Source organism: Citrobacter sp. R4 (genome assembly GCF_026719175.1).
GTDB classification, from domain to species: Bacteria; Pseudomonadota; Gammaproteobacteria; order Enterobacterales; family Enterobacteriaceae; genus Citrobacter_A; species Citrobacter_A sedlakii.
In genome coordinates this window covers 168,386-373,731 of record NZ_JAPPSU010000004.1, presented here as the reverse complement: position 1 = coordinate 373,731, position 205,346 = coordinate 168,386, and the positions used below count along the sequence as shown (strand labels likewise).

The following is a 205,346-nucleotide window of genomic DNA, read 5'->3' as shown; positions in this document are numbered from 1 at the left end:
CATGGTACGGCTGGGACGGCGACAGGCTGACCACCACCGAAACAGACACACAGCGCGTACAGACGATTTACACATCGGGCAGCTTCACGCCGCTGGTCAGAATCGAAACCCAAACCGCAGAGCTGGCGAAAGCAGTCCGCCGCACGCTGGCGGAGAAATTTCAGCAGGAAGCGAACGTAATCTTCCCGCCGGAACTGGTGGCGCTGGTGGATAGTCTGGAAGCGGAGCTACAGCGCGGGGAACTCAGTGAAACCAACCGGGCGTGGCTGGCGCAGTGCGGGTTAACGCCGGAGCAGATACAAAACCAGATGGAGCCGGTATACACGCCGCAGAGAAAAATCCACCTGTACCACTGCGACCACCGTGGCCTGCCGCTGGCGCTGATAAACAGCGAGGGAAAAACAGACTGGTCAGCGGAATATGATGCGTGGGGGAATGTGCTCAGTGAAAATAATCCTCATAATCTGAAACAACTCATCCGCCTGCCGGGTCAGCAGTATGATGAAGAGACGGGGCTGTACTATAACCGTCACCGGTTTTACGATCCGTTACAGGGACGGTATATCACACAGGACCCGATTGGGTTGGCGGGGGGATGGAATTTATATATATACGTCCAATCCAATAATAGAAATTGATCCTCTTGGATTAGCGGGGTGGAATTCATTAGGTTCCTATATTAACCAACCTGGGTATAAATCAAAAGTTACAAATGTAGCCCCGCAGGGGGTCGATACTACAAAACCAGTTTCGTTAAGGTCTGATGGTTATCCTTGGGGATATGGTTGCGGAGATGAAAGTACAGATAAATTTGTTCCAGATGGTCTGTATGGTGTTAGTTTTATGCAAGCTTGTAGAAATCATGATATCTGCTATGGAACATCGGGAAGCAGTAAGCAGTCATGTGATACTCATCTTGGAGACGACATAGTGTTGGCATGTAACAAGATCTGGAAGGATACACTGAGCTCAGATGATATGCTTTATAAATGCTATACTGCTGCAGGTATTTATCAGTTAGCAGTGGAAAAAAAAGGTGGCCCCGCTTTCGAAGCGGCTCAACGAGAGGCAGCAAAAAAAACAACAGGGATCGGTCAAAAATAATGTATATAAAAAAAATATCGTTAGCCTTCCTGAAAATAGTAACCCTAATTTTTACATTGTTCATTGTTTCTTGCGATGCATATGAGGCTGAAAAAAATCTATCTCTGACATCTGTGGCAAGTTTACCTATGTCTGTTAGTGAGCTAAAGGAGATGTGGTTTTTTTGTGAAAAATGCTTGAAAAATAATATGTGTAAACAAAAAGAGTTTAACCAATGTTCATCAGCGACAACCAAAGAAAAAAATGAAGCGCTAAGTTTAGCTGTAGAAAGCGAAAATATTGAAGCAGTACACTTTTTAGTTGAAGTAGCTCAAGCAGATGTAAATTCTATTACTGGTAGGTATAATGAGACACCTTTAATAATTGCTGCATATTATGGAACAGCGAAACATAGAGAGATAGCTAATTATTTACTATCTCATGGTGCTGATATTGATGCAATAGCAAAATCACCAATAGATACTGCTTTAATTACTGCCATTTGGAAAAACAATATTAATTTTGCAAAGTTATTGCTTGAAAAGGGAGCTAATCCTTCGCTTTCTGATGTTGGATTGAAAGAGGGATATGCCTGTAAATATGCTATCCAAAAAAAACAGGCAGAGATCTTGCCATATATACCAAATTGTTGTTCTTTAATCGAGCAGAATTCGCACTGGATTACGGATATAGGTTATTTTTGCCCTTAGATAGGTATGCTGAGCAGCCAGCGGTGCGGATCGATGTCGGTAGCTGATTGTATACAACTTGCAGGACGGTATAGGATGTTTTTACAAATTACATAACATGGAATCGCACTGAAGGATCGAATCCGGAATTCAGCGTGACCTTCCCGCCGGAACTGGTGGCGCTGGTGGATAATCTGGAAGCGGAGCTACAGCGCGGGGAACTCAGCGAAGGCAACCGGGCGTGGCTGGCGCAGTGCGGGCTGACGCCGGAGCAGATACAAAACCAGATGGAGCCGGAAAATATACCGCAGAGAAAAATCCACCTGTACCACTGCGACCACCGTGGCCTGCCGCTGGCGCTGATAAACAGCCGGGGAAAAACAGACTGGTCAGCGGAATATGATGCGTGGGGGAATGTGCTCAGTGAAAATTATCCACTCAATGGCACAGTAAAAAGCTTCAGTGATAGTGGGGAAGAAGAATGCCTGCCACGTTTTACTCCCCACTTGCTGCAACCTACATTTACCCCGCTTTACACACCCGCTCCGTCTGATGCTCTACAGTGTTATTTTGCTGCCGCCTTTCGCGCAGCCTTTGACCTTTATTTCCTGGAGAGCTTGCATGATGTCCCGACGATTATCCTGTCTGGCGCTGTTGATGGCGCTGGCAACCCCCGCAATGGCTGCGGATGCCCCCACATACGGCGAGAAGCTGGAAGGTTTCGACTACGGCTGGCCGGTTCAGCACTTTACCTTTACCTCGCAGCAACAATCTCTGGATATGGCTTATCTGGACGTGAAGCCGGAAAAACCCAATGGCCGCACCGTGGTGCTGATGCACGGCAAAAACTTCTGTGCCGGAACGTGGGATGGCACGATCCGCGCGCTCTCAGCCAGCGGGTATCGCGTGGTGGCACCTGACCAGGTTGGCTTCTGTAAATCCACTAAGCCGGAGAGCTATCAGTACACCTTCCAGCAGCTGGCGGATAACACCCATGCGCTACTGGAGAAGCTGGGCGTTGAACGGGCGACGGTGATCGGGCATTCCACCGGCGGCATGCTGGCGACCCGCTACGCGCTGATGTGGCCGCAGCAGGTGGAGCAGCTGGTGATGGTCAACCCGATTGGCCTGGAGGACTGGAAAGCGCGCGGCGTGCCGCATATTACGGTCGACCAGTGGTACCAGCGCGAGCTGAAGGTCAGCGCCGACGGCATTCGTCAGTACGAGAAAAATACCTACTACGCCGGAGAGTGGAAGCCGGAGTACGAGCGTTGGGTCACCATGCTCGCCGGGCTGAACAACGGGCCGGGAAAAGAACGTGTGGCCTGGAACTCGGCGCTGCTCTACGACATGATCTACACCCAGCCGGTGATCTACGAATTTAGCGAACTCAATATGCCGGTATTATTGATGATCGGCACCAGGGACAACACCGCCATCGGGAAAGATCTCGCCCCGCCGGAGATCCGCAAAACGCTCGGCAACTATGCGGTGCTCGGGAAGGAGACGGCGAAGCGCATCCCGCATGCGACGCTGGTGGAATTTAACGACATGGGCCATGCGCCGCAGATGCAGGATCCCGCGCGCTTCCACGAGGCGCTGCTTAAGGGGCTTCAGGCTCGCTGACTGGTTTGCAGTAACAGCCCGCGCAGCCACGCCTGCGCGGGATTGCGGTGCGTTCTGCCGTGCCAGGCCATGCTTTTGGTAAAGCCAGGCACGGGAACTGGCGTCTCGCAGACAAACATCCCCGCCTGATTTTCCGCGATGCGTGACGGCACGACGGCAATCATATCGCTGAGCGCCAGCACGTCCGGCAGGACTAAAAAGTGGCTCACTGAGAGTCCCACGTGCCGCGTCCGGCCAATTTTCTCCAGCGCGCTATCGGTTACCCCGCGAAAACCGTCTCCCTCGTAAGAAACCAGCACATGCTCAAGGGCGCAAAATCGGTCTAACGTCATTGGCTCTCCGGCGTTTGGATGATCGGCGCGCATCATGCATACGTACCGTTCATCATAAAGCGCACGGCTGTGAAGCTCATCGGGCGTGGTATGGGGGGTGATAAGCGCTACGTCAATAGCGCCCTGCTCAAGCTGGCTGACAAGGCTGCCGGGGGTAACGGGCACCACACGCACGCGGATGCCAGGCGCCTGTGCCTTAAGGGCGGCGATAAACGGCACGACAACCGCCCGAAGTGCATAATCCGTAGCGGCAAGAGTGAAGGTGAGACGAGCGGTATTAGGGTCAAAGGCAACGGGCTGAAGCAGCACGTCGATATCCGCGAGAATGCGCTTCACCGGAGCGGCCAGCGCTTCCGCTCGCGTGGTTGGCACCATGCCGTGCGGGGCGCGGATAAAGAGCGGATCGTCGAAGTAGTCCCGCAGGCGGTTGAGCATGCCGCTGACCGCAGGTTGGGTCAGAGCAAGACGCGCCGCCGCGCGGGTGACGCTGCGCTCGTCCAGCAGAGCGTCGAGCGTTTTCAGCAGGTTAAGATCCAGCGTGCGCAGATCCGCTTTCATGACGATTTTCCACCTCTTTTCCGTTCACTATTATGGCGCTGCCCGCTGTCGACGCTTTGCGTTTCCCGCTATGATGAGCGGCTAGTCTAAGGAGAACGCATGGTCTGGATAATGCTGGCAACGCTTGCCGTGGTGTTTGTGGTTGGGTTTCGCGTCCTGACTTCCGATTCCCGCCGCGCCATCAAACGTTTAAGCGAGCGTCTGGGAGTCACCCCGATGCCGGTCGAGTCGATGATTGACCAGTTCGGCAAAACGCCGGGCAATGAGTTTATCCGCTACCTTGAGCGCCCCGACGAGGCGCACCTGCAAAATGCCGCCCAGGTGCTGCTGATCTGGCAGGTCTGCGTTGTCGACGGTAGCGAAGAGAATCTGCATTCCTGGCACCGCATGCTGCGTAAAGCCCGTCTGGCCGCGCCGATCACCGATGCGCAAATCCGCCTCGCGCTCGGCTTCATGCGCGAGATAGAACCCGATCCGCAGGAGCTTAACGCCTTCCAGCTGCGCTATAACCAGCTTTTCCTCCCGGAAGAGGGCGTGTTTTATCTTCACTGATATCACGAAACGTGATGAAGAGTATAAAGCATCGTCATTAGATTTATATCTGCCGCAGGCGCACCATCACCTCATCCACTCGCTGATGAGGTGAACCATGAAACAATCCGCCATTATCTGGCCGAACGACTACCTGCCAGGCACCACCGATAACTTTGCATCCAACGAAATCATCGTCGCCGGGCTGAGCGCAAAAGAGATTTGGGCGCAGCTTAACGACACAAACCTGTGGCCGAACTACTACAGCAACGCCGAAGATATTCGTTTTCACGACGGCAGCGGCCCGGAACTGAGCGCCAACGCCCGCTTTCGCTTCACGACCTTTGGCTTCCCGGTTGAGGCGCAGGTCACGGAGTATGTTCCACCCGTGGACGGTGAAGCCGCACGGATCGCATGGCACGGCTGGGTGGAAGGGGATGAGAAGGCGCGTCTGGATGTGATCCACGCCTGGCTGTTTGAAGACTTGCCGGGAAACCGCGTCCGTATTCTGACTCAGGAGTCGCAAAAAGGCGTTCCTGCCCAGGAACTTGCTCGCACCGTGCCGAATCCGATGATTAACGGGCACCAGGAATGGATCGTCGGGCTGGCAAAGGCGGCGATGCAAGAAAAGTTGTCTAAACGTTAAATCCGTCACACTTTTGATGATAAACTGCGCGACTTTTCCGCACGTTTTTATCTCAGGTGATGCCATGACAGAACATATCCAGCCCACAATTCCACCGCAGGCCAAAGCGGTTTCGCGCCCAAACTGGTCGGCGGTCTTTGCCGTGGCGTTTTGTGTAGCCTGCCTGATTACCGTTGAGTTTCTGCCGGTTAGCCTGCTGACGCCGATGGCGCAGGATCTGGGCATCACCGAAGGCGTAGCCGGGCAGTCGGTGACGGTGACGGCGTTTGTCGCGATGTTCGCCAGCCTGTTTATCACCCAGATCATTCAGGCCACCGATCGCCGTTACGTGGTGATCCTCTTTTCCGTGCTGTTGACGCTCTCCTGCCTGCTGGTCTCTTTTGCGCATTCCTTTACGCTGCTGCTGGTGGGGCGTGCCTGCCTTGGGCTGGCGCTCGGTGGATTCTGGGCGATGTCGGCGTCGTTGACGATGCGACTGGTGCCGCCGAGAACGGTGCCGAAGGCGCTGTCGGTAATTTTTGGCGCGGTCTCCATCGCGCTGGTGATCGCCGCTCCGTTGGGCAGCTTTTTGGGTGGGATTATCGGTTGGCGCAACGTCTTTAACGCTGCGGCAGTGATGGGCCTCCTGTGCATCGTCTGGATTGTAAAATCGCTGCCGTCGCTGCCCGGCGAGCCGTCACATCAGAAGCAGAACATGTTCAGCTTGCTCAATCGCCCAGGGGTGATGGCCGGGATGATCGCCATTTTTATGTCCTTTGCCGGACAGTTCGCGTTCTTCACCTATATTCGCCCGGTGTATATGAATCTGGCGGGATTTGATGTCGATGGCCTGACGCTGGTCTTGCTGAGCTTCGGGATTGCCAGCTTTGTCGGTACTTCGCTCTCGTCCGTTATTCTCAAACGCTCGGTGAAACTGGCGCTGGCCGGTGCGCCGCTGGTACTGGCGGTGAGCGCGCTGGTGCTGACCCTGTGGGGGGACGATAAGACGGTGGCGGCAGTCATTGCGGTTATCTGGGGACTGGCGTTTGCGCTGGTGCCGGTGGGCTGGTCGACATGGATCACCCGTTCGCTTGCCGATCAGGCAGAAAAGGCTGGATCCGTTCAGGTCGCCGTGATCCAGCTTGCCAATACCTGCGGGGCTGCGGTGGGAGGCTATGCACTCGATAACCTCGGCCTGCTGTCGCCCCTGATGCTTTCCGGCAGCCTGATGCTGCTGACGGCGCTTCTGGTGGCAGCGAAAGTGCGCATAAAGGATATGCAATGATCGCCTGAGCCGAGATCTGGCCTACCTGCAGGTAGGCCAGCTACATCCACATACTGCCGTCAGAACCACGCTTCCCACATCGCGCCAATGTTGAAATCATCCAGGGTTTCGTCATCCGTACCGTTCACTCGCGCGGTGCGGTCATTTTCCACCTTGCCGCCCGTAACATAGAAGCGCAGCATCGGACGGAACTCCGGCCCCATCGCGATCGACATGTTCTGTGACAGAGTCAGCTTCCAGCCTGAGTTATCGCCGCCGGTGTCATAATCGACACGCTGATAACCCGCCTCCAGCCAGGTAGAGTGGACGTCGTTCCAGAAGTACATTGGACGCACGATCGCGCCATAGTTCTTACGGTTTTCACTCTGATCGGAACTGTTGTCGTAGTCATGGAACGCCAGCAGATACTCCACCTGCGCCTGCTGCGTGAATTTGTGGCTACCTTCAAAGCTGGCGTAAACGGTGGTCAGATCGTCGGTTTTGTTGTAAACGCTGTTATCTGAGTTGTCGGAATAGCGGGCGATCACTTTGTTCACGCCGCTGTCGTTAGTATGGCTGACCACAAACGCGCCTTGCCAGGCTTTCAGGCGCTCTTCGCTATCGACGGCTTTCGAGTCAAAGCCGTAGTTGGCGTAGATTTCCAGATCCAGCGGGCCGAGCTTCATGCCGTGAATTTTCGAGGTCACTGCATAATTGCCCTTATCGCCAGTGCCGGAGCCGCCGGTACAGGTAATGCGCGACGGGTTCGCTTCGTCTTCCATGACTTCCGGGCTGCACGACTCCACCGCGGCCACGGTCGCCACGTCAAACTGGACGCCGCCAATGTCGACGTTTTTCACCCCGGCGCCCTGACCGTCGTGGTTCATCCAGAAATAGTCGTTGATACCCTGTTGTGGACGCTGGTGGAAGTCGCGGCCCGCCCAAATGTAAGCGTTCGGGTTAGAGGCCAGCACGTTCGTCACGCCCGCGTAGGCTTTTTTGAGGTTTACCTCATCGCCCCAGTGGTCGATCATTACGTTAATATCCCAGATGGCGCCGTTATCGCTTTTGAAGGCTTTTGACAGTTGGAATTCCCCGCCGTTGCTTTCATTACCCAGACGACCAATCGCCGACGCGCCGTTATAGGAACCGTCGACGCCGACATATTTCTGATCGCCGCTCTGGAAGTGCGCCCCGTAGCGCGCGTAGCCGCTAAATTTCACGCCAAAGGGGATGGCCATATCCGGAGACTGGGCGGCGCTTTGCGGTTCGTTAATGACATCGGCTTTCTGCGCTATCGCGGCGTCCATTTTCGCCTGCCGCTCCGCCAGCGCTTTATCCACGGCTTTAGCGACGATAGCGTCGATCTGTTCCTGAGTAAATTCCTGTGCGAGCGCAGACATGGGACACAGCGCGGCCATGACCGCCAGCGTTACTGGAAGTTTTTTTATCATGTTCATGGTTATCTCATCGGCACTTTATCCTTCAGGTTGCTTTCGCATTCTGAACAGATGTGACCATTAATTTATTTTAAGATAATAACCATCCCGTCTCGGTTTAATTGCTATCACCAAAACAAGTTGATCTGTTTTTTATATAAAGGGTACAGAAAACGTTTATTTAATCGTGGTGTCGTCTCCGTGTATTATTTAAATGAATTTAGCGTTGATAGAGATGAATAATTTCCTCTGATAGCTCGCGGGCTAGCAGCGACGTCATTAAATGATCCTGCGCATGCACCATAATTAATGTCATCGGTTGCCGGGCTTCCCCGGCATCCTGTTCGATCAATTTGGTTTGCATGTGGTGAGCCTGACGCGCATAGCCATCAGCCTCACGAAGCAGGCTTTTCGCTTCGTCAATGTTGCCAGCGCGCGCGGCGTGCAGCGCCTCAAAGCAGAGGCTGCGTGACTGTCCGGCATTGACGATGATTTCCATTACCGCTTCTTCTAATGCAATCATGATATTCTCGTATTAATCGAATCCATTACTGGCGGCAGTTTTCGCAAACCACTCGCCGCTCTTTTTCACCGTACGCTGTTGCGTGTCTAAATCTAATTGCACAAAGCCGTAGCGGTTTTTATAACCATTGAGCCATGACCAGTTATCAATAAAGGTCCACATATGGTAGCCAAGGCAATTGCAGCCTTCGCTTATTCCTTTATGCAGCCATTTAAGATGTTCTGTGACAAACTCAATACGGTAGCTGTCGTTAATTTTCCCGTCCTGAATAAAGCGCTGTTCGTTTTCCACACCCATGCCGTTTTCGGAAATAAAACAGCGCGGATTGCCGTAATTATCCCGCAGGTTGGTAATAATATCGTAAATACCCGGCTCATAAATTTCCCAGCCGCGATACGGATTCATTTTACGCCCCGGCATTTCGTAATAATCAAATAACCACTCCGGCATAAACGGCGCGTCCGGATTGACGGCGCTGTCCCGGCACTTCACCCGGCGCGGCTGATAGTAGTTGATCCCCAGCAGATCGATTTTGCCGTCGGCGATCAGCTGCGCGTCGCCGGGCTGGCAGGCCGGAAGTTGGTCGTACTCTTTCAGCAGCGTCACCAGGTCCGCCGGATATTCCCCTTTCAGCACCGGGTCGAGGAAGCTACGGTTAAACAGCAGGTCCGCATGGTGCGCGGCCTTCACATCCGCCGGGTTTTGCGAGCGCGGATAAGAGGGCGTCAGGTTGAGGACGACGCCGATCTCACCGTCATAATTTCCGGCGCGATACGCTCGCACCGCCGTAGAATGTGCCAGCACGGTGTGATACGCCACGGTAGCTGCGCGTCTGAAATCCACCACGTTCGGGTAATGGAAGTCATACAGATAGCCGCCTTCAACCGGCACAATCGGCTCGTTGAAGGTGAACCAGTGCTTCACCCGGTTGCCGAACAGGTCGAAACACGTTTGCGCGTAGCGGCCAAACGCGTCCACCACATCGCGGTTTTCCCAGCCGCCTTTTTCCTGCATCACCATCGGCATATCGAAGTGGAACAGGGTGATAAACGGCGTGATGCCCTGCGCCAGCAGCGCGTCGATAACATTGTTATAGAAGGCCACCGCCTCGGGATTTACCTCGCCGGTGCCGTCCGGGATAAGACGTGTCCAACTGATCGAAGTGCGAAAGCTGTTATGGTTTAACTGCTTAAGCAGTGCGATATCCTCTTTCCAGCGCTGATAAAAGGTCGAGGTGTTCGTCGGGCCAACCCCCTGATGGAAACGGCCAGGCTGGCGATCGAACCACGCATCCCATGTGGTCTGGCTTTTGCCGCCGTTCAGGCTATCCCCTTCGGTTTGCAGCGCTGAGCAGGCGCTGCCCCACCAGAAGTTTTCAGGAAAACGGTATCTCATTGTTCTGACTCCTTGATTCATTATGAGTTGCTACGGGCTGCATTCGCCACGGAGACGGCATCCTGCGCTTTTTGTTCTTCTGTTTTCATCAGCGAACGTTCATAGGCGCGCAGGAACGGCAGGTATATCAGCGCCGACATCACCATACAGATGAGACACATCACCACCGGGCTAAAGGCCCAGTTCGCCGCCCAGGAGGCGCCGATCGGCGCGGGCGTGGTCCACGGCGTTAAAGAAACCACCTGTTCCAGCCAGCCCAGACGGGTCGCGGTGTAAGCCAGTACGGCGTTGATCATCGGTACAAAAACAAACGGAATAAACAGCATCGGGTTCATGATGATCGGCGCGCCGAACAGAATAGGCTCATTGATGTTGAAGAAACTAGGCACAATTCCCATTTTGCCGATAGTTCGCAGGTGCGTGACGCGGCTGCGCAGTAGCAGGAAGGCCAGCGGTAAGGTAGACCCTACGCCGCCAATCAGCAGGTAATGGTCCCAGAACCCTTGCAAATAAACGTGCGGCAGCGCGGCGCCAGCCGCCAATGCGGCCTGATTGGCAGAGAGGTTAGCCATCCAGAACGGGTTCATGATGCCAGTGACAATCAGCGCGCCGTGGATCCCGGCGAACCAGAAAATCTGACACAGCAGGACAGAAAGTAAAATCGCGGGCAGCGAATCCGATGCCGACACCAGCGGCTCCAGCAAATGCATAATCGCCTGCGGAATAATCATCCCGGTCTGCGCTTCAATAAACAGATTCAGCGGATGCAGGGTGGCGATCACTACCAGAACCGGAATCAGGATTTCAAACGAACGGGCGACACCGGTCGGCACTTCTTTTGGCAGGCGGATCGTCACGTTGTGCTGCTTTAGCCAGGCGTAGACGCGGGTAGAATAAATGGCGGTGATTAACGCGGTGAAGATCCCCTGACCGGAAAGGTACTGAGTGGAAATGTTACCGTCGGCATACGGGGCGGCGACCAGCAAAAACGCCATAAACGCCAGCAGGCCGGACATGATCGGATCGAGGTTAAACTGACGGCCCAGGCTTGCGCCGATGCCGACGGAGATAAAGAACGTCATAACGCCCATGCTGAGGTTAAACGGCAGCATCAACTGTTCACGATACGTGGCGGAGAAATCAAGCCAGCCACGGGCAAAGCTGTTGGTGGTTTCGGCAGAAAACGGCGGGAAGATAAACACCAGCATAAACGAGCCGATGATCATAAACGGCAGCGCCGCGGTAAAACCGTCACGAATCGCAATCACATACTTTTGCTGGCCCAGTTTCCCGGCAAGAGGAGTGATGGATTGTTCTATGACAGCAACCATTGACTGATATAACGAACTCATAATGACACCTTCTAGTGTGTCGCTTCAATCAGCGACAGAGCATAGTCCAGCACCTTGTCACCGCGTTGCATTCCGTAATCCAGCATATCGATTGCTTGTACGGGTATACCCTGGGTGGCAGCCTTCTCAGAGAGCGTGTTAAGCATGTACTTTACCTGGGGGCCGAGCAGCACCACCTGGTAATTTGGAAACTGAATGTCAAATTCGGAAACGCCGTAGGCGTCAATTTGTACCGGTAGTTTCCGTTCCTCCGCTGCTTCGACCATTTTACGAACCAGCAGACTGGTAGACATCCCTGCGGAACAACACAACATAATCCTGAACATTGTTAACCATCCTCAAAATGTAAAAACTTATTGCGATTCTGATTTGATATCATACGGAAACCGGTTTCCATTTGAAGCAAACAGAACTGTGACACTCATCAAGAACTTATTCTTATAAGGCTAATTATTTGGATTCAGCTCACGATTTTGGCTGCAAAAATGTCTTTTTGAGTGAAAATGGAAAATCGGTTTCCATGAAAAACGGAAACAGCTATACTGCCTTTGGCGATAAAATGAGCCAATGTTAACTTCAGGATTTGAGGAGCCAGGCGGGCTCTGTCAGGGGAGAATGATGTCTACTATCAACGATGTATCGCGTTTGGCTGGCGTGTCGAAAGCCACGGTGTCGCGCGTGTTGAGCGGATCGCGTGGGGTAAAGGAAGCCAGCCGTCTTGCCGTACTGAAAGCGGTGGACGAACTAAATTACCGCCCGAATGTGATTGCCCAGTCGCTGCTAAGCCAGACCACGGGCTGTATCGGCGTGATATGCGCCCAGGACAACATCAACCAGACGACGGGCTATCTTTATGCGCTGGAAAAGCATCTGAGCCAGCACCAGAAACATCTGCTGCTTCGCTTCGCCAATACCAAAGCGGAAGTGCTGAGCGCACTCGACGAGCTGAGCTGCGGTTTGTGTGACGATGTGCTGATCATTGGCGCGCGTTTTCCACTGAACATTAACCAGGAGAACGTCATTCTGGTGGACTGTCTGGAAGTGGGGGACGACGTTAACAGCATCCAGTTCGATCACGCTTTCGCGACCGAAACCGCCTGTAACTATCTCATCAGCCAGAATCGCCGACAGATTGCGCTGATTCATCCTCACGGGATGGGTTTTTCCGATCAGGTTATACTGGGCTATAAACTTGCACTGGAGAAAAACTTCCTGCCGTTTAACCGTAACCTGGTCTTTATGGACGCGACGTCGTCTTCCGTGGCCCTGCAGGAACTGCTGAATAACGCCTCGACGCTCAACTTTAACGCGCTGTTGGTGGCGGACGAACAGCAGGCGCAGCGGGTTATTCCGCAACTGCAGGCGTTCAATAAGTCCGTTCCGGAAGACATTATGGTTTTCAGCCTGGCGGGATCGCTGCATCTGCCGGGTATTCCCACCATTCCGGCAATTGAATATTCTATGGACGCCATGGCGGCGCGTATTGTCGGTTGGCTCAATGAAAAAACGCAGAATATGCTGGGATCGTATACCCTGCGCGGCGACCTCATTATTCCGGACGTGCGTCAGCGATAATTATGATGACCGGGCGTGGGGCTGCGGCTTCACGCTTACATATCCGGGCATTCAACCTTACCTAACGCTTCCCAATAGTTGTTCTGGTTATTTCTCTCCATCGCCACAATCGCTTCGCGAATATGCAACTGATTCCCTTCTGTAGACATAATGGTTTTTTCCCATGCGTCGTCAGAAGGCGATCCCTTCGGCGAGCAGAGCTTACGTAGATCCTTCAGAATGGTATTTTTCTCGTGTACTGTCTGGAGCGCGCCATAAGGCGAGTCGGCCCGGGCGAATCCCGATAGGGTAAAAAGTACGGCAACCATCGTCATAACGGCGAGTTTCATGGTAATAATCCTTTTGTCGATGCGCATCTCGTTAAGAATAAGTGTAGACGGTAGGCGGCTCACTCGGCATTCCGTGTGAATGCTGAAAATAAAGTAAGCCAGAAGCGGTATGTTTCAGGAGGATAATATGCAGATACAGGTTACAGAGACGGTTACCGAAGACGATCAGAACGCACTGCTCACCGGGTTACGCGCTTATAATCTTCAGTTCCTGAAAACGACCTATTTTGGCAATCTGGCGGTGTACTGGCGCAATGATCGCGAGATTATCAAAGGGGGGCTGATTGGCGAAATCAAAGGCGAGTGGCTGTGTATAAAATACCTGTGGATGGATGAATCGTTGCGCAGGGGCGGCTACGGCAGACAGCTGATGCAGACAGCGGAACAGGCGGCGCAGGAGCGAGGCTGCCGTCACGCGCTGGTGGATACCATGAGTTTTCAGGCGCTGCCGTTTTATCAGAAGAACGGATATCAGCTAAAAATGACTCTCGATAATTTCCCGGAAGAAGGCGCGTCGAGACATTATTTAACGAAGACATTTTGATGACCGGTGAGTGAGCCTCTGGAACGTCTTTCACTTTCTTACGCAGCAGAATCGTGTATGTTCTGAACAATCAGTTAATGCTTAAGCGGTAGAGAGATGAGAAGGATTGAGATCGTTCTGGGTGAGCTTGAAAGGTTGACGCGTGGGCTGGAAACGGCGGATTTGGCGCAGGAAACGGCGTTTACCGCAGAAGCGATCGGCTTTAACCTCGGGCTGGCGCGCAATTCGGTCAGTAAAGATCTCAATCAATTGTGGAACGATGGCCTGGTCATCAAAAGTCGGGGAAGACCGGTATTTTTCCTGCATTGCCAGGCGCTGGAAACGCTTTTAGGTCGTAAGCTGACGGATGCCGAGCGTGAAGTACGCTCGGTTGCCGAACTGCTGCCGCAGCAGGAAATGGCATCCGTCGACGATCCGTTTACCGGCCTGATTGGCTACGATCGCAGCCTGCGCGATGCGGTGGAAAAGGGTCGCGCCGCAGTGCTTTATCCCCATGGTCTGCACGTACTGCTGACCGGTCCTTCTGGCGTCGGTAAGACGTTCTTTGCCGAGCTGATGCATCGCTTTGCCTGTGAACATACCGCAGGTTCCCCGCCGCCCCTGGTCTATTTTAACTGTGCGGAGTATGCCCATAACCCGGAGCTGCTTTCGTCGCATCTTTTTGGTCATCGGCAGGGAGCGTTTACCGGTGCGAACGAAAACAAGCCCGGCCTGGTCGAACAGGCTGACGGCGGCTATTTGCTGCTCGACGAGGTCCATCGTCTGCCTTACGAAGGGCAGGAAAAATTATTTTCCCTTCTCGATAAAGGCGAATATCGCCCGTTAGGTTCCAGCGCCGCGGCAAGGCCGATTTCGGTACGGCTGATTTGCGCCACCACGGAAGCGGTTAACTCTTCACTGCTGCGGACTTTCCAGCGACGTATCCAGGTGACAATCGACCTGCCCGGTATTCGCCAACGTTCTGTTGAGGAACAGGTGGAGCTGATAGTCGGGTTCTTGCAGCGCGAAAGCCGTAAAATCGAGCGTACGGTGAGCATCGATAAATCGCTGCTGCTGTGGCTGCTGAACAAGCCGCTGGAAGGAAATATCGGCCAGCTTAAAAGCGATATTCAGTTTCTCTGCGCGCAGGCGTGGGCGGCAGGCATGACGGAGCACAACGAGACGCTACAGCTCGACAAACGGCTGGTGGAGATGCCGTTTCAGGCTTCGGTGGAGCAACGTTTGCTGGTCGATGCGTTGTTCAACGGTCAGGAGCGCCTGAGCATTGATGCCCGCACGCTGCCAGCGCTGAAAACTTCGCTTGCTACGGGGGCGGAGATTGAAGAGAGCGATCTGTTTTACAGCTTTTTGACTCGCGAATACGTCAATTTGCGCAACAGTAACGTGCCGCCAGCGGAAACGCTGGCGATACTGAAAAATAAACTCAGTTCTATTTTTGAGTACGGCCTTTACAGCCGCGACAGTATTGCGCACCCCCCGCGCTATGGTAGCCAGATTGAAGAACGCGTCACGCTGCTGATTGCTTGCGTGGAGCAGGTACTGGGCTTTTCCCTGCCGCAAAATCTGATAAATCCTCTGCGAAAACACTTTCTGGCGCTGATTGGCTATGTGCAACGGGGCCTGATTCCGCAGCTTTACTCCTCCAGCCTGATCCTCGATCGCTGTAAAGATGAATATGACAACGCCACGCTGTTATGCCGAAAAATCAACGAATTGTTGCATATTCAGTGCCCGGCGACGGAAGTGGTCTGGCTGTGCCTGTTTCTGAAAGAGTGTCGTCACTACCGCCAGCGCATAGACGCCAGTCCGGAGTGCGGGGTGATTCTGGTCGCCCACGGCGCGACGACGGCAACCAGCCAGGCGCAGTATGTGAATCGCGTGCTGGAGCGGGAATTGTTCTGCGCTATCGATATGCCGTTTGAACAGTCGGTACATGACACGCTGGAAACCCTTATCCAGATGATTCAGGCGCATCGCTGGCAACGGCTGATCCTGATGGTGGATATTGGTTCACTGGTCCATTTTGGCAGCACCATCAGTAAGTTATTTCAGATCGACGTGTTGTTGGTACCCAATATTACCCTCACCAGTCTGCTGGAAGTGGGGCTGGATTTAAGTTACGAAACCAGCGACTTGCCGCAGCTGGCGGCGTTAATACAGAGCAAAAGCATACCCTGCCAGCTCTGTACGCCTCAGCAGGAAAACAGCGGGAAAGTCTTGGTTATCTCCTGCATTACCGGCATGGGCACGGCAGAAAAAATTAAAAAGGTGCTGGAGGAGAGTTTTGGCGAACTGATGTCGCAGGATACGCGAATGGTCATCCTGGATTACAACGAAGTGCGCAGCCTTGAGCGCGTCCAGCAGGCGCTAAACGCCAGCGAACGCCTGGCGGGGATTGTCGGTACCTTCCAGCCGGGGCTGCCGGATATTCCGTTTATCTCGCTGGAAGAACTGTTTTCTGAACAGGGTCCGGAACTGGTACTGAGCCTGCTGACGCCAGATCTATCCAGTGCGGAACGCCGCCTGGAAATGGAGCGCAGTGCGATGCGTTTTATCAGCGCCCTGACGATGGAAAGCATTATTAATCATATTTCAGTGCTTAACCCGCAGCGCATTTTGAAAGAGATGGAAGGCGTGCTCAACCATCTAACCAGCGCGCTTTCGCTGAAGCCAAGCCGCCAGGTGACACTACGCTTTCTGATCCACTGCTGCTGCATGGTTGAGCGTATCGTGATTAACCGCAAACCGTTACAGATGGCGCTGGAAAACAAGCCGGAACTCGATGTCCGCGCGTTTAGTGTCATCAAATCCGCTTTTTTGCCCATCGAAGAAGCCTATGCGATTCGGTTGTCGGACGCGGAATATTTTTATATTTACGAACTTCTCTATAGCTGATCCCTTAACTGGCGCGGCCCGCCGCTTCGCCAGTTCACCTGTCTTCCCTGCGTGACACAAACTCTGGCACAGCTCTTGCTCTTATTACTGACGTAAACGTAATGAAGCCAGGAGGCCATTTTGACTACCACTCAACCGTTGCCCCACATCTTGCTGCTGACCCATGGCGGCTGGGGACAACAGCTTTGCAACAGCCTGCGCATGGTGATGGGCGAAATTAACGGCGTAACGGAAATTGCGCTGATGCCTGTCGATACGCTGGGTGAGTTTTATCAGCGCGTCGAAGCCGTTGTCCAAACCCTGCCGGAAGGCTCGCTCATCCTGACCGACTTTATTGGCGGCACGACGTCCAACGTGGCGGCGCGGTTGAGCGCTGACTATCCGGTGGCGGTGATTTCCGGCTTAAACGCATCGCTGCTGCTGGAGGCGCTGGACCGACGTGAACATGGCGCGCTCACCGCCTGCGTGACCGATCTGGTTGAAGCCGGGCGCAGCAGTTGCCTGGACGTTGTCGCTCACGTTCGTCAATTACAACACGCAAAAGAGGGATAAAACGATGGCAAAGGTCGTGTTATGTCGTATCGACAGTCGTCTGATTCACGGGCAGGTCGTCACCAAGTGGGTCGGACAATCGCAGGCTAACCGTATCGTCGTCGTCAGCGACGAACTGGACGCCGATCCGTTTATGAAAAATATCTACCTGATGGCCGCGCCGCCGAACATCAAAGTGGACTGCTACGGCAACCAGAGCTTTGCCGCCGCGTGGAAGGAGAATCAGCTTGGCGACGGCAGCGTACTGGTGCTGTTTCCGTCCCTTGCCGCCGTGCAGGACGCCGTTCAACTGGGCTTTGACGTCAGCACCCTTCAGGTGGGCGGTTTAGGCGGTGGGCCCAACCGTAAGGCGGTTTTTCAGAACATCACGCTGGATGAAAAAGACGTTGGCATTCTTAACGACCTGAAAAATCGCGGTATTCAGGTGTACTTCCAGACTATCCCGGAAGATAAGCCACAGTCTCTGGACGATATCCTGAAAAAATTCTAACCCTCTGATAATGGGATAACACTATGGATACCTTACTTTTTGCAAGCCTGATGGGGTTGTATTACTGGTTTGCCCGTTTACGCCTTGGCTACACTTTCTCGGCCATGCTGTTACAGCCTGTGGTCATCGCGGTCTTTGTCGGTCTGCTGCTCGGCAATATGCAGACGGCGATGATCATTGGCGCCGGTATGCAGTTGGTTTATCTCGGCGTGACCTCTACCCCTGGCGGCAATGTGCCGTCCGATCCGGCGCTGGCGGCCTGTATTTCCATTCCGATTGCGGTTAAGGCCGGGATGGACCCGAACCTGGCCATCGCGCTGGCGATACCGTTTGGCGTTATCGGCGTGTTCCTCGACCAGTTGCGCCGTACGCTGAATGCCGCCTGGGTACATATGGCTGACAAACACGCGGAAACGGCGAACATGGCCGGCATAATGCGCTGCGCCTTCCTCTACCCGGCGTTACTCGGGCTGGTACTGCGTTTCCCGGTGGTATTCGCCGCCAACTACTTTGGCCAGAACGTGGTGGAAAGTTTCCTCAAGCTGATGCCGCACTGGTTGACCCACTCCTTTGAAATCATGGGCGGGATCCTGCCGGCGCTGGGCTTCGCCATCACCATTATGGTGATCGGTAAAAAGAGCCTGCTGCCGTGGTTTATCGGAGGATTCTTCGCGGTGCTGTATCTCAAGGTCGACATCATGGCGATGGCCATCTTCGGCACCTGTGTGGCCTTCCTGATTAAAGGCCTGGCGAAAAATGAAGGAGCAGCATGATGAGCAGCGACGTAATGCAACATGAACTGGTTGAACGTGCGCGGGAAAGCGGGGCGCTGACCAAAGCGGACATCACCAAAGCGTGGTTTATCTACTGGCTGGGCGCGGAAGTGTCTAACTCGTATGAACGTTTACAAAGCCTGATTTTCTGCGCCTCAATGACGCCAATCATCAAAAAACTCTACCCGCAAAAAGAAGAGCAGGTGGAAGCGCTCAAGCGTCACCTGAACTTTTTTAACTCGGAGCAGACGTTTGGCGCGGTTATCCAGGGGATCTCTATCGCCATGGAGGAACAGAAAACGCGTGGCGAACCGATCAGCGACGCATCAATTACCGGCATCAAAACCGGTCTGATGGGGCCGCTGGCCGGGATGGGGGACTCTATCGTCTGGGCGGCGGTGATGCCGCTGTTGATTGCGATTTTTATCCCATTCGCGGCAAATGGCAGCGCATTCGGCGGTATTGCGCCGCTGATCCTCTATCCGGCGATCACCCTGGCGATAAGCTATGGACTGATCCACAAGGGTTACACGCTCGGTCGCGACTCCATCGTAGGGCTGTTACAAGGGGGGCGAATCAAGGAACTGATCTACGGCGCCAACGTGCTGGGGCTGATCATGATGGGGGCGCTGTCGGCGAGCTACGTCAAAATTACCACGCCGTTGAAGATCAGTGCGCTGAAAGGGTCTGAAGTGGTGGTTCAGCAGATCCTTGACTCCATTGCGCCGGGCCTGCTGCCGCTGGCGGCGGTATTTGCCATCTATATCTTCCTGGTGAAAAAAGGGCCGCGTTACACCACCATTTTGCTGTCCATTGTCGCGCTTAGCGTGGTGTGTTCGCTTTTGGGAGTGTTGTAAGCCATGACGCAAAATATCTATCAACAGCTCGGGCTTAAGCAGGTGATTAACGCCTGCGGCAAGATGACCATTCTTGGCGTCTCCAGCGTCGCGCCGGAGGTGATGCAGGCCACGGCACGGGCGGCCTCATCTTTTGTAGAGATTGACCGGCTGGTGGAGAGAACCGGCGAGCGGGTTTCGCGCTATACCGGCGCGGAAGACAGTTACATCACTTCCTGCGCGTCGGCAGGGATTGCGATTGCCGTCGCTGCCGCCATTACGCGCGGCGACCCGCATCGCGTGGCGTTGATGCCAGACAGTACGGGAATGGCGAATGAAGTGGTGATGTTGCGCGGGCACAACGTTGATTATGGCGCGCCAATCGGTACTGCGATCCGTCTGGGTGGCGGACGCGTGGTGGAAGTGGGAGCGAGTAATCTCGCCGCCCGCTGGCAGCTGGAGCGCGCGATTACCGACGCCACAGCGGCGCTGCTGTACGTGAAGTCTCACCATTGCGTACAGAAGGGCATGCTGGAGATTGAAGATTTCGTGCAGGTGGCAAGCATTCATAACCTGCCGCTGATTGTGGATGCCGCGGCTGAAGAAGATCTCCGCTCCTGGGTGGCGAGTGGCGCAGATATGGTGATCTACAGCGGCGCGAAAGCGTTCAATGCGCCAACGTCTGGGTTTATTACCGGCAAACAGCGGTGGATTAGCGCCTGTAAGGCGCAGCATCACGGGATCGCGCGGGCGATGAAGATTGGCAAGGAGAACATGGTCGGCCTGGTAACCGCTCTGGCGCATTATCACCAGGGGCAAGCCGTGGTTAGCGCAGAACAGCTGCAACCGGTGGCAGAGGCGATTTCAGCGATCCGCGGATTTCATGCCGATATCGAACAGGACGAGGCTGGACGTGCGATCTGGCGCATTCGCGTCAGGGTCAATGCCGGGGAACTGGGGTTGAGCGCCCGTGAAGTTGAGGCGCAACTGCGCGGCGGCGAGATAGCTATTTATGCCCGCCGCTACAACCTCCATCAGGGCGTTTTTAGCCTCGACCCACGTACGGTCGCCGAGGGGGAGATGGCGCTGATTGTCGCGCGGCTTAAGGAGATTGCAGAACATGCAGCAGATTAATTTTTATCGTCAGCGTGTGGCGATTAACGTGCTGGCGAAAGACATCGCCAATGCCCGGGAAATCTATGACGCCGCAGAGGGACATGCGGTGATTGGCATTCTCTCCGCGCAGTTTTCGTCGGTAGACGAAGGCGTACAGGAGGTGAAACGCTGGATGGAAGAAGTACCGTCCATCTCGGTTGGGTTGGGGGCGGGCGATCCGGCGCAGTATTACAAGGCGGCGATGATTGCAGCCCAGGTGCGCCCGGCGCACGTCAATCAGACCTTTACCGGCAGCGGTTTTGCGGCGGGGGCGCTGGCGGCGACGGGGGGGGAGCTGACGCATATCAATGCACTGGTCAGCCCGACGGGGACGCCTGGCGAAGTGCTGATCTCCACTGGCGTCAGCAGCAGCCAGGGAACACCGGCGCGTGTTTCCTGCGATGCCGCCGTGCGAATGATGCAGGATATGGGCGCGCACGCGGCGAAGTTTTTCCCAATGGGCGGCGAGACGTCGCTGCCGGAGCTATATGTACTGGCGACCACCGCGGCGCGTAACGGCATGACGCTGATCGAACCGACTGGCGGTATCGATCTGTCTAATTTCGGCGTGATTCTGCAAACCTGCATGGAAGCGGGCATGCCTCGCGTGATGCCGCATGTGTACAGTTCAATTATCGACCCGCAAACCGGTAATACACGTCCTGAAGATATCGTCAGGTTAATGGAAATTGTCAAAGCATTGGTCTGAACCGGAGGGTGTTGCGTGCGAGTCGCGCAGCGCCATTTGCTTTAACATTGAATTCCGCTTTATGCCTTTTTCTTCTTATTAATACCGATAATCCGCGTCATTTGCAGATTATGGAACTGGAAGGCGCGCGGTTACCGCGCGTGCTCGACGACCCGAAAGTCGATGTGGCGATCATCAGCACCACATATATCCAGCAAACCGGGCTTTCACCGGTGTATGACAGCGTTTTTATCGAAGATAAAAATTCGCCTTACGTGAATATCCTGGTGGCGCGGGAAGATAACAAAGACGCGGAAAGCGTGAAGGCATTTTTGCAGTCTTATCAGTCGCCGGAAGTGGCAAAGGCGGCAGAAAAAATCTTTAACGGGGGCGCGGTGCCGGGCTGGTAACAAAGACCAACGCCGCGCCGGAGGTATTACGCCGCCCTGGCGCGGCGGCGGGAGTCCATTGAAATCAAAACGACTGACGAGAGGATCAGTAGCGTGCCAAGCCAGTCCGGCAAGGTAAACGTAATGCCTAACAGCAGTAGCGACAGTAGCGCGCTGCTCAGTGGCTCCGCGCAGCTTAAAATGCTCGCTTTCGGCCCGCCTATCATCTGAGCGCCTTTCAGGTACAGGCTAAAGGTTAATGACGTACCCACGACCACCAGATAGAAAAACGCCAGAATCAGGCTGCCATTCACCACAAAATTGGTCCCTTCCCCGGCATAAAACGGCAGCAGACACAGACCACCAATTAACATACTCCAGCCAACGATCGGTAATGTGCCGTAACGGGCAATCAGCGTGGAAGGGTAGGTAGTGTAAAATGCCGCAGCAAACGCTGAGGCAATTCCCCAGAACAGCGCGGCGGGAGAAATCGACAGCGACGTAGGATTACCGTGGGTCACCAACAAAAAGGTGCCCACCAGAGACGTCAGGATCGCGGTCAATACCAGTACGCCGGGACGCGCCTTACGCACCAGCGCAAACCACGCGACGATGATGGTGGGGGACAGAAACTGCAATACCGTGGCGGTCGCGGCGTTTGATTTTTCAATGGTCAGCAGGAAGGTAAGCTGTACGGTAAGCGCGCCTAAAATGGAAAACAGCAGCAGACTCAGGGCATCCTGACGATTTTTGAAGGCCGAAAAGATTTTGTCGCCATGAACGAATGACAGCATCAGCAAAATCATCCCGGCGAAGATCAAACGCGTCATGGTCAGAAACGGCGAAGACATCTGGCTCTGCTCCATAATGTACTGCGCGCAGACGCCGGAACTTCCCCACAATACGGCGGCAACCAGGACGTTGAACATCCCTTTTCTGGTGGAACCCATATTTTCCTCAGTATTGATTTTTGGCGTGGTTTTACCGTCATGATAGCAGATTAGGCAGGCGGTTTATCATCCACAGAACAGGGGGATTTCCTCTCGACGTAACAATAAAAAACCAGGAATGAGGGAGATTGCACCTTTTTTCGCCGCGTTCTATTGTGATGATGTATCAACACCTGGAAGGAACACATCATGGGTAAGCGTCGTGGTTTAACGGCTGTGCTGGCCACTCTGGTTTCTCTCTCCCTGTTTGCTGCCCCTGTTATGGCAAACCCGGGAAATGGGAACGGTAATGGCGGCGGCCATGGTAATAGCAGTGGTAATCATGGAAATAAAGGCAACCAGGGAAATCAGGGGAATAAAGACCACAAAGGAAATTCCGGCGATAAAAAGAACGTCTCATCCGACAAACGTAAAAATTACGGTAAGCCCGATCATGTTGACTCCGACATCAGTTTTGCAACAGCGCGTCATCTGGCCGTGAACTACGGTCTGACGGGTTACGACGCCTTACCGCCGGGGATCGCGAAGAACCTGGCGCGCGGTAAACCGCTTCCTCCAGGCATCGCCAAAAAAGCCGTACCGGCCTCAATGCTCGGCGAACTGCCTTACTATCCGGGATATGAATGGCGAATCGTTGGCGACGACCTGGTGCTGATTGCGCTTAGCACCGCGGTAGTTACGGCGATTATTAATGGGGTATTTGATTAAGCCTCTATACAACGTAACAAAAAGCCGGGAGATTCCCGGCTTTTTTATATCCGGAATTCGCCGTTTTCATTCTAATGAATAAACTCTTTTCCGTTGCACAGACAATGGGGACGGGGCCGCATAATGATTTAATGCACGAGAATTAATAAGCAATAACGACGGATATTTTGGCGGAGATCGCGAACGTCATTCAGTGCCTGTTCCATGTGTGGAAGCAGCATGGCAGAGTCCGTATTGTTCCCGGCGTTATCGAAGATGATGTTTGTACCACAGTCAGTATTATCCCGTAACCCGTCGATCAGGATTTGCAGGGCGTCTTCGGTGGTTAATGTCATGATGTTGTTTGTCCTGTTGACCGTTGCGCCGATTCAGGACATTGGACACGGTACTGACGGAAACCCCGGCATGCTGCGCGATATCGCGGATGTTCACCCTCTCTCCTTATTGGTGAATGATGATTGGCAACGAGACGACATTCAACACGTCCTGTTTATGAAAAATGAGTCACTAAAACGGATTAGTGTGATGTTACAGGTCAGGCTGTCAATAGCGTATCGGCGGGTAAAAAGGGGTGGTCGCAACCGGCAGCATCCGCAAAAAATATTGCCAGCGGCGTTGATAAGGTCTGTGACTTATTTAAATAATGAAAAATTACTGCATGAAAATATATTTTCTTTAACTATTCCGTTTTTTCAGCTACGCAGAAAGAGGTAGGTGAGGCGCAATCAGTACGGAATAAGAGTATTCTTAGTGTGAACAATCTGAATTTATTTTTGGTAATTATCCTGGATTTTTTCTGCGGAAATAGAAGAATGACGTTAATAATGTGAATATTATGTGATTTGTGGCGATTCAGATGAAAATCATATTAGTCCCTTTTTTTAGGATTTTTCTCTGTCTGTAGCGGGTTGATTTTTAGTGGTAAGTGCCATGATTTTTTGTTTTTGTGGTTTTTTATGTCGAATGCAACGTGGTGTTATTATTTTGTGAAGACATGACGTTTTTATCAATAATCTCATCCCTGAGAGGCAATTTTCGATTGTTGTGTCAATGTTTATTTCTGCTTATGATGACTGTTATCTCAGTAGCATGAGAATGTTTTCTTTGCGGTATTATTTTGTATTTATAAAAACAGCGCCAGATTCGCGCGTCGTGTTGTTAGTATTAGCTATTAACAAGGATTGTCATATATGAATATCTCTTTTAAACCGAATAAGGTAGCCCTGTTTGTTAGCGCTATTCTTTCCTCTGCCGTTTATTCCGCTGCCGCAGCTCCCGTCAGTACCGTTATTGATGCATCTACGGCCAGCGATAAGCGTACCGTAATCCTTCCAGACGGCAATGACGTCTCATTTGTCGATGTGCGCGTTGCGGATGGTAGGGTAATCCTGGCAGATAATAGCGTTATCACCAGTGCCGGTAATTACCCGGACGATTCGCTGACTTTTAATCCTGGTTATATTGTAAAAGCAACGGCCGGTACGGTGGATTTAGGTAATAATGCCACGCTTAATTATACATTTGATTATCAGACCAACGGTAATAAGCGAGGAACAGCCATTTATATCTATGGTACCGGAGTCCTGAAAGCCGAGAACCTGACCATTAATGCAGAAAATACCCGGGTGAATGATTACGATCTGGTCAACGCAATATTGCTTAATGGCAGTTCACAGGCTGATTTAAAAGGTACCACCAACATCGTCCTGGGTAATATCGAGACGGCTCAGGACAGCATTTTAACTGCGGAGAATGTCAATATTAATTATCACGATGCCAATCCACTTTCAACGCGCGGCCACCATGCGGCGCTGGATCTGGCGGGTAAAACATCGACCTTTACTGGCGATGTGCATATCGCCATGTCTGAGGCAAGTACGGGGTCGCTTGAAGGTATTAATATTGGCGGTAATAGCGCTCGGTTCGACGGAAAAACGGTGATGGACCTGGCGAGCGCCAAAGGGAGCGTTAGCGGGCTGAAACTGACAGATTCTTACTATCGTATTAACGTCATCACGGGGGCCAAAACGCCGGTGGTTCTGAGCAATGCCGTTACGTTTGAGGATTTGACTATCGCAGGCGTCAGCCACGGCAGCGCGTCGGACAACGGCAGGGTCGTGGGTCTTCACAGCGCCAGCGTGGAGGGTGACACCCAGTTGTCCATTAAAAAGCTTACTGTCGACGTCGCCGGGAATAAGGCGGTTTACGGTGTCCGACTGAGTGATAATGGGACATTGGGGTCGACAAAATACCGTATTGATGATGCCAGCATCCACCTGCAAGGGGGAGATGAGGCGGCCTTAACCGGTTATCTCAGCGAACGCGATTCCGGCGCGCTGAATTATGACACGGTGATTCATCATCTTAATGTTCAGTCTGAAGGCGGTAAGGATGTGTATTTACTGCACCAGTCAGGGACAAACGATCGCTTTACGGGCGATATTACGCTCGGTAGTCAGCGTGCTTATGAATCCGCCGCAGGAACGCTGTATGCGATTTATGGCTACGGGAGTCATGCTGACAGTTCCACCAATATTGCGGATAACAATACGCTGAAGGCGTGGGGGAAAATACGCGCCGCCGGCAGCCATAGCATTAATATCGTTACGGGCGATAGCTCCTATATGTATGGCGACACGGAGATCCAGGATACGGCAAGCATTAACCTTGCCTTAAACGGCAGTAACAGTCGCTGGGATATGGTTGCCGACTCTACCCTGACCACGCTGACCCTGAATAGCGCCACGCTGAACTTTATGCCCGCCAGCGCCACAACCCGTACGCAGGCCCGTAATGCGGCGACATTTAAAACCCTGACGGTCAGCGGCGATTATATTGGCAATAATGGCAACATCATCATGAACACCCAACTGGGTGACGATACATCGCTGACCGACCGGCTGATCGTTAATGGCAACACCAGCGGTAACACGTATGTGACCGTACTGAACGCAGGTGGCGCAGGCGGCCTGACCACCAACGGTATCGAACTGATCAGCGTGGCGGGAAATTCCGACGGCGTGTTCACTCAGAAAGGACGTATCGTCGCAGGGGCGTATGATTACACGCTGCAACGCGGCGCGGGCCAGAACGACAAGAACTGGTATCTGACCAGCGCATTATCCCCTGATCCACAACCAGAACCGCTTGATCCTGTTGTGCCGATTGATCCGACCGACCCGCAGACGCCATCCCCGACCCCGCGCGAAAATGCGGTGCGTCCGGAAGCCGGTCTGTACGGCATGAACCTGCAGGCGGCGAACACGATGTTTAACACCCGTCTGCACGACCGCCTGGGCGAAACCCACTACGTCGACGCCCTGACCGGCGAGAAAGCGGTGACCAGCCTGTGGCTGCGCAACGTCGGTGGTCACACCCGCCAGAAAGACAGCAGCGGCCAGCTGGAGATGCAGGCCAACCGCTATGTGATGCAGCTAGGCGGCGACATCGCTCAGTGGTCTTCCGACAACACCGACCGTTTCCACCTTGGTCTGATGGCGGGCTATGCCAACCAGAAGGCACGGGCGGAAAACCAGCGTAACGGCAACCGCGCCGACAGCCGCATCAGCGGTTACAGCGTCGGTCTGTACGGCACCTGGTTACAGGACAACGAAACCCACGAAGGCGCGTATGTTGACACCTGGGCGCAGTACAGCTGGTTTGACAACACCGTTTCCGGTCGCGGCGTCGAATCCGAAGAGTACGACTCAAAAGGCTTCACCGCGTCGGTGGAATCCGGCTACACCTGGAAACTGGCGGACATCAGCGAGCGTAACGCGCTGTACATCCAGCCGAAAGCGCAGGTCACCTGGATGGGCGTGAAGGCGGACGAACACCGCGAAGCCAACGGCACCCGCGTGGAAGGTCACGGCGACGGCAACGTGCAGACCCGGGTCGGCGTGCGTCTGTTCGGCAAGGGCCACAATAAACTGGACGACGGCAAAGACCGTACCTTCCAGCCGTTTGTGGAAGCGAACTGGATCCACAACAGCAAAGACTTTGGCGTGTCGATGAACGGTGACAACGTGGATCTGGACGGCGCCCGCAATATCGGCGAGCTGAAGGCCGGTGTGGAAGGCCAGCTGACGAAGAACGTCTCCCTGTGGGGCAACGTCGGCCAGCAGGTCGGCGATAAAGGCTACAGCGACACCTCGGCGATGATTGGCATTAAAGCGTCGTTTTAACGGAACGGCCCGGTGGCGTTGCGCGACCGGGCTTACGGAGATAGTTGTAGGCCGGATAAGCGTAGCGCCATCCGGCAAGGGTCGAAAAGCTTTCGTGTTGGAAGGGATATTGAGTAAGCCCGTGGCTACACGGGCTTTTATGAAGCGTTTTATCAGAAGCTGTAACGGATACCGAGTTGACCACTGTAAGGCGTCTCGATATGTTCACCTTTTTCGTAGTTCACTTCTCCCCAGGCAGACCATCGATCGTTTAGCTTCGCTGTCATCCCAAGACCGTATTTGCCGCTGGTGCCGGACATATCGTTACTAAACCGCTCTGTATGGTTGATAATGACGTCGTTGTTCTTCATAAACTCATGTCGAACGGCTAGTCGCGCATAGGGCTGAAGCAATGTCCCATCCGCCAGCGTCATGTTTTTACCAAAGGTTAAGCCAGTCTCCCCTTTTAACGAACGGGTCGCATCTGCTTTAACCGACATCCCGCTGTCGAGTTTATAATGCGTCTTATCGCCCATAAACCACGAAACCTGCGCATAGGGCTCAACAAACCAGTCCTCAAGCGTGATATGTTTCCCGGCTTCAACAGAAAGACCACCGCCCACGGTATTATCTTTGGCATGAGTACGCCCGCCATTGAAGTAAGGATTATTCTCGGTACGGAAATAGTTGGCTTTTAATACGCCATCCACGTAATAGCCGCTGTTATGTAACCAGGTAGCATACAGACCGACGCCATAGCTATCCGCTTTACCCTGCGTACTGGATGAGTCCAAATCGGAACGCGTATAAGAGACCATACTGCCCATAATCAGGGCGCTGCTTTCCAGACTGAAACGCTTATCGCCGCCTAACATCACGCCATTCATATCCTGACGATAACCTACATGCTCTGTTGAAACACGATAACGGCTGCTGATGTATTTACCCCAGGCGCCGTCATCGTGATCGCCCATCTGGCGTATTTCACCGAGACGGGTACGTAGCGTTGACAGCTCAGCGTCCCAGAGGGTTGGCGTCACGTTAGCCATCGCAATAACGGCTTTGGCGCTTTCCGACAAATCCGGTTTTGTGCCTGGCGTTGGGCCTGGTTCGGGCGCAGGGTGAGGGTCCGGTTCGGGGGCAGGATCCGGATCCGGATTGGGCGCCGGTTCCGGATCGGGGCCAGGCTCAGGCGTTGGAACCGGGTCCGGATCTGGACCCGGTTCCGGCGTTACCGCCACAGGCGATAAATACCAGTTGTCCTTATCGCTATCCGCACCATGCACAAGATAGTATTTATAAGCCCCCAGATCGACGCTACCGTTTGTCATCGAGAAGGTATCTGTCGCGCTGCCGTTGGCATAAATCAGATGATAAGGCGAAACGCTGCGGCTACGTAGCTCGCTGCCTGAATCCCGCACGGTGACATGAAATTGCCCGGTAACAGCGTCAGAAACGTTCAGGAAATCGCCCACTCCGCCGGAAAGGTTGGTATTCATGATGAAGGTGCCGCTACCGTCCAGCGTGGTAAGTTCAAGGCGATTAAACTGGCCGGCAGTGTGCCCGTCAGGGCCGCTAAAATTGACCACGCCGTTATTGGTTAACGCTTTAATCGTCGCGACGGATTCAACGTCATCAGCATTATGTTTGAGATATAAAAGCGAAGAGGGGCTCTGTAAGTCCACTGCTGCCGCCCATGCGCCTTTGCCCAGGTTGCCCGTCCAGTCATGGACGCTTCCCCCTTCCATCGTCAGAGAGCCATCTTCTACCGTCAGGGCGTCTGATGAATAGCCGCCATAGGCGATCAGGCTGCTCCCGCCGTTGCGAACGGTGGTATTCGAGATATGCCCCAACGCGAGCACTTCCTGGCGTCCGCCATCAATAAGCGTATCGCTGGCTTCACCGTACCAGGCGAGTTGCTGGAGTCCTCCGGCATGCACCGTCGAATTGGTCGCGTTGGCGCGAATACCGCCAGTCCAGCCCTCCTGCTCAACCCATTGTCCGCCAGACCAACCGCCTTTCTGACCGTTAACGAGCTGGGTGCCATATACCTGCGTCCCGTCTGCATTGCCGGTCTGAATACGTTGCAGGCCGCCGGCATAAATCGTTGCATCCTTCGCCTGTTGACCGTTTATGCGCACTTTGGAATCGCTGTCGGAAGCCCAGTCGCCGTCAAGCCATTCGCCGCCGACGCCAGTAATAACCTGGGTGCCATAAACCCGGGCGTTTTCAGACACTCCTGAGGTCACCGTTTGGCGCGCCCCGGCGTAGACGGTGGTATCGCGATCCGCGACGTTATCTCCCCCTTGTCCGGCATAGACCTGCTGAAATGCGCCGTTATACAGGAACGTGTTCAGAGCCAGGCCGCTGGTGAGTTGATAGCTGCCTGCGCCGATGTGCGAGTTTTTCGCCGTGCCGGCATAAATGATCTGCTGGCCGCCATTTTGCACAATGGTGTCTTCCACCACCGCAGTGCTGGTGACGGACAGCACCTGAAGCCCGCCATCAATAAGGTTTGCCTGAGCATAGGCGCTGCCGCCAACGGTTTGCCTTCCGCCTGTTTTCACAACGGTGTCGTAGGCTTCAGACCTGCCGTTTAGCGTCAGGGCGCCGTAGTTTTCCACGATCGTATGATAAGCTTTACCGCCGTTATTCAGTTGTAAAACCCCGGTTTCGATGTTGCCCCTGCCATTGAGGTATTCCCCTTTTACCGTGGTGTTTACCGCTTCAGAACCTGCCGCCTCATACAGTCCGTCACCGATACTAAGCTGAACAGAGTTGAGCGTATTATTATAACTGTAAGACTCGTTTAATAAGACGACGTTCTGCTTATAAAAATCGGGATTAATCAGAACAATTTCCTGATTTGCAATATATTTTTTATCTTTAATCGTAAGTGCAGGATATTTTTCTCCCCATTTTTGTTCCACCCAGGCCCAGTGGTTAGCGTAAGCCGGATTGTTCAGCAGGTCGCCGGGCATGGCGGTGGATTGGGTGGGCAGAAAAGGAGAAGGGAGCATTTCCGCAGCCGTCAGCGGATATGCTGTTAAGCATAATGCTGGAAATACAGAATGGTAAAAAATGCGTTTCATGTCTAAATCCATGGTTAATAAATTCCATATTTAACAAATGTTACTATCAGCCCCGTAAGATATTGCTGGGGGAAGATTTTGGGGGAAGCGATTGTGGCGAAGCGAGTTTATTCAGTGCAGAACAAGTAGGTGCTCAATTTTTTTTACTTTAAATTTACGGGCGACGGAAGCTTTCCAACCCTGTAGGGTGGAATAGGCGCGACTATGCTTTTCCTGTAAATAGTCCATGCTTCCGCCTTCCAGATAATGTCTCAGAAGTAAAACATCTCTTGAAGAGAGTAAACGCGCAGGTCCCGGATGCGGCCACGCAATCTGACGTCCACTCGCCACGGTATCCATACCTCGAATGAAGTCATTTAGTGAGCATCGCGATTCAAAGATCGCGCTGACGGTTTTGTATTTTAAAAACCAGAAAAAGGCCAATGGCAGAAGGCGATGGCTCGAAATTATTATCAGTTGATAGCCACTTTTACTTAATTGCGAAAATGAGCGAAAAAAAGAAGCCAGTGTATAATTATCGAGGTTGATGAACAGATAGTCCACGCCGGGTTCAAGCTTGATAAAAACACGGGTCAGCACCGAAATGCCTTTGGAAAAATAAATGTCATCCTCAGGCCAGCTGGCAATAGCCTGCTTCTTCACAAATTCCTTTGTCATACAGCCTGTACTCCCTGTCTCATAGCAACCCCGTCAATTCTTTTTCCGGGGAGATCGTATTAGCCGGTGAGTTGATTCTTTCAAATATTGCCCGGCAGGCTCATTTAGCTGTTGTTAATATATATGAGTTAAATCTGAATATTACATAAGCAAAATTGATTGTCAAACCTGATGGGTGGGCCTTAATTGATAGTTTAAGACTATTATTAATGGGGAAATGAATGCTTCTGTCGATCTTTTTTTCGGATTTCTTCTGATGAGGTGCAGAGAAAACAAACACATACAAAAAATTTATGTTTTTGGTAAAAATCCTATTTTTCAGATATCTACGATAATGCGCAAAAAAATAAAGAAACATTTTGTTACAGAAAAATGCGAATACTCTGTATCGTGTGAGAATACTTCTCAATACATGATTTAATGACGATAAATTCGCGCTGAGATGAGCATCGGACATCACGAGGTTATCTGCCCCGTTATCAGTATATGTGTATTTACTGCAACATGTTGTGCCCTTTTTTATTTATTTTAAAATTCAATTTTAACTCACTTGTTGTCATTTTCAATAAACGATAAAAACAACCATAATCTGCCATCAGGAAATAATTAAAATTAGTAAAGGAATTATTATTTCAAAAATTTAGTAAAAGAATTTAACGGCATTGAGCCGGAAACGTGGCTACGTCACGTCATCAGCGTCACCGGCGAAGCGGTACTTCATTTGCCAGTATTTGGAACCATTTGCGTTAATCAGCAGATACATACCGCTGCCATCAGCCAGTTTATAGGGCTTTTCTTTTGGCTTCGCGGTTTTTACTTTAACATCGGTTAGCGCCATGACATTCTCCGGCTTTTGATGAATTCCTCCTCCAGTGGGAATTTCCGCCTGTAACTAATCTGACACCTCAATGAATCTCTTGTATAACAAAGCTATCGTTGAAAGCCATTGTTATAACTCACATTTTTACCATTATGGAGTGCTTGTCTTTTAAAGGTGGAGTAGTACCCCCCGAATGCACCCCCAAAAACCGCTTGATTCAGGTTGACGTCGATTGACCTCGGGATACAAGGAAAGCTTGATATATAAGTGTTTGGAAGGGGTTTTGTTGACGTCGGCAGAGTTCATTAGAGGCGAATTGGCGGAAGATCACAGGAGTCGAACCTGCCCGGGACCGCTGGCGGCCCCAACTGGATTTGAAGTCCAGCCGCCTCACCGGAGACGACGATCTTCCGCGCCTGCATTGCTACATGGAGGCGGGCGCATTATAGCCACTTTCGCAAGGTTTCCACATCCCCCCGCGTCATTTTTTAATTTACCTTTCGCCTTACCATGATCGGTTTCATATAAAACCTCTTAAATTCCGTTAGTTACAATTTTTCACATCTTCTGGCGCAACCGCGATCACAGAAAAGAAGAATCGTAATTTGATAACAAAATATCGGAATACCCGCCCCCAGGAGGATGGTTTACAAAAACTGTAACCGGTATCAGCGCGTCAGGGGATGCAAAATGAAGAATCCTGTGTTGTCCGTTAAAGAGAAGATTGGCTATGGGATGGGTGATGCCGCCAGCCATATTATTTTCGATAACGTTATGTTGTACATGATGTTTTTCTATACCGATATTTTTGGTATCCCCGCAGGGTTCGTCGGTACGATGTTTTTACTGGCGCGGGCGCTAGATGCTATTTCAGACCCGTGTATGGGGCTATTAGCTGACCGCACGCGTTCTCGCTGGGGGAAATTTCGCCCATGGGTGCTGTTTGGCGCGCTGCCGTTTGGTTTGGTGTGCGTACTGGCATACAGTACGCCGGAGCTCAGCCTCAATGGCAAAATGATTTATGCCGCGGTGACTTATACCCTGCTGACCCTGCTTTATACCGTGGTAAATATCCCCTACTGCGCGCTGGGCGGTGTGATAACTAACGACCCGGCGCAGCGTATTTCTTTGCAATCCTGGCGTTTTGTATTGGCGACGGCAGGCGGCATGCTCTCCACCGTATTAATGATGCCGCTGGTGGACTTTATCGGTGGTGGCGATAAAGCGCTCGGTTTTCAGGGCGGGATCGCAGTGCTGTCCGTCGTGGCGTTCCTGATGCTGGCGTTCTGCTTTTTCACCACCAAAGAGCGCGTGGAAGCGCCGCCTAACAGCACTTCAATGCGTGAGGATCTGCGCGATATCTGGCAAAACGACCAGTGGCGGATTGTCGGCCTGCTTACCATTCTTAACATTCTCGCCGTCTGCGTCCGCGGCGGCGCCATGATGTATTACGTCACCTGGATTATGGGGACGCCGGGCGTGTTTGTCGCCTTCCTCACCACCTACTGCGTCGGCAACCTCATTGGTTCTGCGCTGGCGAAACCGCTCACCGACTGGAAATGCAAAGTCAGCGTATTCTGGTGGACCAATGCCGCGCTGGCGGTGCTTAGTCTGGCGATGTTCTTCGTGCCGATGCACGCCAGCATCACTATGTTTGGTTTTATCTTCGTGATTGGCGTACTGCACCAGCTGGTGACGCCAATCCAGTGGGTGATGATGTCGGATACCGTCGATTATGGCGAATGGTGCAACGGTAAACGCCTTACCGGTATTAGCTTCGCGGGCACGCTGTTCGTGCTGAAACTCGGCCTCGCACTGGGCGGAGCACTCATTGGCTGGATGCTGGCGGGTGGGGGCTACGATGCCGCAGCGAAGGCCCAAAACGGCGCGACAATCAGCATCATCATTGCCCTGTTCACTCTCGTCCCGGCTATCTGCTACCTGCTGAGCGCCGTGATTGCCAAACGCTATTACACCCTGAAAACGCCGTATCTGAGAACAATCCTCGACCAGTTGGCACAGGGCGCGCGCCGCAATCAGCACAAATTTACGCATAAAGAATTTCAGAACTTAAGGAACTGAGCATGAAAATTAGCGACGGTAACTGGCTGATCCAGCCTGGTCTTAACCTGATTCATCCCATCCAGGTCTTTGACGTCGAACAGCATGGCAATGAACTGGTGGTCTATGTCGCGCCGCGTGACGTTCGCGAACGTACATGGCAACTGGATACCCCCCTGTTTACCCTGCGCTTTTTCTCGCCGCAGCAAGGCATTGTGGGGGTGCGCATGGTGCATTTTCAGGGCGCGCTGGACAACGGCCCGCATTACCCCCTGAACGTGCTGGATGACGTGAAGGTTGAGATTGAAAATAACGATGAATACGCCGAGCTGAAAAGCGGCGATCTGAGCGTTCGCGTAACCAAAGGCGAATTCTGGTCGCTGGATTTCTTGCGCAACGGCGTGCGCATTACGGGCAGCCAACTGAAAAATAACGGCTACGTGCAGGATACCCATACCCAGCGTAACTACATGTTCGAGCGTCTCGATCTCGGCGTGGGCGAGACGGTATACGGGCTGGGTGAACGCTTTACTGCATTGGTGCGCAACGGCCAGACGGTTGATACCTGGAACCGTGACGGCGGCACCAGTACCGAGCAGTCCTATAAAAACATTCCTTTTTACCTGACGAATCGCGGTTATGGCGTGCTGGTAAACCATCCGCAGAACGTGTCGTTTGAAATCGGCTCAGAGAAAGTGTCGAAAGTGCAGTTCAGCGTGGAAAGCGAGTATCTGGAATACTTCGTCATCGACGGGCCGACCCCGAAAGCGGTGCTGGACCGCTATACCCGGTTTACCGGGCGTCCGGCGCTGCCGCCAGCGTGGTCCTTCGGGCTGTGGCTGACCACCTCGTTCACCACCAACTACGATGAAGCCACGGTAAACAGCTTTATTGACGGCATGGCGGCGCGCAACCTGCCGCTGCACGTCTTCCATTTTGACTGCTTCTGGATGAAAGCCTTTCAGTGGTGCGATTTCGAATGGGATCCGGTAACGTTCCCGGACCCGGAAGGAATGATTCGTCGCCTGAAAGAGAAAGGGCTAAAAGTCTGCGTCTGGATCAACCCGTACATCGGGCAAAAATCGCCAATCTTTAACGAGTTGAAAGAGAAAGGCTATTTGTTGAAGCGCCCGGATGGTTCCTTGTGGCAGTGGGATAAATGGCAGCCCGGGCTGGCGATTTATGACTTCACCAACCCGGAAACATGCCGGTGGTATGCCGACAAATTGAAGGGGCTGGTGGATATCGGCGTTGATTGTTTCAAAACTGACTTCGGCGAGCGCATTCCGACAGATGTTCAGTGGTTTGACGGCGCCGATCCGCAGAAAATGCACAACCATTACGCCTATCTCTACAACAAACTGGTGTGGAACGTGCTGAAAGAGACCGTGGGCGAAGAAGAGGCGGTGCTGTTTGCCCGTTCAGCCTCCGTCGGTGCGCAACAGTTTCCGGTGCACTGGGGCGGAGACTGCTACGCCAACTACGAATCGATGGCGGAGAGCCTGCGTGGCGGCTTGTCCATCGGCCTGTCCGGCTTTGGTTTCTGGAGCCACGACATTGGCGGCTTCGAAAACACCGCCCCGGCGCACGTTTACAAACGCTGGTGCGCGTTCGGGCTGCTTTCGAGCCACAGTCGCCTGCATGGCAGTAAATCTTACCGGGTGCCGTGGGCCTATGACGATGAGTCCTGCGATGTAGTCCGTTTCTTTACCGAACAGAAATGCCGCCTGATGCCGTATCTGTATCGTGAGGCAGCGCGGGCGAACGAACGCGGGACGCCGATGATGCGCGCAATGATGCTGGAATTCCCGGACGATCCGGCCTGTGATTATCTCGATCGCCAGTACATGCTCGGCGATTCGGTGCTGGTGGCGCCCGTGTTCAGCGAGGCGGGGGATGTTCAGTTTTATCTGCCGGAAGGACGCTGGACGCATCTGTGGCGTAACGACGAAATTCAGGGGAACCGCTGGCATAAACAGCAGCACGATTTTCTCAGCCTGCCGGTTTATGTGCGCGACAACACACTGTTAGCGCTGGGCAACAACAGTCAGAAGCCGGACTACCCATGGCATGAGGGCACAGCGTTCCAGTTATTCCACCTTGAGGATGGGCGTGAAGCGGCTTGCGAAGTGCCTGCGGCGGACGGTGCTGTGATGTTTACGCTTAAGGCGTCACGTCAGGGCAATGTTCTGACCATGACGGGCACAGGCAAAGCGCGGAACTGGTCCGTCTGCTTGCGCAACGTGCAGACGCTGAGCGGCGTGAAAGGCGGCTCACATGAGGGTAGCGAGTGGGGCGTAGTGGTGAAAGCAGAAGGGGATGAGATTGTCATCTACCTTTGAGCCGTAAGAGAAAGAACCCGATGGCGCCAACGCCGCCATCGGGCTTGTTTACTGGGCAGTCGTCGACACGACTCCGCCAGTCATGGTCTGCGTCACCTGTTGTTGCTCGGCGTTTACCGCATGCAACTGTCCGTTGAACGTGGGTTTCAGCGGCACGTCCGCCTGTATACTGCCGCTGGCGGTTAGCTGAATATTTCCATCGCCAGCGAGGGGCAGCGCAGGCCATCCCCACTGCTGCAGCACGTTAACCGGTACGCCGCGTCCGGTCAGGCTGATTTGTGTCTGGCGCTGCGGAAGCTGCGATACGCTGGCAGTTGCCTCCAGCAGCCCTTTTTCTGTGAATGCGCTCAGTTCGCTGATATTCACCGTACTGGCGTTGGCTGTCAGCGACAGTGACGGTCGGCGCACGTCTACCCGGTTGAAGGTTGCGGCCGCCGCATTCAGCGTTGCGTTTCCGCTCCAGACACCCCATTTGCGATCCTGTACCAGACCGAGGTTCGCGCCGTAGCCATCCAGCGCGGTCAACTGCCAGGGAAAGGCCGGGTCGATATCGATCAGCAAATTGCGGCTGGCGCTCAATTTTTTCAGCGTCAGGCTGTTCAGCCAGGCGGGTAGCGGTTTCATCCACTGCTTTTTCCAGTTTTCCGGCAGGGTGTACTCCACCCCAGCCAGCGCGGCGTCATCCAGCACCAGCGCTTTGCCGTCGCGCAGCCAGTTGCCCGACGTTCTGATCATCCCACCTTCCCAGCGGGAGGTAAACTGGCGCAGCGCAATGCCCTGCGGTGAAAACTCCGCGTTCAGGATAGGATCAAACAGGTGTAGCGAACCGAAGATAAATTCGCTGGCGTTCATCGACAACTTACCTTCCTGACTTTGCCAGTCATCCTTGCTGAAGGTCAGATTGCGCAGACTGAGATCAAGGTCGGTTACCGCCCAGTCCGGTCCTTGCAGGCGGGCGTCGGTCACTTCGAGACGGCCAATCTGCAAGGAAGGAACGGTTGTCAGCGGGGCAAAAAAGTCGCTGAGCGACTTATCGCTTTGTAGCCGGATATCGTTCAGGCGCAGATTTTCCACCATCCAACTGCCGTCGGCATTGCGCCTCGCCACTCCGGTTAATGCGCCGCGGGCCACGTCTGCGCCAATGTTGCTTAAGTTCACCTGCTCGTTATCGATGCTGCCTTCAATCAGGACGTTGGTGGCTGGAACGTCGTTCAGGGTCAGTGAACCCGCGCTCAGTTGAATTTGCGCTTTTCTGCCAAGGACGTGACCGGCTTCCGGCAACCACGGGATCACGCCGCCATTTACCCGCTGGGCGCTCAGATCCCATTCGCTGCCCGGGCTGTTAAACGCCATCCCCTGTAACTGCAGGCGATCGGCCTGGAAGGGGAAGGGCGCCGTCTGGAGCGAAATGTTCAGCGTGCCGTCTTTTAGCAAGATGGTGTCGACATGAAAGGGATCGGTGAGCTGGCGGCTGCTCAGGCCAATATCGACAGTTTTCGCCACCAGCGTGGCCGGTTGGCCGTCGCGACCAAAGGTAACGTTTTCCAGAAGAACATGCGTAGGCGAGGAAAAGCGATGATCCATCGCATCAAAGGCCAGACGATACTGACTGTTCTCTGATACCCAGGCGCTAACGTGCTCTGCTCCCCAGCGGGTTTGCAGCAGAAAATAGAGGCCGAGAATCACCACCAGAAGGGCGATGAGCAGATAGAGAATCAGCTTTCCAATAAATTTCATGGTCTTCCATCCCGCGAATACACATAGCTGAGTTATGCACGATTTACGCGCGATCCTCAAGGCAGGAATCGTGAAAGAGTATTATAGCGACGGTGAATTGAACTCACCGTCGCATAAAGCTTACTGCTTTTCAGGCGGGAAAATCAGATTCAGAACGATAGCGGTAATCCCTCCGGCGGCGATACCGGAAGAGAGCAGGTTTTTCACCCAGTCTGGCGCAAATTGCAGGATCAGCGGCTGCTGAGACACGCCAAGACCGACCGCCAGTGAGAGTGCGATGATCAGGATAGCGCGGCGGTTCAGCGGCTCGCGGGACACAATGCGCACGCCAGAAGCGGCGATGGTGCCGAACATCACCAGCGTTGCGCCACCCAGCACCGGCTCCGGAATATGCTGTACAAAACCGCTTACCGCCGGGAACAGACCGAGCAGGATCAGCATCAGCGCCACTACGAAACCAACGTAGCGGCTGGCCACGCCGGTCAGTTGAATCACGCCGTTATTCTGGCCGAAGCAGGAATTCGGGAACGTGTTAAAGACGGCAGAGACGAAGGAGTTCAGGCCGTTTGCCAGTACGCCGCCCTTCAGGCGCTTCATATACAGCGGGCCAGAGACCGGTTGTTCAGAAACGTCAGATGTGGCGGTGATGTCGCCGATAGTTTCCAGTGACGTGATCATAAAGACCAGCATCAGCGGCAGCAGCAGGCTCCAGTCGATACCCAAGCCATAGTACAGCGGCGTTGGCACCATGATCAGTTCCTGGGAGGCTGGCGCGGTGTTTTCCGGCAGCATCCCCATAAACCACGCCAGCGCGTAACCCGCCGCCATCGCGATAACCAGTGAGGCGACGCGCAGGTACGGGTTGCGTTGACGGTTAAGCAGAATAATCAGCAGCAGCACCACGCCTGCCAGCAGCAGGTTTTTCGGCGCGCCGAACGTATTGTCGCTCATGGCGGCATAACCACCGCCAATAGACGTCAGACCGACCTGAATCAGCGACAGGCCGATAATCATCACCACGACGCCTGAAACCAGCGGCGTAATGATGCGGCGCGCGAGGTGCAACACACGGGAAATTACCATTTCGGTGCAGCTTGCCAGCATTAGCGTACCAAACAGCGCGGCCATCATGGTTGGGACATCTGCGCCGCCGGTTTTCAGCGCGGTGCCGCCCATGATCAGCGGCGCCACGAAGTTAAAACTGGTTCCCTGAATCGATAACAATCCCGAACCGACCGGCCCCCACGCTTTAATCTGAATAATCGAGGCCACGCCGGAGGCGAACAGCGACATGCTGATGATGTGTTGCGTATCCTGTGCCGGTAACCCGAGCGCCTGACAGATAAGCAGCGCCGGGGTAATGACCGCAACAAACATCGCCAACAGGTGCTGGCAGGCGGCGAAAAGGGTTTGCGGTAGCGGCGGGCGATCTTCCAGACGATAAATCAGTTCACTGTTTTGATTATGCGCAACCGGTTGCGCACTTTCTGATTCAAGGGTGTTAACAGACATCAGAGGCAATCCCGTGGTGGAAAAGCGGGCATTTTAGCTGACCAGAAGGTAAAAGCAAACGATTGCCACTCGCTAATCCTAATATTTAAAACAACTAACCTCACCTTTTTATATAACTTTTACTGCTTTTCTGCTTAAAATCCATGCCGATTACTCATGAAGAGCAGAAATTTCAGGAAACCGTGCATGTACGAACCATGCACACAACAGGAGCTAGTCTATGTTTCATCTCGATACGTTATCGACACTTGTTGCCGCAACGCTAACGCTTCTACTGGGGCGCAAGCTGGTCCAGTCAGTCTCCTTTCTGAAGAAATACACCATTCCGGAACCCGTTGCCGGTGGCTTACTGGTCGCGCTGGCTTTGCTGGTGCTGAAAAAGAGCATGGGCTGGGAAGTTGACTTTGACATGACCTTGCGTGACCCGTTAATGCTGGCCTTTTTTGCCACCATTGGTCTAAACGCGAACATCGCCAGCCTGCGCAAAGGGGGCCGCGTCGTTGGTATCTTTTTGATCGTGGTGGTTGGTCTGCTGCTGATGCAAAACGCTATCGGCATCGGAATGGCAAGCCTGCTGGGACTGGATCCGTTAATGGGGCTGATTGCCGGGTCAATTACGCTGTCCGGCGGTCACGGCACCGGCGCGGCGTGGAGTAAGTTGTTTATTGAGCGTTACGGTTTCGCGAACGCCACGGAAGTGGCAATGGCCTGCGCGACCTTTGGTCTGGTGCTCGGCGGGCTGATCGGGGGGCCGGTTGCCCGTTATCTGGTGAAGCATTCCACCACGCCGGATGGTATCCCTGACGATCAGGAAGTGCCGACAGCGTTTGAGAAACCGGACGTTGGACGCATGATCACCTCGCTGGTGCTGATCGAAACCATCGCCCTCATCGCCATTTGTCTGACCGTGGGGAAAATTGTTGCCCAGTTGCTGGCGGGTACGGTGTTTGAACTGCCTACCTTTGTCTGCGTACTGTTTGTCGGCGTGATCGTCAGCAATGGTCTGGCGCTGCTGGGCTTTTACCGCGTCTTTGAACGTGCCGTGTCCGTTATGGGCAACGTCAGTCTGTCGCTGTTCCTGGCGATGGCGCTGATGAGTCTGAAGTTGTGGGAGCTGGCTTCGCTGGCGCTGCCGATGCTGGCTATTCTGGTGGTGCAAACGATCGCCATGGCGCTGTACGCTGTGTTCGTGACCTGGCGCATGATGGGTAAAAACTACGACGCGGCGGTGCTGGCGGCAGGACACTGTGGATTTGGCCTGGGCGCTACGCCGACGGCAATTGCCAATATGCAGGCAATTACCGACCGGTTTGGTCCGTCGCATATGGCATTTCTGGTGGTTCCAATGGTTGGCGCGTTCTTCATTGATATCGTCAACGCGCTGGTGATCAAACTGTATCTGCTGCTGCCGATTTTCGCGCAGTAAACCCGGGGGCGGCGTAACGCCGCCACGACATCGGGAACGGTCAGGCGTTGGAATAGCGCTCCGTTTCCGGCATCCAGCGCTCGATAAGCGCTTTTGCCTGCTGCGGATACCTTTCATGAATATGACGCGCAATGCGCTGAACTTCGGGAATAATGGCCTGATCGCGCAGTAAATCCGCTACTTTAAACTCGGCATTGCCCGTCTGGCGTGTGCCGAGCAGTTCGCCGGGACCGCGAATTTCTAAGTCTTTTTGCGCAATCACGAAGCCATCGTTACTGTCGCGCAGCACCTGCAGTCGTTTCTGAGCCGTCTTCGATAGAGGAGACTTGTAAAGCAGTACGCAGTGAGAAGCAACCGCGCCGCGACCAACGCGCCCACGAAGCTGATGCAACTGCGCCAGCCCCAGACGCTCCGGGTTTTCGATGATCATCAGGCTGGCATTAGGGACATCCACACCCACTTCAATGACTGTCGTCGCAACCAGCAGATGCAGTTCACCTTGCTTAAACGCCGCCATCACAGCCTGCTTCTCCGCTGGTTTCATCCGGCCATGCACCAGGCCGACGTTCAGCTCCGGTAGGGCCAGCTTCAGCTCTTCCCACGTCGCTTCTGCGGCCTGCGCTTCCAGCAGGTCCGACTCTTCAATCAGCGTGCACACCCAGTAAGCCTGACGCCCTTCCTGGGTACAGGCGTTGCGCACCCGGTCAATAATGTCACTGCGCCGGGTGTCCGGAATGGCGACGGTGGTGACGGGCGTACGTCCTGGCGGCAGTTCATCGATAACGGACGTGTCGAGATCCGCATAAGCGGTCATCGCGAGGGTGCGTGGGATCGGCGTGGCGGTCATGATTAGCTGGTGTGGATGGAAACCCTGCTGCTCGCCTTTTTCCCACAGCGCCAGACGCTGATGCACGCCAAAACGGTGCTGTTCGTCGATAATCACCAGGGCAAGGCCGTTAAACTGCACCTGCTCCTGGAAAATAGCGTGTGTCCCCACCACCATTTGCACCTGTCCGCTGGCGATCGCCTCCTGCTGGGCCAGACGCGCCTTCCCTTTCTGCTTGCCGGCCAGCCAGCCCACTTCCACGCCAAGCGGCGCAAACCAGTTACGGAAGTTATTGGCATGTTGTTCTGCCAGCAGTTCGGTGGGCGCCATCAGCGCGACCTGCTTGCCGTGCGCAATCGCCCGCAGTGCGGCAAGCGCCGCCACCAGCGTTTTACCGGAGCCAACATCGCCCTGCACCAGACGCATCATCGGAACGTCCAGCGCCATATCTCGTTCGATTTCCGCGACAACGCGCGCCTGTGCGCCCGTGGGTTTAAACGGCAGCGACGCTAAAAGTTGGTTTTTGAGCGTGTCGTTGGCGCTCAGCGGTTGCGCATGGAAACGCTGCGCTCCGGCGCGAAGCGCCAGCATACTCAGATTATGCGCCAGTAATTCTTCAAGGATCAGTCGTCGCTGCGCCGGATGCTGACCGGTTTCCAGATCGCTCAGTAGTAGCGTCGGCGGCGGACGGTGGAGGGTACGCAATGCTTCCGGCAGGCTCATCATGCCCTGCGCAAGTTCCGGCGGCAGCAGTTCGGCAATGGCGCAGGTATCCAGCAGGTCTAACGCCTGGTCGGTCAGCTTGCGCAGCGTCGCCTGCTTGACGCCTTCAGTGGTCGGATAGACAGGGGTCAGGGTTTCCTGTAACTCAGGGGTGCTGAGATCGCCCTGGATACGGTATTCCGGATGAATCATCTCGGCACCGTATTTCCCGCGCTTCGCTTCGCCATAAGCCAGCACCCGACGTCCGCTGGCAAGGCTGTTTTTCATTGCTGCGCTGAAGTTGAAAAAGCGCAGGGTGAGAATGCCGGAGCCGTCGCTTATCTGGCATGTCATCATCCGGCGACCGCCAAAAGTGATGTTGCAGTTCAGCACTTCGCCTTCGACCGTGGCATAAATGCCCGGCAACAGTTCGCCGATGGGATAAAGATGGGTGCGATCTTCATAGCGCAGAGGGAGATGCAAAAGAAGATCCTGCACGGTGTGCAGGCCGATTTTTGCCAGTTTGCTGCTTTGCGCCGCGCCAACGCCCGTTAAGGAACTGAGCGGGACAGCGTCTAACAAGCGGCCCGACACGGGAATTACCCTGCGGCCTGCATGGTGGACCACCAGGAGGCATCCGCCTCGATCTCACCCTGCTGGTTCACCCGCGGGTAGGGCAAGCCTTTACGCCTGGCGACTTTCGCCAGCACCGGATAGCCGCCCTCAAACAGCAGACGCTGCTGTTCGTCCTCAGGCAGCATACTGTTTTCGCGCAGGTACATACCCGCGTTCTGTCTTTGACGCTGGGCTTCGTAAAGAATCAGCGCGGAAGCGACGGAGACGTTCAGTGATTGCACCATGCCAATCATCGGAATAATAATATCCTGGTCCGCAAGGTCTAATGCTTCCTGGGTAATACCGGTTTTTTCCTGCCCCATCAGGATGCAGGTGGGACGGGTATAATCAATGTCGCGAAAATCGACCGCTTTGTCAGACAGATGGGTCGCCAGAACCTGCATGCCCTGACCTTTCAGATGGTTGACCGCCTCGCCAATGGTGCGGTGCGTTTTTACCTGCACCCAACTGTTGCTACCCGCTGCCGCGGAGGCCATGGTGCGCATGCGGCTGCCCGGCCAGACGGCGTGGACTTCATGGACGCCGACAGCGTCTGCGGTACGAATGATCGCAGAAACGTTATGAGGTTTATGAACCTGCTCCATGCAGACGGTCAGATCAGGCTGCCGCCTGGCGAGCATTTCACGGATACGCGCATAACGTTGTTCATTCATAAAACTAGTTTCGGTTACGGGTGACTTTAATCACGTCCGGCATGACGCGGATTTTGCGCATGATATTCGCCAGATGCACGCGATCGCGCGCGGTAAGACGAATAAAGGCGCTGTAGACGCGACCATCTTTTTCTTCTGTATTCAGGCTTTGAATATTGGAGGTCGTGGTGTTAATTGCCGCCGTCAGGTTAGCCAGCGCGCCCTGATGGTTAAACATATCCACTTTGATCTCGGTGATAAATTCCTGCGCCGTCTCTTTGTCCCACTCAACGGCCATAAACTTCTCTGGCTCTTTCTGGTAGCCGCGGATGTTACGGCAGGACTCGTGGTGAATCACCAGGCCTTTACCGGGGCTGACGTGGGCGATGATCGGGTCGCCTGGGATCGGACGGCAGCATTTGGCGAAGGTAATCAGTACGCCGTCTGCGCCTTTGATCGGCAGATGTCCGTGGCCCGTTGCGGCAGGCTGCGCCGTCGTGGTAGACGCCTCACCCTGCTGCAGGTTTTTCGCCACCACCACGCTCATGGCGTTACCGAGGCCGATTTCCGCCAGCAGGTCGTCAAGCGTGGCCAGTTTCATGCGTTCAAGCTCGCGCTGGATATTCTCCTGCGGAATTTCAGCCAGTTTACGGCTACCGCCCAGCGCATGGTTGAGCAGGCGGCGTCCGAGGCTAACGGAATCGTCACGTTTAAGGTTTTTCAACAGTTGACGAATCTTGGCGCGGGCTTTTGAACTGACAACGAAGTTAAGCCACGCGGCATTGGGACGAGCGCCCGGCGCGGTAATGATCTCCACCGTCTGACCGCTGGTAAGCGGCTGTGACAGCGGGTAAGGCTGTCTGTCGACGCGAGCGCCCACGCAGGCGTGACCGATGTCGGTGTGCACGGCGTAAGCGAAGTCGACCGGGGTGGCACCGGCTGGCAGTTCGACAATGCGGCCTTCCGGGGTGAAAACGTAAATCTCATCCGGGAAAAGATCGGATTTAACGCTTTCAATAAACTCAAAGGAGCTGCCTGCGCTTTGCTGTAGCTCAAGCAGACTCTGCATCCAGCGCTGAGCGCGGATTTGCGCGGTGGTGCTGGTCTCGCCATGCTCTTTATAAGCCCAGTGCGCCGCAACCCCCATCTCCGCCATCTGATCCATATCTTCAGTGCGAATTTGCACCTCAACAGGAACGCCGTGTGGGCCGATCATTGAGGTATGCAGCGACTGATAGCCGTTCGCTTTCGGAATGGCGATATAGTCCTTCACGCGGCCAGGACGCGGCTTGTAAAGGCTGTGCATCTGGCCGAGCACGCGGTAGCAAGTGTCGGCGTCATGAACGATGACGCGGAAGGCGTAAATGTCCATGATCGAATGAAAACGCTGCTCTTTAAGCACCATTTTGCAGTAGATGGAATAGAGATGCTTCTCGCGTCCACTGACGCGACAGGGAATCCCTGCTTCCTGTAGCCGTCCTTCAATTTCAGAGAGGATTTTCTGGATCATCTCTTTACGGTTGCCGCGAGCGGCTTTGACGACTTCTTTAATTACCCGATAGCGGTTGGGATACAGCGCCTCAAAACCCAGCTCTTCCAGCTCGGTTTTAATGTGATGGATACCTAAACGGTGTGCCAGCGGGCTGTAAATTTCAAGCGTTTCGCGGGCGATGCGGCGACGTTTATCCGGGCGCAAAGAACCCAGTGTGCGCATGTTATGGGTACGGTCAGCAAGTTTGATGAGAATGACGCGGATATCCTGCACCATCGCCATAATCATCTTGCGAAAGTTTTCGGCCTGCGCCTCTTTCTTGTCGCGGAACTTAAGCTTATCTAGCTTCGATACCCCTTCGACCAGTTCAGCAACGCTTTTACCAAATAGCTGCTCCATGTCCTGGTAGGTGGCGGGGGTATCTTCAATCACGTCATGCAACAGCGCGGCCATCAGCGTTTCATAGTCGAGCTTCATCTCGGCCAGAATGCAGGCTACGGCAACAGGGTGCGTGATGTAAGGTTCACCGCTTGAACGTGTCTGGCCCTCGTGAGCGTCACGTGCAACGAGATACGCCTGCCGAAGACGTTTGATTTGGTCTTCAGGCAGGTAGGTTTGAATCAGCTGATTCAGGCTTTCAAACAGATACAAGGGCGACCCGCTTTGTGATTAACGACGACCTTCAGCAATCGCGGTAACGGCTTGTAATTCAGCGGCTTCCTGCTCTTGCTGTTCCTGGCGCTCACGTACGTCGAGGATCTGGTTGTTGATCAGACCTTCTTCGATTTCGCGCAGTGCGATTACGGTAGTTTTATCGTTTTCTTCCGGTACGAGCGGATCCTTTCCGCCTACCTGCATCTGACGAGCGCGACGCGCGGCGACCAGTACCAGGTCAAAACGGTTACCAATTTTCTCTACAGCGTCCTGAACAGTTACGCGTGCCATACTTAAAATGCTCCACAGGTGAAGAAATGACTGGGCATAATACTGAAAGTGGGTTCAGTCTGCCAACAGTTTGCTGATTAAAGCGTCATGGCGCTGCTTTTGGCGGCTCATGCGCAGACGTTCGGCGCGAATGATGGTTTTCAGATCGCCCAGCGCGGTGTCGAAATCATCATTCACAATAAGATAATCATATTCGGCGTAATGGCTCATTTCTGCAACAGCCTGCGCCATCCGTTTTGCGATAACGTCTTCGCTATCCTGACCACGACCACGTAGACGACGGTCCAGTTCGATTTTGGAGGGCGGCAAAATGAAGATACTCCGCGCATGCGGCATTTTCTGCCGAATTTGCTGAGCGCCCTGCCAGTCGATATCCAGAAAAACATCCACGCCCGTTGCGAGAACTTGCTCAATCGCCTCGCGCGAAGTGCCGTAATAATTACCGAACACTTCGGCGTGCTCAAGGAAGGCATCCTGACCGATCATGGTTCTGAACTCATCGTGGTTGACGAAGAAATAGTGTTCGCCGTGAACCTCACCCGGGCGCGGCGCGCGCGTGGTGTGAGAAACAGAAACCTGGGTGTCGTACAACGGTTGGGTTTTCAATAAAGCCTGTATCAGACTGGATTTACCCGCGCCACTGGGGGCAGAAACAATATAAAGCGTGCCTTGAGCCATGAGTATCTTACGTATGTGATTATCAAATTGAACCTACATACGGGCTTATTATACACGTCACCGCAACGCGACGTAGCTTTTGTCACACTTTTTGCGCCAGATTGTTGCGTTTTGCGAGCCTGTTTCCTGATTTAACCGACATTCTCTGCAACAACCGCGAATGTCTGGAAGCCCGTGCGCAAAAGAATATATTGCCGCTCGGCTTTACCTGTGTGACGCGCTATACCTGCTCGCCAACAGACACGGGAGGCGGTAATGAAAAGAGGGATAGCGATCATAGTAGGGCTGCTGTGGTGTTCGCAGGTCTGGGGGTTATGCCCGACGTGGTCGGCGGCCAGAGCTCAGGACGAGTTATCCCGTTTACAACAACAGATTTCACGTTGGGACGACGCCTACTGGAAGGAGGGGAAAAGCAACGTAGAGGACGGCGTTTACGATCAGATGCGTGCCCGACTGGCTCAGTGGCAGCGCTGCGTTGGCGAAGACGTATTGCCCGGCGACTTGCCGCCCGCTATTGGCGGCGCTGCTTCCCATCCGGTTGCCCATACCGGCGTTAAAAAGCTGACGGATAAGCGCGCGGTGCGACAATGGATGCGTGAGCGCGGCGATCTGTGGGTGCAACCAAAAGTGGATGGCGTAGCGATTACCCTGGTGTATCGGGAGGGCGCGTTAACCCAGGCGATCAGCCGTGGCGATGGCCTGAAAGGCGAAGACTGGACCGCAAAAGCGCAGCGAATATCAGCCGTTCCCCAGACGGTGACGGGGGCGCTGGCAAACAGCGTTCTGCAGGGTGAGATCTTTTTGCCCCGTGAGGGGCATATACAGCAAAAAATGGGGGGCATGAACGCACGTTCAAAAGTGGCTGGCCTGTTGATGCGTAAGGATAACGCCAGCGCATTACGTTCGCTGGGCGTTTTCATCTGGGCCTGGCCCGACGGACCTGATCGCATGGCTGTAAAACTCAGGCAGCTGAGCGCTGCGGGCTTTACGTTGACGGAAAAATATACTCTGTTAGTGAAAAGCGCTGAAGACGTTGAGCGTGCCCGCACGCGGTGGTGGACGTCAGGCTTGCCTTTTGTGACCGATGGTGTCGTTGTCCGGACTGGCGACGAGCCAGCATCGCGCGACTGGTTGCCGGGGCAGGGAAACTGGCTGGCGGCCTGGAAATATCCGCCAGTGGCCCAGGTGGCGGAAGTCACGGCGATCCATTTCACGGTCGGTAAGAGCGGAAAAATTGCAGTAGTGGCGATGCTCGCTCCCGTCATGCTGGATGATAAACGGGTGCAGCGGGTGAATCTCGGTTCGATCAGGCGCTGGCAAGAGTGGGATATCGCGCCGGGCGATCATATTCTCGTCAGCCTTGCCGGACAAGGGATCCCGCGCATTGATAAGGTGGTCTGGCGCGTTAGCGATCGGACAAAACCCGCGCCGCCGGAAAATCACTATAACTCGTTGACCTGTTTCTATGCCACCGCTGAATGCCAGGAGCAGTTTCTCTCCCGGTTGGTCTGGATTGGCTCGCGTGGCGCGTTAGGGATAGAGGGGATAGGTGAGTCGGGTTGGCGAGCGCTTCATCAACATCATCATTTTGCGCATATCTTTTCGTGGCTTGCTCTGACGCCTGAGCAAATCAAGAACACGCCTGGGTTAGCGCAGGCCAAAGGCGAGCAGCTTTGGCATCAGTTCAACCTCGTCCGCAAACAACCGTTTACCCGCTGGCTAATGGCGATGGGAATACCACTGACGCAGACCGCGTTAAATGCCAGTGGGGCGCGTTCATGGCAGCAGATGGTCTCGAACAGCGCACACTACTGGCAGCAACTTCCCGCAACAGGCGCACGCCGTGCTGCATGGGTTATCCAGTGGCTCGCTCACGCAGAAATAAAAGCGCTCAGCCAGTGGCTGGGGAGTCAGCGTATTGATGGCTTTAGCGCTCAGTGACCCTCATGGCGATAATAAAATACCGGCAAACCCAGCTTAAGACGGAGCGCCAGCAAACGTGCGACAAAACCGAACATTAGCGTTGAGATCACAACAACGTCATGGCTGGAGACATAGTGCTGCAAGATAATGTAAAGCACGGCGGAGGCGAAGGAGACGCCAGCGTACAGTTCTTTCTGAAAGACAAGCGGAATGCGTTTGCAGAACATATCGCGTAATACGCCGCCGAAAACGCCCGTTGTCACGGCAGCAACGACGGCAATTATGGGGCCGTGCCCCATATCCAGCGCGACCTGGGCGCCAATTATTGAAAAGACGACCAGCCCTAAAGCGTCTAACACCAGAAAGAGTTTGCGCAGGTAAGGCATCACCGGTGCCACAATGGTGGTCAGAACAGCGGCGGTGGCGACGATGATGACGTATTCGGGATGTTTCACCCAACCGAGAGGATAGTGACCAAGCAGAATATCGCGAACGGAACCGCCACCGATGGCTGTCGCGGTAGCAATAATAATGACGCCAAAAGTATCCATACGGCGACGACCCGCGGCCAGCGCGCCCGTCATAGCCTCAGCGGTGATTCCTATCAGGTACAGAATATGTAACAGCATGGCTCTCCCTCATCTTTAGCGCGGTAGAGAGTAGCGATTTGTGCGGTATATCACGATTGAGATTTTCTAACGCAATGGCTTTTTAATAAATTTCGCTCATGCGACTATGCCACTCAACCCATCTTACATAGGGTATTCGATAAAAAGAGGTTGTTATAATGATGAGAAAATATAATGCCTGGGAGACAAATAAGTTGATATTCAGGGAAACGTAACGCCGCCCGAACGCAGCGGGCGACGTTTGTTGGCATTTACTCGATATTCTGGATCTGCTCGCGCATTTGCTCGATCAACACTTTCAGTTCGATGGCGGAGTTAGTGACGTCGGCATTGATAGATTTTGACGCCAGCGTATTCGATTCACGGTTGAATTCCTGCATCATGAAGTCCAGACGGCGGCCCACCGCCTCTTTTTTCTTCAGGATGTTGTAGGTTTCTTTGACGTGAGCTTCCAGGCGATCCAGTTCTTCCGCCACATCAATACGCTGGGCCATCATCACCAGCTCCTGTTCCAGACGGTTATTTTCCAGCTGCACCTGAGCGTCTTCCAGTTTGGCGACCAGACGTTCACGTTGCCATTGCAGGATTTCCGGCATATGGGCGCGAACTTTTACCACTTCGGCGCTGACGCCCTCCAGACGCTGTTCGATGAGCGCTTTCAGTGCTTGCCCTTCTGTTTCGCGGGCAATAATGAAGTCGTCCAGCGCGCCGTCCAGCGCGGTCAGGATTTCAGCGGCAATGGCATCGAGATCCTGCTCCTGAGCTGCCATAACGCCGGGCCAGCGCAGGATATCAACCGGATTGATTTCCCCTTCATCGCTCTGCATTTTGACCCAGTTGGCCGCGTTCACCAGCTGTTTGGCGAGTTTCTCATTGAGAATGAGTTCGCCCTGCGCGCTGGCGTCGGGCTCAAAACGTAGCGTGCATTCGATTTTCCCACGCGTCAGGCGCGTACGGATACGTTCGCGAACAACAGGCTCAAGGCTACGGAACTGCTCCGGCAGACGAAAGTAAGTTTCCAGATAACGCTGGTTTACCGAGCGCATTTCCCAGGTCGCGCTACCCCATTCACCCTTGATTTCACGCCGGGCGTAGGCGGTCATACTGCGGATCATAGACGTTCCTGTTTTTAAAGGAGAGATGGGACGATTATAGCCATCCCGGCCTTGTCAGGATAGGAATAAGAGCGGGAAGTCCGTATAATGCGCAGCCACATTCGTTTCAAGCCGGAGATTTCAATATGCGTCCAGCAGGCCGTAGCGCTAATCAGGTGCGTCCCGTAACCCTGACCCGTAACTATACAAAACATGCTGAAGGCTCGGTGCTGGTCGAATTTGGCGATACTAAAGTGCTGTGCACCGCCTCGATTGAAGAAGGTGTGCCGCGCTTTCTGAAAGGGCAGGGCCAGGGCTGGATCACGGCGGAATATGGCATGCTGCCGCGCGCGACCCATACCCGTAACGCACGTGAAGCGGCGAAAGGTAAGCAGGGGGGGCGCACGATGGAAATCCAGCGTCTTATCGCCCGCGCGCTGCGCGCTGCGGTGGATCTCAAAACGCTGGGCGAATTTACCATCACGCTGGACTGCGACGTGATCCAGGCCGACGGCGGTACGCGTACGGCATCCATTACTGGTGCCTGCGTTGCGCTGGCCGATGCGCTGAATAAGCTGGTGGCAAGCGGTAAGCTAAAAACCAATCCAATGAAAGGCATGGTGGCGGCTGTGTCCGTCGGGATCGTCAACGGTGAAGCGCTTTGCGATCTGGAGTACGTCGAAGACTCCGCTGCAGAAACGGACATGAATGTTGTGATGACCGAAGACGGGCGCATCATTGAAGTACAGGGCACGGCAGAAGGCGAGCCGTTTAGCCATGAAGAACTGCTCACCCTGTTGGCGTTGGCCCGGGGGGGAATCGAATCCATTGTCGCGACGCAGAAGGCGGCGTTGGCAAATTGATTTTAAGGCGACCAGTGAGTCGCCTTTTTTTTGTCTGCGGTTTTCGAAACAGATTTCGTAAATGATGAAAGTGAAAGAGGAGCGAATCCATGAAACCATATCAGCGCCAGTTTATTGAATTTGCGCTTAACAAACAGGTACTCAAGTTTGGCGAATTTACGCTGAAATCCGGGCGCAAAAGCCCCTATTTCTTCAACGCCGGGCTGTTTAATACCGGGCGCGATCTGGCACTGTTAGGCCGTTTTTACGCCGAAGCGTTAGTGGATTCCGGAATTGAATTCGATCTGCTCTTTGGTCCTGCTTACAAAGGCATCCCGATTGCGACAACCACCGCGGTCGCGCTGGCTGAGCACCATGACAAAGATCTGCCGTACTGTTTTAACCGCAAAGAAGCGAAAGATCACGGCGAGGGCGGTAGCCTGGTCGGTAGCCCGCTGCAGGGGCGCGTTATGCTGGTCGATGATGTGATCACTGCCGGTACCGCGATACGCGAGTCGATGGAGATTATCCAGGCCAACGGCGCGACGCTGGCAGGCGTGCTGATCTCTCTGGATCGTCAGGAACGGGGTCGCGGTGAAATCTCCGCCATTCAGGAGGTTGAGCGCGACTACGGCTGTCAGGTGATTTCTATCATCACCCTGCAAGACCTGATTGCCTATCTTGAAGAGAAGCCGGAAATGGCAGGCCATCTGGCGGCGGTGCGGGCGTATCGCGAAGCGTATGGTGTGTAATTTACGAACCCGGTAGCGCTGCGCTTACCGGAGCTGTGTTATTTCTTTGTAAGCCGGATAAGGCGAAACCGCCATCCGGCTTTTTGTTATTGCAACTGCGCAGCGAGCAACGGCCAGCGGGCGTCGAAATCGTCCGTAGGACGGTATTTGAATTCGCTACGCACAAAACGTGAAAGCATGCCTTCACAGAAGGCTAGTATCTGGCTTGCCAGCAGCGTTTCGTCCGTAACGTATCCTTCGCCTTCACGCATACGCTTTTCGCGCAGCACTTGACGCAGCTGCGCCTCTATACGCTCAAACAGTTGATTAATGCGACCCTGCAAACGGTCCTGTTCAAACATCAGCGCATGGCCGGTCAGGATACGCGTCAGCCCAGGGTTACGTTCACCGAATCCCAGAATCAGCAACACAATCAGGCGCAAACGGGTGCTGGTGTCTTTTTCATCTTTCAGTATCAGGTTGATACGCGTGATCAGGCTGTCTTCGATAAACTCTATCAGGCTATCGAACATGCGAGTCTTGCTGGGAAAGTGGCGATACAACGCCGCTTCGGACACGCCGACAGAAGCCGCCAGTTTTGCCGTGGTGATGCGTTGGCTTCCATCGCTGGATTCCAGCATCAGCGCCAGAGACTGAAGTATTTCTTCGCGACGGTTCCTTTTCGCAGTTTGTTTTTCTGCCATGTTACAAAATACCCCTGAAAATAAGCACTTGCCAGGCGAGCATCCACACTATGACCGCAAACCCGGCGTTTGCGGTGATGTTATGACGTTATTGGGATGCGTAATGCCTTACTTACGACCGGAATGGCCGAAACCGCCCTCACCACGATCGGTGGCGTCAAAATCTTCTACCAGATTAAATTCAGCCTGCACAACCGGCACGAAAACCATCTGTGCAATACGTTCGCCTGGCTCAATGGTGAAGCTGTCCTGCCCACGGTTCCAGACAGAAACCATCAACTGCCCCTGATAGTCGGAATCGATCAGGCCCACCAGGTTGCCCAATACGATACCATGCTTATGGCCCAGGCCAGAACGCGGCAGGATAACGGCAGCCAGAGACGGATCGGCGATATGAATAGCCAGACCGGTTGGCAGCAGAGTGGTTGCGCCCGGCGCCAGTTCTACGGCGTCACCGAGACAGGCTCGCAGGTCAAGTCCGGCAGAACCGGAGGTGGCATAGGTCGGCAGCGGGAATTGCTTGCCAACACGCGGGTCCAGAATCTTAACGTCGATTTTTTTCATCATAACGGGTCACGATCTCGTCGAGTAATAATTGGCCCAGGAGTGCTTTGCGCTCAAGCGGTAAGACTTTATCTCCATCCTGCCAGAAAAGGTGTAACGCATTGCTGTCGCTATTAAATCCTTGATTAGAAAGCGAAACGTCGTTAGCGCAGATCAGATCAAGGTTTTTACGGATACGCTTTTGCCGGGCGTATTCTTCCACATTATTTGTTTCCGCGGCAAACCCAACGACAAAGGGGCGAGAATCTTTCAGCGCGGCGACCCCGGCGATAATGTCAGGGTTTTTGACCATTTTTACTGTTAATTCATCACCCTGCGTGGCCTGTTTTTTTATTTTTTCACTGGCGACGGCGGCGGCCCGATAATCTGCCACCGCCGCACAGCCGATAAAAATATGCTGTTGCTTAACGGCGGACTGGACCGCAGCTTCCATCTCCAGTGCGGTCATGACGTCTACACGCTGTACAAAAGGCGGCGTGGGTAATGATACCGGACCGGAAACCAGCGTGACGTTTGCGCCACGGCGAGCGGCAGCGGCGGCGATAGCAAAGCCCATCTTACCGGAGCTGTGATTGGAAATATAACGCACCGGATCGAGCGGCTCGCGCGTCGGGCCCGCGGTAATCATGATGTTAAGATGTTGCAGGTCGTTGACAGGCGAAAAATGCGCCGCGGCCATATCAACGATAGTCAGGGGATCCAACATCCGCCCCGGACCGACATCGCCGCACGCCTGGCTACCGCTATCTGGTCCCCAGATTATCAGGCCGCGAGAGGCGAGCACCGCCAGATTATGCTGTGTGGCGGCAGCGCGGTACATTTGCTGGTTCATCGCCGGTAACACGGCAACGGGCGCCGGTGTCGCCAGACAAATCGTGGAAACCAGATCGTTGGCCATACCCGCGGCAACCCGTGCGATGAGATCCGCCGTGGCGGGGGCAAGAATCACTAAATCAGCCCATTTTCCCAGCTCAATATGACCCATTGCGGCTTCCGCTGCGGGATCAAGCAGGCTGTCCGAAACAGGATACCCGGAAACCGCCTGTAGGCTCAGTGGGGTGATAAAGGCTTTTGCCGCTTCGGTCATTGCCACACGGACATCAGCGCCGCGTTCGCGCAGGCGACGCACCAGTTCAGGGGTTTTGTAGGCGGCTATGCCGCCGCTGACGCCGAGAACGATCTTTTTACCGGCCAGGCTCATCATGATATTTCCTGTTGGGTGACACCAGAAGGCGGACATTTTATCACAATCCTTAAACTGCCGTGTGCTCGCTCATGAATCACTTTGCGAGGCGCTACGCAGGCGTGAAAACTCACCGTCGAATCCCCAAAAGCGCTATGCCAACATGCCCGCTGGCAGAGGGGAGAAAAAAATGGAAACCGTTGAGTGCAGATGGCCGAGGGAAAAATTGTTGGCGCAGGGGGTTGAGACGCTCACGGATGCCGAGCTGCTGGCGCTCTTTTTACGTACGGGAACGCAGGGGAAAGATGTTTTTACGTTGGCGAAAGAGATCCTCAACCATTTTGGGTCTTTGTACGGCTTGCTGACTGCCGACTACGCCCAGTTCGTTAAGGTCACAGGGATTGGCGTGGCAAAGTATGCGCAGTTGAAGGGAATTGCGGAGCTGGCGCGGCGCTTTTATGACGTTCGGCTTAAAGAAGAAAATCCGTTACTGAGTCCGGAAATGACGCGAGCGTTTCTGCGCAGCCAGTTCGCCGGCGAAGAACGTGAGGTTTTTATGGCGATTTTCCTTGACGCTCAGCACAAGGTTATTAAACATAGCCGCCTTTTCTCGGGGACGCTGAGCCATGTTGAGGTGCATCCACGTGAAATTGTTCGGCAGGCGATCAAAATTAACGCTTCAGCGGTGATCCTTGCCCATAATCACCCGTCGGGGTGTGCAGAGCCGAGCAAAGCGGATAAACTCATCACCGAGCGTGTGGTAAAATGCTGCCAGTTCATGGACATCCGTGTGCTTGATCATCTTGTTATGGGGCGCGGCGAGTACGTTTCTTTTGCGGAACGCGGTTGGATTTGACCGACTTTGCGCGATCCATCGGGATCTTTGTCTGTTCGGGACTTGAGCACATCGCTGACTCAGCGTATACTACGCCACCTTTGAGAATCTCGGGTTTGGCATTTGGGCCTGGCAATCGAGAGTTCAATAGAACTATGCGATGACCGGGCTGTAAAGCCTGACGAGGCGCCGATACCCCATACGAAGCTCGAGCTAATTTGATTTTTGGAGAATAGACATGTCCCGAGTCTGCCAAGTTACTGGCAAGCGTCCGGTGACCGGTAACAACCGTTCCCACGCACTGAACGCGACTAAACGCCGCTTCCTGCCTAACCTGCACTCTCACCGTTTTTGGGTTGAGAGCGAAAAGCGTTTTGTCACCCTGCGTGTATCTGCTAAAGGTATGCGTGTAATTGATAAGAAAGGCATCGAAACAGTTCTGTCCGAACTGCGTGCCCGTGGCGAAAAGTACTAAGTACTTAAAGAGGAAATAAATCATGGCTAAAGGTATTCGTGAGAAGATCAAGCTGGTTTCTTCTGCTGGTACTGGTCACTTCTATACCACTACGAAGAACAAACGTACTAAGCCGGAAAAACTGGAACTGAAAAAATTCGATCCAGTTGTTCGTCAGCACGTGATCTACAAAGAAGCGAAAATTAAATAATTCTCGCTTTGCTGTAACGAAAAACCTCGCTCAGGCGGGGTTTTTTGTTTTCTGGCTGTCCCCATATAAGTGAGAGCGGAAACACAACCGGAGACGCTATGCCTGAATTACCTGAAGTCGAAACCAGCCGCCGCGGTATTGAGCCGCATCTGGTCGGGGCCAAAATTCTGCATGCTCATGTGCGTAATGGCCGTCTGCGTTGGCCAGTCTCTGAAGAGATCTACCGTCTGAGCGACCAGCCGGTGCTCAGCGTTCAGCGCCGTGCCAAATATCTTCTGCTGGAGCTTCCTGACGGATGGATCATTATCCATCTGGGAATGTCGGGCAGCTTGCGTATCCTTCCTGAAGAGCTTCCTGCTGAAAAGCATGATCACGTCGACTTAGTGATGAGCAATGGTAAAGTTCTGCGCTACACCGATCCTCGTCGTTTTGGCGCCTGGCTGTGGACGAAGGTGCTGGAAGGGCATAACGTGCTGGCGCATCTGGGGCCTGAACCGCTCAGCGACGATTTCAACGGCGAGTATTTGCATCAGAAGTGCGTGAAAAAGAAAACGGCGATTAAACCCAGGTTGATGGACAACAAGCTGGTGGTGGGCGTCGGGAATATTTACGCCAGTGAGTCTCTGTTTGCCGCAGGCATTCATCCTGACCGCCTGGCATCGTCGTTGTCTGAAGCGGACTGTGAACTGTTGGTGCGGGTGATTAAGGCTGTTTTACTGCGATCCATCGAGCAGGGTGGGACGACGCTAAAAGATTTTCTGCAAAGTGATGGCAAGCCGGGCTATTTTGCTCAGGAACTGCAGGTGTATGGCCGTAAGGGCGAGCCGTGCAGAGTGTGCGGTACGCCGATTATCGCGACGAAACACGCCCAGCGCGCGACGTTTTACTGTCGCCGCTGTCAGAAGTAAAACGTAAAGAGATGGCCGGATGACATCCGGCATTAGCCGTTTAGTTAAGCTTATCCATTAACGCTTGATGGATATTGTCTGGCAGGAAGTGGGTGACATCGCCCGCATGGCGCGCGACCTCTTTAACCAGCGACGAAGAAATAAAAGACCACTCCTTCGACGGCATTAAAAACACGCTTTCCAGCTCTGGCATCAGATGACGGTTCATGTGCGCCAGCTGCATCTCATATTCAAAATCCGCCACGGCGCGGAGTCCGCGAATCAGGATAGTCGCCTGCTGTTCGCGGGCAAAATTCGCCATCAAATCACTGAACCCCCGCACCTCGACGTTGGGCAAGTGCGCAGTAGCCTGGCGCGCGAGGGCGACGCGCTCGTCCAGCGAAAACAGGGGTTTTTTACTGGGGCTGGCGGCAATCGCCAGAATGACGTGGTCAAACATCTGCGTGGCGCGCGTGATGATATCGATATGGCCGTTGGTCAGCGGATCAAACGTGCCCGGATAGATTGCCCGTTTTTGCATAACAGCCCTCAATGCGTTTTCGGTGGCAGATAAGGTTCCAGCAGTTGCAGTAAGCGCTGGAGCGCGCCCTGGTTTTGGTACAGCACTTCAACTGCGTGACGACCATAAAAATTACGATAATCGGCGTCGGTCAGTAAAGAGGAAACTTCTTTGGCGAGGCTGGTGGCGTCGGTGACGGTAATCAGACCGCTGGCTTGCTCCAGACGAGCGCAGATATCTTTAAAGTTAAAGGTGTGAGGACCCATCAGCACCGGGATCGCGTGCGCGGCAGCTTCCAGCGGGTTATGCCCACCTCGCTCAACCAGCGATCCTCCGACAAAGGCGAGATCCGCAATGCCGTAAAGCAGCATGAGTTCACCCATTGTATCGCCAACCACCACCTGGGTACTGGCCGAGGGCACCTCGCCAGAAGAGCGTGTGGTGTAACTGAGACCTGCCTCACGAACGAGATTAATCGCATCCGGGAAGCGCTCCGGATGACGGGGCACCAGGATCAGCAGCAGGTTGGGGAACTGGTGGAGCAATGCCTGATGCGCGGCGATGACAATACTCTCTTCGCCATCATGAGTGCTGGTGGCGATCCATACCGGGCGGTGGGGAGCCCACTGACGGCGCAGCGTAACCGCTTTTGCCGCAAGCTGCGGCGTAACGGAGATATCAAACTTCAGGCTGCCGGTTACGGTGACCTGATTATTCTTCGCGCCCAGCGTCACAAAGCGCTGACCATCTTCTTCATTTTGCGCCGCAATTAGCGTAATACGGCGAAGGATTCGGCGGATAAATTTCCCCAGCTTCGCGTAACCGTTGGCAGAACGGGCGGAAAGACGCGCATTGGCGATGACCAGCGGGATGTTGCGCTTATGCAGCGCGGCGATCAGGTTCGGCCACAGTTCGGTTTCCATAATCAGTACCAGTTTGGGGTCGACCTTATTGAGGAAGCGGCCAAGCGCATCGGGTAAATCATAGGGAAGATAGACGTGCTGGACATCGCTGCCGAAAGCGGACTGAACCCGCTCAGAGCCGGTTGGCGTCATGGTGGTGACGGTAATCGGCAGATCAGGATAGCGATGCCGTAACGCGCGAACTAAAGGAATAGCCGCGAGCGTTTCGCCGACGGAGACAGAATGAAGCATGATCCCGCCCGGCTTAAGAGGGCGGCGGTAAAAGCCGTAGCGTTCACCCCAGCGTTTACGGTAGGCCGGGGCCTTACGTCCGCGCACCCACAGCCGTATCCAGATCAGCGGCTGAATCAGGTAAAGAAGGGCGGTGTAAAGCAATTCGAGCATAGTAAATAGCTGACTTATGGATGTGCTGGGGATTCTATGTATTTAGCCAGGGCTTTACCATTACTTTTCCTGTTTTTGACTTAAATAGCCTTAAGTCTGGCTAATAAAGCCTGTCAGACACAGAATTTTTGCATTTTTATGCGATTTATTGATTTTTGCGTCCTGAAGCGGGCATCGTGCGTTTGATAAGCCGTTAAGAAAGCCCAGATAAATTAATTATCAATATGATTTAAAAAACAAAAAAGCGCTAATTGCTTAAAGTTTATTCGTGTCGGATCGCAGCGAAAGAAGTGATACACTAGCGGATAAAAGTCAGTGCGGTATCAGTAATCAGGTAGCTGTTGAGCCTGGGGCGGTAGCGTGCTTTTTTCTGCTTAAATTACCGGATAGTCACAACAAAAGAGTCGCGTGTGGAAAAGCCTTTTCGAAAAATTCTGGTTATCAAGATGCGTTTCCACGGGGATATGCTTTTAACCACTCCCGTTATTAGTACGCTGAAAAAAAATTATCCTGACGCCAAAGTCGATGTGCTTCTTTACCAGGACACGATACCTATTTTGTCTGAAAACCCTGAGATAAATGCGCTTTATGGCATCAGTAATAAGGGGGCGGGAACGGCAGATAAAATCAAAAATGCGCTTTCGCTGATTAAGACTTTACGCAGGAATCAGTATGACCTGGTCATTAATCTTACCGACCAGTGGATCGTGGCGCTGATAGTTCGGTGCCTGAATGCCAGGGTAAAAATATCCCAGGACTTTGCCAACCGTCAGTCCGCCTTCTGGAAAAACAGTTTTACGCACCTCGTTCCCTACCACGGCGAACATGTCGTTGAGCGGACATTGTCTGCGCTCTGCCCGCTTGGGCTGGAGCATATGGTAACGGAAACGACGATGAGTTATCTGCCAGAGCACTGGGAAAACATGCGTCAGCAGCTGGCGAAACTCGGCGTGACGCGCCAGTATGTGGTGATTCAGCCAACTGCAAGGCAATTATTTAAGTGCTGGGATAACGAAAAATTTTCCCGCGTCATTGATGCCCTTGAACGTCGTGGTTATCAGGTTGTGCTGACGTCCGGCCCGTCCGCAGACGATTTAGCCTGCGTAGAAGAAATCGCGCAGGGGTGTGAAACCAAACCGGTTACTGGCCTTGCGGGAAAAACCCGCTTCCCTGAATTAGGCGCGTTGATCGACCATGCCGTGCTCTTTATTGGCGTCGATTCTGCACCCGGACACATTGCCGCCGCGGTTAAAACACCGGTGATATGCCTTTTTGGCGCGACAGACCACGTTTTCTGGCGTCCCTGGACTGACAATATTATTCAGTTTTGGGCGGGAGATTATCAGACAATGCCTCAGCGACGTGAACTGGATCGAAATAAAAAATATATGTCCGTTATACCTGCAGAGGACGTGATTGCGGCGACGGAAAAAATGTTGCCACAAAATGCGCAAATTATTGGGATGGATGCGTCGGTATGATCGTTGCTTTTTGTCTGTATAAGTATTTTCCGTTTGGCGGATTACAACGTGACTTCCTGCGTATTGCGCAAACCGTCGCTGCGCGTGGACATCAGGTTCGCGTTTACACTCAGTCCTGGGAAGGGGAATATCCCGAAGGATTCGAACTGATTCACGTGCCGGTAAAATCACGGACCAACCACGGACGTAATGCAGAGTATTACGCGTGGGTGCAGGCGCATCTGCGAGCGCATCCGGTGGATCGGGTCGTCGGCTTTAACAAAATGCCGGGTCTGGATGTCTATTTTGCCGCTGATGTCTGTTATGCCGAGAAGGTTGCGCAGGAGAAAGGTTTTTTCTATCGCCTGACATCCCGTTACCGCCACTATGCGGCGTTTGAACGGGCGACGTTCGAACAGGGTAAGTCCACGCAGCTGATGATGCTGACCGATAAACAGATTGCTGATTTCCAGAAGCATTATCAAACCGAAGCGGAACGTTTCCATATCCTCCCGCCGGGGATCTATCCGGACAGAAAATACAGTGCGCAAATCCCGGACGCTCGCGAGGTTTATCGTCAGAAGAACGGGATCGCCGGACAGCAAAATTTGTTGTTGCAGGTGGGGTCCGACTTTACGCGTAAAGGCGTGGATCGATCGATTGAAGCGCTGGCTTCCCTGCCGGAGGCGCTGCGCCACAATACGCTGCTGTATGTTGTTGGCCAGGACAAGCCCAGAAAATTTGAAGCGCTGGCGGAAAAACGCGGCGTGCGGGGTAATGTGCATTTTTTCTCCGGGCGTAATGATGTGGCAGAGCTGATGGCCGCCGCTGATATACTGCTGCACCCTGCTTACCAGGAAGCGGCAGGTATCGTTTTGCTTGAGGCGATTGCCGCCGGGTTGCCGGTCCTCACGTCGGCGGTATGTGGTTTTGCCCACTATATTGAAGACGCTAACTGTGGTGTTGCCATCACTGAGCCCTGGAAACAAGAAGCGCTAAACGACATTTTACGTAAAGCGCTGACGCAGCCATCATTGCGCAACGCATGGGCTGAAAACGCACGCCATTATGCGGATACGCAAGATTTGTACAGTCTGCCGGAAAGAGCGGCCGACATCATTACAGGTGGTCTGGATGGTTGAACTGAAGGAACCGTTAGCCACATTATGGCGCGGTAAAGATGCTTTTGAGGAAGTTAAAACGCTGCAGGGAGACGTTTTCAGGGAACTGGAAACCCGCCGTACGCTGCGATTTGAACTGGCGGAGAAAAGCTATTTCCTTAAATGGCATCGGGGCACTTCGCTCAAAGAGATCGTCAAAAATTTACTTTCGCTACGCATGCCGGTTTTAGGGGCTGACAGAGAGTGGAACGCCATCCATCGTCTCCGGGATGTGGGGGTGGATACTATGCACGGAGTGGGTTTTGGTGAGAAAGGTTTAAATCCGCTGACCAAAACTTCGTTTATTATTACCGAAGATCTAACGCCCACTATCAGCCTGGAAGATTACTGCGCGGAATGGACGTCAAAACCGCCTGACGTAAAGATTAAGCGAATGCTTATTCACCGTGTTGCAACGATGGTTCGTAAAATGCACGCGGCCGGTATCAACCACCGCGACTGCTATATTTGCCACTTTCTCCTGCACCTGCCCTTTTCGGGGCATGAGAGTGAGCTTAAGGTGTCCGTCATCGATCTCCATCGTGCGCAAATTCGAAGCAAAGTGCCTCGCCGCTGGCGCGATAAAGATCTGATCGGCTTGTATTTCTCGTCCCTGAATATTGGCTTGACGCAGCGGGATATCTGGCGGTTTTTGCAGGTATACTTTGAGGCGCCATTAAGCGCGATTTTGCGGGATGAAACTAAGTTATTAAGTGCAGCAAAAATTAAAGCAGAAAAAATAAAAGAAAGAACAATAAGAAAAGGGTTGTGATTTGTATGAAATTGATGAGCCACAGTTAACAGCAAATGAAAATATATTTTATAAACTGGAAAGCTGATTATGAGACTCACATGATTAGCTATTTACATAAACATTACCCGGTTACAAATATTGATGTCCCATCACGATATGCCTGGTGGGGTAAGAAATTAACAAAAATTGGTATTCAACCTGATTGGCTTGGTAAAAAATTTATTCATAAAAGCATTGCAGATTTAAAGCCAACGGATGTTGCTGTCTTTAATGATAGCGTAATAAATAAAGGCCTGACTCCTTATATTCTCAAAAATTTGAATTGTCGAAAGGTGCTATTATTAAGGAATACCGTAAGCATTCCTTTTTTGAAGGAGTGGAGTCATGCTTTTGATATTATTTATGATTTTGAAAATCGCGGTCACTTTAATGACAAATTAAAATACATTGGCCAATTTTTTCCTGTTGGTTTGAAAGAAATTGATAAATATGTTTTGGCGAATAAGAAAACAAAAAAACCTGTATGCTTTTTTTTAGGTAGAGATAAAAAAAGGCTGCCGGAAATAATTAAATTGGCAGACAAACTTGCATCCTTTAATCTGCAATTAGATTTTAATGTGGTTAAAGACTATGAAACGAATGATGACTCTGGATTTCTGATCGACGAACCATTATCTTATAAAGAAAATTTAGCGCATGCTCTTGCTTCAGATATCATTGTGGATATTACTCAGCAAAACCAGTCGGGTTGGACACTTCGGGTTCTCGAAGCACTATATTTTAATAAAAAAATAATTACAAATAATCTCAGCGTGCTGGATTCAGAGGTATTTTCAAGGGCTCGTTTTTTTGTTCCTGGATATCACTCGTGGGATGATTTTGAATGGTTTTTACAGTCTTCGATTGCACCGTTGTCACCAGAAGTCCTCTATTCTTACAGCCCTGACCGTATGATTGAAAAAGTTATTGAAGACTTCCAGGCGTTGTAAATTAATCACATTCAATAGTGACAGTTAATCTGGAAATTTATGAAAGTAGCATTTATTGGTGAAGCTGTTTCAGGTTTTGGTGGCATGGAAACGGTTATCCGGGATGTCATTAACCACTTACAAGAAAAACCCTTCGGGCATACGTGCGATATGTTTTTCTTTTGTCGAAATGACAAAATGGATAAAGCATGGTTGAATAATATCAACTATTCATGCTCTTTCTCAAACACCCGACTCGGTTTTTTGCGTCGCGCAAAGCATATTAATGCATTTAGCCAGTGGCTAAAAGAAACACGGCCTGATGTTGTGATTTGTATTGACGTGTTATCTTGTCTTTATGCCAGTAAAGCGCGAAAAAAATCGGGTGTGGATTTTACCCTTTTTTCCTGGCCACATTTTTCGCTTGATCATAAAAAACATGCTGAGTGTATCACCCAGGCAGATTACCATCTGGCAATAAGCTCCGGGATTAAAGAGCAGATGATAGCGCGTGGTATAGAGCAAAGTCGAATCAGCGTTATTTTTAATCCGGTATCAAGAAAATCGACTATCGTTTATCCACCTGAGCCGGGTCAGCCTGCGGTATTCCTTTACGTTGGGCGCATGAAGTTCGAAGGGCAAAAAAGAATCAAGGACTTGCTCGATGGGCTGTCTCGAGCGGAAGGGGATTGGCGACTACATGTGATTGGCGATGGTTCTGATTTTGAGAAATGTCAAAAGTACGGGCAGGACTTGGGGATTGGCGAACGTATTACCTGGCATGGATGGCAGGGTTCTCCGTGGGATGTGGTAAATAATAAAATTCAAAATGTTTCAGCGCTTCTTTTAACTTCATCCTTTGAAGGATTCGGTATGGCAATCCTTGAGGCCATGTCGTATGGTATCCCTTGTATCAGTTCTGACTGTATGTCAGGTCCGCGGGATATGATACAGTCGGGAATTAATGGCGAGCTGTACTCACCCGGGGTTATCACACAATATATTAATCATTTGAACAATATTATTTCTGGCAAAATAAAATATAATAATAATCTGATTCCAGCGACTATTGAAAAATTCTATAATGATGTCTATTTTGAAAATTTAGAAAGCATAATATCTTCCAAAAATAATAAGTGATCACTATGACGACAAAGTACTTTGACGAAAAAGTCATTCAGCAGACTTTAGATTATAATTATACAGAGCATAGTGATGTTGAATGTTTTAACATTGCCTATGGCATCGACAAGAACTTTCTGTTTGGCTGTGGCGTATCCATTGCTTCTATTCTGATCGCTAACCCAGAAATACCGCTGGCATTTCATGTCTTCACAGATTTTTTCAGCGATGACGATCGTGCGCGTTTTCATGCGCTGGCTGAACAATATTCTACTCGGATCGCTGTCCATTTAGTGGATTGCGAGCAACTCAAATCATTACCCAGCACAAAAAACTGGTCCTACGCGACATACTTTCGATTTATCATCGCCGATCGCTTTGCGGGTAAAACCGATAAGGTGCTGTACCTGGATGCGGATATTGCCTGTAAAGGAAGCATTCAGGAACTGATTGATCTGCATTTTACCGAGCACGAAATTGCAGCAGTTGTTGCCGAAGGAGAAACCGAATGGTGGACGAAACGTTCGGTCAGTCTGGCAACGCCGGGTCTGGTGTCCGGTTATTTCAATGCAGGCTTCTTACTTATCAATATTCCTCGCTGGGCGCAGGAAGATATCTCGCGTAAAGCCATTGAAATGTTGCGCGATCCGGATGTTGTTCAGCGCATAACGCACCTGGATCAGGATGTACTCAATATGCTGCTGGTGGACAAGGCGCGTTTTGTGGATAAAAAGTTCAATACCCAGTTCAGCATTAACTATGAATTAAAGGAAAGGGTGTTAAACCCTGTCAATGAAAGCACCGTGTTTATACATTATATCGGTCCGACAAAACCATGGCATCAGTGGGGAAATTATCCTGTTGCTCAAAGCTTTTTGAATGCGAAAAAGCTGTCACCCTGGTCTAGTGTTGACTTGCTAAAACCTAAAAATAGCCATCAGTTGCGCTATGCAGCAAAGCACATGTTTAACCAGAAAAAGTACGTTGCTGGTGTGATGGATTATTTATATTACTTTAAAAGTAAGCTTGTTAAATAAATATAACTATAGGTGATGCAGTGAACTCATTTCCTGAAATAGAGATAACAGAGTTTAAAGTTTTTGATGAACGCTTAAATGACTGCGATGAAACGTTACATATCTCTTATGGCATTGATGAGAATTATCTTGATGGCGTGGGTGTCTCCATTTCTTCTGTTCTCCTGCATAATAAAATAAATGTCGAATTTCATATTATCTGCGATCGTTATGTCCAGAGTTTCATTGAAAAAATTGCCTTACTTGCGAATCAGTATCACGTTAAAATTTCGCTTTACACCATTAACGTGAGCTGCCTTGAAGTTTTGCCAAGAACAAAGGTCTGGTCCAGGGCAATGTATTTTCGCCTGTTTGCATTTAATTATCTTCGTCAAAAAATGGATAGATTACTCTATCTTGATGCCGATGTTGTCTGCAAAGGATCGCTTGAGGCGCTTTTAGCGATAGATCTGACAGATAAAATTGCTGCGGTTGTTAAAGATGTTGATTCTATCCAGGCAAAAGTTGATGAGCGCTTACCCGCTTATCATCTACAGGGGCGCTACTTTAACTCTGGTGTTGTGTTAGTCAATCTCCAGCAGTGGACGGCGCAGTGTTTAACAGAACACGCGCTTTCATTGTTAACCGGAGAAGAAGGTCAATCTCCATTTTTCAAATATCCCGATCAGGATGTGTTAAATATCCTGCTAATTGATAAAGTGGTCTTTTTACCACGCGAATACAATACTATTTATACCATTAAAAGTGAATTGAAAGATAAAACACATCTGAATTATTTAAACGTCATTACAAATAATACAAAATTGATTCATTATACCGGGGCAACTAAACCCTGGCATGCTTGGGCAAAGTATCCTTCTGTTATTTATTTCACCACTGCGCAGGTTAAATCACCATGGCAGACTGTCCCGGCTAAAAATGCAAAAACCATGGTGGAGTACAAAAAAAGATATAAACACCTTCTGGTTCAGAAGCATTATTTACAAGGAATAATCGCAGGCGCCGCCTATCTCTATCGAAAAATTTTAGCGAAATAAATTTCCCACAATTATGATTACTGAAACAAAAATAAAAAATTATACTGTATTCGTTAAACAAGACGGGCAAAAATACATCGATATTTTCACTGATTTTCTTAACCACAATCTTAGCGTATTAAAAGTCTTTCGTAGTATTGAAGATACCAAGGTCGTATTGATCGATACCGAGCATGGTAAATATATTCTGAAGATTTTTCACCCTAAAGTAAAAAACACTGAGCGATTTTTCAAATCGCTGGTGAAAGGGGACTACTACGAAAAACTTTTCTACCAGACGGATCGTGTTCGCCAGGAAGGGTATGATGCGTTAAATGATTTTTATCTGTTGGCAGAAGTGAAAACGCTGCGTTATGTCCACACCTATATCATGATTATTGAGTACATCGAAGGTGTGGAACTGGCCGACATGTCTGACATCTCTTCTGACATAAAGAGCAAGATTAAGCATTCGATCGAGGGACTTCACCAACATGGTATGGTCTCAGGCGACCCGCATAAGGGTAACTTTATATTACAGGATGGTGAGATAAGGATCATTGACCTGTCCGGAAAAAGACCCTCTCGTCAACGGATGGCTAAAGACAGAATCGATTTAGAACGTCATTATGGCATTGAAAACACGAGCAAAGATCTGGGTTACTATCTTTTGGTCTACAAGAAAAAATGGCGTAATTTTTTGCGTCGTCTGAAAGGCAAAAGTGTGCGCTAAGTTTGACTGTGATATCCCGGATATTGCAATTGGCAGGTCTAAATGCAAAAATGGCGTTGTATATTTTATGAGCAGGTTCAGTACTCTATTTCGATTACCCTCGCTAAAGATAAGCTATGAACACTTACCTCAAAGATTCATCGTGATTTAAGTTGCATGATTAACATACAGGTTTTATATGAGTAATGTTAAGTTTTTAACTCGCGCCGGTGTTCAGCAGCTTACTGAAAGCAGAACATCTGAAAACGTTATCATTTTCTTGTCGGGTCCTACGTCCCGAGGGACGCCACTGTCTCTTTTACGCAACAATGATGTCATCACCGTTAACGGCGCGGCGGAATACTTGCTCAGTAATGGTATTACCCCTTTCATTTATGTCTTAACAGACGCACGCTTTCTGCTGCAACGGCGTGAGGACTTTTATAAGTTCAGCCGCGGCAGTAAATTTACCTTCGTCAATATGGACGTTTATGAGGCCGCATCGGAAGAAGACAAGTGCTACATGCGCGCTCATTGCTTCATTTTGCGCGCGTTTTATAAGCGTGAAAAAGGCGGACTTTTCAAGAAGTTGAAGCTGGAAACGCTGTCTCGATGGAACAAGAAACTGTTGATCAACGTCCCTGTCTCTAAGCGCGGAAGGCTGGTTGGCTTTAGTAAGGATATCAGCTTCGGCTATTGTTCATGCCATACCGTGGCGTATACCGCAATGCAAATAGCATATTCGCTGGGGTACGATAACACTATCTGTTCCGGGCTGGACATTACCGGCAGTTGCGCGCGTTTTTATGACGAAAGCAATAACCCGATGCCGTCAGAGCTCAGCAAGGATCTGGTCAAAATCTTGCCCTTCTTCAAATTCATGCGTGCACAAGTGCCAGACTTTCAGATTTACAACCTCTCTGACGACACGGCGATCGGCTACGACATCATTCCTTTTATCAGACCTGCTGATGTCGCTACCCTTGCGCCTAAGAAAAGCGTATTGAAAAAAACGCTTGGACTGCACGATCATGCGGATTCTTATGTAGGCTAATTTCAATCCTGTTTTTTATTGTAATGTGGTAATTAGCATGGGCTTAGGTGCTTTCCATAAGAAAAAAAGATATTTTTTTAATAAAATCAAAATTAACGCTTTATCTTTCTTCTTTCCCCAAAATACAACGCCAAAAATCAACGCGCCAGCAATCCGGTCATGTTTGCTTATTCATGACAACAACAAGTTAGGCGATTTAATTGTCCTGAGTTCGCTTTACCGGGAACTGACCACTCGTGGCGTTAAGCTCTCTATCTTAACGACCGCCGCAGGAAAAGACTTTCTCGCGGGTAATAACAAGATACATCGTTTCTTTATCAAAACCTCATCTAAAATCAGCGATGTACTGGCCCTACGTAAGCAGCTGAAGCAGGCGTCTTTCGATATCGTTCTCGATCCTTTCGAAACAATGCCTTCTTTTACTCATGCGTTACTCTTATCTGGCGTCAGGCGCTCGCATGTTCTTGGCTTTGATAAATGGTATAAGCGTTACTACACCGTGTATCATCCGCATGACGAAAAACTCGCTGCGCATATGTGTACGCGGGCGAGTGAAATACTGCGTTATTTTTATCCCGATACCGATAATTCGTTCGATGTTAGTTATGATCTGCCGCTCACCGCAGAGGTCGAAAACGCGGTCGTGAATTTCATCGGCGATACAAAGATTATTATAATTAATGCTCTGGGCGCGAAGAAAATCTGCCGTTTAACAGCGGAGCAGATTGCAACGATCTATTCCCGTATTCGTGAACGGCATCCTGAGTTTCGGGTGATTTTTACCGGCCTGCCGCAAGATGTGCGCTCTATTGCGATACCGGACATTGAAACGCTGCCGTTTAACGCGTTTATTTATACCGTTGCCCTGACAAAATTCAGCCAGTACGTTATTTCTGTGGACACCGCGCTGGTTCATATTGCTTCGGCTTATCAGATCCCTACGCTCGCGCTCTACCCCAACGCGCGACACGACGCTTATCCCTCGCACCTAATCTGGGCGCCGAATAATTGCAACGCATTGCAGGTAGTCTCTCCCACCTGTACGGTGAAAGATATCCGTTCCGATGTATTGATTGATTCAGTGGACGCGTTATTTGACCGCCATCCAAAGTGAGCGGATGCCCGCTTTGGATGGCGTGAAAGGAATCACTGCTGAACACGTCTTTCTGGCGGGCGATTTTTCTTGATAAGCAGCATCAGTGCGACAGCCGTGATCAAAATGATCGGGATACTGCGTGACCAGAGAATCACATCGCTCATTCCCGTGCCAATAATCGCTAACGTCAGGGCAAACAGCCCTAAAGAGCGGTGATAGTACACCGTATAAAACAGCGCGGCGTAAAACAGCAAAGTCGATAGAATCCCGGCAATACCTTTCAGCGAGGCCGCTTCAACCAGCTCATTGTGCAAGTGAACGTTGGAAAATTCTAAAGCCCCGCGAAGATAAGGATGCGCATTCGCCAGCTCTTCCATACGCTGCGCCCGAACATCTGCCGAGCGTGCGGCAAGCGGTGATTCTTTGAAAATATCAAAACCAATCTCATACATCGCCAGGCGTGCGCCAAGCGAACTGACACTGTTGCCATTGTTATATTGCGCCAGGTCCGCAACCGCTTCATGGTAGCGGCTATAAATCGGCTTGCTAAAGACCGCAACAAGGACAACGAAGGCAACCAAAAAACCAATCACCGAAAAGAACAATTTTTTGGGGGTCTTAAGATAGCCCGCCACCAGTGCCAGCGCGCATATCACCGGAAAAATAAGCAGCGCTGAACGCGTCTGGGTGAGGGCAAGCGCAAAGAACACGGCAGCTGCGTTAAGCAGAAACAGCACCGGGTGCTTGCGCTGGGTATACAGTATTGATATCGCGCTGACGATGCCGACAAACATGATCGAATATGCTGCGCCTGTTGCCGTACCAATACCAAAATCCAGACGGGAGATACCGGTTGTGGTTTTTACATAGTAGCCATAACCGGCAATGAAAAACGACAGCAAATACAGAATATACAGCGGCCACTCTTTATTCATCTTTATTTTCGAGGTCAGCGCCAACAGTATGAGAAAGGCCCCAAAGATAAAGATTTTCGCCGTATTCAAATAACTATGGTACGTCGCCCGAAAGGGTGAATTATCTACTTTAAAGGCGGAATACCAGCTGACGTCGATGACGCCGATAAGCAGAACAGAAAGGGGTAACAGCCAGTATCGCGGCGAATAACTTTCCGGCTTGCCGCGTAAAATAAGCGCCAGCAGACCGAGAATCGCCGTAATATTATACAGCTTCATACTCAAATTATTATTGAACAGCGCGACGACAAGGGTGACGAAGCAAAGTAACCAGGTAGTCAACTCCAGCACTGTGGACATCTTCCTGGCACCGGTTTGCCAGGAATGTAAAGAGTTCAAGGCTAACATTCATGTACCTTTAGAATAATGATGATATTCCGTTCAGAACGGTGTGGGCATCAAGCTTGGCTAAATTATTTTCGGGTGAACGACACGCTATCTGGTTTTTCCCGTACCCCCCAATTAACCCCGGATCCGTTGGGCCATACAGCGTAATATTCGGTCGATCGAGCGCCGCCGTCAGGTGGCTAAGCCCCGTATCGACGGAAACCACATATTTTGCGCCTGCCAGTACGCGCGCAACTTCTTCCAGACTCATCCTCGGTAAGACCTCAACGTGAGCGAACCCTTCGGCAAGTCTTCTCGCCCGTGCTTCTTCATGAGGCGCGCCCCAAGGCAATTTGATGCTGATTTCGTTGTCAGCCAACAAACCAATTAGCGCTCGCCAGTTTGCTTCCGGCCAGTGTTTATCATCGCGTGTGGTTGCGTGCAAAAATACCGCGTAGGGTTGCGCAGTATCCTGTTCAGATGTCAGGAAATGCCGCGCGATAGCATAATCGCCTTGCGAGGATGGTTTGGAATAATTCAGGCTTTTTGCGAACAGTTCGCGGGTACGCTCTACGGCATGCTGCTGCCTGGCAATGTGATGGCGGCGATGATAAAACAGAGCGGCCAGCGGCTCGCGTGCGCTCTGCCAGTCCATACCATGCTTTACGCCATGTGCGAGGCGAGTCACCAGCGCAGCGCTTTTAACCAATCCCTGGGCGTCGATAACGGCATCATAGCGTTCTGCCTGTACCGCCTCGCGGAAAGCGTTACGCTCCGCTTTAACCGACGCGGAAAACCAGGCTTTACGCCAGCGACGAATCGCAACGGGAATGACGCGGTTTACCGCCGAATGCCACGAGGGGATCTGCGCGAATCCTTCTTCGACCACCCAGTCAAACTGAATACCCGGTATCGCCTGTTGTGCATCGGTGAGCGCCGGAAGGGTATGCAACACATCACCCATTGAGGATGTTTTGACGATCAGAACCCGCATTCGTCAGGCTTCCTCTTGTAATAACAGCGCGTTCAGGGCTTCCAGCACCTGCGCTGGTGTAATGTCGATCAGACTCTGATGGTACCCTTCTGCCGCATCGCCTTTGCGCACTTTGTGATAGCCGGTAATCAGGCGAATCACCCGCGCTTTATGTGAAAGCGGCGGCGTGAAGTCAGGGCTGCTGGGGCCGTAGAGGGCAACCAGCGGGCGGTTAAGGGCTGCGGCGACGTGCATCAGCCCGGAGTCATTGCTGACGACGGCTTTACAGGCGCCGATCAAAATGACGGCCTGCTCCAGTTGGGTGTCGCCTGCCAGATTGCGGCACCACGCCTGCTGCTCATCGTTTAAGGACGCTAAAATCTCGTTCCCGGCTTCGTGATCTTTCGCCGAACCGAACAGCACAACCTGATAGCCTTCGTCTATCAGCTGTTTCGCCAGTTCCGCGTAATGATAGTGTGGCCAGCGTTTGGCAGGTCCAAATTCCGCGCCAGGGCAAAAGCCGATCATGGGCCGCTCATCTGAAAGCGAAAATTCACAACAGGTCAGGGATTTTTCACCTTCGCTCACCTGCAACTGCGGCCACAGCAGCGGCTGCGGCAGATCTTTCGCGCTGTGCATTACGCCCTTGTCGTAAGCCAGCGCGACATAGCGTTCCACCATCAAGGGCCAGGCCGCTTTGTCCAGCACACGCGCGTCGTTTAGCAGACCGTAACGCATCTCGCCGCGCCAGCCTGTGCGCTGCGGTACGCCCGCAAAGAAGGGCACAAGGGCTGATTTGAAGGAGTTGGGCAGCACATATGCGCGGTCATAGCGTTTCTCGCGCAGGCTATGGCCGAGCCTGCGGCGTTCGCCGAGCGCCAGCGTCCCATGGCCGAGTGGCATTGGGATCGCTTCGTTCACTTCCGGCATTCGCGACAACAGCGGACGGCACCATGCGGGCGCCATCACGTCGATTATCGCCTGGGGATAGCGCGCCTTGAGCGTGCGGTAGAGACTTTGCGACATCATCATGTCGCCCACCCAGGACGGGCCGATCACCAAAATTTTCATTCACTTCATCCTTCAAGCTGTCTCTGCGTTGGCTGCCTGCGTTCACTCCGGTCACTTACTTTAGTAAGTGACCGGAGATTCACTTAGTTGCCGCCTTGATACCGCTCGAATGATTTTGTGAATTTGTATCGCTGTCGCGGTTCAGCCAGGCCATATACTCCGTTACGCCTTCGGCAACGGTCTTAAACGGCTTGTCGTAGCCCGCAGCGCGCAGATTCGTCAGATCCGCCTGGGTGAACGCCTGGTAGCGGCCCTTCAGTTTTTCCGGGAACGGGATGTACTCAATCTCGCCTTTTTTATGGAAAGCCAGCGTCGCGTCAGCCACGGCCTGGAAAGATTCTGCACGACCGGTGCCGAGGTTATAGATACCGGACACGCCGTTTCCCCAGAACCACAGGTTCACATCCGCCACATCGCCCACGTAAACAAAGTCACGCTTGAAGCCGTCGCTGCCTTCAAACAGTTTCGGGCTTTCGCCATTATTCAACTGGGTGTTCAGGTGGAACGCCACGCTCGCCATGCTGCCTTTGTGGCCTTCGCGCGGACCGTAAACGTTGAAGTAGCGGAAGCCAACAATCTGGGAGTTCGCTTCTGGCAGGATCTGGCGTACGTACTCATCAAACAGGAACTTGGAATAGCCGTAAACGTTCAGCGGCTGCTCATATTCGCGGGATTCGATGAAATCAGAGGTGCGTCCGCCGTAGGTGGCGGCGGAAGAGGCGTACAGGAACGGAATTTCACGCTCCAGGCAGTAGTGCAGCAGCTCTTTGGAGTACTGATAGTTATTGTCCATCATGTACTTGCCGTCCCACTCGGTCGTGGAGGAACACGCGCCTTCGTGGAAAATGGCCTCTACCTCGCCAAACTCTTCGCCCGCCATAATCTGGATTAAGAAATCTTCTTTATCCATATAGTCGGCAATGTTCAGATCCACCAGGTTCACAAACTTGGTGCCGTCTTTCAGGTTGTCCACCACCAGGATATCGGTGATGCCTTTATCATTCAGGGCCTTAACGATGTTGCTGCCGATAAAACCCGCGCCGCCGGTAACGATGATCATAACTGTAACCTATGAATTATGGAGTCAGAGACTATCTCGGACACGAATACTTCTATCATATCACTACCTGGCCCTGGCTTCAGCCATTCACCGATTACGCGTGTGGGTACGCGTGATTTATCCTGCATTTTAAAGAAGTGCTAATGCGTCATCTCGTATCAGCGTCCAGGGTTAGGTAAGATGTGCTGAAATTTGCCCAGTCTGGAGAATCGCAATGCGTGGGGATTTTTACAAACAGTTAACCAACGATCTGGAAACCGCCCGGGCGGAAGGATTGTTTAAAGAAGAGCGCATTATCACGTCTGCTCAGCAGGCAGATATCACTGTGGCGGATGGAAGCCACGTCATTAACTTCTGCGCCAACAACTATCTCGGGTTGGCTAACCACCCTGAACTGATTGCGGCGGCAAAAGCAGGAATGGATTCTCACGGGTTTGGTATGGCCTCGGTGCGCTTTATTTGCGGTACCCAGGACAGCCACAAGCACCTTGAGCAAAAGCTGGCAAACTTCCTGGGAATGGAAGATGCCATCCTCTACTCCTCCTGCTTCGACGCCAACGGCGGCCTGTTCGAAACGCTGCTGGGCGCAGAAGACGCGATTATCTCCGACGCCCTGAACCACGCCTCTATTATCGACGGCGTGCGTTTATGTAAAGCGAAACGCTTCCGCTATGCCAACAATGATATGGCCGAACTGGAAGCTCGCCTGAAAGAAGCGCGTGAAGCCGGGGCCCGTCATGTACTGATCGCTACCGACGGCGTGTTCTCGATGGATGGTGTGATCGCCAACCTGAAAGGCGTCTGCGACCTGGCGGATAAATACGACGCGCTGGTGATGGTTGATGACTCTCACGCGGTGGGCTTCGTGGGTGAAAACGGGCGTGGCTCCCATGAGTATTGCGACGTGATGGGACGCGTGGACATCATCACCGGGACGTTGGGCAAAGCGCTCGGCGGCGCGTCTGGCGGCTACACTGCGGCGCGTAAAGAGGTGGTGGAATGGTTGCGTCAGCGCTCCCGTCCGTATCTGTTCTCCAACTCTCTGGCGCCGGCGATTGTCGCCGCCTCCATAAAAGTACTGGAGATGGTGGAATCCGGCGGCGAGCTGCGCGACCGCCTGTGGGCGAACGCGCGCCAGTTCCGCGAGCAGATGTCTGCGGCAGGTTTCACCCTTGCGGGCGCCGACCACGCCATCATTCCGGTGATGCTGGGCGATGCGGTGGTGGCGCAACAATTTGCCCGTGAGCTGCAAAAAGAGGGTATTTACGTAACAGGATTCTTCTATCCGGTGGTGCCGAAAGGCCAGGCGCGCATTCGTACCCAGATGTCCGCCGCCCATACGCCGGAGCAAATCACGCGCGCGGTTGAGGCGTTCACGCGCATAGGTAAACAACTGGGCGTTATTGCCTGAGGATCAAAGATGAAAGCGTTATCCAAACTGAAAGCGGAAGAGGGCATCTGGATGACCGACGTTCCTGAACCGGAAGTCGGACACAACGATCTGCTGATTAAAATCCGTAAAACAGCCATCTGCGGCACTGACGTTCACATCTACAACTGGGATGAGTGGTCGCAAAAAACCATCCCGGTACCTATGGTTGTCGGGCACGAATACGTCGGCGAAGTGGTCGGCATCGGCCAGGAAGTCAAAGGCTTTAAAATTGGCGATCGCGTCTCTGGCGAAGGACACATTACCTGTGGACACTGCCGTAACTGCCGCGGTGGCCGTACGCACCTGTGCCGCAACACGACCGGCGTGGGCGTGAACCGCCCAGGCTGCTTCGCCGAATATCTGGTGATCCCGGCATTCAACGCCTTCAAGATCCCGGACAATATTTCTGACGATCTGGCGTCTATCTTTGACCCGTTCGGTAATGCGGTGCACACGGCGCTGTCGTTCGATCTGGTGGGCGAGGATGTGCTGGTTTCCGGCGCGGGTCCTATCGGGATTATGGCGGCAGCGGTGGCGAAACACGTCGGGGCACGCAACGTCGTCATCACCGACGTTAACGAATACCGTCTGGACCTGGCGCGTAAGATGGGTATTACCCGTGCGGTTAACGTGGCGCAGGAGAGTCTGACCGACGTGATGGAAGCGTTGGGGATGACCGAAGGCTTCGATGTAGGGCTGGAAATGTCTGGCGCGCCGCCGGCGTTCCGCACCATGCTTGATACCATGAACCACGGTGGTCGCATCGCGATGCTGGGGATCCCGCCCTCTGACATGTCAATCGACTGGACGAAAGTGATCTTTAAAGGGCTCTTCATCAAAGGCATTTATGGCCGCGAGATGTTTGAAACCTGGTACAAGATGGCGGCGCTGATCCAGTCGGGTCTGGATCTTTCTCCTGTCATCACCCATCGTTTCTCGATTGATGACTTCCAGAAGGGCTTTGACGCGATGCGTTCAGGTCAGTCGGGGAAAGTCATCCTGAGCTGGGATTAATCGTAAAAAGGCCGGGGTTTTCCGGCCTTTTTATTCGGCAATATCTGAAATCCTGTAAAGTTTTGTCATTGTCATAAATATTACGTAATTACTCACTAGTCTGATTTTGCTGTTCATTCCAACGCTTTATTCTGCCGTTACCGTCAACGTTTAAAAATAGTATGCACCAGCCTTAATTGTTTCTTAACACTAAGGCTGTACAAAGGCGGGTAACTTCAGAGGTAATCGGTAATTTATGATGAATAGTACAAACAGACTCAGCGTCATTATCCCGCTTTATAATGGGGGTAATGATTTCAAAGCCTGCATGGAATCACTCATCGCGCAAACATGGACTGCCCTGGAAATAATTATTGTTAATGATGGTTCAACGGATAACTCTGTTGAAATAGCAACGCATTACGCCGAAAACTACCCACACGTTCGCCTGCTGCATCAGGCCAATGCCGGGGCGTCGGTCGCGCGTAACCGGGGAATGGCCGCCGCCACCGGGCAATATATCGCTTTCGTCGATGCGGATGATCTGGTTTATCCTCACATGTACGAAACGCTGATGACGATGGCGCTGGAAGATAATCTCGACGTCGCGCAATGTAATGCGGACTGGAGCGAACGTTCCTCCGGCGACACCTGGCAATCTATTCCCACCGATCGTATTCGCTCAACAGGTGTATTAACGGGTCCGGACTGGCTCCGTATGGCGCTGTCTTCTCGGCGCTGGACGCACGTGGTATGGATGGGGGTTTATCGCCGCGACGTGATTGAAAAAAATAACATCAGATTTATTCCGGGATTACATCATCAGGATATCGTGTGGACCACAGAGTTTATGTTTAATGCCCGTCGCGCACGCTATACCGAAGAGTCATTATATAAGTATTTCCTGCATGATAATTCCGTTAGTCGTTTAAAACGACAGGGCAATAAAAACCTTAATTATCAGCGCCATTATATTAAAATCACTCGCTTACTGGAAAAGCTGAATCGCGATTATGCCGACCGAATTACCCTTTATCCGGAGTTTCGTCAGCAAATAACGTATGAAGCATTACGCGTGTGTCATGCTGTACGCAAAGAGCCGGATATATTGACGCGTCAACGCATGATTGCCGAGATTTTCACCTCGGGCATGTATAAACGGATGATAATGAACGTGCGTAGCGCGAAGGTCGCGTATCAGGCGCTGCTGTGGTCTCTACGACTTTATCGCTGGCGCGACAAAACACGCTCGCACCATCGCACCGCCCGTCAAGCCCTTAACCTGGGTTAACGCCACCCTTGCTGGGGGCCTTCCCCCAGCCCTGCCACTGATGCTGGTACCAGCTGACCAGCGTGCTCTGACGAATGCTCTCGCTTATGACGCTGAAGAATCGGTCGGTATAAACTGGTTCGGGTGCCTTCTTCGCGTTACACACCTTCACTCCGCGGAACGGATTACGCGGCGCGTCGTTGTTTTTCGGCGGGGTCAGGTTCGGCGTCGAAGTATCCACCTGCGGTTCGTTAAGCAGGGTGCTTGGACGCACCAGCGTGATATCGGCTGGCAGGTTATACACCATCTGTTGGAGCACACGCACCGTTGACGGATGCGGATGTCCGATCGCGATCGCAGACCCGTTTCGACGAGCCAGATCGACGGCGCGGTTAAACTGGCGGCGAATGTCCGCTTCGTTTTGCGTGTCGTCGAGAAACACTTTGCGCTTGATAACCTTCACACCCGTACCGGACGCTGCGCGCATGGCCTGGCTATTGCCGATGGTCATGCTGTCGAGAAAATAGAGATCGTAGCGTTCCAGCGCCTGCATCACTTTCTGCATGCCAAACAGGCTGGAGGTCATCGCGCTGCCCATATGGTTATTCAGCCCGACAGCGTAGGGAACTTTGCTGACCGCCTCGCGCACAATACGTTCGATCTCATTGCTGCTCATCTCCGGGCGCAGCGTGTCTTTTTCCAGCGGCTGCTTACTGAGTGGGGCCATCGGCAGGTGAATCAACACCTCATGACCGCTGTTGTGCGCTTTGGTCGCCATTTCGCGGGCGTGAGGCGCATTAGGCAGTACCGCAACGGAGATTGCGTCTGGCATCGCCAGTACCTGATTTTCATAATGCGGACGGTAGCCGAAATCGTCGATCACGATGGCGAGTTTGCCAGCAAAAGCGGGGGAGGCGAAGGCCAGCAGGCTGGCGAATGAAAGAACAGTACGACGAAAGTGAGGCAAAACTTATCTTCCCAACCACGGCTGTGGATTGACGGCCTGACCCTGGCGACGGATTTCAAAATAGAGCGACGGTCTGCCCTGACCCCCGCTGCTGCCGACCAGCGCAATGGGCTGACCGGCGCGAACCTGTGTCCCCACGCTGACCAGCGCGCTCTGGTTATAGCCGTAAAGGCTCATGTCGCCCTTGCCGTGTTCGACGACGACGACCAGCCCGTAGCCCTGCAGCCAGTCCGCCAGAATCACCCGACCATCGGCAATGGCTTTGACTTCAGTGCCTTCAGACGCACCGATAACCATCCCTTTCCAACGTAGCTCACCTTGCAGCCGTTCGCCATATCGATGCAGCGTTGGCCCGCGAACCGGCCAATAAGCCTGACCGCGCGGCGAGCCTAAACCGCCGGTGCGCGACATCAGCGATTTCTCGCTTTCGGTCGGTTTATAGGTGGTGCCTTTACGGGTCGCCTCTTTCTGTCGATTACGTACTGCTTCCGCCTCGCGCGCTTCGCGTTCCGCCCGCGCTTTGGCGGCGGCTTCCGCTCGCGCAATGCTGTTACGCAGACGGGATTCGTTAGCGCGCAGTTCGCTCAGCTGCTGCTGGCCCTGCTGGATGGAAGACTCCAGTCCGGCGAGCGTTTTTTTCCGTTCGTTACGCGCCTGCTCCAGCTTCGCCTGCTGGGCGCGCTGTTCGTATAACAGCGTCTGTTGCTGGCTTTGCTTCTCTTCCAGCTCGGCGCGTTGTGCGGCGACCTGCTCGCGGGTTTGCTTCAGCTCGGTAATGGTTTCTTGTCGCGCCTGATTCAGATAGCCGAAATAGGCCTGTAAACGCTGGCCGCGCTGGCTCTCTTCACCACTGAGGATAAGCTGAATGCCGGTATGCTCACCCTGACGAAACGCCGCATCCAACTGTGCGGCGAGGCTGCGTTCCTGGCTGGCTTTTTGCTGCTCCAGCTTCGCGATGGAGGCGTTCATCTCATCAATTTGCTTGTTGAGCTGAGCGAGAGTGTTTTGGGTTTCGCGCAGTTTACGCGCGGCGACGGAAATCGCTTCTTCCTGTGCTTTCAACTGCGCTTGCAGGGTTGCGCGCTGCTGCTGCTGCTGGCGCACGGCGCGCTCTTTGGCGGCGATATCCGCCTGGATGGATTTGAGCTGATCGCGGTCATCCGCGTGGGCGGAAAAGGCGCACAACAATACGCCAGCGCTCAACACGCTGGCGTAAATCAGGGGCCTGACTGAAAACCGTTGCGTTTTCATGACCCCTTGTTTGGTATTCATCGCCTTTCCCCTCATGGGGAGGGATTATTCCACGATGAACAGCGGCTTACCAGTCATCTCTTGCGGGATTTCCATACCCATCAGCGTCAGCATGGTCGGCGCGATATCGGAAAGTTTACCGCCTTCCACCGCTTTTACGTTTTTGTCACCCACGTAAATCAGCGGAACCGGCAGGTTCGTGTGCGCCGTGTGCGCCTGACCCGTCGCCGGATCGCGCATCTGCTCGGCGTTACCGTGGTCCGCAGTGATCAGCAACTGTCCGCCAACGGATTCAACGGCTTTCGCGACCTGCTCAACGCAGTGATCCAGTGCTTCCACTGCTTTCACGGCTGCTTCCATCACCCCGGTATGACCGACCATATCGCCGTTCGGGTAGTTACAGATGATGGTATCGTACTTCCCGCTTTCGATAGCGGCGACCAGTTTTTCAGTCAACTCCGCAGAGCTCATTTCCGGCTGAAGATCGTAGGTCGCCACTTTCGGTGAATTAATCAAAATGCGTTCTTCACCGGCAAATGGCTCTTCCACGCCGCCGTTGAAGAAGAAAGTCACATGCGCGTATTTTTCCGTTTCGGAGATACGCAACTGGGTTTTGTCATTCTTCGCCATCCACTCGCCGAAGGTGTTTGCCAGAGAGGCTGGTGGGTAGGCGACGGCCGTTTTGATGTCCGCCGCGTATTCGGTCAGCATGACAAAATTCAGGTTAACCACTTTCTTACGCGCAAAGCCGTCGAAGTCAGTGTTAACAAATGCCCGTGTGATTTCACGCGCGCGGTCGGCACGGAAGTTCATGAAAATCAGCGCATCGCCGTCTTCCATTGCCGCATCGGCCTGGCCTTCCGCACGAATCACGGTCGCTTTAACGAATTCATCGTTTTCGTCGCGAGCGTAAGCGGCCTGCAGGCCTTCAACCGCGGTTGCGTACTGGAATTCGCCTTTTGCCAGGGTCATCAGATCATAAGCCTGTTCAACGCGATCCCAGCGGTTGTCGCGGTCCATGGCGTAATAACGTCCGATGATAGAAGCGACGCGGCCTTTGCCCAGCGCGGCAAACTTGTCTTCGAAGGCTTTCAGTGAGGATTCAGCGCTGCGCGGCGGGGTGTCGCGACCGTCGAGAAACGCATGCAGGTAGATTTTCTCCGCGCCGCGTTCAGCGGCCAGTTCCACCATCGCCATGATGTGGTCTTCGTGGCTGTGTACGCCGCCCGCCGAGAGCAGGCCCATGATATGAACCGCTTTACCCGCGTTTTTCGCCTGGTCTACCGCCGCGGTCAGCACCGGATTGGCAAAGAAGGTACGTTCTTTAATTTCGACATCCAGCCGCGTCAGGTCCTGATACACGATGCGGCCCGCGCCCAGGTTAACGTGACCTACTTCTGAGTTACCCATCTGACGGTCAGGCAGACCCACTTCCAGACCGGACGCGTCAATCAGCGTATGCGGACGTTGCGCCCACAGCGCGTCCATGACGGGCGTTTTCGCAGAGAAAATGGCGTTATCCTGGCTCTCTTCACGGTAACCATAGCCATCGAGAATGACCAGCACCATAGGTTTTTTCGAAACCGACATTGTGAAACCTCACACTAAAGAAACAAAAATTTTGCGTAATTTTACTACAGCTGAATCGATAAAATAGCCTCAGAAGATCAAATAATAGGGCCGCGCGGCGCATGGACGGCGCGGTTTTACGCTATTTTTTCCATTGCGCCCCGCAAAAATGCAATCCAGTGCACGCGCTGGCTGTATTTGCGCCATCGCGCAGGTATACTCCTTCCTTGGTTTTTAATCACTGAGTCGGGAGTTGTTACCCCCCATGCAAGAAATTATGCAATTTGTTGGTCGCCATCCCATACTGAGTATCGCCTGGATTGCGTTACTGGTGGCGGTTTTATTCACCACGTTTAAAGGCCTGACCTCAAAAGTGAAGGTCATCACCCGTGGTGAAGCCACGCGTCTTATCAACAAAGAAGACGCCGTTGTTGTCGATTTACGTCAGCGTGACGATTTCCGTAAAGGCCATATCGCAGGCGCTATCAACCTGCTGCCAAGTGAAATCAAAGCGAACAACGTGGGCGAGCTCGATAAGCACAAAGACAAACCGGTGATCGTGGTCGACGGTTCCGGCATGCAGTGTCAGGAAGCGGCAAACGCGCTCATCAAGGCAGGCTTTGAAAAAGTGTCCGTGCTGAAAGAAGGCGTTGCTGGCTGGAGCGGCGAGAATCTGCCGCTGGTTCGCGGCAAATAAACTCGCCGCTGGCACGAAATTCACAGATAAAGCGAATATCGGAGAGATGTATGGCCAATATCGAGATCTACACCAAAGCAACCTGCCCGTTTTGCCATCGCGCGAAAGCGTTGTTAAACAGCAAGGGCGTGAGTTTCCAGGAGCTTCCGATTGACGGCGACGCCGTAAAACGGGAAGAAATGATCAAGCGCAGTGGCCGTACAACGGTTCCGCAGATTTTTATTGATGCACAGCACATTGGCGGCTGTGACGACTTGTATGCGTTGGATGCGCGTGGTGGACTTGATCCCCTGCTGAGCTAACGTCATCACAGACTTAGGCTGTATTTTAAGGACAACACTAAAAGGGTTTTCTACACATGTCAGAACAAAATAACACCGAAATGGCTTTCCAGATCCAACGTATTTACACCAAAGATGTCTCTTTCGAAGCGCCAAATGCGCCGCATGTTTTCCAGAAAGACTGGCAGCCAGAGGTTAAACTTGATCTTGATACCGCATCTACCCAACTGGCAGATGATGTGTACGAAGTTGTACTGCGTGTCACCGTAACCGCTTCCCTGGGTGAAGAAACGGCGTTCCTGTGCGAAGTTCAGCAGGGCGGTATTTTCTCCATTAGCGGTATTGAAGGTACCCAGATGGCGCATTGCCTGGGCGCATACTGCCCGAACATTCTGTTCCCGTATGCCCGCGAATGCATCACCAGCCTGGTTTCACGCGGTACGTTCCCGCAGCTGAACCTTGCGCCGGTTAACTTCGATGCGCTGTTCATGAACTATTTACAGCAGCAGGCTGGCGAAGGTACTGAAGAACATCAGGATGCCTGATGAACCCACGTAATGCTTCAATGACAGTAATTGGTGCCGGCTCGTACGGCACCGCTCTCGCCATCACCCTGGCGAGAAACGGCCACCCGGTTGTCCTGTGGGGCCACGATCCGCAACATATTGCGACGCTTGAGCGCGATCGCTGTAACGTCGCGTTTCTTCCTGACGTGCCTTTTCCCGATACGCTCCATCTCGAAAGCGACTTAGCCACCGCTCTGGCGGCGAGCCGCGATATTCTGGTGGTAGTGCCAAGCCATGTGTTTGGGGAAGTGCTGCGACAAATCAAACCGTTGCTGCGTGCTGACGCGCGGCTGGTCTGGGCGACAAAAGGGCTTGAAGCCGAGACGGGACGCCTGTTGCAGGACGTTGCGCGCGAGGCGCTGGGCGATCAAATTCCGCTGGCGGTCATCTCTGGTCCGACCTTTGCGAAAGAGTTGGCGGCGGGATTACCGACGGCCATCTCGCTGGCGTCAACTGACGACACCTTCGCCGACGACCTTCAGCAGCTGCTTCACTGCGGCAAAAGTTTCCGCGTCTACAGCAATCCGGACTTCATTGGCGTTCAACTTGGCGGCGCGGTGAAAAATGTGATTGCGATTGGCGCCGGGATGTCAGACGGCATCGGCTTTGGCGCTAACGCTCGCACCGCGCTTATCACGCGTGGACTGGCGGAAATGTCGCGTCTGGGCGCGGCGCTGGGCGCCGATCCGGCCACCTTTATGGGGATGGCGGGACTGGGCGATCTGGTGCTGACCTGTACTGACAATCAGTCGCGTAACCGCCGCTTTGGCATGATGCTCGGTCAGGGCATGGATGTGCAAGGCGCGCAGGACAAGATTGGACAGGTGGTGGAAGGCTACCGCAATACGAAAGAAGTCCGCGAGTTGGCGCACCGTTTTGGTGTCGAAATGCCAATAACCGAGGAAATTTATCAAGTATTATATTGCGGAAAAAACGCGCGCGAGGCAGCATTGACCTTATTAGGCCGTGCACGCAAGGACGAGCGTAGCCGCCACTAGTCGCAAGGATCTGTTTTCATCAATGACCCGGCCCGCGAAGAACGGGCCGGTCGTTAGCCTCATTACCTGGAGTTCGCAATGCCGTGTGAAGAACTGGATATCGTCTGGAACAATATTAAAGCCGAAGCCCGTGCCCTGGCCGATTGTGAGCCAATGCTGGCCAGTTTTTACCACGCAACGCTACTCAAGCATGAAAACCTGGGCAGTGCGCTAAGCTACATGCTGGCGAACAAACTGGCCTCGCCGATTATGCCTGCGATTGCCATTCGGGAAGTGGTGGAGGAAGCCTACGCCGCCGACCCGGAGATGATTGCCTCGGCAGCCTGCGATATTCAGGCGGTGCGCACTCGCGACCCGGCGGTTGATAAATATTCCACCCCGCTGTTATACCTGAAGGGTTTTCACGCCCTACAGGCTTATCGCATCGGCCACTGGTTGTGGAACGAAGGTCGCCGCGCGCTGGCTATCTTCTTACAAAATCAGGTATCTGTGACGTTCCAGGTCGATATCCACCCGGCTGCGCGGATCGGACGCGGGATCATGCTCGACCACGCCACTGGCATCGTGGTGGGCGAAACCGCGGTAATTGAAGATGACGTGTCGATTCTACAGTCGGTCACCCTTGGCGGCACCGGCAAAACCAGCGGCGATCGCCATCCGAAGATCCGTGAAGGGGTGATGATTGGCGCCGGGGCGAAGATCCTTGGCAATATTGAAGTTGGACGCGGAGCAAAAATCGGCGCGGGTTCTGTGGTGTTACAGCCTGTACCGCCGCACACCACCGCCGCAGGGGTGCCAGCGCGCATCGTCGGCAAGCCGGACAGTGATAAACCGTCGATGGATATGGATCAGCATTTTAACGGGATACATCATACGTTCGAATACGGCGACGGAATCTGATTTCGGGCTATCTTACGTGCCAGCCTGAATTCAGGCTGTGCTTGCCACCTCACGGGCTATGCGTACGCTCCGGTGACTGCGTGCAGACTGTGTTCAATGTGGCGGCGTCGATAACGCCCGAAAAAAATGCCCCGTCTCTGCGTGATTCGTTGGCGGGGTAAGCGTAGCGTCGTCACCCGACAACCCTCAGCTACGCAATACCGCGCCGGGATACCCTAACTGTCGCCACGCCTCGTACACCACCACCGACACCGCGTTTGACAGGTTCATACTGCGACTGTCCGGCATCATCGGAATCCGAATTTTTTGCTCCGCAGGCAAGGCATCAAGAATGCTGGCAGGTAAGCCGCGCGTCTCCGGGCCAAACATCAAATAATCCCCGTCCTGATAGCTCACCGCGCTGTGGGCGGGCGTCCCTTTGGTGGTGAGGGCAAACAGACGCTGTGGCTTTTCGGCTTTCTGAAACGCCGCGTAATCACGATGGCGCGCCACGGCGGCAAATTCATGGTAGTCCAGTCCCGCACGACGCAGACGTTTGTCGTCCCAGGTAAAGCCCATCGGCTCAATGATATGCAGACGAAAGCCCGTGTTAGCGCACAGGCGAATGATGTTGCCGGTATTGGGTGGGATTTCTGGTTCGAATAAAACGATATTAAGCATGTTTGCTGCCCCTTCAATTGCGCGGGGCAGCATAGCACGTTCACTACGCGGCATCACCCTGCGCGAGGGGGGCCAGCGCCGCGGGAAGGTTGCCGATCTCCTGAACCAGCGAGTCTTTGCTGATTTCGCTAATGGATTTCGCGCCGGTCAGCGTCATCGCGACTTTCATCTCTTTCTCGATCAGGTTCAGCAGGTTGGCGACGCCCGCCTGGCCGGCGGTGGCCAGCGCGTAAAGATACGCGCGGCCCAGCAGCACGCTGTCTGCGCCCAGCGCAATCATGCGTACCACGTCCAGCCCGTTACGGATACCACTGTCGGCCAGAATAGCGATGTCGCCTTTTACCGCGTCGGCAATCGCGGGCAGGGCGCGCGCGGAGGAGAGCACGCCGTCGAGCTGGCGTCCGCCGTGGTTAGACACCACAATGCCGTCCGCACCAAAGCGCACCGCGTCGCGAGCGTCTTCCGGATCGAGGATCCCTTTGATCACCATCGGGCCGTCCCAGAAGTCACGGATCCACTCAAGGTCTTTCCATGAAATCGACGGATCGAAGTTATTTGCCAGCCAGCCGATGTAATCTTCCAACCCGGTTGGTTTGCCAAGATAGGTCGAAATGTTGCCTAAATCATGCGGACGACCGTTCAGGCCTACGTCCCACGCCCATTGTGGATGGGTCACCGCCTGCCAGTAACGGCGCAGCGCGGCGTTTGGACCGCTCATGCCCGAATGTGCGTCGCGGTAGCGCGCGCCGGGTGTTGGCATATCGACCGTAAAGACCAGCGTTGAACAGCCTGCCGCTTTCGCCCGCTCCAGCGCGTTACGCATAAAACCGCGGTCGCGCAGCACGTACAGCTGGAACCACATCGGACGGCTAAGGGTCGGCGCCACCTCTTCGATTGGGCAAACGGACACGGTGGAAAGGGTAAACGGAATCCCCTTCGCATCCGCGGCGGCAGCGGCCTGCACTTCGCCTCGACGGGCGTACATGCCGCAGAGGCCAACCGGCGCCAGCGCCACCGGCATCGACAGCTTTTCTTTAAAGAGGGTGGTTTCCAGGCTTAAGTCAGACATGTTTTTCAAAACGCGCTGACGCAGCGCCACTTCCGATAAATCCTCTACGTTGCGGCGCAGGGTGTATTCCGCATAGGCGCCGCCGTCAATGTAGTGGAACAGAAACGGAGGCAGAATGCGCTGGGCTGCGGCGCGATAATCGCTGGCTGCTGATATAATCATGCTTTGTTCTCCCTGGAATGCTCATTGTGGTCGCCGGGCAGGCGGGTGATTCGCGCCTGGCGGGCCTGATCTTCATCAAATTGTTTAATGGTGGCGTGGACGAAGCTGAGATGCGCCATCATCGCTTTACGCGCGCCGTCGGCGTCACCGGCAAGAATGGCGTCCATGACCGCCTGATGTTGCTCCGTCAGCTTTGCAAAGACCGGCGGGACAAGGTACATACGCTGGCGACTCTGTTTTACCGACGAGTGCAGTACGTCGAAGAATCCGCGCATGGTCTGCAACAGCACCACATTGTGTGACGCCTCGGCGATGGCGAGATGAAACCGAACGTCGGCCTGAGAGGCGATGTCCGGATCTTCGCTGAGGGTCGCGTCAAAGCAGAGCCTGATTTTTTCTTTATCTGCCTGGGTAGCGCGCAGGGCGGCATGCCAGGCGGTGCTGGCTTCGATGGCGTGGCGGGCTTCCAGAATGTCGAAGCTGTAGTCCGGGTCGTCGGCCATCAGCGTTTTGAGCGGCTGTACGATGTTTTGCTCAGACCACTCTTCATGCTGCCAGCGGACAAACGTCCCTCCGCCGCGACGGCTGAGCAGGACGCCTTCGCTCACTAATTTCGCCAGCGCTTCGCGCAAAGAGTTGCGCGACACGCCAAGCTGCTGGGCAAGCTGGCGTTCGGCGGGCAGCTTCATACCCGCCTCCAGTTGCTGTTCTTCAATCAGCGCCCGCACACGAGAGGCTATCTCGTCGGACAGGCGTTTTGGCATCACAATCACGGGATCATCCAGGTTAAGACATACGCCTGAAGCGTGGTGATCACGCCCACCATGCAGGTGAAGATCAGGCTGTGTTTGACGGTGAAACGGAACAAGTCCGACTCTTTACCGACCAGTCCTACTGCCGCGCAGGCGATAGCAATGGACTGCGGCGAAATCATCTTGCCGGTGACCCCGCCGGTGGTGTTTGCAGCGACCATCAGCACATCCGACACGCCAATTTGCTGTGCGGCGGTAGCCTGCAGCGCGGCAAACAGCGCATTGGATGAGGTGTCTGAGCCGGTGAGGAACACGCCCAGCCAGCCGAGGAACGGCGAGAAGAAGGTGAAGGCGCTGCCGGTATGCGCCAGCGCTAATGCCAGTGTTGACGAAAGACCGGAATAGTTAGAGATAAACGCGAACGCCAGCACCATCCCGATGGAGTAGATAGGCAGCGCCAGCTCCTTCAGGGTGCTGCCAAAGGTCTGGATGGCGGCGGAAGGCTTCATCTTTAGCCAGACGATGGACAGTAGCGCGGCGAACAGAATGGCGGTACCGGTCGCTGAGAACCAGTCGAATTTATACACGGCGGCATAGGCGGTTGCTTCGTTGACTACCGGCGGCATGCGGGCAATCAGCTTGTCCAGGAACGGAACCGGGATGTTAATCACCCAGTCGTACAGCGCGCCGCCTGGGGCGAACAGTGCTTTAAACGGCGGTACGCTCCACAGCGTCACGGTGGCGGTCAGGAACAGGAACGGCGACCACGCGCGAACAATCTGCCCGGCGGTGTAGCCAGTGCGCGCCAGCGTCTGATCCACATGGGAAGCCCCCATATCCGCAAAGCGGAAAATACGCACCGGCTGCCAGCGTTTCAGGAACAGCGTCAGGCAAACCAGCGACACCAGTGAGGAAATGATGTCCGGCAGCTCCGGACCGATAAAGTTGGAGCTGAGGTATTGAGCAATCGCGAACGAGCCGCCCGCTACCATCACCGCAGGCCAGGTCTCTTTAATGCCGCGCCAGCCGTCCATAATCGCCATGATCCAGAACAGTACGATGATGGTCAGGAACGGCAGCTGGCGGCCCACCATCTGGCCGATCTCAAAACTGTCCAGTCCGGTTACCTGCCCGGCAACCAGAATTGGGATCCCCATTGCGCCAAACGCCACTGGCGCAGTGTTGACGATCAGGCAAAGCCCGGCGGCGTAAAGCGGATTAAAGCCCAGTCCAACCAGCAACGCGGCGGTAATCGCCACCGGGGCGCCGAACCCCGCAGCCCCCTCCAGAAACGCGCCAAAGGAGAAGCCGACGATCAGCATCTGCAGGCGCTGGTCAGGGGTAATCGACAGAATCGACGAGCGGATAATGTCGAACTGCCCGGTTTTCACCGAGATTTTGTAGACAAACACAGCGGCGATAATGATCCAGGCAATCGGCCACAAACCATAGAAGAAACCATACACCACCGAGGCCAGCGCGCGATCGACCGGCATTTTGTAAAACAGCAGCGCCACAGCTAGCGCGATAACCACCGTCCACGAGGCGGCAACATAGCCTTTCAGCTTGAGCTTGATCAGCGCGAAGAAGAAAAACAGAATCGGGAGCGATGCGATCAGGCTGGACAGCCAGATATTCCCGGCCGGATCGTAGTTTTGTTGCCAGAGATTCATTGCAGGTCTCCTGAGGGCCACGCGCATAATGCTATGAGTCTGTGCTCATCTCGACGTCACATTATGTGTAAAAGTGGCCCTGCCAATATTGTTGTGTAGGGATAATGACAACAAATGGTTAACCAAATGTTATGTATTGGCAACGATAGTGTAAGGCTAAATCAGCGAAGTGTGAACCAGTGGACGCAAAGGAGGGGGATTGGTAGGGCCAATTTACGCGTGGATCAGGGCGGCGAAGCGCCACCCGTAACGCATTTAGAATTCAGTCTTTGAAAAGCCGGTCATTTCTTCCAAACCCATTTCACGGCCCAGTGCTGTCATTGGATGTACGACCACCAGACCACGCACGCTTTTTTTCAGCTTGCCCATATCGGCCTGCTCTTTTTTACTGATTGCGCGGCGGAACGGCATGTTCATCAGCTTTTGCGCTTCTTTGCTCAGTTTCTGGCTGTGCACTTCGCGCAGGCGGGCGATCTCCGTTTCGAGCGTGGTTTTCTCTTTTTCCAGCTCCGCGTACTTATCGGCGGCCTCGACCAGCGACAGTTCAGCCTGCTGGTGGCGAACAGTATCAAGGCGATCGCTCAGGCGTTTAATTTCGTTTTTTTCGACTTCTTTCATGGTATGGCTTCTGATAGAAATAAAGGGAATGCCCTATAGTATGCGCGCTGAGCGGGTTTCTTCACAATCAATCGCTAAAAAATAATCAAAACGGATAAGAATGGCCGCGCAGACATCATAGTTACCTGGCTGATAAAAAAGGCTTTTTGCCAGGAAAAGGGTCAGGCTCGCCATTTTCTGCGTAGGATCATGTTTAAGCACGTTTTCCTCAACCCGTTCGCGTTTCTGATCCTAAACTAAAATTGGCGGCTGCGTTTGTTTACAGCGTTGACAGAGGGAGGACTTCTCATGGCGAAAATGGGTGAAAATGTTCCACATCTGATTGATAAAGCGATTGATTTTATGGCCTCAAGTCAGGCGTTCCGGGAATACCTGAATAAAACGCCTGCGCGCGATACGGTCCCGAATGATATCCCGCTGGAGCATGCGAAGATGTATCTCGACCGGCTGGAATATTATCGGCAGCTGTATCAGCCAAAGCTGGAAGATAAGGTGTGAGACAACCGGGCCTATTTCTGGAAGGCTTTTTTTAAGCTGATTTTAGAAATCAGCTCAGTCAGGGAAAGCACCATTGTCGAGCGTACCGCTTGCTGGTAGCGCTGGATTTGCATGGCGTACAGCGCCGGGTCGGAGGCATCAAACTGCGGCGGCGGCGGTAGCGCCGTCACGCAGTGAAGTTCGCCGAACGGTCCGAGAATTTCATCGTCGGTAAACGCGTACTCATTGCCATCATGGTTCATCTCTTCACGCAGCGCCATCAATAGCTCCGCATCCTCATACTCTGGACGACTCAGCACGCCGAGGCCATAGATAAGTTTCAGGCGCACCGACAGATCGCCCAGCGGTCCGTCGCCGTCGAGTAACGGTTCTACTGCGTATTTCACCGCGTAGTCGTCTTTGCGAAACACCTGAAGCACCAGAATGTTCACCGCCTCGGTGAGTAACTCGACGGCGGTGATCAGGAAACTTCGTACGGTTTTGCCAGCATTCAGACGCTCAAGCACACGGTTTTCAAAGGCCTGGGTTTCTTCCATTATTGCCTGCATATCTGACAATCTTTCATTCGGGCGCAGGTTCGCCTGCGCCGTATTTTGCATCATTTGATCGCGTTATACGCGTTTACGGCCTCGGCCACGACTTCGCTGCTGGCATCCAGTCCGGAAACCTGCGCCAGAGCGGCCTGCGGGCCTTTGTCGGCAATCAGCGCCGCCAGTTCCTGCGCCTGCGGATCGTCTTCGCTACGGAAATGCATCGCCGCGGCAATGCCTTTCACCAGGTTCAGATGCGGCAGGCCATATTCCAGCGTGCCCAGCAGTGGTTTGATCAACCGATCACCGGCGCTCAGTTTCCGCAGCGGCTGACGGCCAACGCGCTCAACGTCGTCTTTCAGGTACGGGTTTTCGAAACGGCCAAGAATTTTCTGGATATACGCCGCGTGCTTGTCTGCATCAAAACCGTAGCGTTTGATCAGCACCGCGCCGCTCTCCTCCATCGCCCCTTTTACCACCGCGCGGATTTTCTCGTCGAGGATCGCGTCGCGGATAGTCTGATGACCGGTCAATTTTCCGAGGTAGGCGGTTATAGCATGCCCGGTGTTCAGCGTGAAGAGTTTACGTTCGACAAATGCCATCAGGTTATCAGTTAATTCCATTCCCGGGATGTCCGGCAGCGCGCCTTTAAACTGCGTTTTGTCGACAATCCACTCGCTGAACGTTTCAACGGTCACTTCCAGCGGATCGTGCGTAGCGGAGGCGGAAGGGGGAACAATACGATCCACCGCGGAGTCGACGAAGCCGACGTGCGCCTCCACCCATGCCTTGTCATCTTCCGCCAGCGCGTTCATGACATGGCCTTTCAGCTGCGTGGTGCCACGGACCATGTTTTCACAGGCGATGATGTTCAGGGGGGTGTCGATACCCTGCGCTTTGCGCTGCGCCAGCCCTTTTGCGATGGCAGGCGCGATGCGCTCAAGCACGACCGGACCAACGGCAGTGGTCACCAGATCCACTTGGGCGATCAGCTTAACCACGTCGTCGCCGATGCTGCTTACCGCATCAACGCCGGTAACGGTATCCACCTGCTCATTTTCACCCACCACGTGCACCTGATAGCTATGACGGGCGTTCAGGGCGTCGAGCACGACCTGATTTACATCAGCGAATGTCAGTTGTATCCCCGCGTCTGCCAGCAATTTGCCGATAAAGCCACGTCCGATATTACCTGCGCCAAAATGTAATGCTTTCATAGTAGTAACCTTCGTTAATGTTTTTACCCAAGAGGGCTGGGGTGAAAAGCGGTTCCTCACCCAAACCCTCTCCCTTACAGGAGAGGAAAATAGGGGCCCGGCAAACGCAAGCGCTACCGGGCAAATGCACTTACTTACGACCTGCCAGCAGCTCAAGCACTTCTTCGACGCTGGTGGTGTTAGCCAGACGTTCGATAACGGTTTCATCATCCAGCGCGTTGGTCAGGCTGGTGATCACCTGGATGTGCTCGTTATTGCGTGCGGCGATACCAATAACCAGACGGGCGATATCATCCTCTTCTTCACCGAAGCGAACGCCTTGCGGATACTGGCAGAACACGACACCGGTTTTCAGTACGCGATCTTTGGCTTCCACCGTACCGTGCGGAACCGCAATGGATTCGCCCAGATAGGTCGGGGTCAATTTTTCACGCGCCAACATCGCGTCAACGTATTCCGGCTCAACGTAGCCGCCTTTAACCAGTTGTTCACCGGCAAAGCGAATGGCCTCTTCTTTGGTAGCCGCGGTACGGCCGAGGAAGATGTTCTCCGCGCTCAGTTTGAACAGATGAGCGTTACTTTCGTCAAAACTGTCCTGCAGGCTGGTACGCACTTTCTCTTCATTGTCTGTGTGACGCTGCGCCGCAACCAGACGTTCGGTCAGGCTGGCGTACAGACCGCTGTCGAGGAAATTGGTCAGCGAAATATGCTGTGCCTGTGGAACCTGACGCATTGCGCGCTCGGTGAGATCGCGGTGGGTGATGACCAGGTCAACATCCGGCGGCAAGTTATTGATGGCGCTGTTGGTCACTGAAATCTGAGACAGACCGGCATCCTGTACTTTCTTACGCAACACGCCTGCGCCCATCGCGCTGGAGCCCATACCGGCGTCGCAGGCTACGATGATTTTACGCACATGGCTCAGGTCGTTGGTGACATCGCCCGCAGACAGCGGCGTGCCGCCTTTGGATTCTGCTTTCATGTCCTGCATACGACGGGTGGCCGCTTCAATGTCGTCTTCTTCTTTCACCTTGCTGGTTTTCAGCAGAATCGCCGAGACCACGAAGGAGACCGCCATGGCTGTACAGATTGCCGCGATGTTAGCGAAGTAGGCGCCTTTTGGCGTCATCGCCAGCACCGCCAGGATAGAACCCGGAGACGCCGGAGACACCAGACCACCGTTCAGCAGCGTCAGGGTGAACACGCCGGTCATGCCGCCGAGGATAACGGCCAGAATCAGACGTGGGTTCATCAGCACGTAAGGGAAGTAAATTTCGTGGATCCCGCCCAGGAAGTGGATGATAGCCGCACCGCCCGCAGACTGTTTTGCACTGCCACGACCAAAGAACATGTACGCCAGCAGCACGCCCATCCCCGGGCCCGGGTTGGCTTCAATCAGGAAGAAGATGGATTTGCCCATCTCGTGCGACTGCTGAATACCCAGCGGCGAGAAGATACCGTGGTTGATGGCGTTGTTGAGGAACAGGATTTTCGCTGGTTCAACAAAGATGGACGCCAGCGGCAGCATGTCATGGACAACCATGAAGTTGACGCCCGCCGCCAGAATTTTTGACAAACCTTCCACCAGCGGACCAATACCGAGGAATGCCAGAATCGCGAGGATCATCCCGATGATGCCAGCGGAGAAGTTATTCACCAGCATTTCAAAACCGGACTTGATCTTACCGTCTACCCAGTTGTCGAATTTCTTGATGCAGTAGCCGCCCAGCGGACCTGCAATCATGGAGCCGAGGAACATCGGCATGTCTGCGCCGACGATCACGCCCATGGTGGTGATCGCCCCGACCACGCCGCCGCGCTCGCCGCCCACCAGTTTACCGCCGGTATAACCGATCAGCAGTGGCAGGAGATAGGTAATCATCGGGCCGACCAGCTTCGCCAGCGTTTCGTTTGGCAACCACCCTGTCGGAATAAATAATGCGGTGATAATACCCCACGCGATAAACGCGCCGATATTTGGCATCACCATATTGCTGAGGAATCGACCAAAGCTTTGCACTTTGATCTTAATATCGGATGACATAAAAACACCCCTTCTTATGTTTGCTGTCGCGCAGGCCGGAAGCCCGAGGTTTTGTTAATGTGGCGGCAGAGGTAGCCGGACCCTGTAGATACTGCGAAATCTGGCACTGAATCGATCAGCTGTCCAGCCTGTGTCCTTTTATGTGATGTGAATCACATAAATATAGGGGGTAGGGAGGTATTTAATGTGATTTGCATCACGAAATGGTTGTATGGAAAAACATCAAAGTGGATTTTTGAACCATTAATGGCACAAAAATGTGATTTGTTTCACGTTTTTGTTTTATCGGTTTGTTGAATATTTGTGATTTAAATCACAATAAATTTTCAGTCGAATTTGCCCTGATGTGATGTAGCGCAGGTTCTGCGTTTTCCGCGCCATTGAGTTATTAACTGCATTTGCCCTTTATACCTTATAGAACATGCATTGTTCCTCATGAGGCTGATAGCAATGAAAACGTCTTTTTTATTTTCCTTGTCGTAACAGGCGTATATCGCATAAAACATATCTCTCATTTTCAGCACAACAGTGCGGTGTTTCGTTGGCAGTCTGCTAACTTTCATTCTCTTTGCACGCATCTGAGCCATACTGAATACTGTTGATTATTCTTTGGCGCATTGTCTTCCCCCTACGTTGGCATAAAGGACCCGGTATGAAACTCATAGGTAGCTACACCAGCCCGTTTGTACGCAAAATCTCGATTCTGCTGCTGGAAAAGGGCATCACCTTCGAATTTGTTAATGAACTGCCGTACAACGCGGAAAACGGCGTGGCGCAGTACAATCCATTGGGGAAAGTCCCGGCGCTGGTGACCGATGATGGAGAATACTGGTTTGATTCGCCAATCATTGCCGAATATATCGAACTGCTGGACATCGCCCCGGCGATGCTACCGCGCGAGCCGCTGGCGTCGCTGAAGGTGCGCCAGCTTGAAGCCCTGGCTGACGGTATTATGGATGCTGGCCTGGTGTCGGTGCGTGAACAGGCGCGACCGGCGGCGCAGCAGTCGGAAAATGAGCTTCTGCGTCAGCGTGAAAAAATCACCCGCAGTCTGGATGCGCTGGAAGGCTATCTGGTGGACGGAACCATTAAACCCGATACGGTGAATCTGGCGACTATCGCGATTGCTTGCGCCGTGGGCTATCTCAACTTCCGTCGCGTGTCGCCGGGCTGGTGCGTGGACCGTCCTAACCTGGTAAAACTGGTGGAAACCCTGTTTAGCCGCGAAAGTTTTGCCCGCACGGAACCGCCAAAGGCTTGATACGTATTATGTCCGCCTGAGCCATCTCACGTTACAATCCCCCTTATGTCGAAACGCCTCTCCGCATATGGAGAGGATCACCAACCGCCAGGCTATCCCATGACAACCGAAACGCGTTCGCTGTACAGTCAGCTTCCTGCCATTGATCGCTTATTGCGTGAAAGTGCATTTCTTACCCTGTGTGACAGCCACGGGCATACCCGTGTCGTTGAACTCCTTCGCCAGATGCTGGACGAGGCCAGAGAGACGATACGTGATACCCAGGCGCTGCCCGTGTGGAGCGACAACTGGGCGCAGGAAGTTAGCGTCCGTCTGCAGAAAGCGGCTCAGAGCGCGCTGCGTCCGGTAATCAATCTGACCGGTACGGTGCTGCACACGAATCTTGGTCGCGCATTGCAGGCGGAAGAGGCGATAGCGGCGGTGGCGCAGGCCATGCGTTCACCGGTGACGCTGGAGTACGATCTCGACGGCGCCGGGCGCGGCCACCGTGACCGCGCGCTGGCGGAGTTACTGTGCCGCATTACCGGCGCGGAAGACGCCTGTATCGTCAATAACAACGCGGCGGCGGTATTGTTAATGCTGGCGGCAACGGCGGCGGGGAAAGAGGTGGTGGTCTCGCGCGGCGAACTGGTAGAGATTGGCGGCGCGTTTCGCATTCCTGACGTGATGCGCCAGGCTGGCTGTACGCTTCATGAAGTAGGCACCACCAACCGCACGCACGCGAAAGATTATCGCCAGGCGGTAAATGAAAACACCGGGCTGTTGATGAAGGTCCACACCAGTAACTACAGCATTGAAGGCTTTACCAAAGCGATAGACGAGAGCGAACTGGCGCAGATCGGCCAGCAACTGGATATTCCGGTGGTGGCCGATCTTGGCAGCGGTTCGCTGATTGATCTCAGCCAGTACGGTCTGCCGAAAGAGCCGATGCCGCAGCAACTGATTGCCGCGGGCGTCAGTCTGGTGAGCTTTTCCGGCGATAAACTGCTCGGCGGTCCGCAAGCGGGTATTATCGTCGGCAAAAAAGAGATGATTGCGCAACTGCAAAGTCACCCACTGAAGCGCGCGCTGCGGGCGGATAAAATGACCCTTGCGGCGCTGGAGGCGACGCTACGGCTGTATCTGCATCCGGAAGCGTTGGCGCAAAAACTGCCGACATTGCGGGCGTTAACCCGCCCTCAGGAGGCGATTACCGCCCAGGCGCAGCGGTTACAGCTCTCGCTTGCCAAACATTATGCAAATGACTTTGCGGTCAGCGTGACGCCGTGTCTGTCGCAGATCGGCAGCGGTTCATTACCGGTTGATCGCTTGCCGAGCGCGGCATTAACCTTTACCCCGCACGACGGGCGCGGCAGCCGTCTGGCGGCGCTGGCGAGCCGCTGGCGAGCGCTGCCCGTTCCGGTTATTGGGCGGATTAACGATGGTCGCCTGTGGCTGGATTTGCGCTGCCTTGAAGATGAGACCCGGTTTATGGAGATGTTGTTGAAATGATTATTGCGACCGCCGGACACGTTGACCACGGGAAAACGACGCTGCTACAGGCGATCACGGGCGTGAATGCCGATCGTCTGCCGGAAGAAAAAAAGCGCGGGATGACGATCGATCTGGGCTACGCCTACTGGCCGCAGCCGGACGGGCGCGTGCTGGGTTTTATCGATGTGCCCGGACATGAAAAGTTTCTCTCTAATATGCTGGCGGGCGTGGGCGGTATCGATCATGCGCTGCTGGTGGTGGCCTGCGATGATGGCGTGATGGCGCAAACCCGCGAGCACCTGGCGATATTACAATTGACCGGCAGCCCGACGCTGACGGTAGCGTTAACCAAGGCCGACCGGGTTGATGACGCACGTGTGTCAGACGTTGAGCAGCAGGTACAAGAGGTGCTGCGTGAGTATGGCTTTGCCGGGGCGACGTTATTCGTGACCGCCGCCAATGAAGGGCGAGGCATTGAGGCGCTACGCGAACACCTGCAGCTGTTACCGGCACGCCAGCATGCCAGTCACCAGACCTTCCGTCTGGCTATCGACCGCGCCTTTAGCGTAAAGGGCGCCGGGCTGGTGGTGACGGGGACGGCGCTGAGCGGAGAAGTGCAGCAAGGCGACACGCTGTGGCTGACGGGCGTCAACAAACCCATGCGCGTGCGCGGATTGCACGCGCAAAATCAGGCGACAGAACGCGCGCATGCCGGGCAACGTATCGCGCTGAATATCGCCGGTGACGCCGAAAAAGAACAGCTGCGCCGGGGTGACTGGCTGCTCTCGGCAAAACCCCCCGAGCCGTTTAGCCGTATTATTGTGGCGCTGGAAAACCACGCGCCGTTAACCCAATGGCAGCCGCTGCATATCCACCATGCCGCCAGTCATGTCACCGGACGAGTCTCGCTGCTGGACAATAACCTCGCGGAGCTGGTTTTCGACACCCCGCTACTGCTGGCGGGTAACGATCGGCTGGTACTGCGCGATATTTCTGCGCGGGCCACGCTGGCGGGCGGGCGCGTGGTTGCGCTTAACCCCCCGCGTCGCGGAAAGCGTAAGCCGGACTATTTACAGTGGCTGGCGTCGTTGGCAGAAACCACCGACGATGGCGCCGCGCTTGCTGTGCATCTTCAGCGCGGAGCGGTGAATCTGCCTGCATTTGCCTGGGCGCGCCAGCTTAATGGCGACGGTATGCGACAGTGTGTCCAGCAGCATGGGTTTATCCAGGCAGGCGACAGTCTGCTAAACGCCCCGGTTGCCGCCCGCTGGCAGCGTAAAATTCTCGACACGCTGGCGACCTATCATGAGCAACACCGCGATGAGCCGGGGCCTGGGCGTGAACGCCTGCGGCGGATGGCGCTGCCGATGGAAGATGAAGCGCTGGTGCTGTTGCTGATTGAGCAAATGCGTGAAAGCGGCGAAATTCATAGCCATCATGGCTGGTTGCATTTGCCCGATCACAAAGCGGGATTCAGCGATGAGCAGGCGGCGATCTGGCAAAACGTGGAGCCGCTGTTTGCAGACGACCCCTGGTGGGTACGCGATCTTGCGCGGGAAACGGCCACAGAGGAGCAGACCATGCGCCTTGTGCTACGGCAGGCGGCACAGCAGGGAATGATTACTGCGATCGTAAAAGATCGTTATTACCGTAACGATCGCATTGTTGCCTTCGCCACGCTGATCCGTGAGCTGGATCAAGAGAGAGGGTCAACGTGCGCGGCGGATTTCCGTGACCGTCTGGGCGTTGGGCGTAAACTGGCCATTCAGATTCTGGAATATTTTGACCGCATCGGCTTTACCCGCCGCCGTGGCAACGATCATTTATTACGCGATGCGTTATTATTCCCGGCCAGACAATGACATTACTTATTTATATTTCAAATGAATTGAAATAATATAAATAGTGATTCCTATGAAAGCACATTTGTTTATTATCCTAATGTGCTTTTTTAATGTTTCTTTGGGAAAATAACAGCAACGATCATATTTTATTATTTCTCACCCTCGTATGCTTTTGCTCTTTTTCAACATTAAGGATTGAGCAAATGGCTGCTTCTACATTTTACATTCCATCCGTGAATATTATTGGTGCTGATGTATTAAATGACGCAATGAATACGATGGTGGAATATGGCTTTCGCCGCACGTTAATTGTGACAGACACGATGCTCACCCGGTTGGGTATGGCGGGTAATATTCAAAACGCGTTGCAGGAACGCGCTATTTTCAGCGTGATCTATGACGGTACCCAGCCAAACCCGACCACCGAAAACGTGGCTGAAGGGCTGAAACTGCTGCAGGAGAATAACTGCGACAGCGTGATTTCGCTGGGCGGCGGCTCACCCCATGACTGTGCGAAAGGCATTGCGCTGGTGGCGGCAAACGGCGGCGATATTCGCGATTATGAAGGGGTTGATCGTTCTGCTAAACCGCAGTTGCCGATGATTGCCATTAATACCACTGCAGGCACGGCGTCGGAAATGACCCGTTTTTGCATTATTACCGATGCTGAACGCCACATTAAAATGGCGATCGTCGATAAACACGTTACGCCGCTGCTTTCCGTCAACGACTCAACGTTGATGATGGGAATGCCGAAGTCGCTGACCGCCGCAACGGGTATGGACGCGTTAACCCACGCCATTGAAGCGTACGTTTCCATCGCGGCGACGCCAATCACCGATGCCTGCGCGCTGAAAGCCGTGACCATGATTAGCGAAAACCTGACCGTCGCGGTGGAAGACGGCAGCAATGCGCAGGCGCGGGAAGCGATGGCTTACGCGCAGTTCCTGGCGGGAATGGCCTTTAATAACGCCTCGCTGGGTTATGTTCACGCGATGGCGCACCAGCTCGGCGGTTTCTACAACCTGCCGCACGGCGTGTGCAATGCGGTGCTGTTGCCGCACGTTCAGGTGTTTAACAGCCCGGTCGCGGCGGCGCGTCTGCGTGACTGCGCAGCGGCGATGGGCGTCAATGTGGAAGGGTTGAACGACGCCGAAGGCGCCGCGGCCTGTATCGACGCCATACGCACGCTGGCGCAGCAGGTGAATATTCCGGCAGGGCTGCGCGATCTCGGCGTGAAGGAGGAGGATATTCCGCTGCTGGCGACCAATGCGCTGAAAGATGCCTGCGGGCTGACTAACCCGATCCAGGCGACACACGAGCAGATCGTGGCGATCTTCCACGCTGCGATGTAAAACGCCGACCGGATGGCGCTACGCTTTACAGATCTGTACGGTTCAGCCTGATCCGATAAAGCGTAGCCGCCATCCGGCAAGTTAACCGCGGCTCAGTTTCTGCTTTGCCAGCCATACCGCGCCGAGTCGTCCCGCCTGATTACCCAACTCGCAGGGTAAAATCGGTACTTTCAGCGCTTCCCACTCCTCGAATCGCTGCAAATATTTATCCAGTAATTTATAGATCTTTTCCTGCTCGCTGATGCCGCCGCCAATCAGTACTGCCTGCGGATCGAACATTGAAATCACGCTATACACTCCGCGCGCAAGGAAATGCGCCCATTGTTCAATCGCTTCGCGCAGGTGAACGTCGCTCTCCATGCGCTCGAACAGCGCTTCGCCGTCGGGCATTTCATCTTCGGGGACCGCCAGCGCCCGGCGGCACGCCTTCATCAGACCGCTCGCGGAGGCGACTTCATGCATGCATTCACCGTTATCGCCTACGGGGATCACGCCAAATTCGCCCGCCCGGTAGTGCGAACCGCGATAAATGTCGCCTTCCACCACGATCCCGCCGCCGATGCCGGTACCAATGGTGATGCAGACAAAGCTCTCATAGTCCCGACCCGCGCCGCGCCAGCGTTCGCCCAGCGCCGCGCAGTTAGCGTCGTTTTCCGCCGTGACGGGCAGGTCCGTCAGTTGGGCGAACAGTTCGCAGAGATTCTCGTTATCGAGATAATCGAGTGCGCCGGCCTTTGCCGCCTGGCCCGTGTGGGTGTTGATATGACCAGGAAAGCTCACGCCGATCGCGGCGATATCATGTGCTTTCTGATACGCCTCCACGACCGCTTTCCACTGCTGTTTAAAGGCATTTTTATCGTCCGGCGTGTCGAATTCATCCGACGTCAGTTCGTTGCCGTTTTCATCAATGACGCCATGTTTAATATGGGTACCGCCCACGTCGAAGCCGATAAATAGCTGCATTGCACGTATCCTTATAAGACCCAGAGCTTATAAGTATGGCTCAGCGGCAAAAACGAAACGTAAAGTAAGGTAATCCGTGATATAGCTCGTAAAGCCGCCAACGATTGGCGAGAAAATCGCCAGCGGCGTCTACCCTTGTTATACACCTGCGGCAAGGAGACGATCATGACGAATAACCCCCCTTCAACACGTATTCAGCCCGGCGAGTACGGTTTTCCGCTGAAGCTAAAAGCCCGTTATGACAATTTTATTGGCGGTGACTGGGTTCCTCCGGCTGACGGCGAATATTACCAGAACCTGACGCCGGTTACCGGGCAGCTATTGTGTGAAGTCGCCTCATCCGGCAAACGCGATATTGATCTGGCGCTTGATGCGGCCCACAAGGTGAAAGATAAATGGGCGCAAACCTCCGTTCAGGACCGAGCCGCCATTCTGTTTAAAATAGCCGACCGTATGGAGCAAAATCTGGAACGGCTCGCCACGGCGGAAACCTGGGATAACGGTAAGCCCATCCGTGAAACCAGCGCGGCTGACGTGCCGCTGGCCATCGACCATTTTCGTTATTTTGCTTCCTGCATACGCGCCCAGGAGGGCGGGATCAGTGAAGTGGACAGCGATACCGTAGCCTATCATTTCCACGAGCCGCTCGGCGTGGTGGGGCAGATTATCCCGTGGAACTTCCCACTGCTGATGGCGAGCTGGAAGATGGCGCCAGCGCTGGCGGCGGGGAACTGCGTAGTGCTCAAACCCGCGCGCCTGACGCCGCTGTCCGTTCTGCTATTAATGGAGGTGATTGGCGACCTGCTGCCGCCGGGCGTGGTTAACGTCGTGAACGGCGCGGGGGGCGAGATTGGCGAATATCTGGCGACCTCGAAACGCATCGCCAAAGTTGCGTTCACCGGTTCGACGGAAGTCGGACAGCAGATCATGCAGTACGCCACGCAAAACATCATCCCGGTAACGCTGGAACTGGGCGGCAAATCGCCAAACATCTTTTTTGCCGATGTGATGGACGAAGAAGATGCGTTCTTTGACAAGGCGCTGGAAGGGTTCGCGCTGTTTGCCTTTAACCAGGGCGAGGTCTGTACCTGCCCGAGCCGCGCGCTGGTGCAGGAGTCGATTTACGAACGCTTTATGGAGCGCGCCATTCGTCGAGTGGAAAGCATCCGCAGTGGAAATCCCCTCGACAGCGTGACGCAAATGGGGGCGCAGGTTTCCCACGGTCAGTTGGAAACCATCCTTAATTATATTGATATCGGTAAAAAAGAAGGCGCGGATATCCTTACCGGTGGGCGGCGTAAGCAACTGGAAGGCGAACTGAAAGATGGTTATTACCTCGAACCGACCATCCTGTTCGGCAAAAATAATATGCGCGTCTTCCAGGAAGAAATCTTCGGTCCGGTACTGGCGGTCACCACCTTTAAAACGATGGAGGACGCGCTGGAACTCGCCAACGATACGCAATATGGCCTGGGCGCGGGGGTCTGGAGCCGTAACGGCAATCTGGCTTATAAAATGGGGCGCGGAATTCAGGCCGGACGTGTCTGGACTAACTGCTATCACGCTTATCCTGCGCATGCGGCATTTGGCGGCTATAAGCAGTCGGGCATCGGCCGTGAAACCCATAAAATGATGCTGGAACATTACCAGCAGACCAAGTGTCTGCTGGTGAGCTATTCCGACAAACCGCTGGGACTGTTTTAACTGGCTGCGTTACCAGTATCGGCTACTCTTGGCGGGCCTACGCGTCCTGTAGGTCCGCTAAGAGTTTTCCGCTATCCATATGATGAGTTAATGGTATAAAGCGGCTGTTGCTTTTAACGCTTCACTGAAGGTATAAATATCATCTAAACTTTCAATAGGATAGCGTGTTTCATTTTTTTCCAGATCGAATAAACCTATATATTTTTGGGTTCGGTTAAAATGCAGTCGACACAACGGCTTTCGATTATTATCGTCGATTAGAATACCAAAATAGCTTTTGGTATCGCGGTGTACAATTCGTGGAGCATCAATAACTGTGCGAGCGATTGCCTTAACGATATGAAAACCTTCAAGTTCGTCTATCGTTGTTGAAATATCATTATCGTCTTTTATGACAGTATGTTGGTCCGTTTCTTCAGGTATTTCCAACTGCGGGTTGATATTACCATCCATTGCTGATTTAAGTCGTTCATTTATTTGCGCATTGATATATTGACTGGCTGCTTTTCTGGTTAGAACAGTAAATGTATCTTTAACCTTCTGAGTAATCATTCCATCATGAATCCTCGATGCAAAGAACTTAACAAAATCGTCTTCTGGATTTGTCAATTGTGAATGAAGCAATTTTTTTATTAAGCTGACGTACTTTAATTCTCCGGCGGCATTGATAATGGATTCTAAGTCAAATGCAGACTTCGTTAGTTTTTTTATCTCCGGAACAAGCATTTCATCCAAATCAAGAAGATTGATCTCAAGAAATGGCTTTTCATCCATTTTATTTGTGGCGTCTAAATCTGTAAAAAATTTATATTCTTGACCATTGGTCAAAATAGATATTCTTGCATTAGTGACATGAAAATATCGGAAAAGCTGAGAGGCATGATTGATATTCAGTGGTTCGCCAATTTTTTTACATTCTATCAGCATTTGTATTTCGCCATTCTTTAGTATGGCATAGTCAATTTTTTCACCTTTTTTGGTGCCGATATCGCAAACAAATTCTGGGATAACTTCAGTGGGGTCAAAGACATCATAACCTAACACGTTGTTAATGAAAGGCATGACAAACGCATTTTTTGTGGCTTCTTCCGTCTCAATAGCTCCAGATTGCTGTTTTATTTTAAAGGCCAGCAGGTTTAACTTTTCTATAAATTCAACAGACATAACTTTCCTTATAATACAGTAACATAACTCGAAAACATTAAGTTGGCATCAGCTGGCTATTAAACATCAGTAAACTGAAAAGCTAGCAGTCATTAAGCAGACAGGTTTGATGAACAAGAAGCATTTTGCGCAAAAAAAAACGCCACGAAAATGATTTCCGTCACGTATTGAGTAAAGTTAAACGACTAATGTGGCATGAGATATTTGGTGTGAAGGGTGCTTTGTTATCCTTTTAGGGCAGCGGAAGTATGTCCGCTGCACCATATTTCAGTCCAGCACCTTAACCTGTAGAGGGCGGAAACGGCTGTAAATCCATAATCCCAGGCAAGCAATCGATCCAACGAAAACGGTGAACAGGACGGTGATAAACAAACCGCTAAACAATGCGGTGGGGATCGCCAGTAAACCCTGTACCGGTTGGTCGTTCCATTTCACCATGTTAAAGCCGAAAAGGCTCAGCACGCCGCAAATGAAGCTGAAAAGCATCATGGGAATACCGAGGCCTATCAACAATAACCGGTAGATGGCCGAGGCTTTGATGCGTTTGAAGCGGGTTGAAGATGTATCGTCCGTGCTGCTCATGATGCTCCTTAGTGTGTTTGCCAGAAGATGGTCGCCGCATTATTCCTTTAAATGTGCTTGTCTGGCAAACGTCGCTTCCGTGGATGGTGGCCTGGCACAGTGGTACCGTAGAATAAATAAGGCGCAAGCCGCCATCCAGTAATTTAGCGCGGCTCCCTCATCGTTCGTTAACCCAGATCCGCATTTCGCCTTCGCCCCGATTGGCCCAACTGAACCACGGAATAAAGGTCAGCGTGTGCGGCTGCCAGGCGCCGGGAGCGCGATCGTAGTGCCAGAGTGCGCTTTGCGCGGCGTCGCGGGCGCTCTGTTTTAACCCTTCCGCCTGGATCAGCATCTTATGGGCAAAAAGGCCTTTACCCTCAAAGATCCGCAGATCGCTCTCTTTTGGTAACCACAGATTATGCAGCTCCTCGCCGTTGTCGGCTTGTTCAAGGCAATACACCAGCGGTCCGCGCTGAAGGGCGACTTTACCCGCGACGTGGCGTACCCGCGGGTTGCCATACACCCGGCGCACCGGCATCGGTAGCGTCAGCCCGATGGTGTCGCCTTCCTGCCAGTCACGGGTGATGTGCAGATAGCCTTTGCGGATATCCTGGCTGACTTCGTCGCCGTTAAGCGTTACGCGGGCATCTGAACACCAGTCCGGCAGGCGCAGCGCCAGCGTATGCCGCACAGCTTGTGGCGAGTCGATGGTAATACTGACGTGCTCCTGCCACGGATAGTTGCCGTCAATACGCAGCCTGAGAGAACCGTTTTCCGTTTGCAGTTCAATACTGTTACCCACGTAGAGGTTGATATACAGCGCTTCCGGACGCGGCGTATAGATGTAATGACCCAGCGAAGTCAGAACCCTGGCGATGTTCGGCGGGCAGCAGGCGCAGCCAAACCAGCGCTGGCGCACGGGCTTCACGTGGTCATAGATATGATTAAATTTTAATGACTGCGGATGCACTTCCAGTGGGTTAACGTAGAAAAAGTGCTTTCCGTCGAGCGCCATTCCGCCAAGGACGGTGTTATATAACGCGCGTTCCATGACGTCGGCGTACTGGCTGTCTGCTTCCAGCTCAATCATCCGCCGGGCGAACATCATCAGGCCGATTGAGGCGCAGCTTTCCGCATACACGGTATCGTTCGGCAGATCGTAGTCGCTGCTGAAGGCTTCGCCGCTACTCTGCGAACCGATCCCGCCGGTGATATACAGTTGGCGTTGCGCCATGTTCCGCCATAAGCGCAGACAGTCCTGACGCTTGCGTTCATCCTGGCTAAGCCGCGCCAGATGCGCCACTCCGGTCATCAGATACACAAAACGCACCGCATGGCCCGTCGCCGTTTGCTGCTCTGAAAGCGGCTGGTGCGCCTGGCTGTAGGCTTTATCTTTCACCATCCACGCCGGGCCGTAGGTATGCCAGTAAGATGTTTGCCCACGCTTTTCGTACTCCAGATCGTAAAAGTGCGGCTGCGTTCCACGTTGTTCAACAAAGTAATTCACCAGCGCCAGATAGCGCGAACACCCCGTCGCTTCATACAGCCGCATCAGCGCCAGCTCGATCTCCGGATGGCCCGGATAGCCGTGCAACTGATGTTCGCCGGGGCCGAATACGCTGTCGATATGGTCCGCCAGACGGCAAACGACCTCCAGCAGGCGGCGTTTGCCGGTGGCCTGGTAGAAGGCCACGCCCGCCTCAATCATGTGTCCGGCGCAGTAAAGCTCATGGCACTCCGCTAGGTTGGTCCAGCGCTCTTGCGGAGCTTTGACGGTAAAATACGTATTGAGATAGCCGTCGTCACACTGGGCGGCGGCGACCAGCTCAATCACCTCATCGGCGGTCTTTTCCAGTGCCGGGTCTGGCTTCTGGCACAGGGACCAGGCCACGGCCTCCAGCCACTTGGCGACATCGCTGTCCTGAAAAACCATGCCATAAAATTCCCCGGACTGCTGTCCCGCCGCGATGCGGAAGTTTTCGATCGCATGGCTGGGATCGGCCTCCGGAATACGGTCGTTCAGCGCGTCCCATTGATAAGGGATCACGACGTCGCGAACCAGGCGTTGATATTGTCCGAGGAACGGATCGCTGACCTTCAGCATGTGCAGGTCGACTTCCGGTACGTTCATGGTGTGCTCCTTATAAATGAACATGACGCTGACGCAGGTCGCTGGCGATTCGCGTCATCATGGGGTTATTGAGTTTGCAATAGCGGATCGACAGCGCCAGCAGCAGATGGAACAGGGCGGGAAGCAGGGTTTCCATCGCGGTAATGCCGCCAAGCGACTGCGCCGTCTGGTTTTCCGCCCCCGGCTGGTAGGCGACAAGAATGAACAGCAGGCTGATGATCCCGGCGCTGGAAGCCCAGGCCAGCTTGATGAAAAACAGGTTAAAGGCGAAGTTCATGCCGGACGAACGCACGCCGGTTTTCCACTCGCCGTAGTCATCGGCGAACGCCATCAGCGAAAAGTGCAGCGGCAACGTGAAGCCAAGAATAATACCGTTACCGAGGATCACCCCCAGCCACAATGTCTGCCAGGCCGGACCGGTGGGTAATAACCACATCAGCACCGCCAGCGCCGCCAGTACCAGGTTGGTGGCGGAGTAAAGTTTGACGGTGTCCACGCGTCGTGTCAGCGGGCTGACGAGCACCGAGCCGATAATCGAAGCGAAGGTCACCATTGTAAAAAACAGTGAGGTATAAGCGGTGCTGCCTTCCAGCACATAGGTGATGAAATACATGTACCCGCCGCCGCGAATGTTGAAGACGTTGATCAGCAGGAACGACATCACCAGCATCAGCAGCAACTGATCGTTTTTACGCAGCCCGGCAAGGTGCTCGCGCAGCGTAAATTTTCCCATCATCTCAATCGGCACGCGCTCGCGTACCCAGAAGAAACAGCACAGAAACATGATGACCGCGACCGCACAGAGCACGCCGACGCCCAACTGGTAGCCCTGGGCGGCGTTACCTTTGCCAAAGATATCGACCATCCACGGCAAACCAACAGAGACCAGAAAGCCCGCCACGCCGCAAAGCACAAAGCGCCAGGACTGACAGGAAATCACCTCATTGTGCCGGGTGGTCATGGTGTTGATCAGCGCGCAATAGGGCACGTTGATCGCGGTATAACCAACGGAAAGCAGCAGATAGGTGCCAAACGCCCAGGCGATTTTGACCCCCATACTGGCGTCCGGCACGGTAAAGGTCAGCACGCCGATGACGCCAATGGGAATGGCCACCCACAGCTGCCAGGGACGAAAGCGCCCCCACCGGCTTTGCGTGCGGTCGGCAATCACCCCCATGATGGGGTCGGAAACGGCATCAAATACGCGCAGGGCAATAAACAGCGTGCCGACTAACGCGGGCGTTAATCCAAACACATCGGTATAGAAAAAGGTGAGAAAGTTCATGATCAGGCAGGTAATAACGGTGCCGCCTGCATCTCCCAGGCCGTAGCCTATTTTTTCACGCACCGAGAGCGCATCGTCGACGCGGCCTTGTGCGAGTTGATCGCGGGTAATCGGTGTAGAGGTCATAGTTATTCCTCGCTAAATGAGGTTTCGGTCAGTGATTATTTTTTTATGACTGATGACCTGATTAATTCTGCCTGGAAGCGGCGATGCAACAAGGCAACGAAAGAGTAAAAAAAGGTGACGATTCCGACCTCTGTGTAAAAGTGTGAGGCAGATCCGGTGATTGGCTTATTTTTAGATAATAATCAATAGGTAAAGATATTATTAGCTTCATTTAAAGCGGGAATTTCCATATCTATGCTCGAATTATCCATGACGCTTCCGATCAAAGTTCAAAACGGCGGATTATTTCTTTCCCGGGGGATCGGACGTCACCCGGCGAGGACATTGTCGTCGTGGGAAATTATTTTCGTTGAAAAAGGTCTGCTGACCATTCAGGAAGAAGAAAACCGATTTTGCGTGGAAGCGGGAGAAAGTTTGCTGCTCTGGCCCCAGCGTCGCCATGTTGGGGTAGAAGATTTTCCCGCTGATCTGCGTTTTTATTGGCTGCATTTCGAGGTAAAAGCGCCGGACAACGATCCGAGATGGCTGACGCACCTTTCAGTGCCGCAGCACACGCGCGTGGCGGATCCGCAGGCGCTGATCGCGCTTTTTCGCCAGTTCATGATAGAGCAGGAAAAAATGCAACGCAGTCCGGCGCTGGAATTTATTGTGTTGCTGATATTACAGCAAATGGCTCAGCCTTCCCGACCTACTGATAATACGCAGGAGGCGGGCGTTTCGCTGGCATGGAAAGCGCAACAGTTGATCCGCACGCAATATCATCGTCCTCTTTCCACCGCTATTATGGCGCGAGAACTACACTGTAATGCGGATTATCTGGGGCGAGTTTACCGGCGCGTTTTTCATTTAACGCTGACCGAGGCGATTCATCGTCAGCGCGTGCGGGCGGCGGAGAAATTATTGATCAGCGATGCGCGATCCTTAAAAGAGGTTGCTGAACAATGCGGCTTTAGCGACGTGGGCTATTTCCGACAAATTTTCCGTAAGCATACTGGTCTGACCCCTGCCGTCTGGAAACGACGTTACTGCAAAGAACATGTTAATTCATGAGCCTGCTTTACCGCTTCCATAGAAGAAAAATTTGCAATTTGCGTTAAATATGTATGATTAACTTGCAGGGTTGAGCAGACACCCCTCTTTAGGGGGATTATCTGAAATTTTGCCCTATGGTGTAACATTATGTTGAGTTATCGTTTATTGCAGACGGAAAATCTGCATCTTTCCCGTGGGAATACGGAAAATACCTCCGCGGGGATCTATTGAAATTAATGCTATTTTTTTTAAACTTGCGATAGACATTAACTACAAGGACTTAATCATGTTTATCTTTCGATAGTGAATTAAACGTGAGTGCTGCAAAATGGAATACCAGTTACATGGATTTATGATTGGTCGTGAAATTTTTTTTGATATAAGCGAGTCAAGAATCTTCAGGCTGCCGGTAAATAAAATGGACAGCGTGATTACTTTCGGCGGCGTTTTTTTTAATCATACCATGCTGCGTCTGTTTGTTTACCTTTTACTTAACGCCCGCACCCATTATGTGTCAAAAGATGAATTACTCGTCAACATCTGGGAAAAAAATGAATTAAGCGCTTCCACACAACGTCTGTCAACGATGGTGAAAAATTTAAATAACAAATTAAATATGCTTGGCCTGCCGCAGCATTCTATCGTTAGCGTAAAAGGAAGCGGATACATACTGGCACTGGATAATATCCAGGCGCTCTATAGCGTCGTCGATGAGGCCGATTATCAAATTTAGATGCCTCTCAATCTGGTGTCAGTTTATTCCGTAGCGTGATGTCGCCTGCGGATTATTCCCCCTGGGCGTTGTCGTCCAGGGTTTTTTTTATACCGGAACGGTGAGCAATCTTTGGCAAAATCCCAGAACGCCTCGGGCATCTGACAAAATTTCACCGTATCCCCTGTGCGATCAAAGCGACAACGCTATGCTCTCTGGCACTCTGTCATTTTTGGGCGATCGGAGTGAGCTATGAACCGGTTTATTATGGCGGATGCGATGAAATGTATTGGCTGTCGTACCTGCGAAGTCGCATGCGTGGTCTCGCATCAGGAAAATCAGGACTGTGCGGCGGTATCGGCAGGACAGTTTGTTTCACGTATTCAGGTCATTAAAGAGAACACGTTTACCACCGCAGTCGCCTGCCATCAGTGTGAAGATGCGCCATGCGCCAACGTTTGTCCAACAAACGCGATTCGCCGCGATCGTGGGCACGTTTTTGTGGAGCAGGAACGGTGTATCGGCTGTAAAAGCTGTATGTTGGCCTGTCCGTTTGGCGCCATGAATATCACCGTTCAGACTTCACGGGTTCAGGCGATCAAATGCGATCTCTGCTGGCACCGCGAGACGGGACCGGCCTGCGTCGCGGCTTGCCCAACGGGAGCATTACAGTGTGTGAATGCGGCAGATATTCAGCGCCAGCGTTTGCATACGCAACCGCTGTAAAAAGGATGGCCCGGCTTGCGTTAGCCGGACCGTTTCGCCAGGCTATTGATTTTCCGCCCAGGCGCGTTCAACTTCTTCCGCCAGTATCTTCACGCCAGCTTCAATCTTTTCTGGGTCCGGCACGTAGTTCATACGCATGCATTGATGCGTGTGCGGCCAGGGTTTATCCAGACCGGGGAAGAAATAGTGCCCCGGCACCATGAGCACGCCGCGCGCTTTAAGACGCTGGTACAGCAGCTCGGTGGTGATGGGCAAATCCTGAAACCACAGCCAGAGGAAAATCGCCCCTTCCGGTTTGTGGATCAGGCAACGATTTTCCGGCAAATAGCGGCGAATGATCGCGAGAGTTTGCTGAACGCGCTGATAATAGAACGGTTTAATTACCGTTTCCGACAAACGCAACAGATCGTTACGTTTGATCATTTCGTTCATTATCGCCGGCCCGATGCCGCCCGGGGCAAGACTGATAATGCCGTTCATATTGGCGATCGCCGTGATGATTTTTTCATTGGCGATGATGATGCCGCAGCGCGAGCCAGGCAGACCCAGCTTGGAGAGGCTCATACACAGCACAATGTTTGGGTTCCACAGCGGACGCGCTTCGCTGAAGATAATGCCCGGGAACGGGACGCCGTAGGCATTATCGATCACCAGCGGAATGCCGTGCTGGTTAGCAAGCGAGTCGAGCTTCATCAGTTCTTCATCGGTAATCACGTTCCCCGTAGGGTTTGTCGGGCGTGAGACGCAAATCATCCCCGTATCTTCACCAATGTGCAGATGCTCAAAGTCAACGTGATACTTGAACTGCCCTTCCGGTAGCAGCTCAATATTGGGCCGTGCAGAGACAAACAGATCTTCTTCCAGCCCTGAATCCGCGTAGCCGATGTATTCCGGCGCGAGGGGGAACAGCACCTTTTTTGTGCTGCCATCAGCGCGGCGACCGGCAAACAGGTTAAACAAGTAGAAAAACGCGCTTTGACTGCCATTTGTTAGCGCAATATTCTGTGGTTCGATATCCCAACCCAGATTCTCACGGAGTAGCGAAGCGAGCGCGCTGAGCAGCTCGGTTTTTCCCTGTGGACCGTCATAATTGCAAAGCGCATCAGTGGCTTTGCCGTTTTCCAGCATTCCGGCAAGCAACGAATGGAAATAATCCTGCATCGCCGGGATTTGTGCCGGATTACCGCCACCCAGCATGATAGCGCCGGGGGTGCGTAAACCGTCGTTGAGGTCTTCCATCAGGCGGGTAATGCCTGAATGACGGGTGAATTTGTCGCCAAAAAGTGAAAATGTCATAACGGATGGTCTGTCAAACGCTGAATCAAAGTGGCTTACCTTAACGCCAGCACTGGCAGGGTGCAAATCGGGTCTGTCATGGGGTCTTGACGTTTTATGCTGGATATCCTGATCACCATGGTATTTCCTGTTGCGGCGTCGGGCGCGCTATGGAACCAGACGCCGCTTCCGCTTAGCGCTGTCCGGCCCAGACAACCATCACTTTGTCGTCTCCGGCCTGGCGCACGAAGCCGTATCCCTGCGTCAGGGTGAGCGTAGTTTGCTTACCCGTGCCGACTGCCGGATGCCTGGCCCTGAACTGACCGAGCCGCTGCCAGTGCGCGATGTTAGCAGCAGATTTCCCGCTGACATCCTGCCAGTTCATCTGTGACCGAGTGCCCTGTAGCGGATCTGAACCGGTCGGACCAAAGGGCCGCGCCGACTCATCGCCATAAAAGATTTGTACCGCGCCCGGCGTCAGGAGCAGCAACTCCGCCGCGTTGCTGCCGCCTTCGCGGAACAGGCGAGTATCGTGGGACGACAGATAAGTCAGCACGTTGAAACTCTGCAACTTTTCCGCCATTTGCTGCCAGGTGGGATCGATAGCCGCCAGGCAATCAATCGCTTTCGCCGCCTGCTCCTGGTAATCAAAGTTAATCATTGCGTCAAAGCCGTGGCGATAGTAGTCGCTTTGCATCACCCCGTGTCCCCAGGCCTCACCGGTCATCCAGAAAGGCTTGTCATCAAGCGCCTTGTCCGGGTTGGCTTTTTTCCATTCGACCAGCGCGGCGCTGGCCTGCGTTTTTAACTGTTGCCACGCCGGAAGCTCGACATGTTTGGCCGTATCCACGCGGAATCCATCAATCCCGAAGTCGCGGACCCAGCGGCTCAGCCAGTGGGTCAGATAGTCCCGCGGCGTAAACCCGTCAATGGCTTTAGCATGGGTATCCGTTTTATGTCGATAAAACACCGGCAGACCGGAAGGGTGTGTGGATTCGGTTTTCAGATCCGGCAAGAAGGCCAGCGACATTGTGAGATCGTCAAAGCCTGGGCTGTCGTACTCGCCGATATCGGTGCGTATCCACCCTTTGCCCCACCATTTTTCCCATGCTGCTTTGTCGCTGAAGTTAATGTAATCGTTAAAACTGTGCCAGTTCTGCCCGGCGGCAGGTTTCCAGTCGGTCCAGCGTTCGCCGAGGATCTTTTGCCGTTCTTCGTCGGAAAGATAAAGCGCGCCGAAGCCGAATTCTTGCATGTCGGCCAAGGTTGCATAGCCCGTATGGTTCATCACCACGTCAAAAAGAATGCGGATCCCCCGCTGGTGGGCGCCGTCAACCAGTGCGCGCAGGTCGTCTTCGTTGCCCATATTAGCGTCGAGACGGGTCCAGTCCTGGGTGTAATAGCCGTGGTAGGCATAATGCGGGAAATCGCCTTTCGTCCCGCCGCCAACCCAGCCGTGGATTTGCTCAAACGGCGCGCTGATCCACAGCGCATTGACGCCCAACTGTTGCAGGTAGTCCAGCTTGCGGGTCAGGCCGCGTAAGTCACCGCCGTGAAAGGTGCCGATCTCTTCCATGCCGTCTTTGTGACGACCATAACTTTGGTCGTTACCGGGATCGCCGTTTTCAAAGCGATCGGTCAGCACAAAATAAACGGTAGCGTTGTGCCAGTCGAACGGGGCTGGCGCGTCGGTTTCTGCCCGCTCAAGCAACAACAGACCGTTGCTGTCCGGCGCGGGTTGCAGGGTGATTTTGCCGTTTTTGACCATTGCAGTCTGCTGACTGTAGAAATCGCGGACTACCGACCCTTCAGGAAAAGTCGGCGCCACATCAAACGTCAGCGGGGATCCGTCCCATTTCGGACACTGGCGAATCACGCTAGCGACCGGTTCCGCATCGCGCTGGAGCGTAATCATTAACGTCGGTGTCCCTGAGCGCGTGTCGATTTCCAGTGTGTAATCGCCGTCTCTGAACAGCCGCCACTGCGGCGGCGCGCCTTCGCAGGGCTTCAGCGACAGCATCTGATTGAGTTTTATAGCATTCGCTGGCTGCCAGCACTGTTGGTCAAAATTGAGCGTCAAAGGGCGGGTACCCTTCGTGAGCGTTGCGTGGCTGGAAAATGTCCCCGATCCCCCGGCAGTAAATGCCGGAAAGCCCTGAGCCGTCCACGATGAGGCAACGGCGATCCCCGGCAGCAGCGCCAGAGCAACGGCGGCAAGTTTCATAGTGCGGTCCTTATTGCGGCGATTTTGACCAGTTTGCCTGAGAACCCGTAGGGAAAACTCATCCCCTCGTGGTATTCGGTCAGGATGAGGCGCGCGGATGAGCGATCGCCGGCAAAAAATGGCCTTAATTTGCGATAACCCTCACATTTTTCTCGAATGACTTCGGTGCGGGATGGTTTATGCGTGACATGATTTCGGATTTAGACTATTTCTTGAGATGCTCTTGATCGTTATTTTTGATATGATTTGAGATTCAGCTCTCAAAATTATGAATAAGATAAGGTGTTGGAATGATTCAATCCGACCAGGAGACCTAATGATATTGACGCCCATGCGACGATATGGGGCAATGATTCTTATGTTACTCACCTTCGTATTTTCGGGTGGGGTGCTGGCAAAGACGCACACGACAACATCGAGTCAAAAGTCCCACATAACAACAGTCAGTGATAAAAAGGTAAGCAGTAAACAAGAGTATTCTCGCAATAGTGCAAAGAGTCGTTCACTTCCTGATTTGCGAAAATACCCTTCCGGAACACCGCGAAAAAAAGCGTTTCTCCGGACGGTTATGCCTTATATTACCAGCCAAAATGCGGCGATCACCGCAGAGCGTAACTGGCTGATTTCAAAACAGTACCAGAACCGCTGGTCGCCGTCTGAGCGTACGCGTTTGAAAGATATCGCGAAGCGCTACAAGGTGAAATGGTCCGGCAACACGCGCCACATTCCGTGGAATACGCTGCTGGAACGCGTGGACATCATCCCGACCAGTATGGTGGCGACGATGGCGGCGGCAGAAAGCGGCTGGGGAACCTCTAAACTTGCGCGTACCAACAATAACCTGTTCGGTATGAAATGCGCGAAAGGGCGTTGCACCAATGCGCCTGGCAAGGTGAAAGGCTACTCGCAGTTCGACTCGGTAAAGGAGTCCGTGAGCGCGTACGTCACCAACCTGAACACGCACCCGGCTTACGCCTCATTCCGCAAGTCGCGCGCGCAGCTGCGTAAAGCGGATCAGGAAGTCACGGCGACTGCGATGATTCATAAGCTGAAGGGCTATTCGACGAAGGGACAGAGTTATAACAATTATCTGTTCGCGATGTATCAGGATAACCAGCGCTTAATCGCTGCGCATATGTAAGCAAAACGCCGGATGGCGGCTTCGCCTTATCCGGCCTGCAGCGTCCTGCAGGCCCGGTAAGCACAGCGCCACCGGTTTTTTTTCGCCCTCCTGGCGATGCCTGATCTCACACGCGCCTCTCCTCACATCAATACTTCACTGTTCACATCGCGGTACTCTTTTGGCGTCGTACCATATTCTTTTTTGAACACGGAATAGAAATATTGTAGCGAAGGGTATCCACACATTTGGGAGATTTCGTTAATCGACAAGGTGGTGGAGATCAGCAGGCTCCGGGCTTTCTCCAGCTTTTCTGCATGGATCACGGCGTGAATCGTTTCGCCGACCTCCTCTTTAAAACGTTTTTCGAGATTTGAACGGGAAATGCCGACGGCATCCAGGACCTGCTCTACCTTAATGCCTTTGCAGGCGTGATTACGGATAAAATGCATAGCCTGAATCACCGCAGGGTCGGTAAGGGAACGGTAGTCCGTAGAGCGTCGTTCGACCACACGAACCGGCGGTACCAGAATCCGCTGGAGCGGCATTTCCTCATTCGCGAGCAGACGGTGCAGCAGCTTTGCGGCCTGATAGCCCATCTGCCGCGCCCCTTGCGCCACCGATGACAGCGCCACGCGGGACAGATAGCGGGTCAGCTCCTCGTTATCAATCCCAATTACGCACAGCTTTTCTGGCACCGGAATATGAAGATGCTCACACACCTGCAGGACATGGCGGGCGCGGGCGTCGGTCACCGCGATAATACCGGTTTGCGGCGGCAGGGTTTGCAGCCAGTCCGCCAGTCGATTCTGCGCGTGCTGCCACAGCTCCGGCGCGGTTTCCAGCCCCTGGTATACTACGCCCCGGTATTTTTCTTCCGCCACCAGTTGGCGGAAAGCGTGCTCGCGCTCCACGGCCCAGCGTTTCCCACTGGACGGCGGCAGTCCGTAAAAGGCGAAACGGTTGATGCCTTTCTCTTTCAGATGCAGGAAGGCGCTCTCGACCAGAGCATGGTTATCGGTGGCGATGTAATGTACCGGCGGGTAATTTTCCGCGAGGTGATAGGAGCCGCCTACGCCGACGATGGGAACGTCAACGTCGACCAGCAAACGCGCGATTTCCGCATCGTCGTAGTCGGCAATCACGCCATCGCCTAGCCATTCTTTGATGTTATCAATGCGGGCGCGAAAATCTTCTTCTATGAATATATCCCATTCAGACTGCGACGCTTGTAAATATTCACCGACACCCTCTACAACCTGGCGGTCATAGGCTTTATTCGCATTAAATAACAGGGTAATACGGTGACGTTTATCAAACATAAGAACATATCCTGAACAATGTGAACATGGGCTGGTCGATACTATCACTGGCGTGGCGCCATGCGAAATTGACCATAGCGAAACGAGGAAGGCAATTCTCATTTCTTATCTGGCGGTTACGGTTTTTTGTTTATTTCTCAACCTTCGAGCTGGATCGCTTTTTATCCCCCCTCATTTCTGCGGTTTTGCGCCTTTTTTTGGGAGCCAGCGCACATTTGGGTATTCTCTTAATGGCGGTGTGAAATAACGTAATTGAGCTCTAAATCGGGAAATTCCAGTATTAAGTCATCGCAATTACTCGCTGTATTACCTGATTACGGAGCTTATTATGCAGGCTTATTTTGACCAACTCGATCGTGTGCGTTTCGAAGGCGCCAAATCCACGAATCCTTTAGCGTTTCGTCATTACAATCCTGATGAAGTCGTGCTGGGCAAACGGATGGAAGATCATCTGCGCTTTGCTGCCTGCTACTGGCATACCTTCTGCTGGAACGGGGCGGATATGTTCGGCGTCGGCGCGTTCAACCGTCCGTGGCAGCAACCGGGTGAAGCGCTGGCGCTGGCAGAACGTAAAGCAGATGTCGCGTTTGAGTTTTTTCACAAGCTGAATGTTCCGTTCTACTGCTTCCACGATGTCGACGTTTCTCCGGAAGGCGCGTCGCTGAAAGAGTATAAAAACAACTTCGCCCACATGGTTGATGTGCTGGCCGCGAAACAAGAAGAAAGCGGCGTGAAGCTGCTGTGGGGCACCGCAAACTGCTTCACCAACCCACGTTACGGCGCAGGCGCAGCGACCAACCCGGACCCGGAGGTCTTCAGCTGGGCGGCCACGCAGGTGGTGACGGCGATGGAAGCCACTCATAAGCTGGGCGGCGAAAACTACGTGCTGTGGGGCGGTCGTGAAGGCTATGAAACCTTGCTGAACACCGACCTGCGTCAGGAACGCGAACAAATTGGCCGCTTCATGCAGATGGTCGTTGAGCACAAACACAAAATTGGCTTCCAGGGAACGCTGCTGATCGAGCCGAAACCGCAGGAGCCCACCAAGCATCAGTATGATTACGACGCGGCGACCGTCTATGGCTTCCTGAAGCAGTTCGGTCTGGAAAAAGAGATCAAACTGAATATTGAAGCGAACCACGCCACGCTGGCAGGCCACTCTTTCCATCATGAAATTGCAACCGCGATCGCGCTAGGCCTGTTCGGATCTGTTGATGCTAACCGCGGCGACGCGCAGTTGGGCTGGGATACCGACCAGTTCCCGAACAGCGTTGAGGAAAATGCGCTGGTCATGTATGAAATCCTGAAAGCGGGCGGCTTCACCACTGGGGGCCTGAACTTTGACGCCAAGGTCCGTCGTCAGAGCACCGACAAATACGATCTGTTCTACGGTCATATCGGCGCGATGGACACCATGGCGCTGTCGCTGAAAATCGCTGCGCGCATGATCGAAGATGGCGAGCTGGATAAACGCGTGGCGAAGCGTTATGCAGGCTGGAACAGCGAACTGGGTCAGCAGATCCTCAAAGGCCAGATGTCGTTAAGCGAACTGGCGCAGTATGCTGAACAGCATAACCTGGCGCCGGTTCATCAGAGTGGACATCAGGAGCAGTTGGAAAACCTGGTGAACTATTATCTGTTCGACAAATAAGCGTTTTTGCCGGGCGGCGCTCTGTTTGCCCGGCCTACGGTTGTTGTAGGCCCGGTGAGCTTCGCGCTGCCGGGCCTTTTCATTGAAGGAACCCACAACATGTATATCGGGATCGATCTTGGCACCTCGGGCGTGAAGGCTATTTTGCTCAACGAGCAGGGCGAGGTTGTGGCATCGCAAACGGAAAAGCTCACCGTCTCTCGTCCCCACCCGCTTTGGTCTGAGCAGGACCCCGAGCAGTGGTGGCTGGCGACCGACCGCGCCATAAAGGCGCTCGGCAAGCAACATTCGTTGCGCAATGTTAAAGCGTTGGGGATTGCCGGACAAATGCACGGCGCGACGTTACTTGACGCCCGACAGCGCGTTTTGCGTCCCGCCATTTTATGGAACGACGGGCGCTGCGGCGAAGAATGCGCGCTACTGGAGACGCAGGTTCCGCAGTCGCGTGAAATCACCGGCAACCTGATGATGCCCGGCTTTACCGCGCCGAAGCTGCTCTGGGTGAAGCGCCATGAGCCGGATATTTTCCGCCAGGTGGCGAAAGTGCTGCTGCCGAAGGATTATCTGCGTTTACGTATGACGGGCGAGTTTGCCAGCGATATGTCGGATGCGGCGGGAACAATGTGGCTGGATGTTGAAAAGCGCGACTGGAGCGACGTGATGCTGAATGCCTGCGGCCTGAGCCGTGACCATATGCCCACGCTGTTTGAAGGCAGCGACATCAGCGGAACGCTGCTACCAGAGATCGCGATGGCGTGGGGAATGCCGTCGGTATCGGTTGTCGCGGGTGGCGGAGACAATGCGGCGGGGGCTGTGGGCGTCGGGATGATTGATGCCAATCAGGCCATGCTGTCGCTGGGTACCTCCGGGGTTTATTTTGCTGTCAGCGAAGGATTTCTTAGCAAGCCGGAAAGTGCCGTGCACAGCTTCTGTCACGCGTTGCCGGGCCGCTGGCATTTGATGTCGGTGATGCTGAGCGCGGCGTCCTGCCTTGATTGGGCGGCAAAACTCACCGGGCTGGAAACCGTCCCTGCACTGTTGGCGGCGGCCCAGAAAGCGGATGACAGCGCCGATCCCGTCTGGTTTTTACCGTATCTTTCCGGCGAGCGGACGCCGCATAACAATCCACAGGCGAAGGGGGTTTTCTTTGGTCTGACGCACCAGCACGGTCCGGCTGAACTGGCGCGCGCGGTGCTGGAAGGGGTAGGTTATGCGCTGGCCGACGGGATGGATGTCGTGCATGCCTGCGGCGTGAAGCCGCAAGGCATTACGCTTATCGGCGGCGGCGCGCGTAGCGCCTGGTGGCGACAAATGCTGGCAGATATCAGCGGATTGCAGTTGGATTACCGCACGGGGGGCGATGTCGGGCCAGCGCTTGGCGCAGCCCGTCTGGCGCAGATCGCCGTCAATCCGGAGACGCCGTTATCTGAGCTGCTGCCGGAGCTGCCGCTGGAACAAACGCATCTGCCTGACGCACAGCGTCATACGCTTTATCAGCAGCGACGCGAAACGTTCCGCCGTCTTTATCAACAGTTACATCCCCTGATGTCCTGATCGCACTCCCTCCTGTATACAGGAGGGATTTATTCTGCGTATAGAAATGATTTATCTATAAATTATTTATATGAATTTATTCTTAAATTCTTTCACTTAAGTCTTTTTTAATTGTTGTTCCTGTCGGGTTATCCCTAATCTGCATAACACGCGTTGGATAAGGAGATCCCAGTGAAAGGCGCAACGTTGATTGCATGGCTGTTATGTATTTCAGGCACGTTGACTTACGTTATTGGCCTATGGCGAGCATGCCCGTTACTCAGTGGAAAAGGCTATTTTCTCGGGGTGCTGATGACCGCATGGTTTGTCACATGGGTTTATCTACGAGAAATGACGCGTGGTCAACTTGACGAACGCTTTATTGTCGTCTGCAAACTGGTGGCATTAATTACGATGGGTTTATTTTGCGTCGGAATTATGAATGCGCCGCTCACGACAGTGGAGAAAGTGATTCACCCCATTGCTCTCTTTGTCAGTCTTCTGGGGTTTGTTCGTCTCATACGTGCGTCAGATTAGTAAAATAATGATTTTATTATTGTGGTGCCTGACCTGTTTATTATTGCGGCGATTGAAACGCCGTCTTGCCTGAAGTCGTTAATACTTACTCTCTACGCCCGGTCAGCACAGACCGGGCGTTTTGTTTCAGCTAACCAGTCGGCGGGTATCGACCCGCTGCAACAGCATTGACAGCAGTAAACTGACGCAAAGCGTTGCGCTAAAAATCCACAGCATGTCCAGCGGCGGCCAGCGTTTGATCTCCAGGCCGCTGGTGCGCAACGCGTGAATGATCAACGCATGGAACCCGTAAATGCCCAGCGAATGGCGGGAGATCAGCCCAAGCCCCGGAAGCGTTCCGCCATTCAGCGTGTTTTTAACCAGCGTCAGTAGCGCGATGGCGCAGATAAACACCATTGGCCCACAATAAAGATACCAGGTATCAGCGAAATTACCGCGCCACTGTAGCTCGTGCAGCGTGCCACGAGAAATAACCCCGACGGCGACAATAAATACCACGGCGCTTAGCCAACTTAGCGCCCGTTTTTGTGTCTCCATCATGCCGATCGCACGTCCCAACATGCCATAGAGGATGTAATAGAAGGTGTCGCCGTTGATATACAAATTGATGGGCAACCATTCAACCCCGCCGATTTTTTGCGGTACGGTATTGGGGTTGGCGACAATCCCTGTCACGACCATCAGCACCAGCAGCATCTTGCCGCTGACGTTTTTTACCTGGATCAGCGGTGAAACCAGGTAGATCACGGCGATCGCAAAGAAAAACCACAGATGATAGAACACCGGTTTTTGCAGCAGATTTTTGAGAGAAAGCTCAGCGTTAATAGAGGTAAACAGCGTGATGTATGCCAACGCGACGCCGCTGTAGAACAAAAGGCACAGGGCGATGCGCACGAAATGGCGCTTTTGTGCGCTGCGTTCGCCAAAAAAGAGGTAACCTGAAATCATAAAAAACAGCGGTACGCTGACGCGGGAAGCGGAATTCAGGATATTCGCGAGATCCCAGTTCGCGGGGCTGACGCTGTGGGCGTTGGTGATGTACCAGGTCGTGGTATGGATCATCACCACCATCAAACAGGCGATCCCTCGCAGGTTGTCAATCCAGAAAATTTTGGGCTGCATCAGTTCCTCTGTTTCGATGTTAAAAAAGGTCTGACTCACATTTCATCAGCCTGTCTTGTTGGAAAAATCTGAGTTTTTACGCTAAAGCTTGTGATGGCCCGATAGGGTTCGCAAAAATATGTTTGCCCTGCACCGTAATAATAATAAAACGTTCTCATCCACCAGGCGGTAATAAAATGATGATAAAGCCACTCTTTTCAGCCGTTGTCTTCGTCATGCTGACGGGCTGCGCCGTGACGCCGCCACCGCCGCAAAAGGCGCAGCAGGCTAAAATGAGCCCAACGCGCTCGCTGGATATGGAAGCGCTCTGCAAAGATCAGGCGGCCCGACGTTACAACACGGACACGAAAGAAATTGATGTCACCGGCTTCGAACAGTTTCAGGCAAGCTATGAGATGCGCGGTTATACCTTCCGTAAAGAGAGTTTTGTCTGCTCTTTTGATGCGGATGGGCAGTTTTTACATCTTTCCATGCGCTAAGCCCTGCCTTTTTCCCGTTACGTACTGTATATCTTGCAGTCAGCGGGTATACTGGACCCTTCCTTTAAATCCACACGTATCCAGCACGAAATAATATGCAAAAGTTTGATACCAGGACCTTCCAGGGCTTGATCCTGACCTTACAGGATTACTGGGCTCGCCAGGGCTGTACCATTGTTCAACCATTGGACATGGAAGTCGGCGCGGGAACTTCTCATCCCATGACCTGCCTGCGCGCGCTGGGGCCAGAACCGATGGCGACTGCTTATGTGCAGCCTTCTCGTCGTCCGACCGATGGTCGTTATGGCGAAAACCCGAACCGTTTACAGCACTATTACCAGTTCCAGGTGGTGATTAAGCCGTCTCCGGACAACATTCAGGAACTGTATCTTGGCTCGCTGAAAGAACTGGGTATGGACCCGACCATCCACGATATCCGTTTCGTTGAAGATAACTGGGAAAACCCGACGCTGGGCGCCTGGGGTCTTGGCTGGGAAGTGTGGCTGAACGGTATGGAAGTGACGCAGTTCACTTACTTCCAGCAGGTTGGCGGCCTGGAGTGTAAGCCGGTTACCGGTGAGATCACCTACGGCCTGGAACGTCTGGCGATGTACATTCAGGGCGTAGACAGCGTTTATGACCTGGTCTGGAGCGACGGCCCGTTGGGTAAAACCACCTACGGCGACGTGTTCCATCAAAACGAAGTGGAGCAATCCACCTATAACTTCGAATACGCGGATGTGGATTTTCTCTTTACCTGCTTCGAGCAGTACGAGAAAGAAGCGCAGCAGCTGCTGGCGCTGGAAAACCCGCTGCCGCTACCCGCTTACGAGCGTATTCTGAAGGCCGCCCATAGCTTCAACCTGCTGGATGCGCGTAAAGCCATCTCCGTCACCGAGCGTCAGCGCTACATTCTGCGCATTCGCACCCTGACCAAAGCAGTGGCAGAAGCTTACTACGCTTCCCGTGAAGCCCTCGGCTTCCCGATGTGCAATAAAGACAACTAAGAGGCGGCCATGTCTGAGAAAACTTTTCTAGTGGAAATTGGCACTGAAGAGCTGCCACCAAAAGCCCTGCGCAGCCTGGCTGAGTCCTTTGCTGCGAACGTCACTGCGGAGCTGGATAACGCTGGCCTCGCACACGGCAACGTTGAATGGTTTGCCGCGCCGCGCCGTCTGGCGCTGAAAGTGGCGAACCTTGCGGAGTCCCAACCCGATCGCGAAGTGGAAAAACGCGGTCCGGCGATTGCGCAGGCTTTCGATGCAGAAGGCAATCCGAGCAAAGCGGCTGAAGGCTGGGCGCGCGGCTGCGGTATCACCGTCGACCAGGCCGAGCGTCTGACCACGGACAAAGGCGAATGGCTGCTGTATCGCGCTCATGTGAAAGGCGAGCGCGCCGAAGTATTGCTGCCGAACATGATCGCCACGTCTTTGACGAAGTTGCCGATTCCGAAACTGATGCGTTGGGGCGCGTCTGACGTCCATTTCGTGCGTCCGGTTCATACGGTAACGCTGTTGTTGGGCGACAAGGTGCTGCCGGCAACGATTCTGGGTATCCAGTCCGATCGCGTGATTCGCGGTCATCGCTTTATGGGCGAGCCAGAATTCACCATCGACAATGCCGATCAGTATCCGCAAATTTTGCTGGAGCGCGGTAAAGTCATGGCCGACTATGAAGCGCGTAAAGCGAAAATCAAAGCTGACGCCATTGAGGCGGCGCGCAACATTGGCGGTAACGCCGACCTGAGCGAAAGCCTGCTGGAAGAAGTCACCTCGCTGGTGGAATGGCCGGTGGTGCTGACCGCGAAGTTCGAAGAGAAATTCCTTGCGGTGCCGTCTGAAGCGCTGGTTTACACCATGAAAGGCGACCAGAAATACTTCCCGGTTTACGCGAATGACGGCAAACTGCTGCCGAACTTTATCTTCGTCGCCAACATCGAATCCAAAGATCCTCAGCAGATCATCTCCGGTAATGAGAAGGTGGTTCGCCCGCGTCTGGCGGATGCGGAGTTCTTCTTCAATACCGACCGTAAAAAACGTCTGGAAGATCATCTGCCGCGTCTGCAAACCGTGTTGTTTCAGCAGCAACTGGGTACGCTGCGTGACAAAACCGATCGCATTCAGGCGCTGGCTGGCTGGATTGCCGGTCAGATTGGCGCAGACGTGAATCACGCGACCCGGGCGGGCCTGCTGTCAAAATGCGACCTGATGACCAATATGGTCTTTGAGTTCACTGACACTCAGGGCGTCATGGGCATGCACTATGCTCGCCACGACGGCGAAGCAGAAGATGTGGCTGTCGCGCTGAACGAGCAGTATCAGCCGCGCTTTGCGGGCGACGCGCTGCCGTCTAATCTGGTAGCCTGCGCGCTGGCGATTGCGGACAAAATGGACACTCTGGCGGGTATCTTTGGCATTGGTCAGCATCCGAAAGGAGATAAAGATCCGTTCGCGCTGCGTCGAGCCGCGCTGGGCGTACTGCGCATCATCGTCGAGAAAAACCTGAATCTGGATCTACAGACACTGACCGAAGAAGCGGCGCGTTTGTATGGCGACAAGCTGACCAACGCGAACGTCGTGGACGATGTGATCGACTTTATGCTCGGTCGTTTCCGCGCCTGGTACCAGGATGAAGGTTATAGCGTTGACACCATTCAGGCGGTACTGGCGCGTCGTCCGACGCGTCCGGCAGACTTTGACGCGCGTATGAAGGCCGTCTCACACTTCCGTACGCTGGAAGCCGCGTCGGCGCTGGCGGCAGCAAACAAGCGTGTCTCCAATATTCTGGCGAAGTCTGATGAAACGCTGAATGACATTGTTCACGCATCCGTACTGAAAGAGGCGGCGGAAATGGCACTGGCCAGAGACCTGGTGGTACTGCGTGACAAGCTGCAGCCATACTTTGCCGAAGGTCGCTACCAGGACGCGCTGATTGAGCTGGCTTCCCTGCGTCAACCGGTGGATGAGTTCTTTGAGAATGTGATGGTCAATGCGGAAGACAAAGAGGTGCGTATCAACCGTCTGACGCTGCTGTCTAAACTCCGTGAGCTGTTCCTGCAAGTCGCGGATATTTCGCTGCTGCAATAAGCGAATCGTTAATAATAAAAAGCCTGCCATTGCGCGGGCTTTTTTATTGTCAAAAAATGATTAATAGAATCGCTAATAATATTCTGCTAAATGACAATGTATAATTCATTGAGCGGAAGAAAATACTTTAGGAATTTATTAACGAAGGCAAACACGATATTTGCAGTAGAATGCAGACGGGTGCTTGAGACTGGCTGTCTCAGGTATTCACCAGATGGCAGACAGAGAAAAGCCCCACCTGACAATAAATCAAAGTGAGGCCGCCTCTATGCTTCAACACCATAAGAGTAGCCTCTTACCTGTTGAAAATCAACACCGGAGGCTGATGATGCCGCAAAGATGTATATTGTGCAGTTTAATAGTGATATGTCTCACTATTTTATTATTTACCTGGATGGTTCGTGATTCATTATGCGAATTACATATCAGACAGGGAAATAATGAACTGGCGGCGTTTTTAGCCTGTGAAGTGAAACAGTAAGAGCATCTGGCGGGGCGTTGTCCCCGCCATTCTTCTGGTGTGAAGCATTCTCAATGCACCCTTTTACTCTTTGCGTTACTGTGTTTTTCGCCCGATCGGCATAGCGCTATCGGGCATTATCATTATGCGTTTATTGTAACTGCAATTCCGTCAGACAGGTCTGGCTGTCTTCTCGTGTCGCAAAAGCATGAGACGCCATTTTCCCGTTGTAGCTCACCTCGATTATCCCTTCCATATTGCGCGGCAGCCACACGCCGATAAAGCCGTTCTGATGGCTTTTCATCGGTTTCTCAATTAGCACATCGCCTTTGCTGTCCGTGATTTTGACGTTAAATGTGGTGTCAGGCATTTCCCCCTGGCAGCCGGAGAGGCTGTGGTTAAAGCAGGGATGGGTCTGGCGCTGGTAGGGCGCAAAGGAAAGATAAAACTTTTCGCCCAACGGCAGTGTATACGACTGCTCGCCGGAAGAGAGTTTCAGCGCCGTACTGGTAATGGAGGCAGACAGGGGGAGCGGGCGCGCCTGCGGCGTCTGGTCAAGCGCATCGACCATCTGTTCGACGGTTTTACCGGCAAGCCCATGTTCCGCCAGGAAAGCGGCTTGAGGAGAAGCAGCGAAAACAGTGCCGCTGGCGAACAGGCCCAGCGTCAACAGCAGAGGACGTATAGACATTGTATCAATTCCATGTGAAAAGAAAGGATATCACTATAAAGCTTTCCCTAAGGGGAAGGTCAAAGCCAGACGAGGTAAAGTAATGCAAAGACAGGAGGGCAGGACGGAGATAAAAAAAATCCCCGCCGTCTGGCAGGGATTCTGAATACTGAGCTTTTAAAGCTTACAGGCTGGTTACGTTGCCAGCTGCCGGGCCTTTAGCGCCGCTTTCGATGGTGAAGGAAACTTTCTGACCTTCATCCAGAGATTTGTAGCCATCGTTCTGGATAGCAGAGAAGTGTACGAACACGTCTTTAGAGCCATCGTCAGGAGTGATGAAGCCGAAGCCTTTGTCAGCGTTGAACCATTTTACGATACCAGTCATTTTACCGGACATAGTGTATTACCTTTTAAAAAATAAGTGTGCCTTTCGGCGATATGGCGTGCTTTACAGATTTTTTAAGCGTTAAAGGAAATGCGCACTACGAGGGGTATCAACGATAACTCTTGAAGGGGACTGCCTTACTAAACTGCTTTAATGGTCTGTACGTCAAACCGTTGAACGCATTAACTCATGTAACGCCGGGTGATGCAACTTTTATTTTACTTCTTTCTGCTTTATGGTCGAAAAACGGTCCTGAAACAGGACCGTTCATCCTAAGAGACAGGTCATTCCATCAACTGCTTACTGAGCGCCGGGTTAGCTTGTATCAGGCGCATCAGCTTCAATTCGGTACTCGAAGGCTTCACGCGTTTCGATTCCCATTCCTGAACCATGGCGACAGACACGCCTAACGCTCTGGCGAAATCGTCAATTTTAAGTCCGCTGCCCCGTCTGCACTGTTCAATGTCAGTGAGGGAGGCGGATTTTTGCGTCAGGGTCGTTCTCGGCAATTCATCTTTAAAAACAATTTGTTCCAGGCTGCTCAGCAGCTCAAACATCGGATCTTTATATTCCATTTAGAACTCCTGTAAATCACACAGCGGGATCGTGAATTTCATCGAAGCCAGTTAAGAATAGTCGTAAAAGAGAAAGTTTGTGGGCCGTCACAGTTTTTAGTGGATGAAAAGACACGTTTCAGCGCCGCGCAGGATTATTTTGTAGCCTGCTAAGTATCTGATAATGAGCGGATTACGCTACGGTAAAGGACGTATTGTAAAGATTGCAAAAATATGACGCTTCCCGACAGGCGCGCACCTGTCGGGAAAACATCAGGCTTTTTGCGTGGCGTTGCCCGGTTCTTTTGCCGTCCCCGGCGAGGTGGAGAGCTGGCGATTACCCACCCAATATTTCACCATCAGGGCGAAGGCGGAAACCAGCGCAGGGATCGCCAGGAAGGTGAAAATGGTTTCAAAAGCCAATTGCGCCTGCATCAGGAACGCGCCGCTAAACGCGCCAAGAATGCCGCCGAAGCGTCCCAGACCCAGCATCCATGCCACGCCGGTGGCGCGCCCCTGAGTCGGATAAAACCCGGCGGCCAGCGCGGGCATGGACGATTGCGCACCATTCATTATCGTCCCGGCGATAAAGACCATCACGCCCATCAATACCAGACTGCTGGTAGAGAACCCGACCAGGCAGACGAACACCCCGGTCAGCAGCCAGCCCACCGCCACCACTTTGTTCGGGTTGAACTTATCCATTAACGCGCCGAGCACCAGAACGCCAATACCGCCGCCCAATGGGAAGAGGGCGGTAATAATCGACGCCTGGCTCAGGGTCGCGCCCGTTTCGCGGATCAGCAGCGGCAGCCAACTGGTCAACAGATAAAAAATCAGCAGACCCATAAAGTAGGTCAGACAGAGCATGACTGTCCCGAGCGCATAGCGCGGTGAGAAGATCACGCCCAGCGCCGATTTCTCTTTTACCTGGCCGGTTTCATGCAACACAAAATGGGTGGCGTCGGGAACGGGGGCGATGCGGCGCAGAATCGCGCCAATTTGCTGTTGGGATCTGTTTTTAACCACCAGATAACGGGCCGATTCCGGCAGCAGAAACACCAGTATTACCGCCAGCGCCAGCGGCATCACGCCGCCGAGGATCAGTACGCTCTGCCAGCCGTAGTGTGGTATTAACCACGCAGAGATAAAGCCACCCATTGATGAGCCGATCGGAAAGCCGACAAACATCAGGTTCACCAGCAGCGCGCGGCGGCGCTCCGGGGCATATTCGCTCATTAAGGTGGCGGCATTCGGCATCGCCGCCCCCAGCCCCAGCCCGGTTAAAAAACGCAGCGCGGTCAACTGATTGAGCGAACTGGCAAAGGCGGTCAGCAGGCTGAAGCCGCCGAAGACGATGATCGACATGATCAGCACCTTTTTGCGGCCAATCCGGTCCGCCATCGGACCTGCAGTCAGCGCCCCGACGGCGAGGCCGACCAGCGCAGCGCTCATGACTGGCCCGAGCGCGGATTTTTCCACGCCCCATTCGGAAACCAGATCGGAGGCAATGAAGCCAATAATGGCGGTGTCGAATCCGTCCATCGCGACGGTCACAAAGCACAGCACGAGAATCATCCACTGGTATTTCGAGAAAGGATGCTCGTTAATAAACGCTTGAATATCAGTCGTTCTGTTTGTCATGCGGTTATTCCTGCAAAAGCAAGGCGGGGGGACAGAGGCTTTTTTATATTCTCCACCGCAGGCGTTGAAATTGAATGTGCGATTATCGAACATTTATTCGTTAATCGTTCGTTTAATCAAAACATTGAAGTGACGCCTGGGCAATCGTTCCGCCGTGGTTAACGTGCGATAATCGGTCGAATTAGCCGGATATTGTCGGTAAACGGAGTAAAAGCGCTGATAAATCATAGTGCTATTTCTGTACCGCGCCATTCTTCTGACCGCGGTAATTGTGATGTAATTAACAATAAAGTAACAAGTCAGGGAAGGATGTCTGGTGATATAAATTCCGCCACAAGATTATGCAGAAGGGGTATCCTGCGAAGCTGACCTGGACTATCCTTGTGAGCGTTAGGCACGCGTATTGCGTTGTGCGCATTTTTGGGTGAAAGGAGTATAAAAATGGCGACAGGTAAGTCCTGCTCTCGCTGGTTTGCGCCTCTTGCGGCGTTATTAATGGTAGTTAGCCTGAGTGGGTGTTTTGATAAAGAAGGCGATCAGCGTAAAGCGTTTATCGATTTTCTGCAGAATACGGTGATGCGTAGCGGTGAGCGCTTACCGACACTGACTGCCGATCAGAAAAAAACATTCGGTCCGTTTGTATCTGATTACGCGATTTTGTACGGCTATTCGCAGCAGGTGAATCAGGCGATGGACGCCGGTCTGCGCCCGGTCGTTGATAGCGTAAACGCCATCCGTGTGCCGCAGGATTATGTCACGCAACGCGGGCCTCTGCGCGACTTAAACGGTTCGCTGGGCGTATTGGGCCAACAGCTACAGAACGCGAAGCTGCAGGCCGATGCGGCGCATGGCGCGCTGAAACAGGGCGACGATCTGAAGCCGGTGTTCGATCAGGCGTATAAAAAAGTGGTAACTACTCCAGCCGAGGCGTTACAGCCGCTGATCCCGGCCGCGCAAATCTTTACCCAGCAACTGGTGCAGGTGGGCGATTTTATCGCGCAGCAGGACACCCAGGTGAGCTTCGTGGCGAATGGTATTCAGTTCCCGACTTCGCAGCAGGCAAGCCAGTACAATACATTGATTGGACCGCTGGCTTCGCAGCACCAGGCTTTTAACCAGGCCTGGAGTGCGGCGGTGAATGCCGTTCAGTAACCGTTAAAAGCCCGAGGGCGAAGTGGCCGGTCGGGCCAGTTCACACCCCTGCCGGACGAGGCGACGCCGCCCTCCGGCAGGGGTATCCATTACCCCGCCACCTGCGGATTCACGCAGTTCTTCCTGACCTTTCCTTGCAGTGCGTCAAGCAAATTATCCACCGCGCAGGCCGCCATGTTGTAGCGGGTTTCATGCGTTGCCGAGCCGATATGCGGTACCGCCACGACGTTGTGCATTGACAGCAATGGAGAGTCAACCGGCAGCGGCTCCTGTTCAAACACATCCAGACCGGCGGCCTGAATCTCACCGTTTTGCAGGGCGGTCACCAGCGCCTTTTCGTCGACCACCGGACCGCGCCCGGCATTAATGAAAATAGCCGAACGCTTCATATGGGCGAACTGTTCCGCGCCAAACAGATGATGCGTTTCGTCGGTCAGCGGCAGGATCAGACAGACAAAATCTGCTTCCTGCACTAGCGTATCAAGATCGCAGTAACGCGCGTTGAAACGTTCTTCCGCTTCGGGATGGCGGCGGCGGGCGTTGTAAAGAACCGGCATACTGAAGCCAAAATGCGCACGCTGCGCCAGCGCGAGACCAATACGTCCCATACCGACGATCCCCAGCGTTTTATGGTGTACATCAGTGCCAAACCAGTCAGGGCCAATACTTTTGGTCCATTGGCCCGCTTTAACGCGTTCGGCGACGTCCACCACCCGGCGGGCGGTCGCCAGCACCAGCGCCATGATCGTGTCGGCCACGGTCTCCGTCAGTACGGTCGGCGTGTGCATCAGCAGCACGTTACGCGCGTTCAGCGCCTCCACGTCAAAATTGTCGTAACCAACGGAAATGGTTGAGGCGGCACGCAACCTCGGCATCTTCTCCAGCAGCGCGCTGTCGACGGTTTGACTGGAGCCGAGCAGACCTTCCGCGTTGGCAAACGCCTGGGCGTACTGTTCAACCGTCTCCGGGCGCAGATTCGGCACCTGGGTAACGGTGACATGTTCTTCCAGGCGGTGCAGTAAATCGTCGGGTAACGCTTTATAGAGAATAATGGACGGCTTCATACGACTCTCCATGAATGTGATTTTACGCGTGGCGTGCGCCAGTCGGTAACTGCTGATTATTCGCGGGTCTGACAATCAGAGTTAGCCATACGGAGGCGAAAAGCGCCACCCCCATAAAAATGTACGAGGCGGACGGGCTGCCGGTGACGCCGTTCAGGTAGCCGACGAACCATGAGCCTAAGAACGAACCCAGCGCGCCCATACTGTTGATGAGCGCCATCGCGCCGCCAGCGACGTTACGCGGCAGCATTTCGGGAATGATGGCGAAGAAAGGCCCGTACGGGGCATACATCGCCGCCCCGGCAATCACCAGCAGGATGTACGAGGCCCAGAAATTATTCGCGCCGACCGCCCAGGAGCCGATGAAGGCGAAAGCGGCAATCAGCAGCAGCGGCCAGACGAACAGTTTGCGGTTCTGCAATTTATCCGATGCCCAGGAGGCCAGAATCATCGCGACCGTTGCTGCCAGGTACGGCACGGAGGAAAGCCAACCGACTTCGACCATGCCGAGGTTCGCGCCACCGTCGCGAATAATGGATGGCAGCCACAGCACGAAGCCGTACACGCCGATGCTCCAGGTAAAATATTGCAGGCAAAGCAGGATAACGTTACGGGAGCGAAACGCCTCGCCGTAGTTACGGACGGCCTTGATGCCCTGTTGCTCCTGTTCGAGTTGGGTTTGCAGCGCTGTTTTTTCCGCATCGGACAGCCAGCCGACCTGCGCCGGTTTGTCGCGAACCAGCGCCCACCAGCAGAATGCCCACAGAATGGCGGGAACGCCTTCGATGATAAACATCTCGCGCCAGCCGAGCGCCTGGATCAGATAACCAGAGACCACCGACATCCACAACACAGTCACCGGATTGCCGAGGATCAGGAACGTGTTGGCGCGGGAACGCTCCGAACGAGTAAACCAGTTGCTGATGTAAATCAGCATGGCGGGCATAACTGCGGCTTCGACCACGCCAAGGATAAAGCGGATCGCGGCCAGCGCGGGAATGTTGCTGACCACGCCGGTCAACGACGCGCAGCCGCCCCATAAGATCAGACAGACGAAGATCAGCTTGCGCACGCTGCGGCGCTCGGCGTACACCGCGCCGGGGATTTGGAAGAAAAAATAGCCCAGGAAGAACAGCGCGCCGAGCAGCGATGAGATCCCTTTGGTAATCCCGAGATCCTCGTTAATGCCCGCTGCGGAAGCGAAGCTGAAGTTTGCGCGGTCAAGATACGCCAGGCTGTACGTGATAAACACGATTGGCATGATGTACCACCAGCGTTTTGCTGCATTTGTTGAGCTTGCCATAGTCAACCTCTGTTGTTTATGCCGCCGCTGTCTGTAGGGTACAGGGGGCCGTTATCATGACGTGACGTTATTCGCCTAACGTTTCACGTGTGGGTAAACCTTCGCTGTCGCCCTGTACCTGAATCGCGAGCGCGCCAATTTTATTGCCGCGGGCGACTGCCTGAGCCAGCGTGCGGCCTTCCAGCAGGGCGCTGATAACACCGACGGCGAAACCATCTCCGGCACCGACGGTGTCTACAACGTTGTCCACCTTGACCGGCGCAACGCTGCCTTTTTCACCGTCGTGGGTTTTATACCAGGCGCCGTCTGCGCCCGTTTTCAGCACCACGGCCTTCACGCCGTGACGCAGGTAGAAATCCGCAATCCCTTCCGGCGTCTGCTGGCCGGTTAATATCATTCCTTCCTTCAAGCCCGGCAGCACCCAGTCGGCCTGAAAGGCGAGACGGTTGAGCTTCTCGACCATTTCTTCTTCGCTTTTCCACAACGTTGGGCGCAGGTTGGGGTCGAAAGATATACGCTTTCCCTGAGCCTTAAAGGTGCGTGCGGTATGCGCCAGTAATTCATATGAACTGCTGGACAGCGCTGCCGCCACGCCGCTCAGGTGCAAATGACGGGCGCGGGAGAAGTATTCTGCGTCAAAATCTTCCAGTGAAAGACGGCTGGCCGCAGAGCCTTTACGAAAATACTCCACAATGGGATCGGTTCCATTTTCAACTTTCGATTTCAGCTGAAAGCCCGTAGCGTAACCGTTGTCAACGGTTACGCCACAGGCGTCAATCCCCTCTTTTTGCAGGGTGTTAAGCACAAAGCGCCCGAAACTGTCGTTTCCTACCCGGCTTACCCAGCCGACCTTCAGGCCGAGCCTGGCCAGTCCGGTCGCAACATTCAGTTCGGCGCCGGCAACGCGCTTGATAAAGCGATCGACGTCCGCCAGATCCCCGGTTTCTGTCGCGACAAACATCGCCATCGCTTCGCCAAGGGTGATGACATCCAGTGCATTTTTCATGGGTTACTCCTTGCGTAAAACGTCGACGTAGCGGCGGGTGACGGCGGTCAGATCGGCCCCTTCCAGCGGAAACTCGATACCGCGCGGTACGTGTGCAGGCAGCGCTGAGAGAAGCGCCAGCCAGCGCGGGTCGGCCCGATCCGGCGGGATAGTGCGGTAGCTGTCGTGGTGCCGTGTCGCTGCCTTAACGTGGACGTATCCAACAGAGGACGCCAGTGCATTAGCGGCCTCTTCCGGCGAGTCGCCTACCCACAGCCAGTTGCCCATATCAAACGTCAACTGCACCGCAAGCGCCTGCTGCTGGCAGGCGGCGTTAAAGCGCCGCATTGATTCAAGACGACCGCAGGCGGTCTGGTCGTTTTCCACCACCAGCGCCATGCCGCTGCTTGTGAGCCAGTCGCGCAGCGTGTCAAACGAATCAGTATGCTGAAAATGGCCGAGTGAAACTTTCAGCCACAGCGCACGCAGCGTTTGCGCTTCCTGAAGCAGCGCGGGTAACTGCGGGTTGAGGCTGGCGTCGGTGACGAACAGCGGTTGCGGCACGGAGTAGCAGGCCTGCAGCCCGACGCTTTCGATGGCTGAGGCCAGCGCCGGCAGGGCGTTCAGTTCCGCGTCGGTAAACATCTCGCGGCGTATCTCAACGCCGTCGGCGCCGGCGTTGGCGATCACCGGCAGCATCGCGATTTGTCCGCCCGCATCGCGTACGGTGTCATAACCATACGCGGCGGTGACCACCATAATTTTTCTTTGCATGAGGACCCCCGATCTGGCGTGCTTTTTATTACGCTAGATGGAACCGGTTCCAAAGAAAAGTGTAGTGTGTCGAAATTATGATCGCCATCACGAAGGGAGATTAACGGGCGGTAGAACCGCGGACGATCAGCTCGCCGGAAAAAACCTGCTCATGGATAGCCTCGCTGCCGCCTTCTATGCGGCGGACTACCTGCTCTACCGCGGCGTAGCCAATCTGCCAGGTGGGTTGTTTTAACGTGGTGATGCCAACACCCGCCAGCTCTGCCCATTCCAGCTCGTCAAAGCCCAGCAGGCCGATGTCGCTGCCCCAGTTGAGGCCAATGCGCTTCAGCGAACGGGCGACCTGCAACGTCAGCGCGCCGTTAGCCGAAATAACCGCCTTACGCATGCCACGGTGCTGCTGGTGAAATTGACGCAAGGTGTTATCTAACTGCGCGTTTTCCGCCAGCGGGACTTCGGCGTTCTCTGCGACCACGCCAGGGTAGCGCGCCAGCGTGGCGCGAAAAGCGTTGAGGCGTTCGCGGCGGGTATTGACGGTCCCTAACGGCTCGCTAAGAAACAGTAGCGCCTCAAAGCCTTGCTCGATCAAATGCTCAGTGGCGGTGGTTGCGGCCTGCGTGTTATCCAGTCCCACCACGTCGCAGGCGAAGTCAGGAATTTTCCGGTCGATCAGCACCATTGGCAGCGCGGATTGTTGCAGACGGTTTAAGCCATCCTCGCGCATACCGACAGCGTTCACCACAATCCCTTCGACCTGATAGCTGCGCAGGAGATCAAGGTAGTGCAACTCCTGATCCACTTCGTTGTTGGTGTTACAGACCAGTGGGGTAAAACCCTTCTCGCGGCAGGCGGCTTCTATACCGCTGAGCACGTTAACGGAGTAAGGGTTGGTGATATCGGCGATAATCAGGCCGATGAGACGGGTGCGGCCTCGCTTCAGGCTGCGCGCCATCAGGCTTGGGCGATAGTCGAGATCAGCAATGGCTTTTTCAATACGCGCCAGCAATGCCTCTGAAAGCAGATGCTTTTCGCCGTTCAGATAGCGTGAAATACTGGTTTTACCGGTTTTTGCCGCTTTCGCCACGTCGCTGATGGTGGGGCGCCCTGATTTGCTCATCGCTGATTTCCTTACTTTAGATGAGCATACCTTAGCGCGAAAATACCCGGTGGCGCTACGCCTGGCGGGTAGGGGAATCGATTTTCCGGGCCGGAAGGCGTTCAGGCCGCCATCCGGCACAAGAATTACTGAATAGGGCTTAAGGTGATTTCGACGCGGCGGTTCTGGGCTTTGCCTTCCGCGGTGCTGTTGCTGGCGATCGGGTTCGCCGGACCCATACCGCTGGTGCGGATACGGTTAGCGTCTACGCCCTGAGCGATCAGCGAGCTGGCAACGCTATCGGCACGCTGTTGCGACAGACGCATATTCAGATCGTGGCCGCCTGTGCTGTCGGTATAGCCAATGACGTTGACGGCGGTTTTCGGGTATTCCTTCAGTACCATCGCAACACCCGTTAGCGTGTTCGCTCCCGCTGGCTTCAGCGTGGCGCTGCTGCTGTCAAAGGTGACGTTGTTCGGCATATTCAGAATGATGTTGTCGCCGCTGCGCGTGACGCTCACGCCGGTTCCCTGCATTTTTTCACGCAGCTTCGCTTCCTGCACGTCCATGTAATAACCCACGCCGCCGCCCAGCGCCGCGCCGGCTGCTGCGCCTATCAGCGCGCCTTTGCCGCGATCTTTCTTCGAGGATGACAGCGCCCCAATGCCCGCGCCAACCAGCGAGCCAATCCCGGCGCCGACGCCGGATTTACCCGCTTCGCGTTCACCGGTGTAGGGGTTGGTTGTGCAGCCAGATACCGCCAGCGCGCCGCTCACGATAGCGGCAATGACTAAAACACGTTTCTTCATCTTAATTCCTTAATGTCTTTCTTATTTTTACCACGGCAAGCGTGGCGGTAGATTATGACGTGTGAAGTTGAAGAAAATTCCAGGGATCTCTCTGAAATTTGTAAGTAACATTGAACAGAGAAATACATCTACCCCTCTTCAGGAGCGCCATTTTGCCAACGCACAAACCGGTGTTAACCGCGGCCCACTGGGGGCCTGTCCTCGTGGAAACAGACGGAGAGACAGTCATTTCTTCCCGCGGCGCGCTGCCCACGGAGCATCCCAATTCGCTGCAAAGCGCAGTTCGCGATCAGGTACACAGCAAAACCCGGGTGCGTTATCCCATGGTGCGTAAAGGTTTTCTTGCCTCGCCGGAAAGGCCACAGGGCGTGCGGGGACAGGATGAATTTGTGCGGGTGAGCTGGGACGACGCCCTGGCGCTTATCCATAAGCAGCACAAACGTATTCGCGATACCTATGGCCCGTCCTCTATTTTTGCCGGTTCCTACGGCTGGCGCTCCAACGGCGTGCTGCACAAAGCCGCCACGCTGTTGCAGCGTTATATGGCGTTGGCAGGGGGATACACCGGGCATCTGGGGGATTATTCCACCGGCGCGGCGCAGGCCATCATGCCGTATGTGGTAGGCGGCAGCGAGGTTTATCAGCAGCAGACCAGTTGGCCCGTTGTGCTGGAACACAGCGATGTGGTTGTACTCTGGAGCGCCAATCCCCTGAATACGCTAAAAATTGCCTGGAACGCTTCGGATGAAAAGGGAATCGCTTACTTTGATGCGCTGCGGCGCAGCGGCAAACGGGTGATCTGCATTGATCCTATGCGATCGGAAACCGTCGATTTTTTTGGCGATAACATGGAATGGATCGCGCCGCACATGGGCACTGACGTGGCGCTAATGCTCGGTATTGCCCACACGCTGGTGGAAAACGGCTGGCATGATCAGACATTTCTGGCGCGCTACACCACGGGCTACTCACTATTTGCTGAATACCTCACCGGACAGCGCGACGGCATAGCCAAAACCGCTGAGTGGGCGGCCGACATTTGCGGCATTCCGGCAGAAAAAATCCGCGAACTGGCGGCGATTTTTCACAATAACATCACTATGCTGATGGCCGGTTGGGGAATGCAGCGTCAGCAGTTCGGCGAGCAAAAGCACTGGATGATTGTCACTCTTGCGGCAATGCTTGGGCAAATCGGTACCCCGGGGGGCGGTTTTGGTCTCTCTTATCACTTCGCCAACGGTGGAAATCCGACGCGCCGCTCCGCCGTGCTGGCCTCAATGCAGGGGAGCTTGCCTGGCGGCACTGATGCGGTGGATAAAATCCCGGTTGCGCGCATTGTCGACGCGCTGGAAAACCCCGGCGCGTCTTATCAGCATAACGGCATGGATCGTCACTTTCCGGATATCCGTTTCGTCTGGTGGGCGGGTGGCGCCAACTTTACCCATCATCAGGACACCAACCGACTGATTCGTGCCTGGCAGAAGCCGGAGCTGGTGGTGATTTCCGAATGCTTCTGGACCGCAGCCGCTAAACACGCCGACATTGTACTGCCCGCCACCACCTCCTTTGAGCGCAACGATCTCACCATGACTGGCGATTACAGCAACCAACATCTGGTGCCGATGAAACAAGTTGTGCCGCCGCAGTATGAAGCGCGCAATGATTTTGACGTGTTTGCCGAACTGAGCGAGCGCTGGGAGCGCGGCGGCGGACAACGTTTTACCGAAGGGAAAAGCGAACGGGAATGGCTGGAGACATTCTACAACATCGCTGCCCAGCGTGGGGCCAGCCAGCAGGTAACATTGCCGCCGTTTGCGACTTTCTGGGAAGCCAACCAGCTGATAGAAATGCCGGAAAACCCGGACAACGCGCGGTTTGTGCGTTTTGCTGATTTCCGTCGTGACCCGGCTGCGCATCCGTTAAAAACCGACAGCGGCAAAATCGAAATCTATTCCCGGCGCATTGCCGGTTACGGCTATGCGGATTGTCCCGGGCACCCGATGTGGCTGACGCCGGACGAGTGGCACGGCAATGCGCAGAAAGGCCAGCTTCAGGTGCTGTCGGCGCATCCGGCCCATCGTCTGCACAGCCAGCTTAATTACAGCGAACTGCGTGAACGCTATGCGGTGGCGGATCGTGAACCGGTTACAATTCATCCCGACGACGCGCTGGCGCGCGGCATCCGTGACGGCGATACGGTGCGGGTGTGGAATGATCGCGGGCAGATTCTCGCAGGGGCCGTGGTGAGCGCTGGCATTAAGCCGGGCGTGATCTGCATTCACGAAGGAGCATGGCCGGATCTGGATCCTGCCGCCGGAGGCATCTGCAAAAACGGCGCGGTGAACGTGCTGACCAAAGATTTGCCCAGTTCCCGACTGGGCAACGGCTGCGCGGGGAACACCGCGCTGGCGTGGCTGGAGAAATATTGCGGCCCCGCGCTGACGCTTACGGCGTTTGATCCGCCTGCCAGCTCATAATCCAGGTGGGATGCTGGGTATCCTCCTGCCATGCGCTATCTTCAATACGAAAGCCCATCGCATGGTAGAAGTTCACCGCGTTCTGGTTTTTTTGATATACCTCAAGACTCAGCTGCGTAAAGCGCTGTTGCACATACCGCACCAGCGCTTTGCCGATCCCACTGCGCAGTGCGTCAGGCGTGACAAACAGCGCGCCTAAAAAACGATCTTCCAGTACGCTAACGAACCCTTTCAGAACGTCGTTATCCTCCCACACCCAGGTTCTGGCGGCGGGCAGATACACGTCGCGCACGATCGTTTCGCTCTCGCGCCAGTAGTGTTCAGCAATAAACGGATGGGCAAAGATCGTGCTTTCCAGCCACAGAGCCAGAATCGACGTCCTGTCGGCGCTACGGGATTCGCGAATCATATTTTTCTCCCGGGTGGCAAAAACAGCCGGTGATATGGTCATTGACCAGTCCGCACGCCTGCATAAAGGAATAGCAAATGGTCGTACCGACGAATTTGAAGCCCCGTTTTTTCAACGCTTTTGACAGCGCGTCGGAGGCGGGCGTAGAGGTTGGGATCTCGCTCAGCGTGGCGGCCTGCGTCACCTGTGGTTGATGGTCGACAAATGACCAGACGAACTGCGCAAATGGTTCGCCGTTTTGCTCCATCGCAAGCCAGGCGCGGGCATTGCCAATGATGGCCTGAATTTTTCCGCGATGACGGATGATGCCCGGGTCGAGCAGCAGCCGTTCGACATCCTCTTCCTGCATCGCCGCCACGCGAACGGGATCGAACTGGTGGAAATTGGCGCGATAGTTCTCGCGTTTTTTCAGCACCGTAATCCACGACAGGCCGGCCTGCTGGCCTTCAAGGCAGATCATTTCAAACAGTTTTTTACCGTCGGTTTCGGGGACGCCCCATTCTTTGTCATGGTAGGCAATATAAAGCGGGTCCTGGCTGACCCAGCCGCATCGTTCCATACTTTCCCTCGCTCTCTGAATTGCCTTAAAAATTTCGTTCTGCGCGCCTTGACGCGTCTGCGAAAAAGACAATATTTAATACAGGGCTTTTAGCCTGTCATCCTTCTCACAATGACAATAATATCGCCGATTTCGGCTCTCCTCTGGAGTCGCATTGATGATGACAAAAAAAGACGGTGGTCGCCGGGAAATCGTTCTGCTGGCGAGCGTGGTGGCCTGTTCGCTATACATCAATACCGCCAGTGCGTGGCAACAAGAATATATCGCCGAAGCGCCATCCGGACATACGACTGAACGCTATACCTGGGACAGCGATCACCAACCGCGTTATGACGACATCCTGGCGGAACGGATCAAATCCTCGCAAAACGTGCCGGGCTTGAGCGTTAACTTTGCGGATGCGTCGCCCCATGAGGCGACCAGTGGCATGAGCATGGGCTGGAATTTCCCGGTTTCAGAGACGGTGATGACCGGGCCGGTCGCCGCGCTCCATTACGACGGTACTACTACATCGATATATAACGAATTTGGCGACAGCGTGATGAATTTGTCCGCCGATCCGTTATGGCATGCCAGCGTGAGTACGCTGGGCTGGCGGGTGAATTCGCAATTTGGCGAGATCAGACCGTGGGCGCAGGTCAGCTATAACCAGCAATATGGCGATAGCATCTGGAAAGCGCAGTCCGGGCTAAGCCGCATGGCGGCTACCTCACAAGACAACAGCTGGCTGGATGTGACCGTGGGGGCGGATATGCTGCTTAATCCGCACATGGCCGCTTACGCAGCGCTCACTCAGGCGGAAAATACGCCCAACACCACCGATTACCTGTATACGATGGGAGTCAGCGCCAGATTTTAACCTTGAATTTACAACTACACCTTAGCCATAACATGGCATGTAATGGTAGTGGGTACTAACTTACAATATAAAAATCAGCTTGCTGAATATATGTCTCGTCATTCATTCCAGATTCCAGGCATTTCATTCCGTTCTGACGGCACTTCATGCCGTTTTTTCCCCGCATAAAATGCATTTCGTTATGGTTGTCGGCAGTGAATTTCCCCTTTTGTTTATGCAGGAATACTGCCATGAAAACTTCAACGTATCAGCGCACCCGTTGGTTGACCCTTATCGGCACCATTATTACGCAGTTTGCCCTGGGTTCTGTTTACACCTGGAGCCTGTTTAACGGCGTACTGTCCGAAAAACTGGATGAACCCGTCAGCCAGGTCGCCTTCTCTTTTGGCCTGCTAAGCCTGGGGCTGGCGATCTCATCTTCCGTTGCCGGAAAGTTACAGGAGCGATTTGGCGTTAAACGGGTGACGATGGCGTCAGGCATTTTGCTTGGGCTGGGCTTCTTCCTGACCGCACATTCTTCGAATCTGATGATGCTGTGGCTGAGCGCTGGGGTGCTGGTGGGACTGGCGGATGGCGCAGGCTACCTGTTAACCCTGTCCAACTGTGTGAAGTGGTTCCCGGAGCGCAAGGGGCTGATCTCCGCTTTCGCCATTGGCTCCTATGGTCTGGGCAGCCTGGGTTTTAAATTCATCGACAGTCAACTGCTGGCGACCGTCGGTCTGGAAAAAACCTTCGTAATTTGGGGTGCGATTGTGCTGGTAATGATTGTCTTTGGCGCCACGCTGATGAAAGATGCGCCGAACCAGGAGGTCAAAACCAGGAATGGCGTTGTGGAAAATGATTACACGCTGGCGCAATCGATGCGTAAACCGCAGTACTGGATGCTGGCGGTCATGTTCCTGACGGCGTGTATGAGCGGTTTGTACGTGATCGGCGTGGCGAAAGATATTGCGCAGGGCCTGGCGCATATGGACGTCGCGTCTGCGGCCAATGCGGTGACGGTTATTTCTATCGCAAACCTGTCTGGTCGTCTGGTGCTGGGGATCCTGTCGGACAAAATTGCCCGCATTCGCGTTATTACGATTGGCCAGGTGGTGTCGCTGGTGGGGATGGCCGCTCTGCTGTTTGCGCCGCTGAACGCGATAACCTTCTTTGCCGCTATTGCCTGCGTCGCCTTTAACTTTGGCGGCACCATCACTGTCTTCCCGTCGCTGGTGAGCGAATTCTTCGGCCTGAATAATCTGGCGAAAAACTATGGCGTGATTTACCTCGGCTTTGGCATCGGCAGCATCTGCGGTTCGATCATCGCCTCGCTGTTCGGTGGCTTCTACGTCACCTTCTGCGTGATTTTCGCCCTGCTGATTCTCTCGCTGGCGCTGTCTACCACCATTCGCCAGCCAAAACGCGATGTAATGAATATGGCGCATGCCTGAATAAAATAAACAATGACAGGACCAGCCGCGTGGCTGGTCTTTTTGTTATTAGCAGTCGCGTGAAAAATCCGTTTTCAAACTTGAATATTTGTAAAAATCTGCTTCGATCACATTATCTGCTGCCACTTTTTCCCTTCCTTGTGGTCTACTTAGCCGCGCGTGTAGATCTTTCCTGTCTGACTACCTTCGCAATTTGTCCTGCCCGGCTGGGTTAGCCGAAGCGCAGGCTGTGTTTACCCCTCGATTTCCAGGGCTTGCTTGCATGAAATACATTACGTCGATGACGCAGCAAAAGCTGAGCATTTTGCTTGCCGTCTATATCGGTCTGTTTATGAATGGCGCGGTTTATTTCCGTCGGTTTGACGGTTATGCGCAGGATTTTACCGTATGGAATGGAATCGCCGCGGTTGTTGAATTGGCTGGCACGGTGCTGGCTACCTTCTTCTTTTTACGTCTCTTTTCCCTGTTAGGCCGTACGGCCTGGCGCGTTCTGGCTTCGCTACTGGTGCTGATCTCCGCTGGCGCAAGCTATTACATGACCTTTATGAATGTCATGATTGGTTACGGTATTGTGGCTTCAGTCATGACCACCGATATCGACCTGTCAAAAGAGGTTGTTGGCTGGACGTTTATTCTTTGGGTGGCTGGCGTAAGCCTCATCCCGCTGGTGTTGATCTGGTTTAACCGCTCGACGGACACCTTTTTGCGTCAGCTTTGTACGCCAAAAGTACGCTGGCGCAGCGCGCTCACCGTTCTGATGGCGGCTTTTCTGGTGTGGGCGCCGATTCGCCTGCTGGAGCTGCACCAGAAGCGCGCCGATCGCATCGCTGGCGTCGACATGCCAAGCTACGGCGGGGTGCTGGCGAACTCGTATCTGCCAACAAACTGGCTGTCCGCACTGGGCCTGTACGCCTGGGCGCAGGTTGATGAATCGTCAGATAACAAATCGCTTATCAATCCGGCGAAAAAATTCACGTATACGCCAACCCAGAATCTTGATGACACCTACGTGATTTTCATCATTGGCGAAACCACGCGTTGGGATCACATGGGCATGCTGGGCTATGAACGTGATACCACGCCGAAGCTTGCGAAAGAGAAGAATCTGGCAATGTACCGCGGCTACTCCTGCGATACCGCCACCAAGCTGTCGCTGCGCTGCATGTTCGTGCGTCAGGGCGGGGCGGAGGATAATCCACAGCGCACGCTGAAAGAGCAAAACGTATTTGCAGTGCTTAAACAGTTAGGTTTTAGCGCCGATCTGTACGCGATGCAGAGCGAGATGTGGTTCTACAGTAACACGATGGCCGACAACATCGCCTATCGCGAGCAGATCGCTGCGGAGCCGCGCAACCGGGGCAAAGCGGTGGATGATATGCTGCTGGTGAACGAAGTTTCGCGGTCCCTGGAGAATAACCCGCAGGGCAAACATCTGATTGTGTTGCATACCAAAGGTTCCCACTATAACTACACTCAGCGCTACCCGCGCGAGTTCGCCCAGTGGAAGCCGGAATGTTATGCCATCGACCGTAAGTGTCCGAAGGACCTGATGATTAACTCTTACGATAACTCCATAACCTATGTGGACCACTTTATCGATAGGGTGATTGATCAGGTGCGCGATAAGAAAGCGATTGTGTTCTACGCGGCGGATCACGGCGAATCGATTAACGAGCGCGAGCATTTGCACGGCACGCCGCGTAAGCTGGCGCCGCCGGAGCAGTTCCGCGTACCGATGATGGTCTGGATGTCGGACAAATATCTCGAGAATCCGGCCAACGCGCAGGCATTCGCGCATCTGAAGAAAGAGGCGGAAATGAAGGTGCCGCGTCGTCACGTTGAGCTGTACGACACGATTATGGGTTGTCTCGGTTACACCTCGCCCAACGGCGGGATTAACGAGTATAACAACTGGTGCCATGTCCCTGACGGGAAGAAAGTTGCCGCACAATAAGCGGCCTGACGACTTTCTCGCCGATTAAATGGCATTTTGCGACTAAGGGATTGACGGGGGCGCGCCTGAGCAGTAAGATGCGCCCCGCATTCGGTGATTGGCGCAGCCTGGTAGCGCACTTCGTTCGGGACGAAGGGGTCGGAGGTTCGAATCCTCTATCACCGACCAAATTTAAAGCCCTGCTCAACGAGCAGGGCTTTTTGCATTTGAAGCCAATGAGGATGAGAACCTCCGGGGGAAGAGGTTCGACCCGAGCGATCACCGACCCAATTCGAAACTCTGCCATCTTCATTTTTGCTACAAAAATTGCGCCTTACTTCTCACTATCCGTTAACGATTATGTGACATATTCCATTGTCTTTTTTTATCTTTGCATCAATCTTTTTTTGCGTTACTTATGGCTGACCCCAGCATTTTCCGCTGTGCGTTTTAACGTTCATGGCATTAATCGCTCAGATATACAGCATTTCGTCAGAAATTTTTCATAATCTGCACAAAACTTAATCACCAAATGTTGCGAAATATTAAGATTTATATTCTGGCATTACGCGCGTAGCATAAATTTCTCTGCTGAAAATACCCCTCTGGAGTTTTTTTAATCTTTGTTTGTCAATTCTCACCGTTGTCGTAAAACGCGGTTAGCTGTATTGACGTTTTCACATTCTGTTGACAGATTGTAGGGCATGAGGGGCATTTCATGGAGAATCCGCGCTGCAACTCAGTCGTTTAAGTGAATGGAATCCCCACCTCATCACGCCGACCCGGCCGGTCAAAAATAAAAAAGGCCAGGCGGCGCTAACCCACTGCAAAGGGTAAAACAACAACATCACATTTGGAGCAGAAGAATGAGTATTTCCTTGAAGAAGTCAGGGATGCTGAAGCTTGGTCTGAGCCTGGTGGCTATGACCGTCGCAGCAAGCGTACAGGCTAAAACCCTGGTCTATTGTTCAGAAGGTTCTCCTGAAGGGTTCAACCCGCAACTCTTTACCTCTGGCACAACCTATGATGCCAGTTCAGTACCAATCTATAACCGTCTGGTGGAATTTAAAACCGGCACTACCGAAGTGATCCCAGGCCTCGCGGAAAAATGGGAAATCAGTGAAGACGGGAAAACCTACACCTTCCACCTCCGTTCTGGCGTGAAGTGGCAATCCGGCAAAGAATTCAAACCGACGCGCGACATGAACGCCGACGACGTGGTCTTCTCCTTCGATCGTCAGAAAAACGCGCAAAACCCGTACCATAAAGTGTCCGGCGGCAGCTATGAATATTTCGAAGGGATGGGCCTGCCCGATCTGATCAGCGAAGTGAAAAAAGTGGACGATATGACCGTCCAGTTTGTGCTGACGCGTCCGGAAGCGCCGTTCCTCGCCGACCTCGCGATGGATTTTGCCTCTATTCTTTCTAAAGAATATGCGGACAACATGCTGAAAGCCGGTACGCCGGAAAAAGTGGATCTGAACCCTATCGGCACCGGTCCGTTCCAGTTGCAGCAGTACCAGAAAGACTCCCGTATCCTCTATAAAGCCTTTGACGGCTATTGGGGCACCAAGCCGCAAATTGACCGCCTGGTCTTCTCCATCACGCCTGACGCCTCTGTGCGCTATGCCAAACTGCAGAAGAACGAATGCCAGGTGATGCCGTATCCGAACCCGGCAGACATCGCGCGCATGAAGCAGGATAAAAACATCAACCTGATGGAGCAGGCGGGTCTGAACGTGGGTTACCTCTCGTTCAACACCGAGAAGAAACCGTTTGATGACGTCAAAGTGCGTCAGGCGCTGACCTACGCGGTGAACAAAGAAGCGATCATCAAAGCCGTTTACCAGGGCGCGGGCGTCGCGGCCAAGAACCTGATCCCGCCAACCATGTGGGGTTATAACGACGATATCAAAGACTACACCTACGACCCTGAGAAAGCGAAAGCGTTGCTGAAAGAAGCAGGGCAGGACAAAGGTTTCACCGTCGAACTGTGGGCAATGCCGGTACAGCGTCCTTACAACCCGAACGCGCGCCGTATGGCGGAGATGATTCAGGCGGACTGGGCGAAGATCGGCGTGCAGGCCAAAATTGTCACCTACGAGTGGGGTGAGTACCTGAAACGCGCCAAAGCGGGTGAGCATCAGGCGGTCATGATGGGCTGGACCGGCGATAACGGGGATCCGGACAACTTCTTCGCGACGCTGTTCAGCTGCGCGGCGGCGAAAGACGGTTCCAACTACTCTCGCTGGTGCTACAAGCCGTTTGAAGATCTGATTCAGCCGGCGCGCGCCACCGATGATCACAACAAGCGTATTGAACTATACAAACAAGCTCAGGTGGTAATGAACGAGCAGGCACCGGCCCTGATCATCGCTCACTCCACCGTATATGAGCCGGTGCGTAAAGAAGTCAAAGGCTATGTGGTGGATCCGTTAGGCAAACACCACTTCGATAACGTCTCTGTCGAATAATTAAACGCTATCGTCAGGTAAGCGCTACGCCCCCGAAGATCGGGCAGGCGTAGCGCCACCCGGCAGCAGTGCTTTATTCCTTCTCTGTAAGCGGGAAGGGATAAGATTTGTGAGCAATACAGACTCACGGTTCCACGCCGTGCGTCCTGAGAGAGAATCCGGGTTATGTTGCAGTTCATTCTCCGACGTTTGGGACTCGTCATCCCTACGTTTATCGGTATCACCCTTCTCACCTTCGCGTTTGTCCATATGATCCCCGGCGATCCGGTGATGATCATGGCGGGTGAGCGTGGTATCTCCCCTGAGCGTCATGCTCAACTGTTGGCTGAACTCGGTCTCGATAAACCGATGTGGCAGCAGTACCTCCATTATATCTGGGGAGTCATGCAGGGTGATTTAGGCATCTCGCTGAAAAGCCGTTTGCCGGTGTGGGACGAGTTCGTGCCGCGCTTTAAAGCGACGCTAGAACTTGGCGTCTGCGCCATGATTTTCGCCACCGCGGTGGGCATTCCGGTCGGTGTGCTGGCCGCCGTCAAGCGCGGGTCCATTTTCGATCACACCGCTGTTGGCCTGGCGCTGACCGGTTATTCCATGCCGATCTTCTGGTGGGGGATGATGCTGATCATGCTGGTCTCCGTACACTGGAACCTGACGCCGGTTTCCGGGCGTGTCAGCGACATGGTGTTTCTTGACGATACCAATCCGCTGACCGGTTTTATGCTGATCGACACCGCCATCTGGGGCGAAGAGGGCAACTTTATTGATGCGGTTGCGCACATGATTCTGCCCGCAATGGTCCTCGGCACGATTCCGCTGGCGGTCATCGTGCGTATGACCCGCTCGTCGATGCTGGAAGTGCTGGGTGAAGACTACATTCGTACCGCCCGCGCCAAAGGGCTGACCCGCATGCGGGTCATTATTATTCACGCGTTGCGCAACGCCATGCTGCCGGTGGTCACCGTGATTGGCCTGCAGGTGGGCACGCTGCTGGCGGGCGCCATTCTGACCGAAACCATCTTCTCGTGGCCTGGCCTCGGACGCTGGTTGATTGATGCGCTGCAACGACGCGATTACCCGGTGGTACAGGGCGGGGTGCTGCTGGTGGCGACGATGATTATCCTCGTCAACCTGCTGGTTGACCTGCTGTACGGCGTGGTGAACCCGCGTATTCGTCATAAGAAGTAAGGGGCCATCATGTCACAGGTTACTGAAAATAAAGTTATTGCCGCACCGGTGCCGATGACCCCGCTACAGGAGTTCTGGCACTATTTCAAACGCAACAAAGGCGCGGTTGTTGGCCTGGCGTATGTCGTCATCATGATCCTGATTGCGGTATTCGCCAACGTTCTTGCGCCCTATAACCCGGCGGAACAGTTTCGCGATGCGCTGCTCGCGCCGCCGGCCTGGCAGGAAGGCGGGAGTCTGGCGCACCTGCTGGGTACCGACGATGTGGGTCGCGACGTGCTGTCGCGACTGATGTATGGCGCGCGCCTGTCGTTGCTGGTCGGCTGCCTGGTGGTGGTGCTGTCGCTGGTGATGGGCATCGTGCTCGGGCTGATTGCCGGTTACTTTGGCGGCATTGTTGATAACGTCATCATGCGCGTGGTCGACATCATGCTGGCGCTGCCGAGCCTGCTGCTGGCGCTGGTGCTGGTAGCGGTCTTTGGGCCGTCAATCGGTAACGCCGCGCTGGCGCTGACCTTTGTCGCCCTGCCGCACTATGTCCGGCTTACCCGCGCGGCGGTGCTGGTAGAGGTGAACCGCGACTACGTGACGGCTTCCCGCGTGGCGGGCGCTGGCGCGATGCGTCAGATGTTCATCAATATCTTCCCGAACTGCCTCGCGCCGCTGATCGTTCAGGCGTCGCTCGGTTTCTCTAACGCCATTCTCGATATGGCCGCACTCGGCTTCCTCGGCATGGGTGCGCAACCGCCAACGCCGGAGTGGGGCACCATGCTCTCCGACGTGTTGCAGTTTGCGCAAAGCGCCTGGTGGGTCGTGACCTTCCCGGGTCTGGCGATCCTGCTGACGGTGCTGGCATTTAACCTGATGGGTGACGGTCTGCGTGATGCGCTCGATCCCAAGCTGAAGCAGTAAGAGGTTCGAGATGGCGTTATTAAATGTAGATAAATTATCGGTGCACTTCGGCGACGAAGGCAGCGAATTCCGCGCCGTAGACCGGATTAGTTACAGCGTGAATCAGGGCGAAGTGGTCGGTATCGTTGGCGAGTCAGGTTCCGGTAAGTCCGTCAGTTCACTGGCGATAATGGGGCTGATTGACTATCCCGGGCGGGTAAACGCCGAAAACCTGGTGTTTAACGATCAGGATCTGAAACGCATCTCTGAGAAAGAGCGGCGCAACCTGGTGGGCGCCGAAGTGGCGATGATTTTCCAGGACCCGATGACCAGCCTGAACCCCTGCTACACCGTCGGTTTCCAGATCATGGAAGCCATCAAGGTACATCAGGGCGGCAACAAGAAAACCCGCCGTCAGCGGGCCATCGACCTGCTGACCCAGGTGGGGATACCGGACCCGGCGTCGCGTCTGGACGTGTATCCGCATCAGCTTTCCGGCGGGATGAGCCAGCGCGTGATGATCGCGATGGCCATTGCCTGTCGGCCAAAACTGCTGATTGCCGACGAACCGACGACGGCGCTGGACGTGACTATCCAGGCGCAAATCATCGAGCTGCTGTTGGAACTTCAACAGAAAGAGAACATGGCGCTGGTGCTGATTACGCACGATCTGGCGCTGGTGGCGGAAGCGGCGCATAAAATCATCGTGATGTACGCCGGTCAGGTCGTGGAAACGGGCGATGCGCACGATATCTTTCGCGCGCCGCGTCATCCGTACACCCAGGCGCTGCTTCGCGCGCTGCCGGAGTTCGCTCAGGACAAAGCGCGGCTGGCGTCTTTGCCGGGTGTGGTGCCAGGGAAATACGACCGTCCCACGGGCTGTCTGCTCAATCCGCGCTGCCCCTATGCCACCGATCGCTGCCGCGCAGAAGAACCTGCGCTGAACCAACTGGACGGCGGACGTCAGTCAAAATGCCACTACCCACTCGATGATGCCGGGAGGCCCACACTATGAGTACGCACGAGGCCACCTTGCAACAGCCGCTGTTGCGGGCCATCGACCTGAAAAAACATTATCCAGTGAAGAAGGGGATCTTCTCTCCTGAACGGCTGGTGAAAGCGCTGGACGGCGTGTCGTTCACCCTTGAGCGCGGTAAAACGCTGGCGGTGGTGGGCGAGTCCGGCTGCGGGAAATCGACGCTCGGTCGTCTGCTGACGATGATCGAAACGCCGACCGGCGGCGAGCTGTACTATCAGGGGCAGGATCTGCTCAAGCACGACCCGCAGGCGCAGAAGCTGCGTCGGCAGAAAATCCAGATTGTGTTCCAGAACCCGTATGGTTCACTGAATCCGCGTAAGAAAGTGGGGCAGATTCTGGAGGAGCCGCTGCTTATCAATACGTCGCTCAGCAAAGCGCAGCGTCGCGAAAAAGCGCTGGCAATGATGGCGAAAGTGGGGTTAAAAACCGAACACTACGATCGCTATCCGCATATGTTTTCCGGCGGCCAGCGTCAGCGTATCGCCATTGCCCGTGGTTTGATGCTGGACCCGGACGTGGTGATTGCCGACGAACCGGTCTCTGCGCTTGACGTTTCTGTCCGTGCGCAAGTGCTGAACCTGATGATGGATTTGCAGCAGGATCTGGGGCTGTCCTACGTCTTTATCTCCCACGACCTGTCGGTGGTTGAGCACATTGCCGATGAAGTGATGGTGATGTATCTGGGCCGTTGCGTCGAGAAAGGGACGAAGGAGCAAATTTTCAACAACCCGCGCCATCCGTATACGCAGGCGCTGCTCTCCGCCACGCCGCGTCTGAATCCGGACGAGCGTCGCGAACGTATCAAACTGACCGGCGAGTTGCCCAGCCCGCTGAATCCACCGCCCGGCTGCGCGTTCAATGCGCGCTGCCGCCGTCGCTTCGGCCCTTGCACCCAGTTGCAGCCGCAGTTGAAGGAGTACAACGGTCAACTGGTCGCCTGTTTTGCTGTCGATCAGGACGAGAATGGGCAGAAGCCGGTGACGTAACCTTCCCGCAAGGCCGGATGGCGCTTGCGCCTGATCCGGCCTTTTCTCTGTTACTCAATCAATTTCAGCAGCGGCGACAGGCACAGCAGTACGCCGTACAGCAGTATCAGCCAGGTTTTCAGGCCACGCAGTTTTTCCAGTTGCGCGACCTTGTATATCAGGAAGCAAGGGATCAGGCAGGAGACAATGCCGTATAGCGGGCTGCCGAGCTGGAAGAACACCAGCACCGACACGCGAAATGAGACCCAAATCACCAGCGTCGTCACGATAAACGCACAGATCCCAAGCGTGATCATGCGCGAAGGAATGCGCTCCACGTTGACGATACGACCCAGCAGATTCAGCACAATCCCTTTCATTGCCTCGTGGAAACCGAGATAAATACCAAAAAACGCGGTCAGGACGGCGAAGATATTCAGTACCGTCGAGGTGATATGGATCACCGGACCGGGAATAACCTGAGCCGCCAGCGCCAGGGCGGAGATGTTTTGCTCGAATGCCGACACCGCTTCTTCATGGCTGATGGAAAAGGTAAACGAGAAAGAGAAAAACAGAATCACCGCAATCAGCGTGATATAGCTGATGCGGTGGGTGCGAATTGCCATCCGGGTTGCCAGCACCCTGTCGGCCTCACGCTTGCGATAGGCGATGTTCATCGGATTCAGCACCTGAATAAACACCGCCGAAAAGAAGCAGAACGGAATAGTAAGCAAGACGTCACGAAAAAACACCGAAGCCTGGGGAAAGGCGGTGATATTGGCGAAATTCCAGTGTGGAATCATCGCCAGGCCAAACACCACGATGATCCCCACTTTTACCACCACCATCGGCCCGGAAATTTTGAACAGCAGTTTCTCGCCGCCCGAGGCGATAGCGACCAGCGCCGCGAAAATGGCCGCTTTAAAAAGCAGCGACTGGGAGAGGTCGGTCTGGGTCAGGCCAAAGGTACGCAGATAAGACGCGCTGTCGAATACCACGGAAAGCGAATAAATAAAGATGCCGTGGATGATCATCAAAAAATAGATCACCCCGAGAAAAACGCCCCAGTTTTTGCCGAGATAATGACTGATGACGTCGGTGTAGTCATGGCAGGTTTCGCTTTGCGAAAGCGTTTTGAGATACACGTCCTGTACGATCCAGGTCGCCGGATAAGCGATAAGCGACGCGGTGATAAATACCCAAATCCCTTTAAGTCCAATCTGCACCGGCATCAGCACCGTACCCGCGCCAATCGCCATACCAATGCACAGCAATACCCAACCAAAGTCGTAGCGGGTAAAAGGAAGTCTGCGCGAAACCTGTTCGCCTGAGCCGTTAAGATGAGAAAGTGATGTGTCGTGCTGCATGAAGTCCCCTGCCAGAAATAGCCTTCACGGCGTCATGGCCGCAAGGGGACGCAATTCTACAGAAGCGCAGGAGACACTGCCAGCCGATTGAGGATTTGCGAGACGCCACGCAGAGTAAAACACGGGCGGATGTGTAGGCAAACCGCTTGCCGTAGAATCCGCAGCAAGCCGGGGCAACCCGGTGAGGCGCAACGTTGCGGGGGCTTAATCCCCTGACGGGCGCCTGCCTGCCGCAGTGGCAACATGCGCCCGAACCGGGCCGCAGGGATATCCTTGCGGCCTTTTTCGTTTACTGCGGATACGGCACCCAGTCGCCGCCGTTCAGGCGCACGTAGGGTTTATCCTGGTACTGAATCACCACCGCGTTGGCGTTTTCCGAGACCGCCGCGGTTTGCGGCAGATTACTGGTGAGCTTCGTCCAGTCAACCGGATCTTCGGAGAAGATCTTGCCGTCGAGCACGCGCACCACCAGTTCTGAGATGGCCAGATAGCTGCTCGGTTGGGTAATTTCAATCGGCGCGCCCTGATGCGGCGCTTTCATGCCGAAGAATTTCACCCCGGCGGGGACGTTGGTGATCGACGGGCTGGGGATATCGCGCAGACCGGAGACCTGCATTCTGTCGCCTTTCAGCGCCCCGCCATGTTCCGGCACCACCACCACCATGACTTTACGGCCAGACTTCTCGAGCTGCGTAAAGAACGCATCCAGTTCATCGAAGAATTTCTGCGCACGCGCTTTGTAATCCGCCGTTTTGCTCACGCCTGGATAGTGGTTGCCATCGTGCAGCGGCAGGGTGTTATAGAAGGTTGCGCTGCGCGAATCTTTGTCCTTTTCGGTGGTTTCAAGCCAGCGGTTAAGCACTGCCGTATCGTCATAGACTGGCGAGCCGTCAAAGCCCAACAGCGGCACCGGTAAACCACTCTGATCCATCAGCTCAGCCTGCATACCGCCGTTTTCGCGCACTTCTTTCAGGAAGCCGCCGAACTCACCGTTGTGTCCCATCATCAGATGCTGGGCGAAGCCCAGTTTCGACAGATTATCAAACAGATAGCATTCATTGCCGGCTGGTTGATACAGATTAGTATGTGACGGCTGACCGCAACTGGCGCGCAGCAGGCGAATCGCCGCCGGACCGCTGTAAGAGGTCGCCGAGTTAAAGTGCTTAAACTGAATATCAAAATGCGACCACAGCGGATGCGACATCAGCCCCGCCGCTTCGATATCGGACCACGAAAGCGAGCAGATGTTGATCACCAGTAGTTCAAACGGCTGGGCATCTTCCGGCAGCGCCGCCGGGAAGGGCGTTTTACGTTTTGCTTCCGCGTTGTAAAAGGTGTTCAGCCAGGCGTTGAGGTTGGCGGACGTCGGTGGCGCGGTTTGCGCCGGGATATCACCGACAACCGGCGCGCCTTCAGCGGTGGCGATCGTGGCCGCCGCGGTACCGCCGGTGGTCGTGACGGTGTTGGTCGGCTGACCGGCAGGCCACAGTGAAAAACTCGGCCCCGCCAGCGTCAGAACGTTTAGCCAGACCATTATGGCCACCACAAAAACGGTGACGCGAACCCACTGCGCCAAAAACAGCCACGCCACGAGCAGCACGAAAACCGCGCCGATCATTTGCCAGTTAATGAAGCGGGTGACCAGATCGAGCATATAATCAGTGCTGAACGCCGCGACTTGGGAGCCCTGGCTCATTATACTCTCTGGCCCTGGCAGCCAGGTATCGTGCCAGAACAGGGCAAAACCTATCGGAATGGCGATCCAGTGGCGAAGGCGATGCAGACTGTAGCGCGGAATCGGCATCAGCAGGAACGCCATGAACACCAGGTTCATCAGGGCGTGGAAGTTAAGATAGCCTGCCCAGAGCAGACCAAATTTCACCAGAAAATAGAAATTCCAGCCCGAAAGTCCGCGCCAGTATTGCCAGAGAGGCGAAGGCGGCGAGGCATGTTGAGTATGTTGAGTCATTTTTTGGTCGCTCTGGGAATTACCGTGCGGCGCAATGTTCCGGCCGGTTTGACATAACGAGGTTTAGCAAATAGCAGACGGGCAGTGTTGCTGAGACGGCGCAGAGAATGACGCGCCAGATAGCCCAGTGGAAAAAAAATCAGCGCGCAGACGATGATGATTTGCAGAATATCGCTGATGGTCATCATGATGAACGCTCCATTTCATCGTCCAGTAAGCGCAGCGGCTGAGGAATTCGACGCCAGACCTTACCATCGTGTTCAGCGTTCAGTACGGGTTTGACCTCCTGGGTGAGCGGCAGCGGCTGACCCCACAGCTCCGGCGACAGCAGACGCATTTGCACCAGTTCGGCGCTGATCTGATTGTCCTCGAACCACACCATGCGGTTAGAGAACAGATCGCCGGTCGGCAGCGGAAAGATGTGATTCAGGGCGGTGTCGAGATCGTTGACCCGGCAGAACGACAAAAACAGCACCAGTCGGTTGCCGCCAATGGTCACAATATCGCCGGTACGGTGTGGGCGGCAAAGCGTTAACGCCTGTTCCACGCGAATACCTGGCACTGGACGCAGCGCCACCATCACCCCTTTGCCGTCGGCGGGGAGCAGGGTATTGCTCATCATATTATTCACCGCGTCACAGAAGACATCCCACTTCTGAAAGCCGCGCAGCTTCATCGGCTGGGTCATCGACAGCAGGGTGGTGATATCTTCCGGCACATAACGGCTGAACTGTTGGCCCTGCACGCTTTCAATCAACGTCAGGCAGCGGGAAAGCGGGGCGTTCCACGGGATCACCATATTGGCGCCGCAGCCCAGCAGCAGACGTTCGTCGGTGGCGCGCAGGCTGGCGATATTTTCCCGCACAAGAATTTTTAGCGCGCTGCCGCGCTGGCGGCGCAGGGTGTGGATGCTGCGCGCCAGCGGTTCAATCTGACGATTTTGCTGGAGAGAAAAGACCAATGTCGCCGCCTGGGCGGTACGGGCCTCATTGAATAATGCTTCATTACTGTCGAATAATTTCCAGTGCTCCGACAGGGGCGGCGCACCTTCGAGTACGGTCACATTACTGAGGATCCGCTTTTCGTCGCTGCGGGGCTGGATATCGGCTTCGGCCTCTTGCGCCAGTTCCCAGCGACCCTGGCGATGGCGAATGGTCAACTGCTGGCGGGCGCTGACCCCTTTCTCGTTGCACCAGAAGGCGATATCCAGCAGGTGCTGGTCGCCCTGAAAACGCAAGCTGGCAAGACCAGACAGCGAGCGATATTCCCCCATTAACAACGAGAACTGTTTGTCATTATTATTCCCAGGGTTAAGCACCAGAACAGAACAACGATGAAGACGTGTCCATTTATTCATTTTATCCAGCCACTGACGCAATCGTTCCGCTGGAATATTTTGCCACGCATTATTTGCGCATATAAGGATGAATAAGTAATGGGTAGGATCAACTGAGCAGAGTATATCGCGGGACATAAAGTATAGTCCCTTCTCTGAATCTGGCATCGAAAATAACTGAATTTTTTCCGGACCTTGCGTTTCGTCTAATTTGAAAACTTTCCCTGGATCGCTGCCCATACTCATCGCCGCGACTTTTGCAGTCCCGGTTTGAAAAGCAATCGTTTGATTCGCCAGGCTGATAGCATCTTCACTGCGATCAGTGTTAACCCACCAGACACCGCCAGTTGGCATATGGCGAAGTTCATCCCATAATGATGAGATACCTATTGAAAATACTGGGTCCACAGCGTTCCTCGGGTCGCTATTTGTCTGCTTATCAGTTTACTAGCGAAAGCGCAGAAATAAACCTAACATTGAAATTAAAACGTATCAGATTTAGCATGTGAATCAATTTGGCTGGCAGGAAGCCTCTTTACGTCGGCCTTTCCGATTCCATGACTCGTATTCTTTGAGTGATGAAAAATCAGAAAATGCGCGGATTCTGACGCCATCAATTTTCGTTGGGAAGGGGGCTGAATGCAAACAGAAAAAATGTCTGAAGCATGGCGAGTATATTCAAAGGGATAAAAAAATATGTCTGACAACGAACCCGATACGCTGCCTGATTCAGCTTTAGGCTATACCTTTCAAAACGATTTCCTGGCCCTGAGCCAGGCTTTTTCATTGCCTGAATTCGATTACACCGATATATCCCAACGTGAACAGCTTGCCGCTGCGATTAAACGCTGGCCGCTGCTGGCTGAATTTGCGCAACAAGAATAAGGGAGTCGTGGATGGCTATTCTGGGACTTCAGGGCATCCGTGGTGGCGTAGGCACGACGTCTATCACTGCGGCGCTGGCCTGGGCATTACAACTGTTAGGTGAAAACGTCCTGGTGGTGGATGCCTGCCCCGATAATTTGCTACGCCTGTCATTTAATGTCGACTTTGTGCATCGCGACGGCTGGGCCAGAGCGCTGCTGGACGGGCGTGACTGGCGCGAAGGCGGAATGCGCTATACCTCGCAGCTCGATTTGCTGCCGTTTGGCCAGCTCACGGCGCAGGAACGTGACTACCCCGATCAATGGCAGGAACGGCTCGGCGAGATTGTCCCTGGCCTCCAACGGCTAAAAGAGAGCGGCAGGTATTCCTGGATTTTACTCGATTTGCCCACCGGCGCCGCGCCGCTCACTCGCCAACTGGTCAACGCCTGCGATCATACGCTGGCGGTCGTCAAAGCCGATGCCAATTGCCATATTCGCCTGCATCAGCAGGCGCTGCCCGCCGGTTCGCATATTTTGATTAACGATTTACGCATTGGCAGCCAGATGCAGGACGATCTTTACCTGGTCTGGCTCCAAAGCCAGCGTCGGCTGTTGCCGATGGTTATTCATCGCGATGAAGCCTTGGCCGAATGCATGGCGGCGAAACAGCCACTGGGAGAATACCGCAGCGATTCGCTGGCCGCCGAAGAAGTGTTAACGCTGGCGAACTGGTGTTTATTGCATTATTCAGGCCGCAAAGACGCCGCCGGGAGCGCAACATGAGTATCCTGTCCCGGTGGTTGCTTATCCCGCCGGTCAGCGCGCGCCTGAGCGAGCGCTATCAGGGCTACCGTCGTCATGGCGCGCCAGCGTTTAGCGCGGCCCTGGGCTGTTTTTGGGCCGTTCTGGCATGGGTGTTCATCCCGCTGGAGCATCCGCGCTGGCAGCGGATCCGCGCTGCGCACAAGGCGCTTTATCCGCATATCAACGCCGCTCGTCCGCGCCCGTTAGATCCCGCCCGCTACGTTATTCAAACGCTCTGGCTGATGGCGACCGCCTCGCGTCGACAAACGGCCCAACCGCGCTGGCAGACCTTTTCCCGCCTGGAAGGCGTCCGGGGCCGTTACCATCAGTGGCTGGATAAACTGCCTGAACGGGTCACGCAAAACACAACCCATCTTGATAAGCAAAAGGAACTGGGGCATCTGAGCGCTGGCGCGCGCCGTTTAATCATTGGGATTATTGTCACTTTCTCGCTGATACTGGCGCTGATCTGCGTGACGCAGCCGTTCAACCCGCTGGCGCAGTTTATCTTCCTGATGCTGCTATGGGGCGTTGCGCTGATTGTACGGCGGATGCCGGGGCGTTTCTCGGCGCTGATGCTGATAGTGTTGTCGCTGACCGTGTCATGTCGCTATATCTGGTGGCGCTACACGTCCACCCTGAACTGGGACGATCCGGTAAGCCTGGTTTGTGGTCTGATCCTGCTGTTTGCCGAAACCTACGCGTGGATTGTGCTGGTGCTGGGCTACTTCCAGGTGGTCTGGCCGCTCAACCGTCAGCCGGTGCCGTTGCCCAAGGATATGTCGCAGTGGCCGTCGGTGGATATTTTCGTTCCGACCTACAACGAAGAGCTGCACGTAGTGAAAAACACCATCTACGCGTCGCTGGGCATCGACTGGCCGAAAGATAAGCTCAACATCTGGATTCTCGACGACGGCGGGCGGGAAGAGTTTCGCCAGTTTGCCCAGAATGTCGGGGTCCACTATATCGCCCGCACCACCCATGAGCACGCCAAGGCCGGGAACATCAACAATGCGCTGAAGTACGCCAAAGGCGAATTCGTGTCGATCTTCGACTGCGACCACGTGCCGACGCGCTCGTTCCTGCAAATGACCATGGGCTGGTTCCTGAAAGATAAAAAACTGGCGATGATGCAGACGCCGCACCACTTTTTCTCGCCGGACCCGTTCGAACGTAACCTTGGCCGCTTCCGCAAAACCCCCAACGAAGGCACGCTGTTCTATGGGCTGGTGCAGGACGGCAACGACATGTGGGACGCCACCTTTTTCTGCGGCTCCTGCGCGGTGATTCGCCGTAAGCCGCTGGATGAAATAGGCGGTATTGCCGTCGAAACCGTCACCGAAGATGCGCACACCTCGCTGCGTCTGCACCGTCGCGGTTACACCTCGGCTTACATGCGTATTCCGCAGGCGGCGGGGCTGGCGACCGAAAGTTTGTCCGCCCATATCGGCCAGCGTATCCGCTGGGCGCGCGGGATGGTGCAAATTTTCCGCCTCGACAACCCGCTTACCGGGAAAGGGCTGAAATTCGCCCAGCGGTTATGCTACGTCAATGCGATGTTCCACTTCCTGTCGGGGATCCCACGGCTCATCTTCCTGACCGCGCCACTGGCGTTCTTGTTGCTGCATGCCTATATCATCTACGCGCCCGCGCTGATGATTGCGCTGTTCGTACTGCCGCATATGATTCACGCCAGCCTGACCAACTCGAAGATTCAGGGAAAATACCGCCACTCCTTCTGGAGTGAGATCTACGAAACGGTGCTGGCCTGGTACATCGCGCCGCCGACGCTGGTGGCGCTGATTAATCCGTATAAGGGCAAATTTAACGTCACCGCGAAAGGCGGGCTGGTGGAAGAAGAGTATGTCGACTGGGTGATCTCCCGTCCGTATATCTTCCTGGTGCTGCTTAACCTGGTCGGCGTGGCGGTAGGCATCTGGCGTTATTTCTACGGGCCGGAAAGTGAAATGCTCACCGTCATCGTCAGTATGGTGTGGGTATTCTATAACCTGATTATCCTCGGCGGCGCGGTGGCGGTGTCGGTGGAAAGTAAACAGGTACGCCGTTCTCACCGCGTGGAGATCTCAATGCCAGCGGCGATTGCTCGCGAAGACGGTCATTTGTTCTCGTGTACCGTGCATGACTTCTCCGACGGCGGCCTGGGGATCAAAATCAACGGTCAGGCGCAGGTGCTGGAAGGGCAAAAGGTGAATTTACTGCTTAAGCGTGGACAGCAGGAGTATGTCTTTCCCACCCAGGTGGCGCGCGTATGGGGTGAACAGGTGGGGTTACAACTGATGCCGCTGACCACTAAACAGCATATCGATTTTGTGCAATGTACGTTTGCCCGTGCGGATACATGGGCGCTCTGGCAGGACAGCTATCCGGAAGACAAACCGCTGGAAAGCCTGCTCGATATTCTGAAACTGGGGTTCCGCGGCTATCGCCATCTTGCGGAATTTGCCCCAGCGTCGGTCAAAGTAATTTTCCGGTCTCTGACGTCTCTGGTTGCCTGGATTGTGTCGTTCATTCCGCGCCGTCCGGTGCAGGATGATATGGCGGTGCAACCACCGGCTCAGGTTATGGCTCAACAATGATGATAACGCGATGAAAAGAAAACTTTCCTGGATTTGTGCGATGGCAATGGGGATGAGCGCTATCCCCAGTTTCATGTCGAATGCGGCGCCAGCAATACAACCGCAGACAGCGGCTGAGCCAACCGCGGCCCCGGCCATTCCCGTTCAGGCGGACGACAATCAGCCGGTGGGCCAGGTGATGCCGGGCGTGCCGGGAGCGGATGCGCCGATCGTCGCGCAAAATGGTCCTTCGCGTGATGTGAAACTGACGTTTGCGCAAATCGCGCCGCCGCCGGGCAGTATGGTGCTGCGCGGCGTTAACCCGAACGGCAGCATTGAATTTGGCATGCGCAGTGATGAAGTGGTCACGAAGGCGATGCTGAATCTGGAATACACGCCGTCGCCATCGCTACTGCCCGTTCAGTCCCAGCTCAAGGTCTATCTGAATGATGAGCTCATGGGCGTGCTACCCGTCACCCAGGAACAGCTTGGCAAAAAGACGCTGGCGCAGATCCCCATCAACCCGCTGTTTATCACCGATTTCAACCGCGTACGGCTGGAGTTTGTCGGCCATTACCAGCAGGTATGTGAAAACCCGTCCAGCAGTACGCTGTGGCTGGATGTAGGTCGCAGCAGCGTACTCGATCTCACCTACCAGACGCTGGAAGTGAAAAACGATCTCTCGCACTTCCCGGTTCCGTTCTTTGATCCGCGCGACAACCGCGCGATGACGCTGCCGATGATCTTCGCCGGCGCGCCCGATCTTAAACTGCAGCAGGCCGCCTCTATCGTCTCGTCATGGTTTGGTTCCCGCTCAGGCTGGCGCGGGCAGCACTTCCCGGTGCTGTATAATCAACTGCCGGATCGGAATGCGATTGTGTTCGCCACTAACGACAGCCGTCCCGACTTCCTGCGCGAGCAGCCGCCGGTGAAAGCGCCGACGATCGCGATGATCGACCATCCGGAGAATCCCTACGTAAAACTTCTGGTGGTGATGGGGCGTGATGAAAACGATCTGTTGCAGGCGGCGAAAGGTATTGCGCAGGGCAACATTCTGTTCCGCGGCAGCAGTGTCGAAGTGAACGAGGTAAAACCGCTGCTGGCGCGTAAACCGTACGATGCGCCGAACTGGGTGCGGACCGATCGTCCGGTGACCTTTGGCGAGCTGAAAACCTATGAGCAGCAGTTGCAGTCCAGCGGCATCGAGCCCGCCGCCATCAACGTTTCCCTTAACCTGCCGCCGGACCTGTATCTGCTGCGCAGTACCGGTATTGATATGAACCTCAACTACCGTTACACCACGCCGCCGACCAAAGACAGTTCGCGCATGGATATCAGCCTGAATAACCAGTTCCTGCAAGCCTTTAGCCTCACCAGCAACGAAAAGAACAACCGTCTGCTGCTGCGTCTGCCGGTGCTGCAAGGGCTGCTGGATGGTAAAACCGACGTCTCGATCCCGGCGCTGAAGCTGGGGGCGGTGAACCAGTTGCGTTTTGACTTTGAGTACATGAACCCAATGCCTGGCGGTACGGTGGATAACTGTATTACCTTCCAGCCGGTGCCGAACCATGTGGTGATCGGCGACGACTCGACCATCGACTTCTCGAAGTACTATCACTTTATTGCGATGCCGGATCTACGCGCCTTTGCGAATGCGGGTTTCCCGTTCAGCCGAATGGCCGATCTTTCTGACACCATCGCCGTGATGCCGAAAACGCCGAATGAAGCGCAGATGGAAACACTGCTGGAGGCGACGGGCACGATTGGCGCGCAAACCGGCTTCCCGGCCATCAACCTGACCATCACTCAAGACGGCAGCCAGATTCAGGGGAAAGATGCCGATATCCTGATTATTGGCACGATTCCGGACAAGTTAAAGAATGAGAAGCGTATTGACCTGCTGGTGCAGGCGGCGCAGAGCTGGGTGAAAACGCCGCTTCGCCAGAGCGCCTTCCCGGGGATCATGCCGGATGAGGCCGACCGCAAAGCGGATGCGCAGGCCACTGTCACGTCGAGCGGCCCAATGGCCGCCGTGGTGGGCTTCCAGTCGCCGTTTAACGATCAGCGCAGCGTTATCGCCCTGCTGGCGGACAGCCCGCGCGGTTATGAACTGCTGAACGAAGCGATTAACGACAGCGGCAAACGTGCGGCGATGTTTGGTTCGGTGTCCGTCATTCGCGAGTCGGGCGTCAACAGCTTGCGGGTGGGTGATGTTTATTACGTCGGACATCTGCCGTGGTTTGAACGTCTGTGGTATGCGCTGGGAAATCATCCGGTGCTGTTAGCGGTGTTGGCGGCCATCAGCGTGGTATTGCTGGCATGGGTGTTGTGGCGCCTGCTGCGCATCATTAGCCGCCGCCGTCTTGATCCAGACCATGAGTAACGCATGATGAACGCGCTGCGTAGTGGAATCGCTGTTGTCCTGATGTTGGCCGCCCTGAGCGTTCAGGCGGCCTGTCATTGGCCCGCCTGGGATCAGTTCAAAAAGGATTACATCAGCAAGGAGGGCCGGGTGATTGATCCGAGCGACGCGCGGAAAATCACCACCTCGGAAGGGCAAAGCTACGCCATGTTCTTTGCCCTCGCGGCTAACGATCGTCCGGCGTTTGATACGCTTTTGGCATGGACCGAAAACAACCTGGCGCAAGGCTCGCTGAAAGCGCATCTGCCCGCCTGGCTGTGGGGACAAAAAGATCCAGCGACCTGGGAAGTGCTGGACAGCAATTCCGCTTCTGACGGCGATATCTGGATCGCCTGGTCGCTGCTGGAAGCCGGGCGTTTATGGCAGGAGCCGCGATACACCGATATCGGTAAAGCGCTGCTGAAGCGGATTGCCACTGAAGAAGTGGTGACGGTGCCAGGGCTGGGGTCGATGTTGCTGCCGGGTAAAATCGGTTTTGCCGAAGAAACCCGCTGGCGCTTCAACCCGAGTTATCTGCCGCCGCAGCTGGCGCAGTACTTTACCCGTTTCGGCGCGCCGTGGACCACCCTGCGGGAGACGAATCAGCGGCTGCTGTTAGAAACCGCGCCGAAAGGCTTTTCGCCGGACTGGGTGCGTTACGAGAAAAACAAAGGCTGGCAGTTAAAACCAGAAAAAACGCTGGTCAGCAGCTACGACGCCATTCGCGTCTATCTGTGGGCCGGGATGATGCATGACGGCGACCCGCAGAAAGCACGGCTGCTCACTAAATTCAAACCGATGGCTACCCTGACAACCCAAAACGGCGTTCCGCCGGAGAAAGTGGATGTCGCCAGCGGCAAGGCGCAGGGCAACGGCCCGGTAGGCTTTTCCGCTTCTTTACTGCCTTTCCTGCAAAACCGCGACGCACAAGCGGTGCAGCGACAGCGCGTTGCAGACCACTTTCCTGGCAGCGATGCCTATTACAGCTACGTGCTGACCCTCTTCGGACAAGGGTGGGACCAGCATCGTTATCGCTTCACCGCCAAAGGTGAGTTACTACCTGACTGGGGCCAGGAATGCGCAAGTTCACACTAAGTTTTCTTGGGGTATCGCTCGGTATTGCGCTGATGCCCTTCGCGGAAGCCGCGCCGTCGGCGCAACAATTGTTACTCGACCAGGTTCGGCTGGGCGAGGCCACGCACCGCGAAGACCTGGTGCGTCAGTCGCTCTACCGGCTGGAGCTGATCGACCCGAATAACCCTGACGTTATCGCTGCCCGCTTCCGCTATATGCTGCGTCAGGGCGACAACGACGGCGCTCAAAAGCAGCTCGACAGGCTTGCAGAGATCGCGCCCAATTCGGCGGCGTATAAATCGTCGCGCACTACCCAACTGCTGGCGACGCCGGATGGCCGCCAGGCGCTGCAGGAAGCGCGGTTACAGGCGACGACCGGACATGCGGAAGAGGCCATCGCCGCTTACGATAAGTTATTCAAAGGCGCGCCGCCGGAAGGCGAGCTGGAGGTGGAGTACTGGAGTACGGTGGCGAGAGTGCCTGCCAGACGCGGTCAGGCGATCAACCAGCTTAAGGCGATCAACGCCCGAAGCCCCGGCAATACCGGGTTGCAGAATACCCTGGCGCAACTGCTGTTCGATAACGACCGTCCGGCTGAAGGTTTTGTCGTGCTGGAACAAATGGCGAAATCCAGCGCCGGACGCAACGCGGCGGCAACGCTCTGGTACGCCCAGATAAAAGATTTGCCGGTCAGCGACGCCAGCGTAAAAGCGTTGCAAAAGTACCTCACCGTGTTTAGTGAAGGGGACAGCGTGACGGCGGCGCGCAGTAAGCTGAACGAACAGCAACAGCAGCTTGCCGATCCGACGTTCCGCGCCCGTGCGCAGGGGCTGGCGGCGGTAGAGGCCGGGCAGGGCGGCAAAGCGGTTGCCGGGCTGCAGCAGGCGGTGAAAGCGAATCAAAACGACAGCGAAGCCGTTGGCGCGCTGGGTCAGGCGTATTCACAGCGCGGCGATCGCGCCAGCGCGGTGGCGCAGTTTAAAAAAGCGCTGGCGATGGATCCGCAAAGCCCGAGCCGCGACAAATGGGAAAGCCTGCTGAAGGTGAACAGCTACTGGCTGGCGATCCAGCAGGGCGACGCCGCGCTGAAGGCGAATGATATCGACCAGGCCGAACGGTTTTATCAACAGGCAAGACGCATCGACAATAGCGATAGCTATGCGGTGCTGGGGTTGGGCGACGCGGCAATGGCACGTAAAAACTACCCGGCTGCCGAGCGTTACTATCAGCAGACGCTGCGTATGGACAGCGGCAACACCAACGCCGTGCGCGGCCTGGCGAACCTCTATCGCGAGCAGTCGCCGGAGCGAGCCAGCGCTTTTATCGCCACGCTTTCCGCCAGCCAGCGCCGCAGTATTGATGACATTGAACGCGGGCTGGAAAACGATCGTCTGGCGCAACAGGCTGAAACGCTGGAGAGCCAGGGCAACTGGGCGCAGGCGGCGGAGCTGCACCGGCGTCGTCTGGCACTGGATCCGGGCAGCGTCTGGATAACCTACCGTCTGTCGCGCGATCTGTGGCAGGCCGGTCAGCGTAGCCAGGCCGATGCGCAGATGCACGCGCTGGCGCGTCAGAAACCTGGCGATCCCGAGCAGGTCTATGCTTACGGGCTGTACCTGTCCGGCGCCGATCGGGACCGCGCGGCGCTGGCGCATATCAACGCGCTGCCGCGCAGCCAGTGGAACCCAAATATTCAGGAACTGGCCGACAGGCTGCAAAGCAACCAGGTATTGGAAACCGCTAACCGTCTGCGCGAAAGCGGCAAGGAGCGTGAAGCCGAAGCGCTGCTACGTCAGCAGCCTGCTTCTACCCGTATCGACTTAACCCTCGCCGACTGGGCCCAGCAGCGCCGGGACGCTACGGCCGCGCGCGGATATTACAGCGGCGTGCTGGCGCGCGAACCGGACAACACTGACGCGCTGCTTGGGCTGGCGGAGATCGACATCGCTCAGGGCGACAACGCGGCCGCGCGGGCGCGACTGGCGGCACTGCCGACGACCAACGGGTCTTCAATGAATATGCAACGTCGGGTGGCGCTGGCGCAGATGCAACTGGGCGATACCGTGGCGGCCAGACAAACATTCGATAGCCTGATTCCGCAGGCGAAATCGCAGCCGCCGTCGATGGAAAGCGCGATGGTGCTACGTGATGCCGCCAGGTTTCAGGCCCAGAGCGGCGAGCCGCAGCAAGCGCTGGAAACGTATAAAGATGCCATGGTCGCCTCTGACGTCACCCCGACGCGTCCGCAGGATGACGACACTTTTACCCGTCTGACCCGCAACGATGAAACAGACGACTGGCTGAAGCGCGGCGTGCGCAGCGACGCGGCGGATCTGTATCGCCAGCAAGATTTGAACGTAACCCTCGAACACGATTACTGGGGATCGAGCGGTACCGGCGGTTATTCCGATCTGAAAGCGCACACCACCATGCTGCACGTTGATGCGCCCTGGTCCGATGGGCGTATGTTCTTCCGCACCGACCTGGTCAATATGAATGTCGGCAGCTTCGCAACCGATGCCGACGGGCGTTATGACAACAACTGGGGCACCTGTACGCTGGAAGACTGTAGCGGCAGTCGCAGCCAGTCGGACGCCGGGGCGAGCGTGGCGGTGGGCTGGGCAAACGACACCTGGCGCTGGGACATCGGCACCACGCCAATGGGCTTCAACGTGGTTGATGTGGTTGGCGGCGTCAGCTACAGCAGCGATATCGGGCCGTTAGGGTATACGCTTAACGCGCATCGTCGTCCCATTTCCAGTTCGCTGCTGGCGTTTGGCGGCCAGAAAGACGCGCAGAGCCATAACGGCGACAGCGATGCGATTAACACCGGTAAAAAATGGGGCGGCGTACGCGCCGACGGCGGCGGCATCAGCCTCAGTTACGATAAAGGGGAAGCGAATGGCGTCTGGGCTTCGCTCAGCGGCGACCAGTTAACCGGCAAAAACGTGGCGGACAACTGGCGCGTGCGCTGGATGACCGGGTACTACTACAAGGTGATTAACGAGAATAACCGCCGCGTCACTGTCGGTCTGAACAATATGATCTGGCACTACGACAAAGACCTCAGCGGCTATTCGCTCGGTCACGGTGGTTACTACAGTCCGCAGGAATATGTGTCGTTTGCGGTGCCGGTAATGTGGCGTCAGCGTACGGAAAACTGGTCCTGGGAGCTGGGCGGTTCCGTGTCGTGGTCGCATTCACGCACGAAAACGATGCCGCGTTATCCGTTGACGAACCTCATTCCGGCGGATTACCAGGAGGCGGCGCGCGATCAGACCAATGATGGCGGCAGCAGCCAGGGCTTTGGTTATACCGCCCGGGCGCTGGTGGAGCGGCGGGTCACCTCCAACTGGTTTGTCGGCACCGCTATCGATATCCAGCAGGCGAAAGATTACACCCCAAGCCATTTCCTTCTTTACGTGCGTTATTCCGCCGCAGGCTGGCAGGGCGATATGGATTTACCGCCGCAGCCGCTGGTGCCTTACGCCGACTGGTAATCGCCAGGGTCGGATGGCGCTGCGCTGGCGTGAAAGCCAGATAAGACAACGCCGCCATCCGACGACCTGAACTCAGAAAAGTCCTTTTCAGATACGGCCTCTCTTAATGCCGCTGCAATCGGGTATACTCGGGCGGCAATTTGGGATATCCGGGGGAGACAATATTGCGCGTGAGTCGCTCGTTAACAATTAAGCAGATGGCAATGGTCGCGGCCGTTGTCATGGTGTTCGTTTTTATTTTTTGCACCGTTTTGCTATTCCATCTGGTCCAGCAGAACCGCTATAACACGGCTACGCAACTGGAAAGTATCGCCCGCTCCGTTCGTGAACCCTTGTCTGCCGCCATATTAAAAGCGGATCTCCCCGGCGCGGAGGCGATTCTCGCCAGCATAAAACCGGCTGGGGTGGTTCAGCGCGCCGATGTCGTGCTGCCAAATCAGTTTCAGGCGCTGCGCATGAGCTTCATTCCTGAACGCCCGGTGCCGGTCATGGTCACCCGACTTTTTGAATTACCGGTGCAAATTTCCCTGCCCGTCTATTCGCTCGAGCGTCCGGCGAACCCACAGCCGCTGGCCTATCTGGTTCTACAGGCGGATTCGTTCCGTATGTATAAGTTCGTCATGAGCACCCTCTCCACGTTAGTGACTATTTACTTACTTTTGTCACTCATGCTGACCGTGGCGATTAGCTGGTGCGTAAACCGCCTGATTCTGCACCCGTTGCGCAAAATCGCCCGCGAGCTGAACGATATTCCGCAACAGGATCTTATCGGGCATCAGCTGGCGCTGCCGCGTCTGCACCATGACGATGAGATCGGGATGCTGGTGCGCAGTTATAACCTTAATCAACAGATGCTTAAACGCCACAGCGAAGAGTTGACGGGGAACGCGATGCGTTTTCCGGTTTCCGAGCTGCCCAACAAAGCCTTTCTGATGGGGTTGCTGGAGCAAGTGGTGGCGCGACAGCAGACCACCGCGTTGATGATCGTCACCTGCGAAACGCTGCGTGATACCGCAGGCGTGCTGAAAGAGGCGCAGCGGGAAATCCTGCTGCTCACGCTGGTGGAAAAACTGAAATCGGTGATTTCCCCGCGAATGGTGCTGGCCCAGATCAGCGGCTACGACTTTGCGATTGTCGCTCACGGCGTGAAAGAGCCGTGGCACGCCATCACGTTAGGTCAGCAAGTGCTCACTATTATTAATGAGCGGTTACCGGTCCAGGGGATCCAGCTACGCCCGAGTTGCAGCATTGGCGTGGCGATGTTTTATGGCGACCTCAGCGCCGAGCAGCTCTACGTTCGTGCCGTTTCGGCGGCGTTTACCGCCCGTCGGAAAGGCAAAAACCAGATTCAGTTCTTCGACCCTGAACAAATGGCGCAGGCGCAAAAAAGGCTGACCGAAGAGAGCGACATTCTTACCGCGATGGAAAACCACCAGTTTGCGCTCTGGCTACAGCCGCAGGTGGCGATCGCCAGCGGCAAGGTGGTGAGCGCGGAAGCGCTATTGCGTTTGCAGCAACCGGACGGAAGCTGGGCGTTACCGGAAGGGCTGATTGAGCGCATCGAGTCCTGCGGCCTGATGGTCACCGTGGGGCGCTGGGTGCTGGAGGAGTCTTGCCGTCTGCTTGCCGCCTGGCAGGAACGCGGAATGGCCATGCCGCTGTCGGTCAACCTGTCGGCGCTGCAACTGATGCACCCGACCATGGTGTCGGACATGCTTGAGCTGCTGGCCCGTTATCGCATCCAGCCGGGTACGCTGATTCTGGAAGTGACCGAAAGCCGCCGTATCGACGACCCGCACGCCGCGGTGGCGATATTACGACCATTGCGAAACGCTGGCGTGCGCATTGCGCTGGATGATTTTGGTATGGGTTACGCGGGGTTGCGTCAGCTTCAGCATATGAAGTCGCTGCCGGTAGACGTACTGAAAATCGACAAAATGTTTGTCGACGGTCTGCCGGAAGATAACAGCATGATCACGGCGATTATTCAGCTGGCGCGCAGCCTGAATCTGCAAACGATCGCCGAGGGCGTTGAGAACGAGGCGCAGCGCGACTGGCTGGCGCAAGCCGGTGTGGATATCGCTCAGGGCTATCTTTTTGCCCATGCCGTGACGGCTGAAACCTTCCAGGAACAGTATCTCACGCACAAGTGACGTAATTACAAAACTTTAAAAAGGCCCGGCTTATGCGAGCCAGTTCAAAGTTTTTAACATTTTTGTTTCAATTATGATCCAGGTGCATTTCTGTCGTGTTGTCCGGGTGTTATTTTAAGGCCGCAGGTTAATCATAACCTTACAAGACCTGTGGTTTTTACTTCAAGGACACCCTATGAAAACCTCTCTGTTCAAAAGCCTTTATTTTCAGGTCCTGACAGCAATTGCCATTGGTATTCTCCTTGGCCATTACTACCCTGAATTAGGCGCACAAATGAAGCCGCTTGGCGACGCGTTCGTCAAGCTGATAAAGATGATCATCGCTCCTGTCATCTTCTGTACTGTCGTGACCGGCATTGCAGGCATGGAAAGCATGAAGGCCGTTGGCCGCACCGGTGCGGTAGCGCTGCTTTACTTTGAGATCGTCAGTACGATTGCGCTGATCATTGGTCTGATTATCGTTAACGTCGTGCAGCCAGGGGCCGGGATGAACGTTGATCCCGCGACTCTCGATGCGCAGGCGGTGGCGGTTTACGCCGAGCAGGCGAAAGATCAGGGCATTGTCGCCTTCCTGATGGATGTGATTCCGGGCAGCGTCATTGGCGCGTTTGCCAGTGGTAACATCCTGCAGGTGCTGCTGTTTGCGGTGCTGTTTGGCTTTGCCCTGCATCGCCTGGGCAGCAAAGGCCAGCTGATTTTCAACGTCATTGAAAGTTTCTCGCAGGTCATTTTCGGCATTATCAATATGATCATGCGCCTGGCGCCTATCGGCGCGTTCGGCGCAATGGCCTTCACCATCGGTAAATATGGCGTCGGGACGCTGGTGCAACTGGGGCAGCTTATTATCTGCTTCTACATCACCTGTATCCTGTTTGTGGTGCTGGTACTGGGTTCTATCGCGCGGGCGACGGGCTTCAGCATTTTCAAGTTTATCCGCTATATCCGCGAAGAGCTGCTGATCGTGCTGGGTACCTCCTCTTCTGAGTCCGCGCTGCCGCGTATGCTCGATAAGATGGAGAAGCTGGGCTGCCGCAAGTCGGTGGTTGGGCTGGTTATCCCCACCGGGTATTCCTTCAACCTTGACGGGACGTCGATATACCTGACGATGGCGGCGGTGTTTATCGCCCAGGCGACCAACAGCCATATGGATATCTTCCATCAGATCACGTTGCTGGTCGTGCTGCTGCTCTCCTCTAAAGGCGCGGCGGGGGTAACCGGAAGCGGCTTCATCGTGCTGGCGGCGACCATCTCTGCGGTAGGCCATCTGCCGGTGGCGGGCCTGGCGCTTATCCTCGGTATCGACCGCTTTATGTCGGAAGCCCGTGCGCTGACTAACCTGGTTGGCAATGGCGTGGCGACGGTCGTGGTGGCGAAATGGGTGAAAGAGTTGGATTCCCAAAAGCTCGACGATGTCCTGAATAATCGTGCGCCGGACGGCAAAACGAACGAAATATCCTCATAATCTCACGACTTATGACCGCAGTCCCTTGTGGGGCTGCGGGCTCCTGCGCATAATTGACCCCTGCACCTTAATCCTTCAACATGAAGGCATTGGGTTTATTTCACTTCTGCCGTGACATTTCCATGTTCTTGCGGTCTAACACGAAGTGTTTTTACGTCATATTCAGACTGGCCTTCGCAGGACTGTCTTTTTATTACCAGGATTGTTGATCAGGGGTTCACATGCAGGGCACAAAAATTCGACTTATAGCGGGCGGTTTGCTGATGATGGCCACTGCCGGCTATGTGCAGGCAGATGCGCTCCAGCCTGACCCAGCATGGCAACAGGGGACGCTGGCGAATGGATTACAGTGGCAAGTGTTAGCCACCCCGCAGCGCCCCAGCGACCGCATTGAGGTCCGCCTGCTGGTAAATACCGGTTCGCTCACCGAAAGTACGCAACAGAGCGGTTTCAGTCATATTATTCCTCGTATTGCGTTAACCCAGAGCGGCGGACTGGACGCCACCCAGGCGCGTTCGCTTTGGCAACAGGGTTTCGACCCCAAGCGTCCGATGCCGCCCGTTACCGTCTCCTATGACTCCACGCAATACAATCTCAGTCTGCCCAACAACCGTAACGATCTGCTGAAAGAGTCGCTGACCTATCTGGCGAATACGATGGGTAAACTGGCGATCACCCCGGAAACGGTGAACCATGCGATCAATAGCGAAGATATGGTCACTACGCTGCCGGTCGATACCAAAGAGGGCTGGTGGCGCTACCGGCTGAAAGGCTCCGCGCTGTTGGGCCACGATCCCGCTGAACCGCTGAAGAAGCCGATCGATGCGGCGAAAATTCACGATTTTTACCAGAAATGGTATACCCCGGACGCGATGACGCTGATTATTGTCGGTAACGTCGACGCGCGGACGGTAGCTGAGCAAATCAACAAAACGTTTGGCGAACTGAAGGGCAAACGCGAAACGCCTGCGCCAGTGCCGACGCTGTCGCCGCTGCGCGCTGAGGCGGTGAGCATCATGACCGACGCCGTGCGCCAGGATCGTTTGTCAGTCATGTGGGATACGCCGTGGCAGCCGATTCGCGAGTCATCCGCGCTGCTGCGCTACTGGCGCGCGGATCTGGCGCGTGAGGCGCTGTTCTGGCACGTACAGCAGGCGCTGAGTAAGAACAATGCTAAAGATATCGGCCTCGGTTTTGACTGCCGCGTGCTGTTTCTGCGCGCTCAGTGCGCCATCAATATTGAATCGCCGAACGATAAGCTCAACGCCAATTTAGGCACCGTGGCGCGCGAACTGGCGAAAGTGCGCGATAACGGTTTGCCGGAAGACGAGTTCAACGCGCTGGTGGCGCAGAAGAATCTGGAGCTACAAAAGCTCTTTGCCACCTATGCCCGCACCGATACTGACATTTTAATCAGCCAGCGCTTGCGTTCGCTGCAAAATCAGGTGGTTGATATCGCGCCGGAGCAGTATCAGCGTCTGCGTCAGGACTTTCTTAATGGTCTGACCGTGGAGATGATGAACCAAAGCCTGCGTCAGCAACTGTCCCAGGAGATGGCTTTGATTCTGCTGCAGCCGAAGGGAGAACCGGAATTTAACATGAAGGAACTGCAGGCCACGTGGGATCAGATTATGGCCCCGGTGAGCGCGGCGGCAGCGACGGTTGAAACGGATGATGCGCATCCGGAAGTCACGGATATTCCGGCCGCGCAGTAACCTGCAATTCTGTTGGCCCGGTAAGCGTAATGCTACCGGGCAACGGTGAATGGCTTACTGTGGCATTGCGTCGAGCGGGATAATCGCCCCGCGATGCTGTATTACCGTGCTGGCGGTCAGGTGTCCGCGCTTCGCAGCCGCTACGGTATCGCCACCGGTCAGGCGAATGGCCAGATATCCTGCGCTGAACGAGTCCCCTGCGGCGGTGGTATCAATGACGTTCTCTTTCGGCAGTTTTACCGCCGGGACGTCAATCAGATCTTGTCCCGCAACAGACACCAGGCAGGAATCTGCCCCGCGTTTCACCACCACTTCCTCTACGCCCGCGGCGTGCGTCCGCGCAATCACTTCTTCTACGGGTTTGACGCCCCACAGCGCGTCTTCGTCATCCAGCGTCAGGAAGGCGATATTGGTGCAGTCGAGCATCTGCTGATACACCTGCTGCGTTTCTTCTTTGCTTGCCCACAGACGCGGACGGTAGTTGTTGTCGAAAATGACTTTGCCGCCGTTAGCGCGGCACTCGCGCAGCAGGGACAACAGCTTTTCACGGCTGCCCGGGCTGAGGATCGCCAGGCTAATGCCGCTCAGGTAGAGATAATCAAACGTCGCCAGTTCTTCACAGATCGTCGCAGACTGCTCGCTCTCGAGCCAGAATTTCGCCGCGGCCTCGTTGCGCCAGTAGTAAAACGTGCGTTCGCCACTGCTGTCGGTCTCAATGTAGTACAGCCCCGGCAGACGGTTTTCCATACGCTGGGTCAGCGAGGTATCGACGTTTTCACCGTGCCATGCGTCCAGCATCTGCTGGCTGAAACTGTCCGTGCCCAGCGCCGTGACGTAGTGAACGGAAAGCGCCGCAGCGTCAACCTGGCGGGCAATATAAACGGAAGTATTCAACGTATCGCCACCGAAGCCGCGCTGAACGTCAGCGCCTTTCTGTGACAGTTCGATCATGCATTCGCCAATCACGGCAATCTTTTTGGACATAGTCGTGAACCTACCTGGAAAAATTAACGTTAGTGTGCGCTGTGGCTGTTTGGTGGTCAATCATATTAAAACAACGTTCCATTATTTTTTTGAGCCAGTCCGTATTCTGCGTTGTTTTTTCCTGACTGTTGTCGTTTTTGCGTGTGACGCAGCATAAAGTTCTTCGCGCGAAGGCCGATAACCCTTGACGAGTCCGGGCAGCCACACACTTAATCACGGGACATCGGCGATGATAAACCAGATTATCCAGCAGCTAAGCACGTCCGCAGCGAGCCCTGAATGCTTGCAGGAGCGTCGCTACTGGCTGCAGTGTGAGCGCGCTTACACTTTTCAGCCTATCTATCAGACCAACGGGCGTCTGTTGGCGGTGGAGCTTCTGACGGTGGTCACACATCCGGATAATCCCGCGCAACGCATTGCGCCCGACCGTTATTTTGCCGAAGTGGCGGTACGCCAGCGTATTGAGGTGATAAAAGAGCAGCTCTGCTTACTTGAACAAAAGGCAGACTTTTTCCAGCGTCACGCGCTTCTGGCGTCCGTCAACGTTGATGGCCCGACCTTAATCGCTCTGCGCGAGTATCCGCAGATCCTGCAGAATATCGAGCGTATGCCCTGGCTGCGCTTTGAGCTGGTGGAACACATCCGTCTGCCGAAAGAGGCCTCGTTTGCCTCGATGTGCGAGGCAGGACCGCTGTGGCTGGATGACTTCGGCACCGGGATGGCTAACTTTTCCGCCCTCAGCGAAGTGCGCTACGATTTTATTAAGATAGCCCGCGAGCTGTTTGTGTTGCTTCGTCAGACGTCAGAAGGGCGTAACCTCTTCACCCAACTGCTACAGCTGATGAACCGCTACTGCCGTGGCGTTATCGTAGAAGGTGTCGAGACGCAGGAAGAGTGGCGAGACGTACAGCGCTCGCCCGCGTATGCCGCTCAGGGCTATTTCCTCTCTCGTCCGCGACCTTTTGCCTGTCTGGATGAGGTGAATTTGTCGCATTAAATCAGGCTGTTTCCGGTAAATCCGCCTGGCTGGACTATCTTTAGGACAGGCAAGGGAAGAAGTGAGGAAGCAGAACATGACCAGAGCAGGCAAAATTACCGCCGCTGTAACAGGGACTTTCTTGTTGTTGATCGTCGTGCTCATCGTCCTGGTCGCGACATTTGACTGGAACCGACTCAAACCGACCATCAACCAGAAAGTCTCTGCGGAACTGAACCGTCCGTTCGCCATTCGCGGCGATTTAGGCGTGGTGTGGGAGCGTCAGAAACAGGAAACCGGCTGGCGAAGCTGGGTGCCGTGGCCGCACATCCACGCCGAGGATATTATCCTTGGCAACCCGCCGGATATCCCCGAAGTGACGATGGTGCATCTGCCTCGTGTTGAAGCGACGATTGCCCCGCTGGCATTGCTCACGAAAACCGTGTGGCTGCCGTGGATCAAGCTGGTGAAGCCCGACGCGCGGCTGATTCGTCTGACGGAGAAAAACAATAACTGGACGTTTGATCTCGCCGGGGATGAACAAAAAGATCCCAACGCGAAGCCGTCTGCCTGGTCTTTCCGCCTTGACAACATCCTTTTCGATCAGGGGCGGATCGCCATTGATGACAACGTCAGCAAGGCGGATATTGAGATCCTTGTCGATCCGCTGGGTAAGCCGCTGCCGTTTAGCGAAGTGACGGGAAGCAAAGGTAAAAATGAAAACGCCAACGTTGAGGATTACGTTTTCGCCCTGAAGGCGAAAGGGCGTTATAACGGCGAACCGCTCAGCGGGACGGGGAAAATTGGCGGTATGCTGGCGCTGCGTAGCGCTGATGCGCCATTCCCGGTGCAGGCTGATTTTCGTTCCGGAAATACCCGCGTGGCGTTTGTCGGAGTGGTGAACGACCCGATGAAAATGGGCGGCGTCGATTTACAGCTTACGTTTTCCGGCGATTCGCTGGCGGAACTGTATGACCTGACCGGCGTCCTCTTGCCGGATACGCCGCCGTTTGAAACCGATGGCCGGCTGGTGGCGAAAATCGACAGCGAAAAATCCTCGGTCTATGACTACCGCGGCTTCAACGGACAGATTGGCGACAGCGACATTCACGGCTCGCTCACCTATACCACCGGTAAACCGCGTCCGAAGCTGGAAGGAGATCTGGAGTCTCGCCAACTGCGTCTGGCGGATTTAGGCCCGCTGATTGGCGTCGATTCCGGCAAAGGAGCCGAACAGACCCGGAGTTCAGAACAGAAAAAGGGTGAAAAAAGCGTCCAGCCTGCGGACAAAGTGCTGCCCTATGACCGTTTTGAAACCGATAAGTGGGACGTCATGGACGCCGACGTGCGCTTCAAAGGACGGCGCATTGAGCACGGTAGCAGCCTGCCGATTAGCGATCTCTCTACCCATATCATCCTGAAAAATGCCGATCTGCGTCTGCAGCCGCTGAAGTTTGGCCTGGCAGGCGGCAGCATCAACGCCAACATCCATCTGGAAGGTGATAAAAAGCCTATGCACGGACGGGCGGATATTCAGGCGCGCCGTCTGAAACTGAAAGAGCTGATGCCGGATGTTGAACTGATGCAGAAGACGCTGGGTGAGATGAACGGTGACGCCGAGTTTCGCGGCACCGGGAACTCCGTAGCGGCGCTGCTTGGCAACAGCAATGGCAACCTGAAACTGTTGATGAACGACGGTTTAATCAGCCGCAACCTGATGGAGATCGTCGGGCTGAACGTCGGTAACTACATTGTCGGGCAGATTTTTGGCGACGATGAGGTACGGGTGAACTGCGCGGCAGCCAATCTGGATATCGTTAACGGCGTGGCGCGCCCGCAGATTTTCGCTTTTGATACCGAGAATGCGCTGATCAACATTACCGGAACGGCGAGCTTCGCGTCTGAGCAACTCGATTTAACCATTGATCCGGAAAGTAAAGGGATCCGCATTATTACTCTGCGCTCGCCGCTGTACGTGCGCGGCACCTTCAAAAATCCGCAGGCCGGGGTGAAGGCGGGGCCGCTGATCGCGCGTGGGGCCGTCGCCGCTGCGCTGGCGACTTTGGTCACCCCAGCCGCTGCGCTGTTAGCGCTGATTTCGCCCTCTGAAGGCGAGGCGAATCAGTGCCGAACGATTTTGACCCAGATGAAGAAATAATGTCCTTCGCCGCGTTGCCCGGCGGCGCTATGCTTGCCGGGCTGTCGGGAAGGCACACAAGAGGGTGACCGGATAAGGCGATGCCGGCATCCGGCCAATGACTCACAGCGACTGATGACGCGTCTCGTGCGTTAACAGCAGCGCAATCAGCGTCAGCGCGGCCATTGATGCCAGATAAAGACCCACGGCGGCCAGCCCATAGTTTGACTGCAACCATGCGGCGATATACGGCGCCACCGACGCGCCAAGAATCGACGACACGTTATAGGAGAACGACGCGCCGGTGTAGCGTACTTCCGTGGGGAACAGCTCCGGCAGCAGCGCACCCATCGGGCCAAAGGTCAGCCCCATCAGGCTTAGCCCCAACAGCAGAAAAGCAAACACCAGCACCGGGTTTCCGGAACCGAGCAACGGTTTAAACGCGAACAGGGCAAAAAGGATGATCAGGCTGGTAATAATCACCATGCTCTTACGACGCCCAAACGCATCCGCGAGCAGACCTGCAATGGGGACCATTACGCCGAAACCAATGACCGCCATCATCAGCATCCACAGCACCTCATTACGCGGCATGCCCAGCCCAACGGGAGCGGCTGCGGTACTGTAGGTCATTGAATAAACAGTCATAATATAAAACAGCGTGTAGGTCGCCAGCATGATAAAGGTGCCGAGGATTGTCACGCGCACATGTTTAGTCAACAGCGTGCCGAGCGGGATCTTGACCTGTTTTTTCGCTGCGGCGACTTTGGCGAAGACCGGCGTTTCATGCAGCGACACGCGAACATACAGGCCGATGATCACCAGCACTGCCGAGAAGATAAACGGCACGCGCCAGCCCCAGGTCATAAACTGCTCGTCGGTCAGCAGCCAGGAGAGCAGCAGGAAAGTGCCGTTGGCAAAAAAGAAGCCAATCGGCGCGCCCAACTGCGGAAACGAACCGTACAACGCGCGCTTGCGCGGCGGCGCGTTTTCGGTGGCCAGCAGCGCTGCGCCGCCCCATTCGCCGCCGAGTCCCAGACCCTGACCAAAACGCGCCAGCGCCAGCAGCAGCGGCGCGAAGATACCAATGGTGGCATAGCCTGGCAGCAGGCCGATGATAACCGTTGAAATCCCCATGGTTAGCAGCGACGCCACCAGCGTCACTTTACGCCCCACCCGATCGCCAAAGTGACCAAACAGCGCGGAGCCGATGGGACGCGCGACAAAGGCGATGGCGAAGGTGGCGAGCGACTGCAGCGTGGCGGCTGTCGGGTCGCCCTGCGGGAAGAAGATATGTGGGAAAACAATCACCGCAGCGGTGGCGTAAATGTAGAAGTCGAAGAACTCAATGGCGGTGCCAATGAGTGAGGCGACGACGACTTTATTACGCGAGTTGACCGGCGTGTGTTCCTGTTCATTGTCGAGTGTGGTGGCTGTTGCTTGCATACAATTTTCTTATTTTTTGGCGAACGAAAGGCCATATTACGCACAGCAAAAGCGACATTTCAATCTGTAACAACGTAGTGGAATGGCTAAAAAATGGGCAAAAAGCGGATAATTTTTACGCCTGAGATTTCACGTCCATGAAATGCTTCACATAATTGTAAACTTAGTGGATGAAACTGGTTTTCGGTTAAATAAAAGTTACGGCCTGGATTTATATGCTGAATCAATGAGTGCTGGCGGAAGTCCATGCCTGGTCGGCCTTAGCTGGCCGGATGAGCGAGTCGCTATCCGGCACGTCGATACCGCCTCTAGCGGTGGCTTTTGCCCGGCATACGCGGGTCGTCTTTGTATTCGGCGGTGGCGATCCACGCGGCGCAAAACAGCGTCAGGCGGGCGAAAAAGTAAAAGAACGCCATCAGCCCCAGCACCGAGCCAAATGCGGCGCCGGACGGCGATTTCACCAGCGCGGGCAGGGTATAGGTCATGATGATTTTGATCACCTCAAAGCCAATCGCCGCAATAAACGTTCCGCGAATTAGCGCTTTTTTGCGCGGACGATGGCGCGGCAGACGCCAGAAAATCCAGAAGAACAACAGGTAGTTGGCGAAGATAGAGATCGTCAGGCCAATCAGACGCCAGGCCGGTTTCAGCCATTCAATGTTGTCCAGATACAGCGCCGAAATAATCATTTGTTGCGCCGAACCCGCAACCGAAGTTATCGACAACGTAATAATCAGCGCGACCAACAGCCCGATCAGCGAGATAAAATCGCGCAGGTACTTTATCCAGATTTTTTCCTGATCCTGCGGCGTGCGTTCCCACACGTCACGCGACTGCGCGCGTATCGCCTCACGCAGGTTACCCATCCAGTTCACCCCCGAATAGAGCGCCACCGCCAGACCCACCAGGCCAACGGTGGTACGCTGCTGCACCGCGGTATTGATGGTGCTTTTCAGCGTGGCGGCCAGCGTCGGGTCGCTGACGTTCATCAGAATCTTATTAAAGATATCCTGCAACAGCGTGGGATGGGAGACGAGGATAAAACCGGCGGCGGCAAACGACACCATCAGAAGCGGAATCATCGACAGAAACGAGAAGTAGGTGATGGCCGCGCCAAACTGATTGCCCAGGCGGTCGTTAAAGCGCTCAGTCGCGCGGATCAGATGCGCAATCATCGGAATGCGCTGGATCTGTTCCACCGTGGTGGTCAACTTTTTCAGCGTCGGGTTGCTGCTTTCCTGCTTCGGGGTCTCAATGGCTTCAGTCGTGTCGACCTTTGGGATCGGCTGGTGTTCAAGTTCCTGAGTGGGGCGTTTTACGTCGTTATCCTGCGTCATCAGGTCGGTCGTCCTTCTTTTGTTCATGTCTGCACAGAGTATAGCTTCTCAGTCCACGTAGTCCCGCATAACGCCGGATAACCATTCCATAAACAAATGGACCCGCCGCGAAAGATTCCGCCGATGGGGATAAAGTAGCGACACCGGCATCGGCGCGGCGCGGTACTGGGGCAGGATTTCGATCAGGCTGCCGCTGCGTAATGCCTCCCGCACGCCGACCCGCGGCACCTGTATGATGCCCAGACCCGCCAGACAGGCGGCGTGATAAGTTTCGGTGCTGTTTACCGTCAGCGTGCCGCCGGTTTTTATCCAGTGTGTGCCGCCGGCGCTGGCGATCTCAAAGCCGGGCGGGCGCGTCCCGAGATTCAGCGAATAATGCACCACGGCATGTGAGGCGAGATCGTCGGCGCTTTCCGGGTAACCAAAACGCTCCAGATACTGCGGACTGGCGCAGTTGATCACCGTCAGCTTACCGAGAGGACGAGCGATCAAACCGGAATCCTTAAGCGTGCCGACGCGCACTACGCAGTCAAACCCCTCGCGGACCAGATCCACCAGCCGATCGCTGCTGCTCAGCTCCAGCTCAATGCCGGGATACTGCTGTAAAAAGGCGGGCAGGCGCGGGATCACCAGATTCCTGGCGACGCCTACCGGCATATCGATCCGCAGCTTGCCGCTGATGCTGGTCGGGTCGTGTTGAAACAACCCGTCCAGCTCATCGAGGTTACTCAGCACATCTTTTGCTCGCTCGTAGTAGACCATGCCGTCCTGGGTCAGTTGAACCCGACGCGTGGTGCGGTGCAGCAACTGGGTGCCGAGATGGTTTTCCAGTGCCTGGATCTGGCGCGATACGCTACCTTTAGGTAGGCCCAGGGTATCGGCGGCACGCGAAAAGCTTTCCAGCTCCGCGACGCGAAGGAATAACTGCATTGCATGAATTTTATCCATTCGATTGACCTATTGTTGTTCTGGATGAAACAGTCATGCGCAATTCGCGACATTTATTGTTTTTCTATCACCTAATAAGCTTTGTCTCAATCTTCACAAGCGCAGAAATGAGGTTTCTTATGACGCAACGTATCGCATTGGTGACTGGCGCAAGCCGTGGACTGGGTAAAAACGCCGCGCTTAAGCTGGCGGACAAAGGAACGGATATCCTCATTACCTACAACAGCCAGCAGCAGGCGGCGCTGGATGTTGTCGCCGAAATTGAAGGAAAAGGCAGAAAAGCGGCGGCAATTCAGCTAAACGTCGCCGATACATCCGGCTTTTCCGACTTTGCGCAAACGGTAAAAGAACAGCTTCAACAACACTGGCATCGCGAGACATTTGATTATTTAGTGAACAATGCCGGTATTGGCGTGTATGCACCTTATGTCGACACGACCGAAGCGATGTTTGACGAACTGATGCGCATTCATTTTAAAGGCCCCTTTTTCCTGACTCAGCATCTGTTGCCGCTGCTGAAAAATGGCGGACGCATTCTCAATGTGTCAACCGGGCTGGCGCGTTTTGCCCTGCCGGGTTACGCGGCCTACGCTGCGATGAAAGGGGCAATGGAAGTCCTGACGCGCTATCAGGCGAAAGAACTTGGCGAACGGGGCATTTCCGTTAATGTTATCGCGCCCGGCGCAATTGAAACGGATTTCGGCGGCGGTCGTGTGCGGGACAATCAGGCGCTGAACGCGTGGATCGCGTCGCAAACGACGCTTGGTCGCGCAGGGCTACCCGATGACATCGGTGACGCTATTGCCGCGTTGCTCAGTGACGATCTGGCCTGGATGACCGCACAGCGTATTGAGGTGTCAGGCGGTATGTTTTTATAACCGCGGTTCAGCGGGCGAAAGTCCGCTGAATTAACCTAAAATGCGAATTTTTATTATGTTACATATTGCGGGTTTTTCACTTCTTTCCCTTTCTGCGCGCTTTCGATAATATTTTGATAAATAATATTATAAATCATTACCTCACCACGAATTTATAAGGATATCCTTAATTTAACGTCGGTATTTTCGTCAAATGTGTAATTTATGGGGCTGAGCTGTAACTATTCGTCTTTTTTTCTTCTCTCCGTGCGTGATATCGGTAGAATGGCCCCCGCCAAAAGGCGAATTCTTATTTTACCCCCCGGGTAATACCCTTTCACTCCTTAATGCGATTTTGGAAAACGGTGGAGAGAGAGTAATGAACATCATCATGTTTGACAGGCAGTCAATATTTATTCATGGAATGAAAATCAGTTTAGAACAGCGAATTCCAGGAGTAAGTATTCAGGGCGTCAGTCAGGCGGATGAACTCTGGCAAACGCTGGAAAACACCCCGGACGCCCTGCTGATGCTGGACGGCGACCTTGACGGCGAGTTTTGCCGCTGGTTATTACAGACTCTGGTCCAGCGGTTTCCGCAGGTGAGGACCTTGATTTCGGTGACAGACTGCAGCAAAAAGTGGCTTCAGGAAATGGTGCAATATAACGTGCTGGCGATTGTGCCGCGTGATTCTGTCGCCGAAAAATTCGCCCTTGCCTTAAATAGCGTCGCGATGGGAATGTTATTTTTACCCAGTGAATTGTTAACAACTTCATCACCTGAATATCGTGATATAAACGCATTAAGTAGCCGACAGCGAGAAATTTTAACAATGCTTGCGGCGGGCGAATCAAATAAAGAAATTGGCCGTGCGTTAAATATCAGTACCGGAACGGTTAAAGCGCATCTTGAAACGCTTTATCGCCGCCTCGACGTGAAAAACCGTACGCAGGCGGCCATGCTGTTGTTTCAGCCATAAGGCAATCGCTTTTTATTTCGTGGCCAGAGATGTGCTGGTCGCGAAATAGTCCCGCTTCAGTAGACCGAACAGCCAGTCATTTTGCCAGCGCTGTTCGAGCCAGTAGCTTTCCCGTAGCGTGCCTTCCAGTACAAATCCTGTTTTTTCCAGCAAGCGCCGCGAGGCCTGGTTTCCTTCTGTGACGCAGGCCGTCAGGCGGCGTAAGCCGCCCGTTGTGAAGGCGTAGTCGCAGACTGCGCGCAGGGACTCCATGCCATACCCTTTCCCCTGCGCCTCCGCTGCCAGCAGGAACCCCACTTCCGCGTTTCCTTCATCATGCTGAATATACCCCGTCACGCCCAGCGGCGTCTGCGTCGCCGTGTCGCACACCACAAGGCACAGCCAGTGCGCTGCGCCAGGCTGCCATGCCGGCAGGCGGGCGTCAAAGGCGTCACGGATCTGTTTTTCGCTGCGCGCGTCAGCAACGTAACGCATCACCGACGGGTGTCGCTGGAGCGCGAGAAAAAAGGGCCAGTCGTGGGAGACGATGGGGCGACAGGTCAGGCGGTCGGTCGTTAACACGGGCACGGGGCACACTCCTGAAAATTTCTCGATGTTCACACAGCGGTCACTGTATTAATGATTAAACATGTTATATCTATAAAAAGTAATAATTAAAACAATGTACTAAAGCAAAATTTATTCCCGGTGGGGTGGACTTTCTGGTGAAGGAAGAGAATGACGATTAGCGTTTTACAGACCACACGCACGACGTTTGAACACTGCCTGGGAATCATCCGCCAGGCTTCCGTTGAAATCCTGCTGTTGTTGGGGGTACATGCTTCTGAAGGCAAAGATCCGCGCTGGTTTCTTGAACAACTGGATCAGGCCCGACTGAATCTGGGGGGCTGGAGCGCGGTCGCCCGGCGGCTGCATCTTAACGATGCGCAACTGAGCCAGTTGACGCTGCAACTGCGCCACCTTCAGCAGTGCGTGCCGCAATACGACAGTGGACAAGAGGTCAACGAGAATCAGCTTATTGCCGCCCTGCGGGTAGTGAATGCCCTTGAACGACTGCGCCAGCATCAGCCGTTGCTGAACTACAAGACAGACATAGAGCAAACCGATGCAAGCCAGCAGATGCGCGCCGAGCGCCAGCTGCGCGCGATTGAACTGACGTTAATCGCCCTGATTGCGCAAATGTGGCCGGACAAGAGTCAGCTCAACAACTATCTCAGACAGAGCTTCGGCGCCGATAAGCTCAGACGCTGGATTAAGCAGGGTGAAAAGCAGGATCCGCTGAGCGGAATGCGCTTTAGCGAACTGGCGCTAATGGTGGTCGATAAGAAAACCTTTAGCCGCCATTATGCCGGGATCTTTAACGATGCATCCGTGTTGACGCTGTTTGTAGAACCGCGCCTCACACTACGCATGTTTCTTGATGACTGCCGGCAGGCGCGTAACAGCGTACTGGCCGGCGTTCCCTTATCATCGGCGCAACTAACGCTACTGGCCTGCCAGTTTCAGCATATTGTCCGCCCCGTACAGCGGGCTTACGAACAGGGACGAGGGCGGGTAAACCCGACGGCGTTCATGATCGTGGAAGAAGGAAAACTGGCGCAATACTGGGACGATGCGCGGCATAAAGACCATCAGGCAGGCGGTGACGCGCAGGAGATCGGCGAATCCATTGATCCACCGCGCAAGCGGCCGCAGCGCACGGCGGAAGAACGCGAGCAGCTGATTTCCGGCGTGCTGTGGGGCGCCGTCGGCGTGATGGTCTTCGCCATGCTCGGCGGCGGCGCGTGGCTGGTCAGCTCCCAGCCGCCAGCGCCAGCCCCAAGCGTGGCTATCGTGCAGAGCGAACCCAAGCGTGAAATGCCCTCTGCACGGGAGACGGTCAGCCAGATGGGGATTACCTGGGATGCGTTTTCACTTCGGGCGGCCATCGATCGTAACGATGTGCGGGTCACCAGCCTTTTTTTACAAGGCGGAATGAACTGGCAGATTGCCTGGACGGAGACGGCGTTTGCCCGCGGACACGACGACGTTTTACAGCTGCTGCTGCGCTATCCCTCCCAGATGGACGAAAACAAGCCCTGTCGACGGTTCATCAACACGCTGGGTCACGCCATGTCAGGCGGCGCGACGATGACCAGTGAGCACAAAGCCTACCTGCAACGATTTTGCACCGTGCCTGCGGTGGTGAAGCGCCAGCAGTATGATATGGAGCAGGCGGAACGGCGCTTGCGCGCCGACCCCAGCGCGGATAATAAAAAGTGGCACAGGATCCAACGCGCCATTTATGACGCCATCAGGTAATGCGGTAGGCCGGAGAAGGCGCTTCGCGCCGCCATCCGGTACTCGCTTTAAGGTTCGCCGTACAAGCCAATCAGCCGACGCACCACGCCGTTCGTCCAGCCGAAGCCGTCCTGCAACGGATATTCACCACCACCCCCTTCACGCGGGGTGCCGCCAGCGATGTGATACTTCTCGATCAGCTTGTGGTGCTGTTGATAAAAAAGATTCACCGTTTGCAACCAGCTATGCGCTATCTCATCGCCAAGCGCGTCGTCGCCGTACATTTTGAAGCCCTGAATCGCCATCCACTGGAGCGGCGCCCAACCGTTGGGTTTATCCCACTGCTCGCCGGTTTCATACTCGGTGGCGAGGATCCCGCCAGGCGTCAGCAGGCGGTTACGTACCGCGTCGCCGAGGCGATCGGCCTGTTCGTGCGTCGCCATGCCGACATACAGCGGCACGATGCTGGCGGCGGAAAACAGCGCCATCTCTCCGCGTCGCCAGTCATAGTCGCGATAGCAGCCGTTTTCTTCATCCCACAGATAGCGGTTTACTGCCGCCCGTCGGTCGCTGGCCTTCTGGCGAAATTCCGCTTCCACCTCGCGTTCTCCTTTCAGCGCCGAAATATTGGCGATAGCGCTTTCCAGCTTAAACAGGAAGGCGTTGAGATCGATCGGGATAAACTGCGTTGTGCGAATGCTCGCCAGACGCGTGGCGTCGCGCAGCCAGCGGGAAGAGTAGTCCCAGCCAGAGGCCGCGCCCGCACGCAGGTCGCGATAGACCTCATTTGGCGGACGCCCGGAGTGCTTGGCGGTTTCCACATCTTCCAGCCACGACTCGTCGCGCGGCGTGTCACGATCGTCCCAGTAACGGTTGAGCAGCGAACCGTCCGGCATGCGAACCACGTGACGATAGGCCTGGTTAAGCACCAGCGACTCCGCCCCGTCCATCCAGAAGGCGTACTCCATTTTCAAATGATCGAGATAACGCCGCGCGCCGCGTACGCCATCCTCTTCGAACAATTCGACCATCAGGGCGAAGACCGGCGGCTGCGAGCGGCTCAGATAATAGGTGCGGTTACCGTTAGGAATGTGACCGTATTTCTCGATCATCCACGCAAAATTATCCGCCATGCATTTCAGCAGATCTTCCCGGCCGCTTTCCGCCAGGCCCAGCATGGTGAAGTAGGAATCCCAGTAGTAGGTTTCACTAAATCGGCCGCCTGGCACGATATAAGACTGCGGCAACGCCAGCAGCGAGGACCACGGGATATGATCCTGCGGTTCGCGGGTAAGCACCGGCCACAGACGGTCAATGTGTTCTTTAAGCGTATTTTCAGGGTCTGAGACATATTGGCTGTCGTACACTTCCGGCAACCAGAAGTGGTTTTCGACAAACTGTCGCAAATCGAAATCCCGATGACGTCTGACTTTACGGTAGCGGATCAGAATATCGAGCGGATCCATTTTCGGCGCGCAGTCCGGGAACGTTTTGCTGTCGGGAAACAGCTTTACGGACTGCACATGCTCAAACAGTTCAAGATAACGATCGGCTGGCGTCAGGGCGTCAGAGGCGGGGAGCCCCTCAATCATCTCAGGTTCCGGTTCTGCCTCGATCATCTCATCCAGCTTTAACTCGCACGGATCCGTTTCGTACATCAGATCGACATCGATCGTGAGTTCCTCTGACGGGACGTGTTGTAGGTTCTGGTTGATCATAATGAGAAGGACCTCCGGATTGCGTCGTAAATGATACGGGTGTTGCCCGGCTGTTTTTTAAGCGTAGACATTCGCTTCGGTCTGTGCGGTGCAAAGTGTGCGGTCGATCACGTTTCGATATTTCCTCTTTTATCATATAAATAATTTATCTGTTTGAAAGACAGCGCTATTCTGAAAAATGATGTTGTGTCGACCGTCGCTATTTTCGGAACATTCGATTGCAACGAAGTATAAATAGCAAAAAATAAAAAACCCGTTAAATAATAGGGATAAGCTATCTCAACGATAGTTACCGCCCATGTTATTGCTTGATACTTATCAATCCCCGCTTCAGCGTCTTTTTTATTATGACTGGGTCTTTACAAGACACGTCATTTTATCTTTCTGGGACCCACTAACTCACTACCGTGAGGGTAAAATAATGAAAATCATTACCCGTCTTACCGCGATAGCCATCGCTGGCATCGTTCTATGTTATTTCGGCTTATCCGCTTACGTCTGGTACCACGAAAAGCAGCGTAGCCAGACTGCATCCGTTCAGGCCTCTGCGCTGAAGGAAAATAACCAGGTGTTGGGGTTTTTAAGAGAGAAGGGATGCGATTATTGCCATACCCCCTCCGCTGAACTTCCTTTTTATTCTTCTTTCCCCATCGCCAGGCAACTGATGAATTACGATATTCAGCTTGGCTATAAATCTTTCAATCTGGAGGCCGTTCGCGCCGCGCTGGTGGCCAACGAGCCTGTTTCCCAGAGCGATCTGAATAAAATCGAGTGGGTGATGCAATACGAAACCATGCCACCGACGCGCTATACCGCGCTGCACTGGGCGGGGAAGGTGAGCGATGAGGAACGGAAGACGATTCTGGACTGGATCGCGAAGCAGCGTGAGCAGTATTACGCCAGCCATGACACCGCCGCGCAGCATCGCAATGAGCCGGTGCAGCCGATTCCAAAAGTCTTACCGACCGATGCGCAAAAAGTGGCGCTGGGTTTCACGCTGTATCACGATCCGCGTTTATCCGGCGACAGCACGATTTCCTGCGCCCATTGCCATGCGCTGAACGCGGGCGGAGTGGATGGTCGTAAAACGTCGATCGGCGTGGGCGGCGCGGTAGGGCCAATCAATGCGCCGACGGTGTTTAACTCCGTCTTTAACGTTGAGCAGTTCTGGGACGGACGCGCGCCAACGTTACAGGCGCAGGCCGGTGGACCGCCGCTGAACCCAATCGAGATGGCCTCGAAATCCTGGGATGAGATCATCAGTAAGCTCGACAAGGATCCTGTGCTGAAGCAGCAGTTCCAGGCGGTTTACCCGCAGGGGTTCAGCGGAGAGACAATCACCGACGCGATTGCCGAATTCGAGAAAACGCTGATCACCCCAGACTCCGCGTTTGATAAGTGGCTACGCGGCGACGAAAACGCGCTGACGGCACAGCAGAAGCACGGTTATCAGCTGTTCAAGGATAACAAGTGCGCGACCTGTCATGGCGGCGTGATTCTCGGCGGTCGGTCGTTTGAGCCGTTGGGTTTAAAGCGGGACTTTAACTTTGGTGAAATGACCGCAGCGGATATTGGGCGTATGAACGTTACCAATGAGTTGCGCGATAAACTGCGCCAGAAGGTGCCGGGTCTGCGTAACGTTGCGTTAACCGCGCCCTATTTCCACCGGGGCGATGTGCCGACCCTGGACGGCGCGGTGAAGCTGATGCTGCGTTACCAGGTCGGGAAAGAGATCCCGCAGGAAGATATCGATGATATCGTCGCCTTCCTCGAAAGCCAGACCGGGGTGTATACGCCGTATATGCAGGGCAAGTGATAAAAATCAGGCCGGGTAACGTGAAACCGCTATCCGGCCTTGATCATATTTAACGCATCGTCACAAATTCTTCCGCGGCGGTTGGGTGAATCGCTACGGTGTTGTCGAAGTCTTTCTTGGTGGCGCCCATTTTCAGCGCAACCGCGAAGCCCTGCAGCATTTCATCCATGCCGAAGCCAATACCGTGAATACCGACAATCTTCTCTTCCTGACCGACGCATACCAGCTTCATGCGGCACGGCTGGCGGTGAGAGGTAACGGCGGTATACATGGCGGTAAACGATGATTTGTAGACTTTCACCTGGTCATCGCCGTACTGCTCGCGCGCCTGCGGCTCGGTTAAGCCAACGGTGCCAATCGGTGGATGACTGAAGACCACGGTTGGGATGTTGCTGTAGTCCAGATGCTCGTCCGGCTTGTTGTTAAACAGGCGTTCAGAAAGACGACGACCCGCCGCCACCGCGACCGGCGTCAGTTCGACCGCGCCGGTGTTGTCGCCTACCGCGTAAATCCCTTCCACGTTCGTGTTCTGGTATTTATCAACGATGATGTAGCCTTTTTCATTCGTTTTCACGCCCGTTGCCGCCAGATTAAAATCATCTGTCGCCGGTTCGCGGCCAATCGCCCAGATCAGACAGTCAACCGTTTCGCGGCGACCGTCTTGCAGTTCCAGCGTCAGGCTGCCGTCGGCGTTTTTTACCACCGCTTTCGGAATGGCCTGGGTGTGCAGCGTCGGGCCTTCAGCGTTCATCACCTCGACCAGCGTCTCGGTGATCATCGGGTCAAAGCTGCGCAACGGCGCGTGTTTACGAACGAACAGGTGCGTTTGCGCTCCCAGACCATTGATCACGCCCGCCAGCTCGACGGCGATATAGCCTGCGCCAACTACCGCCACGCGTTCCGGCAGCGCGGGAAGTTCAAAGAAACCGTCAGAGTCGATGCCGTATTCCACGCCAGGAATATCCGGATGGCTTGGGCGGCCGCCCGTGGCGATCAGAATATGGTCGGCGGTCAGGGTTTCGCCGTTAACTTCGATGGTTTTTGCATCGACAAAGCGGGCAAAGCCCTTGATCACATCAACATTATTTTTACCCAGCACGTTATCGTACGAGGTGTGAATACGGTCAATATAGGCGGTACGGCTGGCAATCAGCGTGTCCCAATTGAAATTATTGATGGTGGTATCAAAACCGTAGTCCGGGCCGTACAGATGGATCGCTTCGCGAATCTGCGCAGCATGCCACATCACTTTTTTCGGCACGCAGCCGACGTTGACGCAGGTGCCGCCCAGCTCTTTGGCTTCAATCAGCGCACACTTCTGGCCGTACATCGCTGCACGGTTAATCGAGGCGATACCGCCGCTGCCACCGCCGATAGCGATGTAGTCATAATGTTTGCTCATAGGTCTTATCCTTCCGTTCAGATTGCCGCGATTGTATACCTGAAATCAATTGGTTCCACCAATGGCTGCGATTACTCCGGCACGATCCAGTTCACCGATGTATGTCCGGTTCCGGCGGGAACCAGTTTGCTGTGCAGCCATGGCAGCACGTTGTTCATTTGCGCTTCCAGCTTCCACGGCGGGTTGATCACAATCATTCCGGAGGCGGTCATGCCGCGCTGGTCGCTGTCCGGGCGCACGGCCAGTTCAATTTGCAGGATCCTTCGGATGCCAGTGGCTTCCAGGTCGTGGATCATGCGTTTGACTTGCTGGCGGAGCACCACCGGATACCACAGGGCGTAAGTGCCGGTGGCGAACCGTTTATAGCCTTCGCTGATGCCGCTGACCACGGCCTGGTAGTCACTTTTGATTTCATAAGGCGGGTCAATAAGAATCAGGCCGCGGCGGGAAGCCGGAGGCAGCTTAGACTTCAACTGCTGATAGCCGTCGGCGCGCGCCACACGGGCGCGGCTGTCTTTCTGAAATTCGCCGCGCAGCAGCGGAAAATCGCTCGGGTGCAGCTCAGTCAACTGTAGGCTGTCCTGCTCGCGCAGCAGCTGACGGGCGATCAACGGCGAGCCAGGGTAATAACGCAACTGACCGCTGCGGTTGAAGTGGCTCACTACGTTAATGTACGGCTCCAGCTCGGCGGGCAGGTCGTCCTGCTGCCAGATGCGGGCGATGCCTTCCAGGTATTCCCCGGTGCGCTCGGCATGTTCACTGCTCAGCTGATAGCGACCTGCCCCGGCATGGGTGTCCAGATAAAGAAACGGTTTTTCCTTCTCTTTCAGCGATTCAATGATCAGGCTCTGAACGGTGTGTTTAAGGACGTCGGCGTGGTTGCCTGCGTGGTAGCTATGGCGATAACTGAGCATGGATGAAAGTATTCCAGATAATAAACGTAGACCCAAAAGCTGCGCGCCATCGGGCAAAAATAGAGCGTATCGCCACAGTATACAGAAAAGTTCCCCCTGCCGCGAAAGCGCAACGCCCGGTATTGAAATCCTCTACACTTATCCCCATTGTACAGGGATATTGCACAGCGCCGGATGCGCGCTTCATACACTTCTTTCAAACAGGACAGCGTTTATGACTAATCCTTTACTGACGCCCTTCGAGCTACCGCCGTTTTCCCAGATTCAGCCTGAGCATGTTGTTCCCGCCGTCACCAAAGCGCTGAACGACTGCCGTGAAAATGTGGAACGTGTGGTCGCGCAGGGCGCGCCGTACACCTGGGAAAATCTGTGTCAGCCGCTTGCCGAAGTTGATGATGTGCTGGGTCGCATTTTTTCGCCGGTCAGCCACCTGAACTCGGTGAAAAACAGCCCGGAACTGCGCGAAGCCTACGAACAAACGCTGCCGCTGCTGTCTGAATACAGCACCTGGGTAGGGCAACATGAAGGACTGTACAAAGCGTACCGCGACCTGCGCGACGGCGATCATTACGCCACTCTGAACACCGCGCAGAAAAAAGCGGTAGATAACGCCCTGCGTGATTTCGAGCTGTCCGGCATCGGCTTGCCGAAAGATAAACAACAACGCTACGGTGAAATCGCCACCCGTCTGTCCGAACTGGGCAACCAGTACAGCAACAATGTCCTCGACGCCACCATGGGCTGGACGAAGCTAATTACCGATGAAGCGGAGCTGGCGGGTATGCCGGAAAGCGCGCTGGCGGCGGCGAAAGCCCAGGCCGAAGCGAAAGAGCAGGACGGTTACCTGCTGACGCTGGATATTCCGAGCTATTTGCCGGTGATGACCTACTGCGACAACCAGACGCTGCGTGAAGAGATGTACCGCGCCTACAGCACCCGCGCTTCTGATCAGGGGCCAAACGCCGGAAAGTGGGACAACAGCCCGGTGATGGCGGAAATCCTCGCCCTGCGTCACGAACTGGCACAACTGCTTGGCTTTGACAGCTACGCGGATAAATCTCTCGCCACTAAAATGGCAGAAAACCCACAGCAGGTGCTCGACTTCCTGACGGATCTGGCGAAACGCGCCCGTCCACAGGGCGAAAAAGAGCTGGCGCAACTGCGCGCCTTTGCCAAAGCGGAGTTTGGCGTTGATGAACTGCAGCCGTGGGACATCGCGTACTACAGCGAGAAGCAAAAACAGCATCTGTACAGCATCAGCGACGAGCAACTGCGTCCTTACTTCCCGGAAAACAAAGCCGTTAATGGCCTGTTTGAAGTGGTGAAACGCATTTACGGCATCACCGCTAAAGAGCGCAACGACGTGGACACCTGGCATCCGGATGTGCGTTTCTTCGAGCTGTATGATGAGAAAAACGTGCTGCGCGGCAGCTTCTACCTCGACCTGTACGCCCGCGAAAACAAACGCGGCGGGGCGTGGATGGACGACTGCGTCGGCCAGATGCGTAAAGCGGATGGTTCCCTGCAAAAACCGGTCGCCTATCTGACCTGTAACTTCAACCGTCCGGTGAACGGCAAACCTGCGCTGTTTACCCATGATGAAGTGATTACCCTGTTCCATGAGTTCGGTCACGGCCTGCATCACATGCTGACCCGTATTGAAACTGCCGGAGTTTCGGGGATTAGCGGCGTACCGTGGGATGCGGTCGAGCTGCCAAGCCAGTTTATGGAAAACTGGTGCTGGGAGCCGGACGCGCTGGCGTTCATCTCCGGTCACTTTGAGACCGGCGAGCCGCTGCCGAAAGCACTGCTGGATAAAATGCTGGCGGCGAAGAATTATCAGGCGGCGCTGTTCATCCTGCGCCAGCTGGAGTTCGGCCTGTTCGACTTCCGCCTGCATGCGGAATTTGACCCGCAGCAGGGGGCAAAGATCCTTGAAACGCTGGCAGAGATCAAAAAGCAGGTGGCCGTGGTGCCATCACCGCACTGGGGCCGCTTCCCGCACGCGTTTAGCCACATCTTCGCCGGCGGGTATGCGGCGGGGTATTACAGCTACCTGTGGGCAGACGTGCTGGCGGCAGATGCCTACTCCCGCTTTGAAGAAGAGGGGATTTTCAACCGCGAAACCGGACAGTCGTTCCTTGATAACATCCTGACCCGTGGCGGTTCTGAAGAGCCGATGGAACTGTTCAAACGCTTCCGTGGCCGCGAGCCGCAGCTGGACGCAATGCTGGAACATTATGGGATAAAAGGCTAATCCCGACGTGAAAATCTGCTTAGTTAATGAAACAGGCGCCGGAGACGGCGCCTTATCTGTTCTGGCGTCCCGCTGGGGACTGGAGCACGATGAAGACAACCTGATGGCGCTGGTGATGACTGCCGCGCATCTGGAACTGCGTAAGCGCGACGAACCCAAACTGGGCGGTATCTTCGTTGATTTTGTTGGCGGGGCGATGGCGCATCGGCGTAAGTTTGGCGGCGGTCGCGGCGAAGCGGTAGCGAAAGCGGTCGGCATTAAAGGCGACTATCTGCCCGACGTTGTTGACGCCACGGCGGGGTTAGGACGCGATGCGTTTGTGCTGGCCTCGGTGGGCTGCCGCGTGCGGATGCTGGAGCGTAACCCGGTGGTGGCGGCCTTACTCGACGATGGCCTGACGCGCGCCTATGCCGATCCGGAGATTGGCGGCTGGTTACAGGAACGCTTACAGTTGATCCACGCCTCCAGCCTGTCGGCGCTGACGGACATCACGCCGCGTCCGCAAGTGGTCTATCTCGACCCGATGTTTCCTCATAAGCAGAAAAGCGCGCTGGTGAAAAAAGAGATGCGGGTGTTTCAGTCGCTGGTGGGGCCGGATTTAGACGCCGACGGTCTGCTGGAACCGGCGCGCCAGCTCGCCACGAAACGTGTGGTGGTCAAGCGCCCGGATTATGCGCCGCCTCTGGCGAATATCGCCACGCCCAACGCGGTGGTGACCAAAGGGCATCGGTTTGATATTTATCCCGGGACGCCGTTGGACGCGTGACGAAGCCCCGGATGGCGCTTCTGCTTACACAAATGGTGCGTACGGATCCGCCATTTTAAACGCGGCTTCTTTTTCTGCTACCGGCGGGTAAATTAATTCGCGGGTGATCGACTGCTTCACTTTTTTCGCCTCTGCGCGCGTCAGTTTCACCTGCTGGTCCCATCCTTCGGTATAGACAGCACCCCAGGCGCCGAGATCCAGACAGGTGACATACATTTCCTGGCGATACGGTAGCGCTTCGATGCCGAGCAAATCGGCTGCGGCGTTATTACCCGCAAATTTGCCCAGCAAAATCGCGTGCTGGCAGGTCATGAGGGCGTGATTGCCTTTATCATCGGTGGCTGCGTAGGCCACATCGCCAGTGGCGAAAATATGCTCGTGTCCAGGCACCTGAAGTTTGCTGTTAACGTGCAGACGGCCCTGGCGATCGCGCGGCGCATCAATTTGCGCTGTCAGGGCGTTTGCCTGTACGCCAGCCGTCCAGATTACCGTTTGTGAAGGGATGGTGCGTCCATCTCTCAGCGTTACGCCGCCGGCATCGACTTTTTCAATCTCACTATTCACCAGCCATTCCACGCCAAGCTCAGCGGAAGCTTCGATGATAGTGTTTCGCAGGGCTTCGCTGTAGCGTGAGCCGGGCGTCGGTCCACGTTCAACTACGACTACTCTGGTCTTAGCATTCGCGCCGAGGATCTCACGCAGCCGTCCCGGTAGTTCCAGCGCCATCTCGATACCGGTAAAACCGCCCCCGCAAACGACAACGGTATTACGCGCGTCACTTTCCACCTGGCGCGGCAGTTCGTTCAGGTGCCGCTCCAGGACCGCGGCGCTCTCCAGTTGGTCCAGATCGAACGTATAAGTTTGTGCGCCCGGCACGTGTGAACGGTTGACGTGGCTTCCGCTGGCGAGAATCAGACGGTCATAGTGATGTAAGTGTGATTCACCGCTGGTGTCAGTCCAACTGACCTCCTTTGAGGCGGGCAGAATTTGAGTGACCGTTCCGCGCAGGAAATTTACGCCCGTAACGTCGAACAATGGCTGTAAAGGGGCAACCAATGTTTCTACGGCATTTTCATAGAAGCGGGGACGCACACGAAGCTCAGGCTGCGGGGCAATCACCGTAATATCAATAGACTGGCTGTCATTTTTATCCACCAGACGAGCGGCGCTCAGGGCTGCCCACATTCCGGCGAAACCCGCACCAACGATCAAAATTTGTTTACGCATTGCTTACCTGCTCCGTTAACACTGATTTGTTTACTCGGATTTTATTAGTCGTAGTTTTAAAAAGCAACGCGAAAAATCATGACGGTCAATATTTAGCTATTATCATCTTGATTAATAGCTAGTTATTTTTGCTATCATCGCTGATTTAAAGGGAGGGAGTGGAATGATAAGGGCGAAAAAGCTACAATAACTCAGAATTAATTTGGCTGAGATAAAGGCATGGCATTCTACAGTTCCGGGGTTGAGTATGGCATCCACAGCTTGATGTGTATGGTGGACAGCAAAGGCGATGCCCGCGATATGAGCGTGCGCGAAATAGCTGAGTTACAAAGTGTGCCGTATGACTACCTGGCTAAAATCTTTACCCGACTGTCGAAGGCGGGACTGGTGCGCAGCATAGAAGGAAAGGGGGGCGGTTTTCAGCTTGCCAGACCCGCCGAACACATTACCGTGCTGGATGTGGTTAATGCCATAGATGGCGACAAGCGTATTTTCGAATGTCGCGAGATCCGCCAACGTCTGGCAGTATTTGACGAGCAACCGCCGACGTGGGCCTGTGAAGGCATTTGTGGCGTGCGTTCAGTGATGGATATGGCGCAGCATCGAATGGAAGAGGCATTGGGCCAACATACCATTCTCGATTTGGCGCGTAAAATGTACCGTAAAGCCCCGGATACATTTGTCGTCGAAGTGCAGGCGTGGATCGACGCGCGTAAAGGGTAAATCGGATGAATGGCCCGATGGCGTTGCGCTATCGGGCCTGGAGTCCGGTGCGGAAGGCGAGACTGCCCTCCGGCACAAGCAGTACGGTTACTTCTCGCTGTCCGGCGTATTGATCATCCGGTTCAGCCACGGCACCATCAGCGCCATCACCACCGTTACGCCCAGCGTCACCAGTCCGATTTTACTGAATACCCCGGTATAAATGGGCAGCGTCAGTAGCGGGTCGGTGATATTTTCCGGCACGGCGGTAAAGGTGGCCACGTAGCCGCCCAGCAGAAACGCCGCGGCCTGCGTCAGGAACCACATCCCCAGAATAAAGCCCATCAGGTGCTGCGGCACCAGCGCCGCGACCATCGCCAGCCCCAACGCGCTGATCAGCAGTTCGCCCAGACTCTGGAACAAATACACCAGTACGATAAACCACGGCGACGTCAGCCCCTGCGCGTCGGCAAACCACATGCCTGCGGCGGCGGCGGTTAAAAAGCCCAGCGAGCATAAAAACATCCCGAGGGTAAATTTCATTGGCATCGTCAGGTCTTTGCCTTTGCTGCCCAGACGGGTGTAGATCGCCGCCAGTACCGGGCTGGCGACGACTACCCAGAACGGGTTCAGCGCCTGGAAACTCACCGGGTTAATGGTGAAGCCGAGGATCTCATGGTGGACGTTATTAATGGCGAAAAAGTTCAGCGAGGTTGGCATCTGTGCGTAAAGAATGTAAAACAGCACCGCTTCAAGCATCAGGATAAACGCCACGAACATTTTGTTGCGCCCGGTTTTATCCAGCTTAAACGCTTGGCGGAAAAAGATAATCGTCACCGCGATGGACAGAACGATCAGCACCAGGTTGGCGACCTGTACGTTATGCATCAACCAGGCGCAGAGGAAAATCATCGCCACTGTGCCAATCAGCACAGACAGCAGATTCCGCATACTGAGCGGCCGATGGTCCGGCTCGGAGCCAATATTCTTTACCATCCCCCGGCAGGCGAAATAGACCAGCAGCGCGACAATCAGCCCCGCGCCGCACAGGTTATAGGTGACGGCATAGCCAAACTTTTCCGCAATCACGGGCGCCAGGGAAAGCGACAGCAGCGAACCGATGTTGATCGACATGTAAAACAGGGTGAAAGCGCCATCCAGACGCGGATCTTTCGGGGGATAACATTTCGAAAGCAGGCTCGCCGGGTTGGCTTTAAATAAGCCGTTGCCGACAGCGATGGTTCCGAGTGCGATAAATATCAGGTCGGGCTTCAGTAACGACATCCCGGTCATGAAGTAGCCGATTGCCAGTACAATCGCCCCCAGCACCAGCGTTCGCTTAGTGCCAAGCAGGTGATCGCCCACGTAACCGCCAATGGAGATCAGGCCGTAGACCAGCGCAGCGAAGGCGCCAAAGGTGATAAAGGCCTGTTCCTGCGAGAAGCCAAGCTGTTTGACGAAGAAAACGGCCAGGATGCCCTGAACGCCGTAATAGCCGAATCGTTCCCATAATTCGACAAAAAAGATCATGAAGAAGGGGCGGGGTTGTTGTAGCAACCCCGTCGGTGCAGATGTGTTCATATTTTTTCGCCTTTCGATGCCATCCCAAAAAGTATGACGCGTAAAACAAAACGCGCCGAAAATGTATGACTCTGTTATAGACTGCGGTCATTAACCGAATGAGTAGATTATTATACAGATAGATTTCGATCTAATTAGCCGATCACACTAATTATGTTTTGTAGGCTGGAATGATGTCCTGAGGGAGAAATAAAAACGCCCGCAAAAGCGGGCGTGGGATCTGGCAGGGAAAACTTACTCTTCTTCGTCGCGCAGAGGAACGATCAGCATGTCAACGTGAACGGTGTTGATCAACTGGCGCGCTGAAGACATCAGCTTGCTCCAGAAGTCCTGATGATGACCACATACCACCAGGTCCATGTCGTATTTCTTAATCGCGTCGACCAGCACCTGGCCCAGGTCGCCGCTACCGCTCAGGGTTTCGGTGATAGGGTAGCCTGCGTTGGTGGAAAGCTCGGTCAGCGCATGGTGAGTTTCTTCAGAAATGCGCTTTTGCATATCGCCCAGATTAACGTCAATCAGGCCGGTATAAAGGTCAGAGTAGTTTACATCTACGTGGATCAGGGAAACTTTTGCGTTGTACGGGCGCGCCATAGAGACCGCTTTTTCTACCAGCACTTTACTTTCCGGAGAAAGATCAACTGCGATGAGAATGTGTTTGTAAGCCATAGTATTACTCCTTCCATAAAGTTGTCGATGACCAGCCAGCTGGCGTTTCTTGTGCCGTCGCGTCACCCGCGTCCTGCGAACTATGCGATTTTGTCTACGCGGGGCCAGCTCAGCCGCGATGAATTGTTGAGACGATCCTTACAGTATAGCGACCAGGATAATCCGTCAATCCGCCTTGCTTACCAGTTAGTTAAACAAATTTTTGCGTTAATTGCATTGATAGTGATTAACCTTCTGGCAAAAAAATTAACTGATCTCCTACACTATTAATAAAGCCGCTCGGATTTTATGCACCATCGTGGGCGGTTTCGTCGTACTCTTTCATTGAACTGTCTGGCAAGTTTGGGGAGCGGTAGTCCCGGAGAGGATCTCCGTGGGCGGGTCGCCGGGGAGGTCGTATGATAAGCACCGTCGCATTGTTCTGGGCGTTATGTGTCGTATGCATTGTTAATATGGCGCGCTATTTCTCATCGTTACGCGCACTGTTAGTGGTACTTCGTGGTTGCGATCCTTTGCTTTACCAGTATGTGGATGGGGGCGGCTTTTTTACCTCGCACGGCCAGCCCAACAAGCAGGTGCGGCTGGTGTGGTATATCTACGCCCAGCGTTACCGCGATCACCATGATGATGAATTCATTCGCCGCTGTGAGCGGGTGCGCGGTCAGTTTATTCTGACCAGCGCGCTGTGCGGCCTGGTGGTCATCAGCCTTATCGCGTTGATGATTTGGCACTGAGCAAAAAAAAGCGGGCCAGTTTCCTGACCCGCCCGATACGGTTTATTTCGCATCCCCTTACCTGAAAGCGCTTCGCTTACCGGGCCAGAGTGCTTCGTTTATCTGTAGGCCGGATAAGGCATTGCCGCCCTCCGGCACAGTGATGTTTAAATCAGCTTCAGCGAGATCCAGTACAGCGTACCGGAAAGCAGGATCGCGGCTGGCAGCGTGAAGACCCACGCCATCAGAATGCTGGTTACCGTTTTACGCTGCAAACCGCCGCCGTCAACCACCATCGTCCCCGCCACAGAGGAGGAGAGTACGTGGGTGGTGGAAACCGGCATACCGGTGTAGCTGGCCAGACCGATAGAGACAGCCGCCGTCATCTGCGCGGACATCCCCTGTGCATAGGTCATGCCTTTCTTGCCAATCTTTTCACCGATAGTGGTCGCCACACGGCGCCAGCCGATCATGGTACCAATACCCAGCGCCAGCGCGACCGCCATGATGATCCAGACAGGCGCATACTCAATGGTGCTCAGCATATCGGTTTTCAGTTTTTTCAGCAGACGCTGGTCGTCTGTGCTCACGCCTGGCAGCTTCGTCACCTTATCAGTGGTGTCGGAGATGCACAGCATGATGCGACGCAGCTGGCTACGTTGCTCAACGCTCAGTTTGTCATAGCTTTCCACGTTGTTCGCCAGCATGGCCTTCGCACGCTCAAGCGCGTTGATGGTGTTTGCCGGGTGGCAGTGGAATTCCGTTGGCTGGGTGGCGACCGGTTCCGGGGAAGGAATCAACTGGTCGACGCCTGTCACTTTTTTCAGCAGGTCAGGGTGCTGCTGGAAGTAAGTTTCGACGTTATTGATCGCATCGCGGGTACGGGTAATTTCATAACCTGAGGCGTTCATATTCACCACGAAACCCGCCGGAGCGACGCCAATCAGAACCAGCATCACCAGACCAATGCCTTTCTGACCATCGTTCGCGCCGTGAGAGAACGCCACGCCGATAGCGGAAAGAATCAGGGCGATACGGGTCCAGAACGGCGGCTTTTTCTTACCGTCTTTCTTTTCACGTTCCGCTGGCGTCAAGTGGATACGGGCGCGCTTTTTGGTGCCGCTCCAGTAACGACGCAGAATGAAAATCAGGCCGCCCGCGACCACCAGACCGACGATCGGCGAGACGATAAGCGAAGCAAAAATGCCGATAACTTTCGGGATGTTGAGCGCGTCGACAACTGACGTGCCGGTCATCAGGGCATTGGTTAAACCGATACCGATAATCGCGCCAATCAGCGTGTGGGAACTGGATGCAGGCAAGCCAAAGTACCAGGTACCGAGGTTCCAGATGATCGCCGCAAGCAGCATGGAGAAGACCATCGCAAGTCCATGCGTGGAGCCCATGTTGAGTAGCAGGTCCGTCGGCAGCATATGCACGATGGCATAGGCTACGCTGAGTCCGCCCAGCAGCACACCTAAGAAGTTGAACAGCGCAGCCATCACCACCGCCAGCTGCGAACGCATCGCGCGGGTGTAGATAACGGTTGCGACTGCGTTGGCTGTATCATGGAAGCCATTGATCGCTTCGTAGAACAGCACAAAAGCCAGAGCAAGTAACAATAAAAGCCCGGTATGTAAATCCAGGCCAGCAAACAAATGTAGCATAGGACGTTACGCCATCTTGAGGACATGAACGCGGCGCATTATCAGTGACTTTGGCGGCGCGGGCAAAGTGAAATATAGACTTTTTTTGATTTAACGTCGGCATCCTGAGCTGCCTCTAAAGAATTATCTTATAGATTTCAGACAAATACTCCTTACTGAGGATTTTGGCGCTGGTGCGACCACTTAGATAACTTTACAATTCACGCCCGGTTTTGAGAGAGGAACGCAAAGTGGAAAGGTTTGATGCCGTTATTATAGGCGCTGGCGCGGCAGGTATGTTTTGTGCGGCGCAGGCAGGACAGGCGGGGCGCCGGGTGCTGCTTATCGATAACGGTAAGAAACCGGGTCGCAAGATCCTCATGTCCGGCGGCGGGCGCTGCAACTTTACTAACCTTTATGTTGAGCCTGCGGCCTATTTGAGCGAAAACCCGCATTTTTGCAAATCGGCGCTGGCGCGCTATACCCAGTGGGATTTCATCGATCTGGTCGGCAAGTACGGCATCGCATGGCACGAAAAAACGCTCGGACAGCTTTTTTGTGATGACTCCGCGCAGCAAATCGTCGACATGCTGGTGGCCGAATGTGAAAAAGGCAATGTTACCCTGCGGTTACGCAGCGAAGTGCTGAGCGTTACGCGGGACAACGACGGTTATACGCTGGCGCTGAATGGTATGAACGTTGGCGCAAAAAAACTGGTGATCGCCTCTGGCGGGCTGTCGATGCCGGGACTGGGCGCCACGCCGTTCGGTTATAAAATTGCCGAACAGTTTGGCCTGAAGGTGTTGCCGACGCGTGCAGGTCTGGTGCCTTTCACCCTGCATAAACCCCTGCTGGAGCAGCTTCAGGTGCTTTCCGGCGTTTCTGTGCCGTCAGTCATTACCGCCGAGGACGGCACCGTCTTTCGCGAAAATCTGCTGTTCACTCATCGCGGTCTGTCAGGCCCGGCTGTTTTACAGATATCCAGCTTCTGGCAACCTGGCGAATTTGTTACCATTAATTTGCTGCCGGATGCCGATCCCGACACTTTCTTAAACGAGCAGCGCAGCGCACACCCCAATCAAAGCCTGAAAAATACGCTGGCGATGCTTCTGCCGAAGCGGCTGGTGGAATGTTTGCAGCAGCTTGGGCAAATCCCCGACGTTTCGCTTAAGCAGCTTAACGCGCGTGAGCAGCAGACGCTGGTCGACACCCTCACCGCGTGGCGTATACAGCCAAATGGCACTGAAGGTTACCGCACGGCGGAAGTGACGCTGGGCGGCGTCGATACCAACGAACTGTCATCGCGAACGATGGAAGCCCGTAACGTACCGGGGCTCTACTTCATTGGTGAAGTGATGGACGTGACCGGCTGGCTGGGCGGCTACAACTTCCAGTGGGCGTGGTCGAGCGCCTGGGCCTGCGCGCAGGATTTAACGTCTCATGAGGACGCTAAACGCTGATGCGATGTTCTTTAAGCTTACGCCACAATGTGGTGGGGCTTATTCCGAGCATTGTCGCGGCTTTGGTACGGTCGCCTGCCGTGGTTTCAATGACGCGGGTAATGAGCTGTTTTTCCTGTTTCTTAAGCAGGTTGGTAGCGTCCACCGTCATTTCGCTTGTGGGGAGGCGCGAAACCTCCTCCGGCGAAACGGAGGACATCTGGCACAACTGCTGAAGATCCGCTTTGCTCACCACATCCGTTTGTAATAACACAACGAGCCGATAAACCACCGCCTGCAGCTCACGAATGTTGCCCGGCCAGGTATACGCGTTTAAAAACGCCTGGGCTTCCGGGGTAAATATCAGCGTTTTGCCTTGCTGCGCCAGCAGGTGCTGCACGATCAGCATGACGTCGCCGGGGCGCTCGTGGAGCGCGGGCAACGCCAGTTCGAGAATGTTGATGCGGTACCAGAGATCCTGACGAAATTCACCCGCGTCGACCTGCGCCTTCAGCGGTTTATTACTGGCGGTAATAAGGCGGAAGTTGGCGGTAATCAACGAGTCGCCGCCGATCCGGGAAAACTGTTTTTCCTGTAATACGCGCAGCAATTTTACCTGCACCGATAACGGCGCTTCGCTGATTTCATCAATGAACACCGTGCCGTCTTTCGCCATTTCGAAAATGCCGGGTTTGCCGCCTTTACGGGCGTTGGTAAATGCGCCATCGGCATAGCCAAACAGTTCGCTTTCCAGCAGGCTTTCCGGGATGGCCGCGCAATTGATGGCGATAAAAGGACAATGGCTGCGTGCGCTATGGTTATGGATGCTCTGGGCGAAAAGCTCTTTCCCCGTCCCGGTAGCACCGGTGATATTGACCGGTAAATCATGTTGGGCGCACAGCTTTGCTTTCGCAATGACGTCAAGGATTTGCCGCGACTGGCCGATAATATCGTCAAAGTGATACGATGTGGTAAAGCCGCGCAGTTTGCTTTTTTTATTCGCCACGGAATGCCAGAGCGCATTATCCTGGCTTAAACCGGTGATAATCGAAAACGAGTGTCGACGGTTGGCAAAATGTTTGATCGAGACGTAGACCAGATTTCCGTTAATTTCCGTCGGCTGTTCCTTCAGGCTTATTTCATTAATAATGCTACCGTACAGATCTTTAAACGCCTCTTTTTTGAAGAGTTTATCGCCCGGATGGCACTGAAACAGGGTCATACCGGTGGCATTAACGCTAATGACTTCCCCCATCTGGTCGATACACATAATGCCTTCACGCGACTGATTCAGCGCCGACTGGCTCATTAACAGTTTTGTGTTTTCCTGATTGATATATTTCAGCAGACTCCAGGCTTCGTTAATGGCTTGTTCGATGGAGATATTATCGGTATCGCCCATGACCGCATTTAAGCCGTACTTTTTCGCCATTTCAGCCACTGTCAGGCCGCCAATCACCAGCTGATAGTCATTTTCGGCCAGATTTTTAACCACGTTTTCAATATCATAATGGTTATAGACCTGGCAGATCTTGAACTCTTCGTTGGTCATATTTTGATAATGGCGCAGCGCATTACAAAACTGAGGAAAACCAATAGCGGCGATTTTCTGCGACTTGTGTTTGGCTTCCTGCAGGATGCGATAAACGCCGTGAAAATCATGGGCGATCTCGATAACCGGAATGGTCATATTGCTGCGTAACAGGGCGGCGGTGCCACCGCGGCTGATAATAATTTTTGTGCCGGCGCGAATCATCTCATCCGCTTTTTCCAGCACGTCAGAATAATGAAATTCGTATACGGGAATATCCAGTTTGCGTTCTATTAACACATTGGCGATGCGCTGAGTGATGGTGCTGGAAACAGAAAAGATAACAATCTCATTATTCTTCATTTATTCATCACTTACGGCTGGCGTCCTGATTTATAAAAAGAACCTTACACAAACCATTGTGTAAGGTTCAACAGGCAATGCTCAGAAATGAAGACGACGATAAACAATCTGACCGTTGCAGAGTGTGGCGCAGTTATCGATATACCGATCGCCCTCTATTTTTACGCCGCGGGTATCTTCAAAGACGATCCGCTCCTTGCGTAGCTTCACAAGGGAAATATCGGCAAACGCGCCTGGCTTTAACGTGCCGATGTCTCCTTCCATTTTCATCAGGCGGGCTGGCGTGGTGGTGACTGCGCGCAGGACGTCAAAAAATGACATGCCCATGTTGAGATATTTCGACATTACGTGCAGCAGGCTGTACACCTTATCCGTCCGCAGGCTATTTCTTTGCGTCAGGTCAGTGCTGATGATATCCGGGTAAAAACCTTGCTCCATCGCATTGCTGGCCACGTTGAAGTCAAAATGCGCCACCCCGTTGGAGCAGTCGAAAATCACGCCCCGCTTTTTGGCCTGTTTCACCGCCGGGTAAACTTCGCCCTGCGCGTTCAGTATCGAGTGACCCGTACCGTGGAAGCAGTGGGCGTATATATCGTTTGCCTGAAAATGACCTATCAGCTCATCGGCGGGCAGCAGGGCATCTGTAACATGAACGCAGAGGGAAGTGTTCAGCTCACGCGCCAGCGCGACGGTGGTAAGGAAAGGATCGCTGGAGTACGCTTTTCCCTTCGCAATATCCTGGCTGTAACGCAGCTTCAGACCAAGGATATTGTCGCTGTTTTCCGCCAGCGTCCGGGCAATGCGTTCCACGTTGTAATTCGCGGGATTGGTATTTTCCAGATAACCGGTTGGCCCGCCCCCGAGCGTGGAAAGCCCGACGTTCACCACGTTGAGATAGCTTTTTATCTTTACCATTGAAGATGCGATCACGCTGTGACGAAACAACGCGTAGTTCACCCACCCGCTGCTACCCGCATCCACCACGCTGGTGACGCCATTCGGCAGGCAGATAATATCCGGGTTTACGCTGATTGCCGTACCGCCATGAAACACATGGGCATGAAAGTCGATCAGACCCGGCAGGACGAGACAGCCAGCGGCATCGATCACCGTTTCCGCCTGGGTGGCGTCGACGTTATCCAGATCGACAATGCGGTTGCCAATAATCCCGATGCTGCGATTCAGGTATTCATTGCTTTCGACATCGGCAATCAGGCCATTTTTGATCAGAATATCCAGTTTCATTGCTATCTCCTTTAAATACCGATGAATTTCCAGTAAGGAATGCCGATCAGGAAGTAAACCAGAACGTTAATCACCACCATAATGGTACCTAACAGCCAGAAGGTTTTTTGCGGGACATAGCCGCTGGAGAAGGTAAAAACCCCCGCGCCGTTGCCGTAGTGAGTCAACAATGCGCCATAACCTGCTGAAAACGCTAAAGACAGCGCCACATACATCGGGTGCGCTTGGGTGGTCATGCCAAGAGTAAACAGCACCGGGTAGAACGAGACGACAAAAGCGCTGTTAGAGACGAAGAAGTAACGTACCGCGAGGCTGATAAACACCAGCACCGCGATGGCGCTGAATTCGCTCAGGTGCGACAAATCAAGATAGTTTTTGATGACGTCGACGAGGAAGACATAAAAACCGCCCTTTGACAGCGCCACCGCGCAGCCATAGAACGCGCCGTACCAGACAAAGGTTTGCCAGGCGGATTTCTCACTGACCACATCGTTCCAGCTTAAAACGCCAAACAGCAGCAGACAGGCAAGGAAAGCCAGTCCCACAGGTATAAAGGCGATGCCGGTGAGCGAGCCCGTCATCCAGCCCAGTACGCCGAGGATGAAAAAGACGATCAGCAGTTTTTCTTCCCGCTTCACCGGCCCCAGCTCACGCAGGCCTTTTTCAGCGATGTCGTTCACGTTGGCGATTGTTTTTAACTCTGGCGCGTAGATTTTATACAGGATCCATGGCGACAGCAGCAGAACCAGTCCGGCGGGCACGATGGCGGCCTTAAACCAGGTCATCCATTCCAGGTTGACCTTCATAATTTCGTTCGCCAGCGACACGGTAATTGAGTTGGTGGCCATCCCGGTCAGAAACAGGCTGGAGGTGCCCATTGAGACGACATACATCAGGATAGTCAGATAAGCGCCGATTTTGCGGCTGCCCTCATCCGGCTTTGAGCCCAGCGCTTCGGCAATGTTGCGGAAAATGGGGTAGGTGATGCCGCCGGAACGGGACATGTTAGAGCCGGTAGCGGGCGCGAGAACGGTATCGGTTACCATCATCAAATAGCCGAGCGTCAGGGTATTCTTCCCGTAACGCTTAAGCAGCATATAGGCGATGCGCTTGCCGAGGCCGGTGATCACAAACGCTTTGCAGATGATAAAGGCGCTGATAATAAACCAGACCATCGGACTGCCGAATCCGGCAAACAGCGGACCGGGATCGAGCACCAGAGACGCGAATCCCAGAATAATCAGCATGATCACCGCATCGGTAAACGGGCGCAGCACCAGGCCGCACAGCATTGCCAGATAAATCCCCACCATATGCCAGGTGGCGGCGGAAACGCCTTCAGGATTAGGTATTATCCAGAACAAGACCGGGAAAAAAATAATGGGTAAGAGTTTTAAATAAAGCATGTTAATTACCTTTGCTTTAAAGCCGCGGCTCATCAGACGTCGCGGCGTTTTATTATTTATTCGTATTAACGGTAAGTGTCGTCGATGAACTCAACGCCTTTGTCTTCAAGCGTCTTCTTAACCCACTGACGGTTCGCGGCGCCGTTTTTAGCCGCTTCGACCTTACTTGCGTCAAATTTTGAATACTCTTTTGCTTTCGCCAGCAGCGCTTCGGCGTCGCCAAGCGGCACCACGATGACGCCATCGGCGTCGCCGACAATCAGGTCGCCCGGATTCACCGCCACACCGCCGACGGCGATCGGCGTATTCACTTCGCCCGGCCCTTCCTTAAAGGGGCCTGCCGGGTTTGCGCCGGTAGCAAAGAGCGGGAAGTCGAGGACGGAAAGCGCGTCGATATCACGGATGGGGCCGTCGAGCACAATTCCGGCGATTTTTTTGCAGCAGTGCGCGTAGGCCACCATGATCTCCCCCATCAGCGCGCGGGAGCGGTCGCCTTCATTAGAGACCACAATCACGTCGTTTTCCGTCGCCATATCCAGCGCCGCATGCAGCATCAGGTTATCCCCGGCGCGCGCTTTCACGGTGATAGCAAACCCTGCCATAATCGGCTTCTTCGGCGCGGAAATACGCTTTATGCCGTTGCCGAGTACCGCGATACGGTTCATGGTGTCGGCAATATTTGCCGCCGGAAGCTGTTCATACGCTTTGAGCAGTTCAGGATTGCCTTGCGGGCGTTGTAAAAAAATACGGTTGCCAATAGACATGTTTTTCTCCTTAAAAACCCGGAACCGGCCAGGACGGTTTTTTACCGGACAGGACTTCATCAATCCCGATGGCGGAATGCAGTGAAGCGCGATCGGTCGCTTCGATCGTGGCGGCGCCGATATGCGGCCCAATCACGATATTGCTCAGTGAAAAAATGGGATCGTTGGCGTCGAACGGCTCTTTTTTCAGCACATCGATGCCTGCGCCCGCGATGGTGTTACTGGTGAGCGCGTGATAAAGCGCTTTTTCATCCACCAGCTTGCCGCGCGCGGTGTTGATGAAATAGGCCGAAGGTTTCATCAGGGAGAACTGTTTTTCACCGACAAAATCGGTGGTTTCGGCGGTGGTCGGACAATGCAGCGAAACAAAGTCG

The 205,346-nt window shown here is 54.3% G+C and carries 174 protein-coding genes, 2 tRNA genes and 4 pseudogenes (1 of these 180 cut by a window edge); 95 read left to right on the top strand and 85 right to left on the bottom strand.

Features of this window, described 5'->3' with window-relative positions; genetic code table 11:
• From OOJ60_RS24845 to OOJ60_RS12365, 4 genes and pseudogenes are all read left to right on the top strand, one after another.
• Positions 1–1,104 (top strand): annotated as a pseudogene (locus tag OOJ60_RS24845) (RHS repeat-associated core domain-containing protein); the annotation flags it as partial.
• Positions 1,104–1,793: an ankyrin repeat domain-containing protein gene (locus OOJ60_RS12375; protein ID WP_205612643.1), complete on the top strand. Its 690-nt coding sequence runs from the start codon at positions 1,104–1,106 to the stop codon at positions 1,791–1,793. The pseudogene OOJ60_RS24845 and the gene OOJ60_RS12375, both read left to right, overlap by 1 nt.
• 110 nt (positions 1,794–1,903) lie before the next feature.
• Positions 1,904–2,209 (top strand): annotated as a pseudogene (locus OOJ60_RS12370) (RHS domain-containing protein); the annotation flags it as partial.
• A gap of 184 nt (positions 2,210–2,393) precedes the next feature.
• Positions 2,394–3,398, top strand: coding sequence for an alpha/beta fold hydrolase (locus OOJ60_RS12365; RefSeq protein WP_205612642.1), 1,005 nt, complete (start codon positions 2,394–2,396; stop codon positions 3,396–3,398).
• On the opposite strand, the gene OOJ60_RS12360 is transcribed toward OOJ60_RS12365, so the two are convergent.
• Positions 3,386–4,288 carry a LysR family transcriptional regulator gene (locus tag OOJ60_RS12360; RefSeq protein WP_205612641.1) on the bottom strand — a complete coding sequence of 301 codons (903 nt, stop codon included), beginning with the start codon at positions 4,286–4,288 and terminating at the stop codon, positions 3,386–3,388. The two genes, OOJ60_RS12365 and OOJ60_RS12360, sit on opposite strands and share 13 nt — an antisense overlap.
• Positions 4,289–4,387: 99 nt before the next feature.
• Between OOJ60_RS12360 and OOJ60_RS12355 the strand changes: the two genes are divergently transcribed.
• The 3 genes from OOJ60_RS12355 to nepI all read left to right on the top strand — a co-directional run bounded on the left by OOJ60_RS12355 (position 4,388) and on the right by nepI (position 6,729).
• Positions 4,388–4,840 (top strand): DUF1198 domain-containing protein, encoded by a 453-nt coding sequence (locus tag OOJ60_RS12355; protein WP_205612640.1) that lies wholly within the window; start codon positions 4,388–4,390, stop codon positions 4,838–4,840.
• Positions 4,841–4,937: 97 nt separating this feature from the next.
• Entirely contained in the window at positions 4,938–5,465 is a 528-nt protein-coding gene (locus OOJ60_RS12350; RefSeq protein WP_205612639.1) for an SRPBCC domain-containing protein, read from the top strand.
• Positions 5,466–5,529: 64 nt separating this feature from the next.
• Complete coding sequence (gene nepI / locus OOJ60_RS12345) at positions 5,530–6,729, top strand: purine ribonucleoside efflux pump NepI (RefSeq protein ID WP_042287396.1); 1,200 nt, start codon at positions 5,530–5,532, stop codon at positions 6,727–6,729.
• Positions 6,730–6,788: 59 nt separating this feature from the next.
• Here the strand turns inward: nepI and OOJ60_RS12340 are convergent, their stop codons facing one another.
• The 5 genes from OOJ60_RS12340 to OOJ60_RS12320 form a co-directional block, all read right to left on the bottom strand.
• Positions 6,789–8,168, bottom strand: a complete 1,380-nt coding sequence (locus tag OOJ60_RS12340) for a carbohydrate porin (RefSeq protein ID WP_205612638.1) — start codon at positions 8,166–8,168, stop codon at positions 6,789–6,791.
• A 199-nt stretch (positions 8,169–8,367) separates the two neighbouring features.
• Positions 8,368–8,670, bottom strand: coding sequence for a PTS lactose/cellobiose transporter subunit IIA (locus OOJ60_RS12335; RefSeq protein WP_008786514.1), 303 nt, complete (start codon positions 8,668–8,670; stop codon positions 8,368–8,370).
• A gap of 12 nt (positions 8,671–8,682) precedes the next feature.
• Positions 8,683–10,065: a glycoside hydrolase family 1 protein gene (locus OOJ60_RS12330; protein ID WP_060569988.1), complete on the bottom strand. Its 1,383-nt coding sequence runs from the start codon at positions 10,063–10,065 to the stop codon at positions 8,683–8,685.
• A gap of 20 nt (positions 10,066–10,085) precedes the next feature.
• Positions 10,086–11,417, bottom strand: coding sequence for a PTS sugar transporter subunit IIC (locus OOJ60_RS12325; protein ID WP_060569989.1), 1,332 nt, complete (start codon positions 11,415–11,417; stop codon positions 10,086–10,088).
• Positions 11,418–11,428: 11 nt separating this feature from the next.
• On the bottom strand, positions 11,429–11,743 hold the full coding sequence (locus OOJ60_RS12320) for a PTS sugar transporter subunit IIB (protein WP_042287136.1): 315 nt from the start codon (positions 11,741–11,743) through the stop codon (positions 11,429–11,431).
• Between the two features lie 292 nt (positions 11,744–12,035).
• Here OOJ60_RS12320 and OOJ60_RS12315 point away from each other — a divergent pair, with 292 nt between their 5' ends.
• Entirely contained in the window at positions 12,036–12,992 is a 957-nt protein-coding gene (locus OOJ60_RS12315; RefSeq protein ID WP_205612650.1) for a LacI family DNA-binding transcriptional regulator, read from the top strand.
• Between the two features lie 35 nt (positions 12,993–13,027).
• Here OOJ60_RS12315 and OOJ60_RS12310 read toward each other — a convergent pair whose 3' ends face one another.
• On the bottom strand, positions 13,028–13,321 hold the full coding sequence (locus OOJ60_RS12310; protein ID WP_060569990.1) for a YicS family protein: 294 nt from the start codon (positions 13,319–13,321) through the stop codon (positions 13,028–13,030).
• Between the two features lie 127 nt (positions 13,322–13,448).
• Between OOJ60_RS12310 and OOJ60_RS12305 the strand changes: the two genes are divergently transcribed.
• The 9 genes and pseudogenes from OOJ60_RS12305 to OOJ60_RS12265 form a co-directional block, all read left to right on the top strand.
• Positions 13,449–13,865, top strand: a complete 417-nt coding sequence (locus tag OOJ60_RS12305) for a GNAT family N-acetyltransferase (protein ID WP_205612637.1) — start codon at positions 13,449–13,451, stop codon at positions 13,863–13,865.
• A gap of 96 nt (positions 13,866–13,961) precedes the next feature.
• Positions 13,962–16,760: a transcriptional regulator DagR gene (gene dagR / locus OOJ60_RS12300; protein ID WP_205612636.1), complete on the top strand. Its 2,799-nt coding sequence runs from the start codon at positions 13,962–13,964 to the stop codon at positions 16,758–16,760.
• A 120-nt stretch (positions 16,761–16,880) separates the two neighbouring features.
• Positions 16,881–17,312: a PTS sugar transporter subunit IIA gene (locus tag OOJ60_RS12295; RefSeq protein ID WP_042287124.1), complete on the top strand. Its 432-nt coding sequence runs from the start codon at positions 16,881–16,883 to the stop codon at positions 17,310–17,312.
• A 4-nt stretch (positions 17,313–17,316) separates the two neighbouring features.
• The gene (locus OOJ60_RS12290) at positions 17,317–17,802 is read left to right on the top strand and encodes a PTS system mannose/fructose/N-acetylgalactosamine-transporter subunit IIB (protein ID WP_042287119.1); all 486 of its coding nucleotides are present in this window, start codon (positions 17,317–17,319) and stop codon (positions 17,800–17,802) included.
• A gap of 23 nt (positions 17,803–17,825) precedes the next feature.
• Positions 17,826–18,575 (top strand): PTS mannose/fructose/sorbose/N-acetylgalactosamine transporter subunit IIC, encoded by a 750-nt coding sequence (locus OOJ60_RS12285; RefSeq protein WP_042287117.1) that lies wholly within the window; start codon positions 17,826–17,828, stop codon positions 18,573–18,575.
• On the top strand, positions 18,572–19,432 hold the full coding sequence (locus OOJ60_RS12280) for a PTS system mannose/fructose/sorbose family transporter subunit IID (RefSeq protein WP_167333852.1): 861 nt from the start codon (positions 18,572–18,574) through the stop codon (positions 19,430–19,432). Before OOJ60_RS12285 ends, OOJ60_RS12280 begins: the two co-directional genes overlap by 4 nt.
• 3 nt (positions 19,433–19,435) lie before the next feature.
• The gene (gene dgaE, locus OOJ60_RS12275; RefSeq protein ID WP_205612635.1) at positions 19,436–20,545 is read left to right on the top strand and encodes a D-glucosaminate-6-phosphate ammonia lyase; all 1,110 of its coding nucleotides are present in this window, start codon (positions 19,436–19,438) and stop codon (positions 20,543–20,545) included.
• Positions 20,532–21,275, top strand: coding sequence for a 2-dehydro-3-deoxy-phosphogluconate aldolase (gene dagF / locus OOJ60_RS12270; RefSeq protein ID WP_205612634.1), 744 nt, complete (start codon positions 20,532–20,534; stop codon positions 21,273–21,275). The genes dgaE and dagF overlap by 14 nt, the downstream gene beginning before the upstream one ends.
• 74 nt (positions 21,276–21,349) lie before the next feature.
• Positions 21,350–21,664, top strand: a pseudogene (locus OOJ60_RS12265) (MetQ/NlpA family ABC transporter substrate-binding protein); the annotation flags it as partial.
• Between the two features lie 26 nt (positions 21,665–21,690).
• Here OOJ60_RS12265 and OOJ60_RS12260 read toward each other — a convergent pair.
• Positions 21,691–22,593, bottom strand: a complete 903-nt coding sequence (locus tag OOJ60_RS12260; RefSeq protein ID WP_042287101.1) for a carboxylate/amino acid/amine transporter — start codon at positions 22,591–22,593, stop codon at positions 21,691–21,693.
• A 189-nt stretch (positions 22,594–22,782) separates the two neighbouring features.
• On the opposite strand from OOJ60_RS12260, the gene OOJ60_RS12255 reads away from it, so the two are divergent.
• Positions 22,783–23,301 (top strand): anti-virulence regulator CigR family protein, encoded by a 519-nt coding sequence (locus OOJ60_RS12255; RefSeq protein ID WP_060569994.1) that lies wholly within the window; start codon positions 22,783–22,785, stop codon positions 23,299–23,301.
• A 128-nt stretch (positions 23,302–23,429) separates the two neighbouring features.
• Here the strand turns inward: OOJ60_RS12255 and OOJ60_RS12250 are convergent, their stop codons facing one another.
• The gene (locus OOJ60_RS12250) at positions 23,430–23,636 is read right to left on the bottom strand and encodes a hypothetical protein (RefSeq protein ID WP_205612633.1); all 207 of its coding nucleotides are present in this window, start codon (positions 23,634–23,636) and stop codon (positions 23,430–23,432) included.
• The gene (locus tag OOJ60_RS12245) at positions 23,581–23,733 is read right to left on the bottom strand and encodes a LacI family DNA-binding transcriptional regulator (protein WP_082636813.1); all 153 of its coding nucleotides are present in this window, start codon (positions 23,731–23,733) and stop codon (positions 23,581–23,583) included. The genes OOJ60_RS12250 and OOJ60_RS12245 overlap by 56 nt, the downstream gene beginning before the upstream one ends.
• Before the next feature lie 758 nt (positions 23,734–24,491).
• On the opposite strand from OOJ60_RS12245, the gene OOJ60_RS12240 reads away from it, so the two are divergent.
• A complete protein-coding gene (locus OOJ60_RS12240; RefSeq protein WP_205612632.1) occupies positions 24,492–27,485 on the top strand; it encodes an autotransporter outer membrane beta-barrel domain-containing protein in 2,994 nt (997 codons plus the stop codon).
• A 152-nt stretch (positions 27,486–27,637) separates the two neighbouring features.
• On the opposite strand, the gene OOJ60_RS12235 is transcribed toward OOJ60_RS12240, so the two are convergent.
• The 4 genes and pseudogenes from OOJ60_RS12235 to OOJ60_RS12220 all read right to left on the bottom strand — a co-directional run bounded on the left by OOJ60_RS12235 (position 27,638) and on the right by OOJ60_RS12220 (position 32,445).
• On the bottom strand, positions 27,638–30,484 hold the full coding sequence (locus tag OOJ60_RS12235; protein ID WP_233470892.1) for an autotransporter outer membrane beta-barrel domain-containing protein: 2,847 nt from the start codon (positions 30,482–30,484) through the stop codon (positions 27,638–27,640).
• 183 nt (positions 30,485–30,667) lie between these two features.
• Positions 30,668–31,213, bottom strand: a complete 546-nt coding sequence (locus tag OOJ60_RS12230) for a hypothetical protein (protein ID WP_205612630.1) — start codon at positions 31,211–31,213, stop codon at positions 30,668–30,670.
• Positions 31,214–31,913: 700 nt separating this feature from the next.
• Positions 31,914–32,051 (bottom strand): annotated as a pseudogene (locus tag OOJ60_RS12225) (Arm DNA-binding domain-containing protein); the annotation flags it as partial.
• Positions 32,052–32,350: 299 nt separating this feature from the next.
• Positions 32,351–32,445: transfer RNA gene (locus OOJ60_RS12220), tRNA-Sec, on the bottom strand.
• A 278-nt stretch (positions 32,446–32,723) separates the two neighbouring features.
• On the opposite strand from OOJ60_RS12220, the gene OOJ60_RS12215 reads away from it, so the two are divergent.
• Positions 32,724–34,115, top strand: coding sequence for a glycoside-pentoside-hexuronide family transporter (locus tag OOJ60_RS12215; RefSeq protein ID WP_205612629.1), 1,392 nt, complete (start codon positions 32,724–32,726; stop codon positions 34,113–34,115).
• A gap of 2 nt (positions 34,116–34,117) precedes the next feature.
• Positions 34,118–36,436, top strand: a complete 2,319-nt coding sequence (yicI, locus tag OOJ60_RS12210) for an alpha-xylosidase (protein WP_205612628.1) — start codon at positions 34,118–34,120, stop codon at positions 36,434–36,436.
• Positions 36,437–36,484: 48 nt separating this feature from the next.
• Here the strand turns inward: yicI and OOJ60_RS12205 are convergent, their stop codons facing one another.
• Together OOJ60_RS12205 and xanP are read right to left on the bottom strand one after the other, a co-directional pair.
• Positions 36,485–38,173 (bottom strand): AsmA family protein, encoded by a 1,689-nt coding sequence (locus tag OOJ60_RS12205; protein ID WP_205612627.1) that lies wholly within the window; start codon positions 38,171–38,173, stop codon positions 36,485–36,487.
• Positions 38,174–38,293: 120 nt separating this feature from the next.
• Positions 38,294–39,685 carry a xanthine/proton symporter XanP gene (gene xanP / locus OOJ60_RS12200; protein WP_199957426.1) on the bottom strand — a complete coding sequence of 464 codons (1,392 nt, stop codon included), beginning with the start codon at positions 39,683–39,685 and terminating at the stop codon, positions 38,294–38,296.
• A gap of 220 nt (positions 39,686–39,905) precedes the next feature.
• Here xanP and gltS point away from each other — a divergent pair, with 220 nt between their 5' ends.
• Complete coding sequence (gene gltS / locus OOJ60_RS12195) at positions 39,906–41,111, top strand: sodium/glutamate symporter (RefSeq protein WP_060570289.1); 1,206 nt, start codon at positions 39,906–39,908, stop codon at positions 41,109–41,111.
• Between the two features lie 40 nt (positions 41,112–41,151).
• On the opposite strand, the gene recG is transcribed toward gltS, so the two are convergent.
• Genes recG through gmk form a run of 5 tightly spaced genes read right to left on the bottom strand, consistent with a single transcriptional unit; the run spans position 41,152 to position 47,022 of the window.
• A complete protein-coding gene (gene recG / locus OOJ60_RS12190; RefSeq protein WP_060570288.1) occupies positions 41,152–43,233 on the bottom strand; it encodes an ATP-dependent DNA helicase RecG in 2,082 nt (693 codons plus the stop codon).
• 5 nt (positions 43,234–43,238) lie between these two features.
• Positions 43,239–43,928 (bottom strand): tRNA (guanosine(18)-2'-O)-methyltransferase TrmH, encoded by a 690-nt coding sequence (trmH, locus tag OOJ60_RS12185; RefSeq protein ID WP_042287075.1) that lies wholly within the window; start codon positions 43,926–43,928, stop codon positions 43,239–43,241.
• A 4-nt stretch (positions 43,929–43,932) separates the two neighbouring features.
• Positions 43,933–46,050, bottom strand: a complete 2,118-nt coding sequence (spoT, locus tag OOJ60_RS12180; RefSeq protein WP_042287072.1) for a bifunctional GTP diphosphokinase/guanosine-3',5'-bis pyrophosphate 3'-pyrophosphohydrolase — start codon at positions 46,048–46,050, stop codon at positions 43,933–43,935.
• A gap of 18 nt (positions 46,051–46,068) precedes the next feature.
• Entirely contained in the window at positions 46,069–46,344 is a 276-nt protein-coding gene (gene rpoZ, locus OOJ60_RS12175) for a DNA-directed RNA polymerase subunit omega (RefSeq protein WP_000135058.1), read from the bottom strand.
• A 54-nt stretch (positions 46,345–46,398) separates the two neighbouring features.
• Complete coding sequence (gene gmk, locus OOJ60_RS12170; protein WP_042287070.1) at positions 46,399–47,022, bottom strand: guanylate kinase; 624 nt, start codon at positions 47,020–47,022, stop codon at positions 46,399–46,401.
• A gap of 255 nt (positions 47,023–47,277) precedes the next feature.
• On the opposite strand from gmk, the gene ligB reads away from it, so the two are divergent.
• Positions 47,278–48,963, top strand: coding sequence for an NAD-dependent DNA ligase LigB (gene ligB, locus OOJ60_RS12165; protein WP_205612626.1), 1,686 nt, complete (start codon positions 47,278–47,280; stop codon positions 48,961–48,963).
• Here the strand turns inward: ligB and OOJ60_RS12160 are convergent.
• Both OOJ60_RS12160 and OOJ60_RS12155 read right to left on the bottom strand, forming a co-directional pair.
• A complete protein-coding gene (locus OOJ60_RS12160; protein WP_042287064.1) occupies positions 48,957–49,574 on the bottom strand; it encodes a trimeric intracellular cation channel family protein in 618 nt (205 codons plus the stop codon). The genes ligB and OOJ60_RS12160 overlap by 7 nt on opposite strands.
• 251 nt (positions 49,575–49,825) lie before the next feature.
• Positions 49,826–50,689: a YicC/YloC family endoribonuclease gene (locus OOJ60_RS12155; protein ID WP_042287061.1), complete on the bottom strand. Its 864-nt coding sequence runs from the start codon at positions 50,687–50,689 to the stop codon at positions 49,826–49,828.
• 125 nt (positions 50,690–50,814) lie between these two features.
• Between OOJ60_RS12155 and rph the strand changes: the two genes are divergently transcribed.
• Both rph and pyrE read left to right on the top strand, forming a co-directional pair.
• Positions 50,815–51,531 carry a ribonuclease PH gene (gene rph / locus OOJ60_RS12150; protein ID WP_042287059.1) on the top strand — a complete coding sequence of 239 codons (717 nt, stop codon included), beginning with the start codon at positions 50,815–50,817 and terminating at the stop codon, positions 51,529–51,531.
• A gap of 89 nt (positions 51,532–51,620) precedes the next feature.
• Entirely contained in the window at positions 51,621–52,262 is a 642-nt protein-coding gene (pyrE, locus tag OOJ60_RS12145; protein ID WP_042287057.1) for an orotate phosphoribosyltransferase, read from the top strand.
• A gap of 86 nt (positions 52,263–52,348) precedes the next feature.
• Here the strand turns inward: pyrE and slmA are convergent, their stop codons facing one another.
• From slmA to coaBC, 3 genes are all read right to left on the bottom strand, one after another.
• Positions 52,349–52,945, bottom strand: coding sequence for a nucleoid occlusion factor SlmA (gene slmA, locus OOJ60_RS12140; RefSeq protein WP_042287055.1), 597 nt, complete (start codon positions 52,943–52,945; stop codon positions 52,349–52,351).
• 108 nt (positions 52,946–53,053) lie between these two features.
• Complete coding sequence (gene dut, locus OOJ60_RS12135) at positions 53,054–53,512, bottom strand: dUTP diphosphatase (protein WP_205612625.1); 459 nt, start codon at positions 53,510–53,512, stop codon at positions 53,054–53,056.
• Complete coding sequence (gene coaBC, locus OOJ60_RS12130) at positions 53,490–54,710, bottom strand: bifunctional phosphopantothenoylcysteine decarboxylase/phosphopantothenate--cysteine ligase CoaBC (protein ID WP_181823223.1); 1,221 nt, start codon at positions 54,708–54,710, stop codon at positions 53,490–53,492. Before coaBC ends, dut begins: the two co-directional genes overlap by 23 nt.
• A gap of 172 nt (positions 54,711–54,882) precedes the next feature.
• On the opposite strand from coaBC, the gene radC reads away from it, so the two are divergent.
• From radC to mutM, 4 genes are all read left to right on the top strand, one after another.
• Positions 54,883–55,548: a RadC family protein gene (gene radC, locus OOJ60_RS12125; protein ID WP_042287048.1), complete on the top strand. Its 666-nt coding sequence runs from the start codon at positions 54,883–54,885 to the stop codon at positions 55,546–55,548.
• 217 nt (positions 55,549–55,765) lie between these two features.
• The gene (gene rpmB / locus OOJ60_RS12120) at positions 55,766–56,002 is read left to right on the top strand and encodes a 50S ribosomal protein L28 (RefSeq protein WP_003024071.1); all 237 of its coding nucleotides are present in this window, start codon (positions 55,766–55,768) and stop codon (positions 56,000–56,002) included.
• A gap of 22 nt (positions 56,003–56,024) precedes the next feature.
• Positions 56,025–56,192 (top strand): 50S ribosomal protein L33, encoded by a 168-nt coding sequence (gene rpmG, locus OOJ60_RS12115; RefSeq protein WP_001051798.1) that lies wholly within the window; start codon positions 56,025–56,027, stop codon positions 56,190–56,192.
• A gap of 98 nt (positions 56,193–56,290) precedes the next feature.
• A complete protein-coding gene (mutM, locus tag OOJ60_RS12110) occupies positions 56,291–57,100 on the top strand; it encodes a bifunctional DNA-formamidopyrimidine glycosylase/DNA-(apurinic or apyrimidinic site) lyase (RefSeq protein WP_205612624.1) in 810 nt (269 codons plus the stop codon).
• Positions 57,101–57,140: 40 nt separating this feature from the next.
• Here mutM and coaD read toward each other — a convergent pair whose 3' ends face one another.
• Both coaD and waaA read right to left on the bottom strand, forming a co-directional pair.
• Complete coding sequence (coaD, locus tag OOJ60_RS12105) at positions 57,141–57,620, bottom strand: pantetheine-phosphate adenylyltransferase (protein WP_042287041.1); 480 nt, start codon at positions 57,618–57,620, stop codon at positions 57,141–57,143.
• A gap of 8 nt (positions 57,621–57,628) precedes the next feature.
• The gene (waaA, locus tag OOJ60_RS12100) at positions 57,629–58,906 is read right to left on the bottom strand and encodes a lipid IV(A) 3-deoxy-D-manno-octulosonic acid transferase (protein WP_042287039.1); all 1,278 of its coding nucleotides are present in this window, start codon (positions 58,904–58,906) and stop codon (positions 57,629–57,631) included.
• Positions 58,907–59,316: 410 nt separating this feature from the next.
• Between waaA and rfaQ the strand changes: the two genes are divergently transcribed.
• The 10 genes from rfaQ (at position 59,317) to OOJ60_RS12050 (ending at position 69,303) form a co-directional block, all read left to right on the top strand.
• Positions 59,317–60,387: a lipopolysaccharide core heptosyltransferase RfaQ gene (rfaQ, locus tag OOJ60_RS12095; RefSeq protein WP_205612623.1), complete on the top strand. Its 1,071-nt coding sequence runs from the start codon at positions 59,317–59,319 to the stop codon at positions 60,385–60,387.
• Positions 60,384–61,508, top strand: coding sequence for a glycosyltransferase family 4 protein (locus OOJ60_RS12090; protein WP_200035530.1), 1,125 nt, complete (start codon positions 60,384–60,386; stop codon positions 61,506–61,508). Before rfaQ ends, OOJ60_RS12090 begins: the two co-directional genes overlap by 4 nt.
• Positions 61,501–62,298: a lipopolysaccharide core heptose(I) kinase RfaP gene (gene rfaP / locus OOJ60_RS12085; RefSeq protein WP_199957431.1), complete on the top strand. Its 798-nt coding sequence runs from the start codon at positions 61,501–61,503 to the stop codon at positions 62,296–62,298. Before OOJ60_RS12090 ends, rfaP begins: the two co-directional genes overlap by 8 nt.
• A gap of 35 nt (positions 62,299–62,333) precedes the next feature.
• Complete coding sequence (locus OOJ60_RS12080) at positions 62,334–63,269, top strand: lipopolysaccharide biosynthesis protein (RefSeq protein WP_205612622.1); 936 nt, start codon at positions 62,334–62,336, stop codon at positions 63,267–63,269.
• Between the two features lie 39 nt (positions 63,270–63,308).
• Positions 63,309–64,388, top strand: a complete 1,080-nt coding sequence (gene waaB / locus OOJ60_RS12075) for a lipopolysaccharide 1,6-galactosyltransferase (protein ID WP_205612621.1) — start codon at positions 63,309–63,311, stop codon at positions 64,386–64,388.
• Positions 64,389–64,393: 5 nt separating this feature from the next.
• Entirely contained in the window at positions 64,394–65,407 is a 1,014-nt protein-coding gene (waaO, locus tag OOJ60_RS12070) for a lipopolysaccharide 3-alpha-galactosyltransferase (RefSeq protein WP_042287024.1), read from the top strand.
• 20 nt (positions 65,408–65,427) lie between these two features.
• Positions 65,428–66,444, top strand: coding sequence for a glycosyltransferase family 8 protein (locus tag OOJ60_RS12065; RefSeq protein WP_042287021.1), 1,017 nt, complete (start codon positions 65,428–65,430; stop codon positions 66,442–66,444).
• Between the two features lie 13 nt (positions 66,445–66,457).
• Positions 66,458–67,156 (top strand): lipopolysaccharide core heptose(II) kinase RfaY, encoded by a 699-nt coding sequence (rfaY, locus tag OOJ60_RS12060; RefSeq protein ID WP_042287017.1) that lies wholly within the window; start codon positions 66,458–66,460, stop codon positions 67,154–67,156.
• 178 nt (positions 67,157–67,334) lie between these two features.
• On the top strand, positions 67,335–68,189 hold the full coding sequence (waaZ, locus tag OOJ60_RS12055) for a 3-deoxy-D-manno-oct-2-ulosonate III transferase WaaZ (RefSeq protein ID WP_042287014.1): 855 nt from the start codon (positions 67,335–67,337) through the stop codon (positions 68,187–68,189).
• Positions 68,190–68,226: 37 nt separating this feature from the next.
• On the top strand, positions 68,227–69,303 hold the full coding sequence (locus OOJ60_RS12050) for a glycosyltransferase family 9 protein (RefSeq protein ID WP_042287009.1): 1,077 nt from the start codon (positions 68,227–68,229) through the stop codon (positions 69,301–69,303).
• Between the two features lie 32 nt (positions 69,304–69,335).
• On the opposite strand, the gene OOJ60_RS12045 is transcribed toward OOJ60_RS12050, so the two are convergent.
• From OOJ60_RS12045 to rfaD, 4 genes are all read right to left on the bottom strand, one after another.
• The gene (locus OOJ60_RS12045; RefSeq protein ID WP_042287005.1) at positions 69,336–70,607 is read right to left on the bottom strand and encodes an O-antigen ligase family protein; all 1,272 of its coding nucleotides are present in this window, start codon (positions 70,605–70,607) and stop codon (positions 69,336–69,338) included.
• A gap of 10 nt (positions 70,608–70,617) precedes the next feature.
• Positions 70,618–71,580, bottom strand: coding sequence for a lipopolysaccharide heptosyltransferase RfaC (rfaC, locus tag OOJ60_RS12040; protein WP_042287002.1), 963 nt, complete (start codon positions 71,578–71,580; stop codon positions 70,618–70,620).
• Positions 71,581–71,583: 3 nt separating this feature from the next.
• The gene (gene rfaF / locus OOJ60_RS12035; protein ID WP_042286999.1) at positions 71,584–72,630 is read right to left on the bottom strand and encodes an ADP-heptose--LPS heptosyltransferase RfaF; all 1,047 of its coding nucleotides are present in this window, start codon (positions 72,628–72,630) and stop codon (positions 71,584–71,586) included.
• Positions 72,631–72,709: 79 nt separating this feature from the next.
• Complete coding sequence (gene rfaD, locus OOJ60_RS12030; protein WP_042286996.1) at positions 72,710–73,690, bottom strand: ADP-glyceromanno-heptose 6-epimerase; 981 nt, start codon at positions 73,688–73,690, stop codon at positions 72,710–72,712.
• A 214-nt stretch (positions 73,691–73,904) separates the two neighbouring features.
• On the opposite strand from rfaD, the gene kbl reads away from it, so the two are divergent.
• The 3 genes from kbl to OOJ60_RS12015 all read left to right on the top strand — a co-directional run bounded on the left by kbl (position 73,905) and on the right by OOJ60_RS12015 (position 77,406).
• A complete protein-coding gene (kbl, locus tag OOJ60_RS12025; RefSeq protein ID WP_042286993.1) occupies positions 73,905–75,101 on the top strand; it encodes a glycine C-acetyltransferase in 1,197 nt (398 codons plus the stop codon).
• Between the two features lie 9 nt (positions 75,102–75,110).
• Complete coding sequence (gene tdh, locus OOJ60_RS12020) at positions 75,111–76,136, top strand: L-threonine 3-dehydrogenase (RefSeq protein WP_042286991.1); 1,026 nt, start codon at positions 75,111–75,113, stop codon at positions 76,134–76,136.
• A 235-nt stretch (positions 76,137–76,371) separates the two neighbouring features.
• Positions 76,372–77,406 (top strand): glycosyltransferase, encoded by a 1,035-nt coding sequence (locus tag OOJ60_RS12015; RefSeq protein WP_205612620.1) that lies wholly within the window; start codon positions 76,372–76,374, stop codon positions 77,404–77,406.
• On the opposite strand, the gene OOJ60_RS12010 is transcribed toward OOJ60_RS12015, so the two are convergent.
• From OOJ60_RS12010 to gpmM, 3 genes are read right to left on the bottom strand one after another with little or no spacing between them, the layout of a single operon-like run.
• Entirely contained in the window at positions 77,393–78,352 is a 960-nt protein-coding gene (locus tag OOJ60_RS12010; protein ID WP_205612619.1) for a divergent polysaccharide deacetylase family protein, read from the bottom strand. The two genes, OOJ60_RS12015 and OOJ60_RS12010, sit on opposite strands and share 14 nt — an antisense overlap.
• A gap of 3 nt (positions 78,353–78,355) precedes the next feature.
• A complete protein-coding gene (envC, locus tag OOJ60_RS12005; protein ID WP_042286984.1) occupies positions 78,356–79,639 on the bottom strand; it encodes a murein hydrolase activator EnvC in 1,284 nt (427 codons plus the stop codon).
• 9 nt (positions 79,640–79,648) lie between these two features.
• Entirely contained in the window at positions 79,649–81,193 is a 1,545-nt protein-coding gene (gene gpmM / locus OOJ60_RS12000) for a 2,3-bisphosphoglycerate-independent phosphoglycerate mutase (protein ID WP_060570252.1), read from the bottom strand.
• A 244-nt stretch (positions 81,194–81,437) separates the two neighbouring features.
• On the opposite strand from gpmM, the gene OOJ60_RS11995 reads away from it, so the two are divergent.
• From OOJ60_RS11995 to cysE, 5 genes are all read left to right on the top strand, one after another.
• Complete coding sequence (locus OOJ60_RS11995) at positions 81,438–81,869, top strand: rhodanese-like domain-containing protein (protein ID WP_042286978.1); 432 nt, start codon at positions 81,438–81,440, stop codon at positions 81,867–81,869.
• A gap of 50 nt (positions 81,870–81,919) precedes the next feature.
• Positions 81,920–82,171, top strand: a complete 252-nt coding sequence (gene grxC / locus OOJ60_RS11990) for a glutaredoxin 3 (RefSeq protein ID WP_012908148.1) — start codon at positions 81,920–81,922, stop codon at positions 82,169–82,171.
• A gap of 56 nt (positions 82,172–82,227) precedes the next feature.
• On the top strand, positions 82,228–82,695 hold the full coding sequence (secB, locus tag OOJ60_RS11985) for a protein-export chaperone SecB (protein WP_003024155.1): 468 nt from the start codon (positions 82,228–82,230) through the stop codon (positions 82,693–82,695).
• Positions 82,695–83,714, top strand: a complete 1,020-nt coding sequence (gene gpsA, locus OOJ60_RS11980; protein WP_205612618.1) for an NAD(P)H-dependent glycerol-3-phosphate dehydrogenase — start codon at positions 82,695–82,697, stop codon at positions 83,712–83,714. The genes secB and gpsA overlap by 1 nt, the downstream gene beginning before the upstream one ends.
• A 78-nt stretch (positions 83,715–83,792) precedes the next feature.
• Positions 83,793–84,614 (top strand): serine O-acetyltransferase, encoded by an 822-nt coding sequence (gene cysE, locus OOJ60_RS11975; RefSeq protein WP_042286927.1) that lies wholly within the window; start codon positions 83,793–83,795, stop codon positions 84,612–84,614.
• A 186-nt stretch (positions 84,615–84,800) separates the two neighbouring features.
• Here the strand turns inward: cysE and trmL are convergent, their stop codons facing one another.
• From trmL to OOJ60_RS11950, 5 genes are all read right to left on the bottom strand, one after another.
• Positions 84,801–85,274, bottom strand: a complete 474-nt coding sequence (gene trmL, locus OOJ60_RS11970; RefSeq protein WP_205612617.1) for a tRNA (uridine(34)/cytosine(34)/5-carboxymethylaminomethyluridine(34)-2'-O)-methyltransferase TrmL — start codon at positions 85,272–85,274, stop codon at positions 84,801–84,803.
• Positions 85,275–85,317: 43 nt separating this feature from the next.
• The gene (gene lldD / locus OOJ60_RS11965) at positions 85,318–86,505 is read right to left on the bottom strand and encodes an FMN-dependent L-lactate dehydrogenase LldD (RefSeq protein WP_205612616.1); all 1,188 of its coding nucleotides are present in this window, start codon (positions 86,503–86,505) and stop codon (positions 85,318–85,320) included.
• Complete coding sequence (gene lldR / locus OOJ60_RS11960) at positions 86,502–87,278, bottom strand: transcriptional regulator LldR (RefSeq protein WP_042286920.1); 777 nt, start codon at positions 87,276–87,278, stop codon at positions 86,502–86,504. The genes lldD and lldR overlap by 4 nt, the downstream gene beginning before the upstream one ends.
• Positions 87,275–88,930 carry an L-lactate permease gene (gene lldP, locus OOJ60_RS11955; RefSeq protein ID WP_042286917.1) on the bottom strand — a complete coding sequence of 552 codons (1,656 nt, stop codon included), beginning with the start codon at positions 88,928–88,930 and terminating at the stop codon, positions 87,275–87,277. Before lldP ends, lldR begins: the two co-directional genes overlap by 4 nt.
• A 255-nt stretch (positions 88,931–89,185) precedes the next feature.
• Positions 89,186–89,548 (bottom strand): YibL family ribosome-associated protein, encoded by a 363-nt coding sequence (locus tag OOJ60_RS11950; RefSeq protein WP_205612615.1) that lies wholly within the window; start codon positions 89,546–89,548, stop codon positions 89,186–89,188.
• 288 nt (positions 89,549–89,836) lie between these two features.
• On the opposite strand from OOJ60_RS11950, the gene OOJ60_RS11945 reads away from it, so the two are divergent.
• The gene (locus OOJ60_RS11945; RefSeq protein ID WP_042286912.1) at positions 89,837–90,046 is read left to right on the top strand and encodes a hypothetical protein; all 210 of its coding nucleotides are present in this window, start codon (positions 89,837–89,839) and stop codon (positions 90,044–90,046) included.
• An 11-nt stretch (positions 90,047–90,057) separates the two neighbouring features.
• Here OOJ60_RS11945 and mtlR read toward each other — a convergent pair whose 3' ends face one another.
• From mtlR to mtlA, 3 genes are all read right to left on the bottom strand, one after another.
• Positions 90,058–90,648, bottom strand: coding sequence for a mannitol operon repressor MtlR (gene mtlR, locus OOJ60_RS11940; protein ID WP_042286909.1), 591 nt, complete (start codon positions 90,646–90,648; stop codon positions 90,058–90,060).
• Positions 90,645–91,793 (bottom strand): mannitol-1-phosphate 5-dehydrogenase, encoded by a 1,149-nt coding sequence (mtlD, locus tag OOJ60_RS11935; RefSeq protein WP_199957450.1) that lies wholly within the window; start codon positions 91,791–91,793, stop codon positions 90,645–90,647. Before mtlD ends, mtlR begins: the two co-directional genes overlap by 4 nt.
• Positions 91,794–91,923: 130 nt before the next feature.
• Entirely contained in the window at positions 91,924–93,837 is a 1,914-nt protein-coding gene (mtlA, locus tag OOJ60_RS11930) for a PTS mannitol transporter subunit IICBA (protein ID WP_205612614.1), read from the bottom strand.
• A gap of 652 nt (positions 93,838–94,489) precedes the next feature.
• Between mtlA and OOJ60_RS11925 the strand changes: the two genes are divergently transcribed.
• The 4 genes from OOJ60_RS11925 (at position 94,490) to yiaY (ending at position 99,770) form a co-directional block, all read left to right on the top strand.
• A complete protein-coding gene (locus OOJ60_RS11925; RefSeq protein ID WP_042286899.1) occupies positions 94,490–95,098 on the top strand; it encodes a glutathione S-transferase in 609 nt (202 codons plus the stop codon).
• Positions 95,099–95,197: 99 nt separating this feature from the next.
• Complete coding sequence (gene selA, locus OOJ60_RS11920) at positions 95,198–96,589, top strand: L-seryl-tRNA(Sec) selenium transferase (protein WP_205612613.1); 1,392 nt, start codon at positions 95,198–95,200, stop codon at positions 96,587–96,589.
• A complete protein-coding gene (selB, locus tag OOJ60_RS11915; protein WP_205612612.1) occupies positions 96,586–98,433 on the top strand; it encodes a selenocysteine-specific translation elongation factor in 1,848 nt (615 codons plus the stop codon). Before selA ends, selB begins: the two co-directional genes overlap by 4 nt.
• A 185-nt stretch (positions 98,434–98,618) precedes the next feature.
• Positions 98,619–99,770, top strand: a complete 1,152-nt coding sequence (yiaY, locus tag OOJ60_RS11910; RefSeq protein ID WP_205612611.1) for an L-threonine dehydrogenase — start codon at positions 98,619–98,621, stop codon at positions 99,768–99,770.
• A gap of 81 nt (positions 99,771–99,851) precedes the next feature.
• Here the strand turns inward: yiaY and OOJ60_RS11905 are convergent, their stop codons facing one another.
• Positions 99,852–100,733: an ROK family protein gene (locus tag OOJ60_RS11905; protein ID WP_042286886.1), complete on the bottom strand. Its 882-nt coding sequence runs from the start codon at positions 100,731–100,733 to the stop codon at positions 99,852–99,854.
• 165 nt (positions 100,734–100,898) lie between these two features.
• On the opposite strand from OOJ60_RS11905, the gene aldB reads away from it, so the two are divergent.
• A complete protein-coding gene (gene aldB, locus OOJ60_RS11900) occupies positions 100,899–102,437 on the top strand; it encodes an aldehyde dehydrogenase AldB (RefSeq protein ID WP_181822343.1) in 1,539 nt (512 codons plus the stop codon).
• Positions 102,438–102,524: 87 nt separating this feature from the next.
• Here the strand turns inward: aldB and OOJ60_RS11895 are convergent, their stop codons facing one another.
• The 4 genes from OOJ60_RS11895 to OOJ60_RS11880 all read right to left on the bottom strand — a co-directional run bounded on the left by OOJ60_RS11895 (position 102,525) and on the right by OOJ60_RS11880 (position 107,707).
• Positions 102,525–103,601, bottom strand: coding sequence for a type I restriction endonuclease (locus OOJ60_RS11895; RefSeq protein ID WP_205612610.1), 1,077 nt, complete (start codon positions 103,599–103,601; stop codon positions 102,525–102,527).
• Between the two features lie 267 nt (positions 103,602–103,868).
• Positions 103,869–104,183, bottom strand: coding sequence for a hypothetical protein (locus OOJ60_RS11890; protein ID WP_042286880.1), 315 nt, complete (start codon positions 104,181–104,183; stop codon positions 103,869–103,871).
• A 157-nt stretch (positions 104,184–104,340) separates the two neighbouring features.
• Positions 104,341–106,296, bottom strand: a complete 1,956-nt coding sequence (locus OOJ60_RS11885; protein WP_205612609.1) for a glycoside hydrolase family 127 protein — start codon at positions 106,294–106,296, stop codon at positions 104,341–104,343.
• Between the two features lie 10 nt (positions 106,297–106,306).
• Positions 106,307–107,707, bottom strand: a complete 1,401-nt coding sequence (locus OOJ60_RS11880; protein ID WP_205612608.1) for an MFS transporter — start codon at positions 107,705–107,707, stop codon at positions 106,307–106,309.
• A gap of 234 nt (positions 107,708–107,941) precedes the next feature.
• Here OOJ60_RS11880 and OOJ60_RS11875 point away from each other — a divergent pair, with 234 nt between their 5' ends.
• The 3 genes from OOJ60_RS11875 to OOJ60_RS11865 all read left to right on the top strand — a co-directional run bounded on the left by OOJ60_RS11875 (position 107,942) and on the right by OOJ60_RS11865 (position 110,177).
• On the top strand, positions 107,942–108,757 hold the full coding sequence (locus OOJ60_RS11875) for an AraC family transcriptional regulator (protein WP_181822346.1): 816 nt from the start codon (positions 107,942–107,944) through the stop codon (positions 108,755–108,757).
• A gap of 310 nt (positions 108,758–109,067) precedes the next feature.
• Positions 109,068–109,472, top strand: coding sequence for a winged helix-turn-helix domain-containing protein (locus OOJ60_RS11870; RefSeq protein ID WP_042286870.1), 405 nt, complete (start codon positions 109,068–109,070; stop codon positions 109,470–109,472).
• A 231-nt stretch (positions 109,473–109,703) separates the two neighbouring features.
• Positions 109,704–110,177 carry a 4Fe-4S dicluster domain-containing protein gene (locus tag OOJ60_RS11865; RefSeq protein WP_205612607.1) on the top strand — a complete coding sequence of 158 codons (474 nt, stop codon included), beginning with the start codon at positions 109,704–109,706 and terminating at the stop codon, positions 110,175–110,177.
• A gap of 42 nt (positions 110,178–110,219) precedes the next feature.
• Here OOJ60_RS11865 and avtA read toward each other — a convergent pair whose 3' ends face one another.
• Both avtA and malS read right to left on the bottom strand, forming a co-directional pair.
• Positions 110,220–111,473 carry a valine--pyruvate transaminase gene (avtA, locus tag OOJ60_RS11860; protein ID WP_042286864.1) on the bottom strand — a complete coding sequence of 418 codons (1,254 nt, stop codon included), beginning with the start codon at positions 111,471–111,473 and terminating at the stop codon, positions 110,220–110,222.
• Between the two features lie 172 nt (positions 111,474–111,645).
• Complete coding sequence (malS, locus tag OOJ60_RS11855; RefSeq protein WP_205612606.1) at positions 111,646–113,676, bottom strand: alpha-amylase; 2,031 nt, start codon at positions 113,674–113,676, stop codon at positions 111,646–111,648.
• A 316-nt stretch (positions 113,677–113,992) separates the two neighbouring features.
• Here malS and OOJ60_RS11850 point away from each other — a divergent pair, with 316 nt between their 5' ends.
• Positions 113,993–114,817 (top strand): protein bax, encoded by an 825-nt coding sequence (locus tag OOJ60_RS11850; RefSeq protein WP_060570237.1) that lies wholly within the window; start codon positions 113,993–113,995, stop codon positions 114,815–114,817.
• Positions 114,818–114,939: 122 nt separating this feature from the next.
• On the opposite strand, the gene xylR is transcribed toward OOJ60_RS11850, so the two are convergent.
• On the bottom strand, positions 114,940–116,118 hold the full coding sequence (gene xylR / locus OOJ60_RS11845) for a D-xylose utilization transcriptional activator XylR (RefSeq protein WP_205612605.1): 1,179 nt from the start codon (positions 116,116–116,118) through the stop codon (positions 114,940–114,942).
• A 328-nt stretch (positions 116,119–116,446) separates the two neighbouring features.
• Between xylR and xylA the strand changes: the two genes are divergently transcribed.
• The 3 genes from xylA (at position 116,447) to yiaB (ending at position 119,839) form a co-directional block, all read left to right on the top strand.
• Positions 116,447–117,769, top strand: a complete 1,323-nt coding sequence (gene xylA, locus OOJ60_RS11840; protein WP_042286853.1) for a xylose isomerase — start codon at positions 116,447–116,449, stop codon at positions 117,767–117,769.
• Between the two features lie 99 nt (positions 117,770–117,868).
• Positions 117,869–119,323 carry a xylulokinase gene (xylB, locus tag OOJ60_RS11835; protein ID WP_205612604.1) on the top strand — a complete coding sequence of 485 codons (1,455 nt, stop codon included), beginning with the start codon at positions 117,869–117,871 and terminating at the stop codon, positions 119,321–119,323.
• Between the two features lie 171 nt (positions 119,324–119,494).
• A complete protein-coding gene (gene yiaB, locus OOJ60_RS11830) occupies positions 119,495–119,839 on the top strand; it encodes an inner membrane protein YiaB (RefSeq protein WP_042286847.1) in 345 nt (114 codons plus the stop codon).
• A gap of 126 nt (positions 119,840–119,965) precedes the next feature.
• On the opposite strand, the gene OOJ60_RS11825 is transcribed toward yiaB, so the two are convergent.
• Complete coding sequence (locus tag OOJ60_RS11825) at positions 119,966–120,961, bottom strand: acyltransferase (protein WP_205612603.1); 996 nt, start codon at positions 120,959–120,961, stop codon at positions 119,966–119,968.
• Positions 120,962–121,137: 176 nt separating this feature from the next.
• On the opposite strand from OOJ60_RS11825, the gene OOJ60_RS11820 reads away from it, so the two are divergent.
• The 4 genes from OOJ60_RS11820 (at position 121,138) to hokA (ending at position 125,007) form a co-directional block, all read left to right on the top strand.
• Positions 121,138–121,440, top strand: a complete 303-nt coding sequence (locus OOJ60_RS11820; RefSeq protein ID WP_042286840.1) for a YsaB family lipoprotein — start codon at positions 121,138–121,140, stop codon at positions 121,438–121,440.
• A gap of 95 nt (positions 121,441–121,535) precedes the next feature.
• Positions 121,536–122,447 (top strand): glycine--tRNA ligase subunit alpha, encoded by a 912-nt coding sequence (glyQ, locus tag OOJ60_RS11815; RefSeq protein WP_060570235.1) that lies wholly within the window; start codon positions 121,536–121,538, stop codon positions 122,445–122,447.
• Positions 122,448–122,456: 9 nt separating this feature from the next.
• The gene (glyS, locus tag OOJ60_RS11810; RefSeq protein ID WP_042286836.1) at positions 122,457–124,526 is read left to right on the top strand and encodes a glycine--tRNA ligase subunit beta; all 2,070 of its coding nucleotides are present in this window, start codon (positions 122,457–122,459) and stop codon (positions 124,524–124,526) included.
• A 328-nt stretch (positions 124,527–124,854) separates the two neighbouring features.
• The gene (gene hokA / locus OOJ60_RS11805) at positions 124,855–125,007 is read left to right on the top strand and encodes a type I toxin-antitoxin system toxin HokA (protein WP_120714894.1); all 153 of its coding nucleotides are present in this window, start codon (positions 124,855–124,857) and stop codon (positions 125,005–125,007) included.
• Between the two features lie 130 nt (positions 125,008–125,137).
• On the opposite strand, the gene cueP is transcribed toward hokA, so the two are convergent.
• The 4 genes from cueP to OOJ60_RS11785 form a co-directional block, all read right to left on the bottom strand.
• Positions 125,138–125,677 carry a copper-binding periplasmic metallochaperone CueP gene (gene cueP / locus OOJ60_RS11800; RefSeq protein WP_205612602.1) on the bottom strand — a complete coding sequence of 180 codons (540 nt, stop codon included), beginning with the start codon at positions 125,675–125,677 and terminating at the stop codon, positions 125,138–125,140.
• A 163-nt stretch (positions 125,678–125,840) separates the two neighbouring features.
• Positions 125,841–126,053 carry a transcription antiterminator/RNA stability regulator CspE gene (gene cspE, locus OOJ60_RS11795; protein ID WP_000014594.1) on the bottom strand — a complete coding sequence of 71 codons (213 nt, stop codon included), beginning with the start codon at positions 126,051–126,053 and terminating at the stop codon, positions 125,841–125,843.
• Positions 126,054–126,325: 272 nt separating this feature from the next.
• Entirely contained in the window at positions 126,326–126,616 is a 291-nt protein-coding gene (locus OOJ60_RS11790; protein WP_042286829.1) for an HTH-type transcriptional regulator, read from the bottom strand.
• Between the two features lie 252 nt (positions 126,617–126,868).
• The gene (locus OOJ60_RS11785; RefSeq protein WP_200035549.1) at positions 126,869–128,239 is read right to left on the bottom strand and encodes an MFS transporter; all 1,371 of its coding nucleotides are present in this window, start codon (positions 128,237–128,239) and stop codon (positions 126,869–126,871) included.
• A 441-nt stretch (positions 128,240–128,680) separates the two neighbouring features.
• On the opposite strand from OOJ60_RS11785, the gene OOJ60_RS11780 reads away from it, so the two are divergent.
• Positions 128,681–129,391, top strand: coding sequence for a DUF3053 domain-containing protein (locus OOJ60_RS11780; protein ID WP_205612601.1), 711 nt, complete (start codon positions 128,681–128,683; stop codon positions 129,389–129,391).
• A gap of 89 nt (positions 129,392–129,480) precedes the next feature.
• On the opposite strand, the gene ghrB is transcribed toward OOJ60_RS11780, so the two are convergent.
• The 6 genes from ghrB to OOJ60_RS11750 form a co-directional block, all read right to left on the bottom strand.
• Positions 129,481–130,455: a glyoxylate/hydroxypyruvate reductase GhrB gene (gene ghrB / locus OOJ60_RS11775; protein ID WP_060570233.1), complete on the bottom strand. Its 975-nt coding sequence runs from the start codon at positions 130,453–130,455 to the stop codon at positions 129,481–129,483.
• Positions 130,456–130,477: 22 nt separating this feature from the next.
• Complete coding sequence (locus tag OOJ60_RS11770; protein ID WP_042286817.1) at positions 130,478–131,758, bottom strand: MFS transporter; 1,281 nt, start codon at positions 131,756–131,758, stop codon at positions 130,478–130,480.
• A 67-nt stretch (positions 131,759–131,825) separates the two neighbouring features.
• On the bottom strand, positions 131,826–132,764 hold the full coding sequence (locus OOJ60_RS11765; RefSeq protein ID WP_205612600.1) for a sugar kinase: 939 nt from the start codon (positions 132,762–132,764) through the stop codon (positions 131,826–131,828).
• A 3-nt stretch (positions 132,765–132,767) separates the two neighbouring features.
• The gene (locus OOJ60_RS11760; RefSeq protein WP_205612599.1) at positions 132,768–133,517 is read right to left on the bottom strand and encodes a sugar phosphate isomerase/epimerase family protein; all 750 of its coding nucleotides are present in this window, start codon (positions 133,515–133,517) and stop codon (positions 132,768–132,770) included.
• A gap of 100 nt (positions 133,518–133,617) precedes the next feature.
• Positions 133,618–134,634 (bottom strand): LacI family DNA-binding transcriptional regulator, encoded by a 1,017-nt coding sequence (locus tag OOJ60_RS11755; protein ID WP_042286807.1) that lies wholly within the window; start codon positions 134,632–134,634, stop codon positions 133,618–133,620.
• 125 nt (positions 134,635–134,759) lie between these two features.
• Complete coding sequence (locus OOJ60_RS11750) at positions 134,760–135,422, bottom strand: OmpA family lipoprotein (protein ID WP_042286803.1); 663 nt, start codon at positions 135,420–135,422, stop codon at positions 134,760–134,762.
• 152 nt (positions 135,423–135,574) lie between these two features.
• Here OOJ60_RS11750 and OOJ60_RS11745 point away from each other — a divergent pair, with 152 nt between their 5' ends.
• Complete coding sequence (locus OOJ60_RS11745; RefSeq protein ID WP_233470891.1) at positions 135,575–137,899, top strand: molybdopterin guanine dinucleotide-containing S/N-oxide reductase; 2,325 nt, start codon at positions 135,575–135,577, stop codon at positions 137,897–137,899.
• Here OOJ60_RS11745 and OOJ60_RS11740 read toward each other — a convergent pair.
• On the bottom strand, positions 137,868–138,308 hold the full coding sequence (locus OOJ60_RS11740; protein ID WP_205612598.1) for an N-acetyltransferase: 441 nt from the start codon (positions 138,306–138,308) through the stop codon (positions 137,868–137,870). The two genes, OOJ60_RS11745 and OOJ60_RS11740, sit on opposite strands and share 32 nt — an antisense overlap.
• Positions 138,289–138,867 carry a DNA-3-methyladenine glycosylase I gene (gene tag, locus OOJ60_RS11735; RefSeq protein WP_042286797.1) on the bottom strand — a complete coding sequence of 193 codons (579 nt, stop codon included), beginning with the start codon at positions 138,865–138,867 and terminating at the stop codon, positions 138,289–138,291. Before tag ends, OOJ60_RS11740 begins: the two co-directional genes overlap by 20 nt.
• A 157-nt stretch (positions 138,868–139,024) precedes the next feature.
• Between tag and OOJ60_RS11730 the strand changes: the two genes are divergently transcribed.
• The 9 genes from OOJ60_RS11730 to dppF all read left to right on the top strand — a co-directional run bounded on the left by OOJ60_RS11730 (position 139,025) and on the right by dppF (position 149,667).
• Positions 139,025–139,726: an autotransporter domain-containing protein gene (locus OOJ60_RS11730; RefSeq protein WP_042286794.1), complete on the top strand. Its 702-nt coding sequence runs from the start codon at positions 139,025–139,027 to the stop codon at positions 139,724–139,726.
• A 230-nt stretch (positions 139,727–139,956) separates the two neighbouring features.
• On the top strand, positions 139,957–141,159 hold the full coding sequence (locus OOJ60_RS11725) for an L-lactate MFS transporter (protein WP_181822357.1): 1,203 nt from the start codon (positions 139,957–139,959) through the stop codon (positions 141,157–141,159).
• A 262-nt stretch (positions 141,160–141,421) separates the two neighbouring features.
• Positions 141,422–143,113: a kdo(2)-lipid A phosphoethanolamine 7''-transferase gene (eptB, locus tag OOJ60_RS11720; RefSeq protein WP_060570226.1), complete on the top strand. Its 1,692-nt coding sequence runs from the start codon at positions 141,422–141,424 to the stop codon at positions 143,111–143,113.
• Between the two features lie 91 nt (positions 143,114–143,204).
• Positions 143,205–143,281, top strand: a tRNA-Pro gene (locus OOJ60_RS11715).
• A 677-nt stretch (positions 143,282–143,958) separates the two neighbouring features.
• Entirely contained in the window at positions 143,959–145,566 is a 1,608-nt protein-coding gene (dppA, locus tag OOJ60_RS11710) for a dipeptide ABC transporter periplasmic-binding protein DppA (RefSeq protein WP_042286785.1), read from the top strand.
• A 165-nt stretch (positions 145,567–145,731) separates the two neighbouring features.
• Positions 145,732–146,751 carry a dipeptide ABC transporter permease DppB gene (gene dppB, locus OOJ60_RS11705; protein ID WP_042286783.1) on the top strand — a complete coding sequence of 340 codons (1,020 nt, stop codon included), beginning with the start codon at positions 145,732–145,734 and terminating at the stop codon, positions 146,749–146,751.
• A 9-nt stretch (positions 146,752–146,760) separates the two neighbouring features.
• On the top strand, positions 146,761–147,663 hold the full coding sequence (dppC, locus tag OOJ60_RS11700; RefSeq protein WP_042286779.1) for a dipeptide ABC transporter permease DppC: 903 nt from the start codon (positions 146,761–146,763) through the stop codon (positions 147,661–147,663).
• Between the two features lie 10 nt (positions 147,664–147,673).
• Positions 147,674–148,657, top strand: a complete 984-nt coding sequence (gene dppD, locus OOJ60_RS11695) for a dipeptide ABC transporter ATP-binding protein (protein WP_042286777.1) — start codon at positions 147,674–147,676, stop codon at positions 148,655–148,657.
• On the top strand, positions 148,654–149,667 hold the full coding sequence (gene dppF / locus OOJ60_RS11690) for a dipeptide ABC transporter ATP-binding subunit DppF (protein WP_042286774.1): 1,014 nt from the start codon (positions 148,654–148,656) through the stop codon (positions 149,665–149,667). The genes dppD and dppF overlap by 4 nt, the downstream gene beginning before the upstream one ends.
• Positions 149,668–149,717: 50 nt before the next feature.
• On the opposite strand, the gene OOJ60_RS11685 is transcribed toward dppF, so the two are convergent.
• The 4 genes from OOJ60_RS11685 to bcsE form a co-directional block, all read right to left on the bottom strand.
• Positions 149,718–151,013 carry an amino acid permease gene (locus OOJ60_RS11685; protein ID WP_042286772.1) on the bottom strand — a complete coding sequence of 432 codons (1,296 nt, stop codon included), beginning with the start codon at positions 151,011–151,013 and terminating at the stop codon, positions 149,718–149,720.
• Positions 151,014–151,302: 289 nt separating this feature from the next.
• Positions 151,303–152,982, bottom strand: a complete 1,680-nt coding sequence (gene bcsG / locus OOJ60_RS11680; protein WP_060570224.1) for a cellulose biosynthesis protein BcsG — start codon at positions 152,980–152,982, stop codon at positions 151,303–151,305.
• Positions 152,979–153,170, bottom strand: coding sequence for a cellulose biosynthesis protein BcsF (bcsF, locus tag OOJ60_RS11675; protein WP_205612597.1), 192 nt, complete (start codon positions 153,168–153,170; stop codon positions 152,979–152,981). Before bcsF ends, bcsG begins: the two co-directional genes overlap by 4 nt.
• The gene (gene bcsE / locus OOJ60_RS11670) at positions 153,167–154,726 is read right to left on the bottom strand and encodes a cellulose biosynthesis c-di-GMP-binding protein BcsE (protein ID WP_205612596.1); all 1,560 of its coding nucleotides are present in this window, start codon (positions 154,724–154,726) and stop codon (positions 153,167–153,169) included. The genes bcsF and bcsE overlap by 4 nt, the downstream gene beginning before the upstream one ends.
• A gap of 288 nt (positions 154,727–155,014) precedes the next feature.
• Between bcsE and bcsR the strand changes: the two genes are divergently transcribed.
• From bcsR to OOJ60_RS11625, 9 genes are all read left to right on the top strand, one after another.
• Positions 155,015–155,203 (top strand): cellulose biosynthesis protein BcsR, encoded by a 189-nt coding sequence (gene bcsR, locus OOJ60_RS11665; protein WP_042286759.1) that lies wholly within the window; start codon positions 155,015–155,017, stop codon positions 155,201–155,203.
• 11 nt (positions 155,204–155,214) lie between these two features.
• A complete protein-coding gene (bcsQ, locus tag OOJ60_RS11660; protein WP_205612595.1) occupies positions 155,215–155,967 on the top strand; it encodes a cellulose biosynthesis protein BcsQ in 753 nt (250 codons plus the stop codon).
• Positions 155,964–158,585: a UDP-forming cellulose synthase catalytic subunit gene (bcsA, locus tag OOJ60_RS11655; protein WP_205612594.1), complete on the top strand. Its 2,622-nt coding sequence runs from the start codon at positions 155,964–155,966 to the stop codon at positions 158,583–158,585. Before bcsQ ends, bcsA begins: the two co-directional genes overlap by 4 nt.
• Before the next feature lie 10 nt (positions 158,586–158,595).
• Positions 158,596–160,947 carry a cellulose biosynthesis cyclic di-GMP-binding regulatory protein BcsB gene (gene bcsB, locus OOJ60_RS11650; protein ID WP_205612593.1) on the top strand — a complete coding sequence of 784 codons (2,352 nt, stop codon included), beginning with the start codon at positions 158,596–158,598 and terminating at the stop codon, positions 160,945–160,947.
• Between the two features lie 6 nt (positions 160,948–160,953).
• Positions 160,954–162,060 carry a cellulose synthase complex periplasmic endoglucanase BcsZ gene (gene bcsZ / locus OOJ60_RS11645; RefSeq protein WP_181823226.1) on the top strand — a complete coding sequence of 369 codons (1,107 nt, stop codon included), beginning with the start codon at positions 160,954–160,956 and terminating at the stop codon, positions 162,058–162,060.
• A complete protein-coding gene (gene bcsC, locus OOJ60_RS11640) occupies positions 162,042–165,539 on the top strand; it encodes a cellulose synthase complex outer membrane protein BcsC (RefSeq protein ID WP_205612592.1) in 3,498 nt (1,165 codons plus the stop codon). The genes bcsZ and bcsC overlap by 19 nt, the downstream gene beginning before the upstream one ends.
• Positions 165,540–165,703: 164 nt before the next feature.
• Positions 165,704–167,692, top strand: coding sequence for a biofilm formation regulator HmsP (gene hmsP / locus OOJ60_RS11635; RefSeq protein ID WP_181822361.1), 1,989 nt, complete (start codon positions 165,704–165,706; stop codon positions 167,690–167,692).
• A 175-nt stretch (positions 167,693–167,867) separates the two neighbouring features.
• Positions 167,868–169,154: a C4-dicarboxylate transporter DctC gene (dctA, locus tag OOJ60_RS11630; protein ID WP_042286745.1), complete on the top strand. Its 1,287-nt coding sequence runs from the start codon at positions 167,868–167,870 to the stop codon at positions 169,152–169,154.
• 221 nt (positions 169,155–169,375) lie between these two features.
• Complete coding sequence (locus OOJ60_RS11625) at positions 169,376–170,869, top strand: M16 family metallopeptidase (protein ID WP_042286742.1); 1,494 nt, start codon at positions 169,376–169,378, stop codon at positions 170,867–170,869.
• A gap of 54 nt (positions 170,870–170,923) precedes the next feature.
• Here the strand turns inward: OOJ60_RS11625 and OOJ60_RS11620 are convergent, their stop codons facing one another.
• Complete coding sequence (locus OOJ60_RS11620) at positions 170,924–171,853, bottom strand: sugar kinase (RefSeq protein ID WP_205612591.1); 930 nt, start codon at positions 171,851–171,853, stop codon at positions 170,924–170,926.
• 229 nt (positions 171,854–172,082) lie between these two features.
• Here OOJ60_RS11620 and pdeH point away from each other — a divergent pair, with 229 nt between their 5' ends.
• Positions 172,083–172,850, top strand: coding sequence for a cyclic-guanylate-specific phosphodiesterase (gene pdeH / locus OOJ60_RS11615; protein ID WP_042286736.1), 768 nt, complete (start codon positions 172,083–172,085; stop codon positions 172,848–172,850).
• A gap of 76 nt (positions 172,851–172,926) precedes the next feature.
• Positions 172,927–174,987, top strand: a complete 2,061-nt coding sequence (locus tag OOJ60_RS11610) for an AsmA family protein (RefSeq protein ID WP_205612590.1) — start codon at positions 172,927–172,929, stop codon at positions 174,985–174,987.
• 102 nt (positions 174,988–175,089) lie between these two features.
• On the opposite strand, the gene OOJ60_RS11605 is transcribed toward OOJ60_RS11610, so the two are convergent.
• The 3 genes from OOJ60_RS11605 to OOJ60_RS11595 form a co-directional block, all read right to left on the bottom strand.
• Complete coding sequence (locus OOJ60_RS11605; RefSeq protein WP_042286730.1) at positions 175,090–176,412, bottom strand: MFS transporter; 1,323 nt, start codon at positions 176,410–176,412, stop codon at positions 175,090–175,092.
• 308 nt (positions 176,413–176,720) lie between these two features.
• A complete protein-coding gene (gene yhjD / locus OOJ60_RS11600) occupies positions 176,721–177,749 on the bottom strand; it encodes an inner membrane protein YhjD (RefSeq protein WP_042286727.1) in 1,029 nt (342 codons plus the stop codon).
• 48 nt (positions 177,750–177,797) lie between these two features.
• On the bottom strand, positions 177,798–178,697 hold the full coding sequence (locus tag OOJ60_RS11595; protein WP_042286725.1) for a LysR family transcriptional regulator: 900 nt from the start codon (positions 178,695–178,697) through the stop codon (positions 177,798–177,800).
• Positions 178,698–178,816: 119 nt separating this feature from the next.
• On the opposite strand from OOJ60_RS11595, the gene OOJ60_RS11590 reads away from it, so the two are divergent.
• Both OOJ60_RS11590 and OOJ60_RS11585 read left to right on the top strand, forming a co-directional pair.
• Positions 178,817–179,575, top strand: coding sequence for an SDR family NAD(P)-dependent oxidoreductase (locus OOJ60_RS11590; protein ID WP_060570213.1), 759 nt, complete (start codon positions 178,817–178,819; stop codon positions 179,573–179,575).
• 358 nt (positions 179,576–179,933) lie between these two features.
• Positions 179,934–180,533, top strand: coding sequence for a response regulator transcription factor (locus tag OOJ60_RS11585; RefSeq protein WP_200035563.1), 600 nt, complete (start codon positions 179,934–179,936; stop codon positions 180,531–180,533).
• 12 nt (positions 180,534–180,545) lie between these two features.
• On the opposite strand, the gene OOJ60_RS11580 is transcribed toward OOJ60_RS11585, so the two are convergent.
• Positions 180,546–181,100, bottom strand: coding sequence for a GNAT family N-acetyltransferase (locus OOJ60_RS11580; RefSeq protein ID WP_200035564.1), 555 nt, complete (start codon positions 181,098–181,100; stop codon positions 180,546–180,548).
• Positions 181,101–181,250: 150 nt separating this feature from the next.
• Between OOJ60_RS11580 and OOJ60_RS11575 the strand changes: the two genes are divergently transcribed.
• Positions 181,251–182,834: an STY4199 family HEPN domain-containing protein gene (locus OOJ60_RS11575; RefSeq protein WP_042286713.1), complete on the top strand. Its 1,584-nt coding sequence runs from the start codon at positions 181,251–181,253 to the stop codon at positions 182,832–182,834.
• Positions 182,835–182,881: 47 nt separating this feature from the next.
• On the opposite strand, the gene OOJ60_RS11570 is transcribed toward OOJ60_RS11575, so the two are convergent.
• Positions 182,882–184,531 carry an alpha,alpha-trehalase gene (locus OOJ60_RS11570; RefSeq protein WP_042286711.1) on the bottom strand — a complete coding sequence of 550 codons (1,650 nt, stop codon included), beginning with the start codon at positions 184,529–184,531 and terminating at the stop codon, positions 182,882–182,884.
• Positions 184,532–184,952: 421 nt separating this feature from the next.
• On the opposite strand from OOJ60_RS11570, the gene OOJ60_RS11565 reads away from it, so the two are divergent.
• On the top strand, positions 184,953–186,347 hold the full coding sequence (locus OOJ60_RS11565) for a cytochrome-c peroxidase (protein WP_205612589.1): 1,395 nt from the start codon (positions 184,953–184,955) through the stop codon (positions 186,345–186,347).
• A gap of 49 nt (positions 186,348–186,396) precedes the next feature.
• On the opposite strand, the gene gorA is transcribed toward OOJ60_RS11565, so the two are convergent.
• Both gorA and OOJ60_RS11555 read right to left on the bottom strand, forming a co-directional pair.
• Entirely contained in the window at positions 186,397–187,749 is a 1,353-nt protein-coding gene (gene gorA, locus OOJ60_RS11560; RefSeq protein ID WP_042286705.1) for a glutathione-disulfide reductase, read from the bottom strand.
• Between the two features lie 71 nt (positions 187,750–187,820).
• On the bottom strand, positions 187,821–188,663 hold the full coding sequence (locus OOJ60_RS11555) for a 23S rRNA (adenine(2030)-N(6))-methyltransferase RlmJ (RefSeq protein ID WP_042286702.1): 843 nt from the start codon (positions 188,661–188,663) through the stop codon (positions 187,821–187,823).
• Positions 188,664–188,877: 214 nt separating this feature from the next.
• On the opposite strand from OOJ60_RS11555, the gene prlC reads away from it, so the two are divergent.
• On the top strand, positions 188,878–190,920 hold the full coding sequence (gene prlC / locus OOJ60_RS11550; protein ID WP_042286700.1) for an oligopeptidase A: 2,043 nt from the start codon (positions 188,878–188,880) through the stop codon (positions 190,918–190,920).
• A gap of 7 nt (positions 190,921–190,927) precedes the next feature.
• Entirely contained in the window at positions 190,928–191,686 is a 759-nt protein-coding gene (gene rsmJ, locus OOJ60_RS11545) for a 16S rRNA (guanine(1516)-N(2))-methyltransferase RsmJ (protein ID WP_205612588.1), read from the top strand.
• A gap of 24 nt (positions 191,687–191,710) precedes the next feature.
• On the opposite strand, the gene OOJ60_RS11540 is transcribed toward rsmJ, so the two are convergent.
• Positions 191,711–192,913, bottom strand: a complete 1,203-nt coding sequence (locus OOJ60_RS11540; RefSeq protein WP_205612587.1) for an NAD(P)/FAD-dependent oxidoreductase — start codon at positions 192,911–192,913, stop codon at positions 191,711–191,713.
• Positions 192,914–193,132: 219 nt separating this feature from the next.
• Here OOJ60_RS11540 and OOJ60_RS11535 point away from each other — a divergent pair, with 219 nt between their 5' ends.
• Entirely contained in the window at positions 193,133–193,636 is a 504-nt protein-coding gene (locus tag OOJ60_RS11535) for an RrF2 family transcriptional regulator (protein ID WP_205612586.1), read from the top strand.
• Positions 193,637–193,723: 87 nt separating this feature from the next.
• On the opposite strand, the gene dtpB is transcribed toward OOJ60_RS11535, so the two are convergent.
• Positions 193,724–195,196, bottom strand: a complete 1,473-nt coding sequence (dtpB, locus tag OOJ60_RS11530; RefSeq protein WP_042286688.1) for a dipeptide/tripeptide permease DtpB — start codon at positions 195,194–195,196, stop codon at positions 193,724–193,726.
• Positions 195,197–195,430: 234 nt separating this feature from the next.
• On the bottom strand, positions 195,431–195,865 hold the full coding sequence (gene uspA, locus OOJ60_RS11525; RefSeq protein ID WP_000323571.1) for a universal stress protein UspA: 435 nt from the start codon (positions 195,863–195,865) through the stop codon (positions 195,431–195,433).
• Positions 195,866–196,263: 398 nt separating this feature from the next.
• Here uspA and uspB point away from each other — a divergent pair, with 398 nt between their 5' ends.
• Entirely contained in the window at positions 196,264–196,599 is a 336-nt protein-coding gene (gene uspB / locus OOJ60_RS11520) for a universal stress protein UspB (RefSeq protein ID WP_042286682.1), read from the top strand.
• Positions 196,600–196,745: 146 nt separating this feature from the next.
• Here uspB and pitA read toward each other — a convergent pair whose 3' ends face one another.
• The gene (gene pitA, locus OOJ60_RS11515; RefSeq protein ID WP_042286680.1) at positions 196,746–198,245 is read right to left on the bottom strand and encodes an inorganic phosphate transporter PitA; all 1,500 of its coding nucleotides are present in this window, start codon (positions 198,243–198,245) and stop codon (positions 196,746–196,748) included.
• A gap of 230 nt (positions 198,246–198,475) precedes the next feature.
• Here pitA and OOJ60_RS11510 point away from each other — a divergent pair, with 230 nt between their 5' ends.
• Positions 198,476–199,684 carry an NAD(P)/FAD-dependent oxidoreductase gene (locus tag OOJ60_RS11510; protein WP_205612585.1) on the top strand — a complete coding sequence of 403 codons (1,209 nt, stop codon included), beginning with the start codon at positions 198,476–198,478 and terminating at the stop codon, positions 199,682–199,684.
• Here OOJ60_RS11510 and OOJ60_RS11505 read toward each other — a convergent pair.
• The 5 genes from OOJ60_RS11505 to OOJ60_RS11485 all read right to left on the bottom strand — a co-directional run.
• Positions 199,674–201,557, bottom strand: coding sequence for a sigma 54-interacting transcriptional regulator (locus OOJ60_RS11505; RefSeq protein ID WP_060570203.1), 1,884 nt, complete (start codon positions 201,555–201,557; stop codon positions 199,674–199,676). The two genes, OOJ60_RS11510 and OOJ60_RS11505, sit on opposite strands and share 11 nt — an antisense overlap.
• Positions 201,558–201,638: 81 nt before the next feature.
• On the bottom strand, positions 201,639–202,802 hold the full coding sequence (locus OOJ60_RS11500) for a metallo-dependent hydrolase (protein ID WP_042286672.1): 1,164 nt from the start codon (positions 202,800–202,802) through the stop codon (positions 201,639–201,641).
• 11 nt (positions 202,803–202,813) lie between these two features.
• A complete protein-coding gene (locus tag OOJ60_RS11495) occupies positions 202,814–204,208 on the bottom strand; it encodes a DASS family sodium-coupled anion symporter (RefSeq protein ID WP_042286947.1) in 1,395 nt (464 codons plus the stop codon).
• 65 nt (positions 204,209–204,273) lie between these two features.
• A complete protein-coding gene (locus tag OOJ60_RS11490) occupies positions 204,274–204,972 on the bottom strand; it encodes an RraA family protein (RefSeq protein ID WP_042286670.1) in 699 nt (232 codons plus the stop codon).
• A gap of 10 nt (positions 204,973–204,982) precedes the next feature.
• Positions 204,983–205,346, bottom strand: partial view of a hydroxyacid dehydrogenase gene (locus tag OOJ60_RS11485; protein WP_205612584.1) — the 3' end only. It continues 590 nt past the right edge of the window; only the last 364 of its 954 coding nucleotides appear in the window; its start codon lies off the right edge, out of view; the stop codon is at positions 204,983–204,985.

Excerpts from the sequence above, each read along its gene's own strand:
- OOJ60_RS12375 (WP_205612643.1), top strand. The coding sequence starts at position 1,104 with ATGTATATAAAAAAAATATCGTTAGCCTTCCTGAAAATAGTAACCCTA.
- OOJ60_RS12365 (WP_205612642.1), top strand. The coding sequence starts at position 2,394 with ATGATGTCCCGACGATTATCCTGTCTGGCGCTGTTGATGGCGCTGGCA.
- OOJ60_RS12360 (WP_205612641.1), bottom strand. The coding sequence starts at position 4,288 with ATGAAAGCGGATCTGCGCACGCTGGATCTTAACCTGCTGAAAACGCTC.
- OOJ60_RS12355 (WP_205612640.1), top strand. The coding sequence starts at position 4,388 with ATGGTCTGGATAATGCTGGCAACGCTTGCCGTGGTGTTTGTGGTTGGG.
- OOJ60_RS12350 (WP_205612639.1), top strand. The coding sequence starts at position 4,938 with ATGAAACAATCCGCCATTATCTGGCCGAACGACTACCTGCCAGGCACC.
- nepI (WP_042287396.1), top strand. The coding sequence starts at position 5,530 with ATGACAGAACATATCCAGCCCACAATTCCACCGCAGGCCAAAGCGGTT.
- OOJ60_RS12340 (WP_205612638.1), bottom strand. The coding sequence starts at position 8,168 with ATGAACATGATAAAAAAACTTCCAGTAACGCTGGCGGTCATGGCCGCG.
- OOJ60_RS12335 (WP_008786514.1), bottom strand. The coding sequence starts at position 8,670 with ATGATTGCATTAGAAGAAGCGGTAATGGAAATCATCGTCAATGCCGGA.
- OOJ60_RS12330 (WP_060569988.1), bottom strand. The coding sequence starts at position 10,065 with ATGAGATACCGTTTTCCTGAAAACTTCTGGTGGGGCAGCGCCTGCTCA.
- OOJ60_RS12325 (WP_060569989.1), bottom strand. The coding sequence starts at position 11,417 with ATGAGTTCGTTATATCAGTCAATGGTTGCTGTCATAGAACAATCCATC.
- OOJ60_RS12320 (WP_042287136.1), bottom strand. The coding sequence starts at position 11,743 with ATGTTCAGGATTATGTTGTGTTGTTCCGCAGGGATGTCTACCAGTCTG.
- OOJ60_RS12315 (WP_205612650.1), top strand. The coding sequence starts at position 12,036 with ATGTCTACTATCAACGATGTATCGCGTTTGGCTGGCGTGTCGAAAGCC.
- OOJ60_RS12310 (WP_060569990.1), bottom strand. The coding sequence starts at position 13,321 with ATGAAACTCGCCGTTATGACGATGGTTGCCGTACTTTTTACCCTATCG.
- OOJ60_RS12305 (WP_205612637.1), top strand. The coding sequence starts at position 13,449 with ATGCAGATACAGGTTACAGAGACGGTTACCGAAGACGATCAGAACGCA.
- dagR (WP_205612636.1), top strand. The coding sequence starts at position 13,962 with ATGAGAAGGATTGAGATCGTTCTGGGTGAGCTTGAAAGGTTGACGCGT.
- OOJ60_RS12290 (WP_042287119.1), top strand. The coding sequence starts at position 17,317 with ATGGCAAAGGTCGTGTTATGTCGTATCGACAGTCGTCTGATTCACGGG.
- OOJ60_RS12285 (WP_042287117.1), top strand. The coding sequence starts at position 17,826 with ATGGATACCTTACTTTTTGCAAGCCTGATGGGGTTGTATTACTGGTTT.
- OOJ60_RS12280 (WP_167333852.1), top strand. The coding sequence starts at position 18,572 with ATGATGAGCAGCGACGTAATGCAACATGAACTGGTTGAACGTGCGCGG.
- dgaE (WP_205612635.1), top strand. The coding sequence starts at position 19,436 with ATGACGCAAAATATCTATCAACAGCTCGGGCTTAAGCAGGTGATTAAC.
- dagF (WP_205612634.1), top strand. The coding sequence starts at position 20,532 with ATGCAGCAGATTAATTTTTATCGTCAGCGTGTGGCGATTAACGTGCTG.
- OOJ60_RS12260 (WP_042287101.1), bottom strand. The coding sequence starts at position 22,593 with ATGGGTTCCACCAGAAAAGGGATGTTCAACGTCCTGGTTGCCGCCGTA.
- OOJ60_RS12255 (WP_060569994.1), top strand. The coding sequence starts at position 22,783 with ATGGGTAAGCGTCGTGGTTTAACGGCTGTGCTGGCCACTCTGGTTTCT.
- OOJ60_RS12250 (WP_205612633.1), bottom strand. The coding sequence starts at position 23,636 with ATGACATTAACCACCGAAGACGCCCTGCAAATCCTGATCGACGGGTTA.
- OOJ60_RS12240 (WP_205612632.1), top strand. The coding sequence starts at position 24,492 with ATGAATATCTCTTTTAAACCGAATAAGGTAGCCCTGTTTGTTAGCGCT.
- OOJ60_RS12235 (WP_233470892.1), bottom strand. The coding sequence starts at position 30,484 with ATGCTCCCTTCTCCTTTTCTGCCCACCCAATCCACCGCCATGCCCGGC.
- OOJ60_RS12230 (WP_205612630.1), bottom strand. The coding sequence starts at position 31,213 with ATGACAAAGGAATTTGTGAAGAAGCAGGCTATTGCCAGCTGGCCTGAG.
- OOJ60_RS12215 (WP_205612629.1), top strand. The coding sequence starts at position 32,724 with ATGAAGAATCCTGTGTTGTCCGTTAAAGAGAAGATTGGCTATGGGATG.
- yicI (WP_205612628.1), top strand. The coding sequence starts at position 34,118 with ATGAAAATTAGCGACGGTAACTGGCTGATCCAGCCTGGTCTTAACCTG.
- OOJ60_RS12205 (WP_205612627.1), bottom strand. The coding sequence starts at position 38,173 with ATGAAATTTATTGGAAAGCTGATTCTCTATCTGCTCATCGCCCTTCTG.
- xanP (WP_199957426.1), bottom strand. The coding sequence starts at position 39,685 with ATGTCTGTTAACACCCTTGAATCAGAAAGTGCGCAACCGGTTGCGCAT.
- gltS (WP_060570289.1), top strand. The coding sequence starts at position 39,906 with ATGTTTCATCTCGATACGTTATCGACACTTGTTGCCGCAACGCTAACG.
- trmH (WP_042287075.1), bottom strand. The coding sequence starts at position 43,928 with ATGAATGAACAACGTTATGCGCGTATCCGTGAAATGCTCGCCAGGCGG.
- rpoZ (WP_000135058.1), bottom strand. The coding sequence starts at position 46,344 with ATGGCACGCGTAACTGTTCAGGACGCTGTAGAGAAAATTGGTAACCGT.
- gmk (WP_042287070.1), bottom strand. The coding sequence starts at position 47,022 with ATGGCTCAAGGCACGCTTTATATTGTTTCTGCCCCCAGTGGCGCGGGT.
- ligB (WP_205612626.1), top strand. The coding sequence starts at position 47,278 with ATGAAAAGAGGGATAGCGATCATAGTAGGGCTGCTGTGGTGTTCGCAG.
- OOJ60_RS12160 (WP_042287064.1), bottom strand. The coding sequence starts at position 49,574 with ATGCTGTTACATATTCTGTACCTGATAGGAATCACCGCTGAGGCTATG.
- OOJ60_RS12155 (WP_042287061.1), bottom strand. The coding sequence starts at position 50,689 with ATGATCCGCAGTATGACCGCCTACGCCCGGCGTGAAATCAAGGGTGAA.
- rph (WP_042287059.1), top strand. The coding sequence starts at position 50,815 with ATGCGTCCAGCAGGCCGTAGCGCTAATCAGGTGCGTCCCGTAACCCTG.
- pyrE (WP_042287057.1), top strand. The coding sequence starts at position 51,621 with ATGAAACCATATCAGCGCCAGTTTATTGAATTTGCGCTTAACAAACAG.
- slmA (WP_042287055.1), bottom strand. The coding sequence starts at position 52,945 with ATGGCAGAAAAACAAACTGCGAAAAGGAACCGTCGCGAAGAAATACTT.
- dut (WP_205612625.1), bottom strand. The coding sequence starts at position 53,512 with ATGATGAAAAAAATCGACGTTAAGATTCTGGACCCGCGTGTTGGCAAG.
- coaBC (WP_181823223.1), bottom strand. The coding sequence starts at position 54,710 with ATGAGCCTGGCCGGTAAAAAGATCGTTCTCGGCGTCAGCGGCGGCATA.
- radC (WP_042287048.1), top strand. The coding sequence starts at position 54,883 with ATGGAAACCGTTGAGTGCAGATGGCCGAGGGAAAAATTGTTGGCGCAG.
- rpmB (WP_003024071.1), top strand. The coding sequence starts at position 55,766 with ATGTCCCGAGTCTGCCAAGTTACTGGCAAGCGTCCGGTGACCGGTAAC.
- rpmG (WP_001051798.1), top strand. The coding sequence starts at position 56,025 with ATGGCTAAAGGTATTCGTGAGAAGATCAAGCTGGTTTCTTCTGCTGGT.
- mutM (WP_205612624.1), top strand. The coding sequence starts at position 56,291 with ATGCCTGAATTACCTGAAGTCGAAACCAGCCGCCGCGGTATTGAGCCG.
- coaD (WP_042287041.1), bottom strand. The coding sequence starts at position 57,620 with ATGCAAAAACGGGCAATCTATCCGGGCACGTTTGATCCGCTGACCAAC.
- waaA (WP_042287039.1), bottom strand. The coding sequence starts at position 58,906 with ATGCTCGAATTGCTTTACACCGCCCTTCTTTACCTGATTCAGCCGCTG.
- OOJ60_RS12090 (WP_200035530.1), top strand. The coding sequence starts at position 60,384 with ATGATCGTTGCTTTTTGTCTGTATAAGTATTTTCCGTTTGGCGGATTA.
- rfaP (WP_199957431.1), top strand. The coding sequence starts at position 61,501 with ATGGTTGAACTGAAGGAACCGTTAGCCACATTATGGCGCGGTAAAGAT.
- OOJ60_RS12080 (WP_205612622.1), top strand. The coding sequence starts at position 62,334 with ATGAAAATATATTTTATAAACTGGAAAGCTGATTATGAGACTCACATG.
- waaB (WP_205612621.1), top strand. The coding sequence starts at position 63,309 with ATGAAAGTAGCATTTATTGGTGAAGCTGTTTCAGGTTTTGGTGGCATG.
- waaO (WP_042287024.1), top strand. The coding sequence starts at position 64,394 with ATGACGACAAAGTACTTTGACGAAAAAGTCATTCAGCAGACTTTAGAT.
- rfaY (WP_042287017.1), top strand. The coding sequence starts at position 66,458 with ATGATTACTGAAACAAAAATAAAAAATTATACTGTATTCGTTAAACAA.
- waaZ (WP_042287014.1), top strand. The coding sequence starts at position 67,335 with ATGAGTAATGTTAAGTTTTTAACTCGCGCCGGTGTTCAGCAGCTTACT.
- OOJ60_RS12050 (WP_042287009.1), top strand. The coding sequence starts at position 68,227 with ATGGGCTTAGGTGCTTTCCATAAGAAAAAAAGATATTTTTTTAATAAA.
- OOJ60_RS12045 (WP_042287005.1), bottom strand. The coding sequence starts at position 70,607 with ATGTTAGCCTTGAACTCTTTACATTCCTGGCAAACCGGTGCCAGGAAG.
- rfaC (WP_042287002.1), bottom strand. The coding sequence starts at position 71,580 with ATGCGGGTTCTGATCGTCAAAACATCCTCAATGGGTGATGTGTTGCAT.
- rfaF (WP_042286999.1), bottom strand. The coding sequence starts at position 72,630 with ATGAAAATTTTGGTGATCGGCCCGTCCTGGGTGGGCGACATGATGATG.
- rfaD (WP_042286996.1), bottom strand. The coding sequence starts at position 73,690 with ATGATCATCGTTACCGGCGGCGCGGGTTTTATCGGCAGCAACATCGTT.
- kbl (WP_042286993.1), top strand. The coding sequence starts at position 73,905 with ATGCGTGGGGATTTTTACAAACAGTTAACCAACGATCTGGAAACCGCC.
- tdh (WP_042286991.1), top strand. The coding sequence starts at position 75,111 with ATGAAAGCGTTATCCAAACTGAAAGCGGAAGAGGGCATCTGGATGACC.
- OOJ60_RS12015 (WP_205612620.1), top strand. The coding sequence starts at position 76,372 with ATGATGAATAGTACAAACAGACTCAGCGTCATTATCCCGCTTTATAAT.
- envC (WP_042286984.1), bottom strand. The coding sequence starts at position 79,639 with ATGAGGGGAAAGGCGATGAATACCAAACAAGGGGTCATGAAAACGCAA.
- gpmM (WP_060570252.1), bottom strand. The coding sequence starts at position 81,193 with ATGTCGGTTTCGAAAAAACCTATGGTGCTGGTCATTCTCGATGGCTAT.
- OOJ60_RS11995 (WP_042286978.1), top strand. The coding sequence starts at position 81,438 with ATGCAAGAAATTATGCAATTTGTTGGTCGCCATCCCATACTGAGTATC.
- grxC (WP_012908148.1), top strand. The coding sequence starts at position 81,920 with ATGGCCAATATCGAGATCTACACCAAAGCAACCTGCCCGTTTTGCCAT.
- secB (WP_003024155.1), top strand. The coding sequence starts at position 82,228 with ATGTCAGAACAAAATAACACCGAAATGGCTTTCCAGATCCAACGTATT.
- gpsA (WP_205612618.1), top strand. The coding sequence starts at position 82,695 with ATGAACCCACGTAATGCTTCAATGACAGTAATTGGTGCCGGCTCGTAC.
- cysE (WP_042286927.1), top strand. The coding sequence starts at position 83,793 with ATGCCGTGTGAAGAACTGGATATCGTCTGGAACAATATTAAAGCCGAA.
- trmL (WP_205612617.1), bottom strand. The coding sequence starts at position 85,274 with ATGCTTAATATCGTTTTATTCGAACCAGAAATCCCACCCAATACCGGC.
- lldD (WP_205612616.1), bottom strand. The coding sequence starts at position 86,505 with ATGATTATATCAGCAGCCAGCGATTATCGCGCCGCAGCCCAGCGCATT.
- lldP (WP_042286917.1), bottom strand. The coding sequence starts at position 88,930 with ATGAATCTCTGGCAACAAAACTACGATCCGGCCGGGAATATCTGGCTG.
- OOJ60_RS11950 (WP_205612615.1), bottom strand. The coding sequence starts at position 89,548 with ATGAAAGAAGTCGAAAAAAACGAAATTAAACGCCTGAGCGATCGCCTT.
- OOJ60_RS11945 (WP_042286912.1), top strand. The coding sequence starts at position 89,837 with ATGGCGAAAATGGGTGAAAATGTTCCACATCTGATTGATAAAGCGATT.
- mtlR (WP_042286909.1), bottom strand. The coding sequence starts at position 90,648 with ATGATGCAAAATACGGCGCAGGCGAACCTGCGCCCGAATGAAAGATTG.
- mtlD (WP_199957450.1), bottom strand. The coding sequence starts at position 91,793 with ATGAAAGCATTACATTTTGGCGCAGGTAATATCGGACGTGGCTTTATC.
- mtlA (WP_205612614.1), bottom strand. The coding sequence starts at position 93,837 with ATGTCATCCGATATTAAGATCAAAGTGCAAAGCTTTGGTCGATTCCTC.
- OOJ60_RS11925 (WP_042286899.1), top strand. The coding sequence starts at position 94,490 with ATGAAACTCATAGGTAGCTACACCAGCCCGTTTGTACGCAAAATCTCG.
- selA (WP_205612613.1), top strand. The coding sequence starts at position 95,198 with ATGACAACCGAAACGCGTTCGCTGTACAGTCAGCTTCCTGCCATTGAT.
- selB (WP_205612612.1), top strand. The coding sequence starts at position 96,586 with ATGATTATTGCGACCGCCGGACACGTTGACCACGGGAAAACGACGCTG.
- yiaY (WP_205612611.1), top strand. The coding sequence starts at position 98,619 with ATGGCTGCTTCTACATTTTACATTCCATCCGTGAATATTATTGGTGCT.
- OOJ60_RS11905 (WP_042286886.1), bottom strand. The coding sequence starts at position 100,733 with ATGCAGCTATTTATCGGCTTCGACGTGGGCGGTACCCATATTAAACAT.
- aldB (WP_181822343.1), top strand. The coding sequence starts at position 100,899 with ATGACGAATAACCCCCCTTCAACACGTATTCAGCCCGGCGAGTACGGT.
- OOJ60_RS11895 (WP_205612610.1), bottom strand. The coding sequence starts at position 103,601 with ATGTCTGTTGAATTTATAGAAAAGTTAAACCTGCTGGCCTTTAAAATA.
- OOJ60_RS11890 (WP_042286880.1), bottom strand. The coding sequence starts at position 104,183 with ATGAGCAGCACGGACGATACATCTTCAACCCGCTTCAAACGCATCAAA.
- OOJ60_RS11885 (WP_205612609.1), bottom strand. The coding sequence starts at position 106,296 with ATGAACGTACCGGAAGTCGACCTGCACATGCTGAAGGTCAGCGATCCG.
- OOJ60_RS11880 (WP_205612608.1), bottom strand. The coding sequence starts at position 107,707 with ATGACCTCTACACCGATTACCCGCGATCAACTCGCACAAGGCCGCGTC.
- OOJ60_RS11875 (WP_181822346.1), top strand. The coding sequence starts at position 107,942 with ATGCTCGAATTATCCATGACGCTTCCGATCAAAGTTCAAAACGGCGGA.
- OOJ60_RS11870 (WP_042286870.1), top strand. The coding sequence starts at position 109,068 with ATGGAATACCAGTTACATGGATTTATGATTGGTCGTGAAATTTTTTTT.
- OOJ60_RS11865 (WP_205612607.1), top strand. The coding sequence starts at position 109,704 with ATGAACCGGTTTATTATGGCGGATGCGATGAAATGTATTGGCTGTCGT.
- avtA (WP_042286864.1), bottom strand. The coding sequence starts at position 111,473 with ATGACATTTTCACTTTTTGGCGACAAATTCACCCGTCATTCAGGCATT.
- malS (WP_205612606.1), bottom strand. The coding sequence starts at position 113,676 with ATGAAACTTGCCGCCGTTGCTCTGGCGCTGCTGCCGGGGATCGCCGTT.
- OOJ60_RS11850 (WP_060570237.1), top strand. The coding sequence starts at position 113,993 with ATGATATTGACGCCCATGCGACGATATGGGGCAATGATTCTTATGTTA.
- xylR (WP_205612605.1), bottom strand. The coding sequence starts at position 116,118 with ATGTTTGATAAACGTCACCGTATTACCCTGTTATTTAATGCGAATAAA.
- xylA (WP_042286853.1), top strand. The coding sequence starts at position 116,447 with ATGCAGGCTTATTTTGACCAACTCGATCGTGTGCGTTTCGAAGGCGCC.
- xylB (WP_205612604.1), top strand. The coding sequence starts at position 117,869 with ATGTATATCGGGATCGATCTTGGCACCTCGGGCGTGAAGGCTATTTTG.
- OOJ60_RS11825 (WP_205612603.1), bottom strand. The coding sequence starts at position 120,961 with ATGCAGCCCAAAATTTTCTGGATTGACAACCTGCGAGGGATCGCCTGT.
- OOJ60_RS11820 (WP_042286840.1), top strand. The coding sequence starts at position 121,138 with ATGATGATAAAGCCACTCTTTTCAGCCGTTGTCTTCGTCATGCTGACG.
- glyQ (WP_060570235.1), top strand. The coding sequence starts at position 121,536 with ATGCAAAAGTTTGATACCAGGACCTTCCAGGGCTTGATCCTGACCTTA.
- glyS (WP_042286836.1), top strand. The coding sequence starts at position 122,457 with ATGTCTGAGAAAACTTTTCTAGTGGAAATTGGCACTGAAGAGCTGCCA.
- hokA (WP_120714894.1), top strand. The coding sequence starts at position 124,855 with ATGCCGCAAAGATGTATATTGTGCAGTTTAATAGTGATATGTCTCACT.
- cueP (WP_205612602.1), bottom strand. The coding sequence starts at position 125,677 with ATGTCTATACGTCCTCTGCTGTTGACGCTGGGCCTGTTCGCCAGCGGC.
- cspE (WP_000014594.1), bottom strand. The coding sequence starts at position 126,053 with ATGTCCGGTAAAATGACTGGTATCGTAAAATGGTTCAACGCTGACAAA.
- OOJ60_RS11790 (WP_042286829.1), bottom strand. The coding sequence starts at position 126,616 with ATGGAATATAAAGATCCGATGTTTGAGCTGCTGAGCAGCCTGGAACAA.
- OOJ60_RS11785 (WP_200035549.1), bottom strand. The coding sequence starts at position 128,239 with ATGACAAACAGAACGACTGATATTCAAGCGTTTATTAACGAGCATCCT.
- OOJ60_RS11780 (WP_205612601.1), top strand. The coding sequence starts at position 128,681 with ATGGCGACAGGTAAGTCCTGCTCTCGCTGGTTTGCGCCTCTTGCGGCG.
- ghrB (WP_060570233.1), bottom strand. The coding sequence starts at position 130,455 with ATGAAGCCGTCCATTATTCTCTATAAAGCGTTACCCGACGATTTACTG.
- OOJ60_RS11770 (WP_042286817.1), bottom strand. The coding sequence starts at position 131,758 with ATGGCAAGCTCAACAAATGCAGCAAAACGCTGGTGGTACATCATGCCA.
- OOJ60_RS11765 (WP_205612600.1), bottom strand. The coding sequence starts at position 132,764 with ATGAAAAATGCACTGGATGTCATCACCCTTGGCGAAGCGATGGCGATG.
- OOJ60_RS11760 (WP_205612599.1), bottom strand. The coding sequence starts at position 133,517 with ATGCAAAGAAAAATTATGGTGGTCACCGCCGCGTATGGTTATGACACC.
- OOJ60_RS11755 (WP_042286807.1), bottom strand. The coding sequence starts at position 134,634 with ATGAGCAAATCAGGGCGCCCCACCATCAGCGACGTGGCGAAAGCGGCA.
- OOJ60_RS11750 (WP_042286803.1), bottom strand. The coding sequence starts at position 135,422 with ATGAAGAAACGTGTTTTAGTCATTGCCGCTATCGTGAGCGGCGCGCTG.
- OOJ60_RS11740 (WP_205612598.1), bottom strand. The coding sequence starts at position 138,308 with ATGATTCGCGAATCCCGTAGCGCCGACAGGACGTCGATTCTGGCTCTG.
- tag (WP_042286797.1), bottom strand. The coding sequence starts at position 138,867 with ATGGAACGATGCGGCTGGGTCAGCCAGGACCCGCTTTATATTGCCTAC.
- OOJ60_RS11730 (WP_042286794.1), top strand. The coding sequence starts at position 139,025 with ATGATGACAAAAAAAGACGGTGGTCGCCGGGAAATCGTTCTGCTGGCG.
- OOJ60_RS11725 (WP_181822357.1), top strand. The coding sequence starts at position 139,957 with ATGAAAACTTCAACGTATCAGCGCACCCGTTGGTTGACCCTTATCGGC.
- eptB (WP_060570226.1), top strand. The coding sequence starts at position 141,422 with ATGAAATACATTACGTCGATGACGCAGCAAAAGCTGAGCATTTTGCTT.
- dppA (WP_042286785.1), top strand. The coding sequence starts at position 143,959 with ATGAGTATTTCCTTGAAGAAGTCAGGGATGCTGAAGCTTGGTCTGAGC.
- dppB (WP_042286783.1), top strand. The coding sequence starts at position 145,732 with ATGTTGCAGTTCATTCTCCGACGTTTGGGACTCGTCATCCCTACGTTT.
- dppC (WP_042286779.1), top strand. The coding sequence starts at position 146,761 with ATGTCACAGGTTACTGAAAATAAAGTTATTGCCGCACCGGTGCCGATG.
- dppD (WP_042286777.1), top strand. The coding sequence starts at position 147,674 with ATGGCGTTATTAAATGTAGATAAATTATCGGTGCACTTCGGCGACGAA.
- dppF (WP_042286774.1), top strand. The coding sequence starts at position 148,654 with ATGAGTACGCACGAGGCCACCTTGCAACAGCCGCTGTTGCGGGCCATC.
- OOJ60_RS11685 (WP_042286772.1), bottom strand. The coding sequence starts at position 151,013 with ATGCAGCACGACACATCACTTTCTCATCTTAACGGCTCAGGCGAACAG.
- bcsG (WP_060570224.1), bottom strand. The coding sequence starts at position 152,982 with ATGACTCAACATACTCAACATGCCTCGCCGCCTTCGCCTCTCTGGCAA.
- bcsF (WP_205612597.1), bottom strand. The coding sequence starts at position 153,170 with ATGATGACCATCAGCGATATTCTGCAAATCATCATCGTCTGCGCGCTG.
- bcsR (WP_042286759.1), top strand. The coding sequence starts at position 155,015 with ATGTCTGACAACGAACCCGATACGCTGCCTGATTCAGCTTTAGGCTAT.
- bcsQ (WP_205612595.1), top strand. The coding sequence starts at position 155,215 with ATGGCTATTCTGGGACTTCAGGGCATCCGTGGTGGCGTAGGCACGACG.
- bcsA (WP_205612594.1), top strand. The coding sequence starts at position 155,964 with ATGAGTATCCTGTCCCGGTGGTTGCTTATCCCGCCGGTCAGCGCGCGC.
- bcsB (WP_205612593.1), top strand. The coding sequence starts at position 158,596 with ATGAAAAGAAAACTTTCCTGGATTTGTGCGATGGCAATGGGGATGAGC.
- bcsZ (WP_181823226.1), top strand. The coding sequence starts at position 160,954 with ATGAACGCGCTGCGTAGTGGAATCGCTGTTGTCCTGATGTTGGCCGCC.
- bcsC (WP_205612592.1), top strand. The coding sequence starts at position 162,042 with ATGCGCAAGTTCACACTAAGTTTTCTTGGGGTATCGCTCGGTATTGCG.
- dctA (WP_042286745.1), top strand. The coding sequence starts at position 167,868 with ATGAAAACCTCTCTGTTCAAAAGCCTTTATTTTCAGGTCCTGACAGCA.
- OOJ60_RS11625 (WP_042286742.1), top strand. The coding sequence starts at position 169,376 with ATGCAGGGCACAAAAATTCGACTTATAGCGGGCGGTTTGCTGATGATG.
- OOJ60_RS11620 (WP_205612591.1), bottom strand. The coding sequence starts at position 171,853 with ATGTCCAAAAAGATTGCCGTGATTGGCGAATGCATGATCGAACTGTCA.
- pdeH (WP_042286736.1), top strand. The coding sequence starts at position 172,083 with ATGATAAACCAGATTATCCAGCAGCTAAGCACGTCCGCAGCGAGCCCT.
- OOJ60_RS11610 (WP_205612590.1), top strand. The coding sequence starts at position 172,927 with ATGACCAGAGCAGGCAAAATTACCGCCGCTGTAACAGGGACTTTCTTG.
- OOJ60_RS11605 (WP_042286730.1), bottom strand. The coding sequence starts at position 176,412 with ATGCAAGCAACAGCCACCACACTCGACAATGAACAGGAACACACGCCG.
- yhjD (WP_042286727.1), bottom strand. The coding sequence starts at position 177,749 with ATGACGCAGGATAACGACGTAAAACGCCCCACTCAGGAACTTGAACAC.
- OOJ60_RS11595 (WP_042286725.1), bottom strand. The coding sequence starts at position 178,697 with ATGGATAAAATTCATGCAATGCAGTTATTCCTTCGCGTCGCGGAGCTG.
- OOJ60_RS11590 (WP_060570213.1), top strand. The coding sequence starts at position 178,817 with ATGACGCAACGTATCGCATTGGTGACTGGCGCAAGCCGTGGACTGGGT.
- OOJ60_RS11585 (WP_200035563.1), top strand. The coding sequence starts at position 179,934 with ATGAACATCATCATGTTTGACAGGCAGTCAATATTTATTCATGGAATG.
- OOJ60_RS11575 (WP_042286713.1), top strand. The coding sequence starts at position 181,251 with ATGACGATTAGCGTTTTACAGACCACACGCACGACGTTTGAACACTGC.
- OOJ60_RS11570 (WP_042286711.1), bottom strand. The coding sequence starts at position 184,531 with ATGATCAACCAGAACCTACAACACGTCCCGTCAGAGGAACTCACGATC.
- OOJ60_RS11565 (WP_205612589.1), top strand. The coding sequence starts at position 184,953 with ATGAAAATCATTACCCGTCTTACCGCGATAGCCATCGCTGGCATCGTT.
- gorA (WP_042286705.1), bottom strand. The coding sequence starts at position 187,749 with ATGAGCAAACATTATGACTACATCGCTATCGGCGGTGGCAGCGGCGGT.
- OOJ60_RS11555 (WP_042286702.1), bottom strand. The coding sequence starts at position 188,663 with ATGCTCAGTTATCGCCATAGCTACCACGCAGGCAACCACGCCGACGTC.
- prlC (WP_042286700.1), top strand. The coding sequence starts at position 188,878 with ATGACTAATCCTTTACTGACGCCCTTCGAGCTACCGCCGTTTTCCCAG.
- OOJ60_RS11540 (WP_205612587.1), bottom strand. The coding sequence starts at position 192,913 with ATGCGTAAACAAATTTTGATCGTTGGTGCGGGTTTCGCCGGAATGTGG.
- OOJ60_RS11535 (WP_205612586.1), top strand. The coding sequence starts at position 193,133 with ATGGCATTCTACAGTTCCGGGGTTGAGTATGGCATCCACAGCTTGATG.
- dtpB (WP_042286688.1), bottom strand. The coding sequence starts at position 195,196 with ATGAACACATCTGCACCGACGGGGTTGCTACAACAACCCCGCCCCTTC.
- uspA (WP_000323571.1), bottom strand. The coding sequence starts at position 195,865 with ATGGCTTACAAACACATTCTCATCGCAGTTGATCTTTCTCCGGAAAGT.
- uspB (WP_042286682.1), top strand. The coding sequence starts at position 196,264 with ATGATAAGCACCGTCGCATTGTTCTGGGCGTTATGTGTCGTATGCATT.
- pitA (WP_042286680.1), bottom strand. The coding sequence starts at position 198,245 with ATGCTACATTTGTTTGCTGGCCTGGATTTACATACCGGGCTTTTATTG.
- OOJ60_RS11505 (WP_060570203.1), bottom strand. The coding sequence starts at position 201,557 with ATGAAGAATAATGAGATTGTTATCTTTTCTGTTTCCAGCACCATCACT.
- OOJ60_RS11500 (WP_042286672.1), bottom strand. The coding sequence starts at position 202,802 with ATGAAACTGGATATTCTGATCAAAAATGGCCTGATTGCCGATGTCGAA.
- OOJ60_RS11495 (WP_042286947.1), bottom strand. The coding sequence starts at position 204,208 with ATGCTTTATTTAAAACTCTTACCCATTATTTTTTTCCCGGTCTTGTTC.
- OOJ60_RS11490 (WP_042286670.1), bottom strand. The coding sequence starts at position 204,972 with ATGTCTATTGGCAACCGTATTTTTTTACAACGCCCGCAAGGCAATCCT.